Raw genomic sequence first — 166,097 nt, 5'->3', positions numbered from 1 at the left:
CGCCACCACAACCGCCACCAGTGGCACCCCAAGCCGCACGACGGTTCGTACGACACCCGGCCATCTAGCCTGCTCAGACCAGGCCGATCACCCCGGCGGCGCGCAGCTGCAGGATGTGCAGCTCTGCGAGAACGCCCGCGATCTCAGGCAGCGCGATGGCAAGCGCGCGCCGAGGCCGCGGTCCCACCACAACCGCCACCAGTGGCACCCCAAGCCGCAGCGACGGTTCGTACGACACAGGCCATAGCCCTGCGCAGACCAGGCCGTCGTCGATCGCCACCACAACCGCCACCAGTGGCACCCCAAGCCGCAGCGACGGTTCTTACGACACCATGCCCGGGGTGCCGGCTCGTACGGCGCCACCACAACCGCCACCAGTGGCACCCCAAGACCAGCGCGACCGCGCCGGCGAGCGGCATCGACCCGCCGGCCGCAAGGACGCCGAGCCAGCCGGCGAGACCGGCCCACAGGCAGCCCACCACGATCGCCAGCCGACCGGAGCTGGGCTCGCCCTGAGTGCCGGCCCACCAGCCGGCGCCGCCGCAGAGCGCGATCGCCACCACCGCGGCGAGGCCGAGCGCGGCGAACGAGCCGCTGGCACGTACGGCTGGATCGAAAAGCAACGCGAACATCCCCAGCGAGGCGGCGATCAGCGCGAACCGGAGGCTGATCTGGCCACGCCACAGCCGTCCGGAGCCGTCCACCACGTCCTCGACGGAGTCCCTGACATCCTCGACATACGCGGGACGGCCGGCGCTCGCGCCGCCGCGCAGCTCCAGCACCTCGCCGTCGATCACCCCGGACTCGAACAGCGATGCCTCGGGCTGCAGCAGGGTGCCGTTGAAGCGGACCAGCGCCCACGAAACGGGGTGCTGGCTGCCTGGCTGCGGCGGACTGCACAGCCTGAGCAGCTGGGGTAAGAGGTCCGTCACTGGTAGGGCCGCGGGCAGCGCGACATCGACGCGGCGCGAGTCGCTGACCACGGTGACTCGGCTGTAGCCCGCTGGCACTGCGCCCCCTCGTTTCGACCCAGTGGCAGTGCCGCTTTTCAGCGGCACTCCGGCAACCGCGCCGGCTGGCTCGCGCATCAATTCCGGTCGACGGCTCACCTGCTACCTCAGTGCGCGCCGCCCTCGCGCGGGAGAGCATATCGTCGGCGGCATGACGACCACCCTGGTGCAGCGGCCGGCCCGCATCGCGGTGCCCGATCCCGGCTCCGATCCCATCCTGGTGGCGGCCCCACCGCAGCAGAGCGGAGGCCAGCAGGGTGGCGCGAACTTCGCCGTCGTCCTCACCCCGATCATCTCCGGGTCCGGTTCGCTAATCGTCACCCTGACGAGCCAGGGCCGGCCGGTCCAGGCGATCGCCGGACTGTTGTTCCTGGTCGGCTCGGTCGGGCTGGGCGTGGTGTTGTTCGTCGGTACGCGCAACAGCGCCCGCCGGCAGGTTCGGGAGAACCGCGAGCGCTACCTGGACTACCTGGAGAACCTGCGCAGGCTGTTGCGCAAGGTGGTCGCCGACCAGCATGAGGCCGCCGCGGTCCGTCATCCGGACCCGTCCACACTCTTGGACGCGTGCCGGCTGGACGCCCGTCGATGGGAGCGCCGAGCCAGCCATCCGGACGCGCTCGACCTGCGGATCGGCACCGGCAAGCGGCCGCTGGCCCGGCCGCTGTCGCTGCAGGCCGACACGAACAACCCCCTGGTGTCGTACGACCCGGTCGGTCTCGGCGTGGCGCAGCAGCTGGTGGAGCGTTATGGCTCGCTGTCCCAGCAGCCCATCGTGCTGCCACTGCGGCAGATCGGCACCCTGTCGGTGGTCGGCGACCGCACGGTCGGGGCGGCGGTTGGCCCGCGCCCTGCTGGCCCAGCTGGTCACCTTCCACTCGCCAGACGACGTGCAGGTCGCGGTGGTCCGCAACCAGCAGCTCGGGACGTTCTGGGAGTGGGCGAAATGGCTGCCGCACAGCCAGGACGAGGCTCGTACGGACGGGCCACTGCCGAGCCGGCTGGTGGCGAACTCGACGGTCGAGCTGGCCGAGCTGCTGGCCGAGGAGATGAGGAACGCAAGGTCAACCGGCAGCGCCGGCGCGGCCAGGAGTTCACCGGCCGCCGACTGGTCGTCGTGGTGGACAGCGAGTTCCAGCCGTCCATCTCCGGGCTGGAGTCCGAAGAGGGCTCCTCGCTCGCCGACCTGGGCGTTCATCTGGTCGTCCTGGTCGAGTCACGGGCCGCCGAACTGTCCGTTGTGGACGCCCGGATTTCCGTTAACCCGGACGGAACGGCGACCACCGAAGGACTGGCCGACCCGTTCACGGTCGACGACGTGAGCGTCGCGGAAATCGCCGGGGTGGCCCGCCAGCTGGCGCCCGTCCGGCTGTCGGCGAGCGACTCCGGGGACGTACTCACCTCCACCATCAGCCTGCCGGAAATCCTCGGCGTCGACGATCCGGCGGCGATCGACCCGACCACCACCTGGAAACCCCCCGGCCACAGCGCGAATTCCTCCGCGTGCCGGTCGGAGTCGGACCCGATGGCCGGCCGGTTTTGTTGGACTTGAAGGAATCCGCCCAAGGCGGGATGGGTCCACATGGACTGGTGGTCGGTGCGACCGGTTCGGGCAAGTCGGAAATGCTTCGTACGATGGTCGCGTCGTTGGTCATCAACCACTCCCCCGACCGGCTCGCCTTGCTGCTGGTGGACTTCAAGGGCGGCGCGACCTTCGCCGACATGGACCCGCTCCCGCACGTCGCCGGCAGCGTGACCAACCTGGCCGACGACCTCAGTTTGGTCGATCGCTTCAAGGAAGCGCTCTACGGCGAGATGGCCCGCCGCCAGCAGATCCTTTCGGATACCGGAAAACTGCCGAACGTCGACGCGTACGAACAAGTGCGTGCGCACCGCGGCAACCTGCCGCCACTGCCGCACCTGCTGGTCATCATCGACGAGTTTTCCGAGCTGTTGACCGCGAAACCGGACTTCGCCGAGCTTTTCGTGGCGGTCGGCCGGATCGGCCGGTCGATCGGCGTGCACCTGCTGCTGGCCACCCAGCGGCTGGAGGCGGCAAGATCCGCGGCCTGGAGTCCCACCTGTCGTACCGGATCGGCCTGCGGACCTTCTCCGAGAGCGAGAGCCGCGAGGTCATCGGCGTGCCGGACGCGTACCACCTGCCGCCCGAACCCGGCTCGGGTTTCCTGAAGGTCGACACCACGGTTTTCGAGCGGTTCAAGGCCGCGCTGGTGTCATCAGCGTACAAGCCGCCGAGCGACGATGAGACAGTGATCGCGCCGGTGCTGCCGTACAACGCGACCAACGGCGCCGGTGCTCTCGCGGTCGCGCAGCAGCAGGTGCTGTCGGCGATCACCGACGACGAGGACGACGAAGAGGGCACCACGGTTTTGCGGGTCATCGTCGACACGCTGTCGATGGCTGAGTCCACGCCCGTACGACCGGTATGGCTGCCACCGCTGCCGACCGCGCTGACCCTCGACAGTGTGCACGGCCGGGAAGCGGCCGGCGAGGCGGCCGACCCGCGACACATCATCGCGCTGCTCGGACTCCGGGATGTTCCGAGCGAGCAGCGGCAGGACCCGCTGACCTGGGACGCCACCGGCGCCGACGGCAACCTGGTCGTGGTGGGCGCCCCGCTGTCCGGCAAGTCCACGCTGCTGCGAACGCTGATCAGCTCGCTCGCGCTGCGCTATGCGCCCGGGCAGGTGGCGTTCTTCTGCGTGGACTACGGCGGTGGCCAGCTGGTTCCGCTGGAAGCGTTGCCGCACGTGGCGGCCGTCGCGACCCGCTCGGACGGGGACCGGGTCCGGCGCACCATCAGTGACGTACACGCGATGCTCGACACCCGGGAAGGTGTGCTCCGCCAACACCGCCTGGACTCCGCCGACGCATTGCGTCGCGGCCGGGCGTCCGGCGAGGTGCCGGCGGCCATCTTCGGCGACGTTTTCCTGATCATCGACGGCTGGGGGCCGCTCCGGGAAGCGGACACCGATATCGAGGACCTGATCGTCGAGATCGCCCAGCGCGGCCCGACGCTGGGCGTCCACACGATTGTCTCGGTGTCGTCGCCGAACCAGATCCGGTCTCGGATGGGCTCGTCGATGGGCGGCCGGATCGAGCTCCGGCTAACCGACCACTTCGACTCCCAGATCGACCGGCTGACCGCCCAGGAGATGCCCCAGGACGTGCCCGGACGCGCGCTCGTACGCCCGAAGCACTTCATCCAGATCGCGCTGCCGCGGGTGGACGGGATCGCCGACACGGAGGACCTCGGCGACGGCGTACGCCACCTGGTGAAGCAGGTCGAACGCCGGTGGCCGGCCGGCCAGGTGCCGGTCGTACAGGTGCTGCCCGACATCGTCGACCTGTCCAGCGTGCTGGACTCGATCGCCGCCCTCGGCGAGCGGCGGATCGCGCTGGGACTGTCCGAGCGGGACCTCTCGCCGGCCTACCTGAACCTGCTCGGCGGCGACCCGCACCTGCTGGTCTACGGCGACGGCGAGACCGGCAAGTCGACGCTGCTGCGATCGGTCGTACGCCAACTGGTGGGCCGGATCCGGCACCGGCAGCGTGCTGGACGGCAGCGCCAGCATCGGCATCGTGATGGTCGACTACCGGCGGGCCAACCTGGACCTGGTGCCGAAGGACTTCCTGCTCGCGTACAGCACCTCGGCGGCGCACACCCAGCAGGTCTGCGGCGAGCTGGCCGGCTCACTGAAGGCGCGGCTGCCCGGCCCGGACGTGACACCGCAGCAGCTGCGCGAGCGGTCCTGGTGGGACGGGATGGAGGTGATCCTGGTGGTGGACGACTACGACCTGGTCACCGGCTCCGGCGGCTCCCCGCTGACGCCACTGCTGCCGTACTTGGCGCAGGGCCACGACCTCGGCATCCACCTGATCGTCAGTCGGCGCACCGGCGGCGCCTCCCGGGCCATCTTCGAACCGGTGATGCAGCAGCTCAACGACCTCGCCCCCCCCGGGCCTGCTCTTCTCCGGCGACCGTCTGGAAGGCCGCCTGGCCAACGGCGCGGTCTCCCGCCGACTGCCGGTAGGGCGAGCGCTTTACGCCCGCCGCGGCGCGGTCGCCGAACAAATCCAAACCTTCTGGACCCCACCCGTCGAGTAGCGTCCGGGCCGCACAATCGGGCCCCGATTGTGCGAATCCAGGGCGGTGCGGCGCGAAACTGTCGTACCGAGGTGACATTTTGAGCCCCCGCCCTTTAAGGGCGGGGGGTGGGTACGTGGGTTTTAGACGTCACGTAAGTAAGCGCGCGCTCTATGTTGACCTGTCAAGAACGGACAACTCGTGCTCGGGGGACGCTTACGTGCCGTGAGCGCAAGTAGGGTTCCCCCGCGGACATCCACGCGAGCGGCCCGGCGGTACTAGGTCACCGGCACGCCGAGGCCCTTTTCGAGCAGCGGGAAGGAGCGGTGCAGCTCGCGCTGCCAGTACGGCCAGTTGTGGATGCCTGGGCCGTAAAGGTCAGTCGTCAGCGGCACACCAAACACCTTCGCGCGCGTGATGAACGCCAGGTTTTCCTGGTAGAGGCCACCTTCCAGCGGATCAGGGGACGCGTTCGGCGGTTCGTACGGGCCGGGCTGTCCGTTGCCGCAAGACACGAAGGTCGGCGTGAAACGCAGCAGCGGCACCAGATCGGTGGGGTTGTGCGCCGCCCAGATCGCCGCCTGCCGGTCCGGGTCGCCCCCCAGAGCGCCGACGGGTCCGCGCCGGTGGCACCGACGATCTGCATGATGACCTGGGGGCTGTTGATCTTGGCGTCGACGTACGTGGTGTCGATGACGCCGCTGTACGACGCGGCCGCACGGAACATTCCGGGATGCCTCGCGGCGTACGACAGCGCCCCGAAACCGCCCATCGACAGGCCCGCGATCACCCGCCTGGTGCCGGCGCCGTAGCCGCGTTCCAGGAGCTGTCGCAGCTCGGTCAGGTGGAAGGTCTCCCACGCCGGTGCGCCACGCTCGCCGTGGTTCCACCAGTTCGAGTAAAAGCCGGCCGGGCCGCCCTCGGGCATCACGACCAACGCCGGCGCGTTTTAGCGGTGAACGCGGCCACGTCGGTGCTTCGGGTCCAGCTCAGGTACGAGTCGCAGCAGCCATGCAGCAGCAAGTAGAGGATCGGCCAGCTCCGGTGCGCACCCATCGACCAGCCGGCGGGCACCAGCAGCCGGGCCTTCGCGGTGGTGCCGAGCGCCGGGGAGTCCACAGTCAGGTCCAGGGTGCGACTGTCCACCCACGTCTGCGCGACTACCCGCGCGCCGTCATCGGCCCGTACCGCCGGTCCGGCGTCCGCGAAGGCCGCGGGTACGGTGAAAGAGCCGGCGATCAGCATTGCGGTCACCAGCAAGGCGACCAACGATCGGAAACTGCGCATGGCCTGATCGTTGTCGCGTTGTCCTTGAATCGCAACAAGATGCACGGCGAGCCAGCCGCTTGCGGACAATCACGCGGGTTAAAGGAGAAATAGAATGCAAGACGCACTGCGCGCGGAAACCATCAGCATCACCGGGCACAACGGTGACGAGATCGAGGAGGCCTACCTGGCCACGCCGCTGAACGACACCCCGCGCGGGTCGGTGATCGTGATTCACCACATGCCCGGCTATGACCGTGGGACCAAGGAAATCGTCCGCACCTTCGCGGCGAACGGCTATGCCGCGCTCTGCCCGAACCTGCACCACCGGGACGCCCCCGGCGCCAGCCCGGATGACGCCGCGGCGGCATCCCGGAACAACGGTGGCGTGCCGGACGACCAGCTGATCGGCGACGTGGCCGCGGCGGCGCAACACCTGCGTTCGCTGCCCTCTTCGAACGGCAAAGTGGGCACCATCGGTTACTGCTCCGGCGGCCGGCAGTCGTTCCTGGCCGCCACCGCCGTCGACCTGCAGGCCGCGGTCGACTGCTATGGCGCCTTCATCATTCGTACGCCCGCGGAGCTGGGTTTCCCGCTGCAGGTCGAGCCGATCCTGGACCGGGCCAAGGACCTGCGCTGCCCGCTGCTCGGCCTGTTCGGCGCCGAGGACAAGTTCCCGTCGCCGGAGGAGACCGGCGAGCTCGCCGCCGAGCTGGACCGGCTCGGCAAGCCGTACGAATTCCACACGTACGAAGGCGCGACGCACGCGTTCTTCACCACCAACCGGCCGAACTACCACATCGACGCCGCCCAGCAGGGCTGGCAGCGGATCTGGGAGTTCTTCGGCAAATACCTGGCTTCCTGACGTTCTGGAGGACCGTCCCATGTGTACTTATCTGACGGAGAAAATCGAGATCGACGGCAGCGGCAAGGGCGCGACCGGCTGGTTCGGCTGCACCTGCGCGACCGTCTATATCGACCACCCCGTGCACGCGCCGTACGCGCACACGGTGAACATCGACATTCTCAACCCGGCCCTCGGCCCGTCCGCGCGAGTCGCGCTGGAGCTGACCGAGGAGTCGGCTTTGGCGCTGGCCAACGCGATCCACGCCGCGCTCGCGGCGGCCCCAGCCGGCATCGCGTCGGTCAACCAGAAGGTGGGCGCCTAACTCGGGCGGGCGGGCACGATCAGGGGTGGCTGGAGGGCGTAAGGGGCGCGGTCACCGGAGCGTTTTGTTGCTTCTTCTGCTGGTCGTCGGAGGCCTGCTGCTTACGGAAGGCGCCAGCGACCGCCAGCCCGGCGATCACCACGGCCACCAGAATCACCCCGACCAGCACGCCCGGCCAGATCCGCCGACGGTCCCGCCACGTACGGGATGAGCCGAACAGCAGTGCGGCCCGCAGCTGCCGGCGGCGCAGCACATCGGATTCGAGCATGTAGCGCTCGACGTTGGGGGTGGTGCTCGAAGACCAGCCGGCAAGCGTCTTCTGCCGAGGCCTCCGAGGGGGCGCGGCCGGCGGCGGGGTCGTCACCGGACGAAGTTCTCGTCGGTACGTTCGGCGGCGAACGCGGCCAGGGTCAGGTACGCCTCGCGGGTCGCTGGCCGGAGCGCGGCCAGCGAGAGCGGGCCACCGGCCTCCAGCGCCCGGTCGTACGGCACCAGCACGACCCGCTGGCTGCCCCGAGCAGCGCGCCGAGCCGGCGGATGGCGGTCCTGTACGACCGGTTGGTCATCCCGACCACCGCGACTACCAAGTGCCGCAGCCGGTCCGGATCGACCTGGTTGATCCGGCCCATCGCGTACTGCACAGCATCCACCAGGTCGGGCTGCGCCGGCTGCACGATCACCAGCCGGTCGGCGCGCGACATCATCGCGTGCGCGGTGCCGGAGACCTCGTCACCCACATCCAGCACGGTGAACGGGTAGGCAGCCCGGACCTGGTGCAACATCTCGACCAGGTCGCCGCGCTCGGCCGGCGAATACCAGGGCGCACTGTCGATCACCGCGAGCGAACCGATGGTGGCCGGGGGCTGCGGCAGCGCGGCCATCGTGCCGGCTCGGATCACGTCGTTGGCGCTGACCGAGGACGTGCCGGCGACTCGGGAGGCCAGCGACCGGGTGCCGGCCTGTACGTCGACCAGAGCGGTCTGGTCACCTCGTACCGTCGCCAGCGCGAGCGCGACTCCGGCGCAGGTCGTCGTGGTGCCAGCGCCCCCGACGGTGGAGAAGAACGACGTGACGCGGGGCTCGCGTTGCCTGGTGCGTACGCGCGCGATCAACTCGCGTTCACGCTGAATCGACCCGGCCGCGGACGGCGCCACGATGCCTTTGCCAGCACCACGCGCGACCTGCCGCAGGCCGCTCATCCCAGGCAACGTCCCCCACTGCTGCCGCACGGTCCCGCCGGCGGCCTGCAGAGCAGCCGGATCCGGACCAGCGGGCTGCGGTGGCAACGGTGGCACTGCAGGCCCCACGAGGCCTTGCGGCATGGTCTCCAGCGGCCGGCGCAGATACGTCCCGGGGCTCGCGAACCGCAGCGAACCGTCGCCCGAAGGCGGTGAGCTGGTCGGCATCGGCGCCGCTCGGCCGACGATTCGGCCGGTGCCAGCCGGCCGGAAAACCGTGGCCAGCGGTGGAACGGCCAGCCCGCCACCGGTGTCCGGCTCGCGCAGGGTCGGCTGGTGCGGATGCTGGAAGCCGCCAGGCAACGACGGCGGGTACGGGCCGGGCGGCGCACCGGGCGCGGCGGACACCGGGCCAACCGCCAGCGGGCTGGCCGACACCGGTTGCCATGCCGGTGGCGCGACGGGCAGCGGCGGTGGCGCCTGTAGGCCCAGGACACCCGGGTCGATGCCCATCCTGGCCAGCGCTCCGGCGGCGTCCTGAGCGGCCCGGCCGACCGTGTCGGAGTCCTGCTCGTCGGCTTCGGTCATGCCCACCCCCTCAGATCCCTTCATAATTCGCCATCGACGCAAACACGCCGCTCGCGCCGACGGTCAGCACCACGGCGGCGACCACCACGGCGATCTCCACCCAGTTCAGGACCTGTTTGGCGCGTGCGGTGGTGACCGGTGTGACCGGCAGCGCGGCGATCACCAGCACCACCAAGGCCGCGATCATCGCCAGCGCCGCGGCCCATTGCTGCAGCCCAGGCGTCCGCTCGCCGGTGGCCAGCCCGACTCCGGCCAGCACCACGGCACCGCCCAGGCGCAGCGGCAGCACGTGCCGCAGCCGGCCGAACGCTCGCGACCGGAGCAGCAACAACACGCCCCATCACCGGCAGCAACAGCAGGCCCCACACGGTCGTCGACCGGATCAGCCAGCCGACTCCGGCGGCGACCACCAGCGCCGCGCCGGTCAGCGAACCGGTCAGCAAATACGTGCTCTGCCGGACTCGATCGGTCAGTTCCTGTTCGCTGATCCGGGCCACGTTGCGGAGCCGAAAGTCAGCCGCCGCGAGGCCGCCGACCGCGATCGAGGCCCGCGGCAGCGCGCCGGTGAGCAGGATCGCCAACAGCATGTCAACCAGGACCGCGTCGTCGATCGAGCCGCCCGCCAACGAGGTGACCATGGCGGCGAGGCCGGCCGGTACGAGCACCGCGCAGGCCGCGAGATGCGGGGTCGCGTACGACGTAAGACCCCGGCAGATCACCACGATCGCGGTCAGGTAGACCAGCGCGGCACCAAAGGCGACGACCGGCCCGGCGCCCAGCCAGGTGGCCAACAGCCAGCCGGCGAGGCCACCCCAGCCGGCGGCGACGGTGACCAGCACGGTCGCGGCGCGTACGTACGTGTTCCGGCCCGCCCACCAAGCCGCGCCACCCAGCAGGACGGCGGCGAGCACCGCGGCCAGCAACGAACCCGCCTGGTGCGGCTCCCGTACGGCCGGCAGCAGCGGCAACGCGGCCATCGCTACCCCTGCGGCCATCAGCACGAAGCCCTGAGTCGTCCGGTTGGCCCACAGGTCGTCGCCGGCGTCGACCGAGTCCTCGACGGCATCTCGTACGTCCTCGACATACGCCTCGGCGCCACCGACTTCGGCCGCCCGGAGCTCCAGCACGTCGCCGTCCACGACGCCCTCTTCGGTCAGCGAGTGGGCCAGCGCGATCGGCTTGCCGCCGACCCGCCCCAACGACCAGGCCTGCGGCTGGTCCGCGCCGGTCTCGGGCAGGCGAAACGCAACACCTGCGGCACCACGTCGGCCACTGGCAGCTCGGTCGGCAGCGCCAGATCGACCCGCCGCGACCCGTGCACCACGGTCACCCTGCTGTACGCGGTCGGCACCCTGTGCCTTCCCCTTTCGCGACCCCTGAACTGTCCGGGGACAGTGTCCACCTTGCTCGTACTGCTCCCGGTTTCCGGCCGTACGTGCCGTCAGCACGTCATGGTGGCATGGACCGTCCACTATGGTCCCGTGCAGCCGCAACCCCAGCACCTCGACCGCTCGGCTCTGGAGATCGCATGACGACCACGCTGGTCCGGCGGCCGGCCCGGATCGCGCCACCGGCGGTGCCGGCGGACCGCGTCCAGATCGCCGAGCCGCCCCACCTGCAAGCGCAGCCGCCGGCGTCGATGAGCGCCTCGATGGTGGTCATGCCGGTGATCTCCGGCTGCGGCTCGCTGCTGGTCGCGGTCACCAACCCGGACAAGCCGCTGTTCGCGGTCGCGCCGGCCTGTTGTTGCTGGTCGGCTCGGTAGGGGTCGGGGCGATCATGCTGATCGGCCAGCGCACCGGGCCGCGCCGGCAGAAGCGGGAGTCCCGCGAGCGCTACCTCGACTACATCGAGGACCTCCGCCGCGACCTGCGGGACACCATCGATCTGCAACGCGCTGATGCGGCCTGGCGGCACCCGGAGCCGGCCCGGCTGCTGGACGTGGCCCGGATCGACGCCCGGCGGTGGGAGCGGCGGCCGGCCGACAGCGACTTCCTGGTGCTGCGGGCCGGTTCCGGCGACCGGCCGATCGCGACCCAGCTGACCCAGTCCAGCGACTTCAGCCCGCTGTCCGAAACCGATCCGGTCTGCGCCGAAGCGGCCCGGCAGCTCGAACACCGCTACCACCGGCTGCACGACCAACCAGTGCCAGTCGCCGTACGCGACTTCGGGGTGCTGACCGTGGTCGGCGATCGCGCGACTGGGCGACAGCTGGCGACCGCGATGATCAGCCAGCTGCTCGCCTTTCACGCGCCTGAGGACGTACGCCTCGCGATCGTCCGGGACGAGCGGCACGAAGCCAGCTGGGACTGGGCGAAATGGCTGCCGCACACCCAAAGTCCGGCCACCATGGACGGCGAGCTGCCGGCCCGGCTGATTGCTTCCTCGGTGTCGGCGCTCGCCGAAACCCTGCAGCCGGAAATCGAGCTGCGGCTCGGAACCTTGCAGCGCCGGCGCGGCCAGGTCTCGTCCGGGATGCGGCCGATCGTGGTGCTGATCGACGGCGAGAACCTGACGACCGTCCGCGGGCTGGAGCCGGCCGACCGCTCGGTGCAGCTGCGTGACCTGGGCATTCACCTGATCGCGCTGCTGGGCACCCGGCGCGAGGAGCCGGAGGACGTCGACTGCCGGATCGTCGTACGCCCCGATGGCACCGCCGAGCTGCCGACCGAAGAGACCTTCGCCGTCGATCAGATCAGGTGCCGGACGGCCAGCCGCTCGCGATGGCGCGGCTGCTCGCGCCGCTCCGGCTGGCCGCCGACGAGTCGGCCGAGTCGCTGACCGAGACGATCGGGTTGCCCGAGGTGCTCGGGGTGCCCGATGTCGCCGCGCTGGACCCGCAAACCACCTGGCAGCCGCGGATGTCGCGGGAGTTCCTGCGGGTGCCGATCGGCATCAGCGCGGACTCCCGGCCGGTGATGCTTGACTTCAAGGAGTCCGCGCACGGCGGCATGGGCCCGCATGGTCTGGTGGTCGGCGCGACCGGTTCAGGCAAGTCGGAGATGCTGCGTACTTTGGTGTCCTCGCTGGCGATCAACCACTCGCCGGACCGGTTGGCGTTGCTGCTGGTGGACTTCAAGGGCGGCGCGACCTTCGCCGGCATGAAGGACCTGCCGCACCTGGCCGGCATGATCACCAACCTCGCCGACGATCTGACGCTGGTCGACCGGATGCGGGACGCCCTTTACGGCGAGATGCAGCGCCGGCAGGAAATCCTTAAAGCGGCCGGAAACCTGCCCAACGTGACGGCGTATCAGACGCTTCGCGACGAAGGCCAGCCGCTGGAGCCGTTGCCCGAGCTGCTGGTGATCGTGGACGAGTTTTCCGAGCTGCTGGCCGCGAAACCGGATTTCGCCGAGCTTTTCGTGGCGGTCGGCCGGATTGGCCGGTCCATTGGGGTCCATCTGCTGCTGGCCACCCAGCGACTGGAAATGGGCAAGATCCGCGGCCTGGAATCGCATCTGTCGTACCGGATTTGCCTGCGTACGTTCTCCGAAGTGGAAAGCCGGGACACCATCGGCGTGGCCGACGCGTACCACCTGCCGCCAGAGCCCGGCTCCGGTTTTCTCAAGGTGGACACCACCATTTTCGAGCGTTTCAAGGCCGCGCTGGTGTCCGCGCCGTACCAGGCGCCTGAGGACGCACCGAAACAATACGTCCCTGTGGTGCCATATCTGGCGGTCAACGGTGTCGGTGCCTGGATCGCCGCGATCGGACAGGCCCAGGCCGCGAAGGAGGATCTTGGTGCCGCGCCGGCAAAAGGTGGCGCGACCACGGTCATGGACGTGATCGTCCGGCAGCTCGCGAACGCCGGCGCGCAGCCCGTACGACCGGTGTGGCTGGAGCCGTTGCCGGCGCTCGTCACGCTGGACCGCGTCCAGGACCCGGCCGGTCGCGCGCTGCCCGGCACGGTGTCCGCGCTGGTCGGGCTGGTCGATGACCCGGGAGCGCAGCGGCAGTTCCCGATGGAATGGGATTTCACCCGTGGCGGTGGAAACCTGCTGGTCGCCGGTGCGCCGCAGGCCGGGAAATCGACCCTGCTGCGAACGATGATCTGCTCGATGAGCCTGCGGTACGCGCCTGGCGAAGTCGCCTTCTACTGTGTCGACTACGGAGGTGGCGGCCTCGGTCCGCTGGAGGAGCTGCCGCACGTGGCCGCGGTCGCCAGCCGGGTCGACCCGGACCGGATCCGCCGAGTGATCGGCGAGGTGGCCAGCGCGGTCGAACAACAACGCGAGGAGATCTTCCGGCAACACGGCTTGGACTCGATGGCGGCACTGCGGACCGCGCGGGCCGCCGGTCAGCTGCCGCCGGACGTTCCAGCGGACATTTTCCTGGTGGTGGACGGCTGGGGCAGTTTCCGGGAGGAATTCGAGGTGTTGGAAGGCGCGGTCTCCGAAATCGCCGCCAGAGGCCTGAACTACGGCGTGCACGTCATCCTCAGCATCGGCCAGACCATGCAGGTTCGGCTGCGCATGCAGGCCGCTTTCGGCGGCCGGGTCGACCTGCGGCTGAACGATCCTTTCGACAGCGCCTTCGACCGCAAGATCATGGAGCGGATCAGCAAGGACACCCCGGGCCGCGCGCTGGTCGAAGGCGACCTGCTGGCCCAGGTGGCACTTCCCCGGGTCGACGGGAAAACCTCGGTCGATGATCTCGGTCGGGCGCAAGTGGAGCTGGTCGCAGCCGTACGGGCGCGGTGGCCGGAAACAGCCGTCCCGGTCGTGCGCTCGCTGCCGGCCGTTTTCGACTGGTCAGCGCTGCCGCCCGTACACATCGGCGACGCCAGCATCCCGGTCGGCATCTCCGAGCGCGACCTGGCACCCGCCGGGGTCAGTCTCACCGGCGGCGACCCGCACCTGCTGGTCTACGGCGACGGCGAGACCGGCAAGACCAACCTGCTGCGCGTACTGCTGCGTGGAGCGATGGCCGCCGCCACTCCAGAGCAGCTGGGCATCGTGCTCGTCGACTACCGGCGGACGCTGCTGGACGCGGTGCCACCGGAGTATTTGCTGGCGTACTGCACCGCGCAGCAACAGACCGCCGCGGTCGCCGCCGAGATCGCCGGCTCGCTCCGGCAGCGGATCCCCGGCCCGGCCGTGACCTCCGAGCAGCTGCGGACCCGGACCTGGTGGAAAGGCCTGGAGGTGATGTTCGTGGTCGACGACTACGACCTCGTCGCCGCGTCCGCCGGGAACCCGCTCGACGCGCTGGTGGAATACGTGCCGCAGTCCGCGACCTGGGCCTGCACCTGGTGGTGGCCCGTCGTACCGGCGGCATCTCGCGGGCCCTGTTCGAGCCACTTCTGCAGCGGATGAACGACATCGGCACTCCCGGCCTGCTGTTCTCCGGCGACCGGATGGAAGGCCGCCTCGTCAACGGCGTCGCCTCCCAGCGTCTCCCGGTCGGCCGTGCCCTCTACGCCGGCCGTGGCGGCAACGCCTCGCAGATCCAGGCGGCCCTGCTCCCCGAGTAGCTGTCCTCGAGCATGCAAAACCCCGTACGCAACGACGTACGGGGGTTTGCGGAGAAACTCAGGCGCCAGAGGCGAGGATGCTCTGGGCTTTCTGGCCGCCAGCCTGGAAGGTGTCGTTGACCTGGTTGGTGGAGCCCTGGAACTGCCGGACGCCGCTGATGTATTCGTCGATCAGCTGGTCGGCCTTGGCCATGCAGGCCTGGTGCTGTTCCTGGCCCATGCCGCCGGCGAAGTTGTCGATCGCCTTGCTGACGTGGGACTTGAGGGTGGCCCGCAGCGCGTCAATGTTGCCGGCGTGACCGCCTTGGTCGGAGCTGAGCTGGTCGAGGACGCCGAAGTCGGCGCGGATGGAAGCATTGGACATGTCGGAAGTCCTCTCAGGCGTTGATGCCGCGCGCTGAGCGCGGAGGTGAAGGTGTCCGCCGAGCCGAGCGAACCCTGCTGCGCGGAGTGGGCGTCGTCGTCCGAGTTCACCAGGGTGTTCTCGGTGGTCACCGCGCGGCGGGCCTGTTCGGCGATGTGGTTGGCCAGCTGCGTGAGGTTGGCGCCGGAGAGCGTCGAGATGTTCGTGAACGACGAACCAGCGGAGCCCTTCAGGCCGGCCTGCGAGGCGTCCATCTTGCCGACGAACGACCGCGACTCGCTGTGCTGGTCGCCGGCGTTGGTGTCATACCCCTGCCCGGACTGCGACAGCACACCGACTTCGTTGAGATTGACGAGCGTCATTGACCCCTCCAGTAGGTCGAGGCGGCGGCGGCCGGCGATGCCCTCGCCGTTCTCACCTGGGTGACTCCCGGTCAGGGTACAAAACCCCCGCAACCCCCGTTGACCAGCGGAAAGAGAATCGACTCAGGCCCACTACGGACGGTGTTCGGCGGGGGTCAGGCCCGCAGCCGGTGCCACAGCGGCAGCGCGAGTACGGCTACCAGGCCAATGGCGAGCACGACCAGATCCTGCGGTCCATGCCAGTGCAGGGTGCCGTCTGTGCTGAGCAGGAAGCCCTCGACGCAGAGCCAGCCCACGACGGCGGTGAAGGCGGCTGCTCCGACGGACATCCACCGGCTGACCACCACCAGCGCGGCCGCGACGCCCAGCGCGAGCACCCACCACGGCACCGCGGCTGGGAACAGTGTGGTGACGGCGGTGGCGCCGAGCGCGGTGGCGAATCCGAGCGCCATGCCGAACTCCCACCGCAGTTGATCCGGGTGGGCTTCACGAAGGTGCAGGCTGACGGCCATGCCTTCGACGCTAAGTCGGCTCTGGCCGTACGAGACCCGGCCCTAACGCGTTCTTAACCACCGCCCGCCGATTCTTAACGCCCACACCCCCGGCCAGCTTCGCCAAAACTCCGGTGCGGCGCGAAACTGTCGTACCCTCCGGCAGATTTGCCCCCACCCAGTGACGGGTGGGGGGTGGGTTCGAGGACCGATGTTCAACTAAAAATTAAGGTCCAACAAGATCAGTGGCTACGTACGGTCCACCGCCGTCCGAGTCGAGTCGACGGCAAGCCGTCGCCGTGCGCTTTTCCGTGATCTCGTTGGCCTGAGGCCTCAACCCTCTTCAGGTAGGTCCGCTGCCGGATGCGTTTCCATGGTTTGACCACGGATAGTACGAGCATGAAGGTCAGCAGCGAGATGATGCTGACCGACGCCCCCAGCAGCTCGGCTCGATCGACCAGATACGCGGAATCGGCGAGCACTCCCGGTCGACCGCTGCGCGTCGACACAGCGTCCAGAGCCCAGCCACCGACCAGAATCGGAGTGGTGACAAGCAGGACGCTGGTCAGCACGAGTTTGATTGTCACCCACCAATAGCGCACCAGACCCCATTTTGTCTTCAGGCCCAGTAATGCCCCGGTGACGAGCGCTGTCACCGAAAGAGCAGTCAGCGGCCAGCGGTCCAGGACATGCGCAATCTCGTGAGCCGCATGCCGCAGCTGTGGGTCGGCCGTGAGCAATCCGGCGATATTGATCGTCAACATCATGAATCCGCCGCCAAGCCAACCGATCGAACTGCCGATATGCAGAATGTCCAGCAGATTCTTGGTCTTCCTTGTTGCCTTTCGCATGACTACAGGCTGGATCCCGGTACGCGCCGGCGTAATACCGCTGGTGACAGGGCAAGGGTATAGAAAGCTGTATGGGCGGCCGGCCGGAAACGTCGTAGTCTCGGCGGATGAGCGACGCGAGGACAGGCTGGGAGGCGCTGCGTCTGCCGCCTTGGCAGTTCCTGTCCTCACGCTGGCCGTGGCGCGCGCTCTCGCGGCTACCAGGCCAGCGGCGCGCTGGTCGGTGCGGCGACGATGATTTCGCTCGTACTGCTGACATCCCTCGGAGTTCTGTTGTCACCTGTCCTCATTGGACTGTGCCTGCTGACCGCCGTGTGCCTGCCTGGCCGGTCTTCCGCTGGCCGCAGTCGAGCGGCGGCGGATGGCGCTGATGGGATTTTCGGTCGCCGGCAGTCCGCACCGCGAGCCGCCAGCGCCCGGTGCGCGGACCTGGCTGCGGGCCAGGCTGACCGAGTCCGCCACCTGGCGGGAGCTGTTTTTTTTGCGCTGTCGACAGGTTCCGTGCTCTGGCTTTTCGATCTGACGGTGGTGACGGTGACCGTGCTGCCGACAGCCAGTACGTTGTTCGGGCCGCTCATCACCGCTGTCGCGCCAGCACGTGCCGTACCAGCCGGCGTCGCCGCCCTGGCCGGCTGGATCTGGTTGACCCCGTTCATCGGACTGGTGCTCTGCATCGGTTCGGCCTACCTGCTCGTGTGACGACCGCGACCGCGCGGGCGACGCTCGTCCTCAGGTTGTTGCCAACAGGCCCCGATCCGGCCAGGCAGGTGGCTGACCTCACCCGGTCCCGGGCTCGGCTGGTGGACGGGTTCGAGGCCGAGCGGCGGCGGATCGAGCGCGATCTTCATGACGGTGCCCAACAGCGATTGCTGGCGCTGTCCCTGCAATTGGGGCTGCTACGCGTACGGCTGACGCACGAACAGGTCTCAGCGGAGATTCTCGAAGCGGTCGAAAATGCTCACCAGCAGGCCAAACAGACCATCGACGAACTGCGTGACCTGGTGCAGGGCATCCACCCGCGGGTGCTCGCCGACCGTGGCCTCGGACCGGCCGTAGTCGAGCTCGCCGGCCAGGCGACGATTCCGATCGAGCTGGATTTTGAGCCGGCACAGCGATTTCCCGCGCCGATTGAGGCCGCCGGTTATTTCACCGTCGCGGAAGCCTTGACAAACGCGGTAAAACACGGCGCGGCGCGACCGTATTGTGGTCACTGGCCGGCACATCGCGGGCACACTCACTGTGGTGGTGACCGACGATGGAGTGGGCGGTGCGGACATTTCCGCCGGCTCCGGGCTGCAAGGACTGGTCGACCGCGCCGACGCGGTCGGCGGCACCTTGACCGTGACGAGTCCGGCAGGAGGTCCGACAGTGCTCCGGCTGGACATTCCGATCCGATGAGAATTGCCATCGCCGAGGATTCCCTTCTGTTGCGGGAAGGACTGGTCGCGCTGCTACAGCAGTACGACCACACCGTTGTCGCCGCCGTCGGCACCGCACAGGAACTAGTCGCCGCCGTCCAGGAGCACCATCCCGAGTTCGTGATCACGGACGTACGCATGCCGCCCGGACACGGGGACGAAGGATTGCGGGCAGCGCTGGAAATCCGCGACCAGCAGCCGGGAATGCCGGTGTTGGTGCTGAGTCAGTACGTTGGCCAGACGTACGCCGCCGAACTGATCGAAAAAAAACATCCAGCCGCGATCGGCTATCTGCTGAAGGACCGGATCGCCGACGTCGCCGACTTTGTCGAGGCGATCGGTCAGATCGCCGCCGGCGCGGTCGTCATCGACCCGGAAGTGGTACGCCGGTTGCTCGCCCACCGGCGCGGCACGACCACACTGACCGCTCGCGAGTTCCAGGTCCTGCACCGGGTGGCCGCCGGCCGTACGAACGCGGCCATCGCCCGTGACCTGCGCGTCAGCGAGGTCGCGGTGGCCAAACACATCGGCGCGATCTTTGACAAACTCGGCCTCGCCCAGACCGGCGACGACAACCGCCGGGTGCTGGCCGTCCTGCACTATCTACAGAGCTGATCGATCAGACCAGTACGTATTCGGCCACATAAAGCGGCGTCGACGGCGTGAACGAACCCGGTTTCCAGCCAGGGGTAAGGGAAACCCGCCGCATCCCGGCGGCCTCGGCCATCAGGTCTAGCTCGGCCGGCCACAGGAACCGGTGATGGATCGGCTGGACGCGTACGCGCCCGTCCGGTGAAAACATCACGATCTCCGACTCGATGACCTGATCCACCAGATGGAGCCGGGCGGTCTCCATTGTTGGACTGTCACCGAACTTTCCCACATGCCGCGACCGACGCCCGGCTCCGTCGAAGGAGTCGAGCCGCGGCAGCGCCACTTCCAGGACAAAACGACCGCGTTCGGCCAGCACCTGAGAAGCCGCCTGTACGCAGCGTTTCTGTGCAGCGCCGTCGGGCAATGCCGAGATGGTGGTGAAAACCGTGTAGACCAGGTCGTATTTTGTAGGCGCACCAGGCGTAAGGAAGGTCTCGACATCAGTCATGTCACCCACCGCCACCGTCAGCCGGTCGGTCACCTCAACCGCTGCCGGCTTCGCCCGCAGGACCTCGAGCATCGTCGGCTCCAGGTCGATGCCGTGCACCCGGATGCCACGTTTGGCCAACGGGATGGCGACCCGCCCGGTGCCCACTCCCAGCTCCAGCGCCACCGGCTCGGCCGCAACACTTTTCGCCGCGTACGCGACCAAAGCGTCGACCGTCGCGTCGACGCCCGGCCCGTCCGGGAAAATCATGTCATAGTCGGCGGCCCAGCCCGCCCCGTACGTCTGCTCGTTAACCGTCATCAGTCGATCCTGACATCAGTACTGGGTACGGAAACCCAACAGGCGCTGAGCCTTCGGTCGGCGGTTGGCCATGTCTCTCGACCCACCCCCGCCCGTTCAAAGGGAGGGGGAAAGAAAAACAGACACCTACGACAATTTCGCGCCGCAACGGCTTGTCGCGGCTAAACCAGCCACACGGGTTTCCATCCACACCCCGCCCGCGCGGACCGGAGGTCGCCCAGGTTCGTGGCGGTGGGGTGCCCGGTTTTTGGGCGCCCCGGCGACGCGAACCGGATGCGCCGCCGCAGGAACTGCGGCCATCAACCCAGCGCCGCCGCAGGAACTGCGGCCATCAACACTGCGGCCAATTCAATAGCCGACCAGGCGGTCCCGTACGGCTCGGCTGTGCCGGCGGCTGACCGGCAGCGGCAGTTCGTCGACGATCACCACATAGCCGGAGTCGGTCGTACGCAGCTCGCTGATCGCCGACAGGGCGACCACGTACGACCGGTGGATGCGGACGAAACCGGCCTCGGACCAGCGGTCGGCGAGGGCGCTCAGCGGGGTACGGATCAGGTGCGAGCCGCCGGCGGTGTGCAGCCGGGCGTAGTCGCCCTGCGCCTCGACCCAGCGCACCGCGGACCGGTGGATCATCCGGGTGACGCCGCCCAGCTCGACCGCGATGACCTCTTCGCGGCCGTCGGTGCCCGGGCTCGCCTCGGCATCGCCGCGGGCGGCCACCACTCGGCGCAGCGACTCCGCGAGGCGGTCGGCCCGCAGTGGTTTGAGCAGGTAGTCCACGGCCCCCAGCTGGTACGCGTCAGCCGCGCGTTCTTCGTGCGCGGTCACGAAAACCACCGACGGCGGCTTGACGAACCGGCGCAGCACCCGGGCCAGCTCCAGGCCGTCCAGGCCGGGCATCCGGATGTCCAGGAACACCGCGTCGATGCCCTCGTCGCGCAGCATCCGAAGCGCCTGCAGGGCATCGCTCGCGACGGTCACCGAGGCCACCCGGGGATCCGCGCCCAGCAGGAAGGCCAGCTCGTCCAGCTGCGGCGCCTCGTCGTCCACCGCAAGCGCCCGCAGCCCGCTGTTCATCGCCGTCCCTCGCCGGCACTGGCCGGATGGGATCGCGGCACCCGCATGCTGACCTTGGTCCCCACACCGAGGGCGGTGTCGATCCGCAACCCGTACCGATCCCCGAACATCGACCGCAGCCGGATGTCCACGTTCGCCATCCCGACATGTTCCCCGATGTCGCCAGAAGTGTCTGGCAGGTCGAGCTCGGACGCTTTCATGCCGACGCCGTCGTCCTCCACCGACAGCAGGCAGTCCGGCCCGGCGTCGGACGCGATGATGGTGATCGTGCCGATCCCGCGCTTGGCCGACAGGCAGGCCGTGCCGGATCGCGTTCTCCACCAGCGGCTGCAGGCACAGGAACGGCACCGCCACCCCGAGCACCTGCGGCGCGACCTGCATCCGGACCTGCAGCCGGCGGCCGAACCTGGCCCGCTCGATCAGCAGGTAGCGATCGATCGATCGACCGAGCTCTCTCGGCGAGCGTGGTGAAGTCGCCGTGCGAGCGGAAGCTGTAGCGGGTGAACTCGGCGAACTCCTCGATCAGCTCGCGGGCCCGATCCGGGTCGGTGCGTACGAACGAGGCGATCGCGGACAGCGCGTTGTAAATGAAGTGCGGGCTGATCTGCGCCCGCAGCGCCCGTACCTCGGCGCGGGCCAACGCTTTGGCCTGCCGGTCGGCGTCGGCGAACCCGAGCTGCGCGGACACCCAGCGGCCGGCCTCCTCGGCGGCCAGCACCAGCGCGTCGGTCGACTCGCCGCCGGTGAGGACGGCGAGGGCGCCGACCGTACGGCCGGACCGGTCCAGCGGCACCGCTACCCCGGTGCCCAACGGGCAGTCGGTGTCCGCGCAGCGCAGCTCGCCGGGCGGCAGCACCGCGGGCCGCGCGCGAGCGATCGACTCGGCCATCAAGGAGGTGATCCGGGTGGCGTGCTCGGGCTCGCCGGGTCCGTACCAGGCGAGCAGCCCATCCCGGTCGGCCAGCGCCACCGCCTGGCCGCTGAGCAGCGCCGCGAGATGCGGCAGTGCGCGCTGAGCACCGTACTGCGTCAGTCCGCCGCGCAACGCACACGCGAGCAGCGTGGCGGTGTGCAGGACCTGGTAGCCCACCTCCGACCCGGTCTGCTCGTTCGCGCTGGTACGACTGCGCCGGCGCCGGATGACCGCGATGATCACGACCGCGAGCACGAGCACGGCGAGCACGATCGCCGCGCGCCGCGGCGACCAGCAGTGACAGCCCACCGGATGCGGTCGCGGGCAGCGCGAGCACCACACTCATCGCGACCGGCCGGCCGGATGCCGGCGGTGATCCCGCTCACGGCTGACATGACATGCTGCCACCGGTGCGGTTCGCCCGATTAGTCGCCCGTCCAAACGCGGCGAAAAAACCGAGGCGGCGGCGGCTTGGGGGTGGGGACCGATGCCACCGCCGCACTCGAACCGGACGATGGGCGAACGAAACGTTGGCCGCGCGAGTCCCGTTTCTTGGCTGGTCTGCGGTCTCGCGCGCGTTCGCCTAACACCACCGGCACCTCAGGCTGGCATTCGGGCCCGAGCCGGCGAAAGAGCCGGCATGATGTATTTCCCGGCAATGTCGTGAATACGACAACAGGCATTCCCCCTGCATTGCGTGCGTACCGGGACAGGAGCGACGGGTGCTGGAAGCGATCGGCCTGACCGAAGCGGAACAGGCGACCTACCTGGCTCTGCTGGAACAGTCGCCAGCCACCGTGGCGCAGATCCGCGAGTGCGTGCCGGGTCCCGCGGTGCCGACCGCGTTGGTGGCGCTGGAGGCCAAGGGTCTGGTTTCCCGGCTGTCCGGCCGGCCGGTGCGCTACCAGCCGGCCCCGCCGGATGTGGCGCTGGAGGTCCTGGTCCGGTCCGCCGAGCGGGAGCTGCAGCAGGTACGCCTGACGGCCAAGAACCTTATGGAGCGCTATCACTCCCGCCGGGTGGCCACCCGGCCCGAGGAGATCGTCGAGGTGGTGACCAGCTCCGAGGCGGTCTTTCAACGCTGCGAGCAGGTGCAGCGGGCCGCCGTCGAGCAGGTCCGGATCTTCGACCGCCCGCCATATATAGCCGGCGGGCTGACCAACGACGTGGAAAAGGAGGCACTGGCCCGCGGGATCCGCTACCGGACCGTGTACGACACCGCCGGCCTGGACCTGCCCGGCCGACTCGCGGTGGCACAGGAATTCGCCGCCCAGGGCGAAGAGGTGCGCGTCGCCGGTGGCGTACCGGTCAAAATGTTCATCGCCGACGACTCCCTCGGGCTGATCTCGCTGGAACGTCCCGCCACCAGTGACAGTGCGCTGGTCATTCACTCGTCGTCGCTGCTGGGACACGCTGATAGCGCTGTTCGAAGCGATCTGGGGGACCGCCGTGCCGGTCCGCTTCGACGAACCCTCCGCCGGCCAGCCCGCGCAGGCGACCGGGCAGCCGCGTACGGTCAGCGACCGGCAGTTGCTGAGCCTGCTGGCCGCCGGCCTCACCGACGAAGCCATCGGCCGTCACCTCGGCTGGCATCCGCGTACGGTCCAACGCCACCTTCGGGACATCATGGCCGACCTCGGCGCCCAGACCCGTTTCCAAGCCGGCCTGCAAGCCGGTCGCCGCGGTTGGCTGTGAACGGGTAGAAGTACTCAGCGCACCTGGTGTCTTTGGCGCTGCTGGCAAAGCCGCTGGTCGCGAACGATGGAACTCGACAGCAAGCCAGCCTCGAGACCATCGGACGCCGCGGATGTTTTCCCTCGTTCCCACCCTCGCCAGCTATCTCTCCGACGCGATCACCACCGCTTACGCGAGCCTGCGGTCAGCCGACCTGCCAGCGCACGCGGCCTACACGGTGTCGAACAGCCTCACCTCGTACCGCGACCGGGTGAACCGGGAGCTGGACGTGCCGGACGTGACGCCGCGGCCGAGCAAGCCGGTGCTGGCCGGGCGTACGCCGTCCGAACGCCTGATGTTGCTGGTCCTGCGGATCTTCTGCGTCGGCCTGACCTGGGCATACCACTTGTCGTCACTGCATCCGGCGATCTGGCGGCGGCTGGTACGCCGTTACCGGCCCGGGCTGAGCCGGCTGGCCCGCGTGCACGCCCGGGCGACCTGCCGGCTGGCCGCCCTCAGTGTGCCGGCCTACCGCGACTTTCTCCGCGGTCGCAAGGATTTCCCGGAGACCAGCAAGAAGACCTACGTGCAGGCGTACGACGAGATCAGCCGCTGCCGGAACGGCCGGCTGGACCTGGTCGGCACGATGGTGGACGAGTCGTCCGGGTCCTCGGGACGGCCGTTCAACTGGGTACGCGGCCACCGCGAGCTGGCCGCGGTCTACCGCAACCGGCCTGCTATACCGGCCTGATTTTCCAGGTCCGCAAGCCATTCGTGATCAACGCGTTCTCGATGGGCGCGTGGGCGACCGGCACGAACACCGGCATCGCGATGCTGAAAGTCGCGATGGTGAAGAACACCGGTCCCGATCTGGACAAGATCGTCGACACCCTGGCGCATTTCGGCCCGGACTTCGACTACCTGATCACCGCGTACCCGCCGTTCCTCAAGCACCTGCGCGACCGGCTGGACTCCGAAGGTTTTGACTGGCCGGCGTACAAAATCCACGGCGTCGTCGGCGGTGAGGCGCTCACCGAGGCACTGCGCGACTACCTGACCGAACGGTTCGCCTCCGTACGCTCCTGCTTCGGCGCCAGCGACCTGACCATCGGGATGGGCGTCGAGACAGGTTTTACTGTGTGGCTGCGCAAAGAACTGCTCGCCGACCCCGAGCTGCGGGCCGAGCTGATCGGCGCGGACGAACAACGGCTGCCGATGATCTTCCAGTACAACCCGCTCGACACCTACCTCGAGGTCAACAACAGCAGCGAACTTCTTTGCACGGTCACGTCAACGCACGCGCTGCAGCCAAAACTGCGTTACAACATCGGCGACGAGGCGGCCCTGCGGTCGTACGAGGACGTGGTCCGGATCCTCAAGCGCGAGCCCGCGCGCTGGCAGGCGGCCATGGAGGCCACCGGCGGCGAGCGGATGAGCCTGCCGTTGTTGCTGCTCTACGGACGCGCCGACAGCACGATTTCGTACATGGGCGCCAACATCTACCCACAAGATGTGGAATACGGCCTGTACGAAGAAAACCCGCTGGCCGAAATGATCAGCCGCTTCAGCCTCTCGCTGGTGGAGACCGCCGACCACGAGTCCCGTCCGATCGTGAACATCGAGCTGCGCCAACCGATCGGCGACCCGGAACGCGAAGAGCTGGCGGCCACCTGCCGTGCGGGCGTTCTGCGGCACCTGGCCAAGGTGTCCCGCGACTTCGCCCAGCACTCGCCGAAGATCCCACCGCGGCCGACGTACGGGTGCGGATCTTCGATCCGGCGGCCGGCCCTTTCGCGGCCATCGCTCAGAAACTCAAGAACACCTACCTCGTCAGGGAAACGGGTGACCGGTCATGAGGACTACCGACTTCTCGCAGGCACCGGACAAAGCCCGGGCCACCGCGATGTTCATCGGCGCCACCCGTTATCGCGGCCCGGGCTCGATCGTCTCGCTGAGCCGTACGTGGTTCCAGCTGGTACGCGACATGAAACGGATGCGCGGCTACGTCTGGCACCACGTCTACTGGGAGTTTCCGTTCACCCTCGGCACCATCGCGTTCTTCGAGGACCGGGAGGCGCTGTTGCGGTTCGCCCGCAGCAAACATCACCGGGCCCTGATGCCGTGGATCAGCGACGGGAAGAAGAACGCCCCTCGGAGGGTGGATTCGGCTCTACAGCGCGGCGGAATCCGGCTACGCACAGGGAATCTGGCGCGCTGAGGACGGCGCCATGCAGCACATCGACACCTTTACCCCGCTGGGCAACGAAACCGCCGGTCCGCCGGTCATCCGGAAGGCGCGCGTCCGATGAGACTCACCCCGGTCCGTACCCGCCGTGACCTGGCCGATTTCCTGGCTTTCCCCCCGACCGGCTCCACGGTCACGATCCACGCTATATCCCAACAATGCATCAGCAGATCCGCGGTTGGCACGGTGGCGAGGTGCCGGGCGTACGACTGCACCTGCTCCGGGACGCGGCTGGCGAGGTGGTCGCTCGTACGACCCTGCACACCGACCCGGACTTCGACCGCAAACTCGGCCGGCCAGTCCAGCTCTTCGGGCTCACCGAATTCGTCGACGACGACACGGTCACGAAGACGCTCTTTGAGGAAATCTGCATGGCTGGCCTGCAAGCCGGCCGGGCGTCGGTGTTCGGGCCGGTTTCGTTGCTGCCAAATCAATCCGGCGGAGTCATCACCTCCGGCTTCGACCAGCGCGGCTTCGTCGTCGACAGCGGGTGGAATCCCGCCTATTACCCAGACGCGTACGCGAGCAACGGCTTTAAGGCGAGATTTCCGTCCGAGACCTGGATCTGCGACCACCTGCAGGACGATCCGCGATCGGTCCACGAGGTTTTCCCTTTCGAAGGTGACTTGTTCGGGGATCTGGAGCTGCATCGTGGCAGCCGGCGACATCTGGCAGAGCAGCTGCCGATCCTGCGCGGGATGCTGAACGCCAGCTTCGCCCAGCTCGGCTACTACACCGAGATCTCCGCCGAACAGCTGGCTCGACAGACGGATGGCCTCGCGTACCTGATCGACGAATCTTTGCTGCTCTACCTGACCAAAGCCGGTCGCCCGGCGGCTTTCGTGTTGTGCATCCCGGACATCTCCGATTTCGTCCGGAAAACCAGCGGAAACCTGAACGCGGTCAACCAGTTGCGGCTGTTGGTCAGCCGCAGTCGCTATCGGCGGGAGGCGATCCTGGTCATCAAGGGCACTGTTCCCGGCGAAACAGGGCCACGGCTATCAGCGGCTGCTTTCCCGCGAGCTGCTCAAAAATCTGCGAGCCGGCGGCTACGACACACTGCGCAGCACGTACGTCGAACGCACCAACCCCGCGTCGGCGGCCCAGTATCGCGCGATGGGCGGCCGGCCATTGCACGGCTATGCCTTCTATGAGAAGGAAATCTGATGGACCAGCGGGCCTTCGCCGCGCTTGAGCCGATCATCTGGCGGGCGCCGAGCGCACACAACACCCAACCGTGGACGCTCAACTATCAGGACAGTGCCATTGACATCGGCTGGGACCGGGCCTGCGAACTGCCGGCCGGCGACCCGACCGGCCGCGACCTGCAGCTCTCCCTCGGCGCTTTCGTGGAGACAGCTCTCGTGGTCGCCGGATCGGCCGGCCTGCCGATCGACTTCACACCGGACCACGGCGATCACCGAATCGGCCGGCTGATGGACGCAGCCGGCCCGTACGCCTCTCCCTTCACGGCCGACGACGTGCGCAAACGTGCGTCGAACCGCGGCGCGTACGAACCCGGCCAGCTCGACGAGTCCCTGCTGGCCGAGCTCAACGCCCTCGCCAGTACGGCCGGCGGCGCGGTGCGTGCGGTTGGTACGCGCGATGTGGCCGCTCTGCTCTACGAAGCCGACCGGCACCTGTTCTCGTCGGTGCCGGTGACGAAAGAGCTGGCCGAGTGGGTGCGGCTTGCCCGTACGCACCCGTCCTACCACCGCGACGGGCTGTCCGACCGCGCGCTGGCGCTCAGCCGTGCCGAGGCGGCCGGCCTGCACGCCGCTCTCGCCGTGCACCGCCCGCTGCACCGCCTGGGCCTCGCGACCGCGCTCGCCGCCGCGTCGAAGTCGCTGCTCGCGTACGACGGCACCGCGATCGTCCTGGTGGGGCCGCCGGAGAGCGATGTGGACACCCAGGTGACCTTCGGCCGGGTGCTGATGCGGATCTGGCTGACCCTGTCGTCGCACGGATTCGCGAACCACCCGCTCAGCCAGATCATCGACGCCCCCACTACCCGCCGCCGCCTCGCCGACCGCCTCGGCTTCGCCGCACCGCAACTCCTGCACCTCGCCCGCGTCGGCCGGCCTCTCACCGCCGCCCCACACTCCCCCCGCCGCGTCGCCTCGCCATGGCCATAGACACAGCCATAAACAGAGCCGTAAAAACGTCGATGGCCCATCCGCTGCGTCGAGCGCAGCGAACGGGCCACCGAAGAGCGAAACCTAGCGGGAGGGTGGGGCGTAGCCGGGGAGGAAGAGTTCCGGGTCATTGCGGAAGAGGTAGTTGGCCTCGTCGTAGTCGTCCGGGCGGCCGATGTCGAGCCACAGGCCGTCGTGCCGGCGGCTGCCGACCTCGAAGCCGGCGGCCAGCAGGTCCAGGATCAGCGTCGGCATGTCGTAGAAGCCGTCCGGGATCCGCTCCAGCACGCTTGGCGACATCGCATAGACGCCCATCGAGACGTCGTAGCGCAGCGTCGGCTTCTCCTCGTACCCGTACACCCGGCCGCCCTCGGCGACCTTCAGCACGCCCAGCTCGATCTTCTCACTGCGGACGTACGTGGAGACGGTGACCGGATTGGCCTCGGACTTGTGCTGCTTCATCAAGTCGCTGAAGTCCATGTTGCAGAGCAGGTCGCCGTTCATCACGAAGAAGTCGTCGAACACCTTGCCGGTCAGCGACCGCAGCGGTCCGGCGGTGCCGAGCGGGTTGTCCTCGCGGATGTACTCGATCTTCATGCCCAGGTGCGAACCGTCGGTGAAGTAGCCCTCGAGCAGGTACGCCAGGTGCCCGGTCAGCATCGTTACGTCCGTGACTCCGTGCATCCGCAACTGGCGGAGCACGATCTCCAGGATCGGTATGTCACCGACCGGCATCAGTGGCTTGGGGAAGCTGGTGGTGAACGGTCTTAGCCGCGTCCCCTTGCCACCGGCCAGAATGACCGCCCTCATGTCGTATACCGGTCCACGTCATAGCGGTGCAGGTTGCTGCTCTTGACGTAGTCCACGACTCTGGACAACCCCTCGCGCAGCGACACTTGCGGCTCCCAGTCGGCCCGCTTCTTGGCCGCCGAAGCGTCCGCGATCAGCTCGAACACCTCACTCTTGGCCGGCCGCAGCCGCTGGGTGTCCTCGACGATCGGTACGTCCGGACGGCCAGCCACCTCGGCGATCAACGCGGCGAGGTCACCGATGGTGATGCCCTTGCCGTTGCCGACGTTGGTGGCGGTGCCGATGCACTCATCGGCATTCGCGACCGCCATGAAGCCGCGCGCGGTGTCCGTCACGAACGTCAGGTCGCGTACCGGCCGAAGATCGCCCAGCTTGACCTGGTCGCGGCCGGCCAGCAGCTGGCTCGCGATGGTCGGGATGACCGCTCGCGCGCTCTGCCGTGGTCCGTACGTGTTGAACGGGCGAATCGTGGCCACCGGTGTCCCGAAGGACCGGTAGAACGACTCGGCCATGCAGTCCGCACCGATCTTGGACGCCGAATACGGCGACTGCGGCTGCAGCGGGTGCTTCTCGTCGATCGGGGTGTACAGCGCGGTGCCGTACGTCTCCGAGGTCGACGTGTGCACCATCCGCGGGATCTCCAGCTCGCGAACCGCCTGCAGCACGTTGAGCGTGCCGTTGACGTTCACGTCCACGTAGTACTTCGGCGCGGTGTACGAGTACGGGATGGCGATCAGGGCCGCGAGGTGGAAGACAACATCACGGTCCGTACACACATGTTTCACGTAGAACGGGTCGGTGATGTCTCCGTGCACGATCTCGATCGACTCGCGTACGTCTGCCGGCGAGAGCGCCAGCATGCCGATCTCGGAGCGGCCGTTGTACTTCACCATCGCCCGCACTTGCGCGCCTGCGCGTACCAGTTCCTCGACCAGGTGTGAGCCGATAAACCCTCCGGCACCGGTCACCAGAACCTTCCGGCCTGCCCAACTTTGCACCGGTTGTCCTTCCGTCACGGGCGTCCAGCCTTCTCCACGGCGTCCAGCAGGTCGGCCGCACTGTCGGCCAGCGGCCGCTGAGCGCTCCACCCGATCTCCGCACGCACGCGCGCGGGAGAACCGACCTGATACGGAATGCTGCCAGGTCGGTTCGCGGCGCCCGATGGCGGGTCCGTGACCCTCACCACCGAGGGGTCCAACCCCCCTGCGGCCAGCAAAGCCGCCAGGACCGCGCCAACGGTCGCCTCGCGGCCCGAACACAGGTTGTAAAGCCGGCCTGACTCACCGCGTTCGGCCAGCTCAACGTAGCCAGCGGCGATATCGCGTACGTCGGTGAAATCGCGGACCGCGTCGAGGTCTCCGACGGTGACCGTGTCGGAAAGCTCGGCACGCACGTCCGCGATGCGGCGGGCGAATGCGCTCGCGACCGTGGTCGGCGGCTCGCCGGGACCGATGTGGTTGAAGGCGCGTACCGGAATCACGTCGAGCGCCCCGGTGGCCGCGAACGCCATCGCGGTGGCCTCGGCGGCGACCTTGGCGTGTCCGTACGCGTTGACCGGGCGCAGCGGAGCGTCCTCGGTCACCGGGTTCAGCTCTCGGGGCAGCGCGCCGTACTGGGCCGAGGAGCCGGCCACCAGCAGCCGCGCCTTGCTGCCGGCCGCAACCATCGCGCGGCACAGGTTGAAGGTCGCTGAGACCGCGTCGGCCACCAGCGCGGTGGGGTCGCCGCCGGCCGCCTTGAAGGCCGGCGAGGCGGCCAGGTGGAAGATCACGTCCGGCTTGAGGTCGCCGACCTGCTGGGCGAGCGCGTCGATGCCGGTCGGGTCAGCGAGGTCGTGCCGGACGTAGTGGTCGTCCGTACGCTCCGCCCGCCCAAGGCTGATCACCTCCCAGCCGCGCTCGGCCAGCTCCGCCCGTACGTGCGTGCCGACGAACCCGTGGGCTCCGGTGACCAGCGCTGAATTCATGCCGTCTTTCTACCTTCCGGACTCAACGGACCACCGACCGGTAGACCTCGACGATCCGTTCGGCGATCCGTGTGGTGAGTCGAGCCATCCACAGGCCTCGCGGCCGTTGGAGCGGGACTTAGTGTCGAGCACCTCGGTCACCGCGTCGGCCAGCGACTTCACCAGCGCCTCGCGCGCGGCCGGCGTGCCCCACGGCTCGGCGAAGGCGACCACCTGAGACGGCGTGACCTCGCGGGTGATCTCGGCGACGTCGCCGACGTCCACGCTGACCACCGGCAAACCCATCGCGACGGCCTCCTTGACCACCGTCGGCGAGCCCTCGGATCCCTTGCGGGACGTGAAAAGGAACACGTCAGCCGCGTTGTATTTCTCAACGATCTTCTCGACCGGCTGGTTCGGCGCGGACAGCACCAGCTCGCGGATCGAGTCGTCGGACGCCTTCAGCTCCTTGAGCACGTCACTGAAAACGTCGTAGCCCTTGACGGAGTTTGTCGGCATACCACCGAAAAGGACGACCTTCTCGTGCGGTTCGATGCCGAGCGCGGCCCGTGCCGCCTCCCGATCGGCGGCGGCGAACCGTGGCGAAATCGACCCCGTTCGGGATCACCACGCCGTCCTGGTCGCCCGCGGTCTGCGCCAGCCGCTTCGAAACATAGATGCGTTTGGCCACGCCACCGGAGCCGAGCTGGGTGATGCGGTGTTCCTTGGGCGAGTTCACATCGCTGCCATAGAGCGAAAGAACGCGCGGCACATTGCCGACCAGCCGGGCGGACGCGGCAGTCATGCCGTAATGGATGTGCACCACGTCGTACGAGCCGGCCTTAACACGAGCCCGCACCCGCGGGGCGGCAAGCAAGTAGTCCTTGCTGCCCCGCGACTGCGCGACGACCTCAACATCCACGTGGTGCCCGAGCTTGCGCAACGCTTCGACCTGTTCCTCAACAAAAACTCCGCGAAAGCTTCCGCCTTCCGGCCAAAGGTTGGTGACTGCCAGGATCCGAAGCGCTGCTGTCATAGCGAGTACCTGCCTGCCTGCCTTGTCCCTGGTGACCGGATTGGTGCCAAATGGTAGATCCACACCAATCCGCACCACGGCCTGGTCCGCTGTTGCTTTGGGCGCCCCGGGCGACACCGGCCTATTGCGCCTTAGAAATCAAACCTGCTCAAAATATTTCTTCACGGCCGCGACCACGGTGTCGACCTGTTCGTTGGTCAGCTCCGGGAAGATCGGCAGCGACACGATGCTGTCCGCGTACGCCTCGGTGATGGGCATGTCGCCCTTCTTGTAGCCGAGGTCCGCGTACGACGGCTGCAGGTGCACCGGCACCGGGTAGTGGATGACCACGCCGACGCCGTTCTCCTTCAGGAACGCCTCCAACGCGTCGCGCTGGCCGGTCCGCAGGACGTAGTGGTGGTAGTTCGAGATCAGGTTCGGGGTCTCCGGCGGGGTACGCAGGTCGCCGACGCCAGCCAGCTTCTCGCTGTAGAGCTTGGCGATCTCGCGGCGACGCTCGTTGTCCGCGTCCAACGTGGTCAGCTTGACCTTCAGGACGGCGGCCTGCAGCGTGTGTCGAGCCGCTCCGGGAAGCCCAGCATCTCGTGCACGTACTTGCTCGTACGGCCGTGGTCACGCAGCTGCGCGACCTTCTTCGCGAACGCCTCGTCGTTGGTGGTGACCGCGCCAGCGTCACCGAAGGCGCCCAGGTTCTTGCCGGGGTAGAACGAGAAGCAGGCGGCCAGGCCGTACCCGCCGCAACGCACCTTGGTGCCGTCGGCCTTGATGTAGTCCGAGCCCTGCGCCTGCGCGGCGTCCTCGATCAGCGGGATGCCGGCGTCGGCGCAGATCGCGCCAATGGCGTCCAGGTCGACCGGGCGGCCGTGGATGTGCACCGGCAGCACCAGCTTGACGCCGTCGATGTTCTTCTTCAGCTCCTGCGGGTCCATCAGGCCCGTCTCCGGGTCGATCTCGATGAACCGCGGGGTGGCGCCGGTGTAGCTGATCGCCTCGACGGTGGCGATGAAGGTGTGCGACGGGGTGGCGACCACGTCACCGGGGCCGATGCCCGCGGCGACCATCGCCAGGTGCAGCGCGGCGGTGCCGGACGCGACGCGACCCACGGCGTACTTGACCTGCGAGAAGGCGGCGAAATCGGCCTCGAACTGCTTGACCGCGGGGCCCTGAATGAAGGCGGTGTTGTCGATGACCTCCTTCATCGCGGCGTCGATGCCCTCTTTGTGCCGGGCGTAGTTGGCCTTGAGGTCTACCAGTGGAATGTTCGGCATTGAATACTCCAGAAACTGTTAGTTCGCGGACGAGGGATACGGGGGGTGCGGTTCGCCGACCGTACAGATCAGCTCGTCGATGGTTTTCACCACGCGCGCGGGGTTGCCGACCACGACCGCGCCGGCTGGCACGTCACGTCCTTGGTCACCACCGCGCCCGCACCAACCAGCGCCCGTTCCCCAATCTGGACGCCGGGAAGCAGGGTCACGTTCGCCCCCACTTTGGCCTCACGGCCGATGCGCACCCCGACCAGGCAGTCGGGCATGTGCTGGCAGCGCGGGGGAACGGCGCGTTGGTCACCGTCACCCGCGGCCCGATCCAGGCCTTCTCCTCGAGCACCGTGTACTCGGGGATGAAGCACTGGGAATGGATGCGTACGCCGTCGGCCACCGTGACGTTGAACTCCAGCACGGTGAGCGAGCCGACCGAGACGTTGTCACCGATCGTGCAGTTCTCGCGGATCATCGCGTGGTGACCGGAGGCGAACCGGGCACCAATCGTGCTGCCCGCGTACATCACCGTGTGGCTGCGCAGCGTCGAACCCGCGCCCACCACCAACGGCTGGTCAGGCCCGGCGCGGCCGATCGAGCAGAACTCCTCGACCACCGTGCCGGCACCCAACTCCGCCCTGCTGTCCACGACAGCGAGCGGAGAAATCGTCAGAGCCGCCGTCATGAAGAGACCGGCAGATCGATCTTCACCTTGTCCCCGTCGGCCTTCAGGGACTTGTCGGCGGCTTCGAGTACGGCCACCACGCGGGCGCCGTTCCAGCCGTCCGTACGCGGACGCTCGCCGTCACCGTGCACTCCAGGAAGTGCTTGAGCTCGGTCGCGAGCGGCTCGACCATCTCCAGCCGCGGTACGTGCATTTCGCCGTCCCGCAGGCGGTACTGATAAGCACCGTACGAGTCGGCGTCCAGCCGGTCCGCGCCCTTGTCGTAGACCTTGAGCTTCGCGTCGGCGTCGATGTCGTCGTACACGAGCATCTTGTCCTTGCCCACGACCGTGGTCTTGCGGGTTTTGGACGGGTCCAGCCACGAGACGTGCATGTGCGCGAGGATGCCGCCGGGGTAGCCGACGGTCACGAACGTGACATCCTCGACGGTCTCGTTCAGGTAGCGGGCGCCGCGCGCGGACACCCACTCCGGATTGCTGCCGGTCAGGTAGTTCGCGATCGAGACATCGTGCGGACCGATGGACCAGAACGCGTTGATGTCGCTCTGGATCCGGCCCAGGTTCAGCCGCTGCGAGTGGATGTAGAGCACGTCGCCGATGTCTCCGGCGTCGATGATGATCTCCTTCATCTTGCGTACGGCCGGCACGAACTCGAACGTGTGCCCCACCATCAGCACCAGCCCGGCCTGGTCCGCCTGCTCCGCGACACTCACGGCGTCCGCGGTGGTCAGCGCGAGCGGTTTCTCCACGAAGACGTGTTTGCCGGCGTCCAGCGCCTTGCGCGCCAGCGACGCGTGACTGGCCGCTGGGGTGGACACGATGACCGCGCCGACCGTCTCGTCCGCGAGCACCTTGTCCAGGTCCTCGGTGACGTTGATCTGCGGGTAGAGCGAGGCGGCCTTGTCCCGGCGCTCCGGGGACAGGTCGACCAGGTGCCGCCAGCGACCAGCGGCGTGGGCCGCGAGGTTGCGAGACAAGTTCGGACCCCAGTAGCCGAAGCCGATCTGGGCGATGCCGTCAGCAGTTGGTGCGCTCACAGGTCTGTGAGCCTCCCTTCGGGTGAGGCGCCCCATTGCGCCTCTAGTTCCGCCGCACTGCCCGGCCGGCTGTGGACCGCTCCGGGGTGCGCCAGCGGTTCAGTGTGCCAGCGACCGGCCGGGGAACCGAAATCCGGCTACCGCCGATGTGCGGCCAGTCACCCGCTGCGATGCCGGCCGGTGGCGTCCTCGGAGCCCGGATCGGGCCCGTCATCGGCCTGCTGGCCAGCTGTTTCAGCAGAATCCTCAGGCACTGCAGGTTCCGGTGCGGCGTGCGCTGGCCCGGTCGCCGAGGCCGCCGGAGCCGCGTCGGCGACGGCCGGTTTGGGCGACCGCCAGCTGAACTTCAGGTGGTCGTCGGTCGCGCCTTCGGCGAGCACCGCCGGCCGCCAGAACTTGGTCACCGACAGCGCCGGACCGGCCAGCAGGGTGGCCGGCACGGTGTCCGCGTTGTCGCCACGTCGCAGCGCCGACCACCCGAGCCCGAGCACGGTGAAGAACAACACCGGGAACAGCTGGTCCTCCAGCGAGGGCGACAGGAAGGCCGCCACCACCGCGGCGCGACCACCACCGGCGGCCCCCCCACAGCACGTACGGCGAGACGTCCGGTCCCCTCGTACGCGACCGGACCATGGGCGCGATCAGGAAGAACAGCCAGACCAGGTAACCCAGGACGCCCAGCGCGCCGGTCTCCACGGCCAGGTGCAACCAGAACGAGTCGACCTGGTCGGGCTTCGCGCCGTACAGGTTGAAGTTGAACTTCTTGTACCAGGTCGGGTCGTGCTGGAAGGCCACCGTGCCGCCGAACTGGCCGACGCCGTAGCCGAGCACTGGCCGCTCGACGAACAGCTTGGCTCCCTGCTGGTAGAACAGCACCCGGATCTCGCGGGCCGGGATGCCCGGCTGGTCCTCGGCCGATGACCCGGCGCCGAAATGCAGCGCGGCCAACACGCCGAGAATCCGCTTCTCCAGCGTCACCCTGTTCTCGGTGCTGTTCAGCAGCTGCAGGCCGGTGAAGCCGACCACCAGGATCAGCGCGATGGCCAGCGGCCGTACCGGGCGCCGGCGCATCCACCAGATCACCACGGCGGCCAAGACGAACCCGATCGCCGATTCGCGTGACTGGGTCGCCGACATGCCCAGCGCGAGGAAACCGAACAGGAACCACAGCTTCTTGGAGATCTTGTCCTTGGTGCTGAACCAGGCGATCAGCCCGATCTCCACGATCATCAGGAAATGCCCGAGGTGGTTCGGGTGGTTCAGCAGCGCGTGCGCCCGGTTGATCCGGGCCCAGGTGAGGTCGGTCCAGCCGAGCCACTGGTACGCCGGGTAGCCGATCAGGGTCTCGACGATCGCCAGCCCCGCGTTGAGCACCGCGATGCCACCGACCAGATAAAGGATCGGCTTCAGCTGCTTGGTGGTCGGCCGCACCGCGCGCCACGCGAAAAACACGATGACACCGCGGAAGTAGACAAACAGCGCCTGCCCGATCAGTACCGCGCCGCGCCCGCCGAAGAACCCGGAAATCGCCATGATGACGCCCAGGGCGACCAAAGCCAGCTCGGCCTTGGTGAAAAAGTCCCGCCAGCTTTTGTCAACGGCTACCTTGATAACGGTAAAGCCGAGCACCAGGAGGAAAAGCCCTGTTTTGACGTTCTTGGGCCAGTCCGCAAGAATCCACGTGGGATCGCCCTTGGCGTTGGGTAGTCCGGGGTGGCCGAAGAGCTGTTGCACCCAGCCCTCGAAGAGAACGTCCACCAGAAGGGCGGCAAGCAGAACGAGCACCACCAGGCTGAGCGCGCGCGAAATCGGCGCGGACAGTGGCCTGGGATCGGGTGCCGGTTCCGGCTGGGCAGAAGGGGCCAGGTCAGCAGTCGTCAAAGTGGTCACTATCGCCAGTATCCAGTCAGGTCGCCGTCGAAGATTTCTCGCGTGAAGTTGTGTCCTGGGGTCAGTTCAGTAACTGACCCCAGGCCGGCGAGCCAGCGGCGGCGCGGCGATCACACCAACGCCCTCGTCACTTCGCGCCCTTGCCGGAGAGCACCGCGAGGGGCGTACGAATGATCAGCCCCAAGTCGGTGAACACACTGGCCTTGCGCGCGTAGCTGACGTCCAGCTCCATCATTTCCAAGAATGTCACCCGACCGCGGCCGTACACCTGCCAGGGGCCGGTGAGGCCGGGCTTGACGGCGAACCGGTCCAGGTTCTCCGGGCCCATCACCTCGACCTCGTACGGCAGCACCGGGCGGGGTCCGACCAGGCTCATCGAGCCGCCGAGGATGTTGAACAGCTGCGGCAGCTCGTCCAGGCTGGTCTTGCGCAGCAGCTTGCCGGACCGGGTCACCCGGTCGTCGTTGTGCAGCTTGGCCGCCACCGTGCTGGCGCCCTCTGTGTAGATCTTCTGCACGTACTCCTTGTGGACGTTCTCGTCCGCCCCGGTCCGCATCGACCGGAACTTGAGCATCGTGAACATCCGCCCGCCGCGGCCGACCCGCTGCTGCCGGAAAAGCACCGGCCCGGGCGAGTCGATGGCCACCCACAGCAGGGCGACCAGCATGAACGGCGAAGAAAGCAGAATGCCGCGCTCGCGAGCAAGATGTCCAGGCCACGGGTTGCCACCCGCTGGATCCGGCCGCGCTTCACCAGCTCGTCAGAGAGCTGGGAGATCAGCGAAGACTGGGGCACGCCTGGACGACCGGAAACCGCCGCGGTCGTCACTGTGAGGGGTGCAGAGGCCACAGCGGGCCCACCCCTAGATAGAACGGTCAAGCCGAGCCTCCTCGATCGGCACCACCGGTGTCCGTCGGGCCGCTTGGAGCTTCTGAACCCTGCTCGAAGCTCTCCTCCGCCGCTGCCGGTGACCTCTGCCCTGGGCATTCAGAGCAGGTGCCGCCGGCTGCTCGCGGACAGCAGCACGTGACCAGAAAAGCTTAGCACCGAAGGGTGCCGGCCTTGCGGATGTGTGCCCCGAACTACCCGGTTCGGGGCGATCACAGCTGCCCTTTCCGGCGCGCCACCGCGTAGAGTTTGCGCAGCTCAGGCAGCAGAATCAGGACACCTGTCGCGAATACCACAACGGCCGCCACCAGCGCGGCCAGCACGCCGGTGAAGCCGGCTGTGAGGCGCGTCGCATCCAGCCCCGCGGCGACCGCCGCGCCCAACGCGACCACCGCCAACGACCGCACCACCATGCCCGTCCACTGCATCCGATGCAGCCGCCACGTGACCACAATCGGCCCGCCGGCGATCACCGTCGTACCAAGCAGGTAAGCCAGCCCGATGCCGGCCGCGCCAAGCGGGCCGGAAAGCGTCGCGGCGAGGATGACCCCCGATCGCCGCGCCGGTGACCGCCGAGATGACCGGGATCCGGACCTGCCGCAGGTTTCCCGACGACAGCGCGTTCACCGATGCCACCTGGACGACCGCGAGGAAGCTCGCCGCCAGCATGATCTGCAGCACCGTCGTGCCGCTCTCCGCGTTCTTGCCGAAGATGATCAGGATCGGCCTGGCCACCAGGATCGCCGCCGCGAAGAGCGGCGCGCGAGAACGAAGAAGAGGGCGCGAGTCGAGATGTCCGTATGCCGTCGCACGGCATCGGTGTCGCCGGCACCCTGTGCGTGCGCCATCGCCGGGAACAGCGCGAGGTTGAGCGCCCGTGGCAGCAGGTTCATCGGTTGTACGAGCGTCACCGCGGCGCCGAAGTAGCCCACCGCCGCCGGAGTCGAGAAGATCTTGGCGAGGATGTTCGTGCCGTACAGGAACCCGGTCGAGGCCAACGTGCCCGCGCAGGCAAGTGCGACGAACGCGATCACCTCACGCCGGTCGAACGCCGAGACGGGCGCGACCTCGCCGGCCATGTTGGCCCGCAGCAGCATCCTGGCCCCGAGCGTGAACAGGCCGTATCCGACGACGAACGGCAGCAGATAGCCCTGCCACGGAGTGACCAGGATGGCGATCGTGATGAGGATCGTCAGCACACCGGTCGAGAGCTCGAGCTTCGTGTACGAAGCGACCCGGTCGAAGCCGTAGAGCGCGGACTTGTCGAAGCTGTACGTGCTGAAGGTAAACGTCAACAGACCCACCAGGATCGCGTCGCGGACGCCGACCTCGGGGACGAAAAGCGGTGTGAGCAAGCCCACTGCGATCCCGAAGAACACCGAACCGGCGAGTCCCAGCCGGGACAGGAAGCGGTAGACCGAGCGAGCGGTCGGCTCCGCACCGCTACCGCGGTGATACGGGATGAACTTGCTCATCGCGCTGGCCACCCCGGCCGGCAACGCGAGGCTCGTCACGGTGGCGATCGCGATCAGCAGGGTGACCGTGCCATATTTGGCCGGATTGGCCAGGTGATGGTTCACCAGCGAGCCATGGACCAGCCGTACCAGCCCGATGCTGACCAGCGCCAACATCGTCAGCAAACCGGAGCTGACGATGGCCCGGCCCGGCTTGATCTGCGGAATCGGCTCGACCTCGACCGGCTCAGGCGTCGCTGGTGGCGGGGTTGGCGGCCTTACGGGCCGGTTCCGGCGGGCCGCGAGCGCGTCGGCGGCGGCCTTCGCCTCCTGGGTCTTGCGGGCCTTCTTGGTCTTGCGCGACTCGGCCTTCTTCGGCCCGCCGCTGGCTGGCTTCGCCATCGTGTCGCTCATTTGCCTGCCATCCGGTCCAGCACGTCGAGGTAGATCAGCTTCTGCTTCGCCCAGGACAGCTCGGCCATCACCTCGGAGGCCCGGTCGGCCTGCTTGCGGGCCGCTTCGGGGTCCTTGGCCAGCGCGAGCATCGCGGTCGCCAGGTTCTGGGCGCTCGCCGGATCCACGTACGACACCGCGTCGTCCGGGAAGTACCGGGTCACCACCGGGTTCTTGAAACTGATCGACGGCACACCCATCGCCGCGTACTCCAACAGCTTGGTGGGCAGCGTGTCGGCGGTCCAGATGTCCAGATGTCCAGCTGGTTCGGTGCGACGCCGATGTGGACGCGATCGATCTGGGCCGGCATGTCGTGCACCGCGTAGACCCGTTCGGGCAGGTCAACCACGTCCTGCATGCCGAGCTCCTGCACCTTCTCGGCCACCGCCGCCAGGCCGTCGCCGCCGCCGCGTACCTGCAGGCGAGCCTTCGGCAGCTCCTTGCGTACGAGCGCCAGCGCCTCTACCAGCGCCACCAGCCCATGCCGCGGCGCGATCGTGCCGTGATAGCTGAAGACGACCTCGCCGGCCGGGTCCCAGCCGCGCCACCGGCTCGGGGTGAACATCGCCTCATCCGGCGAGTTCAGCACGCTGGTGACCGGCCGCTTCGTACGCGCACGCAGGGCCTCCGCGTACGGCTCATGCACGGTCATGACCTCGTTGGCGAAGGCCATCGACATGGTCTCGCTGGCGTGCACCGCCCTGACGATCTTGGAATCACCGAACTTGGACTCGAAAAGTCGCGAGGTCATGTCGTGTACGTCCAGCAACAACGGCACTCGTACGAGCTTCTGCACGGCCGCGCAGAAGACCAGCACCTCGGGCATCGAGTGCGCCTGGATCACGTCGAACCTGCGCGGTCTGGCGGCCAGCCAGGCACCGGCTCGCACGCCGAAGTCGCCGTACAACTTCAGGTAGCCGGCGCCGCCAGCGCCGCGGAACTTCTCGGTCTTGAAGTGCACGACCCGGACGCCGTCCAGCAGCTCGTGGCGCGGCCGGTCGGCCGAGCTGAGGGCCAGCACGGTCACCTCATCGCCGCGAGCGACCAGGGCTTCCGCCTGCCGGCGGACCCGTGGATCGCTCTCGTAATTTGTGACGGCCAGCATGCCCACGCGAAGGCGACGACTTTGTGCCATGGCGGTCGATGCTAACGTCCGCGCTGCACTGAGATTGCACCAGACATCGACTTCGGGCACGCCTGCACGGCTGACCGACCAAGGAGGCCGTGGGGATGAGTGAGCAGACCGGGCTACGGATCGGACTGCTGGGGTACGGGTACTGGGGACCGCACCTTCTGCGCAACTTCTCCAACCTGGGGTGCGAAGTCATCGTCGGTGACCCCAGCGCGGACAGCCGCCAGCGGTTGAAGGAAAACCGGCCGGACATCGTCTCGTACGCGTCGCTGGACGAGGTGCTGACCGCCGGCATCGACGCGGTCGTTATCTGTACGCCGGCCAAAAACGCATTTCGCGTTGGCCAAGCAGGCCATCGAAGCCGGCAAGCACGTACTGGTCGAAAAGCCCATCACCACCAACTCCGCGGAGGCCCGCGAGCTGGTCGGGTTGGCCGCCGACGCCGGTCTGCAGCTGATGGTCGGGCACACCTTCGTCTACACACCGGCCGTGCGCAAGATCCGCGAAATCGTCGCTTCCGGCGAGCTCGGCGACATCCGCTACGCCACCTCGACGCGAGTCAACCTCGGCCCGGTCCGGCATGACGTGGGCGCCCTCTGGGACCTCGCACCACACGACTTCTCGATCCTGTCGCACGTTCTCGGTGAGCGCCCGACGACCGTTTCCGGCCGAGCCCGCTCCTTCCTGCAGCCGGGCCTGGACGATGTCGCTTTCCTGAACCTGGAATTCGGCTCCGGCGCGGTCGCGCAACTCAACGTTTCCTGGGCTGGACGCCAAAAAGATCCGTCAGATGGTCTTCGTCGGCTCGAAGAAAATGCTGATTTACGACGACCTCTCCGCCGACTCGAAGGTCGTCCTGTGTGACAAGGGCGTCGACGTGCCGGGTTATTCGGAGTCGTACGGCGACTTCAAATTGTCCTACCGCTACGGCGAGGAGACCCCTCAGGTCCTGGAGGACACCGAACCGCTGCGCAACGAGGCCGAGCAGTTCCTGCTCTCCATCCGCGACGGCGCCGCCTCCCCCTCCACCGGCAAACACGGCGCCGAAGTGGTCGCCATGCTCGAGGCCGCCATGAAGGCCGTCGAAACCGAGCAGACCGTCCCGGTCGACTACATGGGCGCCCGCCTAGGCCGCTAACCCCCAACGAAGGTGCGGGGCTTGGTTGCAATCGGAATCCGATTGTAACGACGGGCTACTTGAGGAGGCGGGACATTCGGCGGTCGGCCAGGGGTTTACCGGCGGTTTGGCAGGTGGCGCAGTATTGCAGGGATTTGTCGGCGTACGAGACTTCGCGGACGGTGTCGCCGCAGACCGGGCAGGGCATCCCGGTCCGGGCGTGGACGCGCAGGCCGGAGCGTTTTTCGCCTTTGAGGGTGGCTGATCCCTGGCCGACGCTGCGGGTGACCGCGTCGGTCAGGATCAGCTGAATCGCCGAATGCAGGGCTTGCACGTCCGAGGGCGACAGCTTCGAGGAAATGGCGAAGGGCGACAGCCGGGCGGCGTGCAGGATTTCGTCGGAATAGGCGTTGCCGACGCCGGAGATCACGGACTGCTCGGTGAGTACGTTCTTGATGCGGCTGCCCTGACCGGACAGGATCGCGGCCAGCTCGTCGACGGTGACGGACATCGCGTCCGGGCCCAACCGGGCGACGCCGGGGACCAGCGCGGGGTCCGTCACCAAGTAGACCGAGAGACCCTTCTTCGTGCCGGCCTCGGTGAGGTCGAAGCCGGACTCGTCATCGAGGTGGACCCGGAGCGCGATCGGGCCCTTGCCGGGTTTGGGTGGCGCGGCCGGCAGTGACTCGCGGTAGTGCAGCCAGCCGGCCCGGGCCAGGTGGACGACCAGGTGCAGGCCGTCCACGTCGAGATCCAGGAACTTGCCGTGCCGGCCGGCGCCGGTGAGGGTGAGGCCGGCGAGCGCGGTGACGGGTGGGTCGTACGTCTTCAGGGCACTGATCGCGACCGGGTCGATCCGGGCGATGGCATGGCCGACCGCGCGCTCGCGCAGATACGCGGCGAGCGCCTCCACTTCAGGCAGCTCAGGCACGCCACCCAGTCTGGCACGAAGAGCCGACTGAGGCTGATTTCACAGCGGCGAACGGGCCAAACCGACTTAGCGTGAAGAACATCGACATCAGCAGAGATGCCCACCCGACGACCGGCGTGCACGCTGCCATCAGCGCGGTCACCGCGACGGTCGCCTCGGTGGTGCCGGTGTTCCTGGTCGGCGGGCTGAGCATCTTCATGAGCGACGAGCTGCACCTGAGCCCAGCCGGGCTGGGCACCCTGGTGGCGATCTATTTCGCCTGCTCAGCGGTCGCCTCGGTGCCCGCCGGCTGGTGTGCGGAGCAGCTCGGCGCGACCCTGGTGACCAGGGCCGGCATCGTCGCGGCGGCGGCCTGCATGGCCGGGATCGCGTTCGTGGCGCACTCGTACGCGGTGCTCGCCGCCTTCCTCGTCCTGGGCGGCGTCGCCAACGCGTTCGGGCAGCTCGGTTCGAACCTGTCGCTCGCCGAGTCGGTGCCAGCGCGCCGGCAGGGCCTCTCGTACGGCGTGAAGCAGGCCGCCATTCCCACCTCGACACTGCTCGCCGGCATCGCCGTGCCAGCGCTGGGCCTCACGGTTGGCTGGCGGTGGGCCTTCGGGCTGGCGGCGGTGATCTCGTTGGCGGCGCTGCTCGTGGTGCCCGGTGGGGGTGGCCGAAAAGGGCATGGCGGCGGCGAGCGGGACGCGAAGATCACCGCGCTGGTGGTGGTCGCGTCGTCGGGCGTGCCTCGCCGCTGGTACAGCCAACGCGCTGGGCACCTTCCTGGTCGGCTCGTCGGTCGGGCACGGTATCTCGGAGGCCGCCGCCGGGCTGGTGCTCGCCGGCGGCAGCGTTTGCGGGATCGTCGGCCGGATCGGCAGCGGCTGGCTGGCTGACCGCAAACCCGGCGGTCATCTGAGCATCGTGGTGGTGATGCTGGCAATCGGCGCGGTAGGGCTGGCGCTGCTGGCCGCGCCCGGCCAGCTCACCCTGGTGATCGGCACGATGGCCGGCTTTGGCCTGGGCTGGGCGTGGCCCGGGGTGGTGAATTTCGCGGTCGTACGCCTCAACCCATCCGCGCCGGCCGCCGCGACCTCGATCACCCAGACCGGCGTTTATGCCGGCGGCTGTGCCGGGCCCCTCGGCTTTGGCACGCTCGTCCAGCTGACGTCGTATCAAACAGCGTGGCTGACGAGCGCGGCTTTAATGGCGGTGGCGGCCGTGCTGATGTATGTCGGCACACCAAACTTTTGGCCCGAGGTCAGAAAAATCTCGCTGGCACCGCGGTGTCAGCGACCGGCTGACCAAAACTCGGTGGCGGATTCGGCCAGGCCAGGCAAAAATCAGCCAGCCGATGGCAGACTTACTGACCTTTTACAGCGAAGTGTACGCCGAGGACCGTCGACTGACCGACACTGCGCACGGCCGGCTGGAATTCGTTCGTACTCAGGAAATTCTGCGCGCCCAACTGCCGCAGCCACCGGCCAAGGTCCTCGATGTCGGCGGCGCGACCGGCGTCCATTCGCGCTGGTTGGCCACCGACGGATACGACGTCACGCTCGTCGACCCGGTGCCCGAGCAAGTACGCGTGGCGGCCGAAATTCCTGGCGTAAAGGCGCGTCGCGTCGGCGACGCGAGGTCGTTGGAAGAAACGGATTCCTGCGTTGACGCGGTCATCATGCTGGGACCGCTTTACCACTTGTTGGAGCGATCCGAGCGGCTCGCTGCCATTGCCGAGGCCGTCCGGGTCCGGGTGGTACGCCCCGGAGGCCTGGTCGCCGCCGCCGCGGTGAGCCGACATGCGCCGGGCCTGGACCTGGCGTCTCGCGGTTTGCTCGATGAGGCGTTGACGCAGGTCGCGGGCCAGGTCTTGGCGACTGGGCGAGGTTCGGTGGTGCACGACAACTTCATGGACCTGGCCTACTTGCACAGTCCGGAAGACCTGACCGACGAAATGCTCGCGGGCGGCTGCGCGGACGTTTTGACATATGGACTGGAAGGTCCGGCCTGGACCGCCGCCGATGTCAGTGGCACCCCCGAAGTGCAGGAGTGCGCGCTGCGACTGGCCAGGTTGCTGGAACTCGACCCGCGCATTCGGGCCGCCAGCGCTCATTTGCTGGCGATCGGCCACAAACCCTAATTTGCGGTCGCGCGGTGGAAGCGGCGCGCCAGCCACGGGCGTACGCACCACCACGCCAGCAACGAAAGCACGCCGGCAGTAGCCAGCATCGCCGACAAATCCCATCGTGAACACTGCCGGCTGCGTGTTGAAACGCCCAGCGAACAACCATTCTCACTCGCCTGTGATGACCCACACAGAGTGATGTGGAGCATTTTTACCGACTTGAGCGTCTTAATGTTTGGAATTTACTTGTACGGTGAAGCCACCCCGGCCAGGGCACTGAAACTGACACCGAAGTCTGTTGGGAAGGCAAATAATCTTGCGTAGCAAGGCACAGATCGTCACCGGCGCGCTCACCCTCGCGACTGCCGGAGCTCTCGTCGTCGTCGGGCTCGACACGGCCGCCACCGCGGCCACCGTCCCGGCGAAGGCACCGGCGGCCTGCAAGGCCGACCAGGTGACCGTCACTATCGGTCAGATCGACGCCGGCGCCGGCCAACGGTACGCGCCGCTCACGTTCAGCGTCCACGGCACCACGACCTGCACGTTGACGGGCTTCATCTCCAAGGCCGAGTTCATCGCCCGCGACGGGTCGGCGCTGCCGACCAACGCGTCGCACTGGAACGACCACGTCGCGCCGACCACGCTGAGCACCGGCCACGACGCCAGCGTCGTGCTGCACTGGGAAGGCATTCCAGCCGACGACGAGAACATCGACCAGGCGCCGCCGGCCTACCTGAAATTCCGCATTCCGGGCGACAGTCATGACCTGACGGTGCGGTGGCCGGATGACCCGACCTTCCAGCACGGCCAGCTGCAGACCGGCGCCATCCACGCCGTCTAGTTTTCGCTGGGAAATGCTGGAACAGCGTGCGCTGTTCCAGCATTTGCGTTAGCCGCCGGCGACGTTCGACGGTCCGACAATGCCTTTGAGGGAAGCCGCGTACGCGTTCACCGCGGCCGCCGGCGAGCCCTGGCCGGTGATGACGGTCTCGGTGGCCACCTGGATTTCGTTGGAGATCCGCGGATATTCGGGCAACGCGGGCCGGTAGAAGGTCACCCCGACCAGCGCCGACCAGAACTTCGCGGTGGGATTGCTGCTGAGATAGCGCGGATCCGCGGCCACGTCCTTACGCACCGGAACGGCTGCCCCCGCGAGATCGTACGAGAGCGCACCTTCCTTGTTCAGAGCCGTCGAAATGAACTTGAACGCGGTGTCACTCGCCTTCGACTTGGCACTGATCGCGAGGGTCCAGCCGCCGGACATGCTGACTTTCCCAGGCCCCTGGCCATGCTGGGTCGGCATGGCCGCGGTGCCCAGCACCGACGACCACTGCGGCCACGGCCGGGCACCGCTGGGCAACCACGTACTGGACAGCCACGAGCCATCCAGGTTGATGGCGAGTTTGCCGGCCGGCATGAGCTGGCCGGACATCACTCCGGAACTGTTCGGATCCAGCGCCTGCTGGGGCGTTGGACCGAGGCCTTGTTGGTAGACGGTCTGCATAAAGGCCAGCGAGTCAGTGAATCCCTGGCTCGGCGCGATCCATTTTTTCGTTTTGGCGTCGTAAAGAGTGCCACCGGTTCCGTAAAGCAGCATTTCCAGGCCCTGCATGCTCGACCGCTCGCGCCGGCCGGCTTACCGGCGAAGACGTTCAAAGGCGTCACCCCGGCGAGTTTGGCCTTGATCGTACGAGCCGCCGCCAGCACGTCGTCCCAGGTCTTGGGCTGCCAGTCGGTGGGCAGGCCGGCTTTGGCGAAAAGCTGTTTGTTGTACCAAAGTCCGCGGGTGTCGGTGTCGGTCGGTACGCCGTAGGTCTTGCCGTCCTGACCACGGGCAGCGCCCTGTGCGGCGGGCAGGAACTGCGACCAGTCCGACCATTTCGCGAGGTAGTCGTCGAGCGGGCGGAGATAGCCGGCCTGGATGTCGGAGTTGATCAGGAAACTGTCCTCATAGACCACGTCCGGAGCGGTCGACGCGGACTTCTGCATCAGGCTGACCTTGGTGTAGTAGTCGTTCTCGGAGGCGTTCACCGGTACGAGCGTGACCTTCAGCCCGGGGTTGGCTGTCTCGAACTCTTTCTTGATTTTCTGGAAATGCGCGTCGAGCTGGATGCCCACCCCGAACTTCTGGTAGACGACCCGGATCGTCTTCCCGTCCGAACCGCCGGAGCCGCAGGCGGACAACGTGCCGGCCGCGGTCAGCAGCGCGACGGCAACCGCCAGTCCCCGACGAGTGAGAGTGAGCTTCATGCACTGACCTCCGAGACCGAGCGACCGCAGGAGGTGACCGTAATGCCGGGTATTTCCGCCGGTCAATGAGTGGTGAACCAGATGTCCACTACGGGCCGCCAGAACGCTGAAGCGAAGTGACAGAGATGAACGACAAGATCTCGTCTCTGCGGGCACTCACCCCGACCTGCCTCTGGTGTCCTGCGCCCAGAGTCCGATCAGATCAGCCGTTCACGCGAACGGGCCCGCCGGCGGCGGGCCCGGCGAAAGCGGCGGGCCAGCGGGCGGGCCAGGTCGGCGGCGCCGATCAGGCCCGCGTTGCCGCCGAGTTTGGCTCGTACGATCCGGGCCTCCGGTCGAAAGCCGCGACCGGACAGGCTGCGCTTGAAAGCTTCCCGGGCGGGGGTCAACAGCAGGTCGCCAGCGTCGGAGACCCCGCCGCCGATAACGAAAAGTCCGGGGTCGAAAGCGGACGCGAGATTGGCGATGCCGACGCCGAGCCAGTGCCCGATCTCGTCGAACAGCTCCATCGCGGCCCGGTCGCCGCCGCGGGCCATCTCGGTGATCAACGGACCGCTGATCGCGGACACGTCACCGGCGACCCGTTCCAGCAGGTCCTGCGCGACCGGAGAGTTCGCGGCGGCCAGCCCGCGGGCCTCCCGTACGAGCGCGTTGCCGCTCGCGTACTGCTCCCAGCAGCCGCGGTTCCCGCACTCGCAGCGATGACCGGCCGGCACGACCTGCATGTGCCCGAACTCGCCGGCGATCCCGTACTTTCCGCGCAGCACCGACCCACCCACGACCAGCGCGCCGCCAATGCCGGTGCCGAGGTTGACCAGCACCATGTGGTCCTCTCCGACTCCGGCGCCGAACCTCAGCTCGGCCCAGGCGGCCGCGTTGGCGTCGTTGTCGACCGCCACCGGCAACCGCAGTCGGCGGCTGACGGCGTCCCGCAACGGCTCGTGCCGCCAGGCCAGGTGCGGGCTGAACAACACCGACGACCGGCTCGCGTCCACGAAACCGGCGGCGCCGATCCCGACCGCGTGGATGTCGTGGTCGTCGGAAAGCTCGAAGACCAACTCGGCGATGGTGTCTTCCACCGCCTGCGGGCTGCGAGTCGGCGTTTCCCGGCGCAGCTGGGAGAGAACGCGACCGTCCGGGTCGACGACTCCGGCGGCGACCTTGGTGCCACCGATGTCGATGCCGACGGTGAGCAGCGGCGGAACGGGCAAATACCCGCGCGGGGTGTTCATCGCTGATCTGTACGGGTAAAGACCAGCATCATGAAACTCCCGCCGTTGGCCGACAACCTTCGCATCAGCAGAACATTCGCGACCGGCGCTCTGTTCCGGTTGTGCCACGGTCCACATGAGACATCGCAGAAGAAAACAAAATCCGCCACCTTGGAAAAAGGGCGGCGGATTTTGTCCGAACCGGATTACGCCGCGTCCACTCCGGACTCGGCGGCCAGCCGGCGAAGCTGCCCGATGGCCTCCCGCTCGATCTGCTGAATCCTGGCCCGGGACAACCCGAGCCGGGTGCCGATCTCGGCGAAGGTGTGCGTCTCGCCGTCGTCCATGCCGTAGCGCGCGCGTACGACCGCGGCCGACCGATCGTCGAGCCGCTCGACCAACCGGTGCAGATCGCTGTTCGCGTACGACTCCAGGACGATGTCCTCGGGGCCGGGGATAAGCGCGTCCTTGACGAAGTCCTCCAGCGCCGACTCCTCGTCGTCGCCGACCGGGGACTGCAGGCTGACCGGATCCTTGGCCAGCCGGGTCAGTTCCTCGATCCGGGCCACCGTCACGCCGACGGCGTTGGCGACCTCGGCGTCGACCGGGTCGCGGCCCAGCTCACGGGTCAGGTCGCGGCGGGCCCGGGTCATCCGGCCCACTTCCTCGCCCCCAGGTGGACGGGGAGCCTGATGGTCCGACCGCTCTGCGCGATGGCGCGCGAGATCGACTGCCGGATCCACCAGGTCGCGTACGTCGAGAACTTGAAGCCGCGCTGGTAATCGAACTTCTCCACGGCCCTGATCAGTCCGAGGTTGCCCTCCTGGATCAGGTCCAGCAGGGACATCTGGCTGCGCGGGTACTTGCGGGCCACCGACACCACCAGCCGCAGGTTCGCGGCCAGGAAGTGCTGCCGGGCCTGCTCGCCGTCGGCCGCCACCGCCCGCAGGTCCGCCACCGTGGCGGTCTTGCCGGACGGCAACTCGGCCTCGTGCCGCGGCTCGGGCCGCTGCCCGAGCGCCGCGGTCACATCGGAAAGCAGCTGGTCGGCGTACACGCCGGCCTCAATCCGCTGGGACAGCGCGACCTCTTCCTCGGCGGACAGCAGGGCCGTTGCCGAGATACCGTCCAGGTAGACGCGTACAAGATCCGCAGAGGTGTCGCCGTGGTCCGAGGTACGATCAACTACGCGCCGAGTGCGCGGACGTTCCATCACTTGAGTATCTGAAGCTGCCATTGTTGCCTCCCGGTGCCGCCTTCGTACATCCACAACGGCCGGGTGGGTCCACAGATTCCCGGCCTGGCTGCCTCTGTGAGGACAGTCTCTGCAGGTCAGACGGCGCAAAGGGGAATTGATGACGGAACTCTCAGGCCGTTCTCAGGTGACCTTCATCTCCTGACGGACGTACGTGTGGGCAGCCCGTTCGGTTCAGTTCGCCGATCAGCCAGCGTGATCAGTGCGCCTGCCTGCACAAACCCGCTTTACCCCAGCTTCACGACAAACGTAAGCGGCGATGACGGGGATTCGGATGACAGGGCAGATGTGATCTACGCCCCAGTCGCCCTGGCGGTACCGGGACGTTTCTTAGAGCTTCGTAAAACCCTGTCCAGCAGGTGTTCGAACGCGGCCGCGATCTCCCGGCCGCCGGGGTGGGCCAGCGCTGCACCGGCACGGCGGCGCCCTGCGCCTGCTGCACCGCGGACCGCTCCGGCAGCAAGGTGGTCAGCACCAGCGGCCCGAACAGCTCGCGCAGTTCGCCGATCCGGTATTCGTGCTCGGCCGACCTGGCCCGGAAGCGGTTGACCAACACACCCAGCGGCTGCAGCTCGGCGTTGTGCGCCTTGCGCTCGGCCTGAACCGCGTCAAAGGCCCGGCGCGTACCGGCGACCGCGAAGACCGACGGGTCGGTCACCAGCATCGCCCGTTGGGCGGCCACCAGGGCGCCTCGGGTCAGCTGCCCTAGCGACGGCGGGCAGTCCAGCAGCACCAGGTCGTAGCCGTCCTTGCCGTCCACTGTGGACAGTGCGGTGCGCAGCCGGCTGAGCTTGCGGGCACTGGGGTCGGGCGCGTTCGCGGCCTCGGTGCCGTCCGAGCCAACCAGCACCTCCAGCGCCGGTCCCCAGCCAGAGGGCGCGACCGCGCCGGCGAGCTGGTTCCGGCCGCCAAGCAGCACGTCGGCCACGGTGTACGAGGTTTCCGCCGGCTCCAACGCGAAAGTCGCGTTGGCCTGTGGATCCAGGTCGACGACCAGGGTGCGCAGGCCTCGTTGCAGGGCGGCGCCGGCGAGGCCCAACACGACCGTCGTCTTGCCGACCCCACCCTTGAGGCTCAGGACAGCGAGGGTGAGCACGGGCGTGAGATTACCGCGAAACGGGCTCCGCGCACCCCTGCTTCAAGATCGGATCTGTCGGCACCGACCCCGTCCGGCAGGCGTGTGAGGATGGAGCGCATGGTCGCCTCCCTGCATCACCCGGCCGGATCGCTGGCCACCGACACGTACGAGCTGGAGCTGACCCCGGAGCGGGCCGGCTGGGCGTACAGCGGGCTGCGGATCCTCGACCTGCCGGCGGGTGGCTCGTACGAGTGGCGGACCGGCGACGACGAGATGGCGGTGCTGTCCCTGGCCGGCGGCGGGTGTGCCCTCGAGTGTGACGACGTGAAGGCAGAGCTGACCGGCCGCGCGTCGGTCTTCGACGGGCCGTCCGACTTCGTCTACGCGCCCCGGGATTCGTCCGTACGCGTACAGGCCGCCAGCCCAATCCGGTTGGCACTGGTCTCCGCGCGCTGCGAAAACCGGCTCGAAGCGCGGTACGTGCCGGCCGCCGAGGTGCCCGTTGAGCTGCGCGGAGCCGGCGCCTGCAGCCGGCAGGTGCACAACTTCTGTGCGGCCGGGGTATTTCCGGCCGACCGGCTGATCGCGGTCGAGGTGATCACGCCGGCCGGCAACTGGTCGTCGTACCCGCCGCACAAGCACGACGAGGACCTGCCCGGCCAGGAGTCGGAGCTGGAGGAGATCTACTACTTCGACCTGCGATCGGAGGCTATTCACGCTGGTGGTGACGCCGGCGCTTTCGGTTTCCACCGGGTGTACGGGACGGCTGAGCGCGGCCGGTCGACGTGCTCGCGGCCGTACGACCCGGCGATGTCGTCTGTGTGCCGCACGGCTGGCATGGGCCGTCGACCGCACCACCCCCGGCTACGACCTGTACTACCTGAACGTGATGGCCGGGCCGTCCGCCGACCGGGCCTGGCTGATCCGCGATGACCCGGATTACGGCTGGATCCGCGGCCAGTGGCCGGATCAGGACGTCGACCCGCGACTGCCGATGGGCGGCGCGCGATGAGCATCCGGATTGGTCTGATCGGGGCCGGCGCGATGGGCGTCCACCACGGCGAGACACTCGCTTTCGAGCTCGGCTGCGAGGTGGCCGCGGTCGCCGACATCGATCTCACCCGGGCCGCCGCGCTGGCCGACCGAATCGGCACCGAGGCTACCGACGACCCGATCTCGGTGATCACCGACGCCGATGTGGACGCGGTCGTCATCGCCTCCGCCGACAGCACCCACGAGCCGTACGCGCTGGCCTGCCTCGAGCTCGGCAAGCCGGTGCTGTGCGAGAAGCCGCTCGCTCCGCAAGCGTCGGCGGCCGGCCGGATCCTGGCCGCTGAGCAGGAGATGGGCCGGCGGCTGATCCAGGTCGGGTTCATGCGCCGCTACGACGCCGACTACCGGCGAATGAAGGCCGCACTGGAAGCCGGAAACCTCGGATCGCCGCTGCTCATGCACTGTGTGCACCGCAACCCGTCGGCCGGCGCCGACTTTCACAGTGCCTGGATGATCACCAGCTCGGTGTCCCACGAGATCGACATCCTGCGCTGGCTGACCGGCACCGAGATCGTCGAGGCGACCGCGGTGCACGGGCGGTCGGTGCTGGAGGACATCCATGACCCGCAGCTGATCCTGCTGCGTACGTCCGACGGACTGGTCGCGGACGTGGAGTTCTTCGCTCGCGCTCACTACGGCTACGAGGTCCGGGCCGAACTGGTGCTGGAGCGCGGCACGGTCAGCATGGGCATGCCGTCCGGGCTCCAGGTGCGTACGGACAACCAGTTGGTCACGCCGGTCACGCCCGGTTTCGTGGAACGGTTCGCGCCGGCTTACCGGGGGCGCAGCTCCGGGACTGGTTGGTCGCGGTCCGGTCCGGCCGGCAGGACGGACCAAGCGCTTGGGACGGTTACGCCACCGCGGTGGTCGCGGACGCGTGCATCGCTTCGCAGAGTAGTGGCGGACCCGTACCAGTGGACCTGCCAACCCGACCCGCTCTTTACCACTGACCACGGCCGGTAGCTGTGACCAACGCCCCAACGGTCCCTCTTGACCTTTCGATCACGCGACGAAAGGTCCGTTTTGCACGGAAAGTAGTTCGTCACAGGAGTCTCTTTGGGTCTCAGGAGCATCAATATCCCGGCATATGGGAGAAACCTGGCCCAGGGGGCTGCCCAAAACGGCTTCGGGTCGCTAGCGTCCCTTGCTATGCGCGTGCCCGCCGTGTACGGCCCACCACGGAACGTCATGAGTGGGCCACATTTCCGGCATACCGCGGTGCTTGACATGACCGATGACCACCCTCGGCCAGTCCACACCGCGGCAGGCCTGGCCTGGATGCCGCGTACGACGAGGCGACCGGCCTGATGGCGGCCGCTGTCGTGGTGCTCGACACGAACACCCTGGAACCGGTGGAAACATCGGTGATGGTGGGTCGATCCGAGCAACGCTCGGTCACCGGCGACACGCTGCCCCGCCAGGTGCCCGCGCTGGTCGAGGCGGTCAGCAAGCTGACCGTACGGCCGGACCTGCTGATCTGCGACGGCCAGGGCATCGCGCACGCCAACCGGTTCGGGCTGGCCTGCCAGATCGGCACGCTGACCAACCTGCCCACCATCGGCGTCGCGAAGGCCCCGGTGATCGGCGCCACCGCCGAGCCCGGCCCGGACCGTGGCGCCTCGGCTCCGCTCAGGCATGCCGGAGAGACCGTAGGACGGGCGCTGCGGACTCAGACCGGTGTCAAGCCTGTCTACGTATCGATCGGATATCGGATCGACCTGGACACGGCCTGCGAGGCCGTGCTGAAGCTGTGCCCGACCTACCGGCTGCCCGAAACCACCCGCCAGGCCGACCAACTGGCCCGCCGCGGCCTGCGCGAGTTCCTGGACGCCTTCGCCTGAGGCTAACGCCGCCCTCTCGAGGCGCACTCGTATGCCGCTCTGGCGTGTCACGGCTCGGCGTGTCGAGGGTGCGGCGCGAAATTGTCGTACGTGTGCTGTTTTCTAGCCCCCTCCCTTTGAACGGGCGGGGGGTGGGTGTGAGGCAGACGTCTGATTTTGAGTAGGTTAGCTTTCCTCAAACCCGCCCCCCGCCCTTTTGGGTGGGGGGTGATTTTTACGGGTGGGTACGACAGTTTTGCGCCGCATGCGGTCGGAGCGCGGCTAGCCGGTGGCGGCTCGGTCGAAGGCGAGGGCGGCGGCGCCGGCGAGGCCGGCGGTGGTGGTGCCCAGCTCAGCGGGGACGATCTCGATCCGCTGGACGAACGGCATTCCGGCGTACGAGTGGAGGCCGGCTCGTACGGCGTCGAAGAACGGCGCGCCGGCCTGGGCGACGCCGCCGCCGATCACCACCCGGTCGAGGTCGACCATCGCGCCAGCCGACACGATCGCGGCGCCCAGCGCGTCGCCAGCCCGGTCGATCGACGCGGTCGCCACCGCGTCACCGGCAGGCGGCGTCGGCGAAAACGCCGCGGGCGGTGGAGTCCGACGACGGCTGCCAGCCCTGGGCGAGCGCCCACCGGGCGATGTTCGTACCGGAGGCGATCGTCTCGAGGCAGCCGTGGCTGCCGCACGGGCACGGGTCGCCGCCCACCTGCACGATGATGTGGCCGATGTGGCCGGCGTTGCCGCTTGGTCCCGGATACGGCTGGCCATCGAGCACCAGCCCGCCGCCGACGCCCGTCGAGACCACCATCGACATCGACGACGCGGTCCCGCGGGCCGCGCCATACCGATGCTCCCCCAGCGCGATCGCCAGCCCGTCACCGAGCAGCACACACCGGCAGCCGCGGCAGGATTTCGGCGACCCGGTCGCGAAGCGGGAAGTCCCGCCAACCGGCGATGTTCACCGACGTACCGTCCCGGACCGCAGCTCCACCGGCCCGGCGCAGCCCAGCCCGACTCCGACCACGTCCACGCCGACCGCCGACTCGTGCAGCGACGCGACCGCGGCGGCCAGCGACGCGAAGATCTCCTCGCCGTCAGTCGTACGAGGCGTCGGCACCTGCCGTTTGCTCAGGAGCGTGCCGTCCGCATGGACGAGCGCGACCGCGATCTTGGTGCCGCCCACATCGATCGAGAGCGCTACTGGATTCCCCGTTGTCACCGATCACTCAGCCCTTGACCGCACCGGACAGGGCGAACGCGCCGCCCAGCACCTTGGACACGACCAGGTAGAGCACCACCACCGGGACCGAGTAGAGGATCGAGTACGCGGCCAACTGTCCATATTGGACCTGGCCCTGCTGACTGAAGAAGTTGAAGATGCTCACCGCCGCGGGTTGCTTGTTCGGGTCGAGCAAAAGGATAAACGGCACGAAGAAGTTTCCCCAGGACATGATGAAAGTGAAGACCACCGCACCACCGCCATGCCGGGCAGCATCAGCGGGATGACCACCGATCGCAGCGCCTGCAACCCGTTCGCGCCATCGGTCCACGCGGCTTCTTCCAGACTGACCGGCACCCCGTCCATGAAGCCTTTGGTCAGCCAGATCGAAAACGGCAGCTGGGTGGCCGACAGGAACAGCGCCGTACCAGGAATCGAGTCCAACAGGTTCAGCTGCACGAACAGGCTGTAGACCGGCACCATCACCGCGGTGATCGGCAGGCACGTGGTGAACAGGATGATGTAAAGGAAAAGGCGGTTGAACCGCAACTGATAACGCGACAACGGGTAGGCCGCGAGCACCGAGACGATCATCGTCAGGATGGCCGAGCCGCCGCACATCAACAGCCCGTTGGCCATCGGCCGCAGCGTGATGTCGACCGTGAGTACGGCTGAATAGTTGGCGAAACTCGGGTGCGTCGGCCAGGCGACCGCCAGCTGCGCACCCGGGTCGAAGGACGCCAGGATCACCCACAGCAGCGGCGCGAGGAAAGCCAGCGCGATAGCCGCCAGAATGATGTAGACGAGGGTCGCGGACGTCGCCCGGCGGGCGGACGTGACCCCGAAAGTGACCGCCATGGGGCTCAGATCTCCGGTTTCAGTACGCGCATGTAGATCGCCGAGAAAATGCCGCCGACCGCGAGCAGCACGAAGGCGATCGCCATGCCGTACGCGAGGTCGGAGAACTTGAACGCCTGCTGGTACATCAACAGTGCCAACGTCTGGCTCTTGGTGCCGGGGCCGCCGGCCGTCATCGCGAAGATCAGCGTGAAGACACCGAGCGTCTGCAGGGTGATCAACATCAGGTTGGTCATGATCTGGCGGCGGATCAGCGGCAGCGTGATATACCAGAACCGCTGAAAAACTCCGGCGCCGTCGACCTGCGCCGACTCCTGGATGTCCGGTGGCACCTCACCGAGCGCGGCCGAATAGACCAGCATTGAAAACGCCGTGCCACGCCAGACGTTGGCGAGGATCACCGCCAACATCGGGGTGGTGTAGAGCCAGTTCTGGCTGGCGAGGCCAAACCAGTGCAGGATGTTGTTCAAAGTGCCTTGCTGGTTGAGAAACGCGTACCAGATGAAGGCCGCGACAATCTCCGGCAGCACCCACGCGGCGAGTACGACGGTGCCGACCACCGACCGGATCACCCGGCCCCGGCCCTGCATCAGCACCGAAATCAGTAACCCGATCAGGTTCTGCCCGACGATCGCCGACCCGATCACGAAGACCAGGGTGAGGATCACCGCGGAGGTCAGCTGCGGGTCGGCGAACATCCGCTGGAAGTTGGCCAGCCCGACGAACTTGACGTTCTGCGCGCCGACACCGGTGAGCGCGGTGTTGGTGAAAGCGCTGTAGAAGCACCAAATGATCGGGCCGGCGACGAAAAGCAGAAGCAGCAGAAGCGCCGGGCCCATCGGGCCGAGCCAACGCAGCGTGCCGCGGCTGCCGGGCCGGGCGTGCCCGGCCGGCGCGCGGCGCGCGCCGCGTCGACGGTGGTGGTCGCCGTCATCAGCCGGCGGCCACCGCACTGGCGCCGACAATGCCCTTCACCGCGGTCGCGTACTGCTGCACCGCCGCGTCAGGCGTCGCCTGGCCGCTGACGACGGCTTCCTGGGCGACCTGGATTTCGTTGGAGATCTGCGGATACGGCGGCAGCGCCGGCCGGTACTGGGTGATCGGTACGAGGCTGGCGAAGAACTTCGCGGTCGGGTCGCCCTTGCCATAGCTCGGGTCAGAGGCCACGTCCGTACGCACCGGGATCTGCGTCGCGCTGATGTCGTAGTAGAGCGCGTTTTCCTTGTTCATCGCGGTGGAAATGAACTTGAACGCGAGATCCTTGTTGGTCGACTTGGCGCTCATCGCGAGCGTCCAGCCACCGGACATGCTGATCTTTCCGGGCGCCTCACCGTTCTGCGTCGGCATCGCCGCGTTGCCCATCACCTGCGACCACTGCGCCCAAGGTGCGGCCGGTCGGCAGCGGCAGCCAGGTCTGCGGCATCCATGAGCCGTCCAGGTCGATCGCGAGCTTGCCCTGCGGGAGCAGCTGGCCGCCGACCTGGGTGCCGATGCTCGGCGACAGCGCCTGCTGGGGGCTCGGCGCGAGGCCCTCGCTGTAGATCGTCTTCTCGAAGTTCAACGCGTCGGTGAAGCCCTTGCTCGGCGCGATCCACTTCTTGGTCTTGTCGTCATACAGCTTGTTCGCGGTGCCGTACAACAACATTTCGTGGCCCTGCATGCTCGACTGCTCGCCGCCGGCCTTGCCGACATAGACGTTGAGCGGGATCACACCAGGCACCTTGGCCTTGATCGTACGAGCCGCGGCCAGAATGTCCGCCCAGGTCTTGGGCTGCCAGTCCGCCGGCAGGCCGGCCTTGGCGAAGATCTGCTTGTTGAACCAAAGCGCGCGGGTGTCGGTGCCCATCGGCACGCCGTACACCTTGCCGTCGGTGCCGGTCGCGGATCCCTTGGAGGCGGGCAGGAACTGGCTCCAGTCGGCCCATTTGTTCACGTACGAATCAAGAGGCGCGAGATAGCCGGCCTGGATGTCCGAGTTGATGGTGAAAGTGTCTTCGTAAAGCACGTCCGGAGCAGTCGCGGCGGACCGCTGCATCAGTGCGAGCTTGGTTTTGTAGTCCGCGTCGTTGCCCTGGATCGGTACGAGCGTGACCTTCTTACCCGGGTTCGCGGCCTCGAACTGCGTCTTCACCTTCTTGAAGAGCGCGTCGCCCTGGATAAAGTTGCCGAACTTCTGGTACGCGATCTTGATCGTGTTCGCGTCTCCGGAGCCGCCGTCGCCGCAACCGGCGGTGGTTACGGCGACGGCGGCGATCCCGGCGGCCATCGCCGCCGCGGCGAGCCTGCGCCCCATCTGGCACAACCTTTCTCAACTTGCCTGACCCCCGTACCCGCTTCGGCGCGCGCACGGTTGCTTCCGGTGTGACCTGTGACGCACACTAAAGCTAATCGATTTATAAAGTCAATGGAGCAAGACCGCCACTCAGGAACCCGCGAGAGACATACATCGACATACCCGATAACACCGTTTCGCGGCCGGGAGTTGTCTGCCTACAGTGAGCTGTCCAACGCCGGAAAGTGAGGTCACCGAATGCGCAGCGGTACCAATCTGCCCAGAGTGGGGGGATTCAACCGTTCGGTGATCCTGGATACCATCCGCCGCTCGCCTGAGGGCGTCAGCCGAGTGGAGATCGCCGGGGCCACTGGGCTGTCCGCGCAGACCGTGTCGAATATCGTTCGCCGGCTGCTACAGGAAGATCTGGTGACCGAAACCGGTCGCGCCGCCTCCACCGGCGGGAAGCCGCGGACGTTGCTACGGACGAATCCCACCGCGTACTTCTCGGTCGGCATCCACATCGACCCGGACACCATCACGTTGGTCGCGACAGACCTGGACGGGAGCGTACGAGGCACGGTGCATCGACGAACGCCCCGAACTCCGAGTGCGAACCAAGTCGTCCGACAGGTCGCCGGGGCCGTCCGGGGTTTGCTGGAGCGGGCCCAAATCCCGGTCGACCGGTTGCTCGGTCTCGGGGTGGCCTGTCCTGGACCGCTGGATCTGTCTCGCGGCCTGGTGTTGTCCCCACCCAACCTGCCCGGTTGGCATGAGGTGCCTCTTTTGGCTTATCTACAGGAAGAATTCGGCGTACCAGTGGTGGTCGACAACGACGCCACAGCGGCCGCTATCGGCGAGCGCTGGGCGGGCGCCGGCGGTGCGCGGATGGGCAGCTTCGCGTTTCTCTACTTCGGCACCGGGGTGGGCGGCGGCCTGTTCCTCGGAGACCAGGTGTGGCGCGGAAACTCCGGCAACGCCGGCGAGTTCGGCCACATCACCGTGGTCCCGAACGGGACGCCGTGCTTTTGTGGCAACAAAGGCTGCCTCGAGGCGTACGTGCGCCCGCACGCCATCGTCGCGGAAACCGCGGCCGCGCTGGAAAAACGACCCGCGGACCCACTGCCGCTAAAACTGGAGCCGAGTCGGGAGTTCGCCGACTACGAGCTGATCTGCCAGGCCGCCGGCACCCATCCGGTGGCCCGGCAAGTCATCCAGCGGGCCGCCGCGAAGGTCGCGATCGCCGCCACCAGCCTGGTGAACGTGGTCGATGTGGAACGTATTGTGCTGGGCGGCAAGGGCGTCCGGTATGTCGTCGACGCGTACAAGGCCGCGATCTCCGAGGCCGTCAACTCGCGCAGCATCGCCCGTGGCGTACGCACCGTCCAGGTCGAGCCGTCGCTGATCGGTGAGGACGCCGGCGCCCGCGGAGCCGCCGCCCTGGTGCTGGACGGCGCGTACTCACCGCAGCTCGCCACCCTTTTCTCCCGCACCGACTGACTCGACGTATTCGGAAAGGCTTTTGAGCGACTCCATCGAGTCGAAGAGATAAATGGTCGCCAGGCTGACATCCACCCGGAATGCCTCACGGTCGCGCGCTGCCTGAAGCCGGCTCGGCATGAGAAGTAATCGCGAGGCCTGGCCCAGATGCCCGGCCCGCCACGCCAGATATGCCAAATACGCCTGCGAGTCGGTGGTCGCCGGCGCCTGTCGCTCCGTCGCGAAGTCAACCGTCGCCGGAGTCGTCGGTCCCTCGCCGAGCCGGCGGCGCCTCGACCGTACGCCCCCCATTTGCTCGCTATTACCGCGTAGACCGACGCGATGAGCGTGCCAGTCACCACGTTGCCGATCAGTTCTTCCACCGTGATCGGCCTGCCGGCCAGCCGATAGTAGGCCAACGGCCCGGCGGCCGCCCAACACCAGAGGTTCGCCCTGCCGCGCCACACCTGCGATTTCGACGGCGAGATCTCCGACTCGGCGCGGGCGCGCAGCAGGCTGGCCGCGCTGGCCATCAGCAGGCTCGCCGATTTCGTGTGGATAACGTACGTGTCGTCGACCGTACGCAGGAGCGCGCGAACCTCGTCGACCTGGCGCGCCCAATCCCACGCGTCCCGCGCCGATTTGCCAACGGTCCCGTTCCGTCTGCTGCTTGCTCATCACGCTCCCGAGTTCGACCGCTCCTTTGCGTAGTCGCGACCTAACCAGCTATAACCTCGTGATGCAACGTTGCATTTTCAAGGTTCGGTAGGTAACGGATCGACCGTTGGGCGATGTTGTGTTTTGGATGCAGTACGACGTACCGGCGTGCAACATGGAAGGGTGATGACCGTGCCGAGTGAGCAGGGTTCGACGGTGCCGCGGCGGCGGCTGGGGCGTGAGCTTCGGCGGCTCCGCGAGGCCGCGCACATCACGATCGAAGCCGCGACGGACCAACTGGAATGGTCCCGGCAAAAAATCTGGCGGATCGAACGCGGCGAACCGGCGATGCGCGCCCTCGACGTCGAGGCGATGTGCAAGATCTACGGCGCTCCGAAAGACCTCACCGAGGCGCTGAAAGCACTGGCGAAGGAGACAAAAGCCAGAGGCTGGTACCACGCGTACGGCGACGTGATCCCGAAATGGTTCGAGATCTACATCGACCTGGAAACCACCGCAAGCCTCCAGGAGGTCTATAACGGCGAACTCGTGGATGGGCTGCTGCAGACTCGTTCGTACATTGAGGCCATCCTGCGCACCTCGACCGTTCACACCGCAGCCGACATCGAGCGAATCGTCGAGGTCCGTATTGCCCGCCAGTCGGTTCTGGGCAACGACGGCAAGAAATTCGACTTCATCCTGAACGAAGCCGCTATCCGGCGCCCTGTCGGCGGTCCGCTGGCTATCGGGCACCAGCTCAGGCAACTGGCGGCCATGAGCGAGCACAGCAACATCTCGATTCGAATCCTGCCGTTCGCTACCGGTGCACATGGCGCGATGCTCGGCTCGTTTCGGGTGTTGGATTTCCCGGCCGACAGTGAGCCCGACACCGTCTATATCGAACAGCTGACCGGTGCTCTGTATCTGGACAAGGCCCACGAGCTCGAGCCCTATCGCGACCAGTTCAGAAACATCGGAAATCTCGCGCTCGACCAGCGGAAATCACGTGACCTAATACTCGCGGCGGAGAAGGAGTTCTGTAGTGGATAGCCGAAATCACCTGACGTGGCGGAAGAGCCGCCGCTCCGGCAACAACGGCGGCGCGTGCGTCGAGGTGACCCAACTCCAGAGCGACGATCTTGTCGTACGCGACAGCAAGCTCGGCGACATCTCACCGTTGCTGACGTTTACGACGACCAACTGGCGAACCTTCGTCGAGGCCATAAGAACGTCCCACTAACGCGCCAGCCTGCTCTACGATGACTTGCAGCAAGCATCCGTGAGCAGGGAGACACAAGTGCCCAAGATCGTCGTACCTGTCGGCTACCCGATGGGCATCAGCCACCCGGCCGACGACGCAGGCGAGCCCGCTTACTACGAAGTTCTCGTGGGTCAGGACCAGGCAACCTTGACCGAATCGGGCCAACGACTCTGGTCTCTCGCGTTCAGCGATCACGACGCCCACCGCGAGCAGCGGTTTACGCTTCAACATCTGGAGAATCTCGCGCAGGCGAACGGGATCAGTGACCCCGACGTGATGGGATCGCTCCTCAAGAGCGGCTTGCTGGTGGAATTCGAAGTCGGCGAGCGCTCTAGCATCGACTTCCTGAAACACCACAATCTCCACCCCAACGGTATGGGGGTGGGCAATACTCCGGACGATCCGTCGATGTTCAAGATCGCCGTCGGCGGACAGGTGGTTCTGACGTTGCACCACGATTTGTACGTGCTGTGGTCAGGATCGATCCGGTTCCCGTCGATGTGGGACCAGGTGCGCAACTATCAGAAATATCGCACCGGCGCTCCCCTTTCGGGCGAGCAACTCGGCTATCTGTTCGCCGCCACGGTGCCAGTCATTCTGGCCGCAGGCGCAGGTTATCTGGATAGAACATGAGCGACCACGCCCCGTTACGACGAAGAGATCCGGCCAGGGGCCGGTTCTCGGCGGCATATTGGAAGCGCTGGGCAACAGATCACCCTATCGCGGCCCGGGCTATAGGCATCGCCACCAACACCATGCGGACCGTCGCGACGAGCGCAGCCACGTACCTCATTTCCACGCCCATTGCGCAGTTTTCAGCTGTGCAGATCGCCCACCTTGTCGGCGGCGCGACCTACTTCGGAAGCAACGTGGCCGAAAGTAGTGCCGGTATTGTCGCCGTCACGCTGACTGCGACCAGCGGACTTGTGGCCAGCGGGGTCCTCCCGACCTGGAAAGATCTGCGTAACCGGAACCGGCCACCAGCACCGGGAGATCCTGCTGGGGATGACGATCCAGATGACCGGATGGATCGGGTGGACAAGACCGCGACCGAGGCGCGGCAGCAGGCGACTCGGGCGAACAGCCGGGAAGACGTGTCGCAGCGCCGGATCACCGACTTGGAACAGACGATCAGTAGTCAACAGACCCAGCTCTCCAGCCAGGAAGCCGAAATCCAACAGCTGAAGGCGGCCGTTAGCCAGTTGCTGAACGCACAGTCCGGTACGCAGGAGCAGATCCATCGGATCACCAGGGACATGGGTGCGCTCTATGTTCGGCAGGAGCAGACCGATCAGAAAGCGACCGCGGCAAGCCAAAAAGCGGACCTTGCCGACTCGCGGGCCATCCTCGCCCGGAACGAGGTGGGGGACGTACAAACGCACCAGCTGCTCCAGGATGGCCGGCTGGACCAGTACGAACGGGACCTGAGCAGGCTCGACCAGACCGGCGCCACCCCGCCCGCGCCGCCGGTGGCTGGGTCGGAGCCCTTGTCGCCGCAGATGTCCGAGCAGCTACGCCGGCTGAACGACCGCGCCAACCGACAGAACCAGCAGGCGTCCACCCACCGGTCACCGCAGCCACCGCCCGGACCTCCCGACCCGCAACCGCCGCGGCCCACCCGCCCCAGCGGTCCCCGCCACTGACCTACCCAGTCAGCCGATCCGTCCCGGGGCTTCGCATCAGGGCAGCCGCGGCCACCGTGGCGACCAACAGTCCCGCGCGGCCACCCAGAATGCGAGTCGTACGGCCACCAGACCGCCGGCCCCGCCTGCGTGCTGAGGAAAATGCTGCCCAGTAAGGCGATCCCGAGCGTGCCGCCCAATTGCTGGACAGCGTTGATAAGGCCGGCCGCTGACCCGGTCTCATGTGGACGTACGCGATGCAGCGCGGTGGTGAAGAACGGCACGGTGAACATTCCGAGGCCGAGGCCAGTGACCGCGAGGGAGCCGAGCAACGGCCACGGGTACACACCGACCGTGCTCGTCGCGTAGACCGCGATCGAAGCAACCACACCGAAAAGCATCGTCGCGAGACCAACGAACATCACCTTGGAACCGTACCGAGGCACCAGATATGCACCGGCTATCCACGAAGAAGCAGCCATGGCGCACGACCAGGGCAGCAGGGTGAGCCCGGCAGTGAGTACGTCCGCGTGCAGGCCGAGCTGCATTTGCAGCACGACCACCAGCATCAATCCGTTCGTCACAGCGAAAAACAACAACGTCGAGGTCACCAGTGCGGCCGGGAATCCCCGCTGCCGGAAGAGGCTCAACTCGATCAGTGAGCCACCGCCGCGTTGCTGGAATGCGAACCCGACAAGCACAGTGATACCTGCGACAAAGGCGATCCAACCGGCGTCGCCGGCCTCGATGAGCGGATAGACGATCAGGCCCGTACCAACGACTACCAGGGCGGTGCCGAGCACATCCAGGCGTGGCCGGCTAGCCGCGCGGTCGTCGAGCATCAGCGGCGACGCCAGTAGCACAGCGATGCCGAGCGGGACGTTCACGAGGAACACCATCCGCCAGGAGGACCCGAAGAGATCGGCGTGGGTGAGGACTCCGCCCAACAGCGGCCCGCACACCGCGGCCAGCCCCATCACCGGACCGATCGAGCCCAGTGCGCGCGCCATCTCCGTCCCGTCGAACATCGCCCGGATCAGACCGATGGTCTGCGGGATCACCACCGCGGCCGCGGCGCCCTGGACGGCCCGGGCCGCGATCAGCAGGCCGGCCGTGGGCGCGAAAGCGCAGCACAGCGAGGCGATCACAAAGCCGGCGACGCCGAGCTGGAAGATCCGCTTGCGTCCGAGGATGTCGCCGAGCCGTCCGCCGGTGATCAGCAGGACCGCGAACGGCAGCGTGTACGCGGCGCTGAACCACTGGATGTCGGACGCCGGCCCCGGCAGATCCGCGTGCATGACCGGGGCTGCGACCTGCACGATCGTCGCGTCGAGCAGGTTCATTGCCTCGGCCACCAGCAGCGATGCCAGGGACGCCCACCGCCAGCGGTAGAGCGGCGGCGCCAACATCTCATTCGACATGACTTCCTCCTCGTACGTCCGCACCAGAGAATGCCGTCGCGCCACCATGACTTTCCACAGACGGTGCATAACTTGTGGATATGTTCCATACTGAGGCTCTATATGAAGGATCTGTGCATGCTTGACGACCTCGACCGGGCGTTGATCCACGCGCTGCATGTCGACGGTCGAGCGCCGTTCAGCCGGATCGCGGCGATCACCGGTGTATCGACCCAGACGGTCACGCGTCGCTATGCACGGCTGCGTACGGACGCGGGCCTACGGGTGATTGGCCTGGTCGACCCGGGCAGAGCCGGCCGGGCGCAGTGGCTGGTGCGGCTGACCGCGGGGCCGAACACCGCGCAGGACCTCGCGTATGCGCTGGCCAGGCGGACGGACACCTCGTGGGTCAAGCTCACGTCCGGTGGCACCGAGATCGTCTCGATCGTCCACACTCGTACCGGCGAGGCCGGCGACCTGCTGCTTCGGGACATCCCACGGACCGCGAGCATCACCGCGGTCTCCGCGCATTACGTCCTGCACACGTATCTCGGCGGCCCCAGCGCCTGGCGAGGCCGGGCGAACACGCTCACCGACGAGCAGCAGGCGGAACTGGCCCATCGGAATCCGACTGAGCGCCGGTTGCCCGAGGCAGCAGTCACCGACGGGGATGCCGACCTGTTGACCGCGCTGCAGCGGGACGGCCGGACCAGCCAGGCCGAGCTGGCGGCGGCCACCGGCTGGTCGGCGGCGACGGTGGCGCGCCGGATCGCCGACCTACGGGCCAGCGGCGCGATTTTCTTCGACGTGAACGTCCATGATGCTCAGCTGGGCGCGTCCACGCAGGCCCTGCTCTGGATGGCTGTCACCCCGGCGCACCTCGACGAGGTCGCGCACACTCTGGCCGGCCACGACGAGCTCGCTTTCGTGGCCGCCACCACGGGTCGTACGAACCTGGTCGCGCAGGCGCTCTGCCCGGACCCGGGCTCTTTGCATTACTACCTCACGCACCGACTTGGCGCGTTGGACGCGATCCACACCCTCGAGACCGCGCCAGTGCTGCGGACCGTGAAGGCAGCGGGGCCACTGAGCCCCGCCGCCCGCAGGGTTTAAGCCAACTTCAGGTAAGCAGCTCGCGGCCAGGCCAGCAGCGCGTACGTCTGCACCATGGAACCCTGCTGCAGCAGAGTCACCGGCTGGGTCGGGTCGAAATGGAACAGGCCGGTGGCCGGATCGCGGTACGTCGTCCAGACCTGGTCGGCGTAGCCGGCCATCGCGGCTCGGTACGACGGGTCCGGGTGGACGGCATCCAGAATCAGCAGGTTCTTGAAGAAAATCGAGTTGAACTCCGCCGGCTGCCCGGTGAATCCCTTGCCAGACTGGTAAAACGCCAGCGCGGCCGAGGCGATCGAACGAGCGCTGCGCAGGTATTTCGGATCGTGCGTTGCCACGTAAAGCAAGGTGCTGGCGCCCAGCATCACGCCCTGGTTGTAGCTCCACTGGGTTTTCTCGATGGTGCCGGCCAGATCGATGTGATCCCAGTAGAGACCGTTCGGCGCCAGCAGGCAGCCGTTGGCCCAGTCGTACATCCGCTTCGCCCAGTCCAGGTAGGACTTTTTGCCGGTCAGCAGGTAAAGATGCAGACCGAGCTCGGCGCCCGGTCCGTTCGACACGGTGTTGCGGTCCTGGCTCCACGGCGCCTGCGTCCAGAAAACGCCACCAGCGCAGGGATGGGTGGTGTCGGTGTCCCAGCCGTGCGTCACCAGCTGGAAAGTCTGGGCGGCGCGGGCCAGCGACGCGCGGTTGCCGGTGCTCTTGAAGTTCTGGATCAGCGACAGGCCGATCCACTCGTTGTCGTCGTAGAACTTGTCACCGCCCTGGCCGAGCGGCGGTCGTACGTACGAGTCGTAGCCGGGCGGGGTGGTGCCCGCGTTCCCAGTACGGCGCGTAGCCGGCGATCCGGGCCTTCGCCTCGGCGTCGTACGCATATCCGCGGCCGGGAATGCCGGCCAGGTTCAGCGCGCCGATGGTGGCCTGCGAATACGGCCAGACGTACGAATAGGGATTGTTGGTGGTGGCGTTCGGATACTGCTCCAGCAGCAGTCCGTTGCTGGTGCCGAAATACTTTTTCAGCGCCGCGTATGACGAAGCCGCTCGGTCGGCGGCGCTGCTGGCGGGCGCCGCGGCGGCTGGCTGGACAGCCATTCCCCGCGGTCAGCGCGAGCCCCAGGCCGGCGGCGAGCACCGGCCTTATCAGGCGTTTGAACACGACCATCACCCTTCCGAAACATTCTGGTAACGTTCCCAGACTGTGCCCGTACGACCAGATGCCGTCAAGGGCACCCCACTCACTCCAGCGGGCACATAGCGGTCAATAGCTCACGAAGGTCCCCCACCAGCTCCGCCTCGGTGGGCAGCTGACCGGAACCGGCCCCGGCGAGGGCGTCGAACAGGACACCGTCGCAGAAGGCGACCAGCATCCGGGCGTGCCGCGGCGGGTCGTCCGAGCCGAGCCGGGTGACCAGCGCGGTCGCCATCCGGCGCAGCCCGCGACCGCCGAGCACCAGGCTGGCGCGCAGGGCCGGCTGCCGGTTGGCCTCCAGAGACAACTCGTAGCGGGCCAGCATCCGCACCCGCGACACCGTCAGGAAGTCGGTGAGCATCGCCGCTATCGCCGTCGCGGCCACCGCCACCCCGGCCCGCCCGACCGGACGGCAGCGGGACCGCGGTGTTCGGCGCCTGGTCCAGCGCGCCCGCCTCGTCGATCTCCACCAGTCGCACGACCACCGCTTCCAGCAGGGCCTCACGCGTACGTAGGTAATAGGACGTCGAGCCCGGCGGCAGGTCCGCGGCGGCGTCCACCGCCCGATGCGTCAGCCCCCGCACGCCGTGGATTCCGAGCACCTCGATGGCCGCGTCGGAGATGGTCCGCATCCGCGCGGGCCGGGAACGAGGCACCCAATAACTCTACCAATGTAGAGCCGCGATCGTTACTCTACAAATGTAGAGGAGGATCAGATGGACAAGATTCGTACAGCGGTGATCGCCGGCGCCGGTATCGGCGGCCTCACTGCCGCGACCGCGCTGATCCGGCGCGGCTGGCGGGTAACGATCTACGAGAAGGCGGCCTCGCTGGACCCGGGAGGCACCGCGATCGCGTTGGCGCCGAACGCGCTGCGCGCGCTGCGAGTCGAGTCGATCGGCGTGGATGTACAAGCCCGGTCGACGCCCCGGACGACCGGCGGCCTGCGGACGCCTAACGGCGACTGGGTGATCCGTACGGACGAACACCTCGGCGACGGTCTCGCCGTGTTGCCCCGAGGCGAGCTGATCGACCTGCTCCGGCCCGCGGCCGCCGACCTGCGGCTGGATACCACCATCACCGGCGTCACCGCGAAGTCGCTGGTCACCGACCGGGGTGAGGTCGAAGCCGACCTGATCGTGGCCGCCGACGGCATCCGGTCCGTCGTACGGCAGGGCCGGTTTCCGAAGCATCCGGGGCTGCGTTACGCCAACTACACAGCCTTCAGGTTCGTCGCTCCTTTCGACACCGACGGCATCCTCGCGAGCGAGACCTGGGGGCGCGGCGCGCGGTTCGGGATCGTGCCGATGTCCGCAGGTCAGGTGTACTGCTACGCCGCTCTGAACGCGCCGGCCGGGCGACCGTACGAGGACCCGAGGGCGGAGCTTCGCCGGCGTTTTCGGCGGCTGGCACGCTCCCATCGGCGCGCTCATCGAAGCAGCTGTCGAGGTACTGCAGCACGACGTGTACGAGCTGACCCGGCCGCTTCCGGCGTACCACTTCGGGCCGATCGCGATCCTCGGCGACGCGGCGCACCCGATGACTCCGGACCTCGGGCAGGGCGGCTGCCAGGCGATCGAGGACGCGGTGGTGCTCGCCCAGGTCCTGGAAGGAGGCGCGGTTCGCGACCGACTGCCCGCCTTCACCGCCGCCCGGCATCGACGGACCGTGACCATCGTCCGGCAGTCCCGCCGAATGGCCCGGGTCGGCCAGCTGTCCACCCCGCTCGTGGTTTCCGCCCGTACCGGTGCGATGCGGCTGGTCGGCCGGCTGCCGGCCCGCTTCACCGAGCGGGCCCTGTCTCCCGTCATCGACTGGCGCCCGTGACCCACCGTGACCCCGGTGTCGGCCGCATGGACTCCATGCGTGCGTCGACCGCACGCATGGGGGCCATGCGGACAACAACACGGCGGTGCGGCGAGTCACCAGGGGTAGTCACTCGATATCGTCGACCAGACATGGCGGTGGGGGACGAGCAAGCGGTACGGGAGGACGCCAGTGGTCTTCATCCTGGCCGCGGTGGCGATCATCTTCGCCGTCGGCGGTATCGCGCTCGCCTACCCGACGGGGGTGTTGCGCGGCTCGATCACCGCCCATTCGGACCAGAAACAGCGCCGCCGGCACGCTCTGGTCGGCCTGCTGTCCGCGATCGCGGTGGTCCTGGGGGGCGCCGTCGCGGCCAGCGCACTCGGCTTCTACCTGCACCAACGGACCAACCTGGCGATCACCCTGCTGGCGGCCATCCCGGCCGGGATCGTGCTGATCATCCTGTTGCTGTTCATCAGCAGCAAGATCGCCGAATCCTCCGAGGATAAGGCCCGCAACCAGTCACTGTCCTGGCGAGGCGCCGGCGCGCTGGCCAGGGCACGGGCGTACAACGCGGCCGCGGTGCAGCCCGCATCGGCGTATCAAGGCTCGTACGAGCCGGTCTCCGGCGGCCCGTCCTCCCCGATGCCGGGAAGTCCCGCGGGGATGCCGGCGCAGCTGCCAGTCGACATGCGGCCCGGCTGGGTCTATCACGCCGGCGGTGAGCACTACGTCCTCGCGCTGGGGCCCTCCCCGAGCTATCCGCAGGGAGCCGTCGTCGAGCTGCCCGGCTTCACGGTGGCCCGGATGCCGGCCACCGCGCTGGTGCCGGTCGGACCGATCGAGATCCAGGTGCTCACCGAGGAAGAGTAAAGGCCCGACATGGGCTCAGAATGGCCATCCTTAGCCTTACCTCTGGTCAGGCAAACCGGACACTCGTATCCTGATGCACATGCACCGGTACGTGAAAAGATAATGGCGAAGAAGATCTTGTTCCAGCCGAGGAGAAGTCCGTTACACTAGGTTTCTCCATCGGTTACTGTGCGTTAATCGACACGAAGACCGGGAAGGTCCGAAACGATGCTTAAGAAGGTTCTGACTACGGGATCATCATCCTGCTGATCTTCTGGGTGGCTACCCGTCCGGATTCAGCGTCGCACGCGGTCAGCGCGATTGGTCAGGGACTCGCCAATGTCGGCAACGGACTGGCGAACTTCCTTTCCAACCTGACTTAGTTTTCGGCGTCACCGGCGATGGGAAGGACTCTGTCGCATCGCCGGTGCGGAGCACGATCTTCGCCACAGCTTCCGACGGTTTCCCGGCAGGCGATATTTGCCGACAAAGTCATCGTCAAAGCGTCAAGTACGCATTTCCACTGTCATTACGTACGGTAATGGCGGCTAGGCCGGAAACAGTCCCGCCGGGCGTCCCTTTCCAGGTGCGCCGGCGAATGCCTGGGCAATCGAAAGCCATTCGGTGGCGACCGGCCCGTGCACTGAGATCCGCGTGTCGGCGAGGTGCCGCCGCTGGGTCACGAGCAGGCAGAAGTCCAGCGCCGGACCCGTCACCCGGTCCGCCGCATCCTCCGGGCCCCAGGCCCACAGGCCATCCGACCATTCCAGCTCTACCCGTACCGGCTCGGTCGGTGCTGGTCGATCCCGTAGCAGAAAAAACTGAAGCCCATCGTGCGTACGCCCAGGTGGGCGACGTGCCGGAGGCGTTTGGTCGGGACCCGCGAAACGCCCACCGCGTCCGCGACATCCTGGCCGTGCGCCCAGGTTTCCATCAGCCGAGCGGTCGTCATCGACGCGATGCTCATGTCCGGGCCGTACCAGGGCGCCCGTTCCTTCGGGTCACGGACGGCCAACTCCTGGACCAACGCGGCTCGGGAGCGGCCGAACCACTCGAGCAACTGCTTGGCCGTACGGTCGCGGAGCTGTTCGGCGATGGTGTCCGGGTCGATCGTCCCGGCGGCCAGCATCTTCGCGAACTCGGCGCGGAAGGCGTCGGGGTCGGTGATCGCCCGCATGGCCGCGTCGTCGAAAAAAAAAACCAGGTGGCTGACCTGGTCGCGGATGGCCCATCCCGGCGCCGGCGTCGGGCAGCTCCCAGTCCCCCGTCGGCAACGGCTCCAGCAACGCCACTAGGTCAGCCGTCTCGGCCGCCAGATCATCTGCCAACTCCTGACTGCTGACCATTCTCCACCTCCACTCTTAGTAACCGCATTTTTGCCGCATCGACGCGACTACTCAGGGTGGGTTAGGCGGGGTCGCCGACGACGGCGAGGACCTGGCCGGTGTCGACCTGCTCGCCGGCGGCGACGCGCTGACCTCGGTGAGGACGCCGTCAGCGGGAGCGGCCACGGTGTGTTCCATCTTCATCGCCTCCAACACCAGGAGCGGCTGGCCCTTGCGGACCGAGCTGCCGGCCTCCGCCAACACCCGCAACACCGAGCCAGGCATCGGCGCCCGCAGCGAGCCGGTGTGCTCGGCCGCCTCCGGATCGCCGAACCGCGGCACCTCGGTCAGTGCGGTCGAGCCGACCGCACTGTCCACATAGGACACGTCAGCGATCCGGCGGACGGCGAACCGCCTGCGGACGCCGGCCACCTCCAGATCGACGGCGGTGGCGGTCGCGCCATGCACTCGTACGTCCACGACCGGCTGGCCGTCCGCACTCACCACCAGCCCGCCCCGGCCGAACCGGTAGCCGACCTCGATCGCCGTCTCGCCGGACCGGTAGGTGACCAGCTGTGGCTGGGTCACCACATTGCGCCAGCCGGACGGCACCGTCGGCAGCACTGTCAGGTCGCCGCGGCGGGCGGCCTCATCGGCGAGTGCCGCCGCGATCGCGTGCGTACGCACCACCTCCGGGCCACCCACGGGCTCGCTCAGCACGGCCGGGTCGTGCCTGGTCAGATAGCCGGTGTCGATGCGGCCAGCGAGAAACTCGTCCTCCCGCAAGATCGCTACCAACAGATCACGGTTCGTCGTGACGCCATGGATCCGGGCACCGGCCAGCGCGGTCGCGAGCAGCCGGGCGGCTTCGGTGCGATCCCGGCCGTACGCGATGACCTTCGCGAGCATCGCGTCGTAATGCCGACACGACCGACCCGGACCGGACACCGGTGTCCACTCGTACGCCAGCGGCCTCCGGCACCTCGAAGGTGTGCAAGGTGCCGGTAGAAGGCAAGAAGCCGGCCGGCACGTCCTCGGCGTAAAGCCGGGCCTCGATCGCACTGCCAGTGATGCCCGCCCCGGTGGCCTCCGCCGGCAGTGGGCTGCCCTCGGCGACCCGCAGCTGGAGCGCGACCAGGTCCAGGCCGGTGACCAGCTCGGTGACCGGGTGCTCGACCTGCAGCCGGGTGTTGACCTCCAAGAAGAAGAAGTCGCCGGCCTGGTCCATCACGAACTCGACCGTGCCGGCGCCGACATAGCCGATCGCCTTGCCGGCCGCGACTGCCGCCTCGCCGAGCTGAGCCCGGAGTTTGTCGTCGACGACCGGCGACGGCGACTCCTCGATGATTTTCTGGTAGCGCCGCTGGATCGAGCATTCCCGCTCGAACAGCGAGATCACATTTCCCTGCTGATCACCGGAAGATCTGCACCTCGATATGTCGCGGTGACTCGACATAACGCTCGATGAAGACCGTGCCATCGCCGAACGCGGACGCCGCCTCGCTGGTGGCCCGCTCCACCGCTTCGACCACCTCGGCCGGCTCCCGGACGATCCGCATTCCTCGGCACACCGCCACCAAAAGCGGCCTTGACCAGCACCGGGAAGCCGATCTTCGTGGCCACCGCTGCTAAATCCGTGTCACTGTCCACTGTGGAGCTCGGCAGCACTGGTACGCCGGCGGGCGTCGTCGCCATCAGCTTCTTGGCGGTGAGCTTGGAACCCATCGCGTCGATGGCAGTAGCCGGCGGGCCCACGAAAATCAGCCCGGCCTGCACGCATTTACGCGCGAAGCCCGCGTTTTCGGAAAGGAAACCATAGCCGGGATGGACGGCGTCGGCGCCCGTCGCGGCGGCCCGCCGCGATGATCTTGTCGGCGTCGAGATACGTCTGCCGGGGACTCGAGCCAGGCAGCCGTACGTACGGCTTCGTCGGCCTGCGCGACAAACGGCGCGTCGGCGTCCGGATCGGAGAAAACCGCCACCGTACCCATGCCGAGCGCGGATGCCGTACGCATCACCCGCGCGGCGATCTCGCCCCGGTTGGCGACCAACAACTTGTGGATTTGCGGCATGTTTTTGGTTCTCCTACATCCGAAAGACGCCGAAGTTGTGGCTGCCCCGCACGGGAGCCGAATGCACCGCCGACAGGGCGATGCCCAGCACCGTACGAGTGTCCCGCGGGTCGATGATCCCGTCGTCGTACAGCTGCGCGGTGACCGCCATAGCCTGCGACTCGCGCTCTATCTGCTCCTCGATCGCCTGCCGGCGTTTTTTTTTCGTCGTCGGCCTCGGCGTCAAACGGCCGGCCAGTCGACTCGGCGGCGTTCTTCGCGACGATCGACATCACCCCGGCGAGCTGCTGCGCACCCATCACCGCGAGCCGCGAATGCGGCCACGCGAACATCAGCCGCGGGTCGTACGCGCGCCCGGACATCCCGTAGTTGCCGGCGCCAAAGGACGCGCCGATGTTGATGGTGATGTGCGGGACCTCGCTGTTGGCCACCGCGTTGATCATTTTGGCGCCGTCCTTGATGATCCCGCCCTGCTCGTACGACTTGCCGACCATGTAGCCGGTGGTGTTCTGCAGGAAGATCAACGGTGTGTCGTAGTGGTTCGCCAGCAGAATGAACTCGGACGCTTTCTTGGCTTCCTCACTGAAAAGGACACCCCGCGCGTTGGCCAGCACGCCGACCGGATAGCCGTGCACGGACGCCCAGCCGGTCACCAGGCTGGTGCCGTACGTTGGCTTGTACTCATCAAAAAAAACCGAACCGTCCGCGACCCGTGCCAAGACCTCGCGGGGATCGAACGGAATGCGGAAGTCCGGCGAGATCAGGCCGAGCAGCTCTTCCGGGTCGTACACCGGCTCAATCGACGATTTCGCCGGTGCGGGGCCAAGTTTGCGCCAACCGAGGTCGGCGAACGATCTGCCGACCTATCCGGATCGCGTCGAATTCGTCGATCGCGAAGTAGTCGCTAAGACCCGACACCCGCGAATGCATGTCGGCGCCGCCGAGCTCCTCGTCGTCGGCGTCCTCACCAGTCGCCATCTTCACCAGCGGCGGACCGCCGAGGAAGACCTTCGCGCGTTTGTCGACCAGCACGGCGTAGTCGCACATCGCCGGCACGTACGCACCGCCCGCGGTGGAGTTGCCGAAAACCAACGCGATCGTCGGAATGCGCTTCGCCGAAAGATCCGTCAGGTCGTGGAAGATCCGGCCGGCCTGGACGAAAACCTCGCGCTGGTTGGGCAGGTCCGCGCCGCCGGACTCGACCAGGTTGATCAGCGGCAGCCGGTTGAGCCTGGAGATCTCCATCGCCCGCAGGATCTTGCGTACCGAGATCGGGTTCATAGTGCCGCCGCGCACGGTCGGATCGTGCGCGATCATCACGCACTCCACCCCGGAGACGACGCCGATGCCGGTGATCACACGCTGGCGCCGACGGTGAACTCGGTCCCCCACGCGGCCAGCGTCGACAGCTCCAGGAACGGCGCGTCACGATCCAGCAGCAGCTCGATCCGCTCGCGAGCCAGCAACTTGCCACGGTCACGGTGCCGCTGCACGTACTTCTCGCCACCACCGGCCACCGCGAGCGCCTGCTGTCGCTCGACCTCGCCAATCATCGTCAGCAACGCGGTCCGGTTGTCCCGGAAGACCTCCGACGACGGGTCCAGCTGGGAGCGCAGGACGGGCACGGCCGCTCCTCTCGTACGAAGACTCGAACGCCGTCACCTTAACGCACGTTAAGGAGGTGGTGGCCAGTCAGTGGCCCACCAGACAGCGTTGCGCCTGCCGGCAACAGGCATAGGGTTGGTTTCCGTGACCAACACCTACACCAAGCCAGTGCGTATCGGTGTCCAGCTGCAGCCGCAACACGCCGACTACGCGGAGATCCGCCGTGCGGTGGCCGAAGCCGAGGAAAAATCGGTGTCGACATCGCCTTCAACTGGGACCACTTCTATCCGTTGTACGGCGAGCCAGAGGGCAAGCACTTCGAGTGCTGGACCGTGCTCGGTGCCTGGGCCGAGGCCACCACCAAGGTCGAGATCGGCGCGCTGGTGACGTGCAACAGCTACCGCAACCCGGAGCTACTGGCGGACATGGCCCGTACCGTCGACAACATCTCCAACGGCCGGCTGATCCTGGGCATCGGATCCGGTTGGTTCGAGAAGGACTACGACGAGTACGGCTACGACTTCGGCACCGCCGGCGGCCGCCTGGACAACCTGGCCGAGTCGCTGCCGCGGATCGAGAGCCGGCTGAGCAAACTCAACCCGGCGCCGACCCGCAAGATCCCGGTGTTGATCGGCGGCGGCGGCGAGAAGAAGACGCTGAAGCTGGTCGCCAAACACGCGGACATCTGGCACGGCTTCGGTGATCCGGAGGTCATCGAGCGCAAGCACCAGATCCTCGACCAGCACTGCGCCGATGCCGGCCGCGACCCGGCCGAGATCGAGCGCTCCGCCGCGGTGAACGCGGGTATGACCCTCGGCGAACCGGGCGACCTCGGCGAGAAGCTGCATGCACTCGGCACCCGACTGTTCACCGTCGGCGTTGGCGGCCCGAGGTACGACCTCAGCCCGCTGCGCGACTGGGTCGCCTGGCGCGACGAGAAGAACAAGTAACCTTGGGCAGGTGACCGAGGTACTGGAAAAAATCAACAACCCGCCGGTGCGCGCGGTGCTGGAAATCTGCGCGCTGGTGTCGCTTGGGCTGGTGGGTTTCCAGTTCGGCCCTGGACTGATCGGCAGCCTGGTCTTCGCGGCGCTGCTGCCGGTGGCGGCGGCGGTCGCCTGGGCGATGTTCTGCTCGCCCAAGGCGACCATGCCGCTGTCGCTGGCCGGCCGAATCACGGTGGAGGCCGTCATCTTCGGTTGCGCGGCAGTAGGGCTCGCGCTGACCGGACGCCTGATCCTGATCGGCGGCCTGTTCGCGATTGTGGCGCTGTTGAGCGGCGCCTTCAAGCACTACATCGACGGCTAGCGCTACTCTCCGCTGGCCAGCTCCAGCAGCTGTTGAACCGTGCACGCGCATTTGCACGTTCATCGCGGATAACAAATGGGAAAAGATCGAAAACGACAGCTTTTCCAGTTACTCCTGGTTCTTTTCCGATTCCAGAGTGTTTACGCAGGTCGCACTCTACGGAAAAGTGAAAAGAGGTCTGACCACACACAAGTGTCGGATCATCAGTGACCTGTAGAAGGATGCGAACCGACGGTTCGGTCTGGCACAGTCTAGGCAGTCGGTGACGACACCGGAACAAACCGTCGCCAAACGTGTCGTTTCGCCCCGCACCCAGGGCCATCCCGGAGGGACACTGTCACCCATGCGAGTCGGCCGAGCCAGCAGCCACATCGACGGGGACGTCATCGAGTTCACCCCGAGCGCCGACCAGTACGCGTACACCTTCGGCGGCGGCGCCGCGCCGGTGCTGGAGGTGCCGCCGGGCAGCGTGCTGCGGCTCTGGAGCGAGGACGCCTTCAACGGCAAGCTGCAGTCGACCGAGGACAAGCCCAGCGAGATGCTGAACATGGCCGAGGTCAACCCGCAGACAGGACCGTTCTTCATCACTGGCGCGGAACCCGGTGACACGCTCGCGGTGCACGTCGTCGATCTGGAACCGGCCCGGGACTGGGGAGCCTCCAGCGCGATCCCGCTGTTCGGCGGACTGACCAGCACCCCACTGAGCCCCACCCTGCAGGACCCGCTGCCCGAAGCGACCTGGATCTATCAGGTCGACGCCGAGCGACGGATGGTCCGGTTCGACGCCGTTTTCGGGGATTTCCAAGTGGATCTGCCGCTGGCGCCGATGCTCGGCACCATCGGGGTCGCGCCGCCGTCCCGGGAGGTGCGTACGTCGCTGGTCCCCGGCTCGTACGGCGGCAACATGGATTCGCCGGAGATCCGGCCGGGCGCTACCTGCTATTTCGCGGTGAACACGCCAGGCGCGCTGTTTTCCATCGGTGACGGGCATTACCGGCAGGGCGAGGGCGAAGCCTGCGGCACCGCCGTCGAGGGCGCCATGAACAGCACAGTGATCGTGGATCTGCTCAAGACCGGCGCGGCGCCCGCGTGGCCGCGGATCGAGACTGACGACGCGCTGATGGTGATCGGCTCGGCCCGTCCGCTGGAGGACGCCTGGCGGATCGCGCAGTTCGAGATGGTCAACTGGATCAGCGAGCTCTACGGCCTGGCGCCGATGGACGCGTACCAACTGGTCAGCCAAATCAGCCTGGCGCCGCTCGCGAACGTCGTGGACACCAACTACAGCTCGGTGGTCAAGGTCGAGAAGCATCTGCTGCCGGCGGTGCGGACGTACGGTGGGATGCATGACCACCTGCGCGACCGGGCGGCTCAGATCCGCGCCACCGGGCCGCGCGGCTTTCGTCCCGGTCCACTCGACCTGACAGACTGACCCCTTCCTTTGGGGGAACCGTGGATCTGCGGCTGACCGGCACGCGGGCGATCGTCACCGGCGGCACCAAAGGCATCGGCAGGGCAATCGTCGAGCTGCTCGCCGCCGAAGGTGCCTCGGTGGCTTTTTGCGCCCGTACGGAGAAAGATGTCCAAGCCGCGACCACGCGGCTGTGTGCCGACGGCGCGACGGCGACCGGGACGGCCGTCGATGTCTGCGACGCCGCAGCGTTGCGAACGTGGGTCACGCAAGCCGCCGGCGAGCTCGGCGGCATCGACATCGTGGTCTCCAACGTCAGCGCGCTGGCCATCGGCGACGACGTGGACAGCTGGCAGAAGACGTTTCAGACCGACGTTCTTGGCACCGTTGGCCTGATCGCGGCGGCCATGCCGGAGCTGGAGAAGAGCACGGCCGGCTCGATCGTGACCATCGCCAGCGTGTCCGGCCGCGAGGTGGACTTCGCGGCCGGTTCGTACGGTGCGGCCAAGGCCGCGATCATTCACACTACACCCAGGGGCTGGCTTTCCAGCTGGCTGGGAAAAACATCCGCGCGAACAGCGTTTCTCCTGGCAACACCTACTTCGACGGCGGGGTGTGGCAGCACATCGAGGCCACCAACCCGCAGCTGTACGCGCAGGCGCTCGCACTCAACCCGACCGGCCGGATGGCCGGACCAGACGAGATCGCGCGAGCGGTGGTGTTCCTGGCCAGCCCGGCCGCCAGCTTCATCACCGGCACCAACCTGGTCGTCGATGGAGCCCTCACCCGTGGAGTGCAGTTCTAAGCCTTACGCGATCAGTGCGTGACAGGGTTTAGCGCGGCAGCAGGCAGGGCGGTGTCGCCGGCCTTACGCAGCTGGAAAACGCCCCACCCGATCAGGGCCACCATCGCGACCACCAGGAGGACCTGGCCAACCACGTCCGCCGGGGTGACCTTCAGCGGCCCGATCACGTCGCCGGTGGCCACTCGCTCCACCCCGATCCACGCGTAGTTCAGGATCGCGCCAGTGGCAAGCGCCAGCACATGCCGGCCGTTCCAGCCGGGTTTGGCCGACCAGAAGGCGACCAGGACGAGGAATCCGACCCACAGAACCACGAACACCAGCGTCAGGCCCCAGGCGGGCAGGAGAGCCTGTGCATACCGCTCGACCAGCTGGAAGGCCAGTGCGGCGAGAGTTCCCACGACCCCGACCAGCCACGGGCTCGGCGCGGACCCGGCCAGCACCGTGCGCGGGCCGGCCAGCCGCGGCAGGAAGATCGCCAGCAGGATCAGCGCGACCAACACGACCACCACACACGGCGAGCTGCGGCAGCGAGGCGACGAACGGATACTGGTAGAGCGAGGACGCCGTCGTCACGGCCACGCCGACCACGAAGAACGCGGCCACCACCGAGAACCCGATCTTCCCCCCAGCCACGGGGTCGTCCGTCGAGTGCCGGCGACCGCCTCGACCATCGCGATCGGCGTTCCGATGCTCCACACCACGTGCAGGCTGAGCACGTAGAGATCGTCCACACCGGGGACATTCCCACCGCCGGAATCAGCCCGTACGCGAGGAGATGGTCGCCGGCGTAGTTCGGGTTGAAGAGCGACATCGTGGTGATGCCCTCCTCCAGCACGGCATACGCGAGCGCGAGGACCAGCATTGTTGGCCAGCCGCGGCCGGTCCGCCGGACGATCTCCCGGATCAGGATCGCGCCGCAGCCGTACATGGGCAGGACGAACAGCAGGAAGGCCACCTTGGTGATGGGGAAGTCACCCAGCAGGAACTCCGCCACCAAAGGGGAAAGAACAAGCAACAGCAATGCTGGAGCTACCCGGCTTAACGTACGCACGAATGCCTGCCCTCGACGTGATGAATAGGACTCCTGAACTTTCGCTGACCTTCGGCTTTCCCGCCCATGCCCAATGGCGACGGCCAGCCATGACATTTGTCCCGGCCGGCCGTCATCGATTTCGTTAGTGCTGCGACAAGATCGCGTTGTCGACCGGATCGGCCACTGCCTGACGGGCGTCCTTACGCAGCCCGAGGCCAATGCCGGCGAGCAACGCGACCATGAACACCACCAGTGCCGCCCAGCCGAGCGTCTCGCCCAGGCCTTGCTGATTGATCAACAGGTAGCCCACCCAGCCATAGACCAACACTCCACCGGCGGCGGCCGCGAACTTGTGCACCTGCGACCACCCGGCGGCCCGCGACCACCAGAGGATCAGCGCCACCAGCGCGACCGCCAGCACTACATTCAGCAGCACCTCGATCGCCGCCGGCACACCATACTGACCGCCGAACCTGATCAGCGCGTGGAAAATAGAACCGGCCACGAAGGTGGTCACTCCGACCAGCCAGGGACTCGGCGCGGTTCGGGCGGCGTCCGGCTGGGTCGTCCGAGCAGCGGTCGGCCGGAACAGCATGAAGGCCAGCACGACCAGCACCGCGGCGACCGACCCCCCCGCCGCGACCAGCTGCGCGGGAGAGGCGAGGAAATGGTCCGCGGACAGCTTGATCGAGAACACCGCTGTCAGCGACACCCCGAGCACGAACAGCACGCCAATCACCACCAGACCGACCCGGCCGAGCCATGGCTGCGAACCGCGGTGGCGGAACATCGTCTCGGTCAGCAGCAGCGGAACCGAGATGCTCCAGGCGGTGTGCAGGCCCAGCATGTACGCCGTCCAGGGACCCGCGATGCCCAGCGCCGGCACGAATCCGTACGCCAGCAGATGCAGGCCGACATAGTTCGGGTTGAACAGCGACTGGGTGGCAATGCCCTCTTCGATCACCGCATACGCCAGTCCGAGCAGCACGATCGTCGGCCAGCCGCGACCGGTGCGCCGGGTCACCTCACGGATCAGCACCGCGCCGGTGCCGTACAGCAGGGCCATCATCGGCAGCAGGAACAGCCGAGACGGGGGGATATTGCCCAGCACATACTCGGCGACGAACGGCGCCAGAAGGAACAACACCAGCACCGGAACCAACCGGCGGACAACGCTCACAACGCGCCTCCATTCACAGCGGGCAGGTGACCGACTGTGCGCACGAGCGCCTGCCTTCAAAGTGACTAATCGGACACCTGAACTATGGCCGACCCAGCGCTTTCGCACACATGCGCAACGACGGTGACCGGCGGTTACATTTGTCCCGCCAGTCGCCGCCCATTCGTCATCGCCGGATCGACAGGTCACCCTTGCGCCAGGCGTTCATCGGATGCGAGTCCTTGGGCAACCACAGAAAACGGCTGCTTGTTCCGGAAAACCCGGTCAAATCCCGGGTCGGGCGGGAACAGGCCGTCGTGATCGGACCACAACACCTGCTCGACCGGGACCGCCTCACTGCCGTAATGCAGCTCAAGCTGCGCGAGCAGATCAACCCGCCAGTTGTCGTGCACCGGCCGCAACACCACCTGATGCGGTGGCGGCACGATGCCCTCGATCGGCGTGTGGACCGGCATCACTTCACCGTCCCGCCGGCGGCCGCCGATGTGATTGAGCCAATGACAGGCATCGTCGCTTCCAGACCGCCGACGAACAGCTCCGGCAGCCGGTAGCTCTGCCACAAGCCGACCGTGTACGACCAAGGAGGCGACTTCTTCCCACCGATCACGCTGACCACCTGCCAGCCGTAATCAGCGATCGCCGCGGCGATCTGAGCCCGCGCCCAGGCCGTCGGATCCACGATCTCCGGATGCGCGCACAAATAGCAGGAACAAGATGAGTTCGGTTCTTTCGTCATGCCCCAAACGCTAGAAACCACCCCCGACAAAACCGCGCCCCACGGCCCAACGGACCCACCCCGCCGCCCTCGCCCGCGCGGGACCGTCACCTCTAACCCAAAGTTGGCCCACTTCGACGAGACCCAGCCCCGCGTACCCACCCCGTGCGCAAACCACGACCTTCACCATCAAGTTGGTCAACTTAGACGGAACCCAGGCCCCGTCCGGCGCCATCGGCCGCCAGGCCGATGTTGTCGCCCCTCCGGCAGGAGCGTCCGCCTTCCAGGCCCCGCGGTCTTTGCGGGGCCTGGAAGGCGGACTTTCGTAGCCGTAGTCGACAGCGCCCGCGCCGAAGGCGCCAGAAACACAGGGCGGCATGGGCAGTAACCCCAAGAAAAACCCCGCCCCGCCACCAAAAACCGGTGGCGGGGCGGGGTTTTTCTTGGGGCTGGTAGAAGAGACGCCGCACCCTCACAGAAAACGCCCTTAACCAAGGCGCTCACCTCCACGGCAAACAACGCTTCTAACCAGCGCCCTCGCCCCCGCAGCACACACTGCTTTAACCAAGGCCGGTGCCTTCACGCTAACTACCTGACAGCCACCGGAAGCACCTCGGGGCCGCGGAGGTTGATGCGCCCATTCCACTCGACATCGCCGTCCAGCCGCAGGTCAGGGAACCGTCGTACGAGACGCCCCAGGGCCGTACGCCCCTCCAACCGTGCCAGCGCGGCACCCAAACAATGATGGACACCGCCACCAAACGACGTGTGGTGTCGTGCGTTGCGTTGGCACGTTCGATCAAGACTTTGTCAGCATCCAGACCAAAAACAGCGGGGTCGCGGTTGGCGCTGGCGATGCTCAGAAGGACGGCGGTGCCGGGCGCGATGACGTTGCCGTCCACCTCGTACGGCTCGAGGGTGACGCGGCGGGACATCTGCACCGGCGAGTCAAAGCGGAGCAGCTCTTCGACGGCGTTGCCATCCAGGTCTGGGCGGGACGCGAGGAGCGCGCGCTGATCAGGGTGGTTGAGCAGGGCGAGGGTGCCGTTGCCGATCAGGTTGACGGTGGTTTCGTGGCCGGCCACGTAAAGCAGCACGACCTGGCTGACGAGTTCCTGCTCGCTCAGCTTGTCGCCGTCGTCCTCGGCGGCGATCAGCGCGGTGAGCAGGTCGTCGGCCGGATGCTGGCGCTTCCAGTTGATCGCGTCGATGGTCAGCTCGGTGATCTGTCGGTCCGCGTCAGCGATCTGCTGGAGCAGCTCCGGGTCGTTCACCGGCTCCAGCGAGCGTACGAGCGTGCCGGTCAGCTCGCGCAGCCGCACCTCGTCGGTCTCCGGCATGCCCATCATCTCGGTGATCACCCGGAACGGCAGCGGGAAGGCCAGTTCCTGGACCAGGTTGAACCGGCCGGCGTCGGCCATCCGGTCGAGTGCCTGGTCGACCAGCTCGACCACCCGCGGCTCGAGTTTTTCGATGGTACGCATGGTGAAAGCCTTGGTGACCAACTTGCGCAGCCGGTCGTGGTCGGGCGGGTCGCGGTCCAGCATGGACAGCCCGTCGGACCGCGGCGCCCCGTCGCCGTACGCGGCCTCGCGCAGCTCACGGATCTGCCCGACCGTGACGTTGTGCTCTTCGACGGACAGTTTCGCCCGCAGCAACTCGGTCACGTCGGCGTGCCGGAGCAACAGCCAGAAACCCATCGGGTGCTCGTGTACGGGCACCTGTTCGCGCAGCGTTTTCAGGTGTGGGTAAGGATTATCGGTGAAACCCGGCTCGAACGGGTTGAACATCACCGGCTGGTCGGTCTGGGTCATCGCACGCCTCCTGGTTGCGACTTTGCGAATTATGCGTGGAGAACGCGCCGGATCCGCCGGTCCGCCATCCCAATCAGCCACTGGCCGAGGGGGCAGTGGGTACGCCGGCCGTCCTCCCGCATGACGGGCATCGCCGGCATCGTGGTCACCCCGGTCGCGGCGACCAACTGACGCCACTGCCGGTCCTCGGCGGCGGCGAGCGCTGGGTTGTCGCTGTAGTAGTCCAGCAGCGTACGAAGACCCGGCCGGAGCGCCCGGAGCTCGGCGCAGATCCGCGCCAACCCGGTCGCCATGTCGTCGGGCGCCTCCTCCAGCAGCCCGTCCAGCCGGGCCGCGTACGCGGTGGACCAGCGTTGATGGGCGGCCAGCAGGAACTCGTCGAACCCGCCGAACTCTGCTTCGATCGCTGCTATGTGTACGGCCGGAACCTGCGCGGAACCGGTGCCGGTGATCTCGTCCAGCACCAGGTTCAGCAGGTCGGTGCGCCGATGCACCTGCTGCCAACCGGTCATCGCCTTCTCCCTGTCGGTCACATACACTGGGTACGTACTCTGAGTATGTCTTAGACTCGACGTATGTCAACCGTGAAAAGCCGCCGCGCGGAGTACTCGGACGCCACTCGCGCAGCCCTGCTGGATTCGGCCACCGAACTGTTCAGTGAGAACGGCTATGTCCACACCTCACTGGATGACGTGGCCCGTGCCACTCGGATGACACGCGGTGCGGTCTACCACCACTTCAACGGCAAACAGGCGCTCTTCGAGGCTGTTCTGGAAAACCAGGAGATCGCCATGCAGGTGGCGGTCGGTGAGGCGGCGGCGAAGGCGACCGGCCCGTGGGAGGCCTCGCTCGCCGGTCTGGACACCTTCCTGGACTTCTGCTGCGACCCGGTCTATGGCCGGATCGTCATGCAGGAGGGCCCTGTCGCACTCGGCTGGCATCGCGCTGGCGCGAGTGTGAGCAGTTGTACGCGTACGGGCTGACCGAGCAGTTCATCGTGCTCCTGATCGAGGCCAAACTGGTTGATCCGGTACCGCTGCCCAGCGCCACCCAGGTGATTTTCGGGCTGCTCAGCGGATCAGCATTGGCGCTGGTAGAGGCGCTGCCGGAGGACCGCCCACGGGTGCGCGAAGAGTGTGGCGCGCTGATCCAGAGGATCCTGGTCGGGCTGCATCCGAGGTTCACCCAGGCTGGCCCTGTCAACTGAGTGTGCGACACAAATACTGTGACGATTAACTCCCCCAATCGCGCGACTCGTCCTCTACGGTTCCGTCATGAGAGTCGCCGTACGGAAGGAACGGCGGCCCGGTGAACGCCGGGTCGCGCTGCTCCCACTACATATCGAACCGCTGGTCAAGGCTGGTTTCGACGTAGTCATCGAGTCAGGTGCCGGGCTAGCGGCACTGGCCAGCGACGACGCGTACGTCCAGGCCGGTGCCTCGGTCGTGGACCGCACAGCGCTGGCCGAAGCGGACGTGCTGTTGCACGTCAGACCCCTGGAGCCGGACGACATCGCGGGCCTGCGCCAGGGCATCGTGACGATCGGTTTCGCCACCCCGTCGGCCGAGCCGGACGGCGTACGAGCGCTCCGGGACGCCGGCGTGACATCGTTCGCCATGGAGCTGGTGCCACGGATCTCGCGGGCGCAGTCGATGGACGCGCTGACCTCGCAGGCGCTGGTCGCGGGCTATCGGTGCGTGCTCGAGGCGGCCATGCGGCTGCCGCGGTTCTTCCCGCTGTTCATGACCGCCGCTGGCACGATCCCGCCTGCCAAGGCGCTCATACTCGGCGCCGGAGTGGCCGGCCTGCAGGCGATCGCGACGGCCAAACGCCTCGGCGCGGTGGTCGAGGCGTACGACGTCCGGCCCGCTTCGGCGGACGAGGTCAAATCGATGGGCGCCACTTTTATCAAGCTGGAACTGGAAGCGATCGAGGGCACCGGCGGGTACGCCCGGGAAATGACCGAGGACCGCGCCAAGAAACAGCAGGAGCTGCTCACCCCCTACATCACCAAGTCGGACGTGCTGATCACCACCGCCGCGGTGCCGGGCCGGCCGGCGCCGCAGCTGGTGACCCGGCAGATGCTCGAGGGCATGGCGCCGGGGTCGGTGGTCGTGGACCTGGCGGCCGAGTCCGGCGGCAACGTCGAGGGTTCGGTGCCCGGTGCGGTGCTGGACGTGAACGGCGTGCAGCTGGTCGGGATGGCGGACGCGAGCTCGACCATGCCGGTGGACGCCAGTCGGCTCTACGGCAAGAACGTCACCGAACTGCTCAAACTCCTGGTCAAGGAGGAAAAGCTGGACATCAACCTGGACGACGAGGTGGTCGCCGGCGCATGCCTCACGCACGACGGCGCCATCAAACACGAGCCGACCCGGCAACAGATAGAAGGAGCCGACAGCTGATGGACGGCATCACTCTGCTGACCTTCTTCGTACTGGCCGTGGTGATCGGCTTCGAAGTGGTCTCTCAGGTGTCCACCACCCTGCATACCCCGCTGATGAGCGGCGCGAACGCCATTCACGGCGTGATCCTGGTCGGCGCCATCGTGGTCACCGGGCGTACGACCAACGTCTTCACGCTGATCCTCGGGTTGCTCGCGGTCATCCTGGCCACTGTCAACATGGTCGGCGGTTTCGTGGTCACCGACCGGATGTTGGAGATGTTCAAGGGCAGAGCACCCAAAACGGCTCCGGCGAAGAAGCGGGAGGACTCGTGAACCTGCTCTCGCCGGCCGCGACCGCATTGATCTACCTGGTCGCGGCGATCTGCTTCATCATTGCCCTGAAAGGCCTTTCGGCCCCTGGTACGGCCCGGCGCGGCAACCTGATCGGCGCCGCCGGCGCGGTCGTCGCCGTCCTGGTGGCGTTCTTTTCGGCCAATCTCAGCAACGTTCCGTGGATCGTGCTGGCGATCGCGGTCGGCACGCTGGTCGCCGTACCGACCGCCCGCCGGGTGGCGATGACCGCGATGCCGCAGCTGGTCGCGTTGTTCAACGGCGTCGGCGGCGGCGCGGCGGCCTTGGTCGCCGGCCTCGAGCTGACCGACAGCGCGCACGGCAGCGGCGCGATCGCCGCCATCGCCGCCGCGGCCGGTGCCTTCACCGTCCTGGTCGGCACCGTCTCGTTCTCCGGTTCCGTTGTCACGTACGCGAAACTCCAGGAACTGATGACCACCCGGCCGGTCACTTTCCCGGGCGGCCAGTACGTCTTCGGTGCCTCGCTGGTGGCGGCTGTCGCGCTCGCGGTGTCCGCGGTCGTGGTCGGCGCCAACGGCGGCTCGAACGGCCTGCTGCTGGGTGTTCTCGCGCTGGTCTCACTGGCGGTCGGCATCCTGTTCGTACTGCCGGTCGGCGGCGCGGACGTGCCGATCGTCATCTCACTGCTGAACGCCTTCACCGGCCTCACGGTGGCGGCCAGCGGGTACGTGCTGTCCAACACCCTGCTGCTGGTGGCCGGCACGCTGGTCGGCGCGAGCGGCACCATCCTGACCCGACTGATGGCGGCCGCGATGGGCCGCAGCATCACCAGCATCCTGTTCGGCGCGTTCAAACCGTCCACCATGGTGGCGGCCGGCTCGGGCGGCGATCGCCCGGTGCGGTCCGGCAGCCCGGAGGACGTGGCGATCCTGCTCGGCTACGCCCGCAAGGTGATCATCGTGCCCGGCTACGGCCTCGCGGTGGCGCAGGCGCAGCACACCATCCGGGAGCTGGCTGATTTGCTTGAGGCCCGGGACATCGAGGTGCTCTACGGCATTCACCCGGTCGCCGGCCGGATGCCCGGGCACATGAACGTGTTGCTGGCTGAGGCGAATGTGCCGTACGAGGTGCTGAAGGAAATGGACGAGGTGAACCCGGAGTTCAAGACCGCCGATGTCGCGCTGGTGGTCGGCGCGAACGACGTGGTCAACCCTGCGGCCAAAACCACACCGGGGGCACCGATCTACGGGATGCCGATCATGGAGGTCGACGACGCGCAGCAGGTCGTCTTCCTTAAGCGGTCGATGCGGCCGGGATTCGCCGGCATCGAGAACGAGCTCCTGTACGAGCCCAAGACGATGCTGCTTTTCGGCGATGCCAAGGAATCCCTGAGCAAGGTCGTGGCGAGCGTCAAATCTCTCTAGGAAAGACAACGAAACGGCGCCGGGATTTCCCGGCGCCGTTTTCGTTTGCTCGTACGATCAGCCCTCCTGCAGGCCGGCCTCGATCTCCAGGGTGATGGAGATCTTGTTGGCGACCATCAGCACGTCGGTGCCCGGGACCGAGCCGGTGAAGTTGACGCCAAAGTCGCGCCGGTCGATCTCGGTGGTGGCGGTGAAGCCGGCCACCGTGCCGGCCGGGCTCGGGCCGAAGCCGTTGACCTCCAGCTTGAGTTCGACCTGCTTGGTGACGCCCTTGATGGTGAGGTCGCCGGCCACGATGAAGTCGTCGCCGTCCTGGCGTACGGCGGTGGAGGCGAAGGTCAGCGTGGGGTGCTTGTCGGTTTCGAAAAAGTCGGCCGACTTCAGGTGCCCGTCCCGGCCCTCGTTGTTGGTGTCGATCGAACCCAGATCGATGGTCGCGGTGACGCTGGAGTCCAACGGGTTCTCGGTGGTGACAATCTCGCCAGAGAAGGTCTTGAACTCGCCCCGCACCTTGCTGACGGCCAGGTGCCGTACCGAGAACCCGACGTGCGAGTGCACCGGGTCGATTGCCCACTTGCCCGCGACGAAGCCGGGGATCTGCACAGATGCCGAGGTCATTGCACTTTCTCCTGTTCAGCCAGTTCCACAACCAGCGTCAGTTCCGATTCGTGTCATGGTTCCTATTGAGAACCAATAGGAACTGTAGGAAGGTTGAAGGATCAATGACAAGACGGCACTTTCACATACCTGAGTTACACGGAGGTAACCAATGAGCCTGCCGACCGATACTGCCGCCGACGTTTATGTCGGAAATAGTACCTTTTCGGATCTTTCTCTGCCGGATATCCCGACCAGCCAGTGCCGATGACCACGAACTGTAAGGCACGCGAGGTGGTCGGCCGGATTGGCAGCAAGTGGGCCATCTACGTGATCTCCAGCCTGGATGAGCACACGATGCGCTTCGGTGACCTCAAGAAGACCATCGACGGCATCAGCCAGCGGATGTTGACGGTCACCTTGCGAAGCCTGGAACGCGACGGCCTGATCCGTCGTACGGTCTATCCGGTCGTGCCGCCGCGGGTCGAGTACGCCCTTACCCCACTGGGCAGGACCCTGCTGGAGGTGGTCTCGACGATGGTGCACTGGACCGACGAGCACATGGCCGAGATCGGCGCCGCCCAGTCGGCCTACGACTCCCGCCCGGAACCCGAGCCCATCGAGCAGTAGTCCGGAACCGAACGCCTCACGCTCTCGTTGACCTTCTGACTTACCGGCCAGCGCCGTCCGTTTTGCTCTAGCTATCGGGCCCACTGACCGGCAAGATCAAGGCGCACGATGGCCCACGATCGAAAGGTGTGACGTGACTCTCGTACGAGATTTCGGTAGCCACCGTCACACCCAGAGGGCCAGCGCAGATACCCGAAGACCCGCGTTACCAACCGGTCGAGAACAACTATCGACGACAGCTTCACCCGGTACTTTTTTCCAAGCCCACACCCACAAAAACTCCCGGTACAACTACGAAAGCCGCATCGCGACCAGGGCGACCCGCAGCAATCGAGTTTGTTATCGGGGGGTCCAGGGGAACTCCCCTGGCGTGGGGGTCTGGGGGCTCAGGCCCCCAGGCGGCATCGCCGCCAGAACCCGGTCCGCGCTCTCCACGGACAGGGAAACCCCATTCTGGTGGGCAAGGGGGGAGTTGAACCCCCACGTCCTTTCGGACACACGGACCTGAACCGTGCGCGTCTGCCATTCCGCCACTTGCCCTCAGCGCTCGATCACCGTAGCAGACGGGCTACTGCGGACCTGACGGGTGTGCCGGGTCCGGATACCATCACTCCTGGTCAATAATCGGGAGGGCGATCGTGGGGGTGCTGCAGCGCTTCGAGAAGCGGCTCGAGGGCTTGGTCGAGGGGGCTTTCGCCAAGGTCTTCAAGGGTGTCGTGCACCCGGTCGAGATTGCCAGCGCGATGCAGCGGGAGGCTGACGCGCACCGGTCCATCCTGGGTGGTGGCCGGACGCTGGTGCCGAACCGCTACATCATCGACCTGTCCGCTTCGGATCATGACCGGCTTGAGCAGTACGCGGCGGCCTTGGCCCAGGAGTTGGCACAGGCGCAGGCGGAGTTCATCGGTGAGCAGGGGTGGACGGTCTACGGCGACGTGATCGTCGAGATCGAGCGCGGCGACGGGCTCGACACGGGCATGTTCCGGGTGGTGAGCGAGGTCTACACCGGCAGTGTGGAGCCGGAGCCGCCACCGTCGTACCAGCAGGGCGGCTATGGCGGCGGGCCCGCGCCGTACGCGCCGACCGGGCCGGTTCCGCCGCCGGCCCAGTCGTCCGGCGCGCCGAACTCCGCGGTGCCCTATAGTCCGCCGCCACAGGGCGGCGGGTACGGTCAGCCGGTCGGGGCAACCGCGCGGCTGGTGGCCTCCGACGGCCGGCAGTACTCGCTGTCGATCGGTTCCACCGTGCTCGGCCGTGGCGAGGCGGCGCAGGTGCGGGTCGCCGACGTGGGTATCTCCCGGCAGCACGCCCGACTGGATTTCGACGGTTCCCGGGTGGTCGTCACGGACCTCGGGTCGACGAACGGCACGGCGGTGAACGGCTCGCGGATCAACGCGGTGGCGTTGCAGCCGGGTGACGTGATCCAGGTCGGTACGACGACCCTGACCCTGCGACTGGACAGCTAGGACACATGCCTGAGGTCGTACTCGCCGTCGCCCGTTTCGGGTTCCTGGCGCTGCTGTGGATCTTCGTGTTCGCGGTGATCGGTGTCGTTCGCCGCGACCTGTTCGGGACCCGGCAGGCCAGGTTGGTGGCGAGTCCGCGGGGCATCCCGTCGGCGTCCGCACGACCTGCGAAGGTCAAGCGCGGCAAGACGGCACGTACTGTGGTGGTCACCGAAGGTGCTCTCGCCGGAACTCGGATCACGCTAGGAGACAGCCCTATCACCATCGGCCGGGCGGACGACTCGACGCTGGTACTGACCGATGACTACGCTTCCACCCGGCACGCCCGGTTGGTTCCTCGGGGCGGTCAATGGCTGGTGGAGGATGTTGGTTCGACCAACGGGACGTACCTCGACCGAGCCAAGGTGACCGGTCCGACCCCTGTCCCCCTCGGTGCGGTCGTACGCATCGGCCGCACATCGTTCGAGTTGAGGTCATGACTCAGACTTCCCAGAGGCAGCGCAGCCTTGAGATCGTCCGAAAGATCGGACTGACCTCATGAGTCTGACCCTGCGCTACGCCGCCAAGTCCGACCGCGGACTGATCCGTGAAGGCAACGAGGATTCGGTCTACGCCGGACCCCGGCTGTTGGCGGTCGCCGACGGCATGGGCGGCATGGCCGCCGGCGAGGTGGCCAGCAACATCGTGGTCGCCGCGCTCGCGCCGCTGGACGAGGACGCTCCCGGCGCGGACCTGGTGGATGCCCTCAAGAACGCGGTGGCCGACGCCAACGACCAGCTCCGCCGGGCCGTGGAGGACAACTCGGCACTGGAGGGCATGGGCACCACGCTGACCGCGATGCTGTTCTCCGGCAACCGGCTGGCGGTCGTGCACGTCGGCGACTCTCGCGCGTACGTGTATCGGGACGGCGACGTCAACCAGATCACCCGCGACGACACGTACGTGCAGATGCTCGTCGACGAGGGCCGGATCACCCAGGAGGAGGCCGGCACCCATCCGCAGCGCTCGCTGCTGACCCGGGCGCTGGACGGCCGGGACGTGGATCCGGACTTCTCGGTTCGCGAGGCCGTGCCGGGCGATCGCTACCTGCTGTGCAGCGACGGCCTTACCGTGGTCGTCAGCGAGGAGACGATCGGCGAGACCATGGGCCTGCAGACGCCGGCCCAGGTCGCCGACCGGCTGGTGTCGCTGGCACTGCGGGCCGGCGCGCCGGACAACGTCACGGTGATCGTGGCGGACATCATGGAGCGCGAGACCGGCGACGACGCCCCAGTGGTGGGCGGTGCGGCGGCCCGGGACCGCGGCCGGGCCTCCGGCGCGCGACCGGACTCGGCGGCTGGCCGGGCGGCACTGGCCCGCCCGCATCCCGCGGTCGAGGAAGACGACGAAGAGGACGACGACCCGGCACCGCCGCGGCACCGCGTTCGTACGACCCTGCTGGTGGTCGCCGCGCTGATCGTGGTGGCCGCGATCGGTTTCGGCGGCTGGACGTACACGCAGAACCAGTACTACGTCGGCGCCACCACCGACGGGCATGTCGCGATCTTTCGGGGCGTACGGGGAACGGTGGCCGGGATAGGTCTGTCCCGGCTCTCCAGCGAGAGCGACATCGTGCTCACCGATCTGCAGCCAGTGGCCGCCCGTTCGGTGTCCGAGGGCATCACCGCGCAGGACGCCAGCGACGCCGAAGCGATCGTGAAGCGGCTGCGGGACCAGCTGAAGCCGTTGTGTGCCCCGATCGGGCAGACCGGCACCGACCCGGTCCGGCCGGGCGGCTCGCCCAGCCCACACCCCGGCGGCACGCCCAGCCCACATCCCGGTGGCTCGCCCAGCCCGCATCCGTCCGTGTCGCAGTCCCCCTCCCCGACTCCCAGCCCGAGCACTCCGCCAGCCGACTCGACCTGCCGACCACGATGAGATGAGCTTGCGATGAGTACGACCACCGCGTCCGCACCGACCGCCCGCCCGGCCGGTCGACGGCAGCCCACCCGGCGCAACGCCGAGCTGTTGCTGCTGCTCGTGGCGATGGCGATCGTGTGATGATGGTGTCCGCGTCCATCCAGGCGGCACTTCAGGGCACCATCAACCTGAACTGCGTTTACATCCCGGCGGCGCTGACCGCGGTCTTCCTGATCGCGCACGTGGTCGTGCGGTTTTTCGCCTCGTACGCGGACCCGATCATCCTTCCGTGTGTCGCGCTGCTGAACGGCATCGGCGTGATCTTCATCCAGCGGCTCGGGCTGGTCTCGGCCACCGGCAGCGGCACGCTGCCGGAGACGTACGGCGGCCAGGGCCTGCGGCAAGTCATCTGGACACTGGTCGGGATCACCGCGTTTTGCGTGGTCCTGCTGTTCATTCGGGACCACCGGGTGCTCTCCCGGTATTCGTACACGCTGGGCATCGGCGGCCTGCTGTTCGTGATCCTGCCCGCGGTGCTGCCGTCCCGGATCAGCGACCCGAACAACAACGGCGCGAAGATCTGGCTCGCACTGCCCGGCGTCGGGCAGATCCAGCCCGGTGAGTTCGGCAAGCTGGCGCTGATGGTCTTCTTCGCGTCATATCTGGTCAGCAAGCGGGACGTGCTGTCACTGGCGAGCAAGCGGTTCGTCGGCATCGACCTGCCCCGCGGCCGCGACCTCGGCCCGGTGGTGACCGCCTGGCTGGTCTCGCTGCTGGTGTTGATGTTCGAGCGGGACCTGGGCACCTCGCTGCTCTACTTCGGCATTTTCATCACGATGCTCTACATCGCCACCGAGCGGACCAGTTGGCTGCTGATCGGCCTGGTCATGTTCATCGGCGGGTCGGTCTTCGCGTGGTCCGTGGTGGCTCGCGTTCAACTGCGAGTGGACATCTGGCTGCACCCGTTCGCGGACGCCGCCGGCACCGGCTACCAACTGGTCCAGTCACTGTTCGCACTGGGCAGCGGCGGCCTGTTCGGCACCGGGCCTGGAGCCGGTCATCCGGCCATCGTGCCGGTCGCCTCCAGCGACTTCATCACCACCACGTTGGGCGAGGAGGTCGGACTCTTCGGTCTGACCGGGATTCTGATGCTCTACGCGATCATCAGCCTGCGCGGCATGCGGACCGCCCTGGACGTACGGGACTCGTTCGGCAAGCTGCTCGCCGGCGGCATGGCCTTCTCGATCGGCCTGCAGGTCTTCGTCATCATCGGCGGGGTCTCCGACCTCATCCCGCTGACCGGCGTGACCACCCCATGGCTCTCGTACGGCGGCTCGTCCCTGCTGGCCAGCTGGATCCTGGTGGCCATCCTGCTACGCATCTCGGACACCGGCCGGCGGCCGGCCGTGACGGCCGCGCCCGCGGTGCAACTGCAAAAAGCGCACCGACGGAGGTGGTCCGGCTGTGAACGCTCCCATCCGCCGGGTGGCGGTGTCAGTGATGGTCCTGTTCGCCCTGCTGTTCATCAACCTGAACTACGTCCAGTTCATCAAGGCCGGGGCATACCGTACGGACCCGCGGAACCCGCGCACGCTGATCCAGGACTTCAACCGCAAGCGCGGCCAGATCGTGAACGCGGACGGGCAGGCGATCGCGTCGGTCCAGCAGACCTCCGGCAAGTTGAAGTACTTGCGGACGTACCCGGCCGGCCCGCTCTACGCGGCCGTCACCGGCTACGACTCGGTGAGCTACGGCAAGACCGGCCTGGAGGCGGATCAGGACCCGATCCTGTCTGGCGACTCCGACCAGTTGTTCGTCCGGCGGCTGTCGGACCTGGTCACCGGGCGGCAGCCGCAGGGCGGCAACGTGATCGTGACCGTCAAGCAGAAGGTGCAGCAGGCCGCCTTCGACGGGCTGGCCGCGCAGTCCCAGTTCCGCGGCGCGGTCGTCGCGCTGGACCCGCGGACCGGCGCGATCCTGGCCGAGACCTCCAGCCCGTCATTCGACCCGAACCAGCTCTCCACTCACGACTCCGCATCCGAGAAGAGCGCCTTCACCCGGCTCAACAGCGACGAAACCAACTCACCGCTGCTGAACAAGGCGCTCAAGGAGAGCTACCCACCCGGGTCGACGTTCAAGACGATCGTCTCGGCGGCCGCCCTCGCTAACGGCTTCAACCCGCAAACCAAGGTCCCGGCCGGTCTGCAGTACGTCGCGCCCGGCACTAGCACGCCGATCAAGAACGACGACGGAACGGCCTGCACCGGCGACCCGACCACGCTGCTCGACGCTCTGAGAGTTTCCTGTAACACTGCGTATGCGCATCTTGGGGTAACTTTAGGTACGGACAAAATACGCAAACAGGCCAACGCGTTTGGCTTTGACGCCGATATCTCCAATGATTCGATCCATGCGGCACAGAGCAAGCTCGGCGCGATCGTGGACCAGCCCTCGTTGGCACAGTCCTCGATCGGTCAGCGGGACGTCCGCATGACGCCGCTGCAGGGTGCCATGATTGCCGGCGCGGTGGCTAACAACGGCACCGAGATGAAGCCGTACCTGGTCAGTGACGTGCAGGGCCCGGACCTGTTGTCGCTGGGCAAGACCAGCCCGTCGCAGTACGGCCAGCCGATGACCCCTGCGGTCGCACAGCAGCTGCAGCAGATGATGCAGTCGGTGGTAAGTGACGGCACCGGCAAGAAGGCGCAGATCTCCGGGGTGACGGTCGGCGGCAAGACCGGCACGGGCACAGAACGGCGACGGCAAGCAAGACACAGTGTGGTTCATCGGATACGCGATCGACGGCGGCAAGCCAGTGGCGGCGGTAGCCGTCGTGCTGGACCAGGCCGGCGGGGGGGTCAAGTTCGGTCCCGACTGCGATCGGCGGCAAGGTTCTCCAAGCCGCTGTTGAGGCTGCGAGGCAGTGATGAATGTGACCATGGGTGCGTTACTGGGTGGCCGTTACCGGCTGGACTCGCGGATTGCCGTTGGCGGCATGGGCGAGGTCTGGCGGGGACACGACGAGGTGCTGGGCCGCTCGGTCGCACTGAAGATCATGCACGCCCAGCTCTCCACCGATCCGGGCTTCGTCGACCGGTTCCGGGCCGAGGCGCGGAACACCGCGCGGCTGCACCACCCCCGGCATAGCCGCCGTGTACGACTACGGCGAGACCTCGGTTGAGGGTGGCCCCCCACAGGCGTATCTGGTGATGCAGCTGGTCGACGGCGAACCGCTGTCCGACCTGCTGCTGGCCCGGGTCGGCAAGCTGCCGGTGGACACCACTCTCGAGCTGATCGCGCAGACCGCCGAGGCGCTGCAGGCCGCGCACCGGGCCGGAGTCATCCACCGGGACGTGAAGCCGGCCAACCTGATGGTCCAGCACGACCCGGCCACCGGCGCAAACACCATCGTGGTGACCGACTTCGGCATCGCTCGTACGGTCGAGTCCAGCCACATCACATCCTCCGGTCAGGTCTTCGGTACGGCCGCGTACCTGCCGCCCGAACAGGCCGCTGGCAAGCGCGCCACTCCGGCCAGCGACCAGTACTCGCTCGGCGTGGTGGCGTACCTGTGCCTGTCCGGCCGCCGGCCGTTCACCGACGAGAACCCCACCCGGGTGGCGCTCGCGCACTTGCGGGACAAGCCGCCGGCACTGCCGTCGGACATCCCACCGGCGGCTCGGGCGCTGGTCACCCGGGCGATGGCCAAGGAGCCAGGCTCCCGGTTCGCCTCGATGGACGTGCTGTCCAGCGCGGCCCGGGCGGCCATGTCCGGGGTCGTCACGTCGTCCGGCAAGGCGCCGACCCCGCGGATCCCAAAGCCGGGCCGCGGCACGGTCGTACTGGCCTCCCCGACGGTGGCCAACGCGGCCGCGCTGGGCACCACCATCCGGCAACGCAGGGGCGGTCGCCGTACGGGTGCGTGGGCGATCGGCATCGCCGCCGCCTTCGCGCTGGTCCTGTTGGTCGGCGCCGGCTACGCGATCACGATGCACAACGTGAACCCGCAGGTGGTGAACTCGCAGAGCAAGGTGACCGGCAACCCGAACGGGAACGGCTCGGACACCGCGCCGCAGGGCGCCGGCACGGGCAGTGCCCCGGCCAGCCCGTCCGCCAAGGTCTCCTCACCCACCGGCCAGGCGCCGGCCGCGGGCCACTCGGTCGGCCCGGTCGTCCAGCCACCCTCCCAGCCCGGCGTGCCCGGTGGCGGCCACGCCGGCTCCGCGCCGCCGCAGCCCATCGTGCTGAAACCCCCCCCCGACTATGTGGGCAAGCCGTGCGCGCAGGCGGAGAGCCAGATTCGCGCCAAGGGCCTGGCCACCCAGGAGGTCCTGAACGACAACCCGAACGGCACTCCGGGCACTGTCAACTCGGTCACGCCTACCCAGGCGATGCGCGGCCAGACAGTGACGGTCTACTGCCAGAAGGCGGCCCCACCGCCACCGACCAGCGCCCCACCGGCGTCTCCGACGCCGCCGGCTACGACGAATTCGTAGGAACTGTAGAGAGGTCAGGAAGAACGCAGATGTCCGTGCCAGCCAGGCGGCGTTCCACGCCCCGCGCCGGTGAACCAGACCAGCGGGGAGCCGTCTGCTGTCAGCCGGCAGATGAGATCCTTTCGGGGCAGTGGCATGACTGAGGCACGTCTGCTCGGCGGTCGTTACCAGCTCGGAGAGATTCTCGGCTACGGCGGCATGGCCGAGGTGCACCGCGGCAACGACCAGCGGCTGGGCCGTGACGTGGCGGTCAAGGTGCTGCGCGCGGACCTGGCCCGCGACCAGGGCTTTCAGGCCCGGTTCCGGCGAGAGGCGCAGAACGCCGCTTCGCTGAACCACCCGTCAATCGTGGCGGTCTACGACACCGGCGAGGAGACCAGCGCCGACGGCGTCCCGCTGCCGTTCATCGTCATGGAGTACGTCGAGGGCCGCACCCTTAAGGAAGTGCTCGCCGACGAGGGCCGCCTGCAGCCAGAGCGGGCCATGGAGATCACCGCCGACGTGTGCTCGGCGCTGGACTTCAGCCACCGCAACGGCATCGTGCACCGGGACATCAAGCCGGCCAACGTGATGCTGACGACCACCGGCGCGGTCAAGGTGATGGACTTCGGCATCGCCCGCGCGGTGGCCGGCGGCACGTCCACGATGACCCAGACGTCGGCGGTCATCGGTACGGCCCAGTACCTGTCGCCCGAGCAGGCCCGCGGCGAGACCGTGGACGCCCGGTCGGACGTTTACTCCACCGGCTGTCTGCTCTACGAGCTGCTGGTCGGGCATCCGCCGTTCACCGGTGACAGCCCGGTCGCGGTGGCGTACCAGCACGTACGGGAGAACCCGATCCCGCCGGGCCAGCTCAACCCGGACGTCACGCCGGACGTGGACGCGATCGTGCTGAAGGCGATGGCGAAGAACCCGGCGAACCGCTACCAGTCTGGCGCCGAGATGCGGTCGGACCTGCTCCGGGCCGCCGCTGGCCGGCCGGTGTCGGCAACCCCGGTGATGAGCGACGACGAGCGTACGCAGCTGATCAGCGCGCGCGCCGCTCCAGCAGCAACACCATCGCCGGGTCGAGCCGGAGGAGGAGCACCGGCGCCGCCGTGGGCTGATCATCACCGGTGTGGTCTTCGCGGTGATCATCGTTTTCGCGGTCGCGGCGCTGGCCACCACCTTCCTGCTCAGCGGCTCGACTGTAGAGGTGCCGAGCGTGGTGGGACAGCCGAAGGCGCAGGCCGTCTCGACCATGAGCCAGGCCGGCTTCACCAACTGCGACACACCGACCGCCGCGGACCCCGCGGTCCCCGCCGGCAACGTGACGAAGCAGAGCCCGGACGGCAAATCCCAGGCGAAAAAGGGCGCGAGCTGCAGCCTGACCATCAGCACCGGCCCGGCCCCGGTCACCGTTCAGGACTTCACGGGGCAGCCGGTGACGGCCCTGCAGACGTGGGCAACCGGCAAGGGTGTGCATGTGGTGCAGACCGCGGACAACGCCTCGAACGCCACCGCCGGAACGATCACCTCGCAGGACCCCAAGACCGGCACGATCCCGGCTGGCGGCACCATCAACGTCAAGGTCGCCGGTGGCCTGATCCCGGTGCCGGACGTGGTGGGCAGCGCCCTCGTGGACGCTCGCAGCCAGCTCACCCAAGCCGGTTTCAAGGTGAGCGTGAGTTACAAGAACACCGACGACCAGTCCAAGGACAACACGGTCGCCAGCCAGACGCCGGACGGCAACTCCAACGCGGCCAAGAACACCACAGTCACAGTCAGTTGGTCGTCTGGCGCCACCAGCAAGTGACGCCCAGCCCCACGACCAGCTCCGGCACTCTCGTCGGCGGCCCCGGTGGTGGCACCACGACCAACCCGACCCCACCGACCACCACGACCGCCGGCGGCACGGGTACGAACACCAACTGATCGCCCGCAGGACAGTGGCCCATCGAGCGCGGACAGCGCCCGGTGGGCCACTGTCGTACGCCGCCAAGGTCGGTGGGTCCGTCGTACGGCAGGAAGCCCCTGAAAGCTGTCTGAGGCCGGTTTACGCACTTGCCCGCACGCGCCACAGCAGACGGAAAAGGGCCCCTCGCGCTGGCGAAGGGCCCCTGACCGACTGCGGGTGGCTCAGTTGACCGTCACGTCTCCGAACGGCAACAGCGGCTCCAGCAGTGGGAAGACCACGAGCCACAGTAACGCGATCGCGACCGCGCGAGCAGCACGATGGTGCCGATGATCTTGCCGGGCAGGCCGCCGGGCAGAACGCGCCAGATCCAGGTGTACACGGCGATCAGCTCCCGGTGATCTCGGGCGGCTGGCCGGCGGAGGTCGGCTGGGTGCTGGCCAACACCCCGTGGATGATCAGCCGCTGGTAGTTGTCCCACTTCGGGTTGCAGGTGGTCAGGGTGATCATCTTCTGAGTCGGCGTGGCACCTGGGTGGTGCGGCACCGGGTCGACCACCGACACCTCGTGCGGGCTGACGATCTCGGTCAGGCTGACCTTGTAGATGAACCAGTCCGTACGGGTCTGGACGACGATCTCGTCACCGTTCTTGAGCTGGTCAAGGTCGTAGAAAATGGCCTTGATCCGGTGACCGGCGACCGCGAAGTTGCCGACCTGGCCGGGCAGCTGGGATTTCGGGTAGTGGCCCGGCGCCAGCCTGATGTCGTGCGGGGTGACACCCTCCACCACGACCCAGTCCTTCTGCAGCCGGGGGATGTAGATCCGGGCGAGGCCCTGGCCGGGAATCGGGGTGCTCGCGGCCGCGCCGGTCTGGTGGCTCCACTGCTGGTTGAGCTGCGAGTTCAGGGTGTCCTTGTTCCCATCGACCTGCAGCTCCTTGCCATAGACCTCGTACCCGGCGAAGAGCATCACCACCAGGCCGAGGGTGATCAACGTCTGGCCGAACCCGCGGATGATCGCCCGCACGATGGTGCCCAGGCTCGCCGAGGCGGCCGCGTGGCTGCCGCCCTGTTGGTTCGTATGACTGCTATATGGACTTCCCCCGAGCGCAGCTGAGCTGCGATACACGGTCATTTCGTTCCTCCGGTCAGCGGCAAAGACACCTGGCCGATATAACCCGGCACCTTGAGATCGGTCTGGCTGGTGACCCGGTAGCCCAGACCGAAGTCCCTGGCCGCCTGGGTGAAGGCGAGCACCGCTGGAGCGCTGTTCAGCGCCGCCCGCATGCTCTCCGGTGGCCCGATCGCGGAGATCACGAACGGCGGTGAGTACGTACGACCGTACAGAAGCAGGACGTTGCCGACGCAACGCACTGCCCCGGTGGAGATCAACCGCTGCCCCATGACGCTGACCGCTTCGGCTCCGCCAGCCCACAATGCGTTGACCACCGCCTGCACGTCCTGCTGGTGGACGACCACGTCATTGACGGTGGCGCCGGGCGGCAACTGGCCGTCCGCGGTGTGCGGCGCGTCGTTCAGGCTGACGGTGAGGCCAGGTCCGGCCAACGCCGTCAGCCCGGCTGGCTGCTCCAGCCCGCCGGACTGTGACTGGGCCGCCGCGATCCGGCCGTCGGTGTGCGCGCGAGTGGCGGTGGACTGCTGGATCTGCCGGCGCAGCTCGCGGGCGGTGGCTTCCTGTGAAGTGACGGTGGCGTTGCGCGAGTTGATGAGTTGCTGCAGTTGCAGCTGGCGGCCGGACCGCAGGTCAGTGCCGTTGGCGGTCTCGGCGCTGGCCGCAAACAACATGCCGCCGCCGATCATCACCACCGGCACCACCACCGACCAGCGGGCCTGCCGGCGCCGCTCGGCCTTGCGGTCAGCGCTGCGAGTCCGCCCCGATGGCGCACCCGAGGACGCCGATTTAGGGTCGATTTGGCCCCGTTCGGCCCCAGGCTGAGATGACCCAGATGTGTTGTTAACACCACCTGCGGACACGTTGCCTCCTCATCGGCGCGAGATGTTGTCTACGCTAGCTGGCGAGGATCGCCTGAGGAGAATCCAGTGCCCAAGTCTCGTGTTCGTAAGAAGAAGGTCTACACCCCGCCGACGGAGTCACGTCCGTCAGCGATGGCGCGGGCCCGAAAGCGCCGGCCCAGCTCGCGGTGGGTGCCGATCACCGCGTTGACGCTGATCGCAGTGGGGATCGCCTGGTTGGTGACGTATTACATGTCCCAGGGCAGCTACCCGGTGGCGGCCTGGTCGTACTGGAACCTGGCGGCCGGTTTCGGCCTGTTGGTGGTGTCTCTGGGTGTCCTCACCCAGTGGCGCTGAGCAGCGGAAACACACAGCTTTGTAGTTTTCCCCAGGAGTTATCCACAACTGTGGATGAGGACGGTGTGGACAACGTGCCCGAGGGTCTGACCACCCGGTGGAGGGTGCCGGTCCGTTTCACCGTCCTCAAGGCTGCCCTGACGGTGGTCTTCGTGGCGGCCGGGGTGCTGCTGACCGGCGGCGACCGGGCCGCCCTCGCGCTGGTGGTGATCGGTACGGTCGCGTTGGCCGCCTTCACGCTGCGGGATCTGCTCGCCCCGGTCCGGCTCTCCGCAAGCCCCGAGGGCGTCCGGGTGGTCACCGGCTTCTGTGGTCACCGCGAGCTGCCATGGTCGGCGGTCGAGCGGGTACGGGTGGACGTGCGCAAGCGTCTTGGCCTGCGGACCGAACTGCTCGAGATCGACACCGGCGAGACACTGCACCTGTTCAGCGCCAGCGAGCTCGGCGCGGACTGCACCGCGGTGGCCGAGCGGCTCAGCTCGCTGCGAACCGGTCGCTAAAAACACTTCAGGGCCTCCTCCCGCGTACGGGAGAAGCCTGATCTGTGCTGCCGTCAGCCTAGAAAATGCTGGAGGCGAGGGTTTTGCCGGCCACCAGGACGAAGAGCAGGATCGCGACCGCGACCATGGTGCCGACCTGCACCGGCAGTCTCATGGGTCCACGCGGCGCGTACGCCAGCCCGATTCCGAGCAGCGCGCCGGAGGCCATGCCGCCCAGGTGTCCCAGGATCGAGATCCCCGGCACGAAGAATGTGATCCCCAGGTTGATCACGATCATCCCGACCAGGCCGCCGAGGTTCGCCTTCAGCTTGCGGAAGAAGAAGAACATCGCGGCCAGCAGGCCGAACAGCGACGCGGACGCGCCGCCGCACTGCTGACGTTCTGGAACAGGTAGACCAGCGTGCCGCCACCAATACCGGTCAGTAGGTAGAGGACCAGGAACCGCCAGCGGCCCAGCAGCCGCTCGCACTCCCGGCCGAACAGGAACAACGCGTACATGTTCACGGCCAGGTGCAGGATGCCGATATGCACGAAGTCGGAGGTCAGCAACCGCCAGAACTGGCCGGTGTCAATCCCCCCGAACTGGCCGTTGTTCGCAGCACCCGCCAGGTAGTCCAGGTCCGGCCCGCCGCCGAAACCGGCGATCTGGATCAGCTGCTGCACCGACGCACCGGCCGCGGCCGACCAGATCAGGTTCGCCACGTACACGCCGATGTTGAGCGCGATCAACACATAGGTGACCGTGCCGCGCTCCCCGCTGAGCGACCCACCGAAGACAGTCTGGCCTGATCGGACGGTCCGGCTGCCCTCTCGTACGCAGTCGGGGCACTGAAAGCCGACCGAGGCGGCGTTCATGCAGTCCGGGCAGATGGGCTTGTTACACCGGATGCACCGGATATGGGTCTCCCGCGACGGGTGCCGATAGCACATCGGCGGCGACGAGAGACCCGACGGCGGCTGCATCGTCATGGGAGCGCCAATCGCAGGGTCAAGACGAGACCCGCTCGATGACGACCGACTCCAGGACCTGCTCGGTGGCCGGCCGGTCGCCGCCGCCGCCGTACGAGTGGTGGCGATCGCGTCCACGACCTTGCGGCTGTCGTCGTCCACGACCTCGCCGAAGATGGTGTGCTTGCGGTTCAGGTGCGGGGTTGGGCCGACCGTGATGAAGAACTGCGAGCCATTCGTGCCGCGGCCGCCCTGGATGCCAGCGTTCGCCATCGCCAGCAGATACGGCCGGTCGAAGACCAGGTCGGGGTGCGGCTCGTCGTCGAACTGGTAGCCCGGGCCGCCGATGCCCTGGCCCAGCGGGTCACCGCCCTGGATCATGAAGCCGGCGATCACCCGGTGAAAGACCGTTCCGTCGTACAGCTTGCGGTTCGTCTTCTGCTTGGTCGCCGGGTCGGTCCATTCCCGGGTGCCCTCCGCCAGCTCGACGAAGTTGCGCACGGTCTTGGGTGCGTGGTCTGGGAACAGCCGGAGCCTGATCTGACCCGATGTGGTGGTCAGGGTTGCGTAGAGTTCCTCGGCGGCCAACGGTCTGCTCTCCTTGGGTTGAGTGAGTGTCGGACGCTGGCCGCGGTTGGGATTGGACCGCCCGATGCGGTCTCACCACTTGGACAACCTGGCACATCGCCAACTGATTACATTCTTCCACCCGGCCCGGCCAGCCCCGATGCGGCCCATGACCAGGCCACTGCCCCGTGTGGTGGCGCTGCTTGACTGGGTGGAAGATGGAGAATAGGACAGCCAGCGATCCGGCACCGAGGGGAGCAACGGATGGCTTTCGGTAGGAAGGCGACCGCGAGCAAGGACGAGATAGTGGCCGAGTTGGGCGAAGGCCTGGACCACTTGCGTACGGCGGCGGGCACCGCGACCGAGGTGGCCCGAGACGCCATCGCACCCAAGGTGGAGCAGGCCCGCGACGCGGTGCTGCCGACGGTAGAGAAGGCGCTCGCCGGGCTCGCCCCGATCGTCGAAGCGGCTTTGGAGGCCAGCGGTGACGCCCGCAAGGCGGGCAAGAAGGCCGGCAAGAAGAGCTGGAGAAGCAAACCCGCGGCGCCCGCAAGGACGCCAAGCTCGCGGTGGCCGAGGGCAAGCGCCGGGCAAAGGACGCCACCCTCGCGCTGCGCTCCGGCAAGCCGCGCCGCCGCTGGCCACTGGTGATCGGCGCGCTCGCGGTGGGCGCCGCGGTGGGTGCGGCCGCCGGCCTGCTGGCCCGGCGGACCGAGGAACCGCGCTGGGAAGACTACGACGCACCCTCGACCGACCCGGTCGGTACGCGGGTCGCCGACGTGCCGACGGCAGCGGCCCAGAAGCCTGTCGACGCACCCTCTGAGACCCCAGTCGCGAAGCCGGCCGCCGCGAAACCCACCCCGAACGGGACTCCCACTCCGAACGGCAGCCCGGCCGCCACCGGTTCGGCGAAGACCGCCGCGAAAACGCCGCGGTCCACGACCCGTACCAACGGCAGCACACCCAAGTAACTGGCCCGAAAGGGCGGCCGACCTACCTGGGGCGGCCGCCCTAACGGCTGTGCGGCCTCACAGCCAACCGCTGCGCCGGAACATCCGGTAGAGCAGCAAGCACACACCCGCCATCACCAACAGGATGGCCGGATAACCGTACGCCCACCGAAGTTCGGGCATGTGGTCGAAGTTCATACCGTAAATACCGGCGAGCATTGTTGGTACGGCGGCGATCGCCACCCAGGCGGAAATCTTGCGCATGTCGTTGTTCTGCTGAACCCCGATTTGCGCCAGGTCGGCCTGCAACGCGGAATTGAGCAGGTCGTCGAAGCCGAGCTGCATTTCGGTCACTTGCCGGACGTGGTCGGCGATGTCCCGGATATAGCGGCGAATTTCCAGCGGCACCCCGCCGACCTGGCCCGAATGCAGCGCCTCCAGCGGCCTGGCCAGCGGAATCACCGCGCGTTTGAACTCGATCACCTCGCGCTTGAGGTTGTAAATCCGTCGGACATCGGTGGCACCGGACGAAAACACGTCCGTCCGCCTCAATCTCGTCGATGTCGTCCTCGATCGCCTCGGCGACCTCCACATACCGGTCCACGATGTTGTCGCAGACCGCGTGGAAAACCGCCCATGGCCCCTGTTTCAACAGGTCCTCATGACTGTTGTCGAGGTCGGCCCGTACACCGGAGAGATGGCACGCGTCGCCATGCCGGACGGTGAGCACGAAATGCTTGCCGATAAACAACATCACGTCACCGGTCTCAACCACCTCACTGGTCGCGGTGAGCGCCGGATGCTCCACATAGCGGGCGGTTTTGAGCACGACGAACATGGTTTCGCCATAACGCTCCAGTTTTGGCCGCTGGTGCGCGACCACCGCGTCCTCAACGGCCAGCGGGTGCAGGCCGAAAACCTCTGCCAGTTCGTCCATATGCGCCTCGGTCGGCTCTTTCAATCCGAGCCAGACAAACGAGTTGTGGTGTTTTTCGGCTTCCCGCAAGGCTTCGCGGTAGTCCACAGTGCCCGGTTCGCGGACGCCCTCAATGTAGAGACCACAGTCGATAATCGGCAGCTCGGCCGATTCTTTCGGCTCGGTGCCGTGGTGATGGCCCGCGTTCGTACGCGGCAGCACCCTGCTGATGGCGCGCACCGGCACCCGCAGCGTGTGGGCGACGCTGCGACGGCGCGGACGCGTTGCCCTTGCGTTGCCAGTGGGTTTGGGCTCCGCCATGGCGCTCACCTCACATTCAGCTGTCGGCTTACGGCCGCGTTCAGGTTACGCCGCCGAGATGGCGACGCCAGGTCGCATCATGGCTGGGTGAGCCGCATCCGGAGGGTGACCCTGGGCGAGTACGTACGGCCGCCGATCGAGGTCGACGGTGTCCACTCGCGCACCGAACCGGTCTTGGGCTACCTGGTCGATCACCGCGATGGTCTGCTCCTGTTCGACACCGGCATCGGTGCGGTCGATCCGGAGACCGAGGCGCACTATCAGCCACGCCGGCGCCCACTCGGGCAAGCGCTGGCAGCGGCCGGTGCGACCCAAGGACGACATCGCGCGGTCGTCAACTGCCACCTGCACTTCGACCACTGCGGCGGCAACCCGGCGCTGGCCGGGCGGCCGATCCTGGTCCAACGGGCCGAGCTGAACACGGCCCGGACCAGCGGCTACACGATCCCGGAGCTGGTGGATTTCACCGGTGTCACGTACACCGAGCTGGACGGCGAGGCCGAACTGGGAGACGGGGTGTGGCTGCTGCCGACGCCCGGGCGCGCTCGCCCGGCCACCAGTCGCTGGTCGTACGACAGGCCGACGGCACGGTCGTGCTGGCAGGTCAGGCGCACGATTCGGCCGCCAGTTTCGGCCGCCAAGTCGGCGACGGCGGTGGTTCACCGTGGCTGGACCGGTTGCTCGCCCTCGATCCGGCCCGGGTGCTGTTCGCTCATGACGCCTCGGTGTGGACACCGTCGATGCGTACGCCCAACCCGGGATAGTCGATCACCAAGCCATCCCGGTCAAGGCGCAGGGAGGCCTGGAAGGTTCCGCTGCGAAAGTCGGCGTAGGCACCGCCGTCCGGAGCCGGGCCGCGGGTGACGTACGTCTGTGGTGAGACATGGACAGCGAGGTCCGGCACCGAAATCCACGCCATCGTGAAGTCCGCGGAGGTACCCGGCCCGGCCGCCACCAGGTCGTGTCGAAGCACCGGCATGGTGTTGGTCAGCGGGCAGAACGCCAGGTCACAGTCCAGCGCGCCGGCCAGCCCTGCCGGATCCAGAACACCGGCCGGGCCGAGGTGATCGTCCCGCTCCCCGGCCACCGTTGCCGTCCACCGGCCGTCGCCGTCCCGGCGAAGGTCGAGGGAACGCCACCAGCGGCGGGCCTCGACCCGTACCCGGATGCGGTCCGTAACCCAACTCGCGACGGTCTCCAGCTCGTACGACAGCGCGTAGTCCGCGGTAAGGCTCGTCCCGCGCGCTGACATCCGGCCGTCGCCGAACAAGACCGCGGCCGCGTCGATCCGGTCCGGGTCCACCCCGTGCCACACACCACTAGCTGACCTGCCATAACCGCCTCCTCGTTACCGGCTAATCTCTTTACTGGTGAACAGCGAGTGTGTCGGGCAGATGTTCACCAGTCAAGAGTTATGCTGGTGAACATGGCAGAGGAAGCCGCGCCTGGCGGGCTCGAGGTGGTGAGGACGTTCCTCAACAGCTGGGTGATTCCGAACGACACGCGGGAAGCCGAGGACCAGCTGGAGACCGTCGACTGGGCGGCCACCTATCCGGATCTCGCGCCGCCGACCGACTTTCCCGAGCTGCGCGCTTTACGGGACGATTTGCGCGCAGCACTTGGCCAGAGCCATCCGGTGAGCCTCACCGACCAGCTGGCCCGGCACCGGCTCGTACCGATGCTGGCGCCGGCCGGCTCCGCGCGACCCGTCGAACTGGTGGCCGCCGCACCGACGGCCAGTGGTCAGCTGCTCGCGCGAGTGATCACCGCGATTGCCGATGGCCGATGGCGCCGGCTGCGAGCCTGCCCGGACTGCCGGTGGGTTTTCTATGACACGTCCCGAAACGGCAGCCGCACGTGGTGCGCGATGACCGCCGGCGGACCGTTCGGACGGGGTTGCGGCAGCATCGCGAAGACGCGCGCTTACCGCGCCAGGCACTGAAAAAGGAGCCGCCGGGAAATTCCGGCGACCCCTTTTGGTGGTACGTCTTACGGAAGCGGCCGCTTGGACGCGTAAAGATCCCCGTGCCCGGCATAAGAGGTGGACACGTGGATCAGGGTCCCGGACTCCAGCGCTTCCACGATGTATCCGCCGCCGAGCGCGATGGCGACATGGTGGATATTGCCCGCCGACGAGCCGTAGAACAGGTAGTCCCCGGCCCGGACATTCGCCGGAGCGATGTTCGGGAAGCCGCGATTGGTCAGGATGCTGTACTGCCCGGCCGCGGTCGCTCCCAGCAGGTCACTGCCGGTGGCCGCCCAATACGCCCAGCGCGAGAAACCCGAGCAGTCGAAACCCTTTACATGGCAATCGTTGGGGGCACCATTGCTTGGGTCGCAGATGCCGTATGTCTCGCCCGGCCCGGAACCAGCGTGCCCGCCGCCCCACGAGTACGGGACGCCGATTTTCGTACAGGCATTGTTGACCAGATTCACCGCGGCAGCCGAGGCGCCGCCCTCTTGTACGCCACAGGCCGGCATCGCGGATGCGGCGGTGGTCGTGCCGCCGATCAGCAGAAGAACCGAGAAGGCCACCGTTGCCACCGCCAGAATCGCCGCACCGAAAATCCGAGGTCTGCGCATTTTTCCTTCTCCTCTCGGAAAACGCGCGGAGCCGTGATGGACCCGCACGAAAACACGCGGTGCCTACGAAAGGGCGCGGTGCCCTTTCGTACGTACCGACCGATTACTCCGCCTTTGGGCCCGAACGGGAGGCTACGAGGGATCCTGTGAGAAAGCAATGAAATCTCGCGCGCAGGTCGATTTTCGCGCCAGTTGACGGTCCCGCCTACCCAGTGAAGCGCGGCCGGCCGCCAGCTCCGTGCGACACCACACGCCCAGCAAAATTCCGCGGGGAAACGCTACAGACCCAGTGACCTGGCAATCAGCATCCGCTGCACCTCGGACGTGCCTTCGCCAATTTCCAGGATCTTGGAGTCACGCCACATCCGGGACACCGGGTATTCGTTCATGAAGCCATAGCCGCCGTGGATCTGCGTCGCGTCCCGCGCGTTGTCCACCGCGATCGTGGAGCTGTAGAGCTTCGCGATCGCCGCTTCTCGCTTGAAATCCTGGCCGGCGAGAAGTCGCTGGGCGGCGTCGTAATAGGCGGTACGGGCGACGTGTGCGCGCGCGTCTGCATGTCGGCGATTTTGAAGGCGATGGACTGGTATTTCGCGATCGGCTGGCCGAATGCGCTGCGCTCCTGCGCGTACTTCACGCATTCGTCGACGCAGCCCTGAGCCAGGCCAACGCCAAGCGCCGAAATCGCGATCCGGCCTTCGTCGAGGGTCTGCAGGAACTGCGCGTATCCGCGGCCGCGCTCGCCGAGCAGGTTGTCCGCTGGCACCCGTACGTCATCGAAAGAAAGCGCGTGGGTGTCCGAGCAGTTCCAGCCGACCTTGGAGTATTTCGGCGCCACCGTCAGGCCAGCCGTGCCGGCCGGCACGATGATCGCGGAGATTTCCTTGCCGCCGTTGGCTTTCTGCCCAGTCACCGCGGTCACCGTGATGATGCTGGTGATGTCCGTGCCGGAGTTGGTGATGAAGGCCTTCGACCCGTTGATGACCCACTGGTCACCGTCGAGCCGGGCGGTGGTCCGGGTGGCGCCGGCGTCCGACCCACCGTCGGGCTCGGTGAGGCCGAAGGCGCCGACCGTACGCCCAGCCACCAGGTCGGGCAGCCACTGTTTCTTCTGCGCGTCGGTACCAAAACGCATCAGCGGCACCGAGCCGAGACCGACCGCCGCCTCCAGCGTCGCGGCCACCGACGAGTCGATCCGGGCGATCTCCTCGATGGCGAGGCAGAACGCCAGGTAGTCGCCACCCTGGCCGCCCCACTCCTCACCGAAGGGCAGCCCGAAAATCCCCAGCTCGCCAAGCTGGGCGACGATCTCGTACGGGAACTCCTCCTTCACGTAGAGATCGCCGATCTGCGGCGCGATCACCTCGGTGGCGAACCGGCGGACCATCGCGGTCAGCGCCTGATGCTCCTCAGACAGCCCGTACTCAGACATCGCCACTCCCGGTCCACGCATCGAATGCCTTAACGATCGTTAAGGGTATCCGATGCAAGGCTCCACGACTAGGAGGCACTGGCTACCAAAGCGTCGGCGGTGGGCGTACGCATGTGAATGGCGCCCCGGCCGCGCCGGTCGGTGGTGACCAGGCCGGCGCCACGCAACACTCCGAGGTGCTGGGAAACGGCCGCCGGAGTGACCTCGAGCCGACGGGCCAGGTCGCCGGTCGAGGTCGGCCCGGCCAGCGCCACCACCAGGTTCGCGCGGGTCTCGCCGAGCAGCCGGGGGACAAGCCGTTCGGCGCCACTTTCCCGTCTCCCAGAGCGTCGCGACCCCGCGCGGCGGATAGATCAGCGTCGGCTGCCAGGGCGGCGGCATGATCATCGCGCTCGGCCACGCCATCGCGCTGGGCACCAACACCAGCCCGCGGCCGGCCAGCTCGATGGAGTTCTGGTATTTCTTCTCGATCCGCAACACGTTGCCGGCCCACTCGATCTGGGAGTGCAGGTCCGCGAACAACAGGGTCGGGCCACCGCGGGCGAGCCGGCCGGTCCGGTACGACAGGTCCGCGTCGAGCAGCGTCCGGATCCGCGGCCAGTGTTCGGCCAACACCAGGTCCCAGTACGTGCGCAAAGTGCCAACGAGGTGCCGCAGAGTCCGCTGCGGATGGTCGTAGAAGGCACCGACCCGCTCTCCCATCCCGGCCCGGGACCTGCACTGCAACGGGGCGACGCCGACCGGCCGCAGGTCAGCGCGGATCACCGCGCTCGGGGTCTCCAGGACGGCCGCCAGCTCGTCTTGCAAGTTCGGCAGCGGAGTGGTCGGCGGCGGAGTGAGAAAGTCCGGGATATAGCCGTTCGCCGGCACCAGCGTGCGCATCAGTTCCAGGTCCGGTGACCCGGCCAGCTCGCTGTCCGCGATGAGTCGACGGGCGTGGGTGATCCAGGGTGCGTGCAGCGCGTGCCGGGCTGGCGTGTTCAGCACCCGGAAACTCGCGACCAGCTCCCATAACGGCGAATATGCGAACCGCAGCTGGGAAAGATCGGGCACGGTGAATACCAGCTCGAGCATCGGCGGACCTCCAACCATTAAGCGTACGCTAAACAGTTGGTAGAAGTGGACCTTGCTCGCGAGGCTTCAGGGGTGACTCAACTCGAACCCCGCGAGCAGGTGCCGGCGGTGACCCAGCGGACCAGCGACAGCCGGCTGCGGCAGGTCTTCACCAACGCGTACGGCGGCCTGCCGCGGGCCTTCTGGGTGCAGTGGGTGGGCGTGCTGGTCAACCGGCTCGGCACCTTCGTGGAGCCGTTCCTCGCGCTTTACCTGACGACCGCGCGTGGCCTCAGCATCGGCCAGACCGGCCTGATCCTGGCCATCCACGGCGCGGGCTGCCTGGTCGGCCCGGTGCTGGGAGGTTTCCTCGCGGACCGGCTCAGCCGGCGGGTCGCGCTGGCCGGCTCGATGGTCGCCGCCGCACTCGCGATGGTCGGGCTCGGTCTCGCGACGACTCCGGTCGCGATCACCGCCGCCGGTTTCGTGGTGGGCCTGACCGCCGACCTCTACCGACCGGCATCCGGCGCGATGGTGGCGGACCTGGTGCCGCTGGCGCACCGATCTCGCGCGTACGGCCTGCTGTTCTGGGCGATCAACCTCGGCTTCGCGATCGCCGCGGTGGGCGGCGGTTGGCTGGCCGAGCGCGGCTATGGCCTGCTCTTCGGGCTGGACGCGGCCACCTGCCTGGTCTTCGGCCTGCTGATCTTCTTCCTGGTCCGCACCCCGGAGCAGCCTCGAGCGCGGACCGACGAGCCGGCGGTGGGCTACCGCAGCGCCCTACGCGACCCGCTGGTGGTGGCCCTGATCGCGCTGACCGTCCTTTACTCGACGATCTACACGCAGGCGTACGTCACGCTGCCGCTGAGCATGCACATGCACGGCTTGTCGGCGGCCCAGTTCGGCGCCGCGATCGCCCTGAACGGCGTGGTCATCGTGTTGATCCAGCCGTTCGCGGCGGTCTGGTTCCAGCGGTTCCAGCCGCTGCACGTGCTGGCAGTCTCCGGGCTGGTGGTCGGGATCGGCTTCGGGCTGACCGCGTTCGCGCAGTCGCAGTGGGCGTACGCCGGCACCGTGGTGGTCTGGACGCTCGGCGAGATCGGGATGGCCGGCTATGCCCAGTCGCTGGTCTCCGAGCTGGCCCCACCGGCCGCCCGCGGCCGCTACCAGGCGCTGTTCACCCTCGGCTTCAGCTCGTCGATGATCCTCGCGCCGGTCGCCGGCACCACCCTGCTCGCCACCGTCGGCCCAGCTGGCCCATGGATCGGTTGCGTGGTTGGTGGGGTGGTGCTCTTCGTCGGTCATCTGATGCTCTCCGGACCGGTCAACCGTCGGCGGGAAGCCGCGAACAGCCGGACTGTGACCACCACCGCGTGATGGCACTCATAGTCATGACGGAAACACACGACGCCCGCCAAACGATTTAACTAGTGAAGACATCGAATTTGAGGAGAGTTCACCACATGCGTCGCCAGCTGATCCGGGCCGCCGCCGTCACTCGGAGCATCGGCCGCCGGTTCGACCACTGGACCCTGCACCACTACAACCCGCAGCCCCCGCTGCGGGTCTCCCTCTGGAACCGCGACTAGTCGTTCGAATCCGCACTGAGTGGTCGAAGCCACGCCCACAGCAGGAAAAGTCCGGCCAATACGAGCATCGAGATCCCGAGCCAGAGATTGATGCGGATGCCCTGCGCCTTGCTCAGCGCGGCTGAGCCGTCCAGGGCACCCACAATCACCAGAATCACGCCGTAGACGGTGAACAGCGCGCCGATCAAATAGCGCAGGTCGAAAAGCCTGTGAGGCTTGGCCTGCTGCTCGTCCTTCTCCGCCATCAGAACCACTCCCCTACAAGAAGAACAGAGTTAGGGCGATCGTCAACCCGAGTGCGGAGAAGCCCAGCAGCCGGGGCGACTCCCACCATTTGGGGGTTCGCTCGGCAGCCGCAGCAGCATCCGCCTCGGCGTCCGGAAGTCCCCAGACGAGCCCGCGCAACTCGGCGTCGGGCTTGGACTTGGTCACCATCGTCACCGCCACCGTGACCACCGCGTCGACCACGAAAGCGGCGATCGCGCCGTAGAAGTTCTGCGACTGGGTCGACTCGATCACGATCAGCGGTTTCCCACCGAAAAAACCGGTGAGGCAGAAATGCGCGACCGCGGCTCCGGCCGTACCGCTGACCAGGCCCCAAAAACCGGCCCATGGCGTCGTACGCTTCCAGAACAGCGCGATCAGGAACGTGGCGAACAGCGGCGCGTTGAAGAACGAGAACAACAACTGGATGTAGTTCATGATGTTGTTGAAACCAGCGGCGATAAAGGCCGTACCGACGCCGATCACCACCCCGGCCACGGTGGCCAGCCGGCCGATATTCAGGTAGTAGCGGTCCGGCCGGTCCTTGGCGAAGTAACGCTGCCACAGGTCGTACGTGAAAACTGTGTTGAACGAGCTGACATTCGCCGCCATGCCGGCCATGAAAGAGGCCATCAGGCCGGTCAACGCGATGCCGAGCACCCCGTTGGGCAGCAGTTTTCCCATCAGCGAAGGAATGACGTAGTTGTAGTCGGCACCGGCCTTCTGCAGGCTCGGCACCAGGACCAGCGCCAGCAGGCCAGGGATGATCGTCAGTGCCGGAATGAAGATCTTCGGGAAGGCACCGATCAGCGGCGTACGCTGTGCGGCGGACAGGTTCTTGGCCGACAGGGCCCGCTGCACCTCGGAGAAGTTCGTGGTCCAGTAACCAAAAGACAGCACGAACCCGAGACCGAAGACAATACCGATCCAGTCGCCGAGCGGATTGGTCGGATGCCCGACCGCGGTGCCGGCCCACTGGGTGAAGGCGGCGCCGCCGAGGGTGGTGCCGTGGGTGACCTTGTCGACCAACCCGTTCCACCCGCCGACCGCGACCAGGCCGACGATCACGATCGGAATCAGCCCGGCGATGATCACGAAGAACTGCAGGACCTCGGTGTAGATCGCGCCGGACAGACCACCGAGGGTGATGTACGCCAGCACGAAAGCCGCCGACACCAGGATCGCGATCCACAACGGCCAGCCAAGCAGGCTCTGGATGACGATGCCCAACGCATAGAGGTTGACGCCGGCGGTCAGCAGCATGCCGACCGCGAACGACAGCGCGTTGAAGAAGTGCGTCGGCCGGTTGAACCTGCGGAGCAGGAACTCCGGCACGGTGTGCACCCGGCTCTTGTAATAGAACGGCATCATGACCAGGCCCAGAAAACACCATCGCCGGGACCGCGCCGATCCAGTAGAAATGCACCGTCGCCACGCCGTACTGAGCGCCGTTGGCCGCCATCCCAAGGATCTCGGTGGCACCCAGGTTCGCCGAGATGAACGCCAAACCCGTCACCCACGCCGGCAGCGACCGGCCGGACAGGAAGAAATCCTCGCTGGTGGTGATCGCCCGCCGGGCCAACAGCCCGATCGCGAGCACCACCAGGAAGTAGATCGCGAGGATTCCGTAGTCAAGACCGTTGACGCTGAGGCGGTCCACCGCCAGGCCGGTCACCGAGTCATCACCGTGTCACCAATGTGGCCCATGCCCCACCCCATTCCAGAGGGAACTTACGGACTTCAACCTTGGCAACCCTAATGCCCGTTAGCGGTTGGTACGACCTGATGCGTCGGTACTTATGCGAGGCTTACGCGAGCCCTTACGCAAGCAGAGTGGTGTCGTACCGGCCCAGCACGAACCGCTCGTTCTCCAGCAGCCGGGCGAAGAACGGGCCGGTGTGCCGCGGCCCGGTCAGCCGGAAGCCGCCGATCGCGGCCCGCGCCCGTACGATCGCGCTGGCCCGGTCGGCGCCGAGCGCGGAAATCGTGCCGATGGTTGTGTCGTCCGCGCTGATCACGCTGCCCGGCGCATAGCCGGCGTCCACCCGCACGCCGTCACCGCGAGGTGCCGTCCAGTCCGCGATCGGCCCCGGCTCTGGCGAGAACCGGCGCGGGTCCTCAGCTAGTACGCGCATGCCAATCGCGTGCCCAAGCGGCGCGAGGCCGCCCAGATCGAAGCCGGGCAGGTGGCCGGCGGCGACCCGCAGCTGCGCCCTCCACCAGGTCAATGCCGAACACCTGCTCGGTGACCGGATGGAAGCCCGTCAGGTGCGGAGTGAGCTCGCACAGGAAGAACTCGTCGCCGGTCAGCAGGAACTCAGCCGTACCCACCCCCCCCCCGGAAGCCGACTGCCTCGGCGGCCCAGAGGCCAGCCGCAGTGATCTCTTCCCGTACGACCGGACGCAGCCCGGGCGCCGGACTCTCCGCGAACACGGGCGAGAACCGCCGCTGCACCGAGCAGTCGCGTTCGCCGAGTGCGACCACCGCGCCGTCGGCGAGGCCCAACACCTGCACCTCGATGCTGCGGACCCGCGGGTAGTGCCGCTGCACCAGGATCCGCTCGTCGCCGGCCGGCAGATGGGCACGCACCCGTTCGTACGCGCGCACCAGGTCCGCGGGCTTCTCGCTGACCGCGATCCCGACCCCGTTGCGTCCGGCGACCGCCTTCAGGATCACCGGATAACCGATCTGCTCGGCACCGGCGGCGGCATCCTCCACAGTGGACACCGGACCGACACTTTCCGGTGTCGGCACGCCAACATCGCGTACGAGCTGACTCAGCCGCACCTTGTCGCGGGTACAGGCGAGGGTGCCCGGCGACGGTCCGATCCAGATGTGGCCGGCCGCGATCACCGCCGCGGCCGCGTCCGGGTCGCCGGCCAGCGCCGAGCCACCAGGGTGAACAGCGTCGACGTCGTGGCGCCTGGCGATCTCCAGAATCTGCGCGATTTCGCTGTACGCGCTGGGTTTCTCGCCCTTGAGTTGCTCGGCGTGATGGGCCTCGGAGACGAACGGCCGGCCGCGGTCGGCACCGATGTGCACCGCGAAGGTGCGGATGCCCAGGCGCCGCGCGGTCCTGATGACCCGGCTGGCGAGGGCTCCGCGATCAGCGATCAGTACCGACCCGTACATGTGTGGTCAGCCTAGCCGTTAACCATGTAAAGCCCGGTGAACCATGTCGCGCAACACCGTGGCGACCTGGTCGCGCTGCAAATGTGAGCGCAGGAACGGTGTGGAGTTCATCAACCCGAACGCGGCCTGCGCTCGTACCCGAGCGGACTCCACGTCGAGCCCCGGGTTCAGCCGGATGAGCACGTCCACCCACTGCTCGACATATTCGCGCTGGGATTTGCGGACGATCCGGCGGGAGTCGTCCGGCAGTCGGTCCAGCTCACCGAAAATGCAGCCGGATCACCGCCGGCCGGTCCAGCGCGAAGTTCACGTGGAACTCCACCAACGCGGCCAGTTGTTCGGCGGCGTCCTGATGGGCGGCCAGCCGGGCCCGGCCACCGTCCCCCGGAGCCCCTCGCTGACGGGAATGAGCGCGGCCGAGAGCATCGCCTCTTTACCCGCGAAGTGGTGGTAGAGCGCCGGCCCGGTGACACCTGCCGCGCTGCCGATATCGTCCATCCCGACGCCGTGATAGCCGCGGGTCGCGAACAGCTCGAGGGCGATCTCCAGGATCTGCTCTTTGCGGCTGGGTTTGCGTTGCCCGACCCGCACGGCCGCGTCGTCGGCTTTGTCGGCTGGCATGCGGACACCCTAACCGGACGGACAGCCAGTGCACGGCGACGTTGGTCACCGCCGGTACATTGGCCAGATGGCGATAAGACCCTGGCACGTCCTGTTGGTCGGCGGCGGCGGCCTCTGCTGCTGCTGCTGGTCATCGCGACGGTCGTGACAGTGGTGCTCGTGCTCAACAAGAAAAAGAAACAACAACAACCCACCGGGAAACTGAGTGAAATGAGCGCTTCCTTGTTGCGTCTTCTGATCTACGGCGGATCGGTGCTCTGTTGCCTGGTGATCGTGGCAGCGATCGCCGGCGGCGTCTTTCTGCTCGTACGAAGGAAATAGTCAGCTTTCTCGGACCAGCTGGCGGAGTTTCTTGCGGTCCAGCTTGCCGACGCTGGTCAGCGGCACCTGGTCCACGATGTGGACTTGGCGCGGATACTTGCTGGCCGCCATCCGCTCCCGAGTGTGCTGGATCAGTTCCTCCTCGGTCGCGGTCGCGTCCGCGCGAAGGCTGACGAAGGCCACCACTTCCTCGCCGAGGCGCTCGTCCGGCCGGCCCACCGCCGCGGCCATCGCCACCGCCGGGTGGGTGACCAGCACGTCCTCGATGTCCCGCGGGTAGACGTTGAAGCCGCCCCGGATGATCAGGTCCTTCTTGCGGTCCACGATGTAGACATAGCCGTCGCTGTCCAGGTGGCCGATATCGCCGGTGTGCAGCCAGCCGTCCACGATCGCGGTCGCGGTGGCCTCCGGCGAGAGCCAGTAGCCGGTCATAATGCCGGGTGACCGCGCGCAGATCTCGCCGTCCTGCCCGACCGGCAGCTCCTTGCCTTCATCGTCCCGAATCGACACCTGGCAACCGGGCACCGGCAGCCCGACACTGCCGGGCTTGCGGCGGCCGTACGGGTTGGTGGAGATGATCGACGCCGACTCGGTGCAGCCGTACCCCTCCTGGACCTGCACCGACGGCACCCGCGCCTCGAACTGCTCGCGTACGGCCGCTGGCAGTGGCGCGGCGCCGGACGACACGGTCATCAGCGCGCTGAGGTCAGCGCTTTCCAGTGGCTGCGCCAGCAACATCTGGATCATGGACGGCACCAGCGCGGACCGATGCACCCGCTGGGTGCTCGCGAGGTCCAGCCAGCCAGCCGGGTCGAACCAGCGCATCAGCACCAGCTGGGACGGCTCGGTGGTGTGCATCCCGATGCAGGTCACCAGCAGTCCGTACGCGTGCGCCAACGGCAGCGGTACGAGTGTGCTGGTCGCGCCTTCGACGTCGGAGCTCTCATGGCCGGCCGAACCACACCAGAACAGGTTGCTGTGGGTAAGCGGCACGCCCTTGGACCGGCCGGTGGTGCCGCCGGTGAACAACAGCGCGGCCAGCTCGTCGTCGGCGCGGTCGACGATGTCGCCGGGCTCGCTGGCCTCCAGCTCCGCGTACGACACCACCGGCAGGCCACTGGGCTCGGCCGGTGGCAAGTCACCGACCACCGTGACGAACCGGACACAGGAGCCGGGCCGGACGGCCGCGGTCACCTTCGGCAGGAACTCCGGCGTGGTGATCACCGCGACGGCCTGCGAACTCTCCAGCGCGTATGCCAGCTCGTCCACGCTGACCAGGAAGATCAGTGGCGTGATGACCGCACCGGCACGCAACAGCGCCGAATAGCTGATCATCACCTCCGGGCAGTTCGCCATCAGGATGACCACCCGGTCGCCAGCCGACACCCCGCGGCCCTTCAGGCCGGCGGCCACTCGCGCGGCACGGTCCGCCATCGAGGCCTTCGTGTGCCAGCTGCCCTCGAAGAGCAGCGCGTCGTGATCACCCACCGCCTCAAGCTGCCGTTCGGCCTGCCGAGCCAGGTTGTGTCCTGCCATGCCGCCCTCACCCCTGTCTGGTCGTGACCCGCGCTCACCCTTTACAAAACATACCGACTTGTCAATGATGTGAGCCAGGTCATTCGTACAGGAGGATCCATGAGCGACCCTGCGGTACACCGGCAAGGCTTCCACGCCATCGCCCGCGGCGGGCTGAATTGGGACTCATTCCCGATGAGACTTTTCGTCAAGGGCAATGCGAAGTTCTGGAATCCGGCGGATATCGACTTCAGTCGGGAAAGAGCCGATTTCGACGGCCTCGACGAAATCCAACAGGCCAGCACGCTCAGCCTCGCCACCCTCTTCATCGCCGGCGAGGAGGCGGTGACCGAGGACATCCAGCCGTTCATGAAGGCGATGTCCGCGGAAGGCCGGCTGGCCGACGAGATGTATCTGACCCAGTTCTGCTTCGAAGAGGCCAAGCACACTGAGGTCTTTCGGCGCTGGCTGGACTCGGTCGGCGCGATGGACGACCTGCACACGTGGGTCGCCGACAACCCCGGCTACCGCAAGCTCTTCTACGAGGAGCTTCCGGAATGCCTACACGCACTGGACAGCGATCCCAGCCCACGCAACCAGGTCCGGGCCAGCGTCACGTACAACCACGTGATCGAGGGTTCGCTGGCGCTGACCGGCTACTGGCAGTGGAACCGGGTGTGTACGCAGTTCGGCATCTTCCCGGCCATGCGGGAGCTGATCAAGCGGATCGGCGACGACGAGCGCCGGCACATGGCCTGGGGCACCTTCACCTGCCGCCGCCACGTGGCCGCCGACGACAAGATGTGGGATGTCATCGGCGAGCGGTTCGCCGAACTGGTGCCGTACGCGATGCAGCTCATTCAGGCCGGCAACGACCGGTTCGAGGAGTCGCCGTTCGGGCTGGAGACCGACCAAATCATGAAGTATGCCGCCGACCGGGTGCAACGCCGGCTCGGCGCCATTGAGTCGGCGCGCGGCGCCCCACTCCAGCAAATTGACCTGGACGCGAGCCCGGAGGCGCTGGAGGACAAGTTCGGCGAGGAGGACGCCGCCGAGATCGCCGAGTTGGAGAGCGCGCGCTAACGAGGGCGCGGCTGCCTTGCTCTAGAACGGACAACCGTGGCCCAGGACGGCTGGTCGCGTTTTTTGTCAGTCGTCGCGGACACCATGACTGCACTGTCGAACGACGGTGAACTTAGGGAGGTCATGGTGCACATCAACTACTCCGACGAGTGTCAGATCGGCGACCTGACGTATGCGGTGCAGGCCGACAGCGACGAGGACGGGCTGGTCCGGCTGCGGCTGTGTGGCATTGACAGCGAAGGGGTGCTGACCGCCGAGGGCACCATGCTGGTGCCCACCTCGGCCCTCGTCGACGCCGGAAACGTCATCCGGCACACCCTGACCGGGCTCGGCCAGCTCGGGCCGGTCCGCCCGCGCGGCCGACTCAACCCGAGCGGTCCGACCAACAGCTACCAGCCGTGGACAAAAGACCAGGATGAGCAGCTGCTGGCGGCCTGGCTGGTCGAGCCGGAGACGGCGGCCGCGACCACTGTCATCGGAGTGCAGGCGCGGATGCATGGACGCAGTCGCAACAGCATCCGAGCCCGGCTGGCCCGGGTCGGCTGCGACCCGGACGTGCCCGGCCGGATGCTCGGCGGTGAACTCCCCGACGAACCGGGTGCCCCCGCTGTCCTTGACCTCGAGGATCTGGAGCTCGGCGGCTTGGCGTTCACGAGCACCAAGCCCGAGGACATGAACCCCAGGGGCACGGCGCAGGACAACGGGTGAGTCAGCCAGAGCGGGGCGCCCGCTGCGCGCCCCGCTCTCGGTCGCGGTCGCCTGTGTGAGCGACGGCTCACTGCCCGGGCTTTTCGTACGCGCCTGCCGTGGTGGAGATGAGGGGACTTGAACCCCTAACCCCTGCCTTGCAAAGGCAGTGCTCTGCCAATTGAGCTACATCCCCGGATCCCCCGAGTGACCGGTCAAAGCCAGCAAGGCGACCAGCGCAAAGATCGCGGGCCGCCATCGGGCACTTCATCTCGCATCGGCTCGCCGCACGAGCGGCGAGCCGGACCGGGACGACTAGCTGAGGTCGGTCTCCGGGGCGGTGGTGGCCTCATGCCAGAGGTCGCGCTCGTCGTTGGCGTCCTTGATCTTCTTCGCCACGAACGCGCCCAAGGCCAGCAGCGCCAGGATGATCAGAACCTTCTTCACGATCTGCTCCCTTTCACGGGGACTTGCGGAGTGGGGCTAGCTGGAATCGAACCAGCGACCTCATCGTTATCAGCGATGCGCTCTAACCGACTGAGCTATAGCCCCGCGGGCACGAAAAACGAGATTACCCTACGGTCGAGCGCGGCCTCGAAGCAGGATCCCTCTCAGCCGCGCCTTGCCCTTGCAATCCTACAAAACCGATGTCTAGTCGCGTTCAGCCAGGGTGATCTCAATGCCACCCACTAGATCGGCGCAGACGTTGTAGATGAACGAGCCGATGGTGGCCAGCGCGGAGAACAGCACCACGTTGATGAGACCGATCACGGCCGCACCACCGATCACCAGCTGCGGGCTGATCGAAAAGCTCGCACCGGAGGTGGAGTCGCCGGCAGTGAAGGTCTTGATCGTGCTGTTCACGTCGTCGAAGACGCCCATACTCCACAGCACCACGTAGAGCGCGGTGGTGGCGACGACGAAAACGATCAACAGCACACCGGAGACCGCCAGCGAGAACTTCAGCACCGACCACGGGTCAATCCGGCGCAACTGCAGCCGGGCTCGCCGCGGGCCACGCGCGCGCCGCGGCCTGCATGGTGCTCTTCGCACTGCGGACCGCCCGGCCCAGTGGGTTGCTGGCGCCGACCGACGCGGTGCCGGTGGCGCCGGCTGGATCCGGGCCGTAGCTGGTGCCGATTGAACTGCTCGCGCCGGCCGACGGCGGGATCCCGTACGACGGCGCGTTCGGGTCGTTGAACCCGTAGTTGCCGGCGCCGGAGCTCGGCGCGTCGGTATCGGGCCGGTCGTCGTAACCGTCGCCATAGTTCGATGACCCGTACGACGACCCCGAGGAAGAGGTGGAGTCGCCACCGAGATAGCTGCTGCCGCCGGGACGCGAGCCGTTGCCGCCGAAGGCGGACGGCACGTTGATCGTCTGGGTGGCGGTGGACGGGACCGAGGCCCGGCCGGCTTCGCTGGAGGGAGCGTTCGAGTCGCTCGACGAACTGTTGCTGGGCGAGGTGCCGTTACTGCTGGCGCCGCTGGTTGGCGTGCTCACGGCCGTGTCGTCCTTGGTCTCGTCGTCGTCTGCGTTCCACTCGTGCCTATCTGCGAGCCGGCTGCCTTGCCGACGGCTGCCCGCCCGACCACCGGGTGGCCGCCCCCGCTCGGGGTTCCGTCGCTCATCGTCTCACCCGTCCTGTCCGTCCGCCTCGTCGGCGCTAGCATCCGGCTCGTCGGCGTTGCGCGCCACTGCGAGCAGGGTCACTCCGTCTGGCAGATCCATAAGCTTGACACCCTTCGTCTGCCTCTTTGACGACCGTACAGGCTCGACCGGGGTTCTGATGACTCCACCAGCAGAGGTGATGGCGAAGATCTCGTCATCAATATGGACGGCCAGGGCTGCCACCAGGTTGCCGCGACGTTCGTCATATTCGAAAGTCCGGACGCCCTTACCGCCCCGGTTGTGGGTCGGATACTCCTGCACCGGTGTCCGTTTCGCGTACCCGAAGGCGGTCGCTACCAGCAGTTCCATGCCTTCGCCCACCACCTCCATGGACAGCAGCTCGTCCTCTTCGTCGAACGAACGCTGCCGATGACACCCGAGGTGGCGCGCCCCATCGGGCGAAGTGACTCGTCCGACGCGCGGAACCGATTCGACTGACCCTGCGCACTGGTTAGCAACAGGTCGTCCTCAGACGAGATTAAGGCGGCACTGACCAGCTCGTCGTCATCCCGAAGATTGATCGCGATGAGTCCTCCCTGCCGAGCCGAGTCGAACAGGCTGAGCTCGCTCTTCTTGATCAGGCCTCGCTTGGTGGCCAGTACCAGGTACGGCGCGACCTCGTAATCCTTGATCTGCATAACCGACGCGATCTGCTCGTCCTGCTGGAAGGCGAGCATGTTCGCCACGTGCTGGCCACGGGCGTCCCGGTTGGCCTCGGGCAGCTCGTACGCCTTGGCCCGGTAAACCCGACCCTTGTTCGTGAAGAACAGGATCCAGTGGTGCGTCGAGCCAACGAAGAAGTGGCTGACAATGTCGTCCTGCTTGAGCTTGGCGCCGAGCACGCCCTTGCCGCCGCGACGCTGGGACCGGTAGAGGTCGACCTTCGTACGCTTGGCGTAGCCGGTCTGGCTGATGGTGACGACCACGTCCTCTTCCGGGATGAGGTCCTCGATCGAGCTGTCACCGTCGAACGGGATGATCCGGGTCCGCCGGTCGTCGCCGTTCTTCTCGACGATCTCGGCGAGCTCCTCGCCGATGATCTGGCGCTGCCGCTCCTCGCTGGCCAGGATCGCCTCGAGCTCGGCGATCTCGACCATGATCTGCTCGTACTCGTCGATGATCTTCTGCCGCTCCAGGGCGGCGAGACGGCGTAGCTGCATGTCCAGGATCGCGGTGGCCTGGATCTCGTCGATCTCCAGCAGCTGCATCAGGCCGCCGCGCGCGTCGTCGACGGTGGCGGACGCCCGGATCAGGGCGATCACCTCGTCCAACGCGTCCAGGGCCTTCAGGTAGCCGCGCAAGATGTGCGCGCGCTCTTCCTTCTTACGCAGCCGATAGCGAGTCCGCCGGACGATGACCTCGACCTGATGGGTGATCCACAGCCGGACCAGCTCGTCGAGCCGGAGCGTACGCGGCACCCCGTCCACGATCGCCAGGTTGTTGACGCCGAAGCTGTACTGCAACTGGGTGTGCTTGTAGAGGTTGTTCAGCACCACCTTGGCGACCGCGTCCCGCTTGAGCGTGATCACGATCCGCATGCCGATCCGGTCGCTGGACTCGTTCGCGATGTCCGCGATGCCGGTCAGCCGAGCGTCCTTGACCAGGCTGGCGATGTTCTCGATCAGGTTGTCGATGTTGACCTGATAGGGCAGCTCGGTGACCACCAGGATCTGCCTGCCGCGGCTGTCTTCCTCGGCCTCGATCACGGCGCGCATCCGGATCGAGCCGCGACCGGTCCGGAACGCGTCCGCGATGCCATTGGTGCCCACGATCAGGCCGGAGGTCGGGAAGTCCGGGCCCTTGATCCGCAGCATCAGCTGTGCGAGGGTCTCCTCGCTGTCCGCCTGCGGGTTCTGCAGCGCCCACTGGCAGCCGTCCGCGACCTCCCGCAGGTTGTGCGGCGGCATGTTGGTGGCCATGCCGACCGCGATCCCGGACGAACCGTTGACCAGCAGGTTCGGGAACCGAGCCGGCAGGATCGCCGGCTCCTGCGAGCGGCCATCGTAGTTCGGCCCGAAGTCGACGGTGTCCTCGTCGATCTCCCGCAGCAGCTCCATTGCGAGCGGGTCCATCCGGCACTCGGTGTACCGCATGGCGGCCGGCGGGTCGTTACCCTGCGAACCGAAGTTGCCCTGGCCGTCGATCAGTGGGTAGCGCAACGACCACGGCTGGGCCATCCGTACGAGCGCGTCGTAGATCGCCGTGTCACCATGCGGGTGATACTGGCCCATCACGTCGCCGACCACTCGTGAACACTTCGAGTAGCCGCGGTCCGGCCGGTAGCCGCCGTCGTACATCGCGTACAGGATCTTGCGATGCACCGGCTTGAGCCCGTCTCGCACATCCGGCAACGCCCGGCCGACGATGACCGACATCGCGTAGTCGATGTAGCTGCGCTGCATCTCCTGCTGGATGTCGACCAGCTCGATCCGGTCGCCCGCTGGGCTGTCCGGCGGCGTGGTCGGGGTTTCGGTCATCGGGCGGCCTTCCTGATCTGCACGCGGTGCGGCTGCGCTATCTGCGTACGGAGAGTGAGGGCGGTCGCCACAGTCAGCTCACAACTGCTGATCATGCTGCGAAAGACCGCCTTCCACTGTGGGTAATCCTGTGGAAACTGTGGATAATCTCGTTAAGACTCGTGATCAAAGCCACAAAATAACTAAACATCCAGAAAGCGGACATCTCTCGCATTCCGGGTAATGAAGAGACGACGAGACTCCACGTCCTCGCCCATCAGTACGCTGAACAACTCGTCAGCGGTGGCCGCGTCGTCCAACGTGACCTGCATCAGCAGCCGGTGCGCCGGGTCCATGGTGGTTTCCCACAGCTCCTTGGCGTTCATCTCGCCGAGACCTTTGTACCCGCTGCACGCCGTCGTCCTTGGTGATCTTGCGACCCGCCTCGATGCCAGCGGCCATCATCGCGTCGCGCTCGCGGTCGGAGTAGACGTACTGCGGCTCGCTGCGCTGCCACTTGATCTTGTAGAGCGGCGGGCAGGCCAGAAACACGTTGCCCTCCTCGACCAGCGGCCGCATGAACCGGAACAGCAGGGTCAGCAGCAGCGTACGAATGTGCTGGCCGTCCACATCAGCGTCGGCCATCAGCACGATCTTGTGATAGCGCAGCTTGGAGAGGTCGAAGTCCTCGTGGATGCCGGTGCCCAGCGCGGTGATCAGCGACTGGACCTCGGTGTTCTTCAGAACCCGATCGATCCGTGCCTTCTCGACGTTGATGATCTTGCCGCGAATCGGCAGGATCGCCTGGAACATCGAGTCCCGGCCGGACTTGGCCGAACCGCCGGCGGAGTCACCCTCGACGATGTAGAGCTCGCTGCGGCTCGGGTCGGTGGACCGGCAGTCCGCCAGTTTTCCGGGCAGCCCACCAATTTCCAGCGCGCCCTTGCGGCGTACCAACTCGCGGGCCTTACGCGCGGCGATCCGGGCCTGCGCGGAGGACACCGACTTGGTGATGATGGTCTTGGCCTCGCCGGGATTGCGCTCCAGCCAGTCGGCCAGCCACTCGTTGGTGGTTTTCTGGACGAACGACTTCACCTCGGTGTTGCCGAGTTTTGTCTTGGTCTGGCCCTCGAACTGCGGCTCGGCGATCTTCACCGACACGATGGCGGCGAGGCCCTCGCGAATGTCGTCACCGGTGAGGTTGTCGTCTTTTTCCTTGAGGAGCTTCTTGTCTCGCGCATACCGGTTGATGACACCGGTGAGCGCGGCTCGGAAGCCCTCCTCGTGGGTGCCACCTTCCTGGGTGTTGATCGTGTTCGCGAAGGTGTGGAGGGACTCCGAATAGCCCTCGTTCCACTGCATCGCGACCTCGAGCTCCATCGCTTCGCCCTTGCCGCCGAAGGCGATCACGGACTGGTGGATGGCGCTCTTCGTACGGTTCAGGAAGCGGACGTAATCCTCGATGCCACCGGGGTAGTGGTATTCGACCGCGTTCGGCTCGTTCTTCTCGTTGTAGTGCTCGGGCCGCTCGTCCCGGAGCAGCATCGTGAGGCCACGGTTGAGAAAAGCCATTTCCTGCAGTCGGCGGGAAATCGTCTCGAAGCTGTATTCGACGGTCTCGAAAATCGAGGCGTCGGCCCAGAACGTGATCGTGGTGCCGTGCTCCTCAGTAGCCTCACCGCGGGCGATCGGGGCGGCTGGCTTCTGGTCCACGTACGGTTGGAACCAGCCGTAGCCGTCCTGCTTGACGAACACCTCGAGCCGCACGGACAGCGCGTTGACCACCGACACACCGACGCCGTGCAGACCACCTGAGACCGCATATGCCTTGCCGTCGAACTTGCCGCCGGCGTGCAACATGGTCAGCGCCATCTCCACGCCAGTCTTCTTGTGGACCGGATGGACGTCGACCGGGATGCCACGGCCGTTGTCGACTACCTTGACGCCACCATCGGCCAGCAGCACAACCTCAACGCGGTCGCAGTAGCCGGCCATGGCTTCGTCCACAGAGTTGTCCACAACCTCCTGCACCATGTGGTGCAGGCCGCGCTCACCAGTGGACCCGATGTACATGCCTGGACGTTTGCGGACTGCCTCGAGACCCTCGAGGACGGTGATGGAGTTTACGCCGTAGTCGTCGTTCTGCTTGTCGGCCACTGCAGACGTGCTCCTTCTATGGCGGCGCGGGATGCGCGATGCGGCGCGGCGGTAGAGTTAGTGCAGGTCCTCAACCCGTACGAACATCCAGACGGCATCCAGACGACACAGCCGCCGCCCGCAGCGAGTGCGCTGCGACGGTCGCCGAGCCGCCGGTCGCCGGCCCGCCGCCCTCATAGTGAGCGTGGCTGCGGCCGAATGAGGCACTCTTACGCCGATGTACTTCGTCTATCCTACCGCTCCGCCGGAGGATGACAGCGCATTGCCACCCCCTAATGTCCTCACAGCCGGCCGGAGCCCCCATCCGCGCATCCCCCCACGCGCCTTATGGCGTTCAGCAGCTCTCCGGAGGCTCGTAACGGTTGGGACACGTGTGACTTATATTCCGTTCAAATGCGTACGATCGCGACTTGGTGCTCTTTTGGGCAGTGTGGCTCCTCGACCAGTCGACTGAGGTCTTCCGGATCGCTGGTCAGCACGACGACCGGCCGTGACATCACCAGCGCCGTCGCCGCCACCACGGAGTCGACCGCGCAACGATGACCGGTGAGGCCGACCAGGCCGAGCAGTTCACCGGCCGCCCGGCCCAACGAGGCCGACACCGGCACGGTGATGATCCGTGACAGGACCCGATGCAGGGCCGCGTCACGTGCGCTGCCACGTAACACCTCGGCGAGGGTTATCGCGCTCACCACCACCTGCGCGCCACGAGCGACCGCGGAGTCGTGATAGGCCCGCGCCCGCTGATCCTTGGCGGCGAGTTTGCACAGACCATCGCTGTCAAGGACGAGGGTGCCGCCGATCGTCACTCGGCGTCTGGCCATGCGAGGCGCGCCTCCTCGAGATACTCAGCCGGCACCGGGCCGTCTTCGGACTCGAACAGGTCCGACAACTCGGCCAACAGGTCAAGCTCCAACTGGCGGGCGACCGCATCGGTCACATACTGCGAGAACTCGCCCTTGCCGAGCCGCTGTTGCAAGGCCATCGTGAGCTCCTCGGGTAGCGAAACACTGACCTTCCTGGCCCGACCAAGAGAGCGCTGAGCGACCGTCTCGGTGATGTCGCCGAGGTCCGTACTGAACAGGTTGCTCAAGTCGACCTCATACGCCGTGGCGCGGTGCGACTGTCGCATCGACGCCAACCGCCTGACCATGTCGATGACATCCCGGACATCTCGGCCGGGGTTGGCCGGGACAGGGCCGCTCAGATCGCTCGGAATCGTGACCATGGGGTGATGCTACCAGGGGGTAGTAACGTGAGAGGTGGTCGGCCTCTCCCCGTTCCGCGGAACAGGTCGTGAAAGGAGCCGGTGGGCGCTGAGCCAGCCTCAGCCGTACGTGTCCCGGGGACCGCGGCCACGGACCGTACGGGGGCCCTTTTTCCAGGATGGGGCGGCCGGCCCGTGAATGGAGAGTTTGCTGACCACGCCGGCGCCTACTTCGGTGGCCAGGATGGCCAGCAGTCTTGGCGCCAGCAACCGCAACTGGGTGGCCCAGGCGGTCGACTCAGCCTGCAGCGTCAGCTGGCCTTGGTGCAGGCTGACCGGGGTGCAGTGCGCGGAAATGTCCGGTCCCACCACGCGGTCCCAGCTGCCCAGCACGCGCGCCTCGGCAGCCGGCCGTTCCCAGCCGCGATCGGCCACCATCCGGCGGATCAGCCGGCCAAACGGCTGCGGGTCGCGGGGATCCGGGCCCGAGCCGGTGTATCCCGAACGCCGTCCCGATTGGCGATTTGTCGATAAAGCGCGCACGTCGCTTGTTCGACATTCCTGAGGACTTACCGCGCGCCGCCTCGAGCGCGGCGCGAGCCAGTTGCGGGCCGCTGGCCGATTGCTCGGCAGGGTCCGCCGGCGGTGCGGGGAGCAGCTCGGACTGCCCGTCGTCGGGCTCTTTCTGCTGGTCAGCGGACACGACGCACCTCTCCGGCGGCCACGTCGTAGCGGGCGCCCTGCAGGTTTTCCGGTACGTCGCCGGGCACCGCGGCCGTCACCAGCACCTGTTCGGCCGGCGCGACCAAGTCGGCGAGCCGGTCCCGTCGACCGCCGTCCAATTCGGCGAAAACATCGTCGAGGATCAGCATCGGCTGGCCGCCGTCACTGCAGAGCAGATCGTACGCGGCCAGCTTCAATGCCAGCGCGTACGACCAAGACTCGCCATGACTCGCATAACCCTTGGCCGGCAACTCGCCCAGCTGCAGGACCAAGTCGTCCCGATGCGGCCCGACCAGCGTAATCCCGCGTTCCACCTCGGACTGCCGGGCTCGGGCAAGGGCCGCCAACAGCCGGGCGATCAGCAAGTCCTTCTCCGGAGTGAGGTCCTCGACCCGCTCACCTTCGTCCAGGGCCGAGCATTTGTACGTCGTGGTGGCCGGCCCCCCGCCCCCATGCTGACCTGGTCATATCCCTTGACGACGAAGGGCTGCAGTGCGCTGACCAGCTCGAGCCGGCCGGCCAGCAGCTCGGCGCCGTGCACGGCCAGGTGGTTGTCCCAGACGTCGAGCGTTCGCAAATCCCCGGCCGATCCGGCCCGACGAGCCATCCCAGCGGTCTTGAGCAGCGCGTTCCGCTGTTTGAGCACCCGCTCGTAGTCGGCCCGAACGCCGGCATAACGGGGAGTGCGGGCGACCAGCAGCTCGTCGAGATACCGCCGCCGTTCGGACGGGTCACCTCGTACGAGCGAGAGGTCCTCGGGTGCGAACATCACCATCCGCAGAGCGCCGAGCACCTCTCGAGGCCGCACCTGTGTGTGCGGTTCAGTTTTGCGCGGTTGGCCCGGCCGGGCACGATCTCCAGCTCGGCGACCAGCTCGCGGTCGTCCCGTACGATCGCGGTCCGGATCACCGCGCAAGCCGCCCCCGACCGGATCATCGGCGCGTCCGTCCCCACCCGATGGCTGCCCAGGGTCGCGACGTAGCCGATGGCCTCCATCAGGTTGGTCTTGCCCTGTCCATTCGGTCCGACAAAGACACTCGGACCAGCGTCAATCGGCACTTCCGCGGTCGGGTAACTGCGGAAGTCGACCAGGCTCAGATGCCTCACCCGCACGAGCGCCGTGTCTCCTTAGTCCGACCGGGGTCAGCTTGGTTTCACGTGCAACATCGCGGCTTAGTCAGCCTTGACCGCGTGCCCACCGAACTGGTTCCGGAGCGCGGCAACTGCCTTCATGGCCGGCGAGTCGGGCTGCCGGGAGGAGAACCGAGCGAACAGCGCGGCCGAGATGACTGGCATCGGAACCGCGTTTTCGATGCCCTGTCGACCGTCCAACGGCCCTCGCCGGAGTCATCCGCATAGCCCTTGATTTCGGACAGGTCGTCGTCCGACTCGAGCGCGCGCACCATCAGCTCAAGCAGCCACGATCGTACGACCGTGCCGCGGGACCACGCCTTGAAAATCGCGGCCACCTTGTCGTGGGTGACCGGCGAGGCCTCGAGGAGTTCGAAGCCTTCCGCGTACGCCTGCATAAGCCCGTACTCGATGCCGTTGTGCACCATCTTCGCGTAATGACCAGCGCCCACGCCGCCGGCGTGGACGAAGCCTTCCTCACGCGGACCTTCGGGACGCAACGCGTCAAAGATCGGCATCAGCTGCTCAACGATCTGCGGCGAACCGCCGGCCATCAGACCGTAGCCGAACTCCTGTCCCCAGACACCGCCGGAAACACCGCAGTCCGCGAAGTTGATCCCCTTCGCGGCAAGCTGCGTCGCGTGTTCGGTGTCACAGGTCCACTTCGAGTTGCCGCCGTCGATGACCGTGTCACCAGCCTCAAGCAGGTCGGCCAGCTCATCGATCACGCCGTCGGTGATCGCGCCCGCGGGCACCATCACCCAGACGGCCCGCGGCGCCTCGAGCTTGCCGACCAGGTCGGCCAGGCTCTCGGTGTCCGACACCTTGGGATCCCGGTCGTAGCCGACGACTTTGTGGCCGGCGGTCCGCAGCCGCTCGGCCATGTTGCCGCCCATCCGACCCAACCCGACCATGCCCAGCTGCATACGTCTCGCTCCCCTGGCTTCCGCGCCGGCTGGTGATCCGGCGCCGATTGACGATGGTGTGCCTGTGGCTGTGCGTTTAGGTGTCTGGTCAGCCGGTGAGGCGAACCGGCATCAACACGTAGCGGTAGTCGACCTTGTCCGAACCATTCTCGTCCGCACCGGTGATCACCGCAGGTTTCTGTGGCGCCGTGAACGACATCACCGCGGTATCCGACTCGATCGCGTTCAACCCGTCCAGCAGATACTGCGGGTTGAAGGCGACGGTCATCTCGTCGCCGTCGTAACTGGCACCGGTCGTCTCGGACGCTCGAGCGTCGTCGCTGCCACCGGCCTCCGCGATCAGCTCGTCCTTGGTGAAAGACAGCCGGATCGGGGTGTTGCGCTCGGCGACCAGTGCGACTCGCTTGATCACCTCGGTCAGCATCGCGGTGGGCACGGTTGCTCGAGCCGCGAAACTGTCCGGCAGCAGCGAGCGATACTTCACGAACTCGGCGTCCAACAGCCTGGTGGTGGAGCGGCGGCCCGCACCGGCGAAGCCGATGATGCCCTCGCCGGTCTCCGGCTGGGACAGCGCCAACTGCACTTCGTGCGCACCGGCCAACGCTTTCGCGGTGTCCGACAGCGTACGGGCGGGCACCAGCGCGGTGGTCGAAACGCCGGCCGAACCGGGGTGCCACGTCAGCTCTCGCACGGCCAGCCGGTAGCGGTCGGTGGCGGCAAGGGTGACCCGATCGCTCTCGAGCTCGAGGCGTACGCCCGTCAACATCGGCAGTGTGTCGTCCCGGCCAGCCGCGATGGCGACCTGGTGGACGGCATTGGCGAAGGTCGCGCCGTCCAGCGTGCCGGCAACGGTCGGCATGTTCGGCAGGCTGGGGTAGTCCTCAACCGGCATCGTCGGCAACGTGAACCGCGCACTGCCGCAGGTGATCTCGGCTCGAGCGCCATCCACGTTCACCTGGACGGGATGTGCCGGCAACGCACGGGTGATCTCGGCCAGCAACCGGCCGGACACCAGCACTTTGCCGGACTCCTCACCTTGCATGTCGATGCCGACCTGAGTGGACACCTCGTAGTCGAAGCCGGACACCAGCAACCTGTCCGCTTCGGAGGTCATCAGCACCCCGGCCAGGACGGGAACGGGCGGTCGGGCCGGCAGGCTCTTGGCTGTCCAAGCGACCGCGTCCGCGAGCGCCTCGCGCTCAACCCGGAATTTCATCGAGGCCCTCCTGCAGAAGCTGTTCGGTTCGTCAGTGTGCACGGCGGCGAAAACCTGTGATTCACCGGGACTGGTTCTCGGTGCGTTTTTTGGGTGCTCAGCCCAATTCTCGGCCGTTGTCCCCAGATCGGGCCGCACTGAAGGCTGTTGATGATTCCTCGATAGATAGATTTCGTCGACGTCTTCGCACCTGTGGAAACCGGGGACAACGGACGTACGGGCTGGTCAAATGCGAAGCGACCATGTGGACATCCGGTGGGGACAGCGGCCGAATCGGTGTGCGACCTGTCGACATCCGACACCTGTTCAGCTGTTGTCCACGTCCATCCACCGTCGTCCACAGTGTTATCCCCAGGCTGTGTACTCAGCTTGTGGACAGTCATCGTCGCCGCGTTCACTGCTGGGCTCGCTGTTTGATTCGGTTGGTCAGCTCGGCGATCTGGTTGTAGAGAGCACGGCGTTCGGCCATCTGCTGGCGGATCTTGCGATCGGCGTGCATGACGGTCGTGTGGTCCCGGTTTCCGAACGACTGGCCGATCTTGGGCAGCGACAGCTCGGTCAGCTCGCGGCACAGGTACATCGCGACCTGGCGGGCGTTCACCAGTACTCGACTGCGGGACTGGCCGCACAGGTCGTCCATCGTGACGCCGAAGTACTCGGCACTCGCGGCCATGATCTGGGTCGCGGTGATCTCCGGACCGCCGTCGGCCGGGATCAGGTCGCGGAGCACCACCTCGGCGAGGCCGGTGTCGACCTCCTGGCGGTTCAGGCTGGCGAAGGCGGTGATCCGGATCAGCGCGCCCTCGAGTTCGCGGATGTTGCTGGCGATCTTGCTGGCGATGAACTCCAGAACCTCCGGCGGCGCTTCCAGTCTTTCCTGAGCGGCTTTCTTACGCAGGATCGCGATGCGCGTCTCGAGGTCGGGCGGCTGGATGTCGGTCAGGAGGCCCCACTCGAAACGCGTACGCAGCCGTTCCTCCAACGTCGCCAGCTGTTTGGGCGAGCGATCGGAGGAGATGACGATCTGCTTGTTGTTCGCGTTGTGAGCGTGTTGAAGGTGTGGAAGAACTCCTCCTGGGTTCGTTCCGCACGTTCCAGGAACTGGATGTCGTCGACCAGCAGGATGTCCACGTCGCGGTAGCGGCGCTGGAAGATCTGCGCCTTGTCGTCGCGCAGCGAGTTGATGAAGTCGTTCGTGAACTCCTCGGTGGAGACGTACCGTACCGACTTCGCGTGGCCGAGCCGTTGGGCGTAATGCCCGATCGCGTGCAGCAGGTGCGTCTTGCCCAGTCCCGACCCGCCGTAGATGAACAGCGGGTTGTACGCCTTCGCGGGCGCTTCGGCGACCGCCACCGCGGCCGCGTGCGCGCGAACCGGTTGCTGGACCCGATCACGAACGAGTCGAAGATGTACTTCGGGTTCAGCCGAGCCGGTTCGACCGGTTGCGGGCGGTGATGCGAACCAAGTCCGGACGAATGCGAAGAACGTCCGGTGGCCGCGCCGGTCGGCTGGCTGTCCATCCCCGGCCGGTGCGGCTGGCTGGCTCATCGCGCCACTGGTGCCCTCGGGTCCCCGGGACAGTCCGGAAACTCCGCGTATCCCGCTCATCGGAGACTCGCCGGCGAGGGAATCGGCCGGGGCGTCGTGTTGGTACGTGTACGCGTCAGGTTGAGAGTCGACCGCCTCGGCCATCGCGTCAGGCGGAGCCGGCGAGGTCGGTGCGTCGTCCGGCAACACCGTCACCGCCACCCCGACCGGCCGGCCGATTCGTTCGGACAGCGCTTTGGCGATCAGCGGCAGCAGCCGTTGTTCGATCATGTCCTTGGCGAACTGGTTGGGCGCGGCCACCAGCGCGGTGTCCTGAACGAGCGCGAGCGGCCGGGTCAGCCGGAGCCACGCTCGTTGCTGCGCACCCAGCGACTCGCCACCGAGTCCCGCAGTGGCTTCCCCCCAGATGACGTCCAGGTTCGGCTTGTCGTCATCAGCCACCCGCGTTCCCCTCCCCAAAACTCAGTGAACCCGCCGTACCACGGACACGCGGTACGGAGATCGCGTCGAAACGGGTGTACCGGCCCGGTTGTCCACACAGATGTCCACACCCTGTGTACGTACCGCGTGACTGCCGCCCAGCCGATCGTCGCGGGCGCTGCGTCATCACGTCCCCATCGCCCCCTTTGATGGTCCGATGCCGCGCCGGCGACCAACAATTCGCGCAGGTCAACCGCTGGTGATGATCATTCCCCAAGCGCGCGGATCGCGCGCCCGCAGCCGCAGTTCGCGGCTACCACTGAGGACGAGCACGCTAACAGCGTGCGGCCGGACCGAACAAGGCGTTGTCCACAGGCTTGGGGATATCTTCGCGGACAGCTGGGGACAACCGCTCACCGAGGGGTGTGTTTGACCGTCCCGGGATCACTTACGTATCCTCGGTAGGACTATGGCCGTGTGCCGGCCACTTGTCGTGCCTCGAGAACGATCCAGCGAGGCCGACGGACATCCGGCAAGCGGAGCGATCGGCGGTAAAGACCGGTAGGAAACGGTCAACCGCGGTCGCGCCGGACGTCACCGACCCTGTGCATTCGCAGCACCAGCCGTAAATGGAGATCTCGACGTGAGCAAGCGCACCTTCCAGCCGCACAACCGCCGCCGCGCCCGCACCCACGGCTTTCGGCTGCGGATGAGCACCCGCGCCGGCCGCGCCATCCTGGCCGCCCGCCGGTTCAAGGGCCGGCAGAAGCTCTCGGCCTGACGGACCGCCTGTGCTGCCGGCCGCGTCGCGTCTGCGTAGTCGCGATGACTTCACCAGGGTTGTGAAGACTGGCCAACGAACCGGCCGGTCGACTCTGGTGGTGCACCTGGCCGTACGTCCCACCACCGCCTCGCCCGTGCAGGACCGACGGGCGGGCTTTGTGGTTTCCAAGGCGGTCGGCAATTCCGTGGTACGGCACCGCGTCCAGCGTCAGTTGCGTCACCTCGTACGCGACCGCCTGGACGTGCTGCCCGCAGGTTCCGACCTGGTGGTGCGAGCGCTGCCGGCGTCCCGGGACTGTCCGTCGGCCCGGATGGGCGAGGACCTGGACTCGGCCCTGCGTACGTTGATGAAGCGTCAGGGTGGCGGATCCAGATGAACGCCCCAGCCCGGCCCACTGACTCACGCAAGTGCGTCCACCAGCGCGATCCTGAGATTTCGCTGGGCCGGGACTGGCTGGTTCGGCTGCTCATCATTCCGGTGCTGGCGTACCGTCGGTGGATAAGTCCTGCGTTGCCACCGCGGTGCCGGTTCTATCCGACTTGCAGCGCGTACGCCGTCGAGGCGTTGCGCGTCCACGGCGCGTTGCGCGGGCTGGGGCTCTCCGCCTGGCGACTCGCTCGCTGCCACCCGTTCCATCCCGGCGGTTACGACCCCGTGCCTGACAAAGCGTCACCCGAGCCGCGCCGTATGACAACCGATTCTGGAGCTACCCGGTGAGTTTCAACCTGAACTGGATCTACATCGCGATCTCGTGGGTCCTGCTCAAATGGCACAGTCTCTGGGGCGCGCTGCTCGGCGCGGACAACGGCATCGCGTGGGTGCTCTCGATTGTCTTCCTGGTGATCACCGTACGAGTGATCCTGTTCCCGGTCTTCATGAAGCAGATCAAGTCCCAGCGGGCGATGCAGGCGCTGCAGCCGCAGGTGAAGGAACTGCAGAAGAAGCACAAGGGTGACCGGGAGACGCTCCAGCGGGAAATGATGGAGCTGTATCGCCGGGAGAAAGCCAACCCGCTGATGGGTTGCCTCCCGTTGCTGCTGCAGATCCCGGTCTTCCTTGGTCTCTTCCACGTGCTGAAGGGCATCAACCCGCTGGACGCGGTGTCCAAGAACGCGGCGATCAACGAGTACGGCTGGACGCTGGACCAGTTCAACGGCGCCTCGCACGCGAAACTACTGGGTGCGCCCATCGCGGCGGCGTTCAACGACCCGGCGGCCAAGGTGCTGAGCCTGGGCGGCGAGGCACTGACGGTGAAGATCGTCGCCGCCGTCCTGATCGCGATCATGGTCGCCACCACGTACATCACCCAGCGACAGATGATTGCCCGTACGGCGGCCGCTGCTGACCCGCAGCAGGCGATGATCCAGAAGCTGATGCTCTACGGCATCCCGTTGTCGTTGCTGGTGTCCGGTTCGTTGTTCCCGCTCGGCGTGGTCATCTACTGGGTGACGCAGAACCTCTTCTCGATGGGCCAGCAGTTCTACGTGCTGCACAAGCACCCCCCGGTCGGCGCGAACGCGAAGGCCGGCGAGAAAGCCGACCCGGACAAGCCCTCGGTGGGCCAGACGCTGGCGCCCAAGCCCGGTGCCAAGCCGGTCAACCCGAAGAAGGGTGGCCCGCGGCCAGCCACCACCACCTCGCTGAGCAAGGAGTCGGACGAGCCCGCGACCGCGGTGTCGAAGAACGGCACCGGCAAGACGGGTGCTGCCAAGACCGGTGTTGCCAAGACCGGGGCCGCGAAGAGCACCGCGGCCAAGTCGGCTCGTACGACGACGGGCAAGAGCAGCAATCTGTCGGCTCGGCGCGCTTCCATCAAGCAGCAGCCGGCCGCAGGTGCGGCGAAGAAGAACCCGCAGGGTGCCCGTGCCAACGGCACCAGCACGGCCAAGAAGAACGGCCGGCCAGTGGACAGCCCGGACGCGAGCCGCAAGTAGCCACACCTGGGACCAGGTGGCCGGCGGTGGCGGATGTCAGTTCGGCGCGCAGGCATACCCTGGTCGATCTGAGACTTGAGCGGCGGCTGTGCCGTACCGGCCGCCGGGAATACCCGAGAAACTGGAGTGTGCAGTGAGCGAAGAATCGTCGACCGTGGAGGCTCCGCCGGCGGAGCAACTGGTAGAGGGGGCGGTGGACGGCGGCGAGAGCACCGAGGACGGCACCGGCAAGACTGGGCCGAGCCGCTCGGAGCTGCTGATCCAGGAAGGTGACATCGCCGCCGACTATCTCGAGCGGCTGCTGCTGACATCGTGGACTACGACGGTGACATCGACATGGACGTGGAAGGCGACCGCGCGATGGTGGCGGTGGTTGGTCGCGGCCTGCAGTCACTGATCGGCCCGGGTGGCGCGACGCTGGACGCGCTGCAGGAGCTGACTCGGCTCGCGGTCGTCCAGGAGACTGGTACGCGCAGCCGGCTGATGCTCGATGTCGGTGGCTACCGGGATCGTCGGCGGGCGCAGCTGGTGGAGGTCGCGAAAGAGGCGGTCGTGAAAGCGAAACAGGATGCCGCTGACGTACGCCTGGACGCGATGAACCCGTTCGAGCGCAAGGTCGTGCACGACGCGATCGCCGACCTCGAAGGCGTCTGGAGCGAGTCCGAGGGCGAAGAGCCCGATCGGCGCGTGGTGGTACGCCTCGAGCGCTGATGGGCGCGGACGGCACTCCCCCGGAAGAAAACGCGGCGGCAGCACTCACCCTGTTCGGTGAGCGGCTGCCGCTTGCGGCGCAACTGGTCCGGTGGCTCACCGGGCCGGGGATCGAACGAGGGCTGATCGGGCCGCGGGAAGCGGACCGGATGTGGCCCCGGCACGTACTCAACTGTGCGGTCGTCGGTGAGCTCATGGAGCCCGACGCGACCGTGATCGATGTCGGATCTGGAGCGGGCCTGCCCGGCTTGGTGCTCGCCGTCGCCCGGCCGGATCTGCGGATCACGCTGCTGGAGCCGCTGGAGCGGCGAGTCACGTTTCTGACCGAGGCGGTCGAGGATCTGGCTCTGCACCAGGTGACGGTCGTACGTGGGCGGGCCGAAGAACAAGCCGGCCGGCTTAGTGCGCGGATCGTGACAGCGCGGGCAGTGGCCCCTCTCGACCGGCTGGCCCGCTGGTGCCTGCCGCTCGCTGAACCCGGTGGACTGTTGGTGGCGATGAAGGGCTCCTCGGCTGAGGCTGAGTGGGAGACGCATCGCGCAGCGGTCCGAAAGAGCGGCGGGCGTGACGGTCGAATCAGTAGGTGTGGTGCGGGCGTCGTGGACGAACCGGCGACTGTCATCGTGGTACGCAAGGATGAAGGCGCTGCGCTCGCTCGCAGGGGAAGCCGGGCAGCCGACAAGGGGCGTCGGTAAAAGGGGGAAGTGTGGGTAAGGCTCGTAAGCGCAAAACAGCGCCGGACGGTGAGGCAGGACCGGTCGGCTGGTTGAATAGTGGGGCGAGTTCGGCTCGGGGGAAAGCAGGCTGCAAGAAGCGGGCCGGCGACCGGGGCGGCGGCTCCGCGCAGCGGGCCGACTCGTCGTCGGTCGGTCAACCCGGCGTGGATGAGCTCGCGGTGATTGAGCCTGCGATAGCTGGGCTCGATGGGCGATACAAGGAGTCGGAGACCTCGGTGGCAACGACGACGACGGGCGGTCCCCCTGTGAACGGCAGACCGACGCGATCCTCCTCTGGTGGAGGTGAGGACGAGAGTCACCGGCGGATCAGGCAGGCGTTGACCGACGCCACCGTTTCACGTGAAACGGGGATCGTGGATCAACACGTTTCACGTGAAACACGGGAAGACGACCTGCCGATCGCCAAAGAGGCCAAGCGGGGCAGTGGACGTACTGCACCCGACCGGCCTTCCCAAGCCCCCACGCCGCCGGATCATGTGCGTGGCGAACCAGAAGGGTGGCGTCGGCAAGACGACCACCGCAGTGAACCTGGGCGTGGCACTCGCGATGAGCGGGCTCAACGTCCTGGTGATCGATCTGGACCCACAGGGCAACGCCTCCACCGGACTGGACGTTGACCACCGCGCCGGCACCCTCAGTGTGTACGACGCACTGATCAACGAGGCGACCCTCAAAGAGGTTGCCCAACCAGTCGAGGGGATGCCGACACTCAAGTGCGTACCGGCGACCATCGACCTGGCCGGCGCCGAGATCGAGCTCGTCTCGCTGGTGGCCCGAGAGTCCCGGCTGCAGCGGGCCATCGAGGCGTACCCGGATGAGGTCGACTACGTGCTGGTCGACTGCCCACCCTCGCTCGGTCTGCTCACCGTCAACGCGATGGTGGCCGCCGAAGAGGTGCTGATCCCGATCCAGTGCGAGTACTACGCGTTGGAGGGGCTCGGGCAGTTGCTCAACAACATCGACCTGATCAAGGCGCACCTGAACCCGAAGATCCGGGTGTCCACGATCCTGCTCACCATGTACGACGCTCGGACCAAGCTGGCCGATCAGGTCGCCAACGAGGTACGGGAGTATTTCAAGGACACCGTGCTCACCGCGGTCATCCCCCGCAGCGTGAAGGTGTCCGAGGCGCCCGGCTACGGGCAGTCGGTGCTGACGTACGACCCCGGTTCGCGTGGCGCGACCAGCTACTTGGCGGCGGCCAAGGAGCTCGCCGAGCGTGGCGCGGCCGGAGGTGAGCAGGAGTGAAGTCGCGACGAGGTGGCCTCGGCCGCGGCCTGGGTGCGCTGATCCCGACCAGTCCCCCGGACGAGATGGAGAACACTCCGGCGGCACGGATAGTCGAGCAAGCGAACACGCCACTCGGGGCGCCTCCCGTCGAGGACTTGGCGGCGGTGCCGGGCGCGTCGCTTCGCGCGGGGTCATGCTCAGCAGCATCCAGCCGAACGCGAAGCAGCCGCGGACCGCCTTCGACGAGGAGGCGCTGGAGGAGCTGCGGGCCTCCATCCTCGAGGTCGGCATTCTCCAGCCGGTGGTCGTACGGGAAATCGGCCCGGACAGCTATGAGCTGATCATGGGTGAGCGGCGCTGGCGGGCCGCCACCGCCGCCGGTCTGGAGAAGATCCCGGCGATCGTACGGGAAACCGGCGACGACCAGATGCTCCGAGACGCGCTGCTGGAGAACATCCACCGCGCAGCGACTTGAATCCGTTGGAAGAGGCAGCTGCGTACCAACAGCTGCTCGCCGAGTTCGGCGTCACGCATGAAGAGCTCGGGCAGCGCCTCGGCCGCAGTCGGCCGCAGATCTCGAACACGATCAGGCTGTTGAGCCTGCCGGCTCCCGTCCAGCGCCGAGTGGCCGCTCGAGTGTTGTCCGCTGGACACGCCCGGCGTTGCTGGCCCTCGACGATCACGAGCAGCAGGACGCCCTCGCCCACCGCATCGTGGCCGAGGGGTTGTCCGTACGAGCGACCGAAGAACTGGTCGCGCTGGCGATCGCGGACGGCCCGGCGCCGAAGAAGACCGCGCCGGGCCAGCGTCGCCGGCAGCCCCAGTCCCCCGCACTCCACGAGTTGGCGGATCGGCTGTCGGATCAGTTCGACACTCGAGTGAAGATCGACCTCGGCCGCCGCAAGGGCCGGATCACCATCGAGTTCGGATCGGTGGACGACCTCGAGCGGATCGCCTCCGTGATGGGCGTCGAAGGTCGAGCCGAAAAAACCGTAGTCAGAAACGCCATCGAGCGCGTCCCGGGAGCGATTTCGGTGACGCGCTCGATCTGTTTTCCCAGGAGAATCGTGTTCCTGCGCGATTCTGAGAGGGTTTTGTCCGGCTCGGTCCGAGCCGGACAGTCCAAATCGCACTGAGAAAGCCCGCTTTAGCGGCGCTCGATGGCCCTTTCGACCAGCGATCGGCAGACGATGCCGAGGTCGAGGTCGGCGGCGGCGACCGCCAGCGGGGTCAACGAGGTCTCGGTCATTCCGGGCGACACGCTGACCTCGAGGACATGGGCGCGGCCATCGGTGTCGATGATCGCGTCCATCCGGGACAGGTCACGCAGCCCCAGAGTGGTGTGTGCCTGCAACGCCATTTCGGCCAACTGCTGCAACTTCTCGGGCGAAAGCCGGGCCGGTGCGTGCCAGCGAGTGATGCCGGCGGTGTAGCGAGCGGTGTAGTCGTACACGCCGTCGGCCGGCTCGATCTCCACCACCGGCAGCGCCTGCGGGCCGTCCCCAGCGTCGATCACGCTGACCGCCACATCGATGCCGGAGATGAAGCGCTCGAGGAGGGCGGTGCCACCGTACGCGAAGCAGGACATCATCGCGGCCGGCAGCTCACCGGCGTCGAAGACCGGGGTCGCGCCGAGCCCGGAGCCGCCATTGACCGGCTTCACCATCAGCGGCAGGCCAATGCTCTTCACCACTCGCTCCAGGACAGCGGCGGCGCCCAGCTCGCGAAAGGTCTCGTGCGGCAGCGCCATCCAGTCAGGAGTATCGATGCCAGCCCGTCTGAGGAGCGTCTTGGCGACCGGCTTGTCCCAGGCGAGCCGTGACTCGGCGGCGGCGGCGCCCCACATATGGCACGTCGGCCGCGTCCAGTACACCTCGCAGCGCGCCGTCTTCGCCGGGAGCGCCATGAAGAGCGATGAAAACCGCGTCTGGCTGGCTCGTGTGCAGTGTCGAGAGCAGGTCGGCATCCGCGTCGACGGTCGTGGTCTCCACGCCAACCCGACGAAGAGCGTCCGACACTCGGCGACCGGAGCGCAGCGACACGTCCCGTTCGTACGAGAGCCCCCCGGCCAACACCATCACGTGCATTTGCGTCCCTCTCATACGGTGCCCGGATCGGGGGTCTCGGTGCCGCGTGAGCGGGATCGGCCGGAGGTGCGGTTGGCCGCCGAGCCGCTGCCGAGCATCATCGGCCGAACGTCTCCCGCAACTCGCTCTCCTCGCCGATCACCCCGGCCAGCCGGCGGATGCCTTCGGCGATCCGCTCCGGTGGCGGATAACAGTACGACAGGCGCATCTGCCGGACCCCGTCGCCGTCGGCGTAGAAGCCGATGCCCGGCACGTACGCGACCTTGTGGGCGAGCGCGCGCGGCACCATCGCCTTCGCGTCCCATCCTTCGGGCAGGGTGAGCCAGATGTAGAAGCCGCCGGTCGGCCTGGTCCAGGTGATCCCGGCCGGCATGTGCAGCTCCAGCGCGTGAAGCATCGCGTCTCGGCGCTCCTGGTAAACGTCGCGGAACACCTTGATCTGCTCGCGCCACGGGTACTTCAGCAGATACTCCGAGACGACCTTCTGGGTCAGGTTCGACGGCGACAGCACCTGCGCCTCGCTGACCATCGTCAGCTTGTCCCGGACGGCATGGGGCGCGAGCACCCAGCCGACCCGCAGCCCGGCGGCGAAGGTCTTCGAGAACGATCCGAGGTAGATGACCCGCGACTGCGACCGAGACCGCAGCGCGCGGCCGGGACTCGCCTCGAACCCCAGCAGTCCGTACGGGTTGTCCTCGACCACGAGCAAGTCGTACGCCTCAGCCAATGCCATGACCTCGTCGCGCCGGGACTCGGTGAGCGTGACGCCGGCCGGGGGTTGTGGAAATTCGGCACCGTGTAAAGGAACTTCGCTCGCCGGCCGTCTCGCCGGAGGCGCTCCAGGGTGGCCTTCAACTCGGAGGGGATCAGCCCGTCGTGGTCCATCGCCACGTGGACGACCTCGGCCTGCGCCGCTTGAAAGGTGCCGAGCGCGCCGACGTACGACGGGCCCTCCGCCAGCACCACATCGCCGGGATCCAGGAACACCCGTGAGACCATGTCCAGCGCCTGCTGCGAACCGGTGGTCACCACGATGTCGTCGGCCGAGGCCGCGATGCCCTCGAGGTCCATCACCTCGCAGATCTGCTCGCGCAGCTCCGGGGCCCTGCCCGGAGCCGTACTGCAGGGCCACCGAGCCCTGCGCGGAGACCACTTCGCTGACCAGCGCCGCGATCGACTGCAGCGGCAGGGCCTCCACATATGGCATGCCGCCGGCCAGCGAGACCACCTCGGGCCGGTTGGCGACCGAGAACAGCGCTCGGATCTCCGACGGGGTCATTCCCCGTAGGGCCGCCGAATAGCGATCGGTGTAGTCGTCCAGCGTCGTGCCGTGCGGCGGTTGCTTCTCCGCGTCCTCGCCGGTAGTCAAACCGGGCCTCCTGACCTTCTGGCTGCACAGTCCCCGACCACCGAGTTTACCGGCCATGCGATGGCCGTATTCCCTGCTCGCGGCGCTGGCCGTACGATCTTGGGGACAGCGACCGAAACCCATGGGGGGAGGGCGGGCCAACGATGTCCCGACGCCTGGTCAACTTGACGCTCGACACGCTCGAAGACCTTCCCGGTCAGTGCCGGAAGTGCGTTTTCTGGGAGCTCGACCCGGTCAGCCGGGATCGGGCCGTGGAAGGTGGTGACACCGGCTTCGAGAAGGAGTCGTGGGTCTCGGCCACCCTGCTCGACTGGGGATCGTGCGGGAAGCTGGTCTACGTCGACGGCGTGCCAGCAGGTTTCGTTATGTACGCGCCGCCCGCGTACGTGCCGCGTTCGGTCGCCTTCCCGACCAGCCCGGTCAGCCCGGACGCGGCTCTGATGATGACCGCCACCGTGCTGCCGGAGTTCGCCAGCGCGGGCCTTGGCCGGATGCTCATTCAGGGCGTCGCCAAGGACCTCACCAAGCGCGGCATCAAAGCGATCGAAGCTTTCGCCGATCTCAGATGGGACGGGCCGAGCTGTGTGGTGCCGGCCGACTTCCTGCTCTCGGTGGGCTTCAAGACGGTCCGCCCGCATCCGCGCTGGCCGCGGTTGCGATTGGAGCTGCGGACGGCCGTCTCCTGGAAGTCGGATGTGGAGTACGCGCTGGAAAAGCTGCTCGGGTCCATCAACCCGCAGGTCGCGCTCGGCGCGACCTCCCGAGAAGCGGCCGGCCAGATGCCCCGGAGCGATCGCTAACCACAGTGGAAGAGGGCGTTGCCCCAGTCCGCGTGGTCGTTGCCATTGCCGTCTCCGCCGTCACCGGTCACCAGCTGGACGGACTGAACACCGGTCAGCGGGACCTCCACCGCGGTGGCGGCGATGCCCGGTAGCTTGACCGGACTGGTGTAGATGGTGGCGCCGTCCGCCACCACGCTGAACTGCACCGAGCCGGGCGCTCCCTTCTCGTCGTCCTGGCCAACCTGCGCGGTGAAGCGCGTACATTTCCCGCTCAGTTGGTACGTGATCGAACCCGGTGACGCGGTGCCGAGGCCTTTGTCGAAACGTACGCCGGCGACCTTCAACGGCCCGCCGTCGCCGGCGGAGTCCTCCCCCAGACTATGGTCGCGTTCGGCCGGTCCCCAGCCGTTGGTCATCTGTGCCCAGGCCAGGTCGGATGCGTACGTGTCGGCACCTGGTGGTGCGGCGGCCAGCGGTTTGAGCGCCATCGCGAAGACGTGCAGAGCGGGTGCGTTGGGCAGGGTGACAGCCGCGATCGTCTTGGTCGGGTCGGCCGGGATGGTGTTGTAGTAGATCTTGTAGTGAGTGCCGAAGTGGCCGGGGCCGGTGGGCGTGTTGTTGTGGTCGGTGTCCACGGCGATCTTCGCGCCGTACCCGTTGTCGTCCGCGCAGCACCAGTTCGGGAAGCCCAGGTTGCCGGTGGAAGTGCTGCCATCGGTGTAGTGGATCGTCACGGTCGGCTGAACAGCGCCGGCTTCCGAGCCGAGGAACGCGATCTCGCCGCCCGATCCGCTCATCGCGACCGTCTGCCCAGCCGCGGTCACGTTGTCCGGCTGTCCAGCCGGCGCGCTCGGCCAGCCGAACTTGACGTTGTCCACCGTGACCGTGCTGCCGGGTGCTGCTCCCGCACTGGTCAGAGCCTGGGCGGAGAAGCTGTTGTTGCCATAGCCGTCGAAGGTGCCGGCCGTGGTGGCCGACTCGTCGGTGATGCCGACGTTGTCGTACGCCTCCGCCAGGGACCGATAAGCCAGCACCGCGCTAGTGGTCGCGCCCGTACCAGCCTGATGGCCGTTGACCTCGTACGACGCGGTCGCCGTCAGCTGGTAGCTGCCACTTGGCGCGGTGGCCGGGGTTTGTACGGCGTACTTCACCTCGACTGTCGCCCCAGCCGCCACAGTCGCGAAATGGGACGGGGACTGCGCTGTCGCCGACCATCCGGCCGGCGCGACCATTCGTACGTCCACATTGGACAGTGGGCCGGTCGTAGAGTTCTGGAAGGCGGCGGTGACCGTATTTGGCTGTCCTCTTTCCGGTGCGAAACCGCTGAGTTTCACTGAGGCGACCGGGCTCGAGGGGCAACGGCTGGTAGCCGGCGCGGGACCGAGGTCGTCCACCACCAAGTCGTCCATTGTCATGGCCGCGTTGTCGTCGTGATTGTGGACTATTCCCAGCGAATAGTCGCCGCAGCCAGCGCCGCCGGTCGTGAAAGTCTGGTCGTACATCTGGTGGGGAGCTGATCCCTGCGGCGGAAGAATGTCCGTCCAACCGGCCGGCTTTGGATCCGTAGCCGGCGGCGGAGAATCCAGTGGCCGGTCGGTGGTCTGGGCGAGCGTGTCATTGAAGACCGCTTGCCCACCGCCATCGAAAACCTTGACGCTGTACGTATTGTCCGTGTCGCTCTGATAGTCGAACCGGACCCGATAGACGTGACTCGGGTCGAATCGCAGAGTTTGCGGCAAAGTCCGGTAAACCAGGCCGGTCCCGTCCGCCCAGGTCTTCAGCGACCATTTCCCGGAAATGGTGTCCCTGGTGTAACCGGCGTGCAGCTCGGAAAGGTGAGTACGCAGGGAGCCGCCATCGACCGTGTGTAGACGAAGGGGCCCCAGCCTTGGTCCACATGCTCGAAATCCTCGGTGTAGTAATGGCCGCCGGACGCGAGATTCGCACCTTCGTCCGTCCGCGACCACTCGTACGTCGTCGTCGAATTCCACGGTCGCCGCGCCGGCCAATGCCGAAAGTGTGAGTGTGGCCGTACTGGAGGTGGGCGTGAAGAGGACTTTCATGCGCTGGTAATTCGTACCCGTCTTGTCATCGACGCCGGAGGTGTCGGCCTGTGGCGAAGAATCCGTCCAGACGCTGGCCGCTCCCCCGCGTACGTCCGAAACACTGAGCGTGGCCTTGCGTTTCGGTCCAGTCACCTGGACCCAGACCGATGCCGAATACTGCTTTCCGGGCCGCAGGCCGCGAAGTTGTTGGCTGACCGTACCAGCGCCAGACGCCATCTGCAGGTGGGTCTGACCGCGCGCATCATCCACAATGGACGGACGGGCACCGGTCGGATGCCAGGACGAGAATCCACCGGAGTCGAAGCCGGGGTCGGCGACCGGACCACCCTGTCCGAAGTCGACAGGCTGGGCCGTAGGAGCCGACTGGCCTCGGGTGATCACGTACGGAGTTTTCGCTGTCGCGGCCAGAGAGATCTGGCCGTTCCGGACCGGCACCTGGCGAGTTTGCTGGCGCCCGGTCTGAGTTAGCGTCGAAACGCTGACCGTCCGCAATCGTTGCCACGACTGCGGAAGTGTCCAGGTGGTCGTGCCGCCGGCCGGATTCCAGTGGTAGAGCTTGGCATCCGCGCCCGGCCATGGCAGCAAATAGGCGCCGCCGGTGGAGACGAGGTGACCATCGGACCAGATATCCCTGCCCGCGCCCGCCTTGGTGATCCGTACGCCCCCGGTGAAGTCAATGGCGTCGTCGGTCCATTTCGACACCTGGAAATGCTGGATCCATTTCGCCGGCAGGTCGTCGGTGAAGATCTTCGCCTCCGCCTGGGTGAAATCGACCCGGCCCTGCCAGCCGGTGAAATCCGCCAGCTGCGGGTTGGGCATCAGCGGATCGGGAGACCACACGTCCTTCTGGTCGTTGCGGAGGAACCGGATGATCCGGCTGTTGATCCCGCGATTGTTGTCGCCTCCGTAGGTCGGATCGTTCGCCCAGTGCGACCAGATCGACTCGCGCTCCCAGTCGCTGGGGAACTCGGTGGCAGCCTGCCAGCCGTCGGACCAAAGAGTGTGTGCCAGGTCGTACGCATCCCAGCCGCTGCCGGGCGTCACATCGACGTACAGATAGGAAAGGTTCGGGTCCGGAATCGCCTTTTTCAGCTGCGCCAGGCGGTTGGCCAGGTTGCCTGAGGTCTCATCTGCATGTTTGTTGTCGCAATAGCTTTGATCCAACCAGCCCCAGCACTGCTGGCCCGGATTCGCCAGCGCCCAGCTGAAGTTCTTCGCCTCCGGGTAAGCCTCCTGCCGGTTGATGTGCACACCGAAGGTCGCGCCGTACTTCTTCCCCTGCGAGATCAGCGTCTTCAGGTCGGCGAGGCCGCCGGCCCGGTCGTTGAAATGGTCGCCGTAGTCCGGATGCGCGGAGTCGTGGCCTTCGGACTGGTAGCCCTTGAGCAGCACGTTCTGGCCGAGGCCGTCAGTCACCAGCGAGACCTTCTTGACCTCGTCGAGGGCCTTCAAGAACGGCGTACCGGCGAGGGAGGCGAAGTTGTACGAGATGTACGGGACGACCCGGTCTTTCACGTCCGTTGAGCCGGGCGCGTTCACCATGATCGAACGGAACGCGATCGCGCCGTCCTGCCAGTCGACCACGTGATCGCCATTGCGGTCGCCAGTCACCGCGACCTTCGCCCATGGCAGCTCGGTGATCTTCTTCGTGTTGTGCTCGCGGTAGACCCACGGCTGACTGGCGATGCCCGTACGTTTCAGGTCGCCTTCGGCGGTGGTCGACACGGCCAGCCGGTACGGCTCGGTCAGCGTGTTCGTCTCGACGCCGGCGGCGAGCTTGTCGGTGGACAGGAACGCGTACGACTTGCCGGCCGGTTTGGTGGTCACCGGCAGGCTGCTGACCACGGCGAAACTGTCGCTGGTCTTGGCCGCGTCGACGGACAGCCCGGCGGACGCCAGCGTCGCGGTCGGCTGGTCGCTGCGTACGGACACCAGGGTCAGGTCCGGGAGGTCGAGCGTCTCGACCACTTTGCCCGGGTCGTCGATGCCGGTGATCCGGAAGGCCAGGGTCTGCCCGCTCACCCCGAGCTCGGCCCGGATCGTCACCTCGGGTTGAGTGACAACGAGCTGGTAGTGGGCCGTGTTGCCGGAGATCGAGCCGGTCACGGTCGGGTGGTAGTCGGTGCCGTTGAGGCGCAGGATGCCGGTGGTCCCGGTCGAGCCGCCAAGCTGGCCGCCGTCTGGCGTCGCATAGCCGAGCACCCGTGGGAAGGCCGGGTCAACCGTGACGGCCAACTGCGCAGAGCGCAGCACTGTCCCCGTTGGTACGAGTGGAGTGGCAGCCGCGGCCGTGGGCGGCGAAAAACGTGCCAAGAGTGAGAATTGCGGCGGTGACGACGGCCAGCCGGCGGTGCCGGAAGCGGACGGAGTGCATGGACAGCCCCGCAGTGGCGGCAGGACAGATGCATGAAACTGCTCAGTGTTTAGCAAGTGACGGCAGCTTTTGGCAATAGTTCGGGTTTTGACCGTAGCTGGATGGCTGACCAGATGGCCGAGGATGGCCAGTTCAAGTGTTCGAATCTGCGCGAAGCTTGACCGAATATCGCAGTTTCGAGCTCGATCGAGAGGGAACGCAGATGGTGTCTCGACGGCAACTGTTCGGCGTGGCCGCTGGAGTGGGCCTGGTGGGTGCGGTCGGTACGCCGGCGAGCGCGGCTGATGCGTACGACAGCCTGCGCGCGACCGTGGTGCGGCTGACCACCGGCGGTGTCTTCGATTCGGACGACCCGGACTTTCGGCACGGGCTGGATGCTCTGGATGCTGCGGCTGGCTCGTACTGGCAGCAGCTGGACCGCTCTTCGAACCGGACGGCGCTGTGGCCCGATCTGCCGCTGACCGCGACGGATGCGGTGAACGCGAACCTGAGTCTGAACCGGTTGCGGACCCTCGCCACCGCGTGGGCCACCAACGGAGCCGCGCTCGCCGCAAATGCGGACGTGCTCGCCGCGACCATCGACGGGTTGGCCTTCGTTTATCAGCGGCGCTATCACGAGGCCGCGACCGACCGAGTCGGCAACTGGTGGAACTGGGAAATTGGCGCCCCGCGTGCGCTCGTACAAACCTGCCTGTTGGTCGCCGACCATTTGCCGGCCACCGCGACCGCCGACTATCTCCGCGTGCTGGGTAAATTCGTCCGCACTCCGGATCGGCGGACGAATGCGCCGACCGTCCTGGAGACCGGCGCCAACCGGATGGACAAATGCGTCATCGTGGCGATGAGCGGCATTCTGGGCCGAGACCCGGCACGAATGACCATGGCCACGGACGGGCTCTCCGATGTCAGTGGCGGAGGGAAGAACAGCATTTTTTCAGTACGTGGAATCCGGTGACGGGTTCTACCGCGATGGATCATTTGTTCAGCACACCAACATCGCCTACGTGGGCACGTACGGGAACGTGCTGCTGGGCGATGTGGGATTCCTGCTCGCATTGTTGGCCGGTTCACCGTGGCAGGTCACCGATCCGAATCTGAATGTCGTGCTGGATGCGGTCGCCGCGAGTTTCGCGCCCTTTGTGACGAACGGGCGGATGATGGACTGTGTCCGCGGCAGGGCGATCGCGCGGGATTACGAGTCAGACCACATTGATGGGCACGGGACCATCGCCAGCGTGCTGACTTTGGCGGCTGGGGCGCCGGCGGCGTACGCGGCGACATTTCGTTCCCTTGCCAAGGGATGGATTCTCCGGGACACCGCGTTGCCCTATCTGGCGAATGCCGCGTTGCCGGATCTTGGCCTGGCAAAACAGGTGTTGGCCGATCAAACGGTTGTCGCGGCTCCCGAGCCCAGCGACCACCGGCAATTCTCGTACCAGGACCGGATCGTGCACCGGCGGCCAGACTGGTCTTTCTCGATCGGACTTTCCAGTGCTCGGACGGCCAGGTACGAGGCCGGAAATGCGGAGAACCTGCATGGTTGGTATCTCGGCGACGGCCCTACCTACGTATATGACGGCGATCTCACCCAGTATTCGGATGGTTTCTGGCCGACGGTGAATGCGTACCGGTTGGCTGGCACGACCGTACAAACCACTGTGCGTACGCGTGCGGACGAGAATGGGTGGGTGTCTCCAGCCGGCTTGAATTCCTGGGTCGGAGGTGCCACGGACGGACAGGTCGGCGCGGTCGGAATGGATCTTCGTTCGTACGACAGCGCCCTGACGGCCAAGAAATCCTGGTTCTGCCTCAATGACGCGGTGGTTTGCCTCGGCGCCGGAATTAGCAGAACCGGTGCCCAGCCGGTGCGCGTCGAGTCGACTGTGGACAATCGCAACCTGCATGCGGCTGGATCGAATCGGCTGCTTGTCGACGGTCGAGAGCGTGCCGCGCAATGGGGAGAGCCGGAATCCATCGCGCACGTTGGTTGGGCACACCTCGACGGAATATGCGATACGCCTTCGGGGCGGGCACCACCATTCACGCGCTCCGGGAAGAACGGAAGGCGGCCTGGTGGGATATTGATCAGGGCGCGGACACCGCCGGCAGCAAGACTCCCATCACGCGCCGGTACGCGACGATGTGGTTTGACCACGGGGGTAGATCCAGCGAATGCCTCCTATGTTTATACGCTGATTCCCGGTGCGACGGTGGCGCAGACAATTCGGTGGTCGGCGTTGATGCCGGCGGTGGTGGCCGCGAACACCGTTACCGTGCAGGCGATCCGGCAGCCATGGCAGGGACTGTTGATGGCGAATTTCTGGGCGGCCGGGTCGGTGGATCGATTGGTCAGCAGCGGACCGGCTTCGGTGGTGTTGCGGCGTACCGGATCGACGCTCGAGGGTCGCGGTGTCTGATCCGAGCCGGACGCAGGACAGCCTGACGGTCTGCCTGCCGTATCCGATCCGGAGTGTCGTGTCGGCGGATGCGACGGTCACGGTCGTTCAGTCGCGCGGCCTTTCGCCCAGCTGCGGATCGCGACCGGCGGGAGCCACGGGCGTACTCAGATGGCTACTTTGCGTCTCTGGTAAACGGTGTCCTGGGTCGGTGCAATCAAGGTCACTGTCGGATGGACGGGCCGATCGGGAAGGATCGGGTGATGGATCTGGTGACGATCGATGACGTACGGGCGGCCGCCAAGCGGATCGAAGGCGTGGCCGTACGAACGCCGTTGCTGCCTTGCCGCTGGGCCGACGGGCTGTGGCTGAAGCCGGAGAACCTGCAGCCGATCGGCGCTTTCAAGATCCGCGGTGCGGTGAACGCGGTCGGCGCACTGTCGGACGAACAGGCCGCCGCTGGCGTGATCACGCATTCCAGCGGCAACCATGGGCAAGCGCTCGCATTCGCCGCGGCCGCGCGGGGTATTCCGGTGACGATCGTGGTGCCGAATGTCGCTCCCCAGGTGAAGGTCGACGCGATGCGGGAGCTGGGCGCCCAAGTGTTGTGTGTTGGTGCCGCCGTCCGAACGGTTGACGATGACCGAGAAATTGGCGGCTGAGAGCGGCATGACGATGATCCCGCCTTTCGACCATCACGACGTGATCGCCGGTCAGGGCACCACCGGATGCGAAATTCTCGCTGACCTACCGGACGTACAGGCCGTCCTGGTGCCCATTGGCGGCGGTGGGTTGGCGTCGGGAGTCGCCGTTGCGATCAAGGAAACGAACCCAGCGGTCCAGGTCATCGGCGTGGAGCCGGAACTCGCCGCGGATGCGGCGGAAAGCCTGCGGGCCGGCCGTCTGGTGCGGTGGACCGACGAACAGCGCTACCGGACTTCGGCCGACGGCGTACGAACGAACATCTGTGAACGTACATTCGCGCACCTGAAGAAATACCTGGATGGGGTGGTGACGGTTTCGGAGGAAGAGATCACCGCAGCGATCGGGGTGCTCGCGCGGAAGGCCCACCTGGTGGCCGAACCCAGTGGTGCCCTCACTACCGCGGCCCACCTTTGTCACCGCGCTGAGCTGCCCACTGGATCAGTGGTGGCAGTCGTCAGTGGCGGCAACATCGAGCCGGCCGCACTGTTGGCCGCGCTGGCCTGAACCTTCGGCCTACCAAAAGGCTGCCGCCTACGACCTGATTGCCACCGTCCTTCACGCCAGGGGCTGACCACCCAGAAGTCGGCGCAGGATCTCGTCGACCGCGGCCGTACCGATCCGAATGGCTTCGGTGTGGTCGTCGGCGCGGGCGGTGACCAGCGCGATCTCGTTCACCGCGGCCATCACGACGTGCGCGAACAGGTCTGACTGCTCGGCTGGCAGCAAGCCTTGGGCGGCGCTGGACGCCATACCGGCTTTCATCGCGCCCAACACGTGCTTTTCGTCGTACTCACGCCAGCGGTGCCAGCCGATCACCGAGGGTGCGTCGATCAGCAGGATCCGCTGGACCACTGGATCCCCGGCGAGCTGGATCCAGGCCACGCAACCGGCCCGCAGGGCGGCCAACGGTTCCTTCTCGGCGGCGGCCGCCAGCAGCGTCTTGCGGCCGACGTCGGTCTGGACGACCTCCAGAACCGCTTCGAAGAGCGCGTCTTTGCCGGCGAAATGGTGATAGAGCGCCCCCCCCGGCTGAGTCCGGACTCCTGCAAAACCGCCTCAATGGACGTGCCGTCGTACCCACGCTCGGCGAAGAGCCGGGTAGCGATCTCGATGAGCTGCTCCCGGGTGGCCCGGCCTCGCTCGACCCGCTTGTTCATACGCTCCCGTACGCATATTGACATACCGACTGTCGGTCTGTAAATCTAAACCGACAGTCGGTCTGGAAACTACTGGCACCGGTGACTCTAGCGAAAGGACGATCAGGTGAACCTTGACGAGCATCGGCACGCGGTGGACACGGCCGGTGGGACGGTCAGCTACTACGACGTGGGACCGCATGGCGGGCGTACGGCGCTGTTCGTACACGGCGTGGGGACAAACGCGTTGCTCTGGCGTGGGGTGATCGCTCGGCTGGCCGGCGAGGTCCGCTGCGTGGCGCTCGACCTACCGCTGCACGGGCACACGCCGGCCGCGGCTGACCAGGACTTCTCGCTGCACGGGTTGGCGAAGGTGCTGGCCGACTTCTGTGCGGCCCTGGGCCTTACCGGCATCGACCTGGTGGCTAACGACACCGGCGGCGCTGTTGCGCAGGTCTTCGCCGTTGGGCGGCCGGATCTGCTGACCAGCTTCACGCTGACGAACTGCGACACCCACGACAACCTGCCACCGGAGGCCTTCAAGCCGGCGGTCGAGGCGGCCGCGAAGGGGCAGTTCGCGGTCACCGGGCCGGCTTTGGCCTCGATGCCCGCGGTGGGGCGCAAGGCGGCGCTCGGCCCTGGCTACCAAAGCGCAGACTTGCCGTCGAGCGAACTCGTACGAGCGTTCCTCAAACCGGTGATGGGCACGGTGAAGCGGGGGCCGGCAGTTCGAAAGGCTGCTGGTGTCGCTCAAGGCCGAAGATCTGCTCGCTCGCGATCGAGCCCCAGCTCCGCGAACTGACCGTACCGACCCTGGTGGTCTGGGGCACCGCCGACCACTTCTTCGAGCTCAAGTGGGCATATTGGCTGGTGGAGACCATCCCCGGCGCTCAGCGGGTGGTCGAGGTGCCCGACGGGAAGCTGTTTTTCCCGGACGAGCGGCCGGACGAACTGGTCGCCGCACTGCGGGACTTCTGGTCCTAGTCTCCTTTGGGCGCTAGCCGAGCCGGCTGCGCAGCTCCCGCATGTCCATCGTGCCGGTCTTGAAGTCCACCTCGACCGGCAGGAAGACCCGTTGGACAGCGACCAGGATCGCTTCGGCGATGGTGTCCCGGAAGGCCGGCTCGATCAGCCGGGCCCGATCCACCGGCGAGGTCAGGTATCCGCATTCCACCCGCACGGCGGGCATTTGCGTCCGCCGGAGGATCTCCCACGTCTTGGGATGCGTACGACCGTCGACCAGGCCAGTCCGGGCGACGATCTCCCGGTGCACCAGGCCGGCGAGTCGCTCGCCGACCGTCGAGGAGGCGCCGGACTGGGTGCCGAAGTAGTACGTGGCGATGCCGCTGGCCTCTGGGTTGCGGTGGCCGTCGATGTGCAGGGACACCAGCACGTCGGCGCCGGCAGCGTTGGCGAACTTGGCCCGGTCCGCGTCGGAGAACCAGGTGTCGCGGCCGCGGGACAGATCGGTGTGCACGCCGAGCGCGGACAGTCTGCCCTCCAGCCGGGACGCGAGGTCCCCCAGGCCAGCTCGGCCTCGGACCACTCCAGCAGGCCCTCGGGCACCACCACACCGCGGTCCTGGCCGCCGTGACCTGGGTCGATGATCACGTGCTTGCCGACCAGCGCCGGGCCGGCGTGCCGCAGCAGGGCGGTCTCCTCCCGGAGCAGCTGTGGTCGGCCGCCGACAACCTTGCGGCCGAGCTGTCGGAGCGCGCGCATGGTGCCGGGGCCGAAGCCGCCGTCCGGCAGCAGGCCAACCTCGCGCTGGAACTGCTGCAGCGCTCGCTCGGTGCTGGCGCCGAAGACACCGTCCGGGCGGCCCACGTCGTAGCCCATCTCGATGAGCCGCTCCTGCAGCGTTTCCACGTCGTCGCCGGCCATCGGCTCGGTGACTGACCGGGTCAGCAGCCGGTCGCCGAGCCGCCAGCGGGCCGCCACCAGGGCGCTCCACGTCTCGGCGCCGACCACACCGTCGACAGTGAGGCCGCGCTGCTGCTGGAACTCCCGGATCGCGAGCTCGCAGGCCGCGTCGAAGAGCACCGAGTCGGCGCTGGAGCCCTCGCCGTGCGGTCCGGCCGGGACCAGACCGAGGCTGGCGAGCGTGGCTCGCACCTCGGCGGCCGCCGGACCACTGTCACCACGGCGTACCGGCTCCATCAGCAGGCCCCCTTGCCAGCTTGGGAACAACATCGTTCACTTACACGGTAAGCGGTGGCCGCCAGCCGACTGTGGGCAGGGTTCGACACGCCGTAGTAGTCGACACGCCGGTGACTGTGCTCAGTTTCACTCTACGGTCGCCCCGCGCAGATGAGGTGCGGCGCGAAACTGTCGTACCTTCCGGGCAAATTAGCCCCCACCCAGAGCCCTGACCCAGTGACGGGTGGGGGGTGGGGGTTTGAGGACCGATGTTCAACTAAAAATTAAGGTCTACCTCTCGACCCACCCCCCACCCGTCACTGGGTGGGGGTGATTTTTCGGGGGTGGGGTGACAGTTTCGCGGCGGACGAGCAGGTGTCCGGCGTGTCGGACGGCGACACGCCGAGGTTTCGCGGTTGGGCCGTTGGGAATGGGGTCGGCGCGCCGACGATAAGGGTGTGAACGATCCACCTGGCGTACGGCCCGATCCCGCGATGCGGTTGTTGGGGCTGTACGACGAGGCGTTGCCGCGGGTGTACGGCTATTTGCTGGCCCGGAGCGGAAGTGCGGCGGTGGCCGAGGAGGTGACCGCCGAGGCGTTCCTCGCGGCGGTCGCGGCCTGCCGCAAGCCCGATCCGCCCCGCTCACGGTGGGCTGGCTGATCGGGGGGGGCGCGGCACAAACTCGTCGACCACTGGCGGGCGGTTGGGCGGGACCGGCAGCGTGTTGAGCCACTCGCCGACCATGACCCAGGGTGCGATCCGTGGGACGTACAGCTCGACATCACGGTCGCGCACCAGGTCCTCGCGACGCTGTCCTACCCACATCGTGCGGTGCTCACTCTCCGCTATCTGGATGGGTTGTCGGTGGCTGAGGTCGGCAGCTGTCTGGATCGCACGACACATGCAACTGAAGCGCTGCTGACCAGGGCGAAGCGCGCTTTCCGCAGCGCCTACGAAGGAAAGGAGGGCACCCGATGAGTACCGACCCGCTGGACGCCCTCCGTGACCCAGCCGGCCCGGTCGATCCCGATCCGGCCTTTGCGGCTCAGCTGCGGGGCCGGCTCGAGCGGCTGCTGCTGGCCAGACAGACTGGAGAAGATATGTCTCTGCTGACCCCTTACATCGCCGTGCGGGACGCGCGGGCCGCGATGGACTGGTACGCGGACGTGTTCGGTGCCCAGCGGCGCGGTGAGCCGTTGGTGGGGCCGGACCATCGAGTCGGGCACGCTGAGATGACCATCGGTGGCGCCGGCCTGATGATCGCCGACGAGTATCCGGACCTCGGCCTGGTCAGCCCCCGGACAAGCTCCCCGGGCGGCCGTTCTCGCTGCACCTCACGGTGTCCGATGTGGACGAGCTGACCAGCCGCGCCGAAGGGGCCGGTGCCACCGTCGAGCGGCCGCCGGGTGACAACCCGTACGGCCGGATCGCGGTGATCATCGACCCCTTCGGGCACCGCTGGATGCTGAACGGCCCGGTCAGCCGGTGATCTGCACCGGCTGGCCGTTGGCGACCAGCTTCCAGTCGACGGACGCGAACTTGGTCGGGTCGATGACCTTCTGCGCGGTCGCCCAGTCGATCAGCAGCTGACGGATGTCGATCTGCCGGTTGTAGAGCACCGGAGCTGTGTTGATGTGCGGGAAGCCGCCACCGCCGGACTGCCGGTAGTTTGTTCACCGCCACTACGAACTGCCCGGCCGGGTCGATCGGCTTGCCGGCGTACGACAGGTCGACGATCCGCTTGCCGACCGGCTGCGTAATGTCGATGTCGTACGCGAGGGGGGCATCCAGACCGGAGATGATGTCGTAGTTGTAGTCCGGCGTACCGGTCGGCGCGGCCGTGGTCTTGGCGTTGGTGACCTGGTCCGCGGTGTACGGGCCGACGCCAGTGACCTGCTGGAAATACTCGACGGACTTCTCCAGGTAGTCCTTGACCTGGGCGCCGGTGAGCTGCACCGCGAGCAGCGTGTTGTCGTAGATGTAAAGCCCGGCCACGTCTCGGACACTGACCTGGCCGGCCGGGATCGCCGCGCCGCGGTTGAAAGGCGCCGCGATCGAGAGCACCGGCAGGTTCGGCGTACCGGCCAGCGCGGCCTTCACCGCATCGGCCTGGACGTAGTTGATGAAGTCGATGCAGGCGGCGTCCTGGTAGCGGGCGGTGGCGCAGGACATCGCGACCGTGCAGGTGGCGACCGGGGCGTTCACGTAGTCCACCACGGCCTGGTGGTCCGCGGTGAGCAGCTTCTTGATGTGCTCGTCCTCGGGCGCGGTGTTGCTGTTCAGTACGTGCGAGTCGGCGCCGCTGACCTGCCAGCCGTGCAGCAGCGAGTGCTTCAGGTTCAGCTCGATCACGGACAGGCGCTGGCCGAAGCACAGCGGCTCGGTGAGCAGCACCTGCTTGCCGGTGGCCTCGTTGGTGACGAACCGGTCGTCGATCTCCACGTGCGCGTGCCCGACCAGCACCGCGTCGATGCCCGGCACCTGCTGGGCCATCAGCGTGGAGGCGTTCTCTGGATACGGCAGCGCGTCGCCGTACGAAGAGGAGGTGTCGGCACCGGAGTGGGTCAGGACCACCACGACGTCACTGATCCGGCGCAGCCGCGGCACCCAGATCCTGGCCTGTTCGACCACGCCGTCGAAATGCATCTTGTTCTCGACGTTGGCCTTGTCCCAGATCGCCACGCCCGGGTTGGTCAGGCCGAGAATGCCGACCCGGACCGGGAAGAACGACCCGCTCGGCCACATCGTCTTGACCGTGTACGGCGGGAAGACCTGCTGCTTGGTCTTCCAGTCCAGGGCGTTGGCGCCCAGCAGCGGGAACCGGAGCTGCTTCTGGAAGGTCCGCAGCAGGTCGATGCCGTAGTTGAACTCGTGGTTGCCCAGCGCCGACGCGTCGTACTCCATCGCGTTCATGGCGGTCGCCATCGGATGGATCCTGGTCCGGCTGATCGGCTTGGTCTTCGCGTAGTACGTGCCCAGCGGGGTGCCCTGGATGGTGTCGCCGGCGTCCAGCAGCAGGACGTTGCGACGGCCGCGCTGCTTGCGCGCAGCGCGGCCACCAGGGTGGCGACCTTGGCGATGCCCTGGTCGTTGTGCGCGGCGTCGTCGTACTCGCGGTTGTTGTAGTAGTCCCCAGTTGAAGACGTGCGCGTGCAGGTCGGTGGTGCCCAGCAGGGTGAGCTGCGCCGTCTGGTTGTGCAGGCTCGCGTCGGTCGGCTGGGGCGCCGCCTGCGCGGCCTCCGCGCGGCGGCGACATGCCGGCGGCGGTCAGGATGGCCGCGGCCGATCCGCCGAAGCCGGCCAGCAGGCGGCGGCGGCTGACGGTACGACTGCCAGTCTTGTCGGGGGCGCTGGTGGGCTCAGCGGGCACAGGTCACTCCTCGGGTTTCCTTCGCTCGTACGACCGAAGGAAATCTACGCCGCCGGAGGGTTTTCAGTACCCGCTTTACCAGCCTTTTTGATTCCCGTACGAATACACGCAACGCCCCGGTCCCCGCTGGTGACACGAGGAACGGGGCGTTGCGGCGGCCTACTAGAGAGCGGCGTTGATCAGCTTCATGATCTCGGACTTGGGCCGCAGGCCAATGGCGGTCTGCACGGCCTGGCCGTCCTTGAAGATCGTCAGCATCGGGATCGACATCACGCCGTAGTCACGGGCGGTGTTCGGGTTCTCGTCGACGTTTAGCTTGGCGATGGTGATCTTGTCGCCCAGCTCGGCGGCGATCTCATCCAGGATCGGGGCGACCTTGCGGCACGGACCGCACCATTCGGCCCAGAAGTCGACCAGCACCAGCTTGTCGCTGCCGAGCACCTCGGTGTTCCAGTTCTGGTCTGTGACGGCGGTGGTGTTCGCGCCCATGTCGATATCTCCTTCTAAGAGTCGCGCTGCGAGTTTTATGTCTTTGCTGCTTAAGACTGCGCGGTGACCGGCACTTCGCGAGTCGGGCCCCAGGTGGCGCCCAGTGGCTCCTCGGAGTCACTCAGGCCCTCCAGGAAGCGCTCGGCGTCCAGCGCCGCCACACAACCGGAGCCGGCCGCAGTGATCGCCTGCTGGTACGTGTGGTCCACCAGGTCGCCGGCCGCGAAGACGCCGGTCAGGTTCGTACGGGTGCTCGGCGAGTCGACCAGCACATAGCCGTTCTCGTCCAGGTCGACCTGGCCGCGGTAGAGCTCGCTGCGCGGGTCGTGACCGATCGCGATGAACACACCGGTCACATCCAGCGTGGACTCCGCACCGGTGACCGTGTCGGTCAGCTTCAGGGCACTGACCTTGCCATCGGTGCCCAGCACCTCGGAGACCGCCGAGTTCCACTTGACCTTGATCTTGTCGTTCCCGAGCGCCCGGTCGGCCATGATCTTGCTGGCCCGGAACTCGTCCCTGCGGTGCACGATGGTCACGGTCTCGGCGAACCGGGTCAGGAAGGTGGCCTCCTCCATCGCGGAGTCGCCACCCCCGATCACGGCGATGTTCTGGCCCTTGAAGAAGAACCCGTCGCAGGTCGCACATGACGACACGCCACGGCCGAGGAACTCCTGCTCCCCCCGCACACCCAGTGGACGCCAAGCCGAACGAACGGTGGCGAGGATGACTGCCGGCGCTTCGTACGTCTGGTCGCCCACGGTGACCTTCTTGAGATCACCGGACAGGTCGACCGAAGAGGCGTCGTCGGAGATGAACTCCGCGCCGAACCGCTCCGCCTGCTGGCGCAGCTGCTCCATCATGTCCGGCCCCTGGACACCCTCCGGGTAGCCCGGGAAGTTCTCCACCTCGGTGGTCGTCATCAGCGCGCCACCGTAGTTCGCGCCCTCGATCACCAGCGGTGAGAGGTTCGCGCGAGCGGTGTATATCGCCGCCGTGTAGCCGGCCGGGCCGGACCCCACGATGATGACTGTTCGACGTTCGCTCACCAGTTCTCCTCGGCTGTGGACCATGCCTTCGTGACCTACCCAGTGAACGTCATGGTAGGGCCAGACATTCCGACGCGTACGTGACCTGCGCCTCCACCGTTCGTACGGTCGCGCCGGTGGGTTCAGCTGGCCGCGACCGGCCCGTAAATGGTGGTGACAGTCGAATAGTCCCCGCAGTCAGAAGTGACCGCGACCACCTTCTGGGTCGAACCGTTCGACAGCACCGCGAGGCACCGCCGGGCCACCGTCGAACAGCGCCAGGTCGACATAGGTCGGCTCGCCGCCTCCCAGCCGTCCCAGTGCCTCCAGGCAGGCCTGCAGGACCGCTGGATTGGCGAACCGAGGCAGCGGCTCGGGGGCAGCCTTGGCCTGGTCCGCATGGGACCGGCCAGTGTCGGCCGTGCCGCTCGCCGCGGTTCGGCCCAGGGTGGGCAGCTGTTCGTCGGTCCAGTCGCGGCCGGAGGCGACCACTTGCACGCGGCCGGCAGCCAGCGGTTTCGGTGCGCTCTGCGGCTGCTTCGAGGTGCCAGCGCCACCGTTGGGGCGGCTGTCGCCGGACCCGGTGGCGGACATGTTCTTGGGCAGCGCGACCGGGACCAGTTGCTGGACGACCACCCCACCGCCGACCACCACGATGGCGACCACCGCGGCGGCGGCCAGCAGCACGGCGAACCGGCCCTTGCGCCGTTCCCGGGCGACTTCTAGCCGGGTGGGGGGCTCGCCTTCGTCGGGGAGCGACTGCGTCTGGAGATCTGTCTCGAGATCCGCGGCGGGTTGCTCGGCGAGCGCGGCCTCAATGCGGGCCAGTACGTCCGTCGGCACCGGCTCCGCGCGCTCGTACCGCCGGCGAGCTCGTTGCCCAGGTTGGCCAACTGCGTACGCACTGTGGCGGTGGCCGCGGGCAGCGACTCGTACGCGACCTGCCAGCGCGGGTCACTGGTCAGCCGGTCGGCGACCCGCTGCGCCTGGGCGGTGCCGTCGAGCAGGCCTTCCGCGTACTCGCCGAGCAGTTCGATGTCGACGGATTCGGCCAGGTCGGGGCCGCTGAGGGCAGGATCGGCCGGGCGTTCGTCAGCCATGCTTGCCCCCTCCTGCCACGTCGCTGGTGTCGTCGTTCTTCGATGGGACGCGCCTCGCGGTCGAACCGTTCCGGCCGTGATCGGATGCACTCGGTCTGAGCTGGTCCAGGAGGACGGCGAGCCGGGCTCGGCCGCGGGCGCACCGGCTCTTCACCGTGCCAGCCGGGATCTTCAGGATGTCGGCGGCCTGGTCGACGGGCAGTCCCTCCAGGTCCACCAGCACCAACGCGGCCCGCTGCTCGAGTGGCAGCGCGGCCAGCGCCTCCCGGATCGTCAGCCGGGTGGTCAGCGCATCCACCTGGTCGGCCGGATCCGGTGGGTCGACCTTCGTGTCGTCCAGTGGTACGGCCGGGCGAGCGGCCTTGCGGCGGAGCCGGTCCAGGCTGGCGTTCACCACAATCCGGTGCAGCCAGGTGGTGACCGCGGCGTCCCCGCGGAAGGACGCGGCAGCCCGGAAGGCGGACAGGCACGCGTCCTGTAGTGCGTCGGCGGCATCCTCGCGGTTGGCGGTGGTCCGCAGCGCGATCGCCCACATCCGGTCCTGATGCCGGCTCAGGAGCGTGGAGAACGCGGTCTTGTCACCGGCCGCGTGCGCGCTCAGCAGATCGATGTCGCTGGGTGTGACGGCCGTCGGATCGGCGGTCACCCGCCGGCCTCAGACCTTCGGGACAATCTCGTCGACCCCGATCCCGAAACCGTTCTCGTACGGCGGCAGCTTGGTGATCCAGATCAGCAGATACCGATACTGCTGACCGGAGGTGACGGCGAACGTGACGTTGGGGCCGGGCGAGTCGGTGACGGTCTGGATCGCGGTGCCGGACTGCAGATCGTCCGGGTTGTTGCCGCCGTAGAGAGACACGGTGGCACCTGCGCTGCTGAGGTTGGCCAGCACCTGCCGGACCGCGACCGGATGGCCCAGGTCCACCCGTACGCCCATGCCCTTCTTCAGGCCGCCGAAGTCAGGGCTGCCCTTGTAGGTCGCGGTCCGCCAAGCGCTGTCGCGGCTGCCGTCGATCGTCTTGCCGGCGCCGGCCAGCTCGGTGTGGTCGCCCTGCGGATCGATGATGGTGGCATCGGTCGGCCGCACCGCGGTCAGCGGTCTGGACGGGCCGTTCGCGGTGCTGGAGGCCGGCGTGGTGTTGGGCGCGACTGCGCCATCGGTACGCGCGCGACCAGCACGGCGAGCACCGCGAGGACGACCAGCATCACGCCAATCGGGATGCTGAGCTTGGCCCACAGCGGCATCCGCCGGATCCGGGACTCGCGCAGCCGGTTCAGTGGTTCGGTGAGCGGCGCCAGCTGGCCGGTGAGACCATCCAGCGGCCGCATCTCCTGCGCGTACTCGACCTGGTTCAGTTCGGTGGCGAGGTCCTGCGCGGCCGGCGCCGGCTGGTCCGGGTCCAGCAGCTGCATGGCGAGCGCGTCCAGCCGGGCCGGGATGCCGGCCCGCACCTGCCGAGGTGTGCACAGCCGGCCGTCTATCCGGGCGGCTGGGGTGACCCCTTCGGGCGTCGAGCCGTTCGCGGACGGCCACCGGGCGGTCAGCGCGGCATAGAGCAGCGCGCCGACGGCTCGTACGTCCGCCGCCGGCTCGGCGGTGACGTCCTCGCCGGCGGTGCTGGGCGGCGCCATCGTGAGGTCGGTGAGGGTGCACTCGAAGTTGCCGTTGACGATGACCGTGCTGGGCGTCAGGTTGCCGTGGGCGGCGCCGGCCGCGTGCAGGGCGGCGAGGCCTTCGGCGGCGCTGCGAGCCAGTGTGACGGCCTGGTGGGTGTCCAGCGGGCCGTTCTTGAGGAGGCCTCGCAACGGGCTGCCGGCGGCCCACTCGCGGACCACGTACGCCCGGTCGCTCTCCTCCACCGCGTCATAGATCGCCACCACGCCTGGATGGCGGATCCGGGAGATCGCCATGGCGGTGGAAAGCAGCTGTTCAGAGTCGGTGCCGACGGTGGCTTGGACCTCGACCGCCACGCCGCGGGCGAGCAGCAGGTCGGTAGCGCGCCAGAGTGCGCGCCCGGTGGTGGAATCTTCCAGGTGCTTGTCCAGCCGGTAACGCCCGGCGAGCACCTGTCCAGCCGCCAGCGCGGCGACAGTCGCCCCCCGTGGGCCTTCCCCCTCCACTGGCCCTCCCTGATCGGCCGGGGCCCGCGACGCTGGGGACCTTTCATCGGACTCGGCCGGCTGCTCCGGTTCGGAGCGGCTCGACTGTTCCGGGACCCATGATCGCACTTCGCTGCCAGCACTCGCTCGTCTTGACACGGATTCATTCCCTGTACGTCTGTTGATCGGACGTCATCGGTCATACGTAACAGGGGCACGATCCCCAACCGGGATCGTGCCCCCTCATGAGACGTTCCAGAGCTGCGATCGGTTGGCAGCCGATCGCTGTGATTCAGGAGACCAGGCGGCGAACCGTGTAGTCATTGCTCCAGATCCGGTGGCTTCCCACCGTCTGACCGGAGGTCGGCGCGTCCCACATGTTGCCCCCCCCAGCGTAAATCGCGGCGTGGTAGTACGAGCCCGGTCGGCCGAACAGCATCAGGTCGCCCGGCTTCATCGAACTCCGGCTGACCGACGAGCCATAGCCGGCCTGGCTGGTCGCGCTGTGCGGAAGTGACTTACCGAACTTCGCGTAGATGAACTTGGTGAAACCTGAGCAGTCGAACGAGTTGGGCCCCGCCGCACCGTACTGGTACGGCCGACCGCGGTACTGGGCGGCCGTGGAGACGACCATCTGGCCCTTGTCCTGAACGTAGACCGCGACGGCCGGCGAGACGCTGGAAGCGAAGGTCCGGCTGGTCCCGGCGGGAGCGGCTGGCGGGGGGGTGGCGTCAGCGTTGTTGCTCACCTGCTTGGTGTTGCTGACCGGCTGCGTGTAGGCGGCCGGCTGTTGTCGCCGGCCGCGCCATTGCCGTTGTTGGTGCTGGTCGAGCCATTCCCGTTGGCGTCGTTGCCATTCGTGCCGGAATCGGTCGACGGGGTGCCGGACGACTCGGCCGGGGTGCTCGGGGATGCCGAGTCAGCGGGCTTCGGGTTGGCCGGCGTGTTCTGTGCGGGCTTGTTCGGGGCCGCCTTGGTGGTGGCCGCGCCGGGTGGCGGGCTGCCCGCCGCCGCTGCTGACCGTGCCGCCGGCGTAACTGAGGATCCAGTAGGCCGAGTTGCCCGGGTACAGCTGGAACGTGACAACACCCTGGCTGTTCGTGGTGCCGCTGAGAAGGGCGTGGTAGTGCCCGTCAGCCTCGGTACGGGACAGCGTGGCTGTCACGTTGGGGATCGGCTGGCCCTCCGGCGTCTTGATGAAGCCCTCGAGGTTGACCAGCGAACCTGGCGAGGTGGTCGACGGGGTGTTGTACTTCCAGACCATCACTTTGGCCTGGTCGGCCGCGAACACCGAGGGCGCTGCCACCACACCAACGGCCATCAGACCGGCGGCGGCGACACCCAGAGAGGCGGTGAGCCACTTGTTCTTCAGCGGACGCGGGAGACTACGGCGGTGAGATCGCACCGTACGCAAGAGCGTTCCTTCCGGCACGCCTACGAAGTGAGCTGTCGGGTTCGGGAGGGAAGGCGTCCCGGCCATCGTTAGATGGCTTCACCCCAAGGAGTTTTTCCGACTGTCGCCGGATCACTCCGGAGAAACTTTGTTGGTTCCCCCCTCCTGTCCGATTCATCCAATGCTCGTACTTTCACCTGGGCGGCGGGGACAGGACTCGGCGTGCCGTCTCCCAGGTGCGTGCACGGGTTGTGCACTTTGACCTCAAGCATCTTGGGGTCATCGTGATCGTATTCGCAGGCCAAGTGAGATCTGTTACAGGGTGGCCGTGTCGCATTATTTTATTTGCCCTAATATGTCCGCCCGTTCGGGTCGGTTTCTTTCTGTGCGCTCGATCACTAACAATTATTCGCGGCATACATGTGTTCACCGTGGTGCCTGTTCGCGGAAGGCTCGGTACGCTCCCAGCGTCCTTTTGGGTTCGGGTGGGGGGAGCGCATTCATGGCGGACCAGAGCAAGACTTCTCAGGGCGACCTCGCGGACAGGGTCCAGAAGGGGTACGCGTTCGCTGGCGAAGCGATTGAGCTGGGTGCGTTGGTCGGCGATGACGGTGCCGCCGTGCCAGCCGCGAAGGTGCGGATCCCGCTGTCGATGGTGAATCGGCACGGCCTGGTGGCCGGCGCGACCGGCACCGGCAAGACCAAGACGCTGCAGATGATGGCCGAACAGCTGTCCGCGAACGGTGTTCCGGTCTTTCTGGCCGACGTGAAGGGCGACTTGTCCGGGGTAGTGGCGCCCGGCGCCGATTCGGACCGGACGCGGTCCCGGGCGACCGAAGTCGGGCAGACCTGGACGGCGACTGGTTACCCAACCGAGTTCCTGGCGCTCGGCGGACTCGGCAAGGGCGTGCCCGTACGGGCGACCGTCACGGCCTTCGGTCCGACCCTGCTGTCCAAGGTCCTGGGTCTGAACGACGTGCAGGAGTCGTCGCTCGGACTGGTCTTCCATTTCGCCGACCAGCACGGCCTGCCGCTGTTGGACTTGAAGGACCTGCGCGCGGTTATCCAGTTCCTGACCTCCGATGAGGGCGCTGAGCAGCTCAAGGAGCTGGGCGGGCTGAGCAAGGCCACCGCTGGGGTGATCCTTCGGGAGCTGATCGGCTTCGCCGACTCCGGCGCGCAGGACTTCTTTGGCGAGCCGGAGTTCGACACCCACGACTTTCTTCGTACGGCCACGGACGGTCGCGGGATCATCAGCGTGCTGGAGCTGGCCAGCATCCAGGACAAGCCGGCGCTGTTCTCCACCTTCCTGATGTGGTTCCTCGCCGACCTGTTCGCGGACCTTCCAGAGGTGGGCGACGTGGACAAGCCGAAGTTGGTCTTCTTCTTCGACGAGGCCCACCTGCTTTTCAAGGACGCCTCCAAGGACTTCCTGACCGCGATCACCCAGACCGTCCGGCTGATCCGGTCAAAGGGCGTCGGCATCTTCTTCGTCACCCAGACGCCAAAAGATGTGCCGTCGGACGTGTTGGCGCAGCTGGGCAACCGCGTTCAGCACGCCCTGCGCGCGTACACGCCGGAGGACGCCAAGGCGCTCAAGGCCACCGTCTCCACCTTTCCCAAGTCCGGCTACGACCTGGAGGAAGTACTCACGGCGGCTCGGCATCGGCGAGGCGGTGGTCACGGTGCTGTCCGAGCGTGGCGCGCCGACCCCGGTGGCCTGGACCCGGCTGCCCGCACCGCAGTCCTTTATGGGCCCGGCCGAGCCGGCCGTACTGGACAGCACGGTGTCCGGGTCGCCGCTGCAGGGCAAATACGGGCAGGCCATTGACCGGGAGTCGGCGTACGAGAAGCTGATGGCCAAGACCGCCCAAGGCGCGGCCACCCAGCGAGCCGAGGCAGCCCAGCAGCCCATTACCGCGCCCCACGCCCCACGGCCGGCCCCGGCCAGCAGCGGCGCGGGTGGGGGGCGGGGATGGGGGCGGTGACGGACTTCCTTGGCTCCCCAGCGGTCAAGAGCTTCATGCGCTCCGCCGCCTCTTCGGCCGGCCGCGAAATCATGCGCTCCGTCTTCGGCGTCAGCCGCCGCCGCTAACCCGCCCCTGGCCCGCACAATCGGAATCCGATTGGCGGTTCTCCATAGGGTGCGGCGCGAAACTGTCGTACCGACGTGAAATTTTGAGCCCCCGCCCTTTCAGAAGGGCGGGGGGTGGGTGGCGGGTTTTCATTACGTAAGTAAACGCGCGTGCGAGATAAGCGCGCGCTTCATGAAGCGACGGCTGCACAATCGGAATCCGATTGTGCCAGCGGTGGCAGGCTGACCTGGGTGAACTCCGGGGTGGTGACAATCGGATTCCGATTGTGCAGCCAGTCACCCGACCGACTGACCGAGCAGCCAGCCGGGGCCGCGGGCTAGCGGATGACGACGGGGTTGACCGGGGCGCCGGTGCCTTCGACGACTTTCAGTGGGGCCGCGGTGTAGAGGAAGGTCCACCGACTGTCCGCAGCGCAGGCCGCGGCCAGGTCGTCCAGCCAGCAGATCTCGGTGAAGGCGACACCGAGGTTGCGCATCAGGGCGCTGTGCAGCGGCAGGGCGACCCCGGTGGCCGGCTCGGCGCTGACCTCGTTGCCGATGGTGTCGGTGACCAGGTTCGGGATCTCCATCCGCTGGAACCACTCGACCAGCTCCCGGGAGTAGGTGAGGCCCGGCTCGCAGTAGTGGTGGAAGAACTCCTTTGGCGTGGTCCGATACCACCAGCCGATCCAGCCAGTCCGGATCAGCAGGATGTCGCGCGGCTCGATCGTGACGCCCTGGCTTTCGGCGGCGGCGAGCAGGTCTTGGTGGTCGAAGGTCTCGCCCTTATCCAGTACGTCCTTGTCGCGGTGCCGGGCGATGTCGATGAGCACCCCGCGGCCGACCACGCCCTTCTCCCCAATCGGCAGGACGGATGCCTTCTTCATCCCGCCGACGGTGTTCTCGGCGTCGTAGCCGTTCCAGATTTTCCCGTCATACCAGACGTGGCCGAGCGCGTCGTATTGCGTGGAGCCCTGGAGATAAAGGAAGGCGGTGTCGTCGGCGTAGTGCATGCCGCCGGGAATCTGGCGCGCCTCGCCGCGCGTCCAGGAGCTCTCGTCGACCACGTTCTTGCGTTCGATGGGCGTACGGCCGGGCCACAGCGGGTCGCCGGGCGGCTTCGGATAGCCCATCTGGATCTGCAGGGTGAAGGTCTCCCCGGTGTGTACGTGCTGGACCCCACGCAGGACCTGCGCCGCGTCCAGGTAGTTCAGCGAACCCAGCTCGTCGGCCGGGCCCCACTTCCCCCAGTTGCTGGGGGTGTCCTCCCCCAGCAACTGGCGCAGCGGCGGCACCTCGGGTCTGTCGGCCATCGAGGATGCCTCCTGACGTGCGTTACGCGGCGAGGGCGTCGCGTAGGAAACGCTCGAAGCGCTCCGGAACCGAGAATATCGGCGAGTGGTCGGCTTCGGGTACGACCAGCAGAGTGGCTTCCTTGGCCTGGTCCGCGAGCCGCCTCGCCCACAGTTGGGTGCCGTCGAAGTCCCGGCCGCCGGTGAAGACGGCGATCGGCGGGACGATCTCGGCGAACCGGGTCTTGACCGGCGGGTCGAGCTCCATGCCGTGGGCCGTCTCCATCAGCAAAATGGGTCGTTGGCGACGGCCCAACCGATCAGCCGGCGCCGGTCGTCGGGGTTGAGGGCCGGGCACCAGCCATCGACATCCCAGGTCGCGGCGGCGCGGGTGCCCTCGGTACGCAGCAGCTCCTCCACCTTGGCGAAGTGGGCTCGCATCTTTTCCCGGGCGGCGGCCTCGGCCGCGGTCGGGTCGGGGAACTCGCCGAAGGAGGCACCCACCGCACAGACCTTGGCCACCCGTCGGGATGCTGATGGGCGAAGGCCAGCGCTTGCCGGCCGCCGTCGGACACGCCGACAAGCGTGGCGCGGGAGACGCCGACGGCGTCCAGTACGGCCGCGATGTCATCGAGTTCGCTAAAAGGCCCGTCGGACTGCGCCGACAGGCCGGTGTCGCGGTAGTCGAAGGTGGTCACCCGAGCGATGTCCGCGAGCCAGGCCACCGTCGTGTCCCACATGCGCAGGTCGGTGAGGCCAGCGTTAAGCAGCAGGACGTCTTGGCCCTGCCCGTGTTGTTGGTAATAGAGGTATCCGCCGGGAACATCCGCAAAGCCTTTGGTCACTGTCCTCATGATCAGTAACCCTTGGCCAGTTACGCCAGTCGAGCAAGCCAATTAGCCGAGTGCGTACATGACACCCAGATAGCTGCCGACCGCGGCGGCCCCGAGGGCGACTGTCCACAGGATCATCCACAGCAGGAACCGGCAGAACCGGACGAAGCCATTTCGCCGGCGGGGCGCTGGCGGCGGCGCGTACGGCGGTGCCTGATAGGGACCGGGCGCGTACTGCCGCGGTGGGTACGCCTGCTGTGGATACGGGTTGGGAGGGTACGGCTGGGGTGGGTACGGGCGTGGCGGGTACGGGTGGGGCATGCGCGTCTCCGTTCGGCTCGACCAAGATCACGCTAAGGCCGGCCGAGCCGGTACCACGAGGTCCGCGAGGGCAGCTGGCACGAATCCACGAGCAGATTCTCGCAGTTACGCGACCCATCGGCGCCGGATCTGGGCTAGTACG

Annotated in this window: 160 protein-coding genes, 3 tRNA genes, 38 pseudogenes and 1 riboswitch; of the genes and pseudogenes, 87 read left to right on the top strand and 114 right to left on the bottom strand. The window is 67.2% G+C overall.

The window, feature by feature from the left end:
- Positions 1 to 143: 143 nt before the first annotated feature.
- Positions 144 to 1,010 carry an EsaB/YukD family protein gene (locus tag GNX96_RS13060; RefSeq protein WP_163568287.1) on the bottom strand — a complete coding sequence of 289 codons (867 nt, stop codon included), beginning with the start codon at positions 1,008 to 1,010 and terminating at the stop codon, positions 144 to 146.
- Positions 1,011 to 1,161: 151 nt separating this feature from the next.
- Between GNX96_RS13060 and GNX96_RS51380 the strand changes: the two genes are divergently transcribed.
- From GNX96_RS51380 to eccCb (GNX96_RS51370), 3 genes are read left to right on the top strand one after another with little or no spacing between them, the layout of a single operon-like run.
- Positions 1,162 to 2,559 carry a hypothetical protein gene (locus tag GNX96_RS51380; protein ID WP_279580203.1) on the top strand — a complete coding sequence of 466 codons (1,398 nt, stop codon included), beginning with the start codon at positions 1,162 to 1,164 and terminating at the stop codon, positions 2,557 to 2,559.
- Positions 2,550 to 3,197, top strand: a complete 648-nt coding sequence (locus GNX96_RS51375) for an FtsK/SpoIIIE domain-containing protein (protein WP_279580202.1) — start codon at positions 2,550 to 2,552, stop codon at positions 3,195 to 3,197. The genes GNX96_RS51380 and GNX96_RS51375 overlap by 10 nt, the downstream gene beginning before the upstream one ends.
- Positions 3,149 to 5,062 (top strand): type VII secretion protein EccCb, encoded by a 1,914-nt coding sequence (gene eccCb / locus GNX96_RS51370; protein WP_279580201.1) that lies wholly within the window; start codon positions 3,149 to 3,151, stop codon positions 5,060 to 5,062. The genes GNX96_RS51375 and eccCb (GNX96_RS51370) overlap by 49 nt, the downstream gene beginning before the upstream one ends.
- Before the next feature lie 438 nt (positions 5,063 to 5,500).
- On the opposite strand, the gene GNX96_RS51365 is transcribed toward eccCb (GNX96_RS51370), so the two are convergent.
- On the bottom strand, positions 5,501 to 6,043 hold the full coding sequence (locus GNX96_RS51365) for an alpha/beta hydrolase (protein WP_279580200.1): 543 nt from the start codon (positions 6,041 to 6,043) through the stop codon (positions 5,501 to 5,503).
- A complete protein-coding gene (locus GNX96_RS51360; protein ID WP_279580199.1) occupies positions 6,043 to 6,402 on the bottom strand; it encodes a hypothetical protein in 360 nt (119 codons plus the stop codon). The genes GNX96_RS51365 and GNX96_RS51360 overlap by 1 nt, the downstream gene beginning before the upstream one ends.
- 94 nt (positions 6,403 to 6,496) lie before the next feature.
- Between GNX96_RS51360 and GNX96_RS13045 the strand changes: the two genes are divergently transcribed.
- Positions 6,497 to 7,246 (top strand): dienelactone hydrolase family protein, encoded by a 750-nt coding sequence (locus GNX96_RS13045; protein ID WP_163568286.1) that lies wholly within the window; start codon positions 6,497 to 6,499, stop codon positions 7,244 to 7,246.
- Between the two features lie 19 nt (positions 7,247 to 7,265).
- Positions 7,266 to 7,550 (top strand): DUF6295 family protein, encoded by a 285-nt coding sequence (locus tag GNX96_RS13040; protein ID WP_163568285.1) that lies wholly within the window; start codon positions 7,266 to 7,268, stop codon positions 7,548 to 7,550.
- A gap of 19 nt (positions 7,551 to 7,569) precedes the next feature.
- On the opposite strand, the gene GNX96_RS13035 is transcribed toward GNX96_RS13040, so the two are convergent.
- The 4 genes and pseudogenes from GNX96_RS13035 to GNX96_RS13025 form a co-directional block, all read right to left on the bottom strand.
- A complete protein-coding gene (locus GNX96_RS13035; protein ID WP_279580198.1) occupies positions 7,570 to 7,914 on the bottom strand; it encodes a hypothetical protein in 345 nt (114 codons plus the stop codon).
- A gap of 46 nt (positions 7,915 to 7,960) precedes the next feature.
- Positions 7,961 to 9,316 carry a hypothetical protein gene (locus tag GNX96_RS13030; RefSeq protein WP_163568284.1) on the bottom strand — a complete coding sequence of 452 codons (1,356 nt, stop codon included), beginning with the start codon at positions 9,314 to 9,316 and terminating at the stop codon, positions 7,961 to 7,963.
- Between the two features lie 10 nt (positions 9,317 to 9,326).
- Complete coding sequence (locus GNX96_RS67170; protein ID WP_452124473.1) at positions 9,327 to 9,605, bottom strand: hypothetical protein; 279 nt, start codon at positions 9,603 to 9,605, stop codon at positions 9,327 to 9,329.
- A gap of 61 nt (positions 9,606 to 9,666) precedes the next feature.
- A pseudogene (locus GNX96_RS13025) lies at positions 9,667 to 10,764 on the bottom strand (EsaB/YukD family protein); the annotation flags it as partial.
- Between the two features lie 80 nt (positions 10,765 to 10,844).
- Here GNX96_RS13025 and GNX96_RS51355 point away from each other — a divergent pair.
- The 4 genes from GNX96_RS51355 to GNX96_RS51345 are packed head-to-tail and all read left to right on the top strand — an operon-like array spanning position 10,845 to position 14,792.
- Positions 10,845 to 11,081: a hypothetical protein gene (locus tag GNX96_RS51355; RefSeq protein WP_279580196.1), complete on the top strand. Its 237-nt coding sequence runs from the start codon at positions 10,845 to 10,847 to the stop codon at positions 11,079 to 11,081.
- Positions 11,060 to 12,097 (top strand): hypothetical protein, encoded by a 1,038-nt coding sequence (locus GNX96_RS51350; RefSeq protein WP_279580195.1) that lies wholly within the window; start codon positions 11,060 to 11,062, stop codon positions 12,095 to 12,097. Before GNX96_RS51355 ends, GNX96_RS51350 begins: the two co-directional genes overlap by 22 nt.
- Positions 12,016 to 14,634, top strand: a complete 2,619-nt coding sequence (gene eccCb, locus GNX96_RS13015) for a type VII secretion protein EccCb (RefSeq protein WP_279580194.1) — start codon at positions 12,016 to 12,018, stop codon at positions 14,632 to 14,634. The genes GNX96_RS51350 and eccCb (GNX96_RS13015) overlap by 82 nt, the downstream gene beginning before the upstream one ends.
- Complete coding sequence (locus tag GNX96_RS51345; RefSeq protein ID WP_279580193.1) at positions 14,574 to 14,792, top strand: hypothetical protein; 219 nt, start codon at positions 14,574 to 14,576, stop codon at positions 14,790 to 14,792. The genes eccCb (GNX96_RS13015) and GNX96_RS51345 overlap by 61 nt, the downstream gene beginning before the upstream one ends.
- A gap of 58 nt (positions 14,793 to 14,850) precedes the next feature.
- Here the strand turns inward: GNX96_RS51345 and GNX96_RS13010 are convergent, their stop codons facing one another.
- Entirely contained in the window at positions 14,851 to 15,156 is a 306-nt protein-coding gene (locus GNX96_RS13010) for a hypothetical protein (protein ID WP_163568281.1), read from the bottom strand.
- A 23-nt stretch (positions 15,157 to 15,179) separates the two neighbouring features.
- Here GNX96_RS13010 and GNX96_RS13005 point away from each other — a divergent pair, with 23 nt between their 5' ends.
- Complete coding sequence (locus GNX96_RS13005; protein ID WP_163568280.1) at positions 15,180 to 15,521, top strand: hypothetical protein; 342 nt, start codon at positions 15,180 to 15,182, stop codon at positions 15,519 to 15,521.
- A 152-nt stretch (positions 15,522 to 15,673) separates the two neighbouring features.
- On the opposite strand, the gene GNX96_RS13000 is transcribed toward GNX96_RS13005, so the two are convergent.
- Together GNX96_RS13000 and GNX96_RS12995 are read right to left on the bottom strand one after the other, a co-directional pair.
- Complete coding sequence (locus GNX96_RS13000) at positions 15,674 to 16,030, bottom strand: hypothetical protein (protein WP_163568279.1); 357 nt, start codon at positions 16,028 to 16,030, stop codon at positions 15,674 to 15,676.
- 221 nt (positions 16,031 to 16,251) lie between these two features.
- Entirely contained in the window at positions 16,252 to 16,860 is a 609-nt protein-coding gene (locus GNX96_RS12995; protein WP_163568278.1) for a hypothetical protein, read from the bottom strand.
- Positions 16,861 to 17,070: 210 nt separating this feature from the next.
- Between GNX96_RS12995 and GNX96_RS67165 the strand changes: the two are divergent.
- The 3 genes and pseudogenes from GNX96_RS67165 to GNX96_RS51330 all read left to right on the top strand — a co-directional run.
- A pseudogene (locus tag GNX96_RS67165) lies at positions 17,071 to 17,559 on the top strand (sensor domain-containing protein); the annotation flags it as partial.
- Positions 17,556 to 17,876 (top strand): annotated as a pseudogene (locus tag GNX96_RS51335) (histidine kinase); the annotation flags it as partial. The pseudogenes GNX96_RS67165 and GNX96_RS51335, both read left to right, overlap by 4 nt.
- 378 nt (positions 17,877 to 18,254) lie before the next feature.
- Positions 18,255 to 18,893, top strand: a complete 639-nt coding sequence (locus GNX96_RS51330; RefSeq protein WP_279580211.1) for a response regulator transcription factor — start codon at positions 18,255 to 18,257, stop codon at positions 18,891 to 18,893.
- Positions 18,894 to 18,897: 4 nt separating this feature from the next.
- Here the strand turns inward: GNX96_RS51330 and GNX96_RS12980 are convergent, their stop codons facing one another.
- From GNX96_RS12980 to GNX96_RS12970, 3 genes and pseudogenes are all read right to left on the bottom strand, one after another.
- Complete coding sequence (locus tag GNX96_RS12980) at positions 18,898 to 19,680, bottom strand: class I SAM-dependent DNA methyltransferase (RefSeq protein ID WP_163568276.1); 783 nt, start codon at positions 19,678 to 19,680, stop codon at positions 18,898 to 18,900.
- Between the two features lie 348 nt (positions 19,681 to 20,028).
- On the bottom strand, positions 20,029 to 20,757 hold the full coding sequence (locus GNX96_RS12975) for a LytR/AlgR family response regulator transcription factor (RefSeq protein WP_163568275.1): 729 nt from the start codon (positions 20,755 to 20,757) through the stop codon (positions 20,029 to 20,031).
- Positions 20,754 to 21,979: pseudogene (locus tag GNX96_RS12970) on the bottom strand (sensor histidine kinase). The gene GNX96_RS12975 and the pseudogene GNX96_RS12970 overlap by 4 nt, the downstream one beginning before the upstream one ends.
- Positions 21,980 to 22,392: 413 nt before the next feature.
- On the opposite strand from GNX96_RS12970, the gene GNX96_RS67160 reads away from it, so the two are divergent.
- The 5 genes from GNX96_RS67160 (at position 22,393) to GNX96_RS12945 (ending at position 27,724) form a co-directional block, all read left to right on the top strand.
- Positions 22,393 to 23,373 (top strand): TrmB family transcriptional regulator, encoded by a 981-nt coding sequence (locus GNX96_RS67160; protein WP_163568274.1) that lies wholly within the window; start codon positions 22,393 to 22,395, stop codon positions 23,371 to 23,373.
- 104 nt (positions 23,374 to 23,477) lie between these two features.
- Complete coding sequence (locus GNX96_RS51325) at positions 23,478 to 24,095, top strand: hypothetical protein (RefSeq protein WP_279580192.1); 618 nt, start codon at positions 23,478 to 23,480, stop codon at positions 24,093 to 24,095.
- Between the two features lie 23 nt (positions 24,096 to 24,118).
- Positions 24,119 to 25,681, top strand: coding sequence for a phenylacetate--CoA ligase family protein (locus GNX96_RS12960; RefSeq protein ID WP_279580191.1), 1,563 nt, complete (start codon positions 24,119 to 24,121; stop codon positions 25,679 to 25,681).
- Between the two features lie 66 nt (positions 25,682 to 25,747).
- Positions 25,748 to 26,743 (top strand): hypothetical protein, encoded by a 996-nt coding sequence (locus GNX96_RS12950; protein ID WP_279580190.1) that lies wholly within the window; start codon positions 25,748 to 25,750, stop codon positions 26,741 to 26,743.
- Between the two features lie 12 nt (positions 26,744 to 26,755).
- On the top strand, positions 26,756 to 27,724 hold the full coding sequence (locus tag GNX96_RS12945) for a nitroreductase (RefSeq protein ID WP_163568273.1): 969 nt from the start codon (positions 26,756 to 26,758) through the stop codon (positions 27,722 to 27,724).
- 84 nt (positions 27,725 to 27,808) lie between these two features.
- On the opposite strand, the gene GNX96_RS12940 is transcribed toward GNX96_RS12945, so the two are convergent.
- The 16 genes from GNX96_RS12940 to GNX96_RS12865 all read right to left on the bottom strand — a co-directional run bounded on the left by GNX96_RS12940 (position 27,809) and on the right by GNX96_RS12865 (position 40,285).
- Complete coding sequence (locus tag GNX96_RS12940) at positions 27,809 to 28,534, bottom strand: sugar phosphate nucleotidyltransferase (RefSeq protein WP_163568272.1); 726 nt, start codon at positions 28,532 to 28,534, stop codon at positions 27,809 to 27,811.
- Complete coding sequence (locus tag GNX96_RS12935; RefSeq protein ID WP_279580189.1) at positions 28,531 to 29,502, bottom strand: GDP-mannose 4,6-dehydratase; 972 nt, start codon at positions 29,500 to 29,502, stop codon at positions 28,531 to 28,533. Before GNX96_RS12935 ends, GNX96_RS12940 begins: the two co-directional genes overlap by 4 nt.
- A gap of 44 nt (positions 29,503 to 29,546) precedes the next feature.
- Entirely contained in the window at positions 29,547 to 30,500 is a 954-nt protein-coding gene (locus GNX96_RS12930) for an NAD-dependent epimerase/dehydratase family protein (RefSeq protein ID WP_163568270.1), read from the bottom strand.
- A gap of 9 nt (positions 30,501 to 30,509) precedes the next feature.
- The gene (locus GNX96_RS12925) at positions 30,510 to 30,998 is read right to left on the bottom strand and encodes a glycosyltransferase family 4 protein (protein WP_163568269.1); all 489 of its coding nucleotides are present in this window, start codon (positions 30,996 to 30,998) and stop codon (positions 30,510 to 30,512) included.
- Entirely contained in the window at positions 30,958 to 31,515 is a 558-nt protein-coding gene (locus GNX96_RS12920) for a glycosyltransferase (RefSeq protein ID WP_163568268.1), read from the bottom strand. Before GNX96_RS12920 ends, GNX96_RS12925 begins: the two co-directional genes overlap by 41 nt.
- A gap of 138 nt (positions 31,516 to 31,653) precedes the next feature.
- Positions 31,654 to 32,028, bottom strand: coding sequence for a DegT/DnrJ/EryC1/StrS family aminotransferase (locus tag GNX96_RS12915; protein ID WP_163568267.1), 375 nt, complete (start codon positions 32,026 to 32,028; stop codon positions 31,654 to 31,656).
- A 17-nt stretch (positions 32,029 to 32,045) separates the two neighbouring features.
- On the bottom strand, positions 32,046 to 32,783 hold the full coding sequence (locus GNX96_RS12910) for a DegT/DnrJ/EryC1/StrS family aminotransferase (protein ID WP_163568266.1): 738 nt from the start codon (positions 32,781 to 32,783) through the stop codon (positions 32,046 to 32,048).
- Between the two features lie 86 nt (positions 32,784 to 32,869).
- A complete protein-coding gene (locus GNX96_RS12905) occupies positions 32,870 to 33,049 on the bottom strand; it encodes a DapH/DapD/GlmU-related protein (RefSeq protein WP_279580188.1) in 180 nt (59 codons plus the stop codon).
- Positions 32,989 to 33,459, bottom strand: a complete 471-nt coding sequence (locus GNX96_RS12900; RefSeq protein ID WP_163568265.1) for a hypothetical protein — start codon at positions 33,457 to 33,459, stop codon at positions 32,989 to 32,991. Before GNX96_RS12900 ends, GNX96_RS12905 begins: the two co-directional genes overlap by 61 nt.
- A 43-nt stretch (positions 33,460 to 33,502) precedes the next feature.
- Positions 33,503 to 34,495, bottom strand: coding sequence for a Gfo/Idh/MocA family protein (locus GNX96_RS12895; protein ID WP_163568264.1), 993 nt, complete (start codon positions 34,493 to 34,495; stop codon positions 33,503 to 33,505).
- Between the two features lie 246 nt (positions 34,496 to 34,741).
- The gene (locus tag GNX96_RS12890; protein ID WP_163568263.1) at positions 34,742 to 36,385 is read right to left on the bottom strand and encodes an O-antigen ligase family protein; all 1,644 of its coding nucleotides are present in this window, start codon (positions 36,383 to 36,385) and stop codon (positions 34,742 to 34,744) included.
- 127 nt (positions 36,386 to 36,512) lie between these two features.
- Positions 36,513 to 37,070, bottom strand: a complete 558-nt coding sequence (locus GNX96_RS51320; protein WP_279580210.1) for a sugar transferase — start codon at positions 37,068 to 37,070, stop codon at positions 36,513 to 36,515.
- Between the two features lie 415 nt (positions 37,071 to 37,485).
- Entirely contained in the window at positions 37,486 to 37,746 is a 261-nt protein-coding gene (locus GNX96_RS12880; protein WP_163568262.1) for a hypothetical protein, read from the bottom strand.
- 243 nt (positions 37,747 to 37,989) lie between these two features.
- Positions 37,990 to 39,141, bottom strand: a complete 1,152-nt coding sequence (locus GNX96_RS12875) for a lipopolysaccharide biosynthesis protein (protein WP_163568261.1) — start codon at positions 39,139 to 39,141, stop codon at positions 37,990 to 37,992.
- Positions 39,138 to 39,344 carry a hypothetical protein gene (locus GNX96_RS12870; RefSeq protein ID WP_452124472.1) on the bottom strand — a complete coding sequence of 69 codons (207 nt, stop codon included), beginning with the start codon at positions 39,342 to 39,344 and terminating at the stop codon, positions 39,138 to 39,140. Before GNX96_RS12870 ends, GNX96_RS12875 begins: the two co-directional genes overlap by 4 nt.
- Positions 39,341 to 40,285 carry a glycosyltransferase gene (locus GNX96_RS12865; protein WP_163568259.1) on the bottom strand — a complete coding sequence of 315 codons (945 nt, stop codon included), beginning with the start codon at positions 40,283 to 40,285 and terminating at the stop codon, positions 39,341 to 39,343. Before GNX96_RS12865 ends, GNX96_RS12870 begins: the two co-directional genes overlap by 4 nt.
- Before the next feature lie 125 nt (positions 40,286 to 40,410).
- Between GNX96_RS12865 and GNX96_RS63340 the strand changes: the two are divergent.
- From GNX96_RS63340 to GNX96_RS12850, 3 genes and pseudogenes are all read left to right on the top strand, one after another.
- Positions 40,411 to 40,635, top strand: a pseudogene (locus tag GNX96_RS63340) (NAD(P)-dependent oxidoreductase); the annotation flags it as partial.
- Between the two features lie 16 nt (positions 40,636 to 40,651).
- On the top strand, positions 40,652 to 41,176 hold the full coding sequence (locus GNX96_RS12855) for a Gfo/Idh/MocA family protein (RefSeq protein WP_390623988.1): 525 nt from the start codon (positions 40,652 to 40,654) through the stop codon (positions 41,174 to 41,176).
- A complete protein-coding gene (locus GNX96_RS12850; RefSeq protein WP_163568256.1) occupies positions 41,127 to 41,450 on the top strand; it encodes a hypothetical protein in 324 nt (107 codons plus the stop codon). Before GNX96_RS12855 ends, GNX96_RS12850 begins: the two co-directional genes overlap by 50 nt.
- A gap of 55 nt (positions 41,451 to 41,505) precedes the next feature.
- On the opposite strand, the gene GNX96_RS12845 is transcribed toward GNX96_RS12850, so the two are convergent.
- A complete protein-coding gene (locus GNX96_RS12845; protein ID WP_163568255.1) occupies positions 41,506 to 42,360 on the bottom strand; it encodes an Fpg/Nei family DNA glycosylase in 855 nt (284 codons plus the stop codon).
- 71 nt (positions 42,361 to 42,431) lie between these two features.
- Between GNX96_RS12845 and GNX96_RS12840 the strand changes: the two genes are divergently transcribed.
- The 4 genes and pseudogenes from GNX96_RS12840 to GNX96_RS12830 all read left to right on the top strand — a co-directional run bounded on the left by GNX96_RS12840 (position 42,432) and on the right by GNX96_RS12830 (position 45,305).
- Positions 42,432 to 43,235, top strand: a complete 804-nt coding sequence (locus tag GNX96_RS12840; RefSeq protein WP_279580186.1) for an MFS transporter — start codon at positions 42,432 to 42,434, stop codon at positions 43,233 to 43,235.
- A pseudogene (locus GNX96_RS63335) lies at positions 43,123 to 43,530 on the top strand (MFS transporter); the annotation flags it as partial. The gene GNX96_RS12840 and the pseudogene GNX96_RS63335, both read left to right, overlap by 113 nt.
- Positions 43,531 to 43,693: 163 nt before the next feature.
- A complete protein-coding gene (locus tag GNX96_RS12835) occupies positions 43,694 to 44,479 on the top strand; it encodes a class I SAM-dependent methyltransferase (protein WP_163568254.1) in 786 nt (261 codons plus the stop codon).
- Between the two features lie 301 nt (positions 44,480 to 44,780).
- Positions 44,781 to 45,305: a DUF4232 domain-containing protein gene (locus GNX96_RS12830; protein ID WP_163568253.1), complete on the top strand. Its 525-nt coding sequence runs from the start codon at positions 44,781 to 44,783 to the stop codon at positions 45,303 to 45,305.
- Between the two features lie 48 nt (positions 45,306 to 45,353).
- Here the strand turns inward: GNX96_RS12830 and GNX96_RS51305 are convergent, their stop codons facing one another.
- From GNX96_RS51305 to GNX96_RS12810, 5 genes and pseudogenes are all read right to left on the bottom strand, one after another.
- Positions 45,354 to 46,007 carry a type 2 periplasmic-binding domain-containing protein gene (locus GNX96_RS51305; protein WP_279580208.1) on the bottom strand — a complete coding sequence of 218 codons (654 nt, stop codon included), beginning with the start codon at positions 46,005 to 46,007 and terminating at the stop codon, positions 45,354 to 45,356.
- Complete coding sequence (locus tag GNX96_RS51300; protein WP_279580184.1) at positions 45,896 to 46,714, bottom strand: ABC transporter substrate-binding protein; 819 nt, start codon at positions 46,712 to 46,714, stop codon at positions 45,896 to 45,898. Before GNX96_RS51300 ends, GNX96_RS51305 begins: the two co-directional genes overlap by 112 nt.
- A 197-nt stretch (positions 46,715 to 46,911) precedes the next feature.
- A complete protein-coding gene (locus tag GNX96_RS12820; RefSeq protein WP_163568252.1) occupies positions 46,912 to 47,946 on the bottom strand; it encodes an ROK family glucokinase in 1,035 nt (344 codons plus the stop codon).
- 185 nt (positions 47,947 to 48,131) lie between these two features.
- Positions 48,132 to 49,162, bottom strand: a pseudogene (locus GNX96_RS63330) (sigma-70 family RNA polymerase sigma factor).
- A 256-nt stretch (positions 49,163 to 49,418) separates the two neighbouring features.
- A complete protein-coding gene (locus GNX96_RS12810; protein ID WP_279580181.1) occupies positions 49,419 to 50,276 on the bottom strand; it encodes a ParA family protein in 858 nt (285 codons plus the stop codon).
- 99 nt (positions 50,277 to 50,375) lie between these two features.
- Here GNX96_RS12810 and iolB point away from each other — a divergent pair.
- The 3 genes and pseudogenes from iolB (at position 50,376) to GNX96_RS12795 (ending at position 53,152) form a co-directional block, all read left to right on the top strand.
- Positions 50,376 to 51,270: pseudogene (iolB, locus tag GNX96_RS12805) on the top strand (5-deoxy-glucuronate isomerase).
- Positions 51,267 to 52,274, top strand: coding sequence for a Gfo/Idh/MocA family protein (locus GNX96_RS12800; protein WP_163568251.1), 1,008 nt, complete (start codon positions 51,267 to 51,269; stop codon positions 52,272 to 52,274). Before iolB ends, GNX96_RS12800 begins: the two are co-directional and overlap by 4 nt.
- Before the next feature lie 311 nt (positions 52,275 to 52,585).
- Positions 52,586 to 53,152, top strand: a complete 567-nt coding sequence (locus tag GNX96_RS12795; RefSeq protein ID WP_279580207.1) for an endonuclease V — start codon at positions 52,586 to 52,588, stop codon at positions 53,150 to 53,152.
- A 261-nt stretch (positions 53,153 to 53,413) separates the two neighbouring features.
- Here GNX96_RS12795 and GNX96_RS51285 read toward each other — a convergent pair whose 3' ends face one another.
- From GNX96_RS51285 to GNX96_RS12775, 7 genes and pseudogenes are all read right to left on the bottom strand, one after another.
- Positions 53,414 to 53,686, bottom strand: a complete 273-nt coding sequence (locus GNX96_RS51285) for an ROK family protein (RefSeq protein ID WP_279580180.1) — start codon at positions 53,684 to 53,686, stop codon at positions 53,414 to 53,416.
- 4 nt (positions 53,687 to 53,690) lie between these two features.
- A pseudogene (locus tag GNX96_RS12790) lies at positions 53,691 to 54,320 on the bottom strand (ROK family protein).
- Between the two features lie 43 nt (positions 54,321 to 54,363).
- The gene (locus GNX96_RS51280) at positions 54,364 to 54,522 is read right to left on the bottom strand and encodes a hypothetical protein (RefSeq protein WP_279580179.1); all 159 of its coding nucleotides are present in this window, start codon (positions 54,520 to 54,522) and stop codon (positions 54,364 to 54,366) included.
- A complete protein-coding gene (locus GNX96_RS12785) occupies positions 54,519 to 55,214 on the bottom strand; it encodes a carbohydrate ABC transporter permease (protein ID WP_279580178.1) in 696 nt (231 codons plus the stop codon). The genes GNX96_RS51280 and GNX96_RS12785 overlap by 4 nt, the downstream gene beginning before the upstream one ends.
- A 5-nt stretch (positions 55,215 to 55,219) precedes the next feature.
- Complete coding sequence (locus GNX96_RS12780) at positions 55,220 to 56,179, bottom strand: carbohydrate ABC transporter permease (RefSeq protein WP_279580177.1); 960 nt, start codon at positions 56,177 to 56,179, stop codon at positions 55,220 to 55,222.
- Positions 56,148 to 56,561: a type 2 periplasmic-binding domain-containing protein gene (locus tag GNX96_RS51275; RefSeq protein WP_279580176.1), complete on the bottom strand. Its 414-nt coding sequence runs from the start codon at positions 56,559 to 56,561 to the stop codon at positions 56,148 to 56,150. The genes GNX96_RS12780 and GNX96_RS51275 overlap by 32 nt, the downstream gene beginning before the upstream one ends.
- Positions 56,542 to 57,507 carry an extracellular solute-binding protein gene (locus GNX96_RS12775; RefSeq protein WP_279580175.1) on the bottom strand — a complete coding sequence of 322 codons (966 nt, stop codon included), beginning with the start codon at positions 57,505 to 57,507 and terminating at the stop codon, positions 56,542 to 56,544. The genes GNX96_RS51275 and GNX96_RS12775 overlap by 20 nt, the downstream gene beginning before the upstream one ends.
- A gap of 237 nt (positions 57,508 to 57,744) precedes the next feature.
- Between GNX96_RS12775 and GNX96_RS12770 the strand changes: the two genes are divergently transcribed.
- Positions 57,745 to 58,986, top strand: coding sequence for an ROK family transcriptional regulator (locus tag GNX96_RS12770; protein ID WP_163568249.1), 1,242 nt, complete (start codon positions 57,745 to 57,747; stop codon positions 58,984 to 58,986).
- Here the strand turns inward: GNX96_RS12770 and GNX96_RS12765 are convergent.
- Complete coding sequence (locus GNX96_RS12765; RefSeq protein ID WP_279580174.1) at positions 58,948 to 59,430, bottom strand: hypothetical protein; 483 nt, start codon at positions 59,428 to 59,430, stop codon at positions 58,948 to 58,950. The two genes, GNX96_RS12770 and GNX96_RS12765, sit on opposite strands and share 39 nt — an antisense overlap.
- A 378-nt stretch (positions 59,431 to 59,808) precedes the next feature.
- On the opposite strand from GNX96_RS12765, the gene GNX96_RS12760 reads away from it, so the two are divergent.
- The 3 genes from GNX96_RS12760 to GNX96_RS12750 are packed head-to-tail and all read left to right on the top strand — an operon-like array spanning position 59,809 to position 61,516.
- Complete coding sequence (locus GNX96_RS12760) at positions 59,809 to 60,672, top strand: helix-turn-helix domain-containing protein (RefSeq protein WP_163568247.1); 864 nt, start codon at positions 59,809 to 59,811, stop codon at positions 60,670 to 60,672.
- Positions 60,665 to 60,862, top strand: coding sequence for a DUF397 domain-containing protein (locus GNX96_RS12755; RefSeq protein ID WP_163568246.1), 198 nt, complete (start codon positions 60,665 to 60,667; stop codon positions 60,860 to 60,862). The genes GNX96_RS12760 and GNX96_RS12755 overlap by 8 nt, the downstream gene beginning before the upstream one ends.
- A 57-nt stretch (positions 60,863 to 60,919) precedes the next feature.
- Positions 60,920 to 61,516: a hypothetical protein gene (locus tag GNX96_RS12750; RefSeq protein WP_163568245.1), complete on the top strand. Its 597-nt coding sequence runs from the start codon at positions 60,920 to 60,922 to the stop codon at positions 61,514 to 61,516.
- 182 nt (positions 61,517 to 61,698) lie between these two features.
- Here the strand turns inward: GNX96_RS12750 and GNX96_RS12745 are convergent, their stop codons facing one another.
- Both GNX96_RS12745 and GNX96_RS12740 read right to left on the bottom strand, forming a co-directional pair.
- Positions 61,699 to 62,124, bottom strand: coding sequence for a hypothetical protein (locus GNX96_RS12745; protein WP_163568244.1), 426 nt, complete (start codon positions 62,122 to 62,124; stop codon positions 61,699 to 61,701).
- A gap of 50 nt (positions 62,125 to 62,174) precedes the next feature.
- The gene (locus GNX96_RS12740) at positions 62,175 to 63,926 is read right to left on the bottom strand and encodes an MFS transporter (RefSeq protein ID WP_279580173.1); all 1,752 of its coding nucleotides are present in this window, start codon (positions 63,924 to 63,926) and stop codon (positions 62,175 to 62,177) included.
- A gap of 117 nt (positions 63,927 to 64,043) precedes the next feature.
- Between GNX96_RS12740 and GNX96_RS12735 the strand changes: the two genes are divergently transcribed.
- The gene (locus GNX96_RS12735; protein WP_279580172.1) at positions 64,044 to 65,018 is read left to right on the top strand and encodes an Lrp/AsnC family transcriptional regulator; all 975 of its coding nucleotides are present in this window, start codon (positions 64,044 to 64,046) and stop codon (positions 65,016 to 65,018) included.
- Here GNX96_RS12735 and GNX96_RS12730 read toward each other — a convergent pair.
- The 3 genes from GNX96_RS12730 to GNX96_RS51265 all read right to left on the bottom strand — a co-directional run bounded on the left by GNX96_RS12730 (position 65,015) and on the right by GNX96_RS51265 (position 66,568).
- Positions 65,015 to 65,893 carry a glycoside hydrolase family 76 protein gene (locus GNX96_RS12730; protein WP_279580171.1) on the bottom strand — a complete coding sequence of 293 codons (879 nt, stop codon included), beginning with the start codon at positions 65,891 to 65,893 and terminating at the stop codon, positions 65,015 to 65,017. The genes GNX96_RS12735 and GNX96_RS12730 overlap by 4 nt on opposite strands.
- A complete protein-coding gene (locus GNX96_RS51270) occupies positions 65,775 to 66,110 on the bottom strand; it encodes a hypothetical protein (protein WP_279580170.1) in 336 nt (111 codons plus the stop codon). Before GNX96_RS51270 ends, GNX96_RS12730 begins: the two co-directional genes overlap by 119 nt.
- Positions 66,111 to 66,253: 143 nt before the next feature.
- On the bottom strand, positions 66,254 to 66,568 hold the full coding sequence (locus tag GNX96_RS51265) for a TetR family transcriptional regulator C-terminal domain-containing protein (RefSeq protein WP_279580169.1): 315 nt from the start codon (positions 66,566 to 66,568) through the stop codon (positions 66,254 to 66,256).
- Between GNX96_RS51265 and GNX96_RS51260 the strand changes: the two genes are divergently transcribed.
- From GNX96_RS51260 to GNX96_RS12710, 4 genes and pseudogenes are all read left to right on the top strand, one after another.
- Positions 66,561 to 66,722, top strand: coding sequence for a hypothetical protein (locus GNX96_RS51260; RefSeq protein ID WP_279580168.1), 162 nt, complete (start codon positions 66,561 to 66,563; stop codon positions 66,720 to 66,722). The genes GNX96_RS51265 and GNX96_RS51260 overlap by 8 nt on opposite strands.
- A 201-nt stretch (positions 66,723 to 66,923) precedes the next feature.
- Positions 66,924 to 67,325 (top strand): annotated as a pseudogene (locus GNX96_RS63320) (FAD-dependent oxidoreductase); the annotation flags it as partial.
- A 346-nt stretch (positions 67,326 to 67,671) separates the two neighbouring features.
- Positions 67,672 to 68,034, top strand: a complete 363-nt coding sequence (locus GNX96_RS12715) for an FAD-dependent monooxygenase (protein WP_163568243.1) — start codon at positions 67,672 to 67,674, stop codon at positions 68,032 to 68,034.
- Between the two features lie 171 nt (positions 68,035 to 68,205).
- Complete coding sequence (locus GNX96_RS12710; RefSeq protein ID WP_163568242.1) at positions 68,206 to 68,886, top strand: hypothetical protein; 681 nt, start codon at positions 68,206 to 68,208, stop codon at positions 68,884 to 68,886.
- Positions 68,887 to 69,413: 527 nt separating this feature from the next.
- Here the strand turns inward: GNX96_RS12710 and GNX96_RS12705 are convergent.
- The 3 pseudogenes from GNX96_RS12705 to GNX96_RS12695 form a co-directional block, all read right to left on the bottom strand.
- A pseudogene (locus tag GNX96_RS12705) lies at positions 69,414 to 70,211 on the bottom strand (TIGR03084 family metal-binding protein).
- 61 nt (positions 70,212 to 70,272) lie between these two features.
- Positions 70,273 to 72,262, bottom strand: a pseudogene (locus GNX96_RS12700) (acetyl/propionyl/methylcrotonyl-CoA carboxylase subunit alpha).
- A gap of 13 nt (positions 72,263 to 72,275) precedes the next feature.
- Positions 72,276 to 73,887 (bottom strand): annotated as a pseudogene (locus GNX96_RS12695) (acyl-CoA carboxylase subunit beta).
- Positions 73,888 to 74,011: 124 nt separating this feature from the next.
- Between GNX96_RS12695 and GNX96_RS12690 the strand changes: the two are divergent.
- The 4 genes and pseudogenes from GNX96_RS12690 (at position 74,012) to GNX96_RS12675 (ending at position 77,391) form a co-directional block, all read left to right on the top strand.
- Positions 74,012 to 74,817: pseudogene (locus GNX96_RS12690) on the top strand (LLM class F420-dependent oxidoreductase).
- Positions 74,818 to 74,827: 10 nt separating this feature from the next.
- Positions 74,828 to 75,175, top strand: coding sequence for a YrdB family protein (locus tag GNX96_RS12685; RefSeq protein WP_279580166.1), 348 nt, complete (start codon positions 74,828 to 74,830; stop codon positions 75,173 to 75,175).
- A 343-nt stretch (positions 75,176 to 75,518) separates the two neighbouring features.
- Positions 75,519 to 76,607: an acetamidase/formamidase family protein gene (locus tag GNX96_RS12680; RefSeq protein ID WP_163568240.1), complete on the top strand. Its 1,089-nt coding sequence runs from the start codon at positions 75,519 to 75,521 to the stop codon at positions 76,605 to 76,607.
- A gap of 20 nt (positions 76,608 to 76,627) precedes the next feature.
- Positions 76,628 to 77,391, top strand: a pseudogene (locus tag GNX96_RS12675) (SDR family NAD(P)-dependent oxidoreductase).
- Between the two features lie 11 nt (positions 77,392 to 77,402).
- Here the strand turns inward: GNX96_RS12675 and GNX96_RS12670 are convergent.
- The 6 genes and pseudogenes from GNX96_RS12670 to GNX96_RS12640 form a co-directional block, all read right to left on the bottom strand.
- The gene (locus GNX96_RS12670) at positions 77,403 to 77,897 is read right to left on the bottom strand and encodes a hypothetical protein (protein WP_279580165.1); all 495 of its coding nucleotides are present in this window, start codon (positions 77,895 to 77,897) and stop codon (positions 77,403 to 77,405) included.
- The gene (locus tag GNX96_RS12665) at positions 77,876 to 78,538 is read right to left on the bottom strand and encodes a hypothetical protein (RefSeq protein WP_163568238.1); all 663 of its coding nucleotides are present in this window, start codon (positions 78,536 to 78,538) and stop codon (positions 77,876 to 77,878) included. The genes GNX96_RS12670 and GNX96_RS12665 overlap by 22 nt, the downstream gene beginning before the upstream one ends.
- Positions 78,539 to 78,566: 28 nt before the next feature.
- The gene (locus tag GNX96_RS12660) at positions 78,567 to 79,604 is read right to left on the bottom strand and encodes a hypothetical protein (protein ID WP_163568237.1); all 1,038 of its coding nucleotides are present in this window, start codon (positions 79,602 to 79,604) and stop codon (positions 78,567 to 78,569) included.
- Between the two features lie 185 nt (positions 79,605 to 79,789).
- Positions 79,790 to 80,340 (bottom strand): annotated as a pseudogene (locus GNX96_RS12655) (DUF4262 domain-containing protein).
- 563 nt (positions 80,341 to 80,903) lie between these two features.
- Positions 80,904 to 82,133, bottom strand: a complete 1,230-nt coding sequence (locus tag GNX96_RS67155) for a cytochrome P450 (RefSeq protein ID WP_279580164.1) — start codon at positions 82,131 to 82,133, stop codon at positions 80,904 to 80,906.
- A gap of 29 nt (positions 82,134 to 82,162) precedes the next feature.
- Positions 82,163 to 82,645: a hypothetical protein gene (locus tag GNX96_RS12640; RefSeq protein ID WP_279580163.1), complete on the bottom strand. Its 483-nt coding sequence runs from the start codon at positions 82,643 to 82,645 to the stop codon at positions 82,163 to 82,165.
- Positions 82,646 to 82,708: 63 nt separating this feature from the next.
- Between GNX96_RS12640 and GNX96_RS51245 the strand changes: the two genes are divergently transcribed.
- The 5 genes from GNX96_RS51245 (at position 82,709) to GNX96_RS12620 (ending at position 86,255) form a co-directional block, all read left to right on the top strand.
- Entirely contained in the window at positions 82,709 to 83,116 is a 408-nt protein-coding gene (locus GNX96_RS51245) for a TetR/AcrR family transcriptional regulator (protein WP_279580162.1), read from the top strand.
- Positions 83,098 to 83,340 (top strand): hypothetical protein, encoded by a 243-nt coding sequence (locus GNX96_RS51240; RefSeq protein WP_279580161.1) that lies wholly within the window; start codon positions 83,098 to 83,100, stop codon positions 83,338 to 83,340. Before GNX96_RS51245 ends, GNX96_RS51240 begins: the two co-directional genes overlap by 19 nt.
- Before the next feature lie 67 nt (positions 83,341 to 83,407).
- The gene (locus GNX96_RS12630) at positions 83,408 to 84,538 is read left to right on the top strand and encodes a Re/Si-specific NAD(P)(+) transhydrogenase subunit alpha (protein WP_163568233.1); all 1,131 of its coding nucleotides are present in this window, start codon (positions 83,408 to 83,410) and stop codon (positions 84,536 to 84,538) included.
- Positions 84,538 to 84,852, top strand: a complete 315-nt coding sequence (locus GNX96_RS12625) for an NAD(P) transhydrogenase subunit alpha (protein WP_163568232.1) — start codon at positions 84,538 to 84,540, stop codon at positions 84,850 to 84,852. The genes GNX96_RS12630 and GNX96_RS12625 overlap by 1 nt, the downstream gene beginning before the upstream one ends.
- Positions 84,849 to 86,255, top strand: a complete 1,407-nt coding sequence (locus GNX96_RS12620) for an NAD(P)(+) transhydrogenase (Re/Si-specific) subunit beta (RefSeq protein ID WP_163568231.1) — start codon at positions 84,849 to 84,851, stop codon at positions 86,253 to 86,255. Before GNX96_RS12625 ends, GNX96_RS12620 begins: the two co-directional genes overlap by 4 nt.
- 57 nt (positions 86,256 to 86,312) lie before the next feature.
- Here GNX96_RS12620 and GNX96_RS12615 read toward each other — a convergent pair whose 3' ends face one another.
- A complete protein-coding gene (locus tag GNX96_RS12615; protein ID WP_163568230.1) occupies positions 86,313 to 86,873 on the bottom strand; it encodes a YceI family protein in 561 nt (186 codons plus the stop codon).
- Between the two features lie 246 nt (positions 86,874 to 87,119).
- Here GNX96_RS12615 and GNX96_RS12610 point away from each other — a divergent pair, with 246 nt between their 5' ends.
- Complete coding sequence (locus tag GNX96_RS12610; protein ID WP_163568229.1) at positions 87,120 to 87,482, top strand: winged helix-turn-helix transcriptional regulator; 363 nt, start codon at positions 87,120 to 87,122, stop codon at positions 87,480 to 87,482.
- A 454-nt stretch (positions 87,483 to 87,936) separates the two neighbouring features.
- Here GNX96_RS12610 and GNX96_RS12605 read toward each other — a convergent pair.
- Positions 87,937 to 88,022: transfer RNA gene (locus GNX96_RS12605), tRNA-Leu, on the bottom strand.
- Positions 88,023 to 88,120: 98 nt separating this feature from the next.
- Here GNX96_RS12605 and GNX96_RS12600 point away from each other — a divergent pair.
- The 9 genes and pseudogenes from GNX96_RS12600 to GNX96_RS63290 all read left to right on the top strand — a co-directional run bounded on the left by GNX96_RS12600 (position 88,121) and on the right by GNX96_RS63290 (position 97,138).
- On the top strand, positions 88,121 to 88,948 hold the full coding sequence (locus GNX96_RS12600) for an FhaA domain-containing protein (protein WP_163568228.1): 828 nt from the start codon (positions 88,121 to 88,123) through the stop codon (positions 88,946 to 88,948).
- A 5-nt stretch (positions 88,949 to 88,953) separates the two neighbouring features.
- Positions 88,954 to 89,427 carry an FHA domain-containing protein FhaB/FipA gene (locus tag GNX96_RS12595; protein ID WP_163568227.1) on the top strand — a complete coding sequence of 158 codons (474 nt, stop codon included), beginning with the start codon at positions 88,954 to 88,956 and terminating at the stop codon, positions 89,425 to 89,427.
- 58 nt (positions 89,428 to 89,485) lie between these two features.
- Positions 89,486 to 90,865, top strand: coding sequence for a PP2C family protein-serine/threonine phosphatase (locus GNX96_RS12590; protein WP_163568226.1), 1,380 nt, complete (start codon positions 89,486 to 89,488; stop codon positions 90,863 to 90,865).
- 12 nt (positions 90,866 to 90,877) lie between these two features.
- Positions 90,878 to 92,265 (top strand): annotated as a pseudogene (locus GNX96_RS63305) (FtsW/RodA/SpoVE family cell cycle protein); the annotation flags it as partial.
- Between the two features lie 82 nt (positions 92,266 to 92,347).
- Positions 92,348 to 93,541 (top strand): annotated as a pseudogene (locus tag GNX96_RS63300) (penicillin-binding transpeptidase domain-containing protein); the annotation flags it as partial.
- Between the two features lie 232 nt (positions 93,542 to 93,773).
- Positions 93,774 to 94,028 carry a hypothetical protein gene (locus GNX96_RS51225; RefSeq protein WP_279580158.1) on the top strand — a complete coding sequence of 85 codons (255 nt, stop codon included), beginning with the start codon at positions 93,774 to 93,776 and terminating at the stop codon, positions 94,026 to 94,028.
- Positions 94,000 to 95,343, top strand: coding sequence for a protein kinase domain-containing protein (locus tag GNX96_RS12575; protein WP_163568224.1), 1,344 nt, complete (start codon positions 94,000 to 94,002; stop codon positions 95,341 to 95,343). The genes GNX96_RS51225 and GNX96_RS12575 overlap by 29 nt, the downstream gene beginning before the upstream one ends.
- A 135-nt stretch (positions 95,344 to 95,478) precedes the next feature.
- Positions 95,479 to 96,438, top strand: a pseudogene (pknB, locus tag GNX96_RS63295) (Stk1 family PASTA domain-containing Ser/Thr kinase); the annotation flags it as partial.
- A 145-nt stretch (positions 96,439 to 96,583) separates the two neighbouring features.
- The gene (locus GNX96_RS63290; RefSeq protein ID WP_390623991.1) at positions 96,584 to 97,138 is read left to right on the top strand and encodes a PASTA domain-containing protein; all 555 of its coding nucleotides are present in this window, start codon (positions 96,584 to 96,586) and stop codon (positions 97,136 to 97,138) included.
- A gap of 334 nt (positions 97,139 to 97,472) precedes the next feature.
- Here GNX96_RS63290 and GNX96_RS51220 read toward each other — a convergent pair whose 3' ends face one another.
- Genes GNX96_RS51220 through GNX96_RS12555 form a run of 3 tightly spaced genes read right to left on the bottom strand, consistent with a single transcriptional unit; the run spans position 97,473 to position 99,069 of the window.
- Positions 97,473 to 97,619: a hypothetical protein gene (locus tag GNX96_RS51220; RefSeq protein WP_279580156.1), complete on the bottom strand. Its 147-nt coding sequence runs from the start codon at positions 97,617 to 97,619 to the stop codon at positions 97,473 to 97,475.
- Between the two features lie 5 nt (positions 97,620 to 97,624).
- Positions 97,625 to 98,371, bottom strand: coding sequence for a class E sortase (locus tag GNX96_RS12560; protein ID WP_163568222.1), 747 nt, complete (start codon positions 98,369 to 98,371; stop codon positions 97,625 to 97,627).
- Positions 98,368 to 99,069 carry a DUF881 domain-containing protein gene (locus tag GNX96_RS12555; RefSeq protein ID WP_279580155.1) on the bottom strand — a complete coding sequence of 234 codons (702 nt, stop codon included), beginning with the start codon at positions 99,067 to 99,069 and terminating at the stop codon, positions 98,368 to 98,370. Before GNX96_RS12555 ends, GNX96_RS12560 begins: the two co-directional genes overlap by 4 nt.
- A 228-nt stretch (positions 99,070 to 99,297) precedes the next feature.
- Here GNX96_RS12555 and GNX96_RS12550 point away from each other — a divergent pair, with 228 nt between their 5' ends.
- Positions 99,298 to 99,567 (top strand): cell division protein CrgA, encoded by a 270-nt coding sequence (locus tag GNX96_RS12550; protein WP_163568221.1) that lies wholly within the window; start codon positions 99,298 to 99,300, stop codon positions 99,565 to 99,567.
- Positions 99,568 to 99,617: 50 nt separating this feature from the next.
- On the top strand, positions 99,618 to 100,067 hold the full coding sequence (locus GNX96_RS12545; RefSeq protein WP_279580154.1) for a PH domain-containing protein: 450 nt from the start codon (positions 99,618 to 99,620) through the stop codon (positions 100,065 to 100,067).
- A 58-nt stretch (positions 100,068 to 100,125) separates the two neighbouring features.
- On the opposite strand, the gene GNX96_RS12540 is transcribed toward GNX96_RS12545, so the two are convergent.
- From GNX96_RS12540 to GNX96_RS12530, 3 genes and pseudogenes are all read right to left on the bottom strand, one after another.
- Positions 100,126 to 100,395: a hypothetical protein gene (locus GNX96_RS12540; protein ID WP_279580153.1), complete on the bottom strand. Its 270-nt coding sequence runs from the start codon at positions 100,393 to 100,395 to the stop codon at positions 100,126 to 100,128.
- A complete protein-coding gene (locus GNX96_RS12535) occupies positions 100,371 to 100,922 on the bottom strand; it encodes a rhomboid family intramembrane serine protease (RefSeq protein ID WP_163568218.1) in 552 nt (183 codons plus the stop codon). The genes GNX96_RS12540 and GNX96_RS12535 overlap by 25 nt, the downstream gene beginning before the upstream one ends.
- 133 nt (positions 100,923 to 101,055) lie before the next feature.
- Positions 101,056 to 101,603, bottom strand: a pseudogene (locus tag GNX96_RS12530) (peptidylprolyl isomerase).
- Positions 101,604 to 101,846: 243 nt separating this feature from the next.
- Here GNX96_RS12530 and GNX96_RS12525 point away from each other — a divergent pair.
- Positions 101,847 to 102,233, top strand: coding sequence for a hypothetical protein (locus GNX96_RS12525; RefSeq protein WP_163568217.1), 387 nt, complete (start codon positions 101,847 to 101,849; stop codon positions 102,231 to 102,233).
- On the top strand, positions 102,152 to 102,553 hold the full coding sequence (locus tag GNX96_RS12520) for a hypothetical protein (protein WP_163568216.1): 402 nt from the start codon (positions 102,152 to 102,154) through the stop codon (positions 102,551 to 102,553). The genes GNX96_RS12525 and GNX96_RS12520 overlap by 82 nt, the downstream gene beginning before the upstream one ends.
- Before the next feature lie 57 nt (positions 102,554 to 102,610).
- On the opposite strand, the pseudogene corA reads toward GNX96_RS12520, so the two are convergent.
- Positions 102,611 to 103,688 (bottom strand): annotated as a pseudogene (gene corA, locus GNX96_RS63285) (magnesium/cobalt transporter CorA).
- On the opposite strand from corA, the pseudogene GNX96_RS63280 reads away from it, so the two are divergent.
- Together GNX96_RS63280 and GNX96_RS51205 are read left to right on the top strand one after the other, a co-directional pair.
- Positions 103,644 to 104,180 (top strand): annotated as a pseudogene (locus tag GNX96_RS63280) (MBL fold metallo-hydrolase); the annotation flags it as partial. The pseudogenes corA and GNX96_RS63280 sit on opposite strands and share 45 nt — an antisense overlap.
- Positions 104,181 to 104,287: 107 nt before the next feature.
- Positions 104,288 to 104,533: an MBL fold metallo-hydrolase gene (locus GNX96_RS51205; RefSeq protein ID WP_279580150.1), complete on the top strand. Its 246-nt coding sequence runs from the start codon at positions 104,288 to 104,290 to the stop codon at positions 104,531 to 104,533.
- Here GNX96_RS51205 and GNX96_RS12505 read toward each other — a convergent pair.
- Positions 104,482 to 105,084 (bottom strand): putative glycolipid-binding domain-containing protein, encoded by a 603-nt coding sequence (locus GNX96_RS12505; protein WP_279580149.1) that lies wholly within the window; start codon positions 105,082 to 105,084, stop codon positions 104,482 to 104,484. The two genes, GNX96_RS51205 and GNX96_RS12505, sit on opposite strands and share 52 nt — an antisense overlap.
- 111 nt (positions 105,085 to 105,195) lie before the next feature.
- Between GNX96_RS12505 and GNX96_RS12500 the strand changes: the two genes are divergently transcribed.
- Positions 105,196 to 105,711: a CGNR zinc finger domain-containing protein gene (locus GNX96_RS12500; protein WP_163568215.1), complete on the top strand. Its 516-nt coding sequence runs from the start codon at positions 105,196 to 105,198 to the stop codon at positions 105,709 to 105,711.
- 47 nt (positions 105,712 to 105,758) lie between these two features.
- On the opposite strand, the gene GNX96_RS12495 is transcribed toward GNX96_RS12500, so the two are convergent.
- The 3 genes and pseudogenes from GNX96_RS12495 to GNX96_RS67150 all read right to left on the bottom strand — a co-directional run bounded on the left by GNX96_RS12495 (position 105,759) and on the right by GNX96_RS67150 (position 108,858).
- Positions 105,759 to 106,352, bottom strand: coding sequence for a C40 family peptidase (locus GNX96_RS12495; RefSeq protein WP_163568214.1), 594 nt, complete (start codon positions 106,350 to 106,352; stop codon positions 105,759 to 105,761).
- Positions 106,353 to 106,630: 278 nt separating this feature from the next.
- A pseudogene (locus GNX96_RS12490) lies at positions 106,631 to 107,784 on the bottom strand (acyl-CoA dehydrogenase family protein).
- 39 nt (positions 107,785 to 107,823) lie between these two features.
- Positions 107,824 to 108,858: a DUF5937 family protein gene (locus GNX96_RS67150; RefSeq protein ID WP_279580147.1), complete on the bottom strand. Its 1,035-nt coding sequence runs from the start codon at positions 108,856 to 108,858 to the stop codon at positions 107,824 to 107,826.
- Between the two features lie 72 nt (positions 108,859 to 108,930).
- Between GNX96_RS67150 and GNX96_RS12475 the strand changes: the two genes are divergently transcribed.
- Both GNX96_RS12475 and GNX96_RS51190 read left to right on the top strand, forming a co-directional pair.
- Entirely contained in the window at positions 108,931 to 110,214 is a 1,284-nt protein-coding gene (locus GNX96_RS12475) for an MDR family MFS transporter (RefSeq protein WP_163568211.1), read from the top strand.
- Positions 110,215 to 110,300: 86 nt separating this feature from the next.
- A complete protein-coding gene (locus GNX96_RS51190) occupies positions 110,301 to 110,426 on the top strand; it encodes a hypothetical protein (protein ID WP_279580146.1) in 126 nt (41 codons plus the stop codon).
- Here GNX96_RS51190 and GNX96_RS12470 read toward each other — a convergent pair.
- The 6 genes and pseudogenes from GNX96_RS12470 to GNX96_RS51180 form a co-directional block, all read right to left on the bottom strand.
- Positions 110,423 to 110,671 (bottom strand): hypothetical protein, encoded by a 249-nt coding sequence (locus tag GNX96_RS12470; RefSeq protein ID WP_163568210.1) that lies wholly within the window; start codon positions 110,669 to 110,671, stop codon positions 110,423 to 110,425. The genes GNX96_RS51190 and GNX96_RS12470 overlap by 4 nt on opposite strands.
- A gap of 13 nt (positions 110,672 to 110,684) precedes the next feature.
- Positions 110,685 to 112,356, bottom strand: a pseudogene (locus GNX96_RS12465) (sodium:solute symporter family protein).
- A 154-nt stretch (positions 112,357 to 112,510) separates the two neighbouring features.
- Positions 112,511 to 112,918: a biotin carboxylase domain-containing protein gene (locus tag GNX96_RS12460; RefSeq protein WP_163568209.1), complete on the bottom strand. Its 408-nt coding sequence runs from the start codon at positions 112,916 to 112,918 to the stop codon at positions 112,511 to 112,513.
- Positions 112,919 to 113,007: 89 nt separating this feature from the next.
- A complete protein-coding gene (locus GNX96_RS12455) occupies positions 113,008 to 113,823 on the bottom strand; it encodes an ATP-binding protein (RefSeq protein ID WP_163568208.1) in 816 nt (271 codons plus the stop codon).
- 18 nt (positions 113,824 to 113,841) lie between these two features.
- Positions 113,842 to 114,012, bottom strand: a complete 171-nt coding sequence (locus GNX96_RS51185) for a hypothetical protein (RefSeq protein WP_279580145.1) — start codon at positions 114,010 to 114,012, stop codon at positions 113,842 to 113,844.
- 117 nt (positions 114,013 to 114,129) lie between these two features.
- The gene (locus tag GNX96_RS51180) at positions 114,130 to 114,444 is read right to left on the bottom strand and encodes a TetR/AcrR family transcriptional regulator (protein WP_279580144.1); all 315 of its coding nucleotides are present in this window, start codon (positions 114,442 to 114,444) and stop codon (positions 114,130 to 114,132) included.
- A 144-nt stretch (positions 114,445 to 114,588) separates the two neighbouring features.
- Between GNX96_RS51180 and GNX96_RS12445 the strand changes: the two genes are divergently transcribed.
- Positions 114,589 to 114,765: a hypothetical protein gene (locus GNX96_RS12445; protein ID WP_163568207.1), complete on the top strand. Its 177-nt coding sequence runs from the start codon at positions 114,589 to 114,591 to the stop codon at positions 114,763 to 114,765.
- Here GNX96_RS12445 and GNX96_RS12440 read toward each other — a convergent pair whose 3' ends face one another.
- A complete protein-coding gene (locus GNX96_RS12440) occupies positions 114,766 to 116,301 on the bottom strand; it encodes a class I adenylate-forming enzyme family protein (protein ID WP_163568206.1) in 1,536 nt (511 codons plus the stop codon).
- Positions 116,302 to 116,400: 99 nt separating this feature from the next.
- Here GNX96_RS12440 and GNX96_RS12435 point away from each other — a divergent pair, with 99 nt between their 5' ends.
- Positions 116,401 to 117,363, top strand: coding sequence for a R2-like ligand-binding oxidase (locus GNX96_RS12435; protein ID WP_163568205.1), 963 nt, complete (start codon positions 116,401 to 116,403; stop codon positions 117,361 to 117,363).
- A 126-nt stretch (positions 117,364 to 117,489) separates the two neighbouring features.
- Positions 117,490 to 118,071 (top strand): hypothetical protein, encoded by a 582-nt coding sequence (locus GNX96_RS12430; protein ID WP_279580143.1) that lies wholly within the window; start codon positions 117,490 to 117,492, stop codon positions 118,069 to 118,071.
- Between the two features lie 99 nt (positions 118,072 to 118,170).
- Here the strand turns inward: GNX96_RS12430 and GNX96_RS12425 are convergent.
- The 14 genes and pseudogenes from GNX96_RS12425 to dnaA all read right to left on the bottom strand — a co-directional run bounded on the left by GNX96_RS12425 (position 118,171) and on the right by dnaA (position 131,500).
- Positions 118,171 to 118,246, bottom strand: a tRNA-Ala gene (locus tag GNX96_RS12425).
- Between the two features lie 119 nt (positions 118,247 to 118,365).
- Positions 118,366 to 118,497: a DLW-39 family protein gene (locus GNX96_RS51175; protein WP_279580142.1), complete on the bottom strand. Its 132-nt coding sequence runs from the start codon at positions 118,495 to 118,497 to the stop codon at positions 118,366 to 118,368.
- Positions 118,498 to 118,528: 31 nt separating this feature from the next.
- Positions 118,529 to 118,602, bottom strand: a tRNA-Ile gene (locus tag GNX96_RS12420).
- A 99-nt stretch (positions 118,603 to 118,701) separates the two neighbouring features.
- A complete protein-coding gene (locus GNX96_RS12415) occupies positions 118,702 to 119,043 on the bottom strand; it encodes a DUF3566 domain-containing protein (RefSeq protein ID WP_279580141.1) in 342 nt (113 codons plus the stop codon).
- Positions 119,030 to 119,551, bottom strand: coding sequence for a hypothetical protein (locus tag GNX96_RS51170; RefSeq protein WP_279580140.1), 522 nt, complete (start codon positions 119,549 to 119,551; stop codon positions 119,030 to 119,032). Before GNX96_RS51170 ends, GNX96_RS12415 begins: the two co-directional genes overlap by 14 nt.
- A 132-nt stretch (positions 119,552 to 119,683) precedes the next feature.
- A pseudogene (gyrA, locus tag GNX96_RS12410) lies at positions 119,684 to 122,196 on the bottom strand (DNA gyrase subunit A).
- A gap of 182 nt (positions 122,197 to 122,378) precedes the next feature.
- Positions 122,379 to 124,332, bottom strand: a pseudogene (gene gyrB / locus GNX96_RS12405) (DNA topoisomerase (ATP-hydrolyzing) subunit B).
- 389 nt (positions 124,333 to 124,721) lie between these two features.
- Entirely contained in the window at positions 124,722 to 125,156 is a 435-nt protein-coding gene (locus GNX96_RS12400) for a type II toxin-antitoxin system VapC family toxin (protein WP_279580139.1), read from the bottom strand.
- Positions 125,138 to 125,425, bottom strand: coding sequence for a hypothetical protein (locus GNX96_RS12395; RefSeq protein WP_279580138.1), 288 nt, complete (start codon positions 125,423 to 125,425; stop codon positions 125,138 to 125,140). Before GNX96_RS12395 ends, GNX96_RS12400 begins: the two co-directional genes overlap by 19 nt.
- A gap of 234 nt (positions 125,426 to 125,659) precedes the next feature.
- Positions 125,660 to 125,977: a DUF721 domain-containing protein gene (locus GNX96_RS12390; RefSeq protein WP_390623987.1), complete on the bottom strand. Its 318-nt coding sequence runs from the start codon at positions 125,975 to 125,977 to the stop codon at positions 125,660 to 125,662.
- Positions 125,978 to 126,231: 254 nt separating this feature from the next.
- Positions 126,232 to 127,375, bottom strand: a pseudogene (gene recF / locus GNX96_RS12385) (DNA replication/repair protein RecF).
- Positions 127,376 to 127,435: 60 nt separating this feature from the next.
- A pseudogene (gnd, locus tag GNX96_RS12380) lies at positions 127,436 to 128,319 on the bottom strand (phosphogluconate dehydrogenase (NAD(+)-dependent, decarboxylating)).
- Positions 128,320 to 128,407: 88 nt separating this feature from the next.
- Positions 128,408 to 129,535, bottom strand: a complete 1,128-nt coding sequence (gene dnaN, locus GNX96_RS12375) for a DNA polymerase III subunit beta (RefSeq protein WP_163568203.1) — start codon at positions 129,533 to 129,535, stop codon at positions 128,408 to 128,410.
- A 394-nt stretch (positions 129,536 to 129,929) separates the two neighbouring features.
- A pseudogene (gene dnaA, locus GNX96_RS12370) lies at positions 129,930 to 131,500 on the bottom strand (chromosomal replication initiator protein DnaA).
- Between the two features lie 646 nt (positions 131,501 to 132,146).
- Between dnaA and rpmH the strand changes: the two are divergent.
- The 8 genes and pseudogenes from rpmH to GNX96_RS12325 all read left to right on the top strand — a co-directional run.
- Complete coding sequence (gene rpmH / locus GNX96_RS12365) at positions 132,147 to 132,284, top strand: 50S ribosomal protein L34 (protein ID WP_163568202.1); 138 nt, start codon at positions 132,147 to 132,149, stop codon at positions 132,282 to 132,284.
- Between the two features lie 10 nt (positions 132,285 to 132,294).
- A complete protein-coding gene (rnpA, locus tag GNX96_RS12360; RefSeq protein WP_163568201.1) occupies positions 132,295 to 132,663 on the top strand; it encodes a ribonuclease P protein component in 369 nt (122 codons plus the stop codon).
- Entirely contained in the window at positions 132,660 to 133,004 is a 345-nt protein-coding gene (gene yidD / locus GNX96_RS12355) for a membrane protein insertion efficiency factor YidD (RefSeq protein WP_279580136.1), read from the top strand. Before rnpA ends, yidD begins: the two co-directional genes overlap by 4 nt.
- The gene (gene yidC, locus GNX96_RS12350; protein WP_163568200.1) at positions 133,001 to 134,221 is read left to right on the top strand and encodes a membrane protein insertase YidC; all 1,221 of its coding nucleotides are present in this window, start codon (positions 133,001 to 133,003) and stop codon (positions 134,219 to 134,221) included. The genes yidD and yidC overlap by 4 nt, the downstream gene beginning before the upstream one ends.
- A 193-nt stretch (positions 134,222 to 134,414) precedes the next feature.
- Positions 134,415 to 134,932 (top strand): annotated as a pseudogene (locus GNX96_RS12340) (Jag family protein).
- Positions 134,932 to 135,627: a 16S rRNA (guanine(527)-N(7))-methyltransferase RsmG gene (gene rsmG / locus GNX96_RS12335; RefSeq protein ID WP_163568198.1), complete on the top strand. Its 696-nt coding sequence runs from the start codon at positions 134,932 to 134,934 to the stop codon at positions 135,625 to 135,627. Before GNX96_RS12340 ends, rsmG begins: the two are co-directional and overlap by 1 nt.
- Before the next feature lie 434 nt (positions 135,628 to 136,061).
- A pseudogene (locus GNX96_RS12330) lies at positions 136,062 to 136,917 on the top strand (ParA family protein).
- A 65-nt stretch (positions 136,918 to 136,982) separates the two neighbouring features.
- A pseudogene (locus GNX96_RS12325) lies at positions 136,983 to 137,882 on the top strand (ParB/RepB/Spo0J family partition protein); the annotation flags it as partial.
- Between the two features lie 164 nt (positions 137,883 to 138,046).
- Here GNX96_RS12325 and GNX96_RS51165 read toward each other — a convergent pair.
- The 4 genes and pseudogenes from GNX96_RS51165 to GNX96_RS61075 form a co-directional block, all read right to left on the bottom strand.
- Complete coding sequence (locus tag GNX96_RS51165; RefSeq protein WP_279580133.1) at positions 138,047 to 138,649, bottom strand: D-alanine--D-alanine ligase family protein; 603 nt, start codon at positions 138,647 to 138,649, stop codon at positions 138,047 to 138,049.
- 4 nt (positions 138,650 to 138,653) lie between these two features.
- A complete protein-coding gene (locus GNX96_RS51160; protein WP_279580132.1) occupies positions 138,654 to 138,986 on the bottom strand; it encodes a D-alanine--D-alanine ligase family protein in 333 nt (110 codons plus the stop codon).
- Positions 138,987 to 139,083: 97 nt separating this feature from the next.
- Positions 139,084 to 139,758, bottom strand: a pseudogene (locus GNX96_RS61080) (aminotransferase-like domain-containing protein); the annotation flags it as partial.
- A gap of 74 nt (positions 139,759 to 139,832) precedes the next feature.
- A pseudogene (locus GNX96_RS61075) lies at positions 139,833 to 140,057 on the bottom strand (aminotransferase class I/II-fold pyridoxal phosphate-dependent enzyme); the annotation flags it as partial.
- Positions 140,058 to 140,498: 441 nt separating this feature from the next.
- Here GNX96_RS61075 and GNX96_RS12310 point away from each other — a divergent pair.
- A complete protein-coding gene (locus tag GNX96_RS12310; protein ID WP_163568197.1) occupies positions 140,499 to 141,155 on the top strand; it encodes a GNAT family N-acetyltransferase in 657 nt (218 codons plus the stop codon).
- Here GNX96_RS12310 and GNX96_RS12305 read toward each other — a convergent pair.
- Together GNX96_RS12305 and GNX96_RS51155 are read right to left on the bottom strand one after the other, a co-directional pair.
- Positions 141,152 to 145,438, bottom strand: coding sequence for an endo-alpha-N-acetylgalactosaminidase family protein (locus GNX96_RS12305; protein ID WP_279580130.1), 4,287 nt, complete (start codon positions 145,436 to 145,438; stop codon positions 141,152 to 141,154). The two genes, GNX96_RS12310 and GNX96_RS12305, sit on opposite strands and share 4 nt — an antisense overlap.
- Positions 145,422 to 145,577 carry a hypothetical protein gene (locus GNX96_RS51155; RefSeq protein ID WP_279580129.1) on the bottom strand — a complete coding sequence of 52 codons (156 nt, stop codon included), beginning with the start codon at positions 145,575 to 145,577 and terminating at the stop codon, positions 145,422 to 145,424. The genes GNX96_RS12305 and GNX96_RS51155 overlap by 17 nt, the downstream gene beginning before the upstream one ends.
- 202 nt (positions 145,578 to 145,779) lie before the next feature.
- On the opposite strand from GNX96_RS51155, the gene GNX96_RS12300 reads away from it, so the two are divergent.
- The 4 genes from GNX96_RS12300 (at position 145,780) to GNX96_RS61065 (ending at position 149,182) form a co-directional block, all read left to right on the top strand.
- Positions 145,780 to 146,532, top strand: coding sequence for a hypothetical protein (locus GNX96_RS12300; RefSeq protein ID WP_163568195.1), 753 nt, complete (start codon positions 145,780 to 145,782; stop codon positions 146,530 to 146,532).
- Positions 146,480 to 147,994, top strand: coding sequence for a polysaccharide lyase family 8 super-sandwich domain-containing protein (locus GNX96_RS12295; protein WP_163568194.1), 1,515 nt, complete (start codon positions 146,480 to 146,482; stop codon positions 147,992 to 147,994). Before GNX96_RS12300 ends, GNX96_RS12295 begins: the two co-directional genes overlap by 53 nt.
- A gap of 242 nt (positions 147,995 to 148,236) precedes the next feature.
- Complete coding sequence (locus GNX96_RS61070; RefSeq protein ID WP_313885651.1) at positions 148,237 to 148,635, top strand: pyridoxal-phosphate dependent enzyme; 399 nt, start codon at positions 148,237 to 148,239, stop codon at positions 148,633 to 148,635.
- Positions 148,613 to 149,182, top strand: a complete 570-nt coding sequence (locus GNX96_RS61065; protein WP_313885650.1) for a threonine ammonia-lyase — start codon at positions 148,613 to 148,615, stop codon at positions 149,180 to 149,182. Before GNX96_RS61070 ends, GNX96_RS61065 begins: the two co-directional genes overlap by 23 nt.
- Positions 149,183 to 149,233: 51 nt before the next feature.
- On the opposite strand, the gene GNX96_RS51150 is transcribed toward GNX96_RS61065, so the two are convergent.
- Positions 149,234 to 149,584 (bottom strand): hypothetical protein, encoded by a 351-nt coding sequence (locus GNX96_RS51150; protein WP_279580128.1) that lies wholly within the window; start codon positions 149,582 to 149,584, stop codon positions 149,234 to 149,236.
- Positions 149,509 to 149,835, bottom strand: a complete 327-nt coding sequence (locus GNX96_RS63265) for a TetR/AcrR family transcriptional regulator (protein ID WP_390623986.1) — start codon at positions 149,833 to 149,835, stop codon at positions 149,509 to 149,511. Before GNX96_RS63265 ends, GNX96_RS51150 begins: the two co-directional genes overlap by 76 nt.
- Before the next feature lie 106 nt (positions 149,836 to 149,941).
- Here GNX96_RS63265 and GNX96_RS12280 point away from each other — a divergent pair, with 106 nt between their 5' ends.
- Both GNX96_RS12280 and GNX96_RS51145 read left to right on the top strand, forming a co-directional pair.
- Positions 149,942 to 150,616, top strand: coding sequence for an alpha/beta fold hydrolase (locus GNX96_RS12280; RefSeq protein WP_279580127.1), 675 nt, complete (start codon positions 149,942 to 149,944; stop codon positions 150,614 to 150,616).
- A 14-nt stretch (positions 150,617 to 150,630) separates the two neighbouring features.
- Complete coding sequence (locus GNX96_RS51145) at positions 150,631 to 150,798, top strand: alpha/beta fold hydrolase (protein ID WP_279580126.1); 168 nt, start codon at positions 150,631 to 150,633, stop codon at positions 150,796 to 150,798.
- Between the two features lie 13 nt (positions 150,799 to 150,811).
- On the opposite strand, the gene GNX96_RS51140 is transcribed toward GNX96_RS51145, so the two are convergent.
- Together GNX96_RS51140 and GNX96_RS61060 are read right to left on the bottom strand one after the other, a co-directional pair.
- Positions 150,812 to 151,360: an N-acetylmuramoyl-L-alanine amidase family protein gene (locus GNX96_RS51140; RefSeq protein WP_279580125.1), complete on the bottom strand. Its 549-nt coding sequence runs from the start codon at positions 151,358 to 151,360 to the stop codon at positions 150,812 to 150,814.
- A 224-nt stretch (positions 151,361 to 151,584) separates the two neighbouring features.
- Positions 151,585 to 151,974, bottom strand: a pseudogene (locus GNX96_RS61060) (peptidoglycan-binding domain-containing protein); the annotation flags it as partial.
- Between the two features lie 473 nt (positions 151,975 to 152,447).
- On the opposite strand from GNX96_RS61060, the pseudogene GNX96_RS12270 reads away from it, so the two are divergent.
- The 3 genes and pseudogenes from GNX96_RS12270 to GNX96_RS63260 all read left to right on the top strand — a co-directional run bounded on the left by GNX96_RS12270 (position 152,448) and on the right by GNX96_RS63260 (position 153,444).
- A pseudogene (locus tag GNX96_RS12270) lies at positions 152,448 to 152,933 on the top strand (RNA polymerase sigma factor).
- Positions 152,930 to 153,316 carry a VOC family protein gene (locus tag GNX96_RS12265; RefSeq protein ID WP_163568193.1) on the top strand — a complete coding sequence of 129 codons (387 nt, stop codon included), beginning with the start codon at positions 152,930 to 152,932 and terminating at the stop codon, positions 153,314 to 153,316. The pseudogene GNX96_RS12270 and the gene GNX96_RS12265 overlap by 4 nt, the downstream one beginning before the upstream one ends.
- Positions 153,295 to 153,444, top strand: coding sequence for a VOC family protein (locus GNX96_RS63260; RefSeq protein ID WP_163568192.1), 150 nt, complete (start codon positions 153,295 to 153,297; stop codon positions 153,442 to 153,444). The genes GNX96_RS12265 and GNX96_RS63260 overlap by 22 nt, the downstream gene beginning before the upstream one ends.
- A 191-nt stretch (positions 153,445 to 153,635) precedes the next feature.
- Here the strand turns inward: GNX96_RS63260 and GNX96_RS12255 are convergent.
- The 9 genes and pseudogenes from GNX96_RS12255 to GNX96_RS12215 form a co-directional block, all read right to left on the bottom strand.
- Positions 153,636 to 155,111, bottom strand: a pseudogene (locus tag GNX96_RS12255) (bifunctional metallophosphatase/5'-nucleotidase); the annotation flags it as partial.
- Between the two features lie 376 nt (positions 155,112 to 155,487).
- Entirely contained in the window at positions 155,488 to 155,814 is a 327-nt protein-coding gene (trxA, locus tag GNX96_RS12250) for a thioredoxin (RefSeq protein ID WP_163568191.1), read from the bottom strand.
- 50 nt (positions 155,815 to 155,864) lie between these two features.
- Positions 155,865 to 156,863, bottom strand: a complete 999-nt coding sequence (trxB, locus tag GNX96_RS12245; protein WP_390623985.1) for a thioredoxin-disulfide reductase — start codon at positions 156,861 to 156,863, stop codon at positions 155,865 to 155,867.
- Positions 156,864 to 157,040: 177 nt separating this feature from the next.
- Positions 157,041 to 157,685, bottom strand: a complete 645-nt coding sequence (locus GNX96_RS12240) for a hypothetical protein (protein WP_163568189.1) — start codon at positions 157,683 to 157,685, stop codon at positions 157,041 to 157,043.
- Between the two features lie 249 nt (positions 157,686 to 157,934).
- The gene (sigM, locus tag GNX96_RS12235; protein ID WP_163568188.1) at positions 157,935 to 158,588 is read right to left on the bottom strand and encodes an RNA polymerase sigma factor SigM; all 654 of its coding nucleotides are present in this window, start codon (positions 158,586 to 158,588) and stop codon (positions 157,935 to 157,937) included.
- A 9-nt stretch (positions 158,589 to 158,597) separates the two neighbouring features.
- Positions 158,598 to 159,029, bottom strand: a complete 432-nt coding sequence (locus tag GNX96_RS12230; RefSeq protein WP_163568187.1) for a hypothetical protein — start codon at positions 159,027 to 159,029, stop codon at positions 158,598 to 158,600.
- A gap of 5 nt (positions 159,030 to 159,034) precedes the next feature.
- The gene (locus GNX96_RS12225) at positions 159,035 to 160,063 is read right to left on the bottom strand and encodes a protein kinase (protein ID WP_279580123.1); all 1,029 of its coding nucleotides are present in this window, start codon (positions 160,061 to 160,063) and stop codon (positions 159,035 to 159,037) included.
- A 271-nt stretch (positions 160,064 to 160,334) separates the two neighbouring features.
- Positions 160,335 to 160,790 (bottom strand): C40 family peptidase, encoded by a 456-nt coding sequence (locus GNX96_RS12220; protein WP_163568185.1) that lies wholly within the window; start codon positions 160,788 to 160,790, stop codon positions 160,335 to 160,337.
- A 171-nt stretch (positions 160,791 to 160,961) separates the two neighbouring features.
- Complete coding sequence (locus GNX96_RS12215) at positions 160,962 to 161,363, bottom strand: peptidase associated/transthyretin-like domain-containing protein (protein WP_279580122.1); 402 nt, start codon at positions 161,361 to 161,363, stop codon at positions 160,962 to 160,964.
- 96 nt (positions 161,364 to 161,459) lie between these two features.
- Positions 161,460 to 161,625, bottom strand: a riboswitch (cyclic di-AMP (ydaO/yuaA leader).
- Positions 161,626 to 161,937: 312 nt separating this feature from the next.
- Between GNX96_RS12215 and GNX96_RS12210 the strand changes: the two are divergent.
- Positions 161,938 to 163,530 (top strand): annotated as a pseudogene (locus GNX96_RS12210) (helicase HerA-like domain-containing protein).
- Between the two features lie 317 nt (positions 163,531 to 163,847).
- On the opposite strand, the gene GNX96_RS12205 reads toward GNX96_RS12210, so the two are convergent.
- From GNX96_RS12205 to GNX96_RS12190, 4 genes are read right to left on the bottom strand one after another with little or no spacing between them, the layout of a single operon-like run.
- Positions 163,848 to 164,822 (bottom strand): cyclase family protein, encoded by a 975-nt coding sequence (locus tag GNX96_RS12205; RefSeq protein ID WP_163568183.1) that lies wholly within the window; start codon positions 164,820 to 164,822, stop codon positions 163,848 to 163,850.
- 22 nt (positions 164,823 to 164,844) lie between these two features.
- The gene (locus tag GNX96_RS12200) at positions 164,845 to 165,087 is read right to left on the bottom strand and encodes an alpha/beta fold hydrolase (RefSeq protein ID WP_279580121.1); all 243 of its coding nucleotides are present in this window, start codon (positions 165,085 to 165,087) and stop codon (positions 164,845 to 164,847) included.
- Between the two features lie 34 nt (positions 165,088 to 165,121).
- The gene (locus tag GNX96_RS12195; protein ID WP_279580120.1) at positions 165,122 to 165,655 is read right to left on the bottom strand and encodes an alpha/beta fold hydrolase; all 534 of its coding nucleotides are present in this window, start codon (positions 165,653 to 165,655) and stop codon (positions 165,122 to 165,124) included.
- Positions 165,656 to 165,697: 42 nt separating this feature from the next.
- Entirely contained in the window at positions 165,698 to 165,955 is a 258-nt protein-coding gene (locus GNX96_RS12190) for a hypothetical protein (protein WP_163568180.1), read from the bottom strand.
- Between the last annotated feature and the right edge of the window lie 142 nt (positions 165,956 to 166,097).

This window comes from Fodinicola feengrottensis (assembly GCF_010993775.1).
Classification (GTDB): Bacteria; Actinomycetota; Actinomycetes; order Mycobacteriales; family HKI-0501; genus Fodinicola; species Fodinicola feengrottensis.
The sequence above is the reverse complement of the archived record's forward strand: the minus strand, read 5'-3'. Positions and strand labels throughout refer to the sequence as shown.

Excerpts from the sequence above, each read along its gene's own strand:
- GNX96_RS51265 (WP_279580169.1), bottom strand. The coding sequence starts at position 66,568 with ATGCTCACCGACTTCCTGACGGTGTCGCGGGTGCGGATGCTGGCCCGC.
- GNX96_RS12390 (WP_390623987.1), bottom strand. The coding sequence starts at position 125,977 with ATGGTGGCCGATCGCGGCTGGGAACGGCCGGCTGCCGAGGCGCGCGTG.
- GNX96_RS12910 (WP_163568266.1), bottom strand. The coding sequence starts at position 32,783 with ATGCCGAACATTCCACTGGTAGACCTCAAGGCCAACTACGCCCGGCAC.
- GNX96_RS12500 (WP_163568215.1), top strand. The coding sequence starts at position 105,196 with ATGGCAGAGGAAGCCGCGCCTGGCGGGCTCGAGGTGGTGAGGACGTTC.
- GNX96_RS12980 (WP_163568276.1), bottom strand. The coding sequence starts at position 19,680 with ATGACGGTTAACGAGCAGACGTACGGGGCGGGCTGGGCCGCCGACTAT.
- GNX96_RS51245 (WP_279580162.1), top strand. The coding sequence starts at position 82,709 with ATGTCAACCGTGAAAAGCCGCCGCGCGGAGTACTCGGACGCCACTCGC.
- GNX96_RS51275 (WP_279580176.1), bottom strand. The coding sequence starts at position 56,561 with ATGCCGACGCAGAACGGTGAGGCGCCCGGAAAGATCAGCATGTCCGGT.
- yidD (WP_279580136.1), top strand. The coding sequence starts at position 132,660 with ATGAACGCCCCAGCCCGGCCCACTGACTCACGCAAGTGCGTCCACCAG.
- GNX96_RS12435 (WP_163568205.1), top strand. The coding sequence starts at position 116,401 with ATGAGCGACCCTGCGGTACACCGGCAAGGCTTCCACGCCATCGCCCGC.
- GNX96_RS12925 (WP_163568269.1), bottom strand. The coding sequence starts at position 30,998 with ATGCCGACAAACTCCGTCAAGGGCTACGACGTTTTCAGTGACGTGCTC.
- GNX96_RS12300 (WP_163568195.1), top strand. The coding sequence starts at position 145,780 with ATGGTGTCTCGACGGCAACTGTTCGGCGTGGCCGCTGGAGTGGGCCTG.
- GNX96_RS12540 (WP_279580153.1), bottom strand. The coding sequence starts at position 100,395 with ATGTTCTTCTTCTTCCGCAAGCTGAAGGCGAACCTCGGCGGCCTGGTC.
- GNX96_RS12900 (WP_163568265.1), bottom strand. The coding sequence starts at position 33,459 with ATGACGGCGGCTCTGACGATTTCTCCGCTCGCTGTCGTGGACAGCAGG.
- GNX96_RS51300 (WP_279580184.1), bottom strand. The coding sequence starts at position 46,714 with ATGAAGCTCACTCTCACTCGTCGGGGACTGGCGGTTGCCGTCGCGCTG.
- GNX96_RS51190 (WP_279580146.1), top strand. The coding sequence starts at position 110,301 with ATGCGTCGCCAGCTGATCCGGGCCGCCGCCGTCACTCGGAGCATCGGC.
- GNX96_RS12820 (WP_163568252.1), bottom strand. The coding sequence starts at position 47,946 with ATGAACACCCCGCGCGGGTATTTGCCCGTTCCGCCGCTGCTCACCGTC.
- GNX96_RS12920 (WP_163568268.1), bottom strand. The coding sequence starts at position 31,515 with ATGACAGCAGCGCTTCGGATCCTGGCAGTCACCAACCTTTGGCCGGAA.
- GNX96_RS12735 (WP_279580172.1), top strand. The coding sequence starts at position 64,044 with ATGCTTGACGACCTCGACCGGGCGTTGATCCACGCGCTGCATGTCGAC.
- GNX96_RS12400 (WP_279580139.1), bottom strand. The coding sequence starts at position 125,156 with ATGGCCAGACGCCGAGTGACGATCGGCGGCACCCTCGTCCTTGACAGC.
- GNX96_RS51360 (WP_279580199.1), bottom strand. The coding sequence starts at position 6,402 with ATGCGCAGTTTCCGATCGTTGGTCGCCTTGCTGGTGACCGCAATGCTG.
- GNX96_RS12455 (WP_163568208.1), bottom strand. The coding sequence starts at position 113,823 with ATGTACGGGTCGGTACTGATCGCTGATCGCGGAGCCCTCGCCAGCCGG.
- GNX96_RS12310 (WP_163568197.1), top strand. The coding sequence starts at position 140,499 with ATGTCCCGACGCCTGGTCAACTTGACGCTCGACACGCTCGAAGACCTT.
- GNX96_RS12615 (WP_163568230.1), bottom strand. The coding sequence starts at position 86,873 with ATGACCTCGGCATCTGTGCAGATCCCCGGCTTCGTCGCGGGCAAGTGG.
- GNX96_RS12730 (WP_279580171.1), bottom strand. The coding sequence starts at position 65,893 with ATGCGTACGACGCCGAGGCGAAGGCCCGGATCGCCGGCTACGCGCCGT.
- GNX96_RS13000 (WP_163568279.1), bottom strand. The coding sequence starts at position 16,030 with ATGGCCGTCAGCCTGCACCTTCGTGAAGCCCACCCGGATCAACTGCGG.
- GNX96_RS12205 (WP_163568183.1), bottom strand. The coding sequence starts at position 164,822 with ATGGCCGACAGACCCGAGGTGCCGCCGCTGCGCCAGTTGCTGGGGGAG.
- GNX96_RS13030 (WP_163568284.1), bottom strand. The coding sequence starts at position 9,316 with ATGACCGAAGCCGACGAGCAGGACTCCGACACGGTCGGCCGGGCCGCT.
- GNX96_RS12930 (WP_163568270.1), bottom strand. The coding sequence starts at position 30,500 with ATGAATTCAGCGCTGGTCACCGGAGCCCACGGGTTCGTCGGCACGCAC.
- GNX96_RS12770 (WP_163568249.1), top strand. The coding sequence starts at position 57,745 with ATGCGCAGCGGTACCAATCTGCCCAGAGTGGGGGGATTCAACCGTTCG.
- GNX96_RS12905 (WP_279580188.1), bottom strand. The coding sequence starts at position 33,049 with ATGCCCGACTGCCTGGTCGGGGTGCGCATCGGCCGTGAGGCCAAAGTG.
- GNX96_RS61065 (WP_313885650.1), top strand. The coding sequence starts at position 148,613 with ATGACCGAGAAATTGGCGGCTGAGAGCGGCATGACGATGATCCCGCCT.
- GNX96_RS12640 (WP_279580163.1), bottom strand. The coding sequence starts at position 82,645 with ATGACCGGTTGGCAGCAGGTGCATCGGCGCACCGACCTGCTGAACCTG.
- GNX96_RS12215 (WP_279580122.1), bottom strand. The coding sequence starts at position 161,363 with ATGGCCGTTGGTGTGGTGGCAGCGCCCTCGGTGTTCGCGGCCGACCAG.
- GNX96_RS12680 (WP_163568240.1), top strand. The coding sequence starts at position 75,519 with ATGCGAGTCGGCCGAGCCAGCAGCCACATCGACGGGGACGTCATCGAG.
- GNX96_RS12745 (WP_163568244.1), bottom strand. The coding sequence starts at position 62,124 with ATGGATCTGCTCCTGCGTACCGGACTGTGCGTTCAGCAACTGGCTAAC.
- GNX96_RS12440 (WP_163568206.1), bottom strand. The coding sequence starts at position 116,301 with ATGGCAGGACACAACCTGGCTCGGCAGGCCGAACGGCAGCTTGAGGCG.
- GNX96_RS63265 (WP_390623986.1), bottom strand. The coding sequence starts at position 149,835 with ATGAACAAGCGGGTCGAGCGAGGCCGGGCCACCCGGGAGCAGCTCATC.
- GNX96_RS12740 (WP_279580173.1), bottom strand. The coding sequence starts at position 63,926 with ATGTCGAATGAGATGTTGGCGCCGCCGCTCTACCGCTGGCGGTGGGCG.
- GNX96_RS67150 (WP_279580147.1), bottom strand. The coding sequence starts at position 108,858 with ATGCTCGAGCTGGTATTCACCGTGCCCGATCTTTCCCAGCTGCGGTTC.
- GNX96_RS51365 (WP_279580200.1), bottom strand. The coding sequence starts at position 6,043 with ATGCCCGAGGGCGGCCCGGCCGGCTTTTACTCGAACTGGTGGAACCAC.
- GNX96_RS12775 (WP_279580175.1), bottom strand. The coding sequence starts at position 57,507 with ATGGGGCGCAGGCTCGCCGCGGCGGCGATGGCCGCCGGGATCGCCGCC.
- GNX96_RS12190 (WP_163568180.1), bottom strand. The coding sequence starts at position 165,955 with ATGCCCCACCCGTACCCGCCACGCCCGTACCCACCCCAGCCGTACCCT.
- GNX96_RS12785 (WP_279580178.1), bottom strand. The coding sequence starts at position 55,214 with ATGGCGGTCACTTTCGGGGTCACGTCCGCCCGCCGGGCGACGTCCGCG.
- GNX96_RS12470 (WP_163568210.1), bottom strand. The coding sequence starts at position 110,671 with ATGGCGGAGAAGGACGAGCAGCAGGCCAAGCCTCACAGGCTTTTCGAC.
- GNX96_RS51270 (WP_279580170.1), bottom strand. The coding sequence starts at position 66,110 with ATGGCTGTCCAGCCAGCCGCCGCGGCGCCCGCCAGCAGCGCCGCCGAC.
- GNX96_RS51160 (WP_279580132.1), bottom strand. The coding sequence starts at position 138,986 with ATGCACGTGATGGTGTTGGCCGGGGGGCTCTCGTACGAACGGGACGTG.
- rsmG (WP_163568198.1), top strand. The coding sequence starts at position 134,932 with ATGGGCGCGGACGGCACTCCCCCGGAAGAAAACGCGGCGGCAGCACTC.
- GNX96_RS51380 (WP_279580203.1), top strand. The coding sequence starts at position 1,162 with ATGACGACCACCCTGGTGCAGCGGCCGGCCCGCATCGCGGTGCCCGAT.
- GNX96_RS13040 (WP_163568285.1), top strand. The coding sequence starts at position 7,266 with ATGTGTACTTATCTGACGGAGAAAATCGAGATCGACGGCAGCGGCAAG.
- trxA (WP_163568191.1), bottom strand. The coding sequence starts at position 155,814 with ATGGGCGCGAACACCACCGCCGTCACAGACCAGAACTGGAACACCGAG.
- GNX96_RS12200 (WP_279580121.1), bottom strand. The coding sequence starts at position 165,087 with ATGGAGACGGCCCACGGCATGGAGCTCGACCCGCCGGTCAAGACCCGG.
- GNX96_RS12525 (WP_163568217.1), top strand. The coding sequence starts at position 101,847 with ATGGCTTTCGGTAGGAAGGCGACCGCGAGCAAGGACGAGATAGTGGCC.
- GNX96_RS12850 (WP_163568256.1), top strand. The coding sequence starts at position 41,127 with ATGCTGATTTACGACGACCTCTCCGCCGACTCGAAGGTCGTCCTGTGT.
- GNX96_RS12940 (WP_163568272.1), bottom strand. The coding sequence starts at position 28,534 with ATGAGGGCGGTCATTCTGGCCGGTGGCAAGGGGACGCGGCTAAGACCG.
- GNX96_RS12865 (WP_163568259.1), bottom strand. The coding sequence starts at position 40,285 with ATGCTGGCCGTCACAAATTACGAGAGCGATCCACGGGTCCGCCGGCAG.
- GNX96_RS12760 (WP_163568247.1), top strand. The coding sequence starts at position 59,809 with ATGACCGTGCCGAGTGAGCAGGGTTCGACGGTGCCGCGGCGGCGGCTG.
- GNX96_RS12995 (WP_163568278.1), bottom strand. The coding sequence starts at position 16,860 with ATGCGAAAGGCAACAAGGAAGACCAAGAATCTGCTGGACATTCTGCAT.
- GNX96_RS12195 (WP_279580120.1), bottom strand. The coding sequence starts at position 165,655 with ATGAGGACAGTGACCAAAGGCTTTGCGGATGTTCCCGGCGGATACCTC.
- GNX96_RS12950 (WP_279580190.1), top strand. The coding sequence starts at position 25,748 with ATGCATCAGCAGATCCGCGGTTGGCACGGTGGCGAGGTGCCGGGCGTA.
- dnaN (WP_163568203.1), bottom strand. The coding sequence starts at position 129,535 with ATGAAATTCCGGGTTGAGCGCGAGGCGCTCGCGGACGCGGTCGCTTGG.
- GNX96_RS51155 (WP_279580129.1), bottom strand. The coding sequence starts at position 145,577 with ATGCACTCCGTCCGCTTCCGGCACCGCCGGCTGGCCGTCGTCACCGCC.
- GNX96_RS13045 (WP_163568286.1), top strand. The coding sequence starts at position 6,497 with ATGCAAGACGCACTGCGCGCGGAAACCATCAGCATCACCGGGCACAAC.
- GNX96_RS12625 (WP_163568232.1), top strand. The coding sequence starts at position 84,538 with ATGGACGGCATCACTCTGCTGACCTTCTTCGTACTGGCCGTGGTGATC.
- GNX96_RS12265 (WP_163568193.1), top strand. The coding sequence starts at position 152,930 with ATGAGTACCGACCCGCTGGACGCCCTCCGTGACCCAGCCGGCCCGGTC.
- GNX96_RS12945 (WP_163568273.1), top strand. The coding sequence starts at position 26,756 with ATGGACCAGCGGGCCTTCGCCGCGCTTGAGCCGATCATCTGGCGGGCG.
- GNX96_RS51325 (WP_279580192.1), top strand. The coding sequence starts at position 23,478 with ATGTTTTCCCTCGTTCCCACCCTCGCCAGCTATCTCTCCGACGCGATC.
- GNX96_RS12295 (WP_163568194.1), top strand. The coding sequence starts at position 146,480 with ATGTCAGTGGCGGAGGGAAGAACAGCATTTTTTCAGTACGTGGAATCC.
- GNX96_RS63290 (WP_390623991.1), top strand. The coding sequence starts at position 96,584 with ATGAGCCAGGCCGGCTTCACCAACTGCGACACACCGACCGCCGCGGAC.
- GNX96_RS12560 (WP_163568222.1), bottom strand. The coding sequence starts at position 98,371 with ATGACCGTGTATCGCAGCTCAGCTGCGCTCGGGGGAAGTCCATATAGC.
- GNX96_RS12610 (WP_163568229.1), top strand. The coding sequence starts at position 87,120 with ATGACCACGAACTGTAAGGCACGCGAGGTGGTCGGCCGGATTGGCAGC.
- GNX96_RS12875 (WP_163568261.1), bottom strand. The coding sequence starts at position 39,141 with ATGAGCGACACGATGGCGAAGCCAGCCAGCGGCGGGCCGAAGAAGGCC.
- GNX96_RS12590 (WP_163568226.1), top strand. The coding sequence starts at position 89,486 with ATGAGTCTGACCCTGCGCTACGCCGCCAAGTCCGACCGCGGACTGATC.
- GNX96_RS12595 (WP_163568227.1), top strand. The coding sequence starts at position 88,954 with ATGCCTGAGGTCGTACTCGCCGTCGCCCGTTTCGGGTTCCTGGCGCTG.
- GNX96_RS13005 (WP_163568280.1), top strand. The coding sequence starts at position 15,180 with ATGCCGCGCGCTGAGCGCGGAGGTGAAGGTGTCCGCCGAGCCGAGCGA.
- GNX96_RS12975 (WP_163568275.1), bottom strand. The coding sequence starts at position 20,757 with ATGAACAGCGGGCTGCGGGCGCTTGCGGTGGACGACGAGGCGCCGCAG.
- GNX96_RS12630 (WP_163568233.1), top strand. The coding sequence starts at position 83,408 with ATGAGAGTCGCCGTACGGAAGGAACGGCGGCCCGGTGAACGCCGGGTC.
- GNX96_RS61070 (WP_313885651.1), top strand. The coding sequence starts at position 148,237 with ATGGATCTGGTGACGATCGATGACGTACGGGCGGCCGCCAAGCGGATC.
- GNX96_RS67155 (WP_279580164.1), bottom strand. The coding sequence starts at position 82,133 with ATGACCCAGACCGACCAGCCGGTGATGTTCAACCCGTTCGAGCCGGGT.
- GNX96_RS51330 (WP_279580211.1), top strand. The coding sequence starts at position 18,255 with ATGAGAATTGCCATCGCCGAGGATTCCCTTCTGTTGCGGGAAGGACTG.
- GNX96_RS12835 (WP_163568254.1), top strand. The coding sequence starts at position 43,694 with ATGGCAGACTTACTGACCTTTTACAGCGAAGTGTACGCCGAGGACCGT.
- GNX96_RS51180 (WP_279580144.1), bottom strand. The coding sequence starts at position 114,444 with ATGCCAGCCGACAAAGCCGACGACGCGGCCGTGCGGGTCGGGCAACGC.
- GNX96_RS51355 (WP_279580196.1), top strand. The coding sequence starts at position 10,845 with ATGACGACCACGCTGGTCCGGCGGCCGGCCCGGATCGCGCCACCGGCG.
- GNX96_RS12495 (WP_163568214.1), bottom strand. The coding sequence starts at position 106,352 with ATGCGCAGACCTCGGATTTTCGGTGCGGCGATTCTGGCGGTGGCAACG.
- GNX96_RS51225 (WP_279580158.1), top strand. The coding sequence starts at position 93,774 with ATGAATGTGACCATGGGTGCGTTACTGGGTGGCCGTTACCGGCTGGAC.
- GNX96_RS12800 (WP_163568251.1), top strand. The coding sequence starts at position 51,267 with ATGAGCATCCGGATTGGTCTGATCGGGGCCGGCGCGATGGGCGTCCAC.
- GNX96_RS12535 (WP_163568218.1), bottom strand. The coding sequence starts at position 100,922 with ATGAACGCCGCCTCGGTCGGCTTTCAGTGCCCCGACTGCGTACGAGAG.
- GNX96_RS13010 (WP_163568281.1), bottom strand. The coding sequence starts at position 15,156 with ATGTCCAATGCTTCCATCCGCGCCGACTTCGGCGTCCTCGACCAGCTC.
- GNX96_RS12665 (WP_163568238.1), bottom strand. The coding sequence starts at position 78,538 with ATGTCATGGCTGGCCGTCGCCATTGGGCATGGGCGGGAAAGCCGAAGG.
- GNX96_RS51165 (WP_279580133.1), bottom strand. The coding sequence starts at position 138,649 with ATGGCGCTGCCGCACGAGACCTTTCGCGAGCTGGGCGCCGCCGCTGTC.